General features: G+C 64.8%; 219 protein-coding genes, 2 tRNA genes, 1 other RNA gene, 1 pseudogene and 1 riboswitch (1 of these 224 cut by a window edge). Of the genes and pseudogenes, 129 read left to right on the forward strand and 94 right to left on the reverse strand.

The genetic code is table 11. The features are described 5' to 3' along the window. Positions 1–41: 41 nt before the first annotated feature. The 6 genes from CH286_RS19345 to aceE form a co-directional block, all read right to left on the reverse strand. The gene (locus CH286_RS19345) at positions 42–1,475 is read right to left on the reverse strand and encodes an acyl-CoA carboxylase subunit beta (RefSeq protein WP_032379132.1); all 1,434 of its coding nucleotides are present in this window, start codon (positions 1,473–1,475) and stop codon (positions 42–44) included. 130 nt (positions 1,476–1,605) lie between these two features. Continuing rightward, the gene (locus CH286_RS19350; RefSeq protein ID WP_032403883.1) at positions 1,606–2,856 is read right to left on the reverse strand and encodes a KasA/KasB family beta-ketoacyl-ACP synthase; all 1,251 of its coding nucleotides are present in this window, start codon (positions 2,854–2,856) and stop codon (positions 1,606–1,608) included. An 8-nt stretch (positions 2,857–2,864) separates the two neighbouring features. Further along, a complete protein-coding gene (gene acpM / locus CH286_RS19355) occupies positions 2,865–3,209 on the reverse strand; it encodes a meromycolate extension acyl carrier protein AcpM (protein ID WP_052058428.1) in 345 nt (114 codons plus the stop codon). Positions 3,210–3,294: 85 nt separating this feature from the next. Then, on the reverse strand, positions 3,295–4,203 hold the full coding sequence (locus tag CH286_RS19360; RefSeq protein ID WP_032379130.1) for an ACP S-malonyltransferase: 909 nt from the start codon (positions 4,201–4,203) through the stop codon (positions 3,295–3,297). A gap of 128 nt (positions 4,204–4,331) precedes the next feature. Next, entirely contained in the window at positions 4,332–5,726 is a 1,395-nt protein-coding gene (locus CH286_RS19365) for a PucR family transcriptional regulator (protein ID WP_230592530.1), read from the reverse strand. 87 nt (positions 5,727–5,813) lie between these two features. Further along, positions 5,814–8,633 carry a pyruvate dehydrogenase (acetyl-transferring), homodimeric type gene (gene aceE, locus CH286_RS19370; RefSeq protein ID WP_032404031.1) on the reverse strand — a complete coding sequence of 940 codons (2,820 nt, stop codon included), beginning with the start codon at positions 8,631–8,633 and terminating at the stop codon, positions 5,814–5,816. 258 nt (positions 8,634–8,891) lie between these two features. On the opposite strand from aceE, the gene CH286_RS19375 reads away from it, so the two are divergent. From CH286_RS19375 to CH286_RS19390, 4 genes are all read left to right on the forward strand, one after another. After that, entirely contained in the window at positions 8,892–9,314 is a 423-nt protein-coding gene (locus CH286_RS19375; RefSeq protein ID WP_032379129.1) for a DUF3052 domain-containing protein, read from the forward strand. A gap of 32 nt (positions 9,315–9,346) precedes the next feature. Continuing rightward, positions 9,347–9,808, forward strand: coding sequence for a peroxiredoxin (locus tag CH286_RS19380; protein ID WP_032379128.1), 462 nt, complete (start codon positions 9,347–9,349; stop codon positions 9,806–9,808). A gap of 87 nt (positions 9,809–9,895) precedes the next feature. Then, positions 9,896–9,967: transfer RNA gene (locus CH286_RS19385), tRNA-Val, on the forward strand. Between the two features lie 265 nt (positions 9,968–10,232). Beyond that, a complete protein-coding gene (locus CH286_RS19390; protein WP_094610134.1) occupies positions 10,233–11,216 on the forward strand; it encodes a helix-turn-helix domain-containing protein in 984 nt (327 codons plus the stop codon). Between the two features lie 61 nt (positions 11,217–11,277). On the opposite strand, the gene CH286_RS19395 is transcribed toward CH286_RS19390, so the two are convergent. From CH286_RS19395 to CH286_RS19405, 3 genes are all read right to left on the reverse strand, one after another. Further along, a complete protein-coding gene (locus CH286_RS19395; protein ID WP_032403885.1) occupies positions 11,278–12,048 on the reverse strand; it encodes an SDR family NAD(P)-dependent oxidoreductase in 771 nt (256 codons plus the stop codon). A 27-nt stretch (positions 12,049–12,075) separates the two neighbouring features. After that, positions 12,076–12,507: a nuclear transport factor 2 family protein gene (locus CH286_RS19400; protein ID WP_094610135.1), complete on the reverse strand. Its 432-nt coding sequence runs from the start codon at positions 12,505–12,507 to the stop codon at positions 12,076–12,078. 240 nt (positions 12,508–12,747) lie between these two features. Beyond that, the gene (locus tag CH286_RS19405) at positions 12,748–14,139 is read right to left on the reverse strand and encodes an LLM class flavin-dependent oxidoreductase (RefSeq protein WP_094610136.1); all 1,392 of its coding nucleotides are present in this window, start codon (positions 14,137–14,139) and stop codon (positions 12,748–12,750) included. A 170-nt stretch (positions 14,140–14,309) separates the two neighbouring features. Between CH286_RS19405 and CH286_RS19410 the strand changes: the two genes are divergently transcribed. From CH286_RS19410 to CH286_RS19425, 4 genes are all read left to right on the forward strand, one after another. Further along, complete coding sequence (locus CH286_RS19410) at positions 14,310–15,317, forward strand: methionine ABC transporter ATP-binding protein (protein ID WP_094610137.1); 1,008 nt, start codon at positions 14,310–14,312, stop codon at positions 15,315–15,317. An 83-nt stretch (positions 15,318–15,400) separates the two neighbouring features. Further along, complete coding sequence (locus CH286_RS19415) at positions 15,401–16,018, forward strand: methionine ABC transporter permease (protein ID WP_207309329.1); 618 nt, start codon at positions 15,401–15,403, stop codon at positions 16,016–16,018. A 26-nt stretch (positions 16,019–16,044) separates the two neighbouring features. Then, on the forward strand, positions 16,045–16,932 hold the full coding sequence (locus CH286_RS19420) for a MetQ/NlpA family ABC transporter substrate-binding protein (protein ID WP_037150946.1): 888 nt from the start codon (positions 16,045–16,047) through the stop codon (positions 16,930–16,932). Positions 16,933–17,028: 96 nt separating this feature from the next. Continuing rightward, the gene (locus CH286_RS19425; RefSeq protein WP_037150945.1) at positions 17,029–17,703 is read left to right on the forward strand and encodes a nitroreductase; all 675 of its coding nucleotides are present in this window, start codon (positions 17,029–17,031) and stop codon (positions 17,701–17,703) included. Here the strand turns inward: CH286_RS19425 and CH286_RS19430 are convergent. Further along, on the reverse strand, positions 17,700–18,128 hold the full coding sequence (locus CH286_RS19430; RefSeq protein ID WP_094610138.1) for a hypothetical protein: 429 nt from the start codon (positions 18,126–18,128) through the stop codon (positions 17,700–17,702). The two genes, CH286_RS19425 and CH286_RS19430, sit on opposite strands and share 4 nt — an antisense overlap. A gap of 44 nt (positions 18,129–18,172) precedes the next feature. Then, positions 18,173–19,114, reverse strand: a complete 942-nt coding sequence (locus CH286_RS19435; protein ID WP_094610139.1) for an NAD(P)/FAD-dependent oxidoreductase — start codon at positions 19,112–19,114, stop codon at positions 18,173–18,175. 113 nt (positions 19,115–19,227) lie between these two features. Here CH286_RS19435 and CH286_RS19440 point away from each other — a divergent pair, with 113 nt between their 5' ends. Beyond that, positions 19,228–20,637 (forward strand): amino acid permease, encoded by a 1,410-nt coding sequence (locus tag CH286_RS19440; RefSeq protein ID WP_032379118.1) that lies wholly within the window; start codon positions 19,228–19,230, stop codon positions 20,635–20,637. Here CH286_RS19440 and CH286_RS19445 read toward each other — a convergent pair. Next, complete coding sequence (locus CH286_RS19445) at positions 20,634–21,800, reverse strand: iron-containing alcohol dehydrogenase (RefSeq protein ID WP_094610140.1); 1,167 nt, start codon at positions 21,798–21,800, stop codon at positions 20,634–20,636. The two genes, CH286_RS19440 and CH286_RS19445, sit on opposite strands and share 4 nt — an antisense overlap. A gap of 50 nt (positions 21,801–21,850) precedes the next feature. Continuing rightward, positions 21,851–23,344: a CoA-acylating methylmalonate-semialdehyde dehydrogenase gene (locus CH286_RS19450; protein ID WP_094610141.1), complete on the reverse strand. Its 1,494-nt coding sequence runs from the start codon at positions 23,342–23,344 to the stop codon at positions 21,851–21,853. A gap of 112 nt (positions 23,345–23,456) precedes the next feature. Here CH286_RS19450 and CH286_RS19455 point away from each other — a divergent pair, with 112 nt between their 5' ends. The 3 genes from CH286_RS19455 (at position 23,457) to CH286_RS19460 (ending at position 25,685) form a co-directional block, all read left to right on the forward strand. Then, positions 23,457–24,353 (forward strand): LysR family transcriptional regulator, encoded by an 897-nt coding sequence (locus tag CH286_RS19455; RefSeq protein WP_094610142.1) that lies wholly within the window; start codon positions 23,457–23,459, stop codon positions 24,351–24,353. 191 nt (positions 24,354–24,544) lie between these two features. Continuing rightward, positions 24,545–24,670, forward strand: coding sequence for a hypothetical protein (locus tag CH286_RS28275; RefSeq protein ID WP_254925408.1), 126 nt, complete (start codon positions 24,545–24,547; stop codon positions 24,668–24,670). 46 nt (positions 24,671–24,716) lie between these two features. Next, entirely contained in the window at positions 24,717–25,685 is a 969-nt protein-coding gene (locus CH286_RS19460) for a cobalamin biosynthesis protein (RefSeq protein ID WP_094610143.1), read from the forward strand. On the opposite strand, the gene CH286_RS19465 is transcribed toward CH286_RS19460, so the two are convergent. From CH286_RS19465 to CH286_RS19475, 3 genes are read right to left on the reverse strand one after another with little or no spacing between them, the layout of a single operon-like run. Then, the gene (locus tag CH286_RS19465) at positions 25,626–26,543 is read right to left on the reverse strand and encodes an SURF1 family cytochrome oxidase biogenesis protein (RefSeq protein WP_032403897.1); all 918 of its coding nucleotides are present in this window, start codon (positions 26,541–26,543) and stop codon (positions 25,626–25,628) included. The two genes, CH286_RS19460 and CH286_RS19465, sit on opposite strands and share 60 nt — an antisense overlap. Before the next feature lie 18 nt (positions 26,544–26,561). Beyond that, entirely contained in the window at positions 26,562–27,035 is a 474-nt protein-coding gene (locus tag CH286_RS19470) for a low molecular weight protein-tyrosine-phosphatase (RefSeq protein ID WP_170944794.1), read from the reverse strand. Further along, complete coding sequence (locus CH286_RS19475; protein WP_032403898.1) at positions 27,032–27,724, reverse strand: HAD-IA family hydrolase; 693 nt, start codon at positions 27,722–27,724, stop codon at positions 27,032–27,034. Before CH286_RS19475 ends, CH286_RS19470 begins: the two co-directional genes overlap by 4 nt. Positions 27,725–27,780: 56 nt before the next feature. On the opposite strand from CH286_RS19475, the gene cobC reads away from it, so the two are divergent. From cobC to CH286_RS19495, 4 genes are all read left to right on the forward strand, one after another. Continuing rightward, positions 27,781–28,842 carry an Rv2231c family pyridoxal phosphate-dependent protein CobC gene (cobC, locus tag CH286_RS19480; RefSeq protein WP_094610144.1) on the forward strand — a complete coding sequence of 354 codons (1,062 nt, stop codon included), beginning with the start codon at positions 27,781–27,783 and terminating at the stop codon, positions 28,840–28,842. A gap of 14 nt (positions 28,843–28,856) precedes the next feature. Continuing rightward, a complete protein-coding gene (locus CH286_RS19485; protein WP_094610145.1) occupies positions 28,857–29,978 on the forward strand; it encodes a Nif3-like dinuclear metal center hexameric protein in 1,122 nt (373 codons plus the stop codon). A 125-nt stretch (positions 29,979–30,103) separates the two neighbouring features. Beyond that, on the forward strand, positions 30,104–30,841 hold the full coding sequence (locus tag CH286_RS19490; RefSeq protein WP_032403901.1) for a zinc ribbon domain-containing protein: 738 nt from the start codon (positions 30,104–30,106) through the stop codon (positions 30,839–30,841). Positions 30,842–30,846: 5 nt separating this feature from the next. Then, on the forward strand, positions 30,847–31,956 hold the full coding sequence (locus CH286_RS19495; protein ID WP_094610146.1) for a bifunctional RNase H/acid phosphatase: 1,110 nt from the start codon (positions 30,847–30,849) through the stop codon (positions 31,954–31,956). On the opposite strand, the gene CH286_RS19500 is transcribed toward CH286_RS19495, so the two are convergent. Continuing rightward, positions 31,890–32,816, reverse strand: a complete 927-nt coding sequence (locus CH286_RS19500; protein WP_094610147.1) for a helix-turn-helix domain-containing protein — start codon at positions 32,814–32,816, stop codon at positions 31,890–31,892. The two genes, CH286_RS19495 and CH286_RS19500, sit on opposite strands and share 67 nt — an antisense overlap. Positions 32,817–32,935: 119 nt before the next feature. Here CH286_RS19500 and CH286_RS19505 point away from each other — a divergent pair, with 119 nt between their 5' ends. Beyond that, positions 32,936–33,634, forward strand: a complete 699-nt coding sequence (locus tag CH286_RS19505) for an SDR family NAD(P)-dependent oxidoreductase (protein ID WP_255182712.1) — start codon at positions 32,936–32,938, stop codon at positions 33,632–33,634. Between the two features lie 97 nt (positions 33,635–33,731). Further along, positions 33,732–34,205 carry a GNAT family N-acetyltransferase gene (locus CH286_RS19510; RefSeq protein WP_217902941.1) on the forward strand — a complete coding sequence of 158 codons (474 nt, stop codon included), beginning with the start codon at positions 33,732–33,734 and terminating at the stop codon, positions 34,203–34,205. A 273-nt stretch (positions 34,206–34,478) separates the two neighbouring features. On the opposite strand, the gene CH286_RS19520 is transcribed toward CH286_RS19510, so the two are convergent. After that, positions 34,479–35,729: an SLC13 family permease gene (locus tag CH286_RS19520; RefSeq protein ID WP_037150920.1), complete on the reverse strand. Its 1,251-nt coding sequence runs from the start codon at positions 35,727–35,729 to the stop codon at positions 34,479–34,481. After that, the gene (locus tag CH286_RS19525) at positions 35,726–36,250 is read right to left on the reverse strand and encodes a DUF1697 domain-containing protein (protein ID WP_037150918.1); all 525 of its coding nucleotides are present in this window, start codon (positions 36,248–36,250) and stop codon (positions 35,726–35,728) included. The genes CH286_RS19520 and CH286_RS19525 overlap by 4 nt, the downstream gene beginning before the upstream one ends. Positions 36,251–36,338: 88 nt before the next feature. Between CH286_RS19525 and CH286_RS19530 the strand changes: the two genes are divergently transcribed. The 5 genes from CH286_RS19530 (at position 36,339) to CH286_RS19550 (ending at position 40,439) form a co-directional block, all read left to right on the forward strand. Beyond that, positions 36,339–36,899, forward strand: coding sequence for a TetR/AcrR family transcriptional regulator (locus CH286_RS19530; protein ID WP_037151251.1), 561 nt, complete (start codon positions 36,339–36,341; stop codon positions 36,897–36,899). Further along, complete coding sequence (locus tag CH286_RS19535) at positions 36,896–38,299, forward strand: MFS transporter (protein ID WP_094610149.1); 1,404 nt, start codon at positions 36,896–36,898, stop codon at positions 38,297–38,299. Before CH286_RS19530 ends, CH286_RS19535 begins: the two co-directional genes overlap by 4 nt. Positions 38,300–38,324: 25 nt before the next feature. Then, positions 38,325–38,766: RNase P RNA component class A (rnpB, locus tag CH286_RS19540), an RNA gene on the forward strand. A gap of 57 nt (positions 38,767–38,823) precedes the next feature. Continuing rightward, the gene (locus CH286_RS19545; RefSeq protein ID WP_032379104.1) at positions 38,824–39,006 is read left to right on the forward strand and encodes a hypothetical protein; all 183 of its coding nucleotides are present in this window, start codon (positions 38,824–38,826) and stop codon (positions 39,004–39,006) included. Between the two features lie 2 nt (positions 39,007–39,008). Next, the gene (locus CH286_RS19550) at positions 39,009–40,439 is read left to right on the forward strand and encodes an RNB domain-containing ribonuclease (RefSeq protein ID WP_094610150.1); all 1,431 of its coding nucleotides are present in this window, start codon (positions 39,009–39,011) and stop codon (positions 40,437–40,439) included. On the opposite strand, the gene pip is transcribed toward CH286_RS19550, so the two are convergent. The 4 genes from pip to CH286_RS19570 form a co-directional block, all read right to left on the reverse strand. Beyond that, the gene (gene pip, locus CH286_RS19555) at positions 40,429–41,385 is read right to left on the reverse strand and encodes a prolyl aminopeptidase (RefSeq protein ID WP_094610151.1); all 957 of its coding nucleotides are present in this window, start codon (positions 41,383–41,385) and stop codon (positions 40,429–40,431) included. The two genes, CH286_RS19550 and pip, sit on opposite strands and share 11 nt — an antisense overlap. A 1-nt stretch (position 41,386) precedes the next feature. Continuing rightward, a complete protein-coding gene (locus CH286_RS19560; RefSeq protein WP_032379101.1) occupies positions 41,387–41,836 on the reverse strand; it encodes a hypothetical protein in 450 nt (149 codons plus the stop codon). A 31-nt stretch (positions 41,837–41,867) separates the two neighbouring features. Continuing rightward, entirely contained in the window at positions 41,868–42,719 is an 852-nt protein-coding gene (gene panB, locus CH286_RS19565; protein WP_094610152.1) for a 3-methyl-2-oxobutanoate hydroxymethyltransferase, read from the reverse strand. A 118-nt stretch (positions 42,720–42,837) separates the two neighbouring features. Next, entirely contained in the window at positions 42,838–44,568 is a 1,731-nt protein-coding gene (locus tag CH286_RS19570) for an NAD+ synthase (protein ID WP_094610233.1), read from the reverse strand. An 83-nt stretch (positions 44,569–44,651) separates the two neighbouring features. Between CH286_RS19570 and CH286_RS19575 the strand changes: the two genes are divergently transcribed. The 3 genes from CH286_RS19575 to CH286_RS19585 all read left to right on the forward strand — a co-directional run bounded on the left by CH286_RS19575 (position 44,652) and on the right by CH286_RS19585 (position 50,837). Next, positions 44,652–46,220 (forward strand): alpha/beta hydrolase, encoded by a 1,569-nt coding sequence (locus tag CH286_RS19575; RefSeq protein WP_094610234.1) that lies wholly within the window; start codon positions 44,652–44,654, stop codon positions 46,218–46,220. 102 nt (positions 46,221–46,322) lie between these two features. Next, positions 46,323–47,663, forward strand: coding sequence for a type I glutamate--ammonia ligase (glnA, locus tag CH286_RS19580; RefSeq protein WP_027497412.1), 1,341 nt, complete (start codon positions 46,323–46,325; stop codon positions 47,661–47,663). A 126-nt stretch (positions 47,664–47,789) separates the two neighbouring features. Then, positions 47,790–50,837 (forward strand): bifunctional [glutamine synthetase] adenylyltransferase/[glutamine synthetase]-adenylyl-L-tyrosine phosphorylase, encoded by a 3,048-nt coding sequence (locus CH286_RS19585; protein ID WP_037150910.1) that lies wholly within the window; start codon positions 47,790–47,792, stop codon positions 50,835–50,837. A 13-nt stretch (positions 50,838–50,850) separates the two neighbouring features. Here the strand turns inward: CH286_RS19585 and CH286_RS19590 are convergent, their stop codons facing one another. The 6 genes from CH286_RS19590 to glnA (CH286_RS19615) all read right to left on the reverse strand — a co-directional run bounded on the left by CH286_RS19590 (position 50,851) and on the right by glnA (CH286_RS19615) (position 57,125). Then, a complete protein-coding gene (locus CH286_RS19590) occupies positions 50,851–51,834 on the reverse strand; it encodes a glycine betaine ABC transporter substrate-binding protein (protein ID WP_037150909.1) in 984 nt (327 codons plus the stop codon). A 35-nt stretch (positions 51,835–51,869) separates the two neighbouring features. Further along, positions 51,870–52,853, reverse strand: a complete 984-nt coding sequence (locus tag CH286_RS19595) for a glycine betaine ABC transporter substrate-binding protein (RefSeq protein WP_032403912.1) — start codon at positions 52,851–52,853, stop codon at positions 51,870–51,872. Continuing rightward, positions 52,853–53,608 carry an ABC transporter permease gene (locus CH286_RS19600; protein ID WP_032379555.1) on the reverse strand — a complete coding sequence of 252 codons (756 nt, stop codon included), beginning with the start codon at positions 53,606–53,608 and terminating at the stop codon, positions 52,853–52,855. The genes CH286_RS19595 and CH286_RS19600 overlap by 1 nt, the downstream gene beginning before the upstream one ends. Before the next feature lie 50 nt (positions 53,609–53,658). Beyond that, entirely contained in the window at positions 53,659–54,858 is a 1,200-nt protein-coding gene (locus CH286_RS19605; RefSeq protein ID WP_032379093.1) for an ABC transporter ATP-binding protein, read from the reverse strand. Beyond that, positions 54,851–55,501 (reverse strand): ABC transporter permease, encoded by a 651-nt coding sequence (locus CH286_RS19610; RefSeq protein ID WP_032379092.1) that lies wholly within the window; start codon positions 55,499–55,501, stop codon positions 54,851–54,853. The genes CH286_RS19605 and CH286_RS19610 overlap by 8 nt, the downstream gene beginning before the upstream one ends. A gap of 187 nt (positions 55,502–55,688) precedes the next feature. Further along, the gene (gene glnA, locus CH286_RS19615; RefSeq protein WP_032368128.1) at positions 55,689–57,125 is read right to left on the reverse strand and encodes a type I glutamate--ammonia ligase; all 1,437 of its coding nucleotides are present in this window, start codon (positions 57,123–57,125) and stop codon (positions 55,689–55,691) included. A gap of 167 nt (positions 57,126–57,292) precedes the next feature. Here glnA (CH286_RS19615) and CH286_RS19620 point away from each other — a divergent pair, with 167 nt between their 5' ends. Then, positions 57,293–57,757 (forward strand): RDD family protein, encoded by a 465-nt coding sequence (locus CH286_RS19620; protein ID WP_032403913.1) that lies wholly within the window; start codon positions 57,293–57,295, stop codon positions 57,755–57,757. A gap of 42 nt (positions 57,758–57,799) precedes the next feature. On the opposite strand, the gene CH286_RS19625 is transcribed toward CH286_RS19620, so the two are convergent. The 5 genes from CH286_RS19625 to sucB all read right to left on the reverse strand — a co-directional run bounded on the left by CH286_RS19625 (position 57,800) and on the right by sucB (position 63,258). After that, complete coding sequence (locus CH286_RS19625) at positions 57,800–58,555, reverse strand: DUF4191 domain-containing protein (protein WP_032403914.1); 756 nt, start codon at positions 58,553–58,555, stop codon at positions 57,800–57,802. Between the two features lie 61 nt (positions 58,556–58,616). Then, positions 58,617–59,630 (reverse strand): lipoyl synthase, encoded by a 1,014-nt coding sequence (lipA, locus tag CH286_RS19630; protein WP_170944795.1) that lies wholly within the window; start codon positions 59,628–59,630, stop codon positions 58,617–58,619. Between the two features lie 10 nt (positions 59,631–59,640). Continuing rightward, a complete protein-coding gene (gene lipB / locus CH286_RS19635; protein WP_094610153.1) occupies positions 59,641–60,420 on the reverse strand; it encodes a lipoyl(octanoyl) transferase LipB in 780 nt (259 codons plus the stop codon). 21 nt (positions 60,421–60,441) lie between these two features. Continuing rightward, positions 60,442–61,332 carry a TIGR01777 family oxidoreductase gene (locus tag CH286_RS19640; RefSeq protein WP_094610154.1) on the reverse strand — a complete coding sequence of 297 codons (891 nt, stop codon included), beginning with the start codon at positions 61,330–61,332 and terminating at the stop codon, positions 60,442–60,444. A 150-nt stretch (positions 61,333–61,482) separates the two neighbouring features. Continuing rightward, positions 61,483–63,258, reverse strand: a complete 1,776-nt coding sequence (gene sucB, locus CH286_RS19645; protein ID WP_037177409.1) for a 2-oxoglutarate dehydrogenase, E2 component, dihydrolipoamide succinyltransferase — start codon at positions 63,256–63,258, stop codon at positions 61,483–61,485. A 379-nt stretch (positions 63,259–63,637) separates the two neighbouring features. Between sucB and CH286_RS19650 the strand changes: the two genes are divergently transcribed. Next, positions 63,638–63,979: a hypothetical protein gene (locus CH286_RS19650; protein WP_032379085.1), complete on the forward strand. Its 342-nt coding sequence runs from the start codon at positions 63,638–63,640 to the stop codon at positions 63,977–63,979. A 49-nt stretch (positions 63,980–64,028) separates the two neighbouring features. Here the strand turns inward: CH286_RS19650 and CH286_RS19655 are convergent, their stop codons facing one another. Continuing rightward, a complete protein-coding gene (locus tag CH286_RS19655; RefSeq protein WP_037150903.1) occupies positions 64,029–65,552 on the reverse strand; it encodes a leucyl aminopeptidase in 1,524 nt (507 codons plus the stop codon). Between the two features lie 129 nt (positions 65,553–65,681). Between CH286_RS19655 and gcvT the strand changes: the two genes are divergently transcribed. After that, positions 65,682–66,782 carry a glycine cleavage system aminomethyltransferase GcvT gene (gene gcvT, locus CH286_RS19660; protein WP_094610155.1) on the forward strand — a complete coding sequence of 367 codons (1,101 nt, stop codon included), beginning with the start codon at positions 65,682–65,684 and terminating at the stop codon, positions 66,780–66,782. Positions 66,783–66,822: 40 nt separating this feature from the next. After that, a complete protein-coding gene (locus CH286_RS19665) occupies positions 66,823–67,926 on the forward strand; it encodes a branched-chain amino acid aminotransferase (RefSeq protein ID WP_032403920.1) in 1,104 nt (367 codons plus the stop codon). On the opposite strand, the gene CH286_RS19670 is transcribed toward CH286_RS19665, so the two are convergent. The 4 genes from CH286_RS19670 to CH286_RS19685 are packed head-to-tail and all read right to left on the reverse strand — an operon-like array spanning position 67,923 to position 71,018. Beyond that, positions 67,923–68,684: an adenosylcobinamide-GDP ribazoletransferase gene (locus CH286_RS19670; RefSeq protein ID WP_094610156.1), complete on the reverse strand. Its 762-nt coding sequence runs from the start codon at positions 68,682–68,684 to the stop codon at positions 67,923–67,925. The genes CH286_RS19665 and CH286_RS19670 overlap by 4 nt on opposite strands. A 2-nt stretch (positions 68,685–68,686) precedes the next feature. Continuing rightward, positions 68,687–69,787, reverse strand: a complete 1,101-nt coding sequence (gene cobT, locus CH286_RS19675) for a nicotinate-nucleotide--dimethylbenzimidazole phosphoribosyltransferase (RefSeq protein WP_032403922.1) — start codon at positions 69,785–69,787, stop codon at positions 68,687–68,689. Then, positions 69,784–70,353 carry a bifunctional adenosylcobinamide kinase/adenosylcobinamide-phosphate guanylyltransferase gene (gene cobU, locus CH286_RS19680; RefSeq protein WP_094610157.1) on the reverse strand — a complete coding sequence of 190 codons (570 nt, stop codon included), beginning with the start codon at positions 70,351–70,353 and terminating at the stop codon, positions 69,784–69,786. Before cobU ends, cobT begins: the two co-directional genes overlap by 4 nt. A gap of 5 nt (positions 70,354–70,358) precedes the next feature. Next, positions 70,359–71,018 (reverse strand): DUF3043 domain-containing protein, encoded by a 660-nt coding sequence (locus CH286_RS19685; RefSeq protein ID WP_032379080.1) that lies wholly within the window; start codon positions 71,016–71,018, stop codon positions 70,359–70,361. Between the two features lie 101 nt (positions 71,019–71,119). On the opposite strand from CH286_RS19685, the gene CH286_RS19690 reads away from it, so the two are divergent. The 3 genes from CH286_RS19690 to CH286_RS19700 all read left to right on the forward strand — a co-directional run bounded on the left by CH286_RS19690 (position 71,120) and on the right by CH286_RS19700 (position 73,703). Beyond that, the gene (locus CH286_RS19690; RefSeq protein WP_094610158.1) at positions 71,120–72,193 is read left to right on the forward strand and encodes a glycerate kinase family protein; all 1,074 of its coding nucleotides are present in this window, start codon (positions 71,120–71,122) and stop codon (positions 72,191–72,193) included. 66 nt (positions 72,194–72,259) lie between these two features. After that, on the forward strand, positions 72,260–72,625 hold the full coding sequence (locus CH286_RS19695) for a HesB/IscA family protein (protein WP_032403924.1): 366 nt from the start codon (positions 72,260–72,262) through the stop codon (positions 72,623–72,625). 103 nt (positions 72,626–72,728) lie between these two features. Further along, positions 72,729–73,703, forward strand: a complete 975-nt coding sequence (locus tag CH286_RS19700; RefSeq protein WP_094610159.1) for a carbohydrate kinase family protein — start codon at positions 72,729–72,731, stop codon at positions 73,701–73,703. Between the two features lie 90 nt (positions 73,704–73,793). On the opposite strand, the gene asnB is transcribed toward CH286_RS19700, so the two are convergent. After that, positions 73,794–75,722: an asparagine synthase (glutamine-hydrolyzing) gene (gene asnB / locus CH286_RS19705; protein ID WP_094610160.1), complete on the reverse strand. Its 1,929-nt coding sequence runs from the start codon at positions 75,720–75,722 to the stop codon at positions 73,794–73,796. A 224-nt stretch (positions 75,723–75,946) separates the two neighbouring features. Between asnB and ctaC the strand changes: the two genes are divergently transcribed. Together ctaC and CH286_RS19715 are read left to right on the forward strand one after the other, a co-directional pair. Next, the gene (ctaC, locus tag CH286_RS19710; RefSeq protein WP_176458300.1) at positions 75,947–77,026 is read left to right on the forward strand and encodes an aa3-type cytochrome oxidase subunit II; all 1,080 of its coding nucleotides are present in this window, start codon (positions 75,947–75,949) and stop codon (positions 77,024–77,026) included. Between the two features lie 18 nt (positions 77,027–77,044). Continuing rightward, positions 77,045–77,461 carry a cytochrome c oxidase subunit 4 gene (locus tag CH286_RS19715; protein WP_094610162.1) on the forward strand — a complete coding sequence of 139 codons (417 nt, stop codon included), beginning with the start codon at positions 77,045–77,047 and terminating at the stop codon, positions 77,459–77,461. 165 nt (positions 77,462–77,626) lie between these two features. Here the strand turns inward: CH286_RS19715 and CH286_RS19720 are convergent, their stop codons facing one another. From CH286_RS19720 to ctaE, 5 genes are all read right to left on the reverse strand, one after another. Next, entirely contained in the window at positions 77,627–77,902 is a 276-nt protein-coding gene (locus CH286_RS19720; protein WP_094610163.1) for a helix-turn-helix domain-containing protein, read from the reverse strand. Between the two features lie 235 nt (positions 77,903–78,137). Further along, positions 78,138–79,919: a cytochrome bc1 complex cytochrome b subunit gene (gene qcrB, locus CH286_RS19725; RefSeq protein ID WP_094610164.1), complete on the reverse strand. Its 1,782-nt coding sequence runs from the start codon at positions 79,917–79,919 to the stop codon at positions 78,138–78,140. Beyond that, positions 79,916–81,094: a cytochrome bc1 complex Rieske iron-sulfur subunit gene (gene qcrA, locus CH286_RS19730; protein WP_094610235.1), complete on the reverse strand. Its 1,179-nt coding sequence runs from the start codon at positions 81,092–81,094 to the stop codon at positions 79,916–79,918. The genes qcrB and qcrA overlap by 4 nt, the downstream gene beginning before the upstream one ends. Continuing rightward, positions 81,091–81,939, reverse strand: coding sequence for a cytochrome bc1 complex diheme cytochrome c subunit (qcrC, locus tag CH286_RS19735; protein WP_094610165.1), 849 nt, complete (start codon positions 81,937–81,939; stop codon positions 81,091–81,093). The genes qcrA and qcrC overlap by 4 nt, the downstream gene beginning before the upstream one ends. 83 nt (positions 81,940–82,022) lie before the next feature. Beyond that, positions 82,023–82,634, reverse strand: a complete 612-nt coding sequence (gene ctaE / locus CH286_RS19740; protein ID WP_094610166.1) for an aa3-type cytochrome oxidase subunit III — start codon at positions 82,632–82,634, stop codon at positions 82,023–82,025. Positions 82,635–82,785: 151 nt separating this feature from the next. On the opposite strand from ctaE, the gene CH286_RS19745 reads away from it, so the two are divergent. Together CH286_RS19745 and trpD are read left to right on the forward strand one after the other, a co-directional pair. Then, positions 82,786–83,262, forward strand: coding sequence for a hypothetical protein (locus CH286_RS19745; protein WP_037150887.1), 477 nt, complete (start codon positions 82,786–82,788; stop codon positions 83,260–83,262). Positions 83,263–83,312: 50 nt separating this feature from the next. Next, complete coding sequence (trpD, locus tag CH286_RS19750) at positions 83,313–84,374, forward strand: anthranilate phosphoribosyltransferase (protein WP_094610167.1); 1,062 nt, start codon at positions 83,313–83,315, stop codon at positions 84,372–84,374. 11 nt (positions 84,375–84,385) lie between these two features. Here trpD and CH286_RS19755 read toward each other — a convergent pair whose 3' ends face one another. Together CH286_RS19755 and CH286_RS19760 are read right to left on the reverse strand one after the other, a co-directional pair. Next, complete coding sequence (locus CH286_RS19755) at positions 84,386–84,661, reverse strand: Lrp/AsnC family transcriptional regulator (RefSeq protein WP_032379068.1); 276 nt, start codon at positions 84,659–84,661, stop codon at positions 84,386–84,388. A 122-nt stretch (positions 84,662–84,783) separates the two neighbouring features. Then, a complete protein-coding gene (locus CH286_RS19760) occupies positions 84,784–86,499 on the reverse strand; it encodes a DEDD exonuclease domain-containing protein (RefSeq protein ID WP_094610236.1) in 1,716 nt (571 codons plus the stop codon). Positions 86,500–86,670: 171 nt separating this feature from the next. Between CH286_RS19760 and CH286_RS19765 the strand changes: the two genes are divergently transcribed. The 5 genes from CH286_RS19765 (at position 86,671) to CH286_RS19785 (ending at position 91,718) form a co-directional block, all read left to right on the forward strand. Continuing rightward, complete coding sequence (locus CH286_RS19765) at positions 86,671–86,952, forward strand: hypothetical protein (RefSeq protein WP_032403930.1); 282 nt, start codon at positions 86,671–86,673, stop codon at positions 86,950–86,952. Between the two features lie 115 nt (positions 86,953–87,067). Next, positions 87,068–87,230: riboswitch (cyclic di-AMP (ydaO/yuaA leader) on the forward strand. 16 nt (positions 87,231–87,246) lie between these two features. Further along, positions 87,247–87,801 carry a C40 family peptidase gene (locus tag CH286_RS19770; protein ID WP_032403931.1) on the forward strand — a complete coding sequence of 185 codons (555 nt, stop codon included), beginning with the start codon at positions 87,247–87,249 and terminating at the stop codon, positions 87,799–87,801. 309 nt (positions 87,802–88,110) lie between these two features. Beyond that, positions 88,111–89,166, forward strand: a complete 1,056-nt coding sequence (locus CH286_RS19775) for an NlpC/P60 family protein (protein ID WP_441347131.1) — start codon at positions 88,111–88,113, stop codon at positions 89,164–89,166. 30 nt (positions 89,167–89,196) lie between these two features. Next, positions 89,197–90,570 carry a hypothetical protein gene (locus tag CH286_RS19780; protein WP_094610169.1) on the forward strand — a complete coding sequence of 458 codons (1,374 nt, stop codon included), beginning with the start codon at positions 89,197–89,199 and terminating at the stop codon, positions 90,568–90,570. Positions 90,571–90,593: 23 nt separating this feature from the next. Next, positions 90,594–91,718: a glycosyltransferase family 4 protein gene (locus CH286_RS19785; protein WP_032403934.1), complete on the forward strand. Its 1,125-nt coding sequence runs from the start codon at positions 90,594–90,596 to the stop codon at positions 91,716–91,718. Positions 91,719–91,743: 25 nt separating this feature from the next. On the opposite strand, the gene CH286_RS19790 is transcribed toward CH286_RS19785, so the two are convergent. Beyond that, complete coding sequence (locus CH286_RS19790) at positions 91,744–93,552, reverse strand: AMP-dependent synthetase/ligase (RefSeq protein WP_094610170.1); 1,809 nt, start codon at positions 93,550–93,552, stop codon at positions 91,744–91,746. Positions 93,553–93,755: 203 nt separating this feature from the next. On the opposite strand from CH286_RS19790, the gene CH286_RS19795 reads away from it, so the two are divergent. The 6 genes from CH286_RS19795 to CH286_RS19820 all read left to right on the forward strand — a co-directional run bounded on the left by CH286_RS19795 (position 93,756) and on the right by CH286_RS19820 (position 98,466). After that, entirely contained in the window at positions 93,756–94,148 is a 393-nt protein-coding gene (locus CH286_RS19795) for a hypothetical protein (protein WP_032379061.1), read from the forward strand. 134 nt (positions 94,149–94,282) lie between these two features. Beyond that, positions 94,283–94,717, forward strand: coding sequence for an SRPBCC family protein (locus CH286_RS19800; RefSeq protein ID WP_032379060.1), 435 nt, complete (start codon positions 94,283–94,285; stop codon positions 94,715–94,717). Positions 94,718–94,749: 32 nt separating this feature from the next. Further along, positions 94,750–95,991, forward strand: a complete 1,242-nt coding sequence (locus CH286_RS19805) for an ArsA family ATPase (RefSeq protein ID WP_255182721.1) — start codon at positions 94,750–94,752, stop codon at positions 95,989–95,991. Positions 95,992–96,067: 76 nt separating this feature from the next. Then, complete coding sequence (locus CH286_RS19810) at positions 96,068–96,520, forward strand: hypothetical protein (protein WP_094610172.1); 453 nt, start codon at positions 96,068–96,070, stop codon at positions 96,518–96,520. Positions 96,521–96,584: 64 nt separating this feature from the next. Next, positions 96,585–97,559 (forward strand): ROK family protein, encoded by a 975-nt coding sequence (locus tag CH286_RS19815; RefSeq protein WP_032404044.1) that lies wholly within the window; start codon positions 96,585–96,587, stop codon positions 97,557–97,559. Between the two features lie 178 nt (positions 97,560–97,737). Then, positions 97,738–98,466: a lysophospholipid acyltransferase family protein gene (locus tag CH286_RS19820; protein WP_032379058.1), complete on the forward strand. Its 729-nt coding sequence runs from the start codon at positions 97,738–97,740 to the stop codon at positions 98,464–98,466. Between the two features lie 5 nt (positions 98,467–98,471). On the opposite strand, the gene CH286_RS19825 is transcribed toward CH286_RS19820, so the two are convergent. Then, positions 98,472–99,767, reverse strand: coding sequence for a glycosyltransferase 87 family protein (locus tag CH286_RS19825; protein ID WP_441347128.1), 1,296 nt, complete (start codon positions 99,765–99,767; stop codon positions 98,472–98,474). A gap of 80 nt (positions 99,768–99,847) precedes the next feature. On the opposite strand from CH286_RS19825, the gene CH286_RS19830 reads away from it, so the two are divergent. Continuing rightward, positions 99,848–100,339 (forward strand): polyadenylate-specific 3'-exoribonuclease AS, encoded by a 492-nt coding sequence (locus tag CH286_RS19830; RefSeq protein ID WP_032379547.1) that lies wholly within the window; start codon positions 99,848–99,850, stop codon positions 100,337–100,339. A gap of 45 nt (positions 100,340–100,384) precedes the next feature. Next, positions 100,385–101,770: a class II 3-deoxy-7-phosphoheptulonate synthase gene (locus CH286_RS19835; RefSeq protein WP_032379057.1), complete on the forward strand. Its 1,386-nt coding sequence runs from the start codon at positions 100,385–100,387 to the stop codon at positions 101,768–101,770. A gap of 19 nt (positions 101,771–101,789) precedes the next feature. Here CH286_RS19835 and pknB read toward each other — a convergent pair whose 3' ends face one another. Beyond that, on the reverse strand, positions 101,790–103,778 hold the full coding sequence (pknB, locus tag CH286_RS19840) for a Stk1 family PASTA domain-containing Ser/Thr kinase (protein ID WP_094610173.1): 1,989 nt from the start codon (positions 103,776–103,778) through the stop codon (positions 101,790–101,792). Positions 103,779–103,981: 203 nt separating this feature from the next. Here pknB and CH286_RS19845 point away from each other — a divergent pair, with 203 nt between their 5' ends. Further along, positions 103,982–104,353 carry an Rv2175c family DNA-binding protein gene (locus tag CH286_RS19845; RefSeq protein ID WP_032403938.1) on the forward strand — a complete coding sequence of 124 codons (372 nt, stop codon included), beginning with the start codon at positions 103,982–103,984 and terminating at the stop codon, positions 104,351–104,353. Here CH286_RS19845 and CH286_RS19850 read toward each other — a convergent pair. Further along, on the reverse strand, positions 104,350–105,315 hold the full coding sequence (locus tag CH286_RS19850; protein WP_094610174.1) for a phytoene/squalene synthase family protein: 966 nt from the start codon (positions 105,313–105,315) through the stop codon (positions 104,350–104,352). The two genes, CH286_RS19845 and CH286_RS19850, sit on opposite strands and share 4 nt — an antisense overlap. Positions 105,316–105,325: 10 nt before the next feature. Beyond that, positions 105,326–106,882, reverse strand: coding sequence for an alpha-(1->6)-mannopyranosyltransferase A (locus CH286_RS19855; RefSeq protein WP_242640170.1), 1,557 nt, complete (start codon positions 106,880–106,882; stop codon positions 105,326–105,328). Here CH286_RS19855 and CH286_RS28280 point away from each other — a divergent pair. After that, positions 106,872–107,021: a hypothetical protein gene (locus CH286_RS28280; protein WP_254925410.1), complete on the forward strand. Its 150-nt coding sequence runs from the start codon at positions 106,872–106,874 to the stop codon at positions 107,019–107,021. The two genes, CH286_RS19855 and CH286_RS28280, sit on opposite strands and share 11 nt — an antisense overlap. A 108-nt stretch (positions 107,022–107,129) precedes the next feature. Here the strand turns inward: CH286_RS28280 and crtI are convergent, their stop codons facing one another. Continuing rightward, positions 107,130–108,713: a phytoene desaturase family protein gene (gene crtI / locus CH286_RS19860; protein WP_255182713.1), complete on the reverse strand. Its 1,584-nt coding sequence runs from the start codon at positions 108,711–108,713 to the stop codon at positions 107,130–107,132. A gap of 11 nt (positions 108,714–108,724) precedes the next feature. Then, positions 108,725–109,834 (reverse strand): polyprenyl synthetase family protein, encoded by a 1,110-nt coding sequence (locus CH286_RS19865; protein WP_141215879.1) that lies wholly within the window; start codon positions 109,832–109,834, stop codon positions 108,725–108,727. Positions 109,835–110,031: 197 nt separating this feature from the next. Between CH286_RS19865 and metF the strand changes: the two genes are divergently transcribed. After that, entirely contained in the window at positions 110,032–110,958 is a 927-nt protein-coding gene (gene metF / locus CH286_RS19870; RefSeq protein ID WP_032403941.1) for a methylenetetrahydrofolate reductase [NAD(P)H], read from the forward strand. A gap of 5 nt (positions 110,959–110,963) precedes the next feature. Here metF and CH286_RS19875 read toward each other — a convergent pair whose 3' ends face one another. Genes CH286_RS19875 through CH286_RS19895 form a run of 5 tightly spaced genes read right to left on the reverse strand, consistent with a single transcriptional unit; the run spans position 110,964 to position 115,997 of the window. Next, positions 110,964–112,133 carry a glycosyltransferase gene (locus CH286_RS19875; RefSeq protein WP_094610176.1) on the reverse strand — a complete coding sequence of 390 codons (1,170 nt, stop codon included), beginning with the start codon at positions 112,131–112,133 and terminating at the stop codon, positions 110,964–110,966. Next, complete coding sequence (locus CH286_RS19880) at positions 112,130–112,885, reverse strand: LppM family (lipo)protein (RefSeq protein WP_217902942.1); 756 nt, start codon at positions 112,883–112,885, stop codon at positions 112,130–112,132. The genes CH286_RS19875 and CH286_RS19880 overlap by 4 nt, the downstream gene beginning before the upstream one ends. Before the next feature lie 27 nt (positions 112,886–112,912). Beyond that, complete coding sequence (locus tag CH286_RS19885; protein WP_094610177.1) at positions 112,913–113,770, reverse strand: carotenoid biosynthesis protein; 858 nt, start codon at positions 113,768–113,770, stop codon at positions 112,913–112,915. Further along, positions 113,767–115,374: a phytoene desaturase family protein gene (locus tag CH286_RS19890; protein ID WP_094610178.1), complete on the reverse strand. Its 1,608-nt coding sequence runs from the start codon at positions 115,372–115,374 to the stop codon at positions 113,767–113,769. Before CH286_RS19890 ends, CH286_RS19885 begins: the two co-directional genes overlap by 4 nt. Positions 115,375–115,379: 5 nt before the next feature. After that, on the reverse strand, positions 115,380–115,997 hold the full coding sequence (locus CH286_RS19895) for a GNAT family N-acetyltransferase (protein WP_032403944.1): 618 nt from the start codon (positions 115,995–115,997) through the stop codon (positions 115,380–115,382). A gap of 196 nt (positions 115,998–116,193) precedes the next feature. Between CH286_RS19895 and CH286_RS19900 the strand changes: the two genes are divergently transcribed. From CH286_RS19900 to CH286_RS20015, 25 genes are all read left to right on the forward strand, one after another. Next, positions 116,194–116,649, forward strand: a complete 456-nt coding sequence (locus CH286_RS19900) for an SAV_6107 family HEPN domain-containing protein (protein WP_094610179.1) — start codon at positions 116,194–116,196, stop codon at positions 116,647–116,649. Positions 116,650–116,876: 227 nt separating this feature from the next. Next, positions 116,877–117,314 (forward strand): DUF3040 domain-containing protein, encoded by a 438-nt coding sequence (locus CH286_RS19905; RefSeq protein WP_032379047.1) that lies wholly within the window; start codon positions 116,877–116,879, stop codon positions 117,312–117,314. Positions 117,315–117,830: 516 nt separating this feature from the next. Then, the gene (gene mraZ, locus CH286_RS19910; protein ID WP_027497352.1) at positions 117,831–118,262 is read left to right on the forward strand and encodes a division/cell wall cluster transcriptional repressor MraZ; all 432 of its coding nucleotides are present in this window, start codon (positions 117,831–117,833) and stop codon (positions 118,260–118,262) included. A 220-nt stretch (positions 118,263–118,482) separates the two neighbouring features. Next, positions 118,483–119,514, forward strand: a complete 1,032-nt coding sequence (rsmH, locus tag CH286_RS19915) for a 16S rRNA (cytosine(1402)-N(4))-methyltransferase RsmH (protein WP_037150852.1) — start codon at positions 118,483–118,485, stop codon at positions 119,512–119,514. Then, the gene (locus CH286_RS19920; protein ID WP_441347129.1) at positions 119,511–120,317 is read left to right on the forward strand and encodes a hypothetical protein; all 807 of its coding nucleotides are present in this window, start codon (positions 119,511–119,513) and stop codon (positions 120,315–120,317) included. The genes rsmH and CH286_RS19920 overlap by 4 nt, the downstream gene beginning before the upstream one ends. Continuing rightward, positions 120,314–122,170 (forward strand): peptidoglycan D,D-transpeptidase FtsI family protein, encoded by a 1,857-nt coding sequence (locus tag CH286_RS19925; protein WP_094610180.1) that lies wholly within the window; start codon positions 120,314–120,316, stop codon positions 122,168–122,170. Before CH286_RS19920 ends, CH286_RS19925 begins: the two co-directional genes overlap by 4 nt. A 159-nt stretch (positions 122,171–122,329) precedes the next feature. Next, on the forward strand, positions 122,330–123,931 hold the full coding sequence (locus tag CH286_RS19930) for a UDP-N-acetylmuramoyl-L-alanyl-D-glutamate--2,6-diaminopimelate ligase (RefSeq protein WP_094610181.1): 1,602 nt from the start codon (positions 122,330–122,332) through the stop codon (positions 123,929–123,931). Then, positions 123,928–125,433 carry a UDP-N-acetylmuramoyl-tripeptide--D-alanyl-D-alanine ligase gene (locus CH286_RS19935; protein WP_037150848.1) on the forward strand — a complete coding sequence of 502 codons (1,506 nt, stop codon included), beginning with the start codon at positions 123,928–123,930 and terminating at the stop codon, positions 125,431–125,433. Before CH286_RS19930 ends, CH286_RS19935 begins: the two co-directional genes overlap by 4 nt. Then, positions 125,430–126,515, forward strand: coding sequence for a phospho-N-acetylmuramoyl-pentapeptide-transferase (gene mraY, locus CH286_RS19940; protein ID WP_032379042.1), 1,086 nt, complete (start codon positions 125,430–125,432; stop codon positions 126,513–126,515). Before CH286_RS19935 ends, mraY begins: the two co-directional genes overlap by 4 nt. A gap of 3 nt (positions 126,516–126,518) precedes the next feature. Beyond that, positions 126,519–127,979: a UDP-N-acetylmuramoyl-L-alanine--D-glutamate ligase gene (gene murD, locus CH286_RS19945; RefSeq protein ID WP_094610182.1), complete on the forward strand. Its 1,461-nt coding sequence runs from the start codon at positions 126,519–126,521 to the stop codon at positions 127,977–127,979. After that, the gene (gene ftsW / locus CH286_RS19950; protein ID WP_032403951.1) at positions 127,976–129,592 is read left to right on the forward strand and encodes a putative lipid II flippase FtsW; all 1,617 of its coding nucleotides are present in this window, start codon (positions 127,976–127,978) and stop codon (positions 129,590–129,592) included. The genes murD and ftsW overlap by 4 nt, the downstream gene beginning before the upstream one ends. Next, positions 129,589–130,731: an undecaprenyldiphospho-muramoylpentapeptide beta-N-acetylglucosaminyltransferase gene (gene murG, locus CH286_RS19955; RefSeq protein WP_176458298.1), complete on the forward strand. Its 1,143-nt coding sequence runs from the start codon at positions 129,589–129,591 to the stop codon at positions 130,729–130,731. The genes ftsW and murG overlap by 4 nt, the downstream gene beginning before the upstream one ends. A gap of 66 nt (positions 130,732–130,797) precedes the next feature. Beyond that, complete coding sequence (gene murC / locus CH286_RS19960; protein WP_094610183.1) at positions 130,798–132,303, forward strand: UDP-N-acetylmuramate--L-alanine ligase; 1,506 nt, start codon at positions 130,798–130,800, stop codon at positions 132,301–132,303. 71 nt (positions 132,304–132,374) lie between these two features. Further along, positions 132,375–133,094, forward strand: a complete 720-nt coding sequence (locus tag CH286_RS19965; protein ID WP_242640167.1) for a cell division protein FtsQ/DivIB — start codon at positions 132,375–132,377, stop codon at positions 133,092–133,094. Between the two features lie 172 nt (positions 133,095–133,266). Continuing rightward, positions 133,267–134,520, forward strand: a complete 1,254-nt coding sequence (gene ftsZ, locus CH286_RS19970; RefSeq protein ID WP_032403952.1) for a cell division protein FtsZ — start codon at positions 133,267–133,269, stop codon at positions 134,518–134,520. Then, a complete protein-coding gene (gene pgeF, locus CH286_RS19975) occupies positions 134,517–135,284 on the forward strand; it encodes a peptidoglycan editing factor PgeF (protein WP_094610185.1) in 768 nt (255 codons plus the stop codon). Before ftsZ ends, pgeF begins: the two co-directional genes overlap by 4 nt. A gap of 19 nt (positions 135,285–135,303) precedes the next feature. Then, complete coding sequence (locus CH286_RS19980) at positions 135,304–136,062, forward strand: YggS family pyridoxal phosphate-dependent enzyme (protein WP_052070685.1); 759 nt, start codon at positions 135,304–135,306, stop codon at positions 136,060–136,062. 82 nt (positions 136,063–136,144) lie between these two features. Continuing rightward, positions 136,145–136,792: a cell division protein SepF gene (locus CH286_RS19985; RefSeq protein WP_094610186.1), complete on the forward strand. Its 648-nt coding sequence runs from the start codon at positions 136,145–136,147 to the stop codon at positions 136,790–136,792. An 82-nt stretch (positions 136,793–136,874) separates the two neighbouring features. Further along, a complete protein-coding gene (locus CH286_RS19990) occupies positions 136,875–137,162 on the forward strand; it encodes a YggT family protein (RefSeq protein WP_032379036.1) in 288 nt (95 codons plus the stop codon). A gap of 159 nt (positions 137,163–137,321) precedes the next feature. Beyond that, a complete protein-coding gene (gene wag31, locus CH286_RS19995) occupies positions 137,322–138,173 on the forward strand; it encodes a DivIVA-like cell division protein Wag31 (protein ID WP_032379035.1) in 852 nt (283 codons plus the stop codon). Positions 138,174–138,254: 81 nt separating this feature from the next. Beyond that, positions 138,255–138,431 carry a hypothetical protein gene (locus CH286_RS27885; RefSeq protein ID WP_032379034.1) on the forward strand — a complete coding sequence of 59 codons (177 nt, stop codon included), beginning with the start codon at positions 138,255–138,257 and terminating at the stop codon, positions 138,429–138,431. A gap of 285 nt (positions 138,432–138,716) precedes the next feature. After that, a complete protein-coding gene (gene ileS, locus CH286_RS20000) occupies positions 138,717–141,854 on the forward strand; it encodes an isoleucine--tRNA ligase (RefSeq protein ID WP_094610242.1) in 3,138 nt (1,045 codons plus the stop codon). After that, entirely contained in the window at positions 141,851–142,510 is a 660-nt protein-coding gene (locus CH286_RS20005) for a peptide deformylase (RefSeq protein WP_255182714.1), read from the forward strand. The genes ileS and CH286_RS20005 overlap by 4 nt, the downstream gene beginning before the upstream one ends. Before the next feature lie 59 nt (positions 142,511–142,569). Further along, the gene (locus tag CH286_RS20010; protein ID WP_441347132.1) at positions 142,570–143,880 is read left to right on the forward strand and encodes a DNA polymerase IV; all 1,311 of its coding nucleotides are present in this window, start codon (positions 142,570–142,572) and stop codon (positions 143,878–143,880) included. 199 nt (positions 143,881–144,079) lie between these two features. Next, positions 144,080–144,568, forward strand: coding sequence for a hypothetical protein (locus CH286_RS20015; protein WP_441347133.1), 489 nt, complete (start codon positions 144,080–144,082; stop codon positions 144,566–144,568). A gap of 96 nt (positions 144,569–144,664) precedes the next feature. Here CH286_RS20015 and CH286_RS20020 read toward each other — a convergent pair whose 3' ends face one another. Then, positions 144,665–145,408, reverse strand: coding sequence for a hypothetical protein (locus tag CH286_RS20020; RefSeq protein WP_094610188.1), 744 nt, complete (start codon positions 145,406–145,408; stop codon positions 144,665–144,667). Next, the gene (locus tag CH286_RS20025; RefSeq protein ID WP_255182717.1) at positions 145,405–146,376 is read right to left on the reverse strand and encodes a hypothetical protein; all 972 of its coding nucleotides are present in this window, start codon (positions 146,374–146,376) and stop codon (positions 145,405–145,407) included. Before CH286_RS20025 ends, CH286_RS20020 begins: the two co-directional genes overlap by 4 nt. 70 nt (positions 146,377–146,446) lie before the next feature. On the opposite strand from CH286_RS20025, the gene lspA reads away from it, so the two are divergent. The 4 genes from lspA (at position 146,447) to dnaE (ending at position 152,363) form a co-directional block, all read left to right on the forward strand. After that, entirely contained in the window at positions 146,447–147,097 is a 651-nt protein-coding gene (gene lspA / locus CH286_RS20030; RefSeq protein ID WP_441347130.1) for a signal peptidase II, read from the forward strand. Then, the gene (locus tag CH286_RS20035) at positions 147,094–148,020 is read left to right on the forward strand and encodes an RluA family pseudouridine synthase (protein ID WP_032379030.1); all 927 of its coding nucleotides are present in this window, start codon (positions 147,094–147,096) and stop codon (positions 148,018–148,020) included. The genes lspA and CH286_RS20035 overlap by 4 nt, the downstream gene beginning before the upstream one ends. Continuing rightward, positions 148,020–148,679 (forward strand): hypothetical protein, encoded by a 660-nt coding sequence (locus CH286_RS20040; protein ID WP_094610190.1) that lies wholly within the window; start codon positions 148,020–148,022, stop codon positions 148,677–148,679. Before CH286_RS20035 ends, CH286_RS20040 begins: the two co-directional genes overlap by 1 nt. A 147-nt stretch (positions 148,680–148,826) precedes the next feature. Beyond that, complete coding sequence (gene dnaE, locus CH286_RS20045) at positions 148,827–152,363, forward strand: DNA polymerase III subunit alpha (protein ID WP_032379028.1); 3,537 nt, start codon at positions 148,827–148,829, stop codon at positions 152,361–152,363. Here the strand turns inward: dnaE and CH286_RS20050 are convergent. Then, positions 152,334–152,603, reverse strand: coding sequence for a hypothetical protein (locus CH286_RS20050; protein ID WP_032403959.1), 270 nt, complete (start codon positions 152,601–152,603; stop codon positions 152,334–152,336). The genes dnaE and CH286_RS20050 overlap by 30 nt on opposite strands. A gap of 165 nt (positions 152,604–152,768) precedes the next feature. On the opposite strand from CH286_RS20050, the gene CH286_RS20055 reads away from it, so the two are divergent. Then, positions 152,769–153,203: a nitroreductase family deazaflavin-dependent oxidoreductase gene (locus CH286_RS20055; protein WP_037150812.1), complete on the forward strand. Its 435-nt coding sequence runs from the start codon at positions 152,769–152,771 to the stop codon at positions 153,201–153,203. Positions 153,204–153,272: 69 nt separating this feature from the next. Then, positions 153,273–154,628 carry a threonine ammonia-lyase IlvA gene (ilvA, locus tag CH286_RS20060; protein WP_037151214.1) on the forward strand — a complete coding sequence of 452 codons (1,356 nt, stop codon included), beginning with the start codon at positions 153,273–153,275 and terminating at the stop codon, positions 154,626–154,628. A 1-nt stretch (position 154,629) separates the two neighbouring features. On the opposite strand, the gene CH286_RS20065 is transcribed toward ilvA, so the two are convergent. Continuing rightward, positions 154,630–155,154: a TetR/AcrR family transcriptional regulator gene (locus tag CH286_RS20065; RefSeq protein ID WP_032404059.1), complete on the reverse strand. Its 525-nt coding sequence runs from the start codon at positions 155,152–155,154 to the stop codon at positions 154,630–154,632. A 137-nt stretch (positions 155,155–155,291) separates the two neighbouring features. Between CH286_RS20065 and CH286_RS20070 the strand changes: the two genes are divergently transcribed. Further along, positions 155,292–156,839, forward strand: coding sequence for an MFS transporter (locus CH286_RS20070; protein WP_094610191.1), 1,548 nt, complete (start codon positions 155,292–155,294; stop codon positions 156,837–156,839). Here CH286_RS20070 and treZ read toward each other — a convergent pair. Genes treZ through CH286_RS20090 form a run of 4 tightly spaced genes read right to left on the reverse strand, consistent with a single transcriptional unit; the run spans position 156,812 to position 165,461 of the window. Further along, on the reverse strand, positions 156,812–158,557 hold the full coding sequence (gene treZ, locus CH286_RS20075; protein WP_094610192.1) for a malto-oligosyltrehalose trehalohydrolase: 1,746 nt from the start codon (positions 158,555–158,557) through the stop codon (positions 156,812–156,814). The two genes, CH286_RS20070 and treZ, sit on opposite strands and share 28 nt — an antisense overlap. A 41-nt stretch (positions 158,558–158,598) precedes the next feature. Continuing rightward, positions 158,599–160,974, reverse strand: a complete 2,376-nt coding sequence (gene treY, locus CH286_RS20080) for a malto-oligosyltrehalose synthase (protein WP_094610193.1) — start codon at positions 160,972–160,974, stop codon at positions 158,599–158,601. Between the two features lie 3 nt (positions 160,975–160,977). Further along, a complete protein-coding gene (glgX, locus tag CH286_RS20085) occupies positions 160,978–163,269 on the reverse strand; it encodes a glycogen debranching protein GlgX (protein WP_094610194.1) in 2,292 nt (763 codons plus the stop codon). A gap of 56 nt (positions 163,270–163,325) precedes the next feature. Further along, positions 163,326–165,461: an acyltransferase family protein gene (locus CH286_RS20090; protein WP_094610195.1), complete on the reverse strand. Its 2,136-nt coding sequence runs from the start codon at positions 165,459–165,461 to the stop codon at positions 163,326–163,328. Between the two features lie 257 nt (positions 165,462–165,718). Here CH286_RS20090 and CH286_RS20095 point away from each other — a divergent pair, with 257 nt between their 5' ends. Beyond that, positions 165,719–166,927 (forward strand): MFS transporter, encoded by a 1,209-nt coding sequence (locus tag CH286_RS20095; protein ID WP_094610196.1) that lies wholly within the window; start codon positions 165,719–165,721, stop codon positions 166,925–166,927. A 529-nt stretch (positions 166,928–167,456) separates the two neighbouring features. Here CH286_RS20095 and CH286_RS20100 read toward each other — a convergent pair. Further along, positions 167,457–168,260, reverse strand: a complete 804-nt coding sequence (locus CH286_RS20100; RefSeq protein WP_094610246.1) for a helix-turn-helix domain-containing protein — start codon at positions 168,258–168,260, stop codon at positions 167,457–167,459. Between the two features lie 69 nt (positions 168,261–168,329). Between CH286_RS20100 and CH286_RS20105 the strand changes: the two genes are divergently transcribed. Next, positions 168,330–169,277, forward strand: a complete 948-nt coding sequence (locus tag CH286_RS20105; RefSeq protein ID WP_032403966.1) for a sensor domain-containing diguanylate cyclase — start codon at positions 168,330–168,332, stop codon at positions 169,275–169,277. Positions 169,278–169,280: 3 nt separating this feature from the next. Here the strand turns inward: CH286_RS20105 and CH286_RS20110 are convergent, their stop codons facing one another. Then, complete coding sequence (locus tag CH286_RS20110; RefSeq protein WP_094610198.1) at positions 169,281–169,877, reverse strand: CHAP domain-containing protein; 597 nt, start codon at positions 169,875–169,877, stop codon at positions 169,281–169,283. Positions 169,878–169,924: 47 nt separating this feature from the next. Here CH286_RS20110 and CH286_RS20115 point away from each other — a divergent pair, with 47 nt between their 5' ends. Beyond that, positions 169,925–170,704, forward strand: coding sequence for an SIR2 family NAD-dependent protein deacylase (locus tag CH286_RS20115; protein ID WP_303396150.1), 780 nt, complete (start codon positions 169,925–169,927; stop codon positions 170,702–170,704). Positions 170,705–170,752: 48 nt separating this feature from the next. Here the strand turns inward: CH286_RS20115 and CH286_RS20120 are convergent, their stop codons facing one another. The 4 genes from CH286_RS20120 to CH286_RS20135 form a co-directional block, all read right to left on the reverse strand. Next, positions 170,753–171,814 (reverse strand): hypothetical protein, encoded by a 1,062-nt coding sequence (locus tag CH286_RS20120; RefSeq protein ID WP_094610200.1) that lies wholly within the window; start codon positions 171,812–171,814, stop codon positions 170,753–170,755. Then, positions 171,811–172,671 carry an ABC transporter ATP-binding protein gene (locus tag CH286_RS20125; protein WP_032403969.1) on the reverse strand — a complete coding sequence of 287 codons (861 nt, stop codon included), beginning with the start codon at positions 172,669–172,671 and terminating at the stop codon, positions 171,811–171,813. The genes CH286_RS20120 and CH286_RS20125 overlap by 4 nt, the downstream gene beginning before the upstream one ends. Continuing rightward, complete coding sequence (locus tag CH286_RS20130) at positions 172,668–173,069, reverse strand: GntR family transcriptional regulator (protein ID WP_032403970.1); 402 nt, start codon at positions 173,067–173,069, stop codon at positions 172,668–172,670. The genes CH286_RS20125 and CH286_RS20130 overlap by 4 nt, the downstream gene beginning before the upstream one ends. Positions 173,070–173,162: 93 nt before the next feature. Next, positions 173,163–173,732, reverse strand: coding sequence for a TetR/AcrR family transcriptional regulator (locus CH286_RS20135; RefSeq protein ID WP_094610201.1), 570 nt, complete (start codon positions 173,730–173,732; stop codon positions 173,163–173,165). 76 nt (positions 173,733–173,808) lie between these two features. On the opposite strand from CH286_RS20135, the gene CH286_RS20140 reads away from it, so the two are divergent. From CH286_RS20140 to CH286_RS20150, 3 genes are all read left to right on the forward strand, one after another. Continuing rightward, entirely contained in the window at positions 173,809–174,381 is a 573-nt protein-coding gene (locus tag CH286_RS20140) for a dihydrofolate reductase family protein (protein ID WP_094610202.1), read from the forward strand. A gap of 74 nt (positions 174,382–174,455) precedes the next feature. Continuing rightward, on the forward strand, positions 174,456–176,759 hold the full coding sequence (secA2, locus tag CH286_RS20145) for an accessory Sec system translocase SecA2 (RefSeq protein WP_094610203.1): 2,304 nt from the start codon (positions 174,456–174,458) through the stop codon (positions 176,757–176,759). Next, on the forward strand, positions 176,752–177,159 hold the full coding sequence (locus CH286_RS20150; protein WP_052077718.1) for an META domain-containing protein: 408 nt from the start codon (positions 176,752–176,754) through the stop codon (positions 177,157–177,159). Before secA2 ends, CH286_RS20150 begins: the two co-directional genes overlap by 8 nt. 12 nt (positions 177,160–177,171) lie before the next feature. Here CH286_RS20150 and CH286_RS20155 read toward each other — a convergent pair whose 3' ends face one another. Continuing rightward, a complete protein-coding gene (locus CH286_RS20155) occupies positions 177,172–177,759 on the reverse strand; it encodes a TetR/AcrR family transcriptional regulator C-terminal domain-containing protein (protein WP_032404063.1) in 588 nt (195 codons plus the stop codon). A 123-nt stretch (positions 177,760–177,882) separates the two neighbouring features. Here CH286_RS20155 and bioB point away from each other — a divergent pair, with 123 nt between their 5' ends. Genes bioB through CH286_RS20170 form a run of 3 tightly spaced genes read left to right on the forward strand, consistent with a single transcriptional unit; the run spans position 177,883 to position 179,716 of the window. Beyond that, complete coding sequence (gene bioB, locus CH286_RS20160) at positions 177,883–178,875, forward strand: biotin synthase BioB (protein WP_032404064.1); 993 nt, start codon at positions 177,883–177,885, stop codon at positions 178,873–178,875. A 22-nt stretch (positions 178,876–178,897) separates the two neighbouring features. Continuing rightward, the gene (gene bsaP / locus CH286_RS20165; protein WP_032403974.1) at positions 178,898–179,122 is read left to right on the forward strand and encodes a biotin synthase auxiliary protein BsaP; all 225 of its coding nucleotides are present in this window, start codon (positions 178,898–178,900) and stop codon (positions 179,120–179,122) included. Between the two features lie 6 nt (positions 179,123–179,128). Beyond that, positions 179,129–179,716 (forward strand): DUF2567 domain-containing protein, encoded by a 588-nt coding sequence (locus CH286_RS20170; RefSeq protein ID WP_255182718.1) that lies wholly within the window; start codon positions 179,129–179,131, stop codon positions 179,714–179,716. 13 nt (positions 179,717–179,729) lie between these two features. Here CH286_RS20170 and CH286_RS20175 read toward each other — a convergent pair whose 3' ends face one another. Further along, positions 179,730–180,428 (reverse strand): NUDIX hydrolase, encoded by a 699-nt coding sequence (locus CH286_RS20175; protein ID WP_032404066.1) that lies wholly within the window; start codon positions 180,426–180,428, stop codon positions 179,730–179,732. A 79-nt stretch (positions 180,429–180,507) separates the two neighbouring features. Between CH286_RS20175 and nadA the strand changes: the two genes are divergently transcribed. From nadA to CH286_RS20200, 5 genes are all read left to right on the forward strand, one after another. Next, positions 180,508–181,566: a quinolinate synthase NadA gene (gene nadA, locus CH286_RS20180; RefSeq protein ID WP_052065879.1), complete on the forward strand. Its 1,059-nt coding sequence runs from the start codon at positions 180,508–180,510 to the stop codon at positions 181,564–181,566. Continuing rightward, complete coding sequence (locus tag CH286_RS20185) at positions 181,563–183,131, forward strand: L-aspartate oxidase (protein ID WP_094610204.1); 1,569 nt, start codon at positions 181,563–181,565, stop codon at positions 183,129–183,131. The genes nadA and CH286_RS20185 overlap by 4 nt, the downstream gene beginning before the upstream one ends. A gap of 1 nt (position 183,132) precedes the next feature. Beyond that, positions 183,133–184,008: a carboxylating nicotinate-nucleotide diphosphorylase gene (nadC, locus tag CH286_RS20190; RefSeq protein ID WP_094610205.1), complete on the forward strand. Its 876-nt coding sequence runs from the start codon at positions 183,133–183,135 to the stop codon at positions 184,006–184,008. Positions 184,009–184,040: 32 nt separating this feature from the next. Beyond that, on the forward strand, positions 184,041–184,415 hold the full coding sequence (locus CH286_RS20195) for an RNA-binding S4 domain-containing protein (protein ID WP_037150788.1): 375 nt from the start codon (positions 184,041–184,043) through the stop codon (positions 184,413–184,415). A gap of 66 nt (positions 184,416–184,481) precedes the next feature. Beyond that, positions 184,482–184,664, forward strand: coding sequence for a hypothetical protein (locus tag CH286_RS20200; RefSeq protein WP_094610206.1), 183 nt, complete (start codon positions 184,482–184,484; stop codon positions 184,662–184,664). Between the two features lie 53 nt (positions 184,665–184,717). Here CH286_RS20200 and CH286_RS20205 read toward each other — a convergent pair whose 3' ends face one another. Then, positions 184,718–186,556 carry an HNH endonuclease signature motif containing protein gene (locus tag CH286_RS20205; protein WP_094610207.1) on the reverse strand — a complete coding sequence of 613 codons (1,839 nt, stop codon included), beginning with the start codon at positions 186,554–186,556 and terminating at the stop codon, positions 184,718–184,720. Between the two features lie 79 nt (positions 186,557–186,635). Beyond that, positions 186,636–187,619: a LysR family transcriptional regulator gene (locus tag CH286_RS20210; RefSeq protein ID WP_037150786.1), complete on the reverse strand. Its 984-nt coding sequence runs from the start codon at positions 187,617–187,619 to the stop codon at positions 186,636–186,638. A gap of 78 nt (positions 187,620–187,697) precedes the next feature. Here CH286_RS20210 and CH286_RS20215 point away from each other — a divergent pair, with 78 nt between their 5' ends. Beyond that, positions 187,698–188,114 (forward strand): DUF5997 family protein, encoded by a 417-nt coding sequence (locus tag CH286_RS20215; protein ID WP_032403980.1) that lies wholly within the window; start codon positions 187,698–187,700, stop codon positions 188,112–188,114. Here the strand turns inward: CH286_RS20215 and CH286_RS20220 are convergent. The 3 genes from CH286_RS20220 to rhtB are packed head-to-tail and all read right to left on the reverse strand — an operon-like array spanning position 188,111 to position 189,278. Next, complete coding sequence (locus CH286_RS20220) at positions 188,111–188,494, reverse strand: YchJ family protein (RefSeq protein WP_094610208.1); 384 nt, start codon at positions 188,492–188,494, stop codon at positions 188,111–188,113. The two genes, CH286_RS20215 and CH286_RS20220, sit on opposite strands and share 4 nt — an antisense overlap. Next, a complete protein-coding gene (locus tag CH286_RS27890; protein WP_155289322.1) occupies positions 188,491–188,640 on the reverse strand; it encodes a hypothetical protein in 150 nt (49 codons plus the stop codon). Before CH286_RS27890 ends, CH286_RS20220 begins: the two co-directional genes overlap by 4 nt. Positions 188,641–188,651: 11 nt before the next feature. Beyond that, positions 188,652–189,278, reverse strand: coding sequence for a homoserine/homoserine lactone efflux protein (rhtB, locus tag CH286_RS20225; RefSeq protein WP_094610209.1), 627 nt, complete (start codon positions 189,276–189,278; stop codon positions 188,652–188,654). An 81-nt stretch (positions 189,279–189,359) separates the two neighbouring features. Between rhtB and CH286_RS20230 the strand changes: the two genes are divergently transcribed. The 12 genes from CH286_RS20230 (at position 189,360) to hisI (ending at position 198,335) form a co-directional block, all read left to right on the forward strand. Beyond that, a complete protein-coding gene (locus CH286_RS20230) occupies positions 189,360–189,827 on the forward strand; it encodes an SRPBCC family protein (protein WP_032403983.1) in 468 nt (155 codons plus the stop codon). A 21-nt stretch (positions 189,828–189,848) separates the two neighbouring features. Further along, positions 189,849–190,367, forward strand: coding sequence for a DinB family protein (locus tag CH286_RS20235; protein ID WP_032403984.1), 519 nt, complete (start codon positions 189,849–189,851; stop codon positions 190,365–190,367). 89 nt (positions 190,368–190,456) lie between these two features. Next, positions 190,457–191,809, forward strand: coding sequence for a histidinol dehydrogenase (gene hisD, locus CH286_RS20240; RefSeq protein WP_094610210.1), 1,353 nt, complete (start codon positions 190,457–190,459; stop codon positions 191,807–191,809). Continuing rightward, on the forward strand, positions 191,806–192,936 hold the full coding sequence (locus tag CH286_RS20245; RefSeq protein WP_032403986.1) for a histidinol-phosphate transaminase: 1,131 nt from the start codon (positions 191,806–191,808) through the stop codon (positions 192,934–192,936). The genes hisD and CH286_RS20245 overlap by 4 nt, the downstream gene beginning before the upstream one ends. After that, positions 192,933–193,556 (forward strand): imidazoleglycerol-phosphate dehydratase HisB, encoded by a 624-nt coding sequence (hisB, locus tag CH286_RS20250; RefSeq protein WP_032379000.1) that lies wholly within the window; start codon positions 192,933–192,935, stop codon positions 193,554–193,556. Before CH286_RS20245 ends, hisB begins: the two co-directional genes overlap by 4 nt. A gap of 61 nt (positions 193,557–193,617) precedes the next feature. Then, complete coding sequence (locus CH286_RS20255; protein WP_094610249.1) at positions 193,618–194,736, forward strand: MFS transporter; 1,119 nt, start codon at positions 193,618–193,620, stop codon at positions 194,734–194,736. Continuing rightward, positions 194,733–195,362 (forward strand): imidazole glycerol phosphate synthase subunit HisH, encoded by a 630-nt coding sequence (hisH, locus tag CH286_RS20260; protein ID WP_032403988.1) that lies wholly within the window; start codon positions 194,733–194,735, stop codon positions 195,360–195,362. The genes CH286_RS20255 and hisH overlap by 4 nt, the downstream gene beginning before the upstream one ends. Beyond that, the gene (locus tag CH286_RS20265; RefSeq protein WP_094610211.1) at positions 195,359–195,565 is read left to right on the forward strand and encodes a hypothetical protein; all 207 of its coding nucleotides are present in this window, start codon (positions 195,359–195,361) and stop codon (positions 195,563–195,565) included. Before hisH ends, CH286_RS20265 begins: the two co-directional genes overlap by 4 nt. A 56-nt stretch (positions 195,566–195,621) precedes the next feature. Beyond that, entirely contained in the window at positions 195,622–196,356 is a 735-nt protein-coding gene (gene priA / locus CH286_RS20270) for a bifunctional 1-(5-phosphoribosyl)-5-((5-phosphoribosylamino)methylideneamino)imidazole-4-carboxamide isomerase/phosphoribosylanthranilate isomerase PriA (protein WP_037150780.1), read from the forward strand. A gap of 6 nt (positions 196,357–196,362) precedes the next feature. Continuing rightward, a complete protein-coding gene (locus CH286_RS20275) occupies positions 196,363–197,193 on the forward strand; it encodes an inositol monophosphatase family protein (protein ID WP_032403991.1) in 831 nt (276 codons plus the stop codon). Further along, on the forward strand, positions 197,190–197,963 hold the full coding sequence (hisF, locus tag CH286_RS20280; RefSeq protein WP_032378996.1) for an imidazole glycerol phosphate synthase subunit HisF: 774 nt from the start codon (positions 197,190–197,192) through the stop codon (positions 197,961–197,963). Before CH286_RS20275 ends, hisF begins: the two co-directional genes overlap by 4 nt. A gap of 15 nt (positions 197,964–197,978) precedes the next feature. Then, positions 197,979–198,335, forward strand: coding sequence for a phosphoribosyl-AMP cyclohydrolase (gene hisI / locus CH286_RS20285; RefSeq protein ID WP_032378995.1), 357 nt, complete (start codon positions 197,979–197,981; stop codon positions 198,333–198,335). Here the strand turns inward: hisI and CH286_RS20290 are convergent. Together CH286_RS20290 and CH286_RS20295 are read right to left on the reverse strand one after the other, a co-directional pair. After that, positions 198,326–198,847, reverse strand: a complete 522-nt coding sequence (locus tag CH286_RS20290) for a MarR family winged helix-turn-helix transcriptional regulator (protein ID WP_176458299.1) — start codon at positions 198,845–198,847, stop codon at positions 198,326–198,328. The two genes, hisI and CH286_RS20290, sit on opposite strands and share 10 nt — an antisense overlap. Before the next feature lie 151 nt (positions 198,848–198,998). Beyond that, complete coding sequence (locus CH286_RS20295) at positions 198,999–199,460, reverse strand: peroxiredoxin (protein WP_032378994.1); 462 nt, start codon at positions 199,458–199,460, stop codon at positions 198,999–199,001. A gap of 88 nt (positions 199,461–199,548) precedes the next feature. On the opposite strand from CH286_RS20295, the gene CH286_RS20300 reads away from it, so the two are divergent. The 12 genes and pseudogenes from CH286_RS20300 (at position 199,549) to CH286_RS20355 (ending at position 216,195) form a co-directional block, all read left to right on the forward strand. Next, positions 199,549–201,117, forward strand: a complete 1,569-nt coding sequence (locus CH286_RS20300; protein ID WP_094610212.1) for an anthranilate synthase component I — start codon at positions 199,549–199,551, stop codon at positions 201,115–201,117. Next, positions 201,114–201,776 (forward strand): TIGR02234 family membrane protein, encoded by a 663-nt coding sequence (locus CH286_RS20305; RefSeq protein ID WP_032378992.1) that lies wholly within the window; start codon positions 201,114–201,116, stop codon positions 201,774–201,776. Before CH286_RS20300 ends, CH286_RS20305 begins: the two co-directional genes overlap by 4 nt. Before the next feature lie 82 nt (positions 201,777–201,858). Beyond that, complete coding sequence (gene trpC, locus CH286_RS20310) at positions 201,859–202,668, forward strand: indole-3-glycerol phosphate synthase TrpC (RefSeq protein ID WP_032378991.1); 810 nt, start codon at positions 201,859–201,861, stop codon at positions 202,666–202,668. Positions 202,669–202,803: 135 nt separating this feature from the next. Then, positions 202,804–204,075: a tryptophan synthase subunit beta gene (gene trpB, locus CH286_RS20315; RefSeq protein WP_052058451.1), complete on the forward strand. Its 1,272-nt coding sequence runs from the start codon at positions 202,804–202,806 to the stop codon at positions 204,073–204,075. Beyond that, positions 204,072–204,875 carry a tryptophan synthase subunit alpha gene (gene trpA, locus CH286_RS20320; RefSeq protein ID WP_094610213.1) on the forward strand — a complete coding sequence of 268 codons (804 nt, stop codon included), beginning with the start codon at positions 204,072–204,074 and terminating at the stop codon, positions 204,873–204,875. The genes trpB and trpA overlap by 4 nt, the downstream gene beginning before the upstream one ends. Then, the gene (gene lgt / locus CH286_RS20325; protein WP_032403997.1) at positions 204,872–205,870 is read left to right on the forward strand and encodes a prolipoprotein diacylglyceryl transferase; all 999 of its coding nucleotides are present in this window, start codon (positions 204,872–204,874) and stop codon (positions 205,868–205,870) included. Before trpA ends, lgt begins: the two co-directional genes overlap by 4 nt. Continuing rightward, a complete protein-coding gene (locus tag CH286_RS20330) occupies positions 205,863–206,753 on the forward strand; it encodes a TM2 domain-containing protein (protein ID WP_255182719.1) in 891 nt (296 codons plus the stop codon). Before lgt ends, CH286_RS20330 begins: the two co-directional genes overlap by 8 nt. Before the next feature lie 41 nt (positions 206,754–206,794). Then, positions 206,795–207,376 (forward strand): annotated as a pseudogene (locus CH286_RS28465) (TM2 domain-containing protein); the annotation flags it as partial. A gap of 269 nt (positions 207,377–207,645) precedes the next feature. Further along, complete coding sequence (gene gltB, locus CH286_RS20340) at positions 207,646–212,229, forward strand: glutamate synthase large subunit (RefSeq protein ID WP_032404071.1); 4,584 nt, start codon at positions 207,646–207,648, stop codon at positions 212,227–212,229. Next, the gene (locus CH286_RS20345; protein ID WP_032403999.1) at positions 212,222–213,727 is read left to right on the forward strand and encodes a glutamate synthase subunit beta; all 1,506 of its coding nucleotides are present in this window, start codon (positions 212,222–212,224) and stop codon (positions 213,725–213,727) included. The genes gltB and CH286_RS20345 overlap by 8 nt, the downstream gene beginning before the upstream one ends. A gap of 122 nt (positions 213,728–213,849) precedes the next feature. Continuing rightward, on the forward strand, positions 213,850–215,268 hold the full coding sequence (gene pyk / locus CH286_RS20350; RefSeq protein ID WP_080730620.1) for a pyruvate kinase: 1,419 nt from the start codon (positions 213,850–213,852) through the stop codon (positions 215,266–215,268). Next, entirely contained in the window at positions 215,269–216,195 is a 927-nt protein-coding gene (locus CH286_RS20355; protein ID WP_052070679.1) for an acyl-CoA thioesterase, read from the forward strand. Here the strand turns inward: CH286_RS20355 and CH286_RS20360 are convergent. Further along, positions 216,161–216,685 (reverse strand): DNA-deoxyinosine glycosylase, encoded by a 525-nt coding sequence (locus CH286_RS20360; RefSeq protein ID WP_037150767.1) that lies wholly within the window; start codon positions 216,683–216,685, stop codon positions 216,161–216,163. The two genes, CH286_RS20355 and CH286_RS20360, sit on opposite strands and share 35 nt — an antisense overlap. 56 nt (positions 216,686–216,741) lie before the next feature. Here CH286_RS20360 and CH286_RS20365 point away from each other — a divergent pair, with 56 nt between their 5' ends. Further along, positions 216,742–216,945, forward strand: coding sequence for a hypothetical protein (locus CH286_RS20365; protein ID WP_032378984.1), 204 nt, complete (start codon positions 216,742–216,744; stop codon positions 216,943–216,945). Here the strand turns inward: CH286_RS20365 and CH286_RS20370 are convergent. Next, positions 216,921–217,412 (reverse strand): anthrone oxygenase family protein, encoded by a 492-nt coding sequence (locus tag CH286_RS20370; RefSeq protein WP_094610215.1) that lies wholly within the window; start codon positions 217,410–217,412, stop codon positions 216,921–216,923. The genes CH286_RS20365 and CH286_RS20370 overlap by 25 nt on opposite strands. Continuing rightward, a complete protein-coding gene (locus CH286_RS20375; protein WP_094610216.1) occupies positions 217,409–218,290 on the reverse strand; it encodes an NAD(P)H-binding protein in 882 nt (293 codons plus the stop codon). Before CH286_RS20375 ends, CH286_RS20370 begins: the two co-directional genes overlap by 4 nt. A 120-nt stretch (positions 218,291–218,410) precedes the next feature. Here CH286_RS20375 and CH286_RS20380 point away from each other — a divergent pair, with 120 nt between their 5' ends. Further along, positions 218,411–219,385, forward strand: a complete 975-nt coding sequence (locus tag CH286_RS20380) for an AraC family transcriptional regulator (protein WP_032404004.1) — start codon at positions 218,411–218,413, stop codon at positions 219,383–219,385. 15 nt (positions 219,386–219,400) lie between these two features. Here CH286_RS20380 and CH286_RS20385 read toward each other — a convergent pair whose 3' ends face one another. The 3 genes from CH286_RS20385 to CH286_RS20390 form a co-directional block, all read right to left on the reverse strand. Next, complete coding sequence (locus CH286_RS20385; RefSeq protein WP_032404005.1) at positions 219,401–220,132, reverse strand: AAA family ATPase; 732 nt, start codon at positions 220,130–220,132, stop codon at positions 219,401–219,403. Positions 220,133–220,135: 3 nt separating this feature from the next. Beyond that, positions 220,136–220,312: a hypothetical protein gene (locus CH286_RS27895; protein ID WP_165430221.1), complete on the reverse strand. Its 177-nt coding sequence runs from the start codon at positions 220,310–220,312 to the stop codon at positions 220,136–220,138. A 66-nt stretch (positions 220,313–220,378) separates the two neighbouring features. Continuing rightward, positions 220,379–220,455: transfer RNA gene (locus CH286_RS20390), tRNA-Leu, on the reverse strand. A 120-nt stretch (positions 220,456–220,575) separates the two neighbouring features. Between CH286_RS20390 and CH286_RS20395 the strand changes: the two genes are divergently transcribed. Together CH286_RS20395 and CH286_RS20400 are read left to right on the forward strand one after the other, a co-directional pair. Next, complete coding sequence (locus CH286_RS20395) at positions 220,576–221,208, forward strand: ANTAR domain-containing response regulator (RefSeq protein ID WP_032378977.1); 633 nt, start codon at positions 220,576–220,578, stop codon at positions 221,206–221,208. Positions 221,209–221,381: 173 nt separating this feature from the next. After that, the gene (locus tag CH286_RS20400) at positions 221,382–222,716 is read left to right on the forward strand and encodes an ABC transporter substrate-binding protein (protein WP_032378976.1); all 1,335 of its coding nucleotides are present in this window, start codon (positions 221,382–221,384) and stop codon (positions 222,714–222,716) included. A gap of 142 nt (positions 222,717–222,858) precedes the next feature. Here the strand turns inward: CH286_RS20400 and CH286_RS20405 are convergent, their stop codons facing one another. Genes CH286_RS20405 through CH286_RS20420 form a run of 4 tightly spaced genes read right to left on the reverse strand, consistent with a single transcriptional unit; the run spans position 222,859 to position 227,086 of the window. Next, the gene (locus tag CH286_RS20405; RefSeq protein WP_032378975.1) at positions 222,859–223,662 is read right to left on the reverse strand and encodes an ABC transporter ATP-binding protein; all 804 of its coding nucleotides are present in this window, start codon (positions 223,660–223,662) and stop codon (positions 222,859–222,861) included. Further along, positions 223,662–224,756, reverse strand: a complete 1,095-nt coding sequence (locus CH286_RS20410; RefSeq protein ID WP_230592539.1) for an ABC transporter ATP-binding protein — start codon at positions 224,754–224,756, stop codon at positions 223,662–223,664. The genes CH286_RS20405 and CH286_RS20410 overlap by 1 nt, the downstream gene beginning before the upstream one ends. Then, on the reverse strand, positions 224,749–225,738 hold the full coding sequence (locus CH286_RS20415) for a branched-chain amino acid ABC transporter permease (protein ID WP_032404006.1): 990 nt from the start codon (positions 225,736–225,738) through the stop codon (positions 224,749–224,751). Before CH286_RS20415 ends, CH286_RS20410 begins: the two co-directional genes overlap by 8 nt. A gap of 7 nt (positions 225,739–225,745) precedes the next feature. Next, on the reverse strand, positions 225,746–227,086 hold the full coding sequence (locus CH286_RS20420) for a branched-chain amino acid ABC transporter permease (RefSeq protein WP_052065943.1): 1,341 nt from the start codon (positions 227,084–227,086) through the stop codon (positions 225,746–225,748). A gap of 260 nt (positions 227,087–227,346) precedes the next feature. On the opposite strand from CH286_RS20420, the gene polA reads away from it, so the two are divergent. After that, positions 227,347–230,088 (forward strand): DNA polymerase I, encoded by a 2,742-nt coding sequence (gene polA, locus CH286_RS20425; protein ID WP_032404007.1) that lies wholly within the window; start codon positions 227,347–227,349, stop codon positions 230,086–230,088. 92 nt (positions 230,089–230,180) lie between these two features. On the opposite strand, the gene trxA is transcribed toward polA, so the two are convergent. Then, positions 230,181–230,552: a thioredoxin gene (gene trxA / locus CH286_RS20430; RefSeq protein WP_032394311.1), complete on the reverse strand. Its 372-nt coding sequence runs from the start codon at positions 230,550–230,552 to the stop codon at positions 230,181–230,183. Between the two features lie 87 nt (positions 230,553–230,639). Next, positions 230,640–230,686: the end of a helix-turn-helix domain-containing protein gene (locus tag CH286_RS20435; RefSeq protein ID WP_032378971.1), read on the reverse strand. Its footprint extends 952 nt past the window's final position; only the last 47 of its 999 coding nucleotides appear in the window; the start codon falls outside the window, past its right edge — the gene reads right to left on this strand; its stop codon occupies positions 230,640–230,642.

Genomic DNA, 230,686 nt, shown 5'->3' on the forward strand with positions numbered 1-230,686 from the left:
CGGGGTGGCACTACACGAGGCGGCGGGGCACCCCGAGACGATCAGAGCGGAATGTTCTTGTGGTTGCCCCGTGCCGCGGGAGCAGCCGCGAGTGCTTTGGTGACCGTGCTGCGAGTCTTGCTCGGCTCGATGACCTCGTCGACGACGCCGATGGCAACGGCGCGCTCGACGCCACCGGCGATGCTCTCGTGTTCGACGGTGAGGCGATCGTGCAGTGCCTCACGCTCTTCGTCGGGCGCGGCGGCGAGTGCCTTCTTGTGCAGGATGCCGACGGCTGCCTTGGCGCCCATCACGGCGACCTCGGAGCCGGGCCAGGCGTACACAGCAGTGGCACCGAGTGCGCGGGCGTTCATGGCGATGTACGCACCGCCGTAGATCTTGCGGGTGACCAGGGTGACGCGAGGAACGGTCGCTTCGGCGAAGGCGTGCAACAGTTTTGCTCCGCGACGTACGACGCCTTCCCATTCCATGCTGACACCGGGCAGGTATCCGGGAACGTCGACGACCACGATGAGCGGAATGCCGAATGCATCGCACAACCGCACGAAACGTGCTGCCTTCTCGGCGCTTTCGGAGTTGAGGCAGCCGCCGAGGCGAATGGGATTGTTGGCGATGACGCCGACCGTGCGGCCACTGATGCGTCCGAGACCGATGACGATGCTGCGGGCCCAGCCGCCCTGGAACTCCTCGAACGTCGATTCGCCTTCGACGTTGTCGAGCAGTTCGTGGACGATCGGGTGCACATCGTATGCGCGACGGTTGGATTCGGGCATCAACGCCCGGAGATCGGTGTCGCCGTGCTCGGCGGCGGCGATGTCGAATTCGCCCTGCTCGCAGAACATCGACACCAGACGGCGGGCGCGGGTGAACGCGTCCATCTCGCTGTCGGCGACGATGTGGCAGACACCGGACTTCTTGTGATGAGTGTCGGGGCCACCGAGCGAGGCCATGTCGACCTGCTCGCCGGTGACGCTGCGGACGACGTCGGGACCGGTGACGAACACGCGTCCCTCCGGAGCCATGATGACGACGTCGGTCAACGCAGGACCGTAGGCGGCACCGCCGGCCGCGAAGCCGAGGACGACGGAAATCTGGGGGACGAGGCCGGACGCTCGAACCATGGCCTCGAAAACGAGTCCTACGGCATGGAGAGCTTCGACGCCCTCGGCGAGGCGAGCGCCACCGGAGTGCCACACGCCGACGAGCGGAGCGCGCTGTTCGATGGCGGTATCGATGGCGGCGACGATGTGCTTGCAGCCGTCGACGCCCATGGCACCACCCATGACGGTGGCGTCGGAGCAATACGCGATGGTGTGGACTCCGTCGATCTCACCGGAGGCCGCGAGAATGCCGGACTTGTCCCGATCGTGCAGGGGGACAGTGGTTCCGGTGTCGAACAGGTTCTCGAGGCGGGCGAGTGGATCGCGGGGATCGGTAGAAGTACCGGATCGAGTGACGGGAGCCAGAATTGTCATCGCTTGTCCTTCTTCAGGGCCCCCGTGGGGGCGAGGCCCGAACCGGGGCCGTTCACGAGGAACGGTCCCCGGTTCGGATCATGCACTGCGAGAGCGGGATTCGCTGAGTCGAAACGATCGACTCAGTCCATCACGCCTTTCCGAAGGCGAGCGCTACGTTGTGCCCACCGAATCCGAACGAGTTGTTGATCGCGTAATCGATCTGTCCGACGCGGGGCTCGCCCTTGACGACGTCGAGATCGATCTCGGGATCCTGATTCTCCAAATTCAGTGTGGGAGGGATTATTCCCTCGCGCACTGCCAGCACCGTCAGAACCGACTCGAGGGCACCGACGGCACCGATCGAGTGGCCGAGAGCGGATTTCGGTGCGTACACCGCTGCGTGATTTCCGACGGCCTTGTTGATTGCCAGCGCTTCGGCAGTGTCTCCGATGGGAGTTGCCGTTGCGTGGGCGTTCACGTGGGTGATGTCGGACTTCTGCAGGCCTGCGGTCTCGATGGCGCGCTGCATCGCACGCGCGGCACCCTTGCCCTCCGGGTCGGGAGCCACGAGGTGGAACCCGTCGGAGGTGATTCCGGCACCGAGCAGGCGGGCGTGAATCGTTGCGCCGCGAGCCTTGGCATGCTCCTCGGTCTCGATGACCATGAGCGCACCCGCTTCACCGAAGACGAAGCCGTCACGATCCTTGTCGAACGGACGTGAGGCACCCTTCGGATTGTCGTTGTTGGTGCTCATCGCCCGCATCATGGAGAAGCTGGCGATCGGAACCGCGTCGATGTATCCCTCGACGCCGCCGGTGACGACCATGTCCGCGTCGCCCATCACGATCATTCGCCATGCGTGAGCGATGGCTTCCGATCCCGAGGAGCAGGCCGAGACAGGAGTGATGACGCCGGCCTGCGCTTTGAGTTCGAGTCCGACGACCGCTGCGGGGCCGTTCGGCATGACCATCTGAACGGCGAGCGGAGACACCTTGCGGTAGCCGCCGGCCTTCATCTTGTCGTTGGCGTCGATCAGCGAATCGCCGCCACCGAGGCCGGTACCGATCGACACACCGAGGCGGAGAGGATCGACGTCGGGGGTCCCGGCGTTCTTCCATACCTCACGACCGAGCACGGTGGCCAGCTGCTCCACGTAGCTGAGGCGACGAATCTCGACCCGTGAGAGCAGGCTCTGCGGGTTCACCGCGAGGTGTCCGCCGATCCGCACGGGCAGGTCGTACTCGGCGACGAAATCGTCTTCCAGAGTTGCAATTCCGCTGTCGCCGTTCAGCAGACCCTTCCACGTGGCATCGACGTCACCCGCAAGTGACGTGGTCGCAGCGAGGCTGGTGACGACGACACTGGGGAAGCGTCCGTTGGCGGTGGATGGGTTGGTCATGGGCCGTGTCACTCGCTCGCGGAGTCGTCGAGCTTGGCCTTGATAGCTTCTGCGGCTTCGGGGTTCTCCGCTTCGAGCTTCTGGATGTAGTTGACGGCGTCACCGACGGTGCGCAGACCTGCGAGGTCCTCGTCGGGGATCTTCACGCCGTACTTGTCCTCGGTCTGCACTGCGATCTCGACCATGGAGAGCGAGTCGATGTCGAGGTCGTCCACGAAGGACTTCTCGATGGTCACCTCGGACGGTTCGATGCCCGTGACCTCTTCGATGATCTCTGCAAGTCCGGCGATGAGGTCTTCCTGGCTGGCCACTGTTGTGGGTCCCTTCTCTTCTGTGTCGAACGCCGAAGTCATGTGCTTCGAGACGCGGTTGTGCATTTCTGCCACTCGGGGAGTGGAAGTAGATCCGCAGTGCTGAGACTGCGGTGTGGTTGCCGAGCTATCCGAGCTCGGCCAGTGCGGAAATGTCCGCCGGTGTCTTCAGGCCGAGGTTGGCGACGCCGCGCAGTTCACGCTTGGCGATGCCGACCAGTGCGCCTGCCGGGGGCAGTTCCACAAGTCCGGTGACCTGCGCGGTGCGCAGGTAGGCGTTGCACAGATCCCATCGCACGGGGCGAGTGACCTGTGCAGCAAGTTTGTTCAGTGCGTCGGCACCCGAGGTGACCGGCTGACCGTCCGAGTTGGACAGCAGGGTCCGCGACGGCTCCGATGGCGTGATGGCAGCAGCGGCGGCGGCAACGGTGTCGCCCGCCGACGCCATGTACTTGGTGTGGAACGCGCCTGCGACCGGCAGTGCGCGAACCCGGGCCTTTTCGGGCGCGCTCTCGGCCAGCTCGGCAAGCTTGGTCAGCAGGCCGGCTGCGACGATCTGCCCGGCGGCGTTGACATTGGCCGGGGCGAGGTCGAGTTCTTCGAGTCGGGCGAGGACGGCGGCCTCGTCGCCGCCCAGGACGGCAGACATGCCGGTCGGCTCGAGCGCACAGGCCTTGGCCATAGCAGCGCCACGAACCGCGGCGAGGGAGACTGCGTCGTCGGAGGAGATGACGCCGGCGATGGCCGCGGCAGCAAGCTCGCCCACGGAGTGTCCGGCAATGACGGCATCTTCGGGGAACAGGCCGCGGGCTGCGATTTCCTCGAAAGCGAGCAAAGCGGACGCCACGACCAGCGGCTGTGTCACCGCGGTATCGGTGATCTCCTCGGCTGTGGCCGTGGTGCCGAGGCGAACGAGGTCCAGGCCGGAAGCCTTGGACCACAGGGCGAGGCGGTCTGCCGCACCCGGCAATTCGAGCCAAGGCAGCAGCATGCCGGGAGTCTGGGAGCCCTGACCGGGCGCAAGCAACGCAATCACAGGGTTAAGAGAACACTGTCGGGGCCCGTCCGAGTGATGTCGCGCTCGATGAACTCTCGACAAGCAATTTGTGGGAACCCTACAAATCGCCTCGTGGGGATCCGCTATCGCCGGAGGGTGGTTGCTCGTTACGTGACTACTTCTCCGAATGTGACCTGTGTGACAAATGGGGCAGGATGGGGCGGTTCGTGATGGGTTCGAGCCAACCTTCCTACTGTTGCTGCAACTCGGAGCACGTACGCATCGCGCGGGTTGGTGGGATCGCGCCCGGTTACCTCGGCAATGCGCTTGAGGCGATAACGGACGGTATTTGGATGAACAAACAGCTGCCGTGCGCAGGTTTCGACGGCGCCGCCGCAGTCCAGGTAGGCATCGAGCGTGTCGGCCAATCCGGAACCCGCCGCAGCCAACGGAACGACCACATGATCGTTCAGCGCCGATATCGCTGCACCGTCGTTCAGCAGCGCACGCTCGGGTAGCAGCTCGCCCGCATGCACCGGGCGCGGTGCGCCCCGCCAACCCGCCACGGCCTGCATCCCGGCGAACGCCTCGAGGGCGCTCGAGTGCGCCGCTCCCAGAGTGCGGGTGGTGGGACCGATGACGACGGGCCCGTCGGAGAAGTTCTGCAGCATGTCGTCGATGAATGCGTGGTGGGCAGACGAATCGGTGATCTGGCCGCTGACCACCATGACCAACCGCGTCCCCTGAACAACGGCCAGTGCTGCGCGCCCGTGCTTCTGCGCCACCGCGTGCACGGTTCCGACGACGGACACACCCCGATCGTCGGGGGGAGTGCCGACCAGCACAGTGGCGGGCGCGGTGGCGTCCCAGTTCAACGTGGCGGCGCGGGACAGCATGTCCGAGCCGGTATCTCCGCGCACGACGGCGTCGACCACGAGGGCTTCGAGGCGGGTGTCCCAGGCTCCACGAGACTCGGCGGCACTGGCGTAGACCGATGCGGCCGCGAAGCCGAGCTCGCGTCCGTACCGCAACACGGCCTCGGTCAGGGCGACCAACTGCTGATCGTTACGTGCGAGAGCCGGAAGCCACTGCTCGAAGAACTCCATCGCCACGCGGACCATGTCGACCGTCTGGCGCAGGGTGAGGCGTCGGGCGAGGTCTTGGGGGATGACCTGAAAGGCATCGAGAGAGAAGCGAATGTCGCTGTGGGGATTCTTCAGCCACTCGAGAAAGTTGTCGACGGCTGTCTGAATCAACAACTGCACGCTCGCACGTTGGGCCGCGTCCAGATCGCCGAAGAACGGCAGCTGGCCCTGCATCGTCGTCACGGCCTCGGTCGAGAGTCGGCCGGAGAACTGTTTGACCCGTCGCAGCAGAGCGTCGGGCAGAGGATCGCGCTTCTGGCGGGAGGGTGCAAGTGAGGCGACCGGAAGGTGCACCTCGTTGTCCGACGTCAGGGAATCGCGAGTCAACGAATCGCGCAACGCTTCGCGATAGGCGTCGCGTCGGGACACATCGCGTGCGGACGCGCTGCCCGGTGGGTCGGGTTTCGCATCGGACATAGGGAGAACCTACGCCCGACCCCCGCCCCTATCGCGACGGACATGCTTCGCGACGTGGGACGGGGGTCGGCCGAACAGGCGTGGAACCTACGCCGAACCGGTATCGGCGAACGACGTCGGAGCTGCAGTGACATCGTCGATCTTGTACTTCTCCGCGGCCTCGACGGCCTTGGACTTGTCGATCTCACCGGATGCTGCAAGAGCGGACAGCGTGGCGACGACGATCGACTCGGCGTCGACGTTGAACACCCGACGCGCGGCCGGACGGGTATCGGAGAACCCGAAGCCGTCGGTGCCGAGGGTGACGTAATCGCCCGGAACCCACTGGCGAATCTGGTCCGGCACTGCACGCATCCAATCGGAGGACGCGACGACCGGGCCGTTGGCGTCGGCGAGCGCCGAGGTGACGAACGGAACGCGCTTGTCTGCACCGGGATTGCGCAGCGACTCCCGCTCGGCGTCGACGCCGTCGCGGCGCAGTTCGCCCCAGGACGTCACCGACCAGACGGCCGAGCGCACGCCCCACTCCTCGAACAGCAACTCTCGGGCCTTGCGGGCCGAGACCATGCCGACGCCCGACGCCAACAACTGCGCCTCGGGTCCGTCGCCTTCCTGAGGAGCAGCGAACCGGTAGATGCCCTTGAGCAAGCCCTCGACGTCGAGGTTCTCCGGCTCGGCCGGCTGCACGTACGGCTCGTTGTAGAGGGTGATGTAGTAGAAGATGTTCTCGCCGCCGAAGCCTTCCACGCCTTCGGTGCCGCCGTACATCCGTCGCAGACCGTCCTTGACGATGTGTGCGATCTCGTACGAGAACGCCGGGTCGTAGGCCACGGCCGCCGGGTTGGTCGACGCCAGCAGCAGCGAATGACCGTCGGCGTGCTGCAGACCCTCACCGGTCAGGGTGGTGCGACCCGCGGTGGCACCGAGGACGAACCCACGAGCCATCTGGTCCGCGGCAGCCCACAGGCCGTCGCCGGTGCGCTGGAAACCGAACATCGAGTAGAAGATGTACAGCGGGATCATGACCTCGCCGTGCGTGGCGTACGAGGTACCGACCGCGGTGAACGACGATGTGGAACCGGCTTCGTTGATGCCCTCGTGCAGGATCTGGCCGACCGAGCTCTCCTTGTAGGCGAGCATCAGCTCCGAGTCCACCGAGGTGTACAGCTGGCCGTTGCGGTTGTAGATCTTCAGCGACGGGAACCACGAGTCCATGCCGAACGTGCGGGCCTCGTCCGGGATGATCGGCACGATTCGGTGGCCGATCTCCTTGTCTCGCAACAGCTCTTTCATCACGCGCACGAGCGCCATGGTGGTGGCGACTTCCTGCTTGCCGGAGCCCTTGCGGAGCGTCTTGTACGTGTCGTCGCTCGGCTGCGGGAGCGGCTTGACGTCGACGCGCCGCTCAGGGACAAATCCGCCGAGCTTGGCACGCCGATCGAGCATGTACTGGATCTCGGGAGCATCCGCACCGGGGTGGTAGTACGGCGGCATGTACGGATCCTTCTCGAGCTCCTCGTCGGAGATCGGGATGTGCTGCAGATCGCGGAACGTCTTGAGATCGTCGAGCGTGAGCTTCTTCATCTGGTGCGTGGCGTTACGGCCCTCGAAGTGCTTGCCGAGGGTGTAGCCCTTGATGGTGTGCGCCAGGATGACCGTCGGCTGGCCCTTGTGCGACATCGCGGCTGCGTAGGCAGCGTGCACCTTGCGGTAGTCGTGACCGCCGCGCTTGAGGTTCCAGATCTCGTCGTCGGACAGATCCTTCACGAGCTCCTTGGTGCGTGGATCGCGGCCGAAGAAGTGATCACGGACGTAGCTGCCGTCGTTGGCCTTGTAGGTCTGGAAGTCACCGTCTGGGGTGGTGTTCATCAGGTTGACGAGCGCGCCGTCGCGGTCTGCGTGCAGCAACGCGTCCCACTCGCGACCCCAAACGACTTTGATGACGTTCCAGCCGGCACCGCGGAAGAACGACTCCAGTTCCTGGATGATCTTGCCGTTACCGCGCACCGGGCCGTCGAGACGCTGCAGGTTGCAGTTGACGACGAACGTGAGGTTGTCCAGACCCTCGGTCGCAGCGACGTGCGCAAGTCCACGTGATTCCGGCTCGTCCATCTCGCCGTCGCCGAGGTACGCCCACACGTGCTGATCGGAGGTGTCCTTGATGCCGCGGTCGTTCAGGTAATGGTTGAAGCGAGCCTGGTAGATGGCGTTCATCGGGCCGAGGCCCATCGACACCGTCGGGAACTCCCAGAAATCCTGCATCAGACGCGGGTGCGGGTACGACGGCAGTCCGCCGCCCTCGGTCTCGTGGCTTGCCTCCTGACGGAAGCCGTCCATGCGCTCGGCCGGGATGCGGCCCTCGAGGAACGCGCGGGCATAGATGCCGGGGGAGGCGTGACCCTGGATGAAGATGTGGTCGCCGCCGCCCGGGTGATCCTTGCCGCGGAAGAAGTGGTTGAAGCCGACCTCGTAGAGCGCCGCGGAGGACGCGTACGTGGAGATGTGTCCTCCGACGCCGACGCCGGGACGCTGCGCGCGGTGCACCATGATGGCCGCGTTCCAGCGGATCCAGGCACGGTAGCGGCGTTCCATCGACTCGTCGCCGGGAAACCACGGCTCGTTCTCGGTGGGGATCGTGTTGACGTAATCCGTAGACGTCAAGGACGGCAGCGCAACCCGGCGCTCGCCGGCGCGCTCGAGCAACCTGAGCATCAGGTAGCGAGCGCGGTTGGGGCCGGACCTCTCCAGCAAGCCGTCGAACGATTCGATCCACTCGTTGGTCTCGTCGTTGTCGATATCGGGCAGGTACGACGCGACACCCTCACGGATGACGCGGACCCGGCCGTCCGAACCCTTCTTGCCTGCAGACGATGTGTTCTGCCGTTCGCCGCTGTTCACTTCGGACAACGTGTGCACTCCTCAATGTGGCGGACGCTCGGTGTGGCGCCCGGTCCCGGTAGACCCGCCCCTGTGACGGCGGTCTACTTTCCTCGTTCTCGTGATTCCTCCCCAATCCTGCTACATCTTGTTGGTTCTGGTAGTACAGAGGTCCAATACCCACCAGTAGAAATTTATGTACTCAATTTCGGCGCGGTCAGCTTGCGCGAACGGCTTCAACACTGTTCGCTTTGTCTACTGCACCCACAATTCAAGGAGGTCACCACCGTGGTCGCCGCGGCGGACGCTCAGAACTACGCTCAGAAACTTGGCATAACTCGCGACATGGTCGTACAGGAGCTGGGCTGGGACGAGGACACCGACGATGATCTGCGCGCCGACGTAGAAGATGCGATCGGTGGGGAGACCCTCGACGAGGATTCCGACGAGGTGATCGATGTTGTGCTGCTGTGGTGGCGCGACGGAGACGGTGACCTGGTCGATGCGCTCATGGATGCAATCGGTCCGCTCTCGGACGATGGCATCGTGTGGGTCCTCAGCCCCAAGACCGGCATGTCCGGTCATGTCGAACCCAGCGAGATTGCCGAATCCGCCCCGACCGCAGGATTGACGCAGACCTCTGCGGCAAATCTCGGCGACTGGATCGGAAGTCGATTGGTTCAGCCCAAGACTCCTGCCACCAAGCGGTAGGGGAGATGCTCGACACAGGAAGACGGTTCTAGATGCCGATCGAGGTTGGCGCGGTTGCGCCCGACTTCACCCTCAAGGACCAGAACAACCAACTGGTCACGTTGTCGTCGTACAGGAACGTGAAAAACGTTCTGCTCGTGTTCTATCCACTGGCTTTCACCGGTACGTGCCAGGGCGAGCTGTGCAAAGTGCGCGACGAGCTACCGACGTTCGAGAACGACGACACCGCGATCCTGGCGATCTCGGTCGGTCCGCCTCCGACCCACAAGATCTGGGCCGCAGAACAGGGCTACACATTTCCGCTGCTGTCCGACTTCTGGCCACACGGTGAAGTCGCTCAGGCGTACGGCGTGTTCAACGACAGCGCCGGATTCGCCAATCGCGGAACGTTCGTGGTCGACAAGTCCGGAATCATCAGATTCGCCGAAATGAACGGTCCCGGGGAAGCCCGAGACAGCTCATCGTGGTCCGAGGCGCTCGCACAGGTGAGCTGACCTGGGGAATTGTAGTTAGAGATCAGACACGATAAATTTCTCCAAGCGTTCCGGTGGCCCGGGGTTGTCCCCAGGCCACCGGTACTCGGGCGTATAGCTCAGCGGTAGAGCTCTGGTTTTACACACCAGCGGTCGGGGGTTCGAACCCCTCTGCGCCCACCCTCGATCGAATGGCCACAGGTGTCGTCGTCCCTGATTCGGTCCACCGGTCATCATCGGTCACAGTCGACCTCGTCCGTATCTACCCGTGTACGGCACGAGCTTTTCACGGCTGCCCCTCCATGCTCACGGTGTTTCACATCCGGTCCGTCGGCTGCGTGAGGTGACGGTTACTCGTCGACGCCTCACGTGCAACGGCACGGAAACGGCAGCGCCGCATGATCGGTGGGACGAGCGCGAACTTCGATACGGGTGAGGCTTGACCATGGAGCATTGGACGACCGAAGACCTGCCGGTGACCGATCAATTCGGCTACTGGCGCGACGCAATCTGCGACGCGTTCACACCGTTGTTTCCCCGCCGCCCGGCCGCAGACCCGACAGCCTCGTCGACACCCGGCGGGATGATCGGGTGGGTTCGCGCCGCGCCGGTCGGATCCATTCGGCTTGCGGAAATCGCGTCGGAGCCTCAACTCCATATTCACGGGCGATCAGAGGTAGCGAGAACCACGGAGGACGTGACGTTCGTGAATCTGGTCTTGGAGGGCACCTGTGTCGGGAGTCAGGCAGGCCGGACGTGTGTCGTGAACGCAGGCGATTTCGCGTTGTTCGATGCAACTCGACCGTTCGGACTCGATTACCGGAGCAGGTGGAGAGTGCTGTCGATGAAGGTCCCCAACGGCATGTTGAAACCGTTGATCACGGACTCGAACGGGAGAACCGCAGTATCTTTCTCTCCGGCCAATGCGTCTGCGCACGTAGCCGGTGCCGCGATGACTGCGGTGTGGCAGCGAGCCGATCGAATGGGGCGCGCAGATGTCCTCGCCACCAATTCGGCACTGCTCACTCTCATCGCATCAGCGGCCGGATCGAGCAGAGAAGAAGAGGCCGTCGACGGCCGGAGCATCCGAGCCGAGACGAGAGCCGCCATCAACACCTATGTGGCAGAACAGATTCGATTTGGATCGGTGCCTGCCGAGCACACCGCGCGGCGCTTTTCCATCTCCGTACGCAAGCTCCACCAGCTGTACGAGGAGACCGACCTCTCGTATGCCCGAACTGTCATGAAGTCGCGAGTCGAGGCGTGCGCTGCAGATCTCGATTCGGCGACCCGGCCGACGTCGATGTCCACCCTGGCAGCTCGGTGGGGTTTCGCGGACCTGTCGCATCTCAATCGTGTCTTCAGAACGCACAAAGGTTGTCTGCCTTCGGAATACCTCGGTCGACGAGCCGCATCTCTGTCGTCGTGACATCGAGGGACGTGCTCACCGCCCCGCGCACTGTCTGCTTCAGGGCGGTGAGCGCCGACGACTACATTCCGGTCATGCCACCGTCCGCGGTGAAGATGCTTCCGGTGACGTAGGACGCCTTGTCCGAGGCCAGGAAGAGCACAACATTCGCGATCTCCTCGGGCTCGGCGTACCGCTTGATCGCGGTGCTGTCGGCGAACTGAGACTTCGCTGCCTCGGGGTTGTCGGCTGACAGGCCGTTTTCGATTCCGCGCATCATGCGAGTGTTCACCGGACCGGGACACACTGCGTTCACTCGAACACCGCTGTCTGCTGCTTCTAATGCAGCCACGCGCGTCAGGCCGATCACAGCGTGCTTCGAGGCGGTGTACACACCGAGGGCAGGAAAGCCGATCAATCCGGCCATCGACGACGTGTTGACGATGGCACCCGACCTCTGTGTGACCATCGTCGACAGGACGTGTTTGATGCCGAAGAACGATCCCTTGACGTTCACGTCGAGGATCGTGTCCACGGTTTCGGCGTCGGTGTCGACCAGGGCTCCGGTCTTACCTTCCACGCCCGCATTGTTGAAGAAGACGTCGATCCTGCCGAACCGCGTTGTGGCACCGGCGACGTATCCTTCGACTTCACTCTCGCTCCTGACATCGGCTGCGACGAGTAGCAGTCGGTTCTCGGGGAGGCCCAGATCGGCGGCGATCTTCTCGAGCGCCGATAGTGACAGATCCACCAACACCAGCGTCGCACCTTGTTCGGCGAACGCCTTCGTCGCAGCGTGGCCGATGCCGCCGGCTGCACCGGTGATCAGAACTACCTTGTCTTCGAAATCCATGATCGTCCTTCTTCGTTTCGCTAGTGGTCAGACGGATTCGGTGACGGCGGTGAAGTCAGCGATCTTGGTGTGCGCGGTGACGTCCCTGCGCGAGTACTTCCACCCGCTGTCCGTCTTTTCGAGCGCGTCGTTGTATTCGCAGATCGTCCCTTCGGTGCGTCCGTCTTTCGCCGAGAAGAAGAGGAGATAGCACTTCTGAGTGGCTTCGTTGCCGCTCACCGTGATGATCTCGTTGGTCGTGAGGTGGTGCATTCGCCCGAATGCCTCGGTGACGATGGGCATGAAGCGAATCAGTTCCTCTGTGCCAGTAGGGGTCTGGCCCGGAAGGAGGGCGTTGAACACGCCCGTGGAGGTGAAACAGTCAGCCCAGGCAGGACCGTCGGTTTCGTCCACCGCGAAGTTGTAACGAGCGTTGAGTTCTTGGATGGCGTGTACGTCTTCCACCGGTGAGTCGGTCATGGCACTCCTGTCGAAATGGCTGAGCCGCCGATGTGCAGCGGCACTGAGACTCGGAGGGCGACAGTGACCTCGCGAGGTACCCCACGGAGAGTTGTTCTCGGTCGAGTGGGGCGACAGAATTCATCCAAGCCCGAGACGGTTCAACTGCATCGAACGAGCGTGCACATGTTCTGGTACGGATGCGCACACCTCCCGACGCATCCGAGTCGGAAGGTATTCAGGGCCGCGTCCGATCGGGGGTCACGCCTGCGCGCGGTGGCTCTTGACCTCCCGAACGATCTGCTGTGCCCGGTGTTCCTCGGGCAGTCGGTCTCCCTTGCCGAAGAGTTTGTGGCGCAATGTGCCCGACGTGTATTCGGTGCGATAGACACCGCGACGCTGCAATTCCGGGACGACGAATCGAACCACATCCTCGAATGTCCCCGGAGTGATCGCGTAGGCGAGATTGAATCCGTCGACATCGGTCTCGTCCACCCACTCCTGCAATTGGTCGGCGACATCGCCGGGGGAGCCGACGATGCGCGGACCGGCACCGCCGATGCCGCCCCACTCGGCGATATCGCGCACCGTCCATTCCTTGCCGTCGGCCCCGATCGACTGGAACGACGCGACGAACGACTGAATCGCGTTGCTCTCGACGTTGCCGAGCGGCTCGTCCAGTGCATACCGCGACAGGTCGACGCCCATCCAGCCCGACATGAACACCAACGCACCCTCGGCACTCGCATACGACCGATACTCGTCGTGCTTGGCATGGGCGAGTTCGGATGTCTCATCGGTGACGATGGTGAGTAGCTGATAGATCCGTGCCGAGTACGGATCGCGGCCGGCGTCTCGCAGGGCTCGACGAATGTTCGAAACCGTCTGCGCCAGAATCTCCTTGGTGGGTGCGCCGACAAAGATCGCTTCGGCATTCTGCGCCGCGAACCGTACACCACGCGGCGACGCGCCGGCCTGGAAGATCACCGGCGTCCGCTGCAGTGACGGCTCGGACAGATGGATACCCGGCACCGTGAAGTGTTTGCCGCGGTGGCTGATTCGATGCACCTTGGCCGGATCGGTGAACACACCGGTCTCACGATCGCGGATCACCGCGTCGTCGTCCCACGATGCCTCCCACAACTTGTAGAGCACCTCGAGGTACTCGTCGGCGTGGTCGTAGCGATCGTCGTGTTTCAGCTGATCGTCGTGTCCCATGTTCTGCGCCGCTGACGGCAGGTAACCGGTGACGACGTTCCACCCGATGCGGCCGTTGGTCAGATGGTCGAGCGTGGAGAGCCGACGTGCGAACGGATACGGGTGCTCGAAACCGGTACCTGCAGTGATGCCGAAGCCCAGATGCTCGGTGACGGCGGCCTGGGCACTGACGAGCAGGAGTGGGTCCGACACCGGAATCTGCGCGCCGTGCCGAATGGCCGCGTCGTGGTTCCCGCCGTAGACGTCGTACGTGCCGAGGACATCGGCGATGAACAAACCGTCGAACAATCCTCGTTCCAACAGCTTCGCCAGATCGGTCCAGTAGCCGAGTTCCTTGTAGCGCCACGACTGATCGAGCGGATGACGCCACAGACCGGGGGACTGATGCGCGACGCAGTTCATGTCAAAGGCATTGAAACGAATCTCGCGTGACACGGGGGAACTCCTTCGGCAGGACGACCTGTCTTCGATATCGACAGCGGTGCGACGCTACCGACGGCCAAGGCCGGTGGGAACAGTTCGGATCGTGATGAGTCGATAGCTGGTCAGCAGCGCCCCGATACCTCAGTGTTGCGCCGTCACATCAGCGAAAAGAGCGTCGGAGCATGATCGAAATAGCGCAATTGACCAAGACGTACGGGACGGGGGAGAACACGACCGTCGTCCTCGACCGGCTGGATTTCACGGTGCAGTCCGGCGAGATCCTGGCCGTCGTCGGCCCCAGTGGTGCCGGCAAAAGCACGCTGGCCCAATGCATCAACCTCTTGACACGTCCCACCTCGGGCTCGGTGATCGTCAACGGAGACGACCTGGCGCAGTTGAATGCCAAGCAGCTTCGAGTCGCGCGCCGCCGCATCGGCACCGTTTTTCAGTCGTCGAGCCTGCTCTCGCGTCGTACCGTGGCGGAGAACGTCGCATTGCCCCTCGACTTCCTGGGGGCCACGAAGGCCGAGACGACCAGGCGTGTGGGAGAGCTTCTCGACCGAGTAGGGCTGTCCGACAAAGCCGCTCGCTATCCGTTTCAACTCTCGGGCGGGCAGCGCCAGCGAGTGGGAATCGCGCGAGCACTGGCGCTTCGGCCGTCGGTGCTGCTGTCGGACGAAGCCACCTCCGGCTTGGATCCGCAGACCACCGAATCGGTGGTCCAGTTGCTGCGCGAACTTCGTCGCGACCTCGACCTCGCCATCGTGTTCATCACTCACGAAATGGATACCGTTCTGCGAGCCGCGGATTCGGTGGCCAGGCTCGATCACGGCCGCATCGTCGAATCCGGGAAGCTGGTCGATCTGCTGACCGACCACACGTCGGCGCTCGGCAACGAGCTGCGCCCCAGGCGAGACGACGCACAGGCGGCAGCCGGCGACGTGCAATGGAACGTCACCTACGACTCGCCCGATGTTCCGCAGGACTGGATCGGGCGGCTGGGCCAGGATCTCGGTGCGCCCGTCGCGCTGTTGGGAGCCTCCGTGCAGGTAGTGGCCGGAGTGGCTGTCGGCAGCGCATCGATCGGCATAGGTGGCCACTTGAGTCCACGCGTCCCCGGTGCGCTCACGGCTCTCGGATTGTCCGGATCTACGAATACCGAGCAGCCGATCCTGGAGGTCGCGTCGTGATCGCGGTACTCGCGGCAGGCAACAAGGTTCCGGTAGACGAACTGCCGGCTCTGCTGTTGCCCGCGTTGGGCGACACCCTCACGATGGTCGGGATCGTGATGTTCATCGTGGTTCTCGTCGGTGTGCCCCTCGGTGCGGTGTTGTTCAACCTCGGCCCCGGCGGGTTGTTCGAGAACCCGGTGCTCCATGCTCCGATCAGCTGGATCGTCAGTATCGGTCGGTCGTTGCCGTTTCTGATCTTGATGGCTGCACTGGTTCCGGTCACGCGATGGATCACCGGAACAAACATCGGTATCGCAGCCGCTGTGGTGCCGATGTCGTTGGCGGGTATTGCATTCTTCACCCGCATCGTCGAGAACTCACTGCGCTCGGTTCCGACGTCGGTGGTCGACGTCGCTCGGGCGTCGGGTGGCTCCACTTTGCAGGTCACCACCACGCAGTTGTCCGAGGCGGTGCCGTCGATCATCGGTGGACTGACCATCAACGTCATTGCCATGATCGAGTACTCGGCCATTGCCGGAACCATCGGTGCAGGCGGAATCGGTTATGTTGCAGTCACATACGGCTACCAACGGTTCGATCACACCGTCATGATCGCCACGATCGTCATTCTGATTCTCACCGTCGCCGCCGTCCAGCTCGTCGGCGATGCACTTGTTCGCTACACCACACCTCATCAGCGCGCCTTGCGCACTGCCTGAACCGCATTCGAAAGGTCCAACCCATCATGACAACGTCCACCGAAGCGCACGGCTTCGAGCTGAAGAACCGTCGGAAAGCGCCCTGGATCATCGGTGCCGTCGTGGTGCTGATCGCCCTCGCCGTGGTTGTCCGCATCGCGTTCTTCGGCGACACGGCATCGGCCAACGACACCGAGGGTGCAACGCTCGTCGTTGCCACGGCCGAGGGGAACGCGTCCGAGCAGGCCCTCGTGAATTTCGTTGCAGAGCAGGTCGCTCCCAAGTACGGCATCTCGGTCGAGTTCCGCGGACTCGCAGACAGCAACACCATCAACCGCGCCGTCAGCGAGGGGGAAGTCGCGGCAACCGTCTACCAGCACAAGCTGTGGCTCGGCCAGGTACTCGAATCCAACCCCGACTTTCAGGAAGAAGCCGCAACCCCGGTGTTTCGTTGGGGCTTCGGATTGTGGTCCGACAAGTACTCGGACCCAGCTCAACTACCGGACGGCGCAACGGTCTCGCTCTACTCCGATCCGGCCAACGAGGCGCAGGGTCTGTGGGTACTCGAACGGGCCGGTCTGATCACCCTCGACCCCGCCGTCGACAAGTCGACGGCCACGCAGAAGGACATCGTCGGGAACCCGAAGAACCTGAAGTTCACGCTGCTGGACTTCGCTGCGCAGTCACGGGCATTGCCGGATCTCGATGCAGCAGTGGGCTATACCGAGTACTACCTCGCGGCCGGCATCCCCGTCGAGAAGCAGATCTTTGCACCGCCGGCACCGGACGAGTTTGCCGGACAGCTCACGATCGGTAGCCGTTGGGCAGATACCGACAACATCAAGAACCTCGTCGCTGCGTTCAAGGACCCTGCGGTGCAGGAATTTCTGGCGACCGACCCTCGGGTGAAGGACATCCTGCTTCCTCTGCAGTGAGCAGTGCCCGCCCGACGGTCCAGCGCATGACCGTCGGGCGTGGCCGTGGTGTTACCTTCGATCCGCACCCGACAGCACTGACACGAGGCGGACGACGTGACCCGGTACGAAGCGCTGACAGAACTACTCGACGAGAGATATTCGTGCCGGCAGTTCCTGCCGAAGCAGGTATCTCGGGAAGTGCTCGAGCAGTTGTTGGCGGCCGCTCAGCGCACTCCATCGTGGTCGAACACTCAGTCGTGGCAGGTCATCGTCACCGAGGGCGATGCCACCCGGAAGTTTTCCGAGGCACTGGTCGAGCACGTCGCATCCGGCGTCCCGCAACCGGACTTTCCGTTCCCGGCCAGCTACAACGCCCTGCACCGCGCGCGGCGACGCGAATGCGGCGGTGCACTGTACGAGAGCATCGGTGTGGTCAAGTCCGACACCGAGGCGACGACGCGTCAGTTCATTCGCAACTACGAGCTGTTCGACGCCCCGCACGCGGCCATCATCACCACCGATGCCGATCTGGGTGTCTACGGGGCTGTCGATTGCGGGTTGTATCTGCAGACCTTTCTGCTCGCGGCGCAGAGCCTGGGTCTCGGGGCGATCGCGCAGGCAGCATTGGCGGCCTACTCACCGTTTCTGCACGAGTGGTTCGACATCCCGGACACCAGGCGAGTGGTGGCCGGCATTTCCTTCGGCTACCCGGACGAGACCCACTCGATCAACGGATTTCGTACCAACCGAGCGCCTTTGGACGAGACGGTGAGATTCGTCAGCAGCTAGGGCGCAAGGTGTGGCCCGAACTTGACTTCGATCTCGGCGAAGTAGGCGTCGGCCAACGCAACGAACCGCTCCTCGTCGAGCGCGATTCGATCGCCGACGGCGTATCCCAGAATGCTCTTGGCAGGATCCAAGTTTATGGTCGGATCGCTGGTCATGACGTCCTCGGCTGCTGTCATCGAGGCGGCGAGCACGCGGACCTCGTTGAGCGGATTGCCGTTCTTCTTCTCCTGCCCACGCATCCGGTGCAAGAAATACACCTCGAGCGTCAGCACGAGATTGTTGAAGAATGCGACGTCGAACGCCTCGTCCGCGTCGGTGGTCGTCGTTCGATTCGATGCGACCGCACGATAGGCGGCAAGCTGAGAATCCAGGCGCGCACGGCAGGCGTCGATGTATTCGCGTGGGTACGACTTGACGGACAGCACGGGGGAGATGTTAATCGGCGTCTCAGGTGGACGCAGGGCAAAAGTCATCCCTGAAGGCGACGAACCAGCTCGGTACCGACATCCGTGCCCGAACGCCATGCGCTTTCCACCCGGGGCGCTCCGGATGCACACCATTGATCGCCGGCGAACCCGACGAGTCGTCCGTCGCGCTGCTCGAGCGCAAAAGTGGAATCGTGCTGCGACGCAGGCTTTGCGAACGTCCATCGATGAGCATGCGTCCAGCTGGGTGCCGTAGAGACGACCGACAGTTCGCGCAGCGCGTCGAGAACCGGGGCGATCACCGCGTCGGGATCGGCGAGATGCTGCTGTGCACGCTCCGAGGTCGTGTGCACCACCAGCACGGGTGCAGCGTCACCCCGCCGGGCACCGTCGTCGACGACGAACGCGATATCGGGATGATCGTTGACGAAGGCCGCGTCGCGGAACGGCGCATTCAACCCCTCGAATCCGCACGCGACCGCGATGACCGGTTCGTACTCGACGGCGTCGGGTACCGCGGTCAGTCGCGTCGCCTGAGGATCGGGCATCGCCACCACGACGTGGCCGTCAGGTAGGTCGGTCAACTCGGAGGATCCCTCGATGTCGAAGTCTCCCAGCAAGTCTCGTACCAGAGAACGAAGCCCGTTCGGGGTGGCCCAACGAACCGGGCCGGTGGTGGTGCACGGTGCCGTCTCGGGCTTGAGAATGCCGAACGTATTGGCCCACTGGCGCGCCAGCCCCCTCGACTCCCAGTCGGCTACCACCGTCGAGAATTCCTGATCCCGAACGGTGAAGTAGCCGGCACCCAGATCGACGCGTCGTCCGTGCAACTCGGGGGAGGACATCCGTCCGCCGGGAGCGCGTCCTCTGTCGACGATGCGAAACGGCACGGCTGCGTCGTGGAGAACCCGGGCACATGCCGCGCCGGCAATTCCGGCACCGACGATGGTGATCGAGTTCGTGGAGCGCTCAGCGTCGACATTCATGTCGTCAGTATGCCCGGAGGCGGCTTTTCATAAGCTGACCGTATGTACCACTAACTGTCTGGACAATTCGGTCACCCGCTGCGGTATGCCGGACCTTGTGTTGGACTATCTGGATGGCAATTACCGATAAGCCAGATACCGGAGAGCACGGACTCGGCACCAGTCTCAAACCGCGGCACGTAACGATGATCTCGATAGCCGGAGTGATCGGCGCCGGATTGTTCGTCGGCTCCGCAAACGCCATCGCAACCGCAGGACCTGCGGTGCTGTTGGCCTACTTCTTCGCCGGACTCCTGGTGATCCTGGTGATGCGCATGCTCGGGGAAATGGCCACCGCCAACCCCGACACAGGATCGTTCTCCACGTATGCCACACGCGCACTGGGGCATTGGGCCGGCTTCTCCGTCGGCTGGCTGTATTGGTGGTTCTGGGTACTGGTGATCCCCGTCGAGGCGACCGCCGCAGCCGCCATCCTGACCAACTGGTTGGGCGGCGCGCAATGGATGTGGGCACTGATCATCGTTGTTGCCCTCACCGCGACCAATCTGATCAGCGTCGGCAACTACGGTGAATTCGAGTTCTGGTTCGCGCTGGTGAAGGTGGTGGCCATCATCGCCTTCATCGGCCTCGGCATCGCAGCCATCCTGGGATGGCTGCCGAACTCCGAAGTCAGTGGCGTGGACCAACTCTGGGCTTCGGGCGGCTTCATGCCGCTCGGCTTCGGCGCGGTGATAGCCGCAATGCTCACCACGATGTTCTCGTTCATGGGATCGGAGATCGTCACCATTGCCGCGGCAGAATCCAAGGACCCGGCGAAGGGAATCACCCGCGCGACGAACTCGGTGATCTGGCGTATCTCGATCTTCTACTTCGGGTCGATCTTCATCATCGTCGCGTTGGTGCCGTGGAACGAACTGGATCCAGCAACGGGCTCGTACCAGTACGTACTGTCCAAGATGGGAATTCCCCATGCAGAGACCATCATGGACATCGTCATCCTGACCGCCGTCGCGTCCTGCCTGAATTCGGCGCTCTACACCGCGTCGCGCATGTTGTATTCGCTCGGTGATCGAGGGGATGCACCTCGGGCGGTCAAGAAGATCACGTCCAACGGAGTGCCGTGGATCGCAGTGATTGCATCGATGGTGCTCGGGTTCCTCGCCGTTGTCGGTAACTACATCCTGCCCGAGAAGCTCTTCACCTATCTGCTGGCAACCACCGGTGCCGTCGCGCTGTTCGTCTACCTCGCCATCGCCAGCAGTCAACTGGTGCTGCGACGTCAACTCGACCGCGACGGCGAACGCCCCGCCGTTCGAATGTGGCTGTACCCGTGGCTCACCTACTTGGCCATCGGGTTCATCGTCTTCGTCCTGGTCATGATGGTGGTGCGGCCGGAGCAGCGTTCTTCGATTCTGCTGTCGGCCGTGCTTGCAGCAGTGACGGTGATCGGTGGAGTCCTCGTCCAACGCCGAAACACGCGGCGCGACACTGTGGCCGCCCGCGTGCCCGGTGACTCGGCCTAGATCCCGGCGTACACCTGGCGGTACAGATCGACGATCTGCTCCGCCGTCGGGACGACCGGATTGTTACCTGGGCTGCCGGAGGCGAGAGCCTGCTCGGCCATCAGTGACAACAGGTCGTCCCACTTCGACTTGTCGATCCCGAACGTTTCCGGTGTGGGAACCTCGACCTCACGGCAGAGGGTGACGATCGCGTCCTGCAACTTGCCCCCGGCAACCTGATCCGAATCGCTTTCCGACGCCGCACCGAGCGCACGAGCACAGTCGGCGTAGCGAGCCGGTGCCCCCACGATCGAGAACGCCGTGACGGCGGGCAACAACATTGCATTCGACAGCCCGTGTGCCACATGAAAATGGGCACCGATCGGCCGGCTCATACCGTGCACCAGACAGACGCTTGCGTTGGAGAACGCCATGCCCGCTTGGGTCGAGGCGTGCATCATCGATTCCCGCGCTTGTCTGTCGTCACCGTCTCGATACGCCCGCAGCAACGACGTGCCGATCGTGCGAATCGCGTTGAGCGCCAAACCGTCGGAGATGGGGTTGGCTTTCTTGCTGACGTATGCCTCGATGGCATGCGTCAGTGCGTCGACGCCGGTATCGGCGGTCAGGCGTGCCGGCATCGACATCGTCAGCTCGAAGTCGATGATCGATGCGATCGGCAGAAAGGACAGGCCTGGGCACAACATCTTCTCGTCCGAGGCGACATCGGTGATGATGGTGAACTGGGTTGCCTCCGAACCACTTCCGGCTGTGGTGGGAATGGCGATGATCGGCAGGGCCGGGCCGGTCGAGAGTACGGGTGCTTTGAAGTCCCGCATCGTCCCGCCCTGCACCGCGAGAATGGCCAGCGCCTTGGCTGTGTCCATGGGACTGCCACCACCGAACCCGATGATCGAGTCGGCCGAATGCTGCTGCACCGCCTCGAGGCCGGCGACCAAAGAATCGGTGGTCGGATCCGGGACGGTGCCCGAGAACAGTGCGGGCGTCTTCCCGGCCTCGGTCATGATCTGCATCAAGCGATCCGCCGATCCGTTGCCCGCCATGAACGCATCGGTGACGAGCAGGGGCCGCGATACGGCGAGATCGCTCAGGACCGTGCCCAGCTCTTCGACTGCACCGCCGCCCAGCTTGAGAAACCGAGGAAACGAAATATTGGCAACCATGGTGTGCTCCTTCCGCTCAGCTGTTTTCAGGGCTCAGCTATTTTCAGGGCTCAGCTATTTTCAGGGAAACCGAGATTGATGCCGCCGTGGCTGGGGTCGAGCCAGCGGCTGGTGACGGCCTTTCCTCGGGTGAAGAAGTGCACTCCTTCGGTGCCGTGTGCGTGGCTGTCGCCGAAGAGGGAGTTCTTCCAACCACCGAAGCTGTAGTACGCCATGGGAACCGGGATCGGCACGTTGATGCCGACCATGCCGACCTCCACCTCGTTCTGGAAGCGTCGTGCTGCGCCGCCGTCGTTGGTGAAGATGGCGGTGCCGTTGCCGTAGGGATTGTCGTTGATCAGCTCGAGCGCGTCGTCGTAGGTGTCGACGCGGACGACCGAGAGAACCGGTCCGAAGATCTCGTCGGTGTAGACGCTCATCTCGGGGGTGACGTGGTCGATCAGGGTGGGGCCGAGCCAGAATCCGTTCTCTCCACCATCGGCCTTCACGCCGCGGCCGTCGACGACGAGGGTGGCTCCGGCGGCTTCGCCTGCATCGACGTAGGAGGCGACCTTGTCTCGGTGGGCCTTGGTGACGAGCGGTCCCATGTCTGCCCCGCGGGTGCCGTCGCCGGTGACCAGCGGTGTGGTGCGTTCGGCGATCTTGGCCACGAGTTCGTCGGCGATGTTGCCGACGGCGACGAGTGCGGAGATGGCCATGCAGCGTTCGCCTGCGGAGCCGAAGCCGGCGTTGACCATGGCGTCGGCGGCGAGGTCGAGATCGGCATCGGGGAGGACGACGGCGTGGTTTTTGGCACCGCCGAGGGCCTGGACGCGCTTTCCGTTGGAGGTGCCGGTGGAGTACACGTACTGGGCGATGGGGGTCGAACCGACGAAAGAGATCGACTTGATCTTCTTGTTCTCGAGCAGCTCGTCGACGGCCACCTTGTCGCCCTGCAGCACGTTGAACACGCCGTCGGGCAGTCCCGCCTCGGCCCACAGCTTCGCCAACCAGATGCTGGCACTCGGATCCTTCTCGGAGGGCTTGAGGACCACGGTGTTACCGGCCGCGATGGCGATGGGGAAGAACCACATGGGGACCATGGCGGGGAAGTTGAAGGGCGAGATGATGCCGACGGGTCCGAGCGGCTGACGGATCGAGTAGACGTCGACCCCGGTCGACGCGTTCTCGGTGTATCCGCCCTTGAGTAGATGTGCCATGCCGCAAGCGAATTCGACGACTTCCTGGCCACGTGAGATCTCACCGAGGGCATCGGAGAGAACCTTTCCGTGCTCGGCCGTGATGATCTCGGCGAGCTCGTTCTTCTTGGCGTTCAGCAGCTCTCGGAACGAGAACAGGATGGAGGTTCGCTTGGCCAGAGAGGTGTCGCGCCACGCCGGGAATGCGGCGGCGGCAGCGTCGATGACCGCCCGAGCGTCGCCGGTGTCGGCCAGGGCAAGTGTGCCGGTGACCTCGCCGGTCGCGGGGTTGGTGACGGGGGAAGTCCGGTCGGACTTGCCGGAGTAGGTCTTGCCATCGATCCAGTGCGCAATGACGTCGGTCAACGTTCGATCCTTTCCATCGGTGTGTCTCGAGTCTCACTGGTATCGATGCACATGTCAAAGGCCAAAGTCGCAGATTGCCGTGCAGAAATGCACAGAGGGATAAGCTGGACGAGTGTTCAACCCAGACCACCTCCGCTACTTTCTCGAAGTGTCGAGGACGGGACGCCTGACCGACGCGTCTCGCACTCTCGGCGTGGACCACACCACCGTCGGCCGTCGTATCACGGCACTCGAAAAGTCGGCCGGACAGCGGCTTTTCGACCGAACCCCGTCGGGTTGGCGATTGACCGAGGCGGGGCGGCGGCTCGTCGGATACGCCGAAACCGTGGAGTCGACGCTCATCGCGGCGTTCGAGGATCAGACGTCCGACACCGGATCGCTGCGTGGCACCGTCCGTATCGCGGCTCCGGACGGCTTCGGAGCCTTCGTCCTGACACCGAAACTCGGCGTACTGCGAGACAAGCACCCTGATCTCGATATCGAATTGGTCACCGCCACTGAGCACAACTCCTTGGCGACAAGGGAATTCGACATCGCAATCACGCTGGAACGGCCGTCGCCGAGATTTGTCGTCACGCGCAGGTTGGCGACGTACTCGCTCGAGCTCTATGCCGCCGAGGAGTATCTTGCGGCGACGTCGCCGATCCACACCGTCGACGACCTCCGGGGCCACACGCTGATTTCGTACGTCGATGCGCTGCTCGATGTTGCGCCCCTGCGAATCCTGGACTCGATCCTGCCCGAGGGTCGCGCGCAGATTCAGACCAACAACATCACCGGGCAGTGGATCGCGGCGAGATCCGGTGTGGGAATTGCGCCGTTGCCCAGCTACATCGGCGAGCCGGACGTGGCGCTCAAGTCGGTGCTGCCCGGCGTCGTCTCGGTCGAGCGGACGTATTGGACGGTGGTGCCGCGAGAGCTGACCGGTTTGGCGCGGGTGAAGGCCGTCGACGAATTTCTGCGCTCGGTCGTGACCGACGAGCAGCATCTCTTTCCTGTGCCGCAGTAACTACGGGAGAACTGCACAGCGCGAGATAGCCGGTGGCCGTTCGATTTTGGACGTTTCGATGAGACGGGCGTCTCGTGACGACCGACACACGTGACGGCCACCTCAAACGAGTAGGAATTGGCCTACTGGCGGGTAACAATTGGGTACAGCCAAGTCCGCACTGCGGATCCACTCGAGATTCTGGGGGAATCATGACAATGTTCGTAATGGCAGCCGTCGGCTTCGTAGGAATGGCAATCGCCCTGCTCAACGACGGAAGCGACATCGACTTCCGCAACCGTCAACTCGCGAGCGCATACCGCCAGCGCTGGGCCTGACACACCGGTTCTCTGCACCGGATGGGCAGTTGGCAAGATTCGTGGGATGTGGACACACCCCCGAGCGATCGGCTTACTGATCGGCTACGGTCTCGATCGCGTGTTCGCAGACCCGAAGCGCTGGCATCCGGTCGCAGGGTTCGGCACGACGGCACTGCACGTGGAGCGAGTTCTCTACCGTGACAGCAGAACCGTCGGAGTCATACATGCGTCGACGCTGATCGGTTCGGCGGCCGCTATCGGTATCGCCTCGAGCCGCGCCGCCGCCCGCCTGGGTGCACCTGTCGAGACGGTTCTGGTCGCGGCTGCCACCTGGGCAGCGCTGGGTGGAACGTCGCTGTCCAGGGTGGGTGGGCAGATGGCCGATTGTCTCGACAGCGATGACCTGGCGGGTGCGCGCGCACTGTTGCCGTCGCTGTGCGGGCGCGATCCGGAATCACTCGACTCCGACGGGTTGGCGCGCGCCGCTCTCGAATCCATCGCAGAGAACACATCCGATGCCACCGTGGGTGTCCTGGTGTGGGGCGCGTGTGCCGGCGTGCCCGGTGTTCTGGCCTACCGCGCGAGCAACACGCTCGACGCCATGGTCGGCTATCGGTCCGAGAAGTATCTGCGCTTCGGTTGGGCCGCAGCGCGAATCGACGACGTCCTGAATTTGGTGCCCGCCCGGGCCACCGGACTGGCGACGGTACTGGCAGCACCTCTGGTACACGGCTCGCCCGTCGAGGCAGCAAAGATGTGGCGTCGCGACGCGTCGAAGCATCCCAGCCCCAATGCCGGTGTTGCCGAGGCCTCGGCTGCAGGTGCGCTGGGACTGCAACTCGGAGGCAGAACGCAGTATCGACACGGCGTCGAAAACCGCCCGACCCTGGGGGACGGGGCCTCGCCCACAGCGCGCGACCTTCGCCGTGCGGTCACGCTGTCGACCCGGGTGCAAGAACTATCGGTGATCGCGTCAGCGATTCTTGCCGTAGCGATCGGCCAGGCGAGGATCCGACGGCACCGTCGGACGTGACGCAGCGCGCGCTCTGGCGCGCTTCTCGCGTCGGGTGGGAAGACTGAATTCTTCTTCTTCGTCGGGTACGGGCTCGTTGTCGGGAGCGGGATCCGGTTCGCCGGACATCGCGTCGGCCATGTCGGCACGAGACATGCGACGCTCCCTGATCTCGGCGCGAACGAAGTACGCCAGACCCAGCGGTGCCATGATGCCGAACGCCAGCCACTGCAGACCGTAGGAGAGGTAGGGCCCTGCATCGGTCTGAGGCAATTCGATCAGGCCCAGTCCGCCCGGTTGATCGTCGTCGAGCTGGAGGTACCCGTCGATCGCATCGACGCCGACCGCTGTGCCGATCTGCTCCGGATTGATGTTGTAGACCTGCAGGTGACCGTCTTCCTCGATCGGTTCCCGCGACGTGCCCTCGGCTTGGCGCACACGGGCATTGAGCGTTACCTGTCCCGTAGGTGCGGGCGCGAAGTCGGGTGGTCGTGTGCCCTCCACCGGCAGCACGTACCCGCGGTTGACCAGCACGGTGGGCCCACCGTCGATCTCGAACGGGGTGATGACCTCGTACGCGGGCTGTTCACGAATGCTGCGCAGCCGCACCAGTGCCTCGGAATCGACATCGTAGGAACCCGTCGCGATGACGCGGCGCCATTCGTCGTCGGCCGGGAAGCCGTTGGCGGTGAGGATGTCCGAGATGGGTACCGGATCAGCATCGACCGACCGGGTGATCAGGTCGTTGCGTGCAGAGGTCGAGGTGTTCTTGCCGAGCTGCCACGGAGCGAGCACGCTGAAGCACAGAAATGCGAACGCCAGCGCGACGGCGGCCAGCACCAACCACTTCGGACGCAGCAAGAACCCTAACTTCTCCACCCCACCACGGTAGCCGGGTCAGCCGGGGAGCTGAGACCGTGCCCAGTTCAACAGCCCGGGAACCGCACTTTCGATCTGCTCGCGCACCTCGGTGAACGCGGAGTCGGACGAGTAGTACGGGTCGGCGACCGACGAGTCGTCGGCGTCGGGATCGAACGATCGCAGCAGGGCCACTCGATCGGCCGGCGCGCCGAGCTGCAGCAGCGCCTTCGCGTGGCCGGTGTCGAGCGCGACGATCAGGTCTGCCTCCAGATGGTCCGGTCCGACCTGCGCGGCCTCGTGCTCACCGTCGTAGCCATGGGCAACGAGCTCGGCGACGGTGCGGGGATCGGCACCGTCGCCCACATGCCAGCCGCCGGTGCCCGCACTCGACACCCGCACTTCATCGGCGAGACCGGCATCGCGCAGATGCGCGGCGAAGACCTTTTCTGCCATCGGCGATCGGCAGATGTTGCCGGTGCACACGAATGTCACATGCAGTGGCTCGTTCACTGCCCTGCCACCGTGTTCTGCTCGAGCACCGCAGCCAACTCGTCCATGTTCGATGCGGTGAACGCAGCGTCGTCGCTTTCGCCGTCGATGCCGTAGCCCCACTCCACGTACACCGTGGGAATGCCGAATCGTGCTGCACCGTGCACGTCGTGGTCACGATCACCGATCATGATCACCCCGTCGGTGCCACCGTCCGCGTGTTCCACCGGATCGATGCCGAGATTGGACAACGAGTGCGCGATGACATCGGACTTCGCTCGTCGGGTGCCGTCGTTGCTGGCACCTCCGATGAACTCGAAGTATCGAGACAAACCGAAGTGGTCGAGAATGCGAACGGCGAAGCGCTCCGACTTCGACGTCGCCACACCGAGGCGCACTCCTCGGTCCTGCAATCGAGTCAGCACCGTCTCGATGCCGTCGAACGCGGTGTTCTCGGCCCAGCCCCGCTCGTCGTACCGCTCGAAGTACGCCGCCAACGCGCGCTGTGCGGCGTCCTCGTCCAGACCCAGCCCGCGCAAGGTGTCGATCAACGGCGGCCCGACAACCAGTGACAGCTGCTCTTCGGTCGGCTCGGGGGCGTCCACGGAGGCCAACGCATGGCGAAAACCGGCATGAATTCCCGGTGCGGAATCGGTCAACGTCCCATCGAGATCGAACAGGACAACGGACGCGGGGGTAACGGCAGACATGTTCGAAGCCTATCGGTGCGGCCTGCTCGGGAAAGCCTGCGGCTACGCTCGTCGCGATGTCCGATACAACTGCCGAACCCGACGCGCTCCTCCGTCACAGGCCGGATGAGCTCCTTCGTCACCATGGTGACGTGGAAGTCGAGTCCGGATTCGTCGACTTCGCCGTCAACGTGCGCGCCGACGGCCCGCCGGCATGGCTTCGGGACCGGCTGGCCGCGGCACTGAGTTCGCTGGGTTCGTACCCGAGCGCTGCGGCCGAGTACGCCGCACAAGAGCAAGTGGCCGCACACCACGGCCGTTCCCCGGACGAGGTGCTGCTGCTCAGCGGCGGGGCCGAGGGCTTCTCGATGCTGCCGCGCTTGGAGCCCTCCCTCGTGGCAACGATTCATCCGTCCTTCACCGAGCCCGATTGGGTGCTGGAACAGGCGGGTGTACCGGTGCATCGGGTTGTTTTGCCGCCGCCCTTCGAGCTCGATCCGATGCTCGTGCCCGATGCAGCCGACATGGTGATCATCGGCAACCCCACCAATCCGACGTCGGTTCTGCATCCATGCGAAGCGGTCCTGAGCCTGCGTCGGCCCGGCCGAACGGTGGTGGTCGACGAGGCCTTCGCCGACGCAGTGCTCGGTGCCGGAGAATCGGTTTCGTCGCAGCGCTCGGACGACGTGGTGGTACTGCGCAGCCTGACGAAGACGTGGGCGTTGGCGGGGTTGCGGTGCGGATATGCGCTGGGGCACCCTGACGTTCTCACGAGGATGCAGCACGGACGCGCGCACTGGCCGCTGGGGAGTCTGCAAATCGAAGCGATCCGCGCCTGCACAGAACCGTTTGCCGTCGATCAGGCATGTGCCGAATCCGAACGAATCGACCGCGAACGATCTGCGATGATCGGCCGACTGGGCGCTCTCGGTTTGGACGTCACCGGCCCGGCCCGAGCGCCGTTTCTGCTGGTGCGCTTCGAGGGTGCCGATCTGGTTCGAGAACGCCTGCGCACGATGGGTATTGCGGTTCGGCGCGGCGACACGTTCCCAGGGCTGGATCGCCACTATCTCCGCGTGGCGGTACGGGACTCGCAGCAGGTCGACATACTGGTGAATGCGTTGAGCACCGTTCTGTGAGGAGAGCAACGAATATGGCAGTGACACTGGCGGACGTCATCGAGGTTCTCGACAATGCCTACCCACCACGGCTGGCCGAGAACTGGGACTCGGTGGGTCTGGTGTGTGGAGACCCGAAAGCTGTTGTGCAGCAGGTTCTGTACACCGTCGACGTCACCGAGGCGGTGGTCGACGAGGCCATCGCATGGGGTGCCGATCTGATCGTGGCGCACCACCCGCTCCTGCTCAAAGGCGTCGACACAGTGGCGGCCGACACTGCCAAGGGCTCGGTGATTCATCGGTTGATCAAAGCCGACTGTGCAGTGTTCACCGCGCATACCAACGCGGACTCCGCCGATCCGGGTGTATCCGACGCACTCGCAGCCGCGCTCGGCGTGATCGACACCAGACCACTGGACCCCATTCCCGCACCTGCACACGACAAATGGGTGGTCTTCGTACCGACCTCCGACTCGGCCGCGGTACGGCAGGCCCTGTTCGACGCCGGAGCCGGACAGATCGGCGACTACAGCGAAGCGAGCTGGCAGGCGACCGGTCTCGGCCAGTTCCGTCCCGGCCCGAATGCGCACCCGACACTGGGCGTTCTCGGTGAAGTGCACACGGAGACGGAGGATCGCATCGAGGTTGTAGCACCCAAAGTGCTACGCGCGCAGGTGCTTTCGGCTCTACGTCACGCCCACCCCTACGAGGAGCCCGCGTTCGACGTCTTCGAGTCCGCGGCTCTGCCATCGTGTACAGGACTGGGGCGCATCGGAAAACTGCCGAGTCCGATGACACTCGCCGAGTTCACCGACGTCGTTCGGGACGCGTTGCCGGCAACCAGCTGGGGCGTGCGAGCCGCCGGTGACCCCGACGCCACGGTCTCGGTGGTCGCGATGTGCGGGGGAGCAGGCGATTCGTTCCTGTCTGCAGTCGCGCGAACCGACGCCGACGTGTACGTCACCTCGGATCTGCGGCACCACCCTGTCGACGAACATCTGCGCGCGGGTGGGCCCGCGGTGATCGACACCGCGCACTGGGCGTCGGAGTTCCCGTGGTGTGACCAGGCGCGCACCATCGTCGACGCCGCGTTCGGTGACACGGACGGGTGGAGAAGCAGTGTCACCGATGTGCGCACCGACCCCTGGACGCTGTGATCGGTGACCATCGTGACTTGTGAACCCCTGGCGACAGGCGGTCGGAGTCGATCCGGCGTTCTCGGTTTCGAGCAGCCGGTAGGGTGATCTCTTACCAACTTCCATAGTCGCAGGAGTCATCAAGCGTGAACGTCGATCCCAAAGTCCAGGCCTCGCTGCTCGAATTGGCCGGTGTGGATACCGAACTCTCGCAGATCGCCCACCGCCGCAAAAGCCTCCCCGAGCAGCAGGAGGTGGACAAGCTCGAGACCGAGCGCATCACCCGCAAGGACGCGGCCGTGACGGTACAGATCTCGATGGACGACCTCGATCGGGACATTCGCAAACTCGAGGGCGAGGTCGACGCGGTTCGTCAACGCGAGGCTCGCGACAAGAAGATGCTCGAGAGTGGCACCATCGCACCGAAGCAGATGACGGAGTTGCAGCACGAGCTCGGCAGCCTCGAACGTCGCCAGGGCATCCTCGAGGAGGAATTGCTCGAGGTCATGGAGCAGCGTGAGGCCAGTGAGCGGGACTACGAGCACGCCGGTGCGCAGCTGACGCAGATCGAGGACGAACTCGTCGACGCCGGCCGTCGCCGCGACGACGCCGTTGCAGACCTCGACACCGCCGAGAAGCGCAGCGCCGAGCGCCGCGAGTCCTTGGCTTCGGGGTTGCCCGCGGATCTGCTTGCTGTTTACGAGAAGCAGCGAGCTCTCACCGGGCGTGGTGCGGCGTTGCTGCAGGCTCGCCGCTGCGGTGCTTGCCGGATCGAGCTCGACCGCAACGAGATCGCGAGCATTGCCAACAAGCCGGCAGACGCTCTGATTCGTTGCTCGGAATGCAACGCAATCCTGGTGCGCACCAAGGAATCCGGAATTTGAGCCAGATGTCGCGGGTTGTCGCCGAGGCCGACGGAGGATCGCGGGGAAACCCCGGGCCTGCTGGATACGGCGCAGTGGTGTTCAGCGCCGATCGCTCGCAGGTGCTCGCCGAGCGCCGGGCGTCGCTGGGCGTGGCCACCAACAACGTCGCCGAGTACAACGGCCTGATCGCCGCACTCAGTGCCGCACGTGACGTCGGGGCCCGCGAGGTTGCCGTCCGTATGGACTCCAAACTCGTCGTCGAGCAGATGTCCGGGCGCTGGAAAGTGAAGCACCCGGACATGATTCCGCTTCAGCGGAAAGCAGCCGAACTGGCTCGCGGCTTCGATTCCGTCACCTACGAGTGGATTCCGCGCGCGCAGAACTCGCACGCCGATGCGCTGGCCAACGAGGCGATGGACGCCGCGGCCGAGGGTGTGGAGCTGTCGGAACTACCCGATGCCGAGCCGGCCGCGAAGAAGGCCGAGTCGCCCGGGTGGACCGGTGCGATGGGCGAGCCCACGCGCCTGCTGCTGTTGCGGCACGGGCAGACCCCCATGTCGGTCGATCGACGATACTCCGGCCGCGGCAATCCTGACTTGACGGAACTGGGACAACGCCAAGCAGATTCTGCCGCAACGGTTCTCGGTTCACGGACAGACATCGACGCCATCGTGGCCTCGCCGCTCGCGCGCGCCCAACAGACGGCCTCAGCGACAGCCGACCGCTTGGGATTGCCCGTCACCACTGTCGACGGTCTCATCGAGACCGACTTCGGCGACTGGGAAGGACTGACGTTCACCGAGGCCATGGAACGTCACCCCGAGGTTCACAAGGCGTGGCGCGGCGACACTTCTGTGGCACCACCGAACGGGGAGAGTTTCGACGCCGTACGTGTACGCATCGAAGCGACCCGCGACCAGTTGCTCGCCGAGTACGCCGGAAAGACGCTTCTGGTGGTCACCCATGTCACCCCGATCAAGATGCTGCTGCAACTTGCTCTCGACGTCGGCCCGTCGCTGCTGTATCGACTGCACCTCGATCTCGCGTCGCTGAGTATTGCCGAGTTCTACCCCGACGGCGGGGCGTCGGTGCGATTGGTGAACGACACCTCGCACCTGGCTTCGCCGGCCTGAACCGAGGCTCGGTTCCGTGCACGGGATCCGGGCGACAACAGTGACAACAGTCTGGACTCATCTCGTGAGCCGGGTGCTGCGGTGTAGACGATCACCCGCACGTCGGAGCCTGCCGGCTGGAACACGTCCCCATCGAGGACCATCGACCCCACCAGGGGATGGTCGATGTTCTTGCGTGCTCCCCGGTAGGCGGTAGGCCGAGCGTGGTGCCAACGATCGGAGAATTCGTCGCTGCGTGCTCGAAGGTCATGGACGAGGTTGTCGAGCTCGGCGTCGTCGGGATGCGAGATTTGTGCCACGCGGAGGTCGCCGACCAGAGCGTCTCGATACTGTTCCCGTTGCCCGGGGTCGACCCACATGGTCGACGTGTCCTCGGTCATCTCGAACCAGACCTGGTTGCGTGAATGTCCGGACAGGTCCATCGGATTGCCCATCAGAGCGGACCATGCCGCGTTCCATCTCAGCAGCCACCAATCGGCCGCGTACACGGCCGTAGGCCAGTCGTCGGCTCGGGCCAGCAGCCGGTCGACGCTGTCCGGTACCGATCGATCGACGGCCGACGACGGTGCCGCGAGTCCGGCAGCTCGATACAACACTCCGGCATCGGCGAGGTCGAGGCTCAATGCCCGAACGAGAGCAGCGACCACCGCCGCCGACGGATTCGACGCGCGACCCTGCTCCAGCTGGACCAGGTAGTCCACCGAGATTCCGGCGAGTGTGGCGAGTTCCTCGCGGCGTAAGCCCGACGATCTCCGAGGCCTGACGGCCGAGTCGGAGGGGACGGGTGCGCTGCGGTCACGCCAACCGCGGAGCACCGACGAGAAACCCGCCGGCCGGCGTCCCTGCTGCTCTACGGTCATCTCACCACTGTGCCACCTCGGCCACGGGCGTCTTCTCGATGAGGACGTGGGTGGTACTGGCAGACCTACCGACAAGCGGCATCTTCTCGAGCGGGCCGCCGCGCCTTTGCGTCGACGTCATGAGCACAATCACGACGATCACCGGCGGCAACAAGGGAATCGGTCACGAGACGGCGCGGCGCTTACAGCGTGCCGGCCACACCGTGGTCATCGGTGCCCGCAACCGTGAGCTGGGTCGTGCTGCTGCCGCCGACCTCGGCGTCACGTTCGTTCAACTCGACGTGACCGATCAGGGCAGCGTCGACGCTGCTGCGCGCCAGGTGCGTGCGGACCATGGACGCCTCGACGTCCTGATCAACAACGCAGGAATTACCGGCGCGTTCGTTCCGCTCGAACAAGGATCGGCGGATGACGCCCGAGACGTCTTCGACACCAACGTCTTCGGCGTCATTCGAGTGACCAACGCATTCGTGCCACTGCTGAAGGTCTCGAACCATCCACGAATCGTCAACATCTCCTCGGGTGTCGGATCCATTCAGGACACCATCGAGCACGACTACTTCGACTGGCAGGTGGTGCCGCCGATCTACGCGTCGTCCGAGACCGCCCTCAACATGCTCACGGTGAAGTACGCGCGCGCCCTCCCGATGATGCGAGTCAATGCCGCCGACCCCGGCTACACCCGCACCGATCTGAACGCAGGCAAGGGTGCACACGACGTCACGCAGGGCACCGACGAAATAGTCCGACTCGCCACGATTGCCGACGACGGACCTACCGGCACCGTGGGAAACAAGCAGGGTCTGCTTCGCTGGTGAATCGTGTACCGAGAACACACAGTGCCGCGGCTCGCCATCACGGTCGTCACCGCGGTAGTGCTTCCGGCGTTGCGGACATCCGCTCTATGGTCGAGGTGTGGGAGATATCGAAATCCGGTTGGCGAGGTCCGACGAAAACGAGACGATCTCGGCACTCGCACTTCGGTCGAAGGCCTACTGGGGATACTCCGAGGACTTCCTGCAGGCATGTCGTGTGGAGTTGACGTACGACTCGGCGGTGTGCGGATCGGGTCGGATGTGGGTGGCCGTCGTCGGCTCGTCCGAGCCTGAAAGCTCCGTCGTCGGTTTCAGCTTGCTCGGGGGTGAAGCCCCCGCCGGTGAACTGACGGCACTCTTCGTGGACGCGAGTTCCATCGGAACCGGCTGTGGTCGAAAATTGCTCGAGCACACGATCAGTGAGGCTCGTGCGCAGGGATTCGAGCGTCTGACGCTCGACGCGGATCCCGGAGCCGAATCGTTCTATCTCCACTTCGGTGCCGTCCGCATCGGTACTGCTTTGAGTGGGTCGATCCCCGGGCGAGAACTGCCACGGCTCGAGATTGTCTTGTGACGAGGAGCGTGCGGGCACCGTTGGCAACAGTCGAGAATCCTCGGCCGGTCGACAACTGAAGATGTAGGCACGGTGCCCCGGCTCGTTGGGGGCCGGTTCGGTCACATCAGCACACCACCGGGCACCTCGATGCGCTCACCCGTTGCCCAGCGGAACTCGTGGGATACCGAGGCCGAAATTGCGTCGTCGATGTCATCGGGTTGCCGACCCGCCCGAGCGCGGTGTGCTCGGACGACCTGTGCTCCCGGGGATGGCCGGATGGCACGACGAGGCTTAGATCTGCAACGCGAGCCACAGGCCCGCCACTGCGCCGACGATGGTCAGTGGAGTGGTGATGACGCCGAGAACGGTGAAGGTGCGCAGGTCTGCCGGCTCGTCGTTGGCCGATGCGACGCGTCGCCACAGCATGATCGCCAGCGACCCGACGTAGGTGAGGTTGGGGCCGAGGTTCACCCCGATCACCATGGCCAACAACAACGCTGGGGGAGCGTCGGCACCGAACGCGGCCAGTAGCAGCAGGGTCGCGGGCAGGTTGTTGACGATGTTCGACGCCACCGCCGCAATGGCAGCCGCGGCCAGCAGGGACACGAAGGTGGTGTCGGACGGCAGAATTCGCGCCAGCCAGTCGCCGATCGGGCCCGTCGTCACGCCGAGGACGACGATGCCGAGCAGAAAGACGAAGCCACAGAACGGCAGATCGGCACCGCGCAGAATGGCGCGAGGTGTGGTGTGCCGAGCTCGAAGTGCCGGGATCGCGAGCGCAATGGACCCCACCGCAGCCACCCAGAACGGTTCGATGTCGAACAGTCCCGCCACGGCGAAGCCGACGAGTGTCGCACCGAGGATGAGGAGCGTACTGCGAGGTGCGGGCACGTCGTCGGTGCTCTGCGCGGTCGGGGTGTCCGTCGGTGTCGCGGTGCCGGTCAGATCCTTGCGGAAGAAGATCAGGAACACCGCCAGTTCGATGGCGACCGCGAAGATCCACGGCAGTGCCATCAGGGCCGTGAAATGCAGGAAGGTCAGTCCGGTCGCAGCGAAGGCCAGCAGGTTGGTCAGATTGGACACCGGCAGCAGAGTCGACGCCGAATTGGACAGGTGCGCAGTGGCATAACTGTGCGGACGCGGCGACATCCCCAGGATGCGAGCGGCACCGATGATGGCCGGTGTCAGTAGAACCACGGTCGCGTCGAGGCTCAGTACGGCTGTGGTTGCCGCAGCAGCTGCGAACACGAGGGTGAGCAGTCTGCGGGGGCTGCCCTTGGATCCGCGTCGTAGCTTCGCGGCGATCCAGGTGAACACGCCGAGGGCATCCGACAGATGCGCCAGGATCAGGATGAACGCCAGAAAAACGACGGTGGGAGCGAGTTCGAGTACCTGCTCCCGAGCGGCGTCGAGGCTGACGAGCCCGACGAGAAGAACAACTGCTGCCGCTGGAAGTGCGGCGACGATTTCGGGGAGACCGCGCGGGCGAACGATGGCGAAGACGAGAACGGCGGCGACCAGTGCCGCAGCGAGAACGGTCACGCGAGAATTTTCACGAGAGTGCGAACGTTCCGTGTGGTGGTCGTGGCCTTGTACTTCGCCTTCGCCGTGGCTTTCCCGAACGTGCTGTCGGTGGTGTTGCCCTTGCGCACCTCCCAGTAGAGCACGCTGTTCCCCTCGGCAATCCTCTCGAGCTCGGGGTCGAGTTCTCCTGCAAGAGCGGACAATTCGGTCAAATGGCTATCGTCGCTACCGAACACCACATAAGGATGCCAGCCTTCCCGTTCGGCGTCGAACGGGTATGACTCCACTATCGCCCCCAGCGCTGGGACGTCGAGTACGACAACCCAGGCTTGGTAGCCGAACACCTCGGCGAGCGTGCTCTCGACTTGTGCCTTCAAAGCGGCAGCGCTCAGCGGCGACTGCAGCAGTACATTGCCGGTCGCCAGAATCGTGCGGACATTCGTGAAGCCGGCCGAGGCCAAAGCAGCACGGAGATCGACCATCTTGATGTTGATACCGCCGACGTTGATGCCGCGCAGCAACACGACCCATTCACTCATGGACAGAACTGTAGTGATGCGCTCGAGAAAACCATTGAAGTCAGTAGTTAGTAACCAGTAACTTGAAGGCATGGCGCAGCGAGGACGGATGACAGGCCCGGACCGACGGCAGCAAATACTGCGGATAGCGGCAGACGAATTCGCTTCGTCCGGACTGCACGGCGGTTCGACCGACAGGATCGCCCGCGAAGCAGGGATCACGCAGGCCTACATCTTTCGAATATTCGGAACCAAGAAGGCACTGTTCTCAGAACTGGTCGTCGCGTCCTTCGATCGGTTGGCGGACGGAATGCGCGAAGCTGCGGGAACGGACACCGGGCAACAGGCGTTGGCCGCGATGGGGGAGCGCTATTACTCCATGCTCGAGGATCGAACCTCACTCCTGCTTCAGCTGCAGGGGATCGCCGCGTGTGGCGACTCCGAGGTGAGGGACGCCGTTCGAGAGGCATTCGGCCGGATGTGGAACACCGTCGTAGAGGTCACCGGTCTCGACGCAGTGACCGTCAAGGCATTTCTGGCGTTCGGCATGCTGCTCAACAGTGGCGCAGCCATGCAGATTCATGAAGTCGACCAACCCTGGGCGAACGGAGTGGGCACTCGCATCCACGCCGGATTGTTCGACCACATCACCAGCGATACGAACCGATGACCGCGGACGCCGACGGCCGCGGAGAGCGCCTGTTGGTACCCGCGCTGGTGTTCGTCGGAGTGGTCGTCGCTGCTGTCGGTAGCCTCGGTGCCCCGCTGATCACCAGTGTCGCAACCACATTCGATGTCTCGCTGTCGAGTGCGCAGTGGACGTTGACGCTGGCCTTGTTGACAGGCGCCGTGACCACGCCGCTGCTCGGTCGGCTGGGTTCCGGTCCGTATCGACGTGCGGCCATCCTCGTCACGCTCGCCGTCGTGTCGGTCGGCGGAGTTCTGACTGCACTGCCGCTGTCCTTCGCTTGGTTGCTCCTCGGCCGCGCGGCCCAGGGAGTGGGGCTGGCACTGACCTCGATGCTGATGGGTGTTGCACGAGATCATTTGTCCAGCAGTCGGTCTGGTTCCACCATCGCGCTGCTGTCGGTTGCATCGACCGCGGGTGTCGGTGTGGGCTACCCGATGTCCGGGTTTCTGACCGACCACGGTGGGATTCGCGCCGCCTACGGATTCGGTGCTGCACTGACGGTCATGGCGCTGGTGGTTGCTCTGAAGGTGATTCCACCCTCGCCGCAGAAGCGCTCGACTGGAATCGACGTTCCAGGTGCACTGCTGCTCGCGGTCGCCCTCTCCCTGGTGCTGATTCTTGTCAGTGAGACTGCGCTGTGGACGAGCCACCCATGGGCGGTGGGGACACTGGCCACAGTCGCGGTCGTCAGTGCGGGCATGTGGGTCCGCGTCGAACTCGAGAGCTCGGCACCGCTCGTCGATCTCCGGTTACTCCGCCATCGAGCTGTGGTCGGTGCGAATGGAGCGATGTTTCTGGGCGGCATCGGCATGTATCTCCTGCTCACCATCGTGACGCGGTTTGCGCAGACGCCTGCCGGCGCCGGATACGGCTTCGGGCTCGACGCCTTCGCCGCCGGACTGGTCCTGGTTCCGTTCTCGGTGTTCGGGTTTCTCGCGGGCAAGCTGTTTCCCCGCGCATTACGTCGGGTGGGGTCTGCCCACGCTCTGACGTTCAGCGCGCTCGTCGTTGTGGGAGCCCTCGCCCTGTTCGCTGGAACCCGCACCAGCGTCCTGGAACTGTGTGCGGCGATGGCTGTTCTGGGCTTCGGCGTCGGTAGCTTCTCGGCTGCGCTGCCGGCCGTCGTTCTCTCCGTCGTACCTTCGGAGGAGACCTCGAGTGCCATGAGTACCACCCAGGTGGTGCGCAGTGTCGGATTCGCGTTCGGTAGTGCGATCGGTGGGCTCGTGTTGGCCACCGGGACCAGTGCAGGGTCCATCTTTCCCTCGGAGGGGGCCTACACGTCGGCAGCCTGGGTGGGCGCAGCCGTCACCGCTGCCGCGGCCGTCGCGAGTGCCACTGTTCTTCGTGGCCGGGCAGTCGCCGGACATCCGACGTGAGCCGGGTAGAGTACGCAACCGCGAACGAGTTGGCCGGACGGCTGCGGCTCGGAGGACCGGCGGATCAGTTCCGTCGCGCTTCGGGCCGAGGAAAGTCCGGACTCCACAGAGCAGGGCGGTTGTTAACGGCAACCCGAGGTGACTCGCGGGACAGTGCCACAGAAAACAGACCGCCTGCGGATCGGTTCTTCGGAATCGAACTGCAGGTCAGGGTGAAACGGTGCGGTAAGAGCGCACCAGCACCCCAGGTGACTGGGGTGGCTAGGTAAACCCCGCCCGGAGCAAGGTCGAAGGCTGCACCGCGCAAGGGGTGCAGCTGCGCAGGTGCTCGAGGGCTGCTCGCCCGAGCCTGCGGGTGGACTGCTCGAGGTACCCGGCAACGGTGTGCCCAGATGGATGGTCGTCGAAGTCGAACCTGCGAAAGCAGGAACGGCAGACAGGATCCGGCTTACAGGCCGACTCGTTCGCACTCACTTTTCTCGCAGTTCTCCTGCCGCGTCGCTCCATGGGGCACACTGGAAGTCATGACCGACGACGACACCTCCTGGTACTACGACATCAGCACCAAGCAGGTTGTGCAGGGCAAGGAGACCAACGCCCTCGACCGCATGGGCCCGTATCCGGACAAGGCCACTGCAGAGCAAGCGCTGAAGATCGCAGCCGCGCGCAACAAGGCCGCCGACTCCGACGACGACTGGAACAACTGACGGTGCTGCTCACCCGGCTGAGGGCTCCGAACTTCGATTTCGAGGCCATCAGATCCGAGTTCGGTCTGTCCGACGTCTTCGACGCAGCGGTGTTGCGCGAAGCGCAGAACGCCCGAGATCTGCACGCCGACAGCAGGATCGACCGAACCGACATTCCCTTCGTCACCATCGACCCGCCCGGCTCGAAAGACCTCGATCAAGCCGTCCACATCGAGAAGACGTCCAACGGGTTGATGGTGCACTACGCGATCGCCGACGTGGGTGCGCTGGTGCTGCCAGGGGGAGCGCTCGACCTGGAAACCCGCCGACGCGGCCAGACGTTCTATCTCCCCGACGGATCTGTTCCGCTGCACCCACGCGAGTTGTCGGAGGGCTCGGGAAGTCTGTTGGAGGGACAGACGCGCTGCGCCGCGCTATGGACCATCGAGCTCGACGACGTCGGCGAAGCAGCTGCCTGGACGGTTACCCGCGCGCTGGTGCGATCTGTCGCCCGGCTGGACTACGCCGGAGTGCAAGCCGACGTCGACGCGGGAACTCCGCATCCCTCGATCGCCGCCTTGGCAGAATTCGGATCGCAACGGGCGAACGCGGCCAGACGCCGCGGAGCAATCGACATCACGCTGCCCGAGCAGGAAGTGGCGCCCGACGGGCCGGGCTGGCGGATCGTCCTGCAACCCCGTACGGCAGTGGACGGTTGGAACGCCGAGGTGTCGCTGCTGACGGGAATGTGCGCCGCCAGGATCATGCTCGACGCCGGCATCGGCATCGTTCGTACCCTTCCACCCGCCCCGGGCGAGGCCGTCGAAACCTTGAAGAGTACCGCTACTGCCCTCGGAATCGATTGGCCTGCTGGAGCATCTGCGGGCGCGGTACTGGCCGGCCTGCCTGCCGACGAGCCGTCGACACTGGCGATGATGAGTCAGGCGACCGGTTTGCTGCGCGGAGCGGACTACCTCGCGTTCGATCGCACGACCAGCACTGCCGCCGGTGACGCAACGGTGGAGCACTCGGGAATCGGTGCGCCGTACGCCCACGTGACAGCACCGCTGCGACGGCTGTCCGATCGCTTCGCCACCGAGGTATGCCTGGCCGTCGTAGCCGGATCGGCGGTGCCGGAATGGGCGACGCAGGCCCTACCCGAGCTACCGGCGATCATGCGTGGATCCGATTCTGCAGCGTCGAAGGTCGACCGTGCATGCGTAGACCTCACCGAGGCACACGTACTGAAGGATCGAGTGGGCGAGACATTCGATGCGGTCGTACTTCGCGGTGCCGAGGGCAAGCGAGATGCCGAGGTACTCGTGTCGGATCCCATTGTCATCGGCAAGTGCGACGGCGAACCTCCTGCGGGGGAGTCGGTGACGGTCCGGTTGACCCAGGCCGACACCGACTCGCGCAGGATCGCTTTCGGCTACGCGCCCGTCACGGCCTGAAGCGGTCGGTCGCCTCGACGAGGTGGTGCACGATGCCCGGCTCGGCCGCTGAGTGCCCTGCGTCGTCGACGATCACCAGATCTGCACTGGGCCATGCTTTGTGCAGGGCCCACGCACTCGTTGCGGGGCACACGACGTCGTAGCGGCCCTGCACGATGACGCCCGGAATGTCGCCGAGCAGGTGCGCGTCGCGCAGCAATTGATCTTCGTCGAGAAAGGCATGGTTGCGGAAGTAGTGGTTCTCGATGCCGGCGAATGCGCGCGCAAATCGTGGGTCCGAATTGTCCTGCACTGCATCCGGTTTCGGCAGCAAGTAGCTGGTGGCTGCCTCCCAGGAGGACCACGCCACCGCGGCCCTCGTCGCTACCTCTGTGTCCTCGGACATCAGCTGTCGGTGATACGCCTCGACGAGATTGCCGTCGCGCTCGCTCTCCGGAATGGGCGCGAGGAACTGCTCCCACAGATCGGGGAAGATGTTGCCGGCACCGCCGCCGTAGTACCAGTCGATCTCCGACGGCCGTACGAGAAAGATTCCTCGGAGGATCAGTCCGCGCACGCGATCGCGGTGCGACTGGGCGTACGCCAGTGACAGAGTCGAGCCCCACGAACCGCCGAACACCAACCAACCGTCGATGCCCAGATGCTCCCGGAGCTTTTCCATGTCCGAGATCAACCGATCGGTGGTGTTGACCGATAGATCGGCACCGTCGGCGATGTGCGGGGTCGACTGCCCGCAGCCCCGCTGATCGAACAATACGATCCGATAGGCCTTCGGATCGAAGTAGCGCCGCTGCAACGGATTGGTGGCACCGCCCGGACCGCCGTGCACGAATACCACCGGCGCACCGTCGGGATTGCCCGAGGTTTCCCAGTAGATCCGTTGGCCGTCGCCGACATCGAGGTGGCCGGTCTCGGTGGGGTCGATCTCGGGGTAGAGAGAACGCATCCTAGAAGCCCACCAGACCCGACGCCAGGTCCGGAATGTCGAGCGAGCGGATGGCCTCGTCTCGAACGTCCGAACACGTTTCCTTCGTGACGTCGTCGACGATCGCTCGGTTCTGCACCACCTGCAGGTTGATGACGCCACTCTGCGCCGCCCACGTCTGCACCAGAATGTTCAACCCGCCGCGGCCGAGCGTGGGCCCCTGCACGCGCCAATTGGACAGCTGCGCTTCCAGATCGGTGCACAACTGCTGCTTCTGGGCATCGGTGATCACCGCTTCCGCGGGAGTCGTGGTGACCGTGGTGGTCGGCGCGACCGTCGTCGTCGAGGACGACGAACCGGTGTTGGTGGTATCGGTGCTGCAGGCGCCCACGAGAGTGAGCAGCGCAGCCGCACCGGCCAGTGCGACTGCGCTTCTACCTGCGATGGACGTAGTACCCCGTCTGGTTGTCATGGCCTCGAGTGTGCCATCCGAACCGGAAAGATCAGTAGCTGTGTTCGGGTCCGGGGAACACGCCCGAGCGCACCTCGGACAGGTACGTGGTTGCCGCAGTGCGCAGTGAGTCGCCGACGTCGGCGAACTTCTTGACGAACTTCGCGGTCTTGCCGTTGGTGTATCCGGCCATGTCCTGCCACACCAGGACCTGTGCGTCGCATTCGTTGCCCGCGCCGATGCCGACCGTGGGAATCGTCAGCTTTCGGGTGACCTGACCGGCGATGTCTGCGGGAACCATCTCCATGACGACGGCGAACGCACCGGCCTCCTGAACCGCGATGGCATCGGCCACCAGCTGCTCGGACGCGTCGCCGCGGCCCTGCACCCGGAAGCCGCCGAGGGTGTTGACACTCTGCGGGGTGAAGCCCACGTGGGCCATCACCGGAATGCCTGCAGCGGTGATGGCGGCGATCTGCCCGGCGACGCGCTCGCCGCCTTCGAGCTTGACCGCGCCTGCGAGGCCTTCCTTCATGAACCGGACTGCCGTCTCGAGGGCCTGCTGCGGTGAGGCCTCGTAGGTGCCGAAGGGCAGGTCGGCGACAACGAGAGCGTGCGGCGCCCCGCGGACCACTCCGCGGACCAGCGGAAGCAGTTCGTCGACCGTGATCGGGACGGTGGTGTCGTAGCCGTAGACGACGTTCGCTGCGGAATCGCCGACGAGGAGCACCGGAACACCGGCTTCCTCGAAAATGCGCGCACTGGAGTAGTCGTACGCGGTGAGCATTCCCCAGCGCTCACCCTCTGCCTTCATCTGCAGCAGGTGATGGGTACGGGTCTTGCGGGTCAAACCGGTGGCGGGTACGTCCGGAGAAGAGCCGCCGTACACAGCAGTTTCGGACATCTTTGTCCCTTTCTGGTCCTCGAGGCCCGCTCGGCGGGTCCCCGGGATGGGGTGTAATGACATCGAGAAGTCTGCCACCGCGCACGACCTGCCGGAGCGCTCCGGGCAGTGCAATTCGTCACACTCGATCGGCTTCTGTGTAGTCCCGCCATCCGTTGGTGATCGGCATCCGGCGATCGCGCCCGAAGGCGCGCGAGGTGACCTTGCTGCCGATCGGATACTGACGCCGCTTGTACTCCGACGCATCGACCTTGCGGAGAATGTCCGCGACCACCACCGCGTCGAAACCGGCCGTGACGATGTCGTCGAACCCCTGATCGTTGTCGACGTACCTGAACAGGATCGCGTCGAGTTCGTCGTAGTCGGGCAACGAGTCGGTGTCGAGCTGCCCCGGTCTGAGCTCGGCGGACGGCGGCTTGTCGATGCTCGATTCGGGGATCGGAGGAATGTCTCCGCGGTCGGCAGCGGACTTGTTCCGCCACCGCGCCAACTCCCACACGAGCGACTTCGGTACGTCCTTGATCGGCGCGAAGCCGCCGACCGCATCGCCGTAGATGGTCGAATAGCCAACGGCCAGTTCGGATTTGTTACCGGTGGCCAGAACCAGATGGCCGAATGTGTTCGACAGTGCCATCAGCGTCATGCCGCGGCACCGCGCCTGAATGTTCTCCTCGGCCAGTCCGGTCAGGTGCAGCTGGTCGACGAAGGAGGCGACCATGTCGGCAATGGGCTCGACGCTGAAGTGGATACCGGTGCGCGACGCAAGGTCTTCTGCATCGGTGCGGGAGTGACCCGAGGAGTACGTCGACGGCATCGCGACGGCGTGCACTGCATCGCTACCGAGGGCGTCGACGGCGATGGCCGCAACCACCGCCGAGTCGATCCCACCCGACAGTCCCAGAGTCACCGAACGAAAGCCGTTCTTGTGCACATAGTCTCGCAAGCCGGTCACCAGAGCGCCCCACACCTGTTCCTCCGCGCAGGCAACGTCGGAGAGGAACGGCTCGGCTCGCTGCCAGCCGGTGATCGCGACGTCGGGAAGCGGTACCCGATCGATGCTCCAACCGGGTACAGCTTCGGCGTTCGGACGTGGATCGGTGGGCGCGTCCACGTCGACGATCAGCAGATGCTCGACGAATTGGGGGGAGCGTCCCCACGTGGAACCGTCGGGACCGATGACGAAGCTCGCCCCGTCGAACACCAGCTCGTCCTGTCCGCCGACCACGTTCACGTAGGCGATCGGGACGCCGATCTCGTTGGCCCGGCGCGCGGCGATGGAGTGCCGTACCTCGTTCTTACCCTGCTCGAAAGGGCTGGCGTTGAGGCAGAGCAACATGTCGACACCCGCTGCCCCGTAGGCCGCTACCGACCCGCCTGACTGCCAGATATCCTCGCAGACAACAACTCCGAGCCTGAGCTCGTTCACCTCGACGATGCTCAAGCGCGATCCGGGAGCGAAATAGCGGGCCTCGTCGAACACTCGGTAGGTGGGGAGGGAGTGCTTGTCGTAGCGAGTTGTCACCCGTCCGTCGACGATCACCGCGGCGCTGTTCCGCGAGCCCTCGGCATCGCGATCGAGGTAGCCCACCACCACGATGCGGTCGCCGCATCCGGCGGCATCGAGCGCAGTGGCCAATTCGGTGAGTGCTCGGGCGGATGCGGCGGCGAACGACGGCCGCAGAGCCAGATCCTCGACCGGGTATCCCGTCAGAGCCATCTCGGGAAACAGCACCACGTTGGCACCGTCGTGAGCGGCGCGGACCGTCCACTCGACGATTGCGGCGGAGTTCGCCGCGAGATCGCCGACGACGGAGTTCGTCTGGGCAAGGGCGAGTCGGAGGGCCTGCACCACGTAGACGCTAGTGCTCGGCGGCCGTCCCTGCCGGGCAGCGAGAATGGAGTGTGGTCGGAAAGACCTGGCACGATCGTGCCATGAGAACGCGCACCAGGAACACGGCCGTGGCGCTGTCCGCAGTTGCCGTGTTGCTCGCAGGCTGCTCCGGCTCCGAGCCCACCGCCGCGCCGGAGTCCTCCGCCGGGCCCGAGGCATCATCGCCGGCGTCGGTTGCCGGTCCGGTTCCCGCAGGTCTCGAGGCGTTCTACAACCAGACTCTCCAGTGGGAGTCCTGCGATCGGTACAACACCGACGGTAGCGAGCTGGGCGACTCCGTCGAGTGCGCGATGGTCACCGTGCCGCTCGACTACGCCGATCCCGCGGGCACGACCATCGAGGTCGCCATATCCCGGACCCGGGCGGCAGGCGAGAAGATCGGATCGATCCTGATGAACCCCGGCGGTCCCGGCTCGTCGGGTTTGTATCTGGCCACGCAGGCAGACGGCACCGCCGTTGCGGACCGCTTCGATCGCGTCGGGTTCGATCCTCGCGGAATCGGGGCCTCCGAACCCGAAGTGCGCTGTCTGACGTCCGAGGAGGTCGACGAGGAACGCCGCGAGCCGGACGTCGACGTCAGCCCCGAGGGCATCGCGGCCACCGAGGCCGAGCATCGGGACTATGCCGCCCAGTGCGTCGACCGCACCGGAGCCGATGTGCTCGAGCACGTCGGCACCAGGGAAGTGGTGCGCGACATGGACGTCATCCGGGCAGTTCTGGGGGACGAGAAGCTGACCTACGTCGGCTACTCCTACGGCACTCGCATCGGCACCGCGTACGCCGAGGAATTCCCGTCGAACGTTCGGGCGATGGTGCTCGACGGTGCGCTCGACCCCGATCAGTCACCCGTCGACGAGGCAGTCGCCCAGGGCGCGGCGTTCCAGACCGCGTTCGATCAGTTCGCCGCCGACTGCGCACAGACCGACACCTGCCCGCTCGGAACCGATCCGGCTCGAGCTGTCGCACAGTTTCGATCCTTGGTCGACCCACTGATCGACCAGCCCGCCGAGACGACCGATCCACGTGGCCTCAGTTACGACGATGCGATCACCGGGGCTCAGCAGGCTCTGTACTCGCAGCAGCTGTGGCGGCTGCTGCGGGCGGGATTGAACGAACTACGCGACGGTCGAGGCGATACCTTGCTCCGTCTCGCCGACACCTACTCCGGGCGGCTGGAGGACGGTAGCTACACCAACATCGACGACGCGTTCAATGCCGTCCGATGTGTGGACGGACCGCCGACCACGGACCGAGCAGCGGCCGACGAGGCCGACGCCAGGTTCCGCGCCGCCGCGCCGTATCTGGACGACGGTCGAGCCACGGGCAACGCGCCGCTCGACCTGTGCGCGTTCTGGCCGGTGCCGAATACGAGCGACCCGCACATCGTCGATGTCGAGGGCCTGCCGACGCTGGTGGTGGTGTCGACGACCAACGATCCGGCCACTCCGTATCAGGCCGGAGTGGAACTGGCTGCGCAGCTGCGAGGCAATCTCGTGACCTACGACGGCACCCAGCACACGGTGGCGTTCTCGGGCGTGGGCTGCATCGACGATCCGCTGGTGAATTACCTCGTCGATCTGGTCCCGCCGGGTGACGGATTGCGCTGCTGACCTGTTACCTCACCTGCCGCGATGTGGGCAGAGAGTTTCACGAAGTGAGACTGAATTCACGATGTAACACAGATTTAACTCCGTTTGCTTACTCTCGCGTTCATGGATCGTCAAAAGGAATTCGTGCTCCGGACTCTCGAAGAGCGCGACATTCGTTTCGTCCGCCTCTGGTTCACCGACGTCCTCGGGTATCTGAAATCGGTGGCCATCGCCCCAGCCGAGCTCGAAGGGGCGTTCGACGAGGGGATCGGCTTCGACGGTAGTGCCATCGAAGGGTTCGCTCGAGTCTCCGAGGCCGACACCGTCGCCAAGCCCGATCCCTCGACGTTCCAGATCCTGCCGTGGTCCACCAGCAAGGGCCACCAGCACTCGGCGCGGATGTTCTGCGACATCGCCATGCCCGACGGTTCGCCGTCCTGGGCCGACTCTCGCCACGTGCTGCGTCGCCAGTTGAGCAAAGCCGCAGACCTCGGATTCAGCTGCTACGTGCACCCCGAGATCGAGTTCTTTCTGCTCAAGGATGCCCCGCAGGACGGCTCACCGCCGACCCCTGCCGACAACGGCGGTTACTTCGACCAGGCCGTGCACGATTCGGCCCCGAACTTCCGCAGGCACGCCATCGATGCGCTCGAGTCGATGGGCATCTCGGTCGAATTCAGCCACCACGAGGCCGCGCCAGGACAGCAGGAGATCGATCTGCGGTACGCCGACGCGCTGTCGATGGCCGACAACATCATGACCTTCCGCTACGTGGTCAAGGAAGTCGCCATCGAGGAGGGTGTGCGTGCGACGTTCATGCCCAAGCCGTTCAGCGACCAGGCCGGCTCGGCGATGCACACACACATGAGCCTGTTCGAGGGCGACGCCAACGCCTTCCACAACCCGGACGACCCGATGCAGCTCTCGGAAACCGGCAAGTCTTTCATCGCAGGCATCCTCGAGCACGCCAACGAGATCAGTGCCGTGACCAACCAGTGGGTCAACTCCTACAAGCGTCTGGTGCGCGGCGGCGAGGCACCGACCGCCGCATCGTGGGGACCGGCCAACCGCTCGGCCTTGATCCGCGTGCCGATGTACACCCCGAACAAGGCTTCGTCTCGGCGCGTCGAGATTCGCAGCCCCGACTCGGCCTGCAACCCGTACCTCGCCTTCGCGGTGCTGCTCGCGGCCGGTCTTCGCGGAATCGAGAAGGGGTACACCCTGCCGCCCGAGGCCGAAGAAGACGTGTGGGCACTGACCTCGGCCGAGCGTCGCGCTATGGGGTACAAGGAACTGCCGGGCAATCTCGACCAAGCGCTGAACGCGATGGAAGGGTCCGAGCTCGTCGCCGAAGCACTGGGCGAGCACGTGTTCGACTTCTTCCTGCGCAACAAGCGTCGTGAGTGGGAGGAATACCGCAGCCACGTCACGCCGTACGAGCTGAGGGCGTACCTGGGTCTTTAACAACCCAGCGTTGTCATGGGCTACGTTCTACTCGATCGTGAATGTAGTTCCGATGCCGGCGCGGGCACCCTCGCGTCGCATTACCGACGACGGGGTAAAACTGTGGCACGCCGAGGTGGACTGTAGATGGTGCGTCCTCCGACTTCCAGATCCGTCGTTCCTGGACCGGGCCGTCTCGGTTTGGTCGAAGAAACTGCGCCGTCCGATCTGCGCACTCTCGGTTGGACCGATGAGGACAGCCTCGAGCTGCTCTGGTCGCTGTCCCGCGCGCCCAATGCCGACCTTGCGCTCCGCACCCTGGTGCGCTTGTACGAGTCGCTCGGTGCCGGTTGGTCGGAGTTCGACACGGCGCTGCGCACGGACAAGGGATTTCGCGGGCGCATCCTCGGGCTCGTCGGCGCATCGAGTGCGCTCGCCGATCACCTCGTTGCAGACGACAGCACCTGGCGTTTGCTGCTGACCAAGGAAGGTCAGGGCACTGGGGTCTCGGCGAAGATCGAACTCCCCAGCAAGGCGACACTGGTTGCGGAGCTCCTCGAGGTGGTCGGGGCCGAGCCCGAGACCGGACCCCATGCCGCACCCGATCTGTACCGGGCGTCGATCACCGGACCGCCCGCCGTGATCGCTCTGCGCAAGAAGTACCGCGACCAGATCATGGTGTTGGCCGCGTACGACCTCGCCGCGACTGTCGAGAACGAGCCTGTCCTGCCGTACACGGTGGTCGGATCGCAGCTCTCCGACATGGCCGACGCGGCCCTCACCGCGGCACTGGCCGTCGCCGTCGCAACCGTGTGCCCCGATGCCCCGTGTCCGACGCGCTTGGCCGTCGTCGCGATGGGCAAATGTGGTGCGCGCGAACTCAATTACGTCTCCGACGTCGATGTCGTGTTCGTCGCCGAGCCGGCAGACTCGCAGGCGAGCCGCATCGCGGGTGAGATGATGCGCATCGGATCCTCGGCCTTCTTCGAGGTGGATGCCGCGCTGCGACCCGAGGGCAAGCGCGGCGAACTTGTCCGCACCTTGGATTCGCATGTGGCGTATTACAAGCGGTGGGCCAAGACCTGGGAGTTCCAGGCTCTGCTCAAGGCCAGGCCGATGACCGGTGACATCGCACTGGGCAACGATTACGTCGACGCGGTCAACCCGATGGTGTGGCTGGCGAGTCAGCGCGAGGACTTCGTTCCGGAAGTGCGCGCAATGCGTCGTCGCGTCGAAGAGATGGTGCCGCCGGAGCTCCGCGAACGCGAGATCAAACTCGGACGCGGCAGTCTGCGAGACGTCGAATTCGCCGTCCAGCTACTGCAATTGGTGCACGGTCGAACCGACGAGTCGCTGCGCGTGCTCGGTACGACCGACGCCCTGACCGCGCTCACCGAGGGCGGGTACGTCGGCCGCGACGATGCCGCGAATCTGACGGCGTCCTACGAGTTCCTCCGACTGATCGAGCACCGCCTGCAGATGCAGCGAATGCGGCGCACACACACCCTGCCTCCGCAGGACGACGAGGAAGCGCTGCGGTGGTTGGCCCGTTCGGCGCACATGCGGCCCGACGGCAATCGCGACGCTCTCGGTGTGCTGAACGCCGAGATCAAGAGGAATGCCCAGCGCATCAGGCGGCTGCACGCCAAGCTCTTCTACCGGCCGCTGCTGGACTCGGTGGTCAAGTTCGACTCCGAGACAGTGCGTCTGACACCCGACGCGGCGACGCGTCAGCTCGCGGCCCTCGGCTACGCGACCCCGCAGAACGCACTGGGGCACTTGCGGGCGCTCGTCGGCTCGGGCACTCGGCGCGGCCAGATTCAGGCCGTGCTGCTGCCGACGCTGCTGGAGTGGCTTGCCGACACCCCCGATCCGGACGCCGGTCTCCTCAACTACCGCCGACTGTCGGAATCGGCAGGGGAGCAGACGTGGTTCCTGCGCGTGTTGCGCGACGAGGGCGCAGTTGCTCAGCGGCTGATGATCGTGCTCGGATCCTCGGCCTACGTACCGGATCTGTTGATCAAGGCCCCCGAGGTCATTCGTTTGTTCGCCGACGGCCCCACCGGTCCGCGCCTACTCGATGTCGAGCCCGAAGAGACCTATCGCGCCATCCTGTCTTCCTCGGCCCGCTACGAGGATCCGGTACGGGCGATCAACGCGGCTCGGGCGCTACGACGCCACGAACTGGCCCGAGTGGCCTCGGCAGACATCCTCGGCATGCTCGACGTGCCTGCGGTGTGCCGGGCGCTGTCTTCGGTCTGGGCCGCCGTCATCAATGCCGCTCTGGCAGCTGCCATCCGGGCCAGCGAGATCGAGCGCGGCGAACCGGCACCGGCAACTCTGGCCGTCATCGGCATGGGAAGACTCGGCGGCGGCGAACTCGGGTACGGCAGCGACGCCGACGTGCTGTTCGTGTGCGAGCCGGTCGATGGAGTCGACGAGACCGTTGCGGTCAAGTGGGCCAACACCATTGCCGACCGCATCCGCAAACTGCTCGGCGCGCCCAGCACCGACCCGCCCCTCGAGGTCGACACCGGACTGCGACCGGAAGGCCGCAGCGGACCGGTGGTGCGCACCCTGTCGTCCTACGCCGCGTACTACTCGCAGTGGGCCCAGGCCTGGGAAGTCCAGGCTCTGCTGCGGGCGCACCAGGTGGCCGGCGACCAGGATCTCGGCATTCGGTTCCTGCTGATGGCAGACAAGGTGCGGTACCCCGAGGGTGGGGTGTCCGCCGACGCGGTCCGCGAGATCAGACGCATCAAGGCGCGCATCGACTCCGAACGTCTGCCCAAGGGGGCCGACCCCTCCACCCACACCAAGCTCGGGCGCGGGGGATTGGCCGACATCGAGTGGACAGTCCAGCTGATTCAGCTCCGGTATGCGCACAAGGTTCTTTCGCTGCACAACACCTCGACCCTGCAGTCGCTGGACGCGATCGGCGCGGCCGAGCTCATGAGCGAAACCGACGTGGAGTTGCTGCGCGAGGCGTGGATCCTCGCGACGAAGGCCCGCAACGCACTGGTTCTGGTGCGCGGCAAGCCGACCGACCAGCTACCGGCACCGGGCGCAGTACTCTCCGCCGTGGCGCAGGTCGCGGGCTGGGAAGACGGCGACGCCGGTGCGTTCCTCGACAACTACCTGCGTGTCACGCGTCGGGCAAAGGCAGTGGTGGAGCGGACCTTCGGCGGCAGCTGATCACTGTCTCCCTCTAATCACTTCCGGCGGTGACGAATCCCTGCTTCACCATCCAGTCGCGCGCGACATCCGCCGGCTCGCGTCCGTCGATGTCCACCTGCCGGTTGAGCTCGGTGATCTCGTCGTTGGTCAAGGCCGCGGAGATCGGAGCGGTGACCTCGGCGATCTCCGGGTATTGCTCGGCAACGGGCGTGCGAATGACGACCGTGGCGTTGTAGCGGGGAAAGAAGCTCTTGTCATCTTCGATCACGACCAGGTTCAGACCTTTGATACGGCCGTCGGTGGTGAACACCTCACCGAATGTGCATTGCGAACCGCCGGCCGTTGCTTGATAGATGATGCCGCCCTGCAACACCTGCCGCGGAACGACGTTGGGGTCGAAGCCGTAGGCAGCGGCCATACCCGGAAACCCGTCCTGTCGTGAATTGAACTCGGTCTCCACGCAGGTCTGTGCCGCTGCCGGATCGGTCGTGGCGAGCGCGGCGTAGTCCGAGAGCGTCTTGATGCCGGTCGCGTCTGCCGTCGCCTGATTCATCGCGAGTGCGTACGTGTTGTCCATCGGTGCAGGGTTGACCCAGGTGAGTCCGTTGGCTGCGTCCTGGTCGCGCAAGGCTTCGAACTGCCCGGTGGCGTCCGGGATGGCGGTTTCGTTTCCCAGGAAGTTGATCCAGGCCGTACCCGTGTATTCGTAGGTGACGTCCACCTGGCCGGAGACCATGGCTTGGCGGGTGCTGTTGGACCCCGAAATGTTGGTGAGGTCTCGGACGTCCGCTCCGGCCGCCACCAGCCCGAATTCGAGTATGTAACCCAGGATCACCTGCTCGGTGAATTCCTTCGAGCCGACGATCAATTGTGCGCCTTCGAGACCCGGTACAGGTTGGATGCTGCCGGGTCCCACGGACAGCGGCACCGCACTGCCCGACTGCAGACCGCAACTCGTCACTGCCGTCATCATGACGGCGCACAGGGCAATCAACCCTCGTGTCGTCTGCCGCATCAGCTTCGGTCCTCACGGCTCGGTGGAAGAGACGGCTAATCCGCGCCTGCGGTGACGAAACCCTCTTTGACCATCCAGTCACGTGCGACGTCGGCCGGTTCGCGGCCGTCGACGTCGACCTGTTTGTTCAGTTCGGTGATCTCGTCGTTGGTCAGCTTTGCCGAAATCGGCGCCGTCACCTCGGCAATTTCCGGATACTGCTCGGCGACCGACGAGCGGATCACGACGGTAGCGTTGTACCGGGGGAAGAAGCTCTTGTCGTCCTCGAGTACGGCGAGATTCAGACCCTTGATTCGGCCGTCGGTTGTGAACACCTCACCGAACTTGCATTGCGAACCCTCGGCCGTCGCCTGATAGATGATCCCGGTCTGCAGAATCTGACGGGGAACGGCATTGGGGTCGAAACCGTACGTTGCCGCCAGGCCGGGAAATCCGTCCTGCCGAGAATTGAACTCGGTCTCCACGCACAACGCCGACGCGGCCGGGTCGCGGGCCACGAGAGCTGCGTAGTCCGACAGTGTCTTCACTCCGGTCTGGTCCGCAGTCGCCTGGTTCATCGCCAGGGCGTACGTATTGTCCATCGGTGCGGGATTGACCCACGTCAGCCCATTGGCGACATCGGCGTCGCGGACCGCATCGAACTGCTCGGTGGCGTCCGTGATGGGACTTTCGTTGCCCTGGTAGTTGATCCAGCCGGTCCCGGTGTATTCGTAGGTGAGATCGACCTGCCCGGAGACCATGGCTTGACGCGTGCTGTTGGACCCCGAAATGTTCGTCAGGTCGCGAACGTCTGCGCCTGCAGCCGACAACGCGAATTCGAGGATGTAGCCCAATACGATCTGCTCGGTGAAGTCTTTGGAGCCGACGGTCAGTTCCGCGCCCTCGAGACCTGGCATCGCTTCGATGCTGCCGGGCTCCACCGACAGCGGCACGGCGCTGCCCGATTGCAAACCGCAACCTGCCAATGCGATCGTGCTGATCGCGCACAGAGCTATGAGTTGTTGTGTCGAGCGCCGCATCAGCGGAGTCCTTTCGGGCCGAGATAGGCCTCGGCGAGTGCCCCGAGCCAGTCCACGAACAAGGCGAGGGCTACGGCGAGAACGCCTCCGACGACGAGGATGAGTGGCTGGTAGAGCTTGTATCCGGTATCGATCAGAACTCCGAGACCGCCCGCTCCCACGAGGAAGCTCAAGGTGGCGGTACCGACGGCGAGCACCAGCGACGTTCGTAGACCGGCCAACATGTACGGCACGGCGAGTGGAAACTCGATACGCCAGAGGATGCCGCTACTCGACATGCCTTGTCCACGTGCAGCATCGATGTAGCTCGGGTCGACCTGCTGGAAGCCGAGCATCGTGTTTCGGAGAACGGGAAGCAGCGAGTAGAACGCGATGGGCAGTACGCCGATCCAGAAACCGGTCTTGCCGGTCGCGAGGAACAGCAACACCAACAGGCCTACCGCCGGAGCAGCCTGGCCGATGTTGGCGATACCGATGAAGATCGGTGCCAACTTTCGGTAGCCGTTGCGGGTCAACAGGATTCCTAGAGGAACCGCTATGGCAAGCACGAGCGCCGTGACGACGATCGTGATCAAGACGTGCTCTTTCAACGCCTGGAACAGCGTGGCCGCGTTCAACGTCTCCGCTTGTGTAGCAGTCAGATCGCGGGTGAACGTATAGGCAAGAAGCGCGACAACCACTATCGCGATGAGGGCCGGTTGCACCAGTAGCCGAACACGTTCCGCTCGCTTGGCAGCCTGCTTCGCCGCCTGCACGCCGCTGTCGTCCCCTGCTGCATCGACGACCGAGGAATCCGCAGCGGTCGTCACGACGGACTTCCTGCAGTCACGTCTTCCGCTGAGGTGTCCTTGTCGTGGTCGTGAGCATGCTGCGAACGGATGGTCTTGATGGTGTCGATCAGTTGCTCGATGGTGATCGTGCCGGCGTATTCGCCGCGCTGACCGGTAACTGTGGCGGTCGCGTTGCCCTCGGCGAGAAGCGCTTCGAGTGCGTCCTGCAGCGTCGACTGAGTCGAGACCATTTCGCCCATCGGAACACCGACATCGCGCAGGCTGCCTACCCCCGCGAGATGACGGCGATCGGTCCAACGAATGGGCCGCTTACGCGCATCGAGAATGATTCCCCATGCCTCCGGGTCGTTTCCGAGAGCCGCGTTCATCGACTCGACCGGCTGGTCTTCGCCCATGACAGGAACATCGGACAACTCGATGTCGCGCACTCTCATCAGTGTCAGTTGCTTGAGAGCTGCACCGGCACCGACGAATCCGGCGACCGTCTCGTCGGCTGGGTTGGCCAGCACCGCTTCGGGGGTATCGAACTGCAGGATTCGGGACTGATTGCCCAGCACGGCGATGCGATCACCGAGTTTGACGGCTTCGTCGAAGTCGTGCGTGACGAAGACAATCGTCTTGCCCAGTTCGGCCTGCAGACGCATCAATTCGTCCTGAAGCAAACCGCGAGTGATGGGGTCGACGGCACCGAAAGGCTCGTCCATCAACAGAACCGGCGGATCGGCGGCCAGGGCACGCGCAACACCGACACGTTGCTGCTGACCTCCGGACAGCTGGCGTGGGTAGCGTTCGCGGTACAACGCTGGATCGAGACCGACGAGATCGAGCATTTCGTCCGTGCGGTCCGAGATCCGCTTCTTCTTCCAGCCGATCAGCCCTGGAACCATGCCGACGTTCTCGGCAATGGTCATGTGCGGGAACAGCCCTGCTTGCTGGATGGAGTATCCGATGGTGCGGCGGAGCTCGTTCGGGTTGATCGACAATGCGTCCTTGCCGCCGATGGTGATGCGGCCCGACGTCGGTTCGATCAATCGGTTGATCATTCGCATGGTCGTCGTCTTGCCGCAGCCCGACGGTCCGACCAATACGACCACTTCGCCGGCCGGGATCGTCATCGACACGTTGTCGACGGCCGCGTCCTTCTGGCCCGAGTAACTCTTGGTCACGTTCTCCAGCACGATTTCTGCACCGGATACGGTCGTTTTCTCACTCACGGATACCCCTCGAGGTGGTCAGTTTGCCGATCACGACGTAGATCCCATCGAGGATCAACGCCAGCAGGACGATGAGGATGGTGCCGGTCAGTGCCTGTGGAACGGCGGTGGGGCTGCCGACCCGTGCGAGCCCGGAGAACAGAAGATTGCCCAGGCCAGGGCCTTTGGCGTAAGCAGCGATGGCCAGGATGCCCATGGCCAGCTGTGTACTGACTCGCATCCCGGTCAGAATGGAGGGCCACGCAAGTGGAATCTCGATGCGCCGCAACACGAGAATGCGGCTCATGCCGATTCCGCGGGCGGCATCGGTTACTGCCGGATTGACCGCATCCAGGCCGACCACCGTGTTTCGGATGATCGGGAGCAGTGAGTACAGGACCAGAGCGGTGACTGTCGGTCGAACACCCAGCCCCAGGATGGGGATCAGCAGACCCAACAGTGCAAACGACGGAATCGTGAGGACGGTGCTCGCCAGGGCCGTGGCGATAGCGGAGCCGGCCGGACTGCGATAGACGAGCACACCGATGGCGACGCCGATGACGGTAGCGATGACGACGCATTGGATGACGGCCGACACGTGCAGATAGGAGTCGATTGCCAACTGCCTTCGCCGTCCGACGATGAATTCCCACAGTGCATCCATGCAGTTGTCGTCCTCTGTTCGCCGGTAGCGGATAAATATCTTTACCCCGCGTACCACTTATCAAACGCCGACCGGTCTGAATTCTTTGCGGATTGCCGCAAAAGTTGCCGATCGGAAACCATGAAGAACGCACAAACGCCCGGCCGAAAAGATTCGGCCGGGCGTTTTCGGTGTGAAATTTATCGACTCACACGTCGTAGTACAGCGAGAACTCGTACGGGTGCGGCCGCAGGTTCACCGGAGCGATTTCCTGCTCACGCTTGAGCGAGATCCAGGTCTCGATCAGGTCGGTCGTGAACACGCCACCCTCGGTGAGGTAGTCGTGATCGGCCTCGAGGCGGTCGATGACCGCGTTGAGCGAGGTGGGTGCCTGAGGAATGTTCTTGGCTTCCTCGGGCGGCAACTCGTAGAGGTCCTTGTCGACCGGAGCCATCGGCTCGATCTTGTTCTTGATTCCGTCCAGGCCCGCCATCATCTGAGCAGCGAAGTTCAGGTACGGGTTGCCCGAGGAGTCCGGCGCGCGGAACTCGAGGCGCTTGGCCTTCGGGTTGTTGCCGGTGATCGGGATGCGCACTGCCGCGGAGCGGTTGCGCTGGCTGTAAACCAGGTTGATGGGGGCTTCGTAGCCCGGCACCAAGCGGTGGTACGAGTTGATCGTCGGGTTGGTGAAGGCCAACAGCGACGGCGCGTGGTGCAGGATGCCGCCGATGTAGTGGCGTGCGAGATCCGACAGTCCGGCGTATCCGGCCTCGTCGTGGAAGAGGGGCTTTCCGTCCTTCCACAGCGACTGGTGCACGTGCATGCCCGAGCCGTTGTCGCCGAAGAGCGGCTTCGGCATGAAGGTTGCCGATTTGCCGTTCTGCCACGCGGTGTTCTTGACGATGTACTTGAACAGCTGCAGATCGTCGGCCGCGCGGAGCAGCGTGTTGAACTTGTAGTTGATCTCCTGCTGCCCGCCGGTGCCGACCTCGTGGTGGGCACGCTCGAGCTCGAAGCCCGCGTTCTGCAGGTTGGTGGAGATCTGGTCGCGCAGGTCCACGTAGTGGTCGTACGGAGCGACGGGGAAGTAGCCACCCTTGAATCGAACCTTGTAGCCGAGGTTCGGGCTGCCGTCTGCCTCGGTCTCGGCTCCGGTGTTCCACCAACCCGAGGACGAGTCGACCTCGTAGAACGCGCCGTTGGCCTGCGAATCGAAGCGGACGGAATCGAAGATGTAGAACTCGGCCTCGGCACCGAAGTAAGCGGTGTCGGCGATGCCGGTGCTGGCCAAGTACTCCTCGGCCTTGCGAGCGACGTTGCGCGGATCGCGGCTGTATGCCTCACGCGTGAACGGATCGTGGACGAAGAAGTCGATGTTCAGCGTCTTGGCGTTGCGGAACGGGTCGACCTGAGCGGTGGCGTAGTCCGGAAGCAAGATCATGTCGGACTCGTGGATGGACTGGAAGCCGCGGACGGACGAGCCGTCGAACGCGAGACCGTCTTCCAGGGTATCCGCCGTGAACGCCTTCGCGGCGATCGAGAAGTGCTGCTGTGCACCCGGCAGATCCGTGAATCGGATGTCGACGTATTCGATTCCTTCATCTGCGATGAACTTGATGACCTCTTGGGCCGTGGAAAACGCCACGCTTTTGCTCCTTTGTTGAGTCCGTCGAACTGACGGTATGGACTTGGTGTTGCCCGCCCGTCAAGGTCGTGTTTCGCCCGTGTTACGCGTCCTGGTTCACGAGTGGCACGAACAACAGTACGTCCGCATGTTTTCCCGTGTGTCCGGTCGCGCCTATCCTGGAAATCATGGCACGAATGACAGGGTCCTGGTTGTCCGGACCGGCGGCCGCGAACCCACGACAACCACAGAACTTTCGCGGCGAAGAACTGGGCCTGCCTCAGCAGGGGGTCGGCGCACTGGCAGGTGCAGGCCGCAGAATTCTGGCCCTGATTCTGGACTGGACCATGGCGACCGGCGTCGCGTCGCTGATACTCGGCGGTTACACCACGAGTGGGTTGATCTCGACGATCGTGCTTGCGGTGTGGTTCGCAGTTGGACTGGTGACCGTCTCGCTGTTCTCGTTCACCCCGGGTCAGTTCGTGGTCGGTATCCAGGTCGGTCGCATCGACGCCCATGCCCGAGTCGGCTTCGTCCGGGCGCTGGTTCGTCAGCTGATTCTGCTGTTCGTCGTGCCGGCCGTCATCACCGACATGGACGGACGCGGAATGCACGACCGCGCAACGGGAACAGCCCTGCTGCGGACCCGCTGAGGGCGCGCACCAGGGCTGCTGCTGTGGAGTGTCGATCGGGATCTAGCGGCGCTTCATGGTCCGCTGGACGCCCTTCATCTTGGCCCCGCCGGGAACGGGTCCCTTCGGCATTGCCGGGCCGCCCTTCGTGCCGAGCGCGGAGAGCCGTGACTCGATGGTGTCCATGCGCTTGCCGTCGATGTTCTTGGGCAACTTCGACAGATACTTCTGCAGACCCGACAGAGGAATCTGGTTCTCTTCGTTTCCGACGATGACGTCGTAGATGGGGGTGTCACCCACCAGGCGGGCGGTCTTCTTCTTCTCTTGTGCCAGCAGTGCTTTCACGCGCTGCGGTGCACCCTCGGCAACGAGGATGACTCCGGGCTTTCCGATCACCCGGTGCACGGCGTCGAGGTGAGTGGTGCCGGCGATCGCGTTGGTCACCCGCCACGAACCCTGCAGGTTGTCTAGGGCCCAAGCTGCAGCACCGGCCTGGCCGTCGGCCTTTTTGTACACCGACTTCTGCACCCGGCGACCGAAGATGATGAAGGCGACCAACACGCCGAGCAGCAATCCGATGGGGAGCAAGAACCACTGGAAGCCGAAGGCGAGGCCGATGAGGAAGCCGACGAGCCCGAGCCCGACCACCGCCCCGATCATCAGCGGAAGGAGAGCCTTGTCGTCCTTGCGCTGCATCTGGAACGCCTGCCACAGCTGACTGCGGCGTTCCTTCGATGCCTTCTTGCGGGCCGCTTTCGCGGCTGCTTTTGCTTCCTTGCTGGGCTTCCCTGCTTTGCCAGCCTTACTGCCGTTCGCCATACCTCACAGGATACGTCCTGTGCCGACGCTCACGTGCACCCCTCCGGATTGGGAACGAGGATCAGCGAGCGGCCAGACGTGCCATCAACGAACTGGCCTCCTGTGAGGCTTCGCCGCCGTCGGTCAGATGGCTCATGCTCTCGGGAAGTTCGCGACCGTGGTGCGCCATGGCCTGCGCGTACAGGCGCCCGGCACGGTAGGACGAGCGGACCAACGGGCCAGCCAGCACACCGGCGAATCCGACCTCGGTGGCGTAGTCGGAGTGCTCGACGAACTCCTCCGGCTTCACCCACCGCTCGACGGGGTGGTGCCGCGGTGAAGGCCGCAGGTACTGGGTGATGGTCAGGATGTCGCAGCCCGCCTCGTGCAGGTCGCGAATCGCTTCCTGTACCTCCTCGGGCGTCTCGCCCATACCGAGGATGAGGTTGGACTTGGTGACCAAGCCGTCATCGCGCGCCGCAGTGATGACGTCCATCGACCGCTGGTATCGGAACGCAGGACGAATGCGCTTGAAGATGCGCGGCACGGTCTCGACGTTGTGGGCCAGCACCTCCGGTCGCGAGGAGAAGACCTCGGCCAGCTGATCGGGCTTGGCGTTGAAATCGGGGATGAGCAGCTCGACACCGGTGTTCGGGTTCAGCTTCTTGATGAAGCGCACCGTCTCGGCGTACAGCCATGCTCCGCCGTCCTCGAGATCGTCACGGGCGACGCCGGTGATCGTGGAGTAGCGCAGACCCATGGCCTGCACGGACTCCGCCACACGGCGCGGCTCGTCTCGATCGAGGTCGTCCGGCTTGCCGGTGTCGATCTGGCAGAAATCGCAACGGCGGGTGCATTGCTCACCGCCGATGAGGAAGGTCGCTTCGCGATCTTCCCAGCACTCGTAGATATTCGGGCAGCCGGCTTCCTCGCACACCGTGTGCAGACCCTCACGCTTCACAAGACCTTTGAGCTCGGTGTATTCCGGGCCCATCTTGGCTTTGGTCTTGATCCAGTTGGGTTTGCGTTCGATGGGGGTCTCCGCGTTTCGGATCTCGAGGCGGAGCAGCTTGCGTCCTTCTGGGGCCACAGTCACAGATTCGATGCTACGCGCCGAACCGAACGGTGGTGAACTGCGGGTTGATCGACGCGCCGACTGTCGCCGGATGCTCGATGTCGTGGTCCTGCACCGGCATCGAACCGTCGAGGGCAGCCAGTATTGCGGTGGTGACGGCCGCGAGGACGTCGTCGGTCGTCACGTCACGTCCCAGTTCGAGCGACAGTGACGTGACGCCCGCATCGGCGATACCGCACGGCACGATCGCATCGAACCCGGTCATGGCTGCATTGCAGTTGAGCGAGAAGCCGTGCAGTGTCACCCCGCGCTGGACTCGGACCCCGATCGCGGCGATCTTGCGCTCGGGAAGCCAGATGCCGTCGCGCATTTCGGCTGCAAGCCACACCCCTGAGCGGCCGTCGACGCGTCCGCACACGATGCCGTATCCGGATACGACGGAGATCAGCGCTTCTTCGATACGGCGCACGTACTTGACGACGTCGATGGGCTGCGCGAGCTTCACGATGGGATATCCGACCAATTGGCCAGGACCGTGCCAGGTGATCTTGCCGCCGCGGTCCACCTCGACGACGGGAGTGCCGTCCCGGGGCATGTCTTCCTCGGCGGTGCGTCGCCCCGCGGTGTAGACGGACGGATGCTCGAGCAGCAGCAGGGTGTCGGAGCCGACGCCGTCGGCCCGGGCACCCGCCAGGTCGCGCTGCAAAGCCCATGCCTCGGTGTACTCGACGGTGCCCAACTCGCGGACCACGACAGGCTCGGTGCTCGCGCGTGCCGATGCTCGGACCGACGAAGAGTTCGCGTCACTCATGATTCGGAACGGTACGCCGTGTCAGCTACCCACAGCTACTCGCAGTGCCTCTCCCACGGTGTTGTGCTCGAACGAGTACCCCGCGTCCTCCAGAGCCTTCGGAATGGCGCGCGGACCGGTGAGAATGGCTTCCTCGGCGAATTCGCCGATCACGGCCTTGAGGGCGAGGCCGGGGACGACCCACGGGGCTGGGCGGTGCACCGCACGGGACATCGCACTGTTGAACTGCGCGTTCGTCACCGGGGTCGGACCCACCATGTTGACCGGTCCACGCAAGGAATTGCTCTCGATGCCGTGGACGATGGCACCGATCTCGTCCTCCAGAGAAATCCACGGGAAGTACTGACGTCCACTGCCGAGCCGCCCGCCGAGGGCGAACAAATACAGCGGACGAAGCTTGCCCAGCATTCCGCCGCGCTGCGACAGCACGACGCCGCTGCGCAGCATGATCGTGCGTACACCCGCATCGGACGCCGCAGACGTGGCGTTCTCCCAATCGCGACACACCTCGGCCAGGAAACCCTCACCGACTTCAGCGGTCTCGTCGACCACTCGGTCGCCCGTGTCGCCGTAGAAGTTGACGCCGCTGGCGTTGATCAATGTCGGTACTCCCGCATCGGCGGCAGCGCCTGCGAGCACCTCGGTGGGAGCGATTCGACTGTCGCGCACCAACTGCTTGTAGGCACCGGACCATCTCTTGTCGCCGATTCCGACACCACACAGGTTGACGATCGCGTCGGCACCGTCGAGGGTGGCCGCGTCGATGCTCCCGCGCGACGGGTCCCACTGCGACTCGTCCGGGCCTGCCGGTGAACGCCGTACGAGGCGGGTGACGTCGTGGCTCCGACCCCGCAAAGCTGCGACCAGGGCTGTGCCGATCAATCCCGATGAACCTGCAATGACTACGCGCATATGAACGAAAGCCTCCTTGACGCAGTCCGGGGCATCATTCGCGAACGAATGATGCCCCGGATGCTCGGTTCGTGCCCCACTTGTCGAGACTCCGATGCGAATGTGTCGCGCTCCTACGAGAATACGTGAGGCGCGAAACTCGCCGGTTGTCTACAGGCCGAGATCGGCCTCGAACGACGCTACTTCGAGACGCTGCTTGATCGTCGTCAGGAAGCGCCCTGCGTCGGCTCCGTCCACCAACCGGTGGTCGTAGGTGAGCGGCAGGTAGCACATCGAGCGAACACCGATCGACTCGTTGCCCGAGTCGTCCTTGACGACCACGGGACGCTTTACGATCGCACCCGTACCCAGCATGGCCGCCTGCGGCGGAACCAGGATCGGGGTGTCGAACAGCGCACCCTGGCTGCCGATGTTGGTGATCGTGAACGTGCCACCGGACAGCTCGTCCGGCTTCAGCCCACCCGAACGTGCGCGGGTCGCGATGTCGTTGATCGCCCGAGCCAGCCCGGCCAGCGACAGGTCACCGGCGTTGTGGATGACGGGGGAGAGCAGACCCTGCTCGGTGTCCACGGCAATGCCGAGGTGGACGTCGGCGTGGTAGGTGATCTCCTTGGCGTCCTCGTTGATGCTCGCATTGACGTTGGGGTGCGCCTTGAGGGCCTCCACGACGGCCTTCGCGAAGAACGGCAGGTACGTCAGGTTGACGCCCTCGTTCTCGGCGAACTTCGCCTTCGCCTTCGTTCGCAGACCGGCGATCTTGGTGACATCCACCTCGAAGGTCTGCGTGAGCTGCGCAGAGGTCTGCAGCGACTCGCGCGTCTTCTTCGCGGTGATCTGACGGATCCGGTTGATCTTCTGCGTGGTGCCACGCAGATGTGCGAGCTCCGGGCGAACACCGGCAGTAGCCGGCGCAGCAGGCTTGGCGGCAGCTGCGGGCGCAGCCTCGGCGGCCGGAGCTGCCGGAGCCTTCTTGGCCTCGGCAGCCGCGAGCACGTCCTGCTTGCGGATACGTCCACCGACACCGGTGCCCTTGACCGTGGAGAGATCGACGTCGTTGTCCGACGCCAGCTTCCGGACGAGCGGTGTGACGTACGGGCTGGAATCACCCGACGGTGCCGACTCCTTGGCCGGAGCGGCCTTGGGAGCCTCCTGCTTCGGCTCGGGCTTGGGCTCGGCCTTCGGGGCTTCCTGCTTGGGAGCCTCCTTCTTCGGCTCTTCCTTCTTCGGCTCTTCGGCCTTCGGGGCCTCGGGCTCCGGGGTGGCCTCGGGCTCGGGAGCCTTCTCGGCGGGCGATCCGGATCCGATGACGGCGAGCTGGCCACCGACGGCAACCGTGTCGTCTTCCTCGGCGGAGATTTCGAGCAGTGTTCCGGCGACCGGAGACGGGATCTCGGTATCGACCTTGTCGGTGGAGACCTCGAGCAGCGGCTCGTCGACTGCAACCTCGTCGCCGACGGCCTTGAGCCATCGGGTCACGGTGCCCTCGGTGACGGACTCACCCAACTCGGGCATCGTCACAGGCGTACCGGATCCTGACGAGTCGGACGATGCACTCGCTGCGGGTGCCTCCTCCTCTGCCTGGGGCTCGGGCTCGGCTGCGGGAGTGGGCTCCTCGGCAGCTTCCTCGGGTGCCGATTCCTCGGCGGGGGCAGCGTCCTCGGCCGGTGCGTCGGACGAGGGGGCCTCGCCTGCGTCACCGATCTGGGCGAGCTCGCCACCGATCTCGACGGTGTCGTCTTCCTGAGCGACGATCTTGGTGAGAACACCGGCAGCAGGCGACGGGATCTCGGTATCGACCTTGTCCGTGGAGACTTCGAGCAATGGCTCGTCGACTTCGACGGTGTCGCCTTCTTGTTTGAGCCACCTCGTGACAGTTCCCTCGGTGACACTCTCACCGAGAGCTGGCATCTGGACGGAGAAGGCCATGTCTGTTGACTCCTCGACAGTTGTATGCGGGTGATGTAGTTCTTACGACTTGTGGTCGCAGACCATTGTGCTGGCGGAACAGGGTTCATGGACGAGAGTTGGGTGATTCGATTCGACGGAGGCACCGGTGCGATCGACACTCACCGAGCATGTTCGGCTCGATCCAGCGCCCACGTCGACACTCCCTCTCGGCAACTCACTTACTCACTTCACGAGCCTTGGTTCACTATCAAGAGAGCTGAACCCTCTACAGTCATCCTTCCATTGTTGTCGCCTCGCCGTTCCCCTAGGGCGCACAACACGCCTGGCAAACTGGCGGGTAACAACATTTCCGGCATCCGTGCCGGCGATCCATAGGCCGTACGAAAAGGATGTTCTCGTGGGATTGTTCGATCGACTCAAACGAAGCGGCGGGGCCGCCAAACGTGGCCCCGAAGGGTCGGTCGCCCAGTACCTGGCCGATTGGACCGCCGCGCGAATCGGTGTCGAGGCCTACGTCGAGCCCAAGACGACGGTGACCCCGCTGACCGTCGTACTGGTCGCGAACGACGGCGAATGGACCCGGCGGCCGCTGGATGAAAAATATGCACGAAAGATCGGACCCGACCTGAAGATCCCGGTGTACGACGTCCGCAAGACCGGGTATCCCCAGCGAATGCGCGACCACGACGCGCGCCAGAAGATCATCAAGAAGCGCGAACAGCAGCAGCGCGACGTGTGATCGAAGTCCGTGCGCGAGGACGTTGCTCCTCGCGCACGGACGGTCCGAATCAGCCGTTCTCGACTATGTCTTCGAGAACCGCGAACATGGTCCGCACGGGAACTCCGGTGCCGCCCTTGCCGGTGTAGCCGAAGGGGCCTCCGGTGTTGTAGGCCGGGCCCGCGACATCGATGTGTGCCCATTCGACGCCGTCGGCCACGAATTCCTTCAGGAACAGAGCTGCTGCCAGCATTCCTCCGGCCCGGCCGTTGGTGACGTTCGCCAGATCGGCCACCTTGGAGTCGAGTTCGCGTCGAATCTCCTTCGGAAGCGGCATGGCCCAGCCGTTCTCGCCGATGGCCTGGGAGATTTCGGCAACCCGGTCGCGGAAGTTGTCGGTACCCATCACGCCCGGCGTTCTGTTGCCGAGCGCTACGACCTGAGCCCCGGTGAGCGTTGCGGTGTCGATGAGGTAATCCGGATCGTCCTCGCAGGCACGCACTATCGCGTCGGCCAGCACCAGTCGACCTTCGGCGTCGGTGTTGATCACTTCGACGGTGATGCCGCCGTACTGCGTCAACACATCGCCGGGACGCTGCGCGGTGCCCGACGGCATGTTCTCGGCCATCGGCACCGTCGCGATGACATCGAGTGGCAGGCCGACCTTCGCGGCGAGGATCACCGTCGCGATGACCGCAGCCGCGCCGCCCATGTCCGAGGTCATGTTCTCCATTCCCGCAGCGGGTTTGATGGAGATGCCGCCGGTGTCGAACGTGATTCCCTTGCCCACCAGGGCAACCTTCTTGGTGCCACGCTTGCCGCCGGCGTGGGTCAGGCGAACCAATCGCGGCAACCGCGAGGATCCCTTACCGACTCCGTGAATGCCGCCGTAACCACCCTTTTCCAAGGCTTTGTCGTCGAGGATCTCGACTTTCAGTCCTGCTGCGGTGCCGAGCGATTTGGCTCGGTCCGCGAATTCCTCCGGATAGAGGTGGCTCGGTGGGGTGTTCACGAAATCACGCGCCACCGCCACGGATTCGGCAATGGCGACCGAGCGCGCCAGCTCGTTCTTGGCATCCTTCGAGCGAGAGTCGGCAACGAGCAATTCGACGCGGGCGAGGGGAAGACCGTCGGCCTTCGGTGCCGACAGTGCGGACTTGAATTCGGTGAACTGATACGCGCCGAGGAAGAATCCCTCTGCGGCCGCTCCGAGATCGAGTGCGGACAACGTCGTCGCGACCGTATCGACACCCTTGAGCGAGCGTGCCGCGGTACCGGCCGACTGACGAATGCGTTCGCTGTCGATGTCAGCAGCGTTGCCGAGGCCCACTGCCAGGACACTGGAGACGGGCAGTCCGGACGGAGCCGGTATCCGAACGAGCTCGTCGGCTTTGCCGGTGGCACCGACGGATTCGAAGGCGTCGAGGAGTTCGGAAGCAACGGCGTCATCCGAAATGTCATCGGTGATGGCGAGCTCGAGGCCGTCGTCACTGGTACTCAGCGCGACGACGAGAACGTCGACTTTCTTGCCGAGCTTGCCCGCGAGGACCAGGTCGGGTCCGAGAGTGCGGGATAGCGTCGAAGGTGAAGGCACGTGGCTGCTCCTGTAGGGGTTGACGTGTAGGTACCTCGATCCTAATGACGATCGATGGCGCAGCGGACCGAGGGACGAACTCGGTCCGCAGGGCCCGCACGAGCCGTGATGTGAGCTAGCGTGACCGCCATGACCGACACCGACCTGATCGAGGGACCGCTGCACGCCGTACACACCGAATTGGGTGCGACATTCGCGCCTTTCGGCGGTTGGACCATGCCGGTGTCGTACGCCGGTGTGGTCGTCGAGCACACCGCGGTGCGGGAAACCGTAGGTCTGTTCGACGTCGGCCACCTGGGCAAAGCGTCGGTCACCGGACCCGGCGCTGCCGCCTTCGTGAACTCTGTTCTGACCAACGATCTCGGCCGCATCGAGCCGGGTAAAGCGCAGTACACCCTGTGCTGCACGGAATCCGGCGGGGTGGTCGACGACCTCATCGCGTATTACGTCTCCGACGACGACGTCTTCCTGGTGCCGAACGCGGCCAACACGGCCGAGGTCGTCGCCGCGATGGCAGCGCAGGCACCCGACGGCGTGTCGGTGGTGAATCAGCACCGCGAGTTCGGAGTGCTGGCCGTGCAGGGGCCGAAAGCGGCCGAGGTGCTGCAGGAACTGGGCCTGCCGACCGAAATGGACTACATGGCGTTCGAGGACGCAACCTGGAATTCGGTGGCAGTGCGGGTGTGCCGAACCGGTTACACCGGCGAGCACGGCTACGAACTCGTTCCACCGGCGGGCGATGTGGAACCGCTCTTCCGCGCACTGCTGGCCGCCGTGCGGTCTCGTGGGGGACAGGTGTGCGGGCTCGGAGCGCGCGACACTCTGCGCACCGAGATGGGATACCCGCTGCACGGACACGAACTGTCACTGGACATTTCGCCCCTGCAAGCCCGGTGCGGTTGGGCGATCGGCTGGAAGAAGGACGCGTTCTGGGGCAAGGAGGCACTGACCGCGGAGAAGGCCGATGGGCCGGCGCGAACACTGCGCGGACTGAAAGCTCTCGACCGCGGCGTACTCCGCCCCGGTCTCACCGTGCGGGCGTCGGGTCAGGACATCGGGACGACGACCTCTGGAACTTTCTCACCGTCGCTCAAGGTGGGTATCGCCCTGGCCCTGCTCGACGCCGAGGCAGCTCCGGCGGTCGGTTCGGAGGTCGAGGTCGATGTTCGCGGGCGTGCGCTGCGCTGCGAAGTGGTCGCGCCACCGTTCGTCGCTGCCAAGACCAGGTGACCGCGCGAGAGCGGGTGACCTCCACGATAGGATCTCGGTCATGACAGGTGTTTCCGAATTCGCGTACGTGCAGCATCCCTCGCCCGCTACACCGGCGGAGCGCGACGCCGTGCTTGCCGCACCAGGATTCGGAAAGCACTTCACGGATCACATGGTGTACATCGACTACACCCGAGACCGTGGCTGGCACGACGCGACGATCGCTCCGTACGGCCCGATCGAGCTCGACCCGGCGGCGATGGTGCTGCATTACGGACAGGCCATCTTCGAGGGCCTCAAGATCTACCGTCAGCCGAACGGTGACCTCTCGACATTCCGGGTGGAGTCCAACGCCGAGCGGTTCCGGTCCTCGGCTCGCCGGCTCGCGATGCCGGAACTCTCGGATGAGCTCTTCGTCGGATCGATCGAGAAGCTGCTCGAACTCGACCACGAGTGGGTGCCCGCGGCCGGCGGTGAGGACGCGTTGTACGTCCGTCCGTACATGTTCTCCACCGAAGCCGGCCTGGGCGTGCGCCCCGCCGACTCGTACCGGTACATGCTGATCGCCTCGCCTGCGGGCGCGTACTTCCCCAGGGGAGTCAAGCCGGTGAGCGTCTGGCTGTCCACCGAGTACGTCCGAGCGGCACCGGGCGGTACTGGAGCTGCGAAGTTCGCAGGCAACTATGCCGCGTCACTCCTCGCCCAGGCGCAGGCCAGCGACGAAGGATGCGATCAGGTGGTCTGGCTCGACGCCACCGAGCGCCGCTACGTCGAGGAGATGGGCGGGATGAACCTGTTCTTCGTCTTCGGCTCGGGCTCCGATGCGCGACTGGTGACGCCATCGCTGTCCGGATCGCTCCTCCCCGGCATCACGCGTGACTCGCTGCTGGCGCTGGCGACGGACGCCGGCATCCCCGTCGAAGAACGCCGAATCTCCACCGAGGAGTGGCGCAAGGGTGCCGACTCGGGCGAGATCACCGAGGTGTTCGCCTGTGGCACCGCAGCCGTCATCACCCCGGTGGGCAGCGTCAAGTCCACCGAGGGAGCATTCGAGATCGCAGGCGGCGAGCCCGGCGAGATCACGCTCGCACTGCGAGACACGCTCACCGGCATCCAGCGCGGCACGTTCGCCGATACCCACGGTTGGATGACCACACTCCGCTAGCTCCCGACGAGAATGCCGATGGCGGCCAGGGCGGTGGTGGTCTCGATTCCGGCCCCGAGCACGTCGCCGGAGAGACCGCCGAAGCGTCGGACGCAATGCCGAGTCAGAACCACGGCAAGGGCGAGCACAACGACGACCACCAGAGGGCCGTGCCACGGGCGGTCGGGCCTGATGTATACGGACATGGCCGTTGCCACGCCTGTCCACAACGCCACGAGTGCGGTCGACTGAGTGCCTGCCACCAGCGCGCCGAAGCCGGTCGGTGCCGCCGCGTCGATCCCTCGGCGGCACGCGAGCACCACCGACACACGTCCGATGACCGAGACGAACACGATGGCCCACCACATGTGCAACTGAGCGAGCTGGCCCACGCTTGCGGCCTGTATCCCCAACACCAGAGCAAGCGCTGCCACTCCGAACGGGCCTGCGCTGCCGGACTTCATGACTTCTCTCGCGCGCTCGGGCGGGCCGTAGCAACCGAGTCCGTCTGCGGTGTCGGCCAGGCCGTCCAGGTGCATCCCCCTGGTCAGCAATGCAGCAGCCGCGACGCCGATCAGTCCGCTGAGCAGCGGCGACAGTCCGACGGTGATCGATGCCCACACCAGCGCCGCGCAGGTGCCTCCGAGAGCGAGACCGACGATCGGAGCACGAGCTATCGCCCGTCCGGCCGCGTGTCGATCGACGTTCTCGGGGCCGCGTACGGGCAGTACGGTCAGCCAGGAGAACGCGAGCAACAGTCCATCGGCTCGCGCGCGCACCGTCAGTGGTCTTCGGTAGTGCTGTGGTCTCCGCTGTCACCGGTGCTGACACCGGAGTCGGCGAAAGTCGCCATCGAGTTCAACGTGCCGACGCCCGCACGAACCAGAGGCAGTGCCGCGAGGGCACCGGACCCTTCACCCAGTCTCATGGCCAGCTCGACGATCGGTTCGAGACGCAAATGACGCAACGCAAGTGTGTGAGCGGGCTCGGCCGAGCGGTGCCCGGCAACCCACCAGTCCCGTGCCCCGGCCGCGCCGTCCTCTGCCACCAACGCGGCCGCGGTCACCACGAGGCCGTCGAGAATCACCGGGGTGCGACGATGCGCGGCCTGTGCGAGAAATCCGGCCAGCGCCGCGAAGTCGGCACCGCCCGCTACCCGGAGCAGATCGGTCGGGTTCTTGGCGACCGGTCGCGCTCGACGCATGGCATCCCGGATTGCGGCGGTCTTCCTGATCCACCCGGCGTCGTCGATTCCGGTGCCTCGGCCCACGGCCGCAACAGGTTCGGTGTCGGTGAGGATCGCGGTCAATACTGTTGCGGGAGTGGTGTTTCCGATACCCAGATCGCCCGCGATGAGCAGATCCGCCCCACCGTCGACCTCCTCGTCTGCGATGGCTGCTCCCGCGGCGAGCGCTGCTCGAACCTCGGCTTCGCTCAGTGCATCCTCGCGGTCGATCGATCCGCTGGAACGTCGTATCTTGAACGCCGACACCGACGAATCGGTCTCGGCGTCCACCGCGATATCGACCACCCGCACCGTGGCGCCGGCGATGTCAGCGAGCACATTGACTGCCGCCCCGCCGCCGCGAATGTTCTCGACCATCTGAGCTGTCACCTCCGGCGGGTACGCAGAGACTCCATGCGCTGCGATCCCGTGATCGCCGGCGAAGACGACGACGCGCACCCGATCGAGCGAGCGTGGAGGGCAGCTGTCCTGGCACGCCGCGATCCATTCACCGAGCTTCTCCAGGCGGCCGAGGCTGCCGGCGGGCTTGGTGAGTTCACGTTGGCGATCCTCGGCGGCCGAGCGAGCCGAATCGGACGGAGCGGTCACCGGACGAAACGGCGACGACGCCGAATCTTCTGCCGAAAGAGTTGTCACACTTCGCCTTTCGCGGTGATGAAGTCTGCCGGTGGTTCCTTGAGGGTCATCGCGAGTCCCGCGACGACCAGCAGAACCCTGTCACACACTCCGGCGAGTCGAGAGTTCAGCAGTCCGAGCTCGTCTCGGAAGAGGCGTCCGGAATGCGATTCGGGAACCACGGACAGACCTACCTCGGGACTGACCAGCACAAGGGTGGACGTGCAGTCCGCAACCGCCCCGACAAGATCGTCGACGGCCGGCGTGATCGTGCCGCGCGGTCGCTCCCACGCCCGAGCGTCGTCGAGCATCCCCGTCAGCCATGTTCCGAGGTCGTCGACCAGGGTGGTGCCGTCCCAGGGCTCCGAAATCGATGAGGCCAGCGCGGTCACCGTCTCGACGGTGGACCAATGCTGCGGTCTGGACGCCCGATGGAGGTCGATGCGACGCTGCCAATCCTCGTCGGTGTGGTCGCGCCTACCGGTAGCGAGGTAGCGAACCGGCTCCGTGACGGCACACGACTCGGCGTGCGCGGACTTACCGGAGCGGGCACCACCGAGTACGAGGGTTCGAGTCGGTTCACCCACCGACGTCAGACAGCCGCGCCGGCGCTGACTCGCGGCTTGGGTGCGCGCATCTTACGAATCTGGGACGCGCGGACGAAGGCGTACCACCCGATCTTGAAGCCGCCGTCCGTGGTCTCGGGGAATCGGACTCGGATCTTGTTGTTGATCATCTTGCCGAGGTAGATGCCCTCGCCGACCATGAACAGCATCATCACGAACATGCCGAGAGTGACGTACTGCTGCACCGCAGGCTGCAGGAACAGTGCGAAGATCAGGATCAGTGCGAGCGGCATGAACAGTCCGACGAGATTGCGCCGCGCATCGACGATGTCGCGAACGTACGCGCGAACCGGACCCTTGTCGCGGGGGAGTAGGTACTTGTCGTCACCGGCCAGCATGCGCGCACGGCGCTCGGCTGCAGCGGCGCGGCGCTCGTTGGACGCGGCCTTGCGGTCTTCCTTGCTGCCCTTGTTCGCCTTGCGGCGCTCGCGAGCCTCTTTGCTCGTCAGGGGAGCCGGAGCGACCGGACCACGCCGACGGGACTCGGCGTCACGGCGCTTGGGTGTCGGCCGGCCCTTGCCGAGGGACACCGGAGATGCGGCCTCGTTCCCGGACGCAGTCGACTCGGATTCGTTCGAGTTCTGTTCGTCCGAATTGTCGGAGTTTCCACGGCGTAGCAGCTTCACGCATCCAGAGTATGGGATGACGTATCGATCTCGAACACCGGCCAGGTCAGCTAGCAGATCAGCAGATGCCGTTCGCATGGTGCGGCCCTAGACTTTCCACGATGCGAGTGATGATTGCGCCCGATTCCTTCGGAGACACCCTGACCGCCGCGGACGCGGCCCATGCAATCGCGAAGGGATGGGCGTCGGTTCGACAGCAGGACCAACTCGAGCTCGCCCCCCAATCCGACGGCGGGCCCGGATTCGTCGAGGTGCTGGCCTCGCGCATCGGCACTGTGCAGGTCGCCGACGTCGACGGACCGCTCGGCACCCCGGTTCGGGCACGCTGGCTGCTCGACGGCCAAGCGGCATACATCGAATCAGCGCAGGCGTGCGGGCTGCATCTGCTCGACGGTCCGCCGAGCCCCCTGTCCGCACTGAAAGCCAGCAGTTACGGCGTCGGGCAACTGATCGATGCAGCGATCGGCAGCGGGGCTCGAACGATCTTCGTCGGGCTCGGCGGCAGCAGTTGCACCGACGGCGGCCGTGCGCTGATTCGCGCGCTGGGCGGACTGGGATCGGCGGTCGCTCGATTGTCGGGGATCGACCTTGTCGCCGCATCGGATGTGGAAAATCCGCTGTTGGGCGAGTGGGGTGCGGCTCGGGTGTTCGGCCCGCAGAAGGGTGCCGACACCGAGACGGTCGAAAGACTCGAGGAGCTGAACACCGACTGGGCCGCAGTTCTGTCCGCAGCGGGTCACGACGTGGCGAAGCGGCCGGGTGCAGGAGCCGCGGGCGGCCTCGGTGCCGCCTTGTTCGCACTCGGCGGCACACAACAGCCGGGGGCCGTCGTGGTGGCCGAGCGAACCGGACAGCAGGAACTGCTCGAGACCGTCGATCTGGTGTTGACGGGTGAGGGAAAGTTCGATTCACAATCGCTGCGCGGCAAGCTGGTGACCAGAATCGCGGCCGCCGGTGGCGCGACCGGGGTGGAGACGATCGTGCTCGCGGGGCAGGTCACGTTGGCCGAGGACGACCTGGCCTCGGCCGGTATCGAGGCCGCACATTCGATCAGCGAGTTCGCGGGATCGGTGGAGTTGGCGATGTCCGATGCAGCCAACCAGCTCGAACTGCTGGCTGCACGTATCGCCGGCGAGGTTGCAGACTCTGCCGCGAATCCGAGGCGGCGAGCGTGAGGAATAGAGGCACCGAGAGTACGGTTGAGTAGTTCACGGGTTTTGTACGACTGATAGGGAGAGCCCATGACCGTTTCAAGCGAGACCACAACAACCGAAACCACGGCGCACAAGGTCACCATGACCGACACCGCGTCGGCCAAGGCCAAGGCGTTGCTGGATCAAGAAGGCCGCGACGACCTCGCGCTGCGCATCGCGGTGCAGCCGGGTGGTTGTGCAGGATTGCGTTACCAGCTCTTCTTCGACGATCGAAGCCTCGACGGAGACCTCGCGGTCGACTTCAACGGCGTCACCCTCGCAGTGGACCGGATGAGCGCCCCCTACGTCGAGGGTGCATCCATCGACTTCGTGGACACGATCGAGAAGCAGGGCTTCACGATCGACAACCCGAACGCCACGGGTTCGTGCGCGTGCGGCGACTCGTTCAACTGAGCTGACCCGTTTTCGACTGTGACCGATACACGCATGCGTGTATCGGTCACAGTCGTGTCTGCCTGTCAGCAAACCAGCACCTCCATTCGAAAGGCTCTCCTTCGTGACTCTCGCGGTATCCGGCTCGATAGCGACCGACCATCTGATGCGATTCTCCGGACGGTTCGCCGAGCAGATCGTCGCCGACCAGATCTCGAACATCTCGTTGAGCTTTCTGGTCGACGACCTGGTTATCCGCAAAGGAGGAGTAGGCGGCAACATCGCCTACGCGCTCGGAGTCCTCGGCGGCTCGCCGCTGCTCGTGGGAGCTGTCGGACCGGACTTCGCCGAATACCGCAGCTGGCTCGAAGAACACGGCGTCGACTGCAGTGGCGTGAGCATCTCCGCCACCGCCCACACGGCGCGTTTCGTCTGCACCACGGACCAGGACATGGCGCAGATCGCATCGTTCTACCCCGGGGCCATGAGTGAGGCTCGCGATATTTCCATCGAAGCGCTGGCGACCCAGCACGACCTGGATCTGGTTCTGATCGGTGCCAACGACCCCGATGCGATGACAGCGCACACCGCCCAGTGCCGCGCTGCGGGCATCCCGTTCGCGGCCGACCCGTCTCAGCAGCTCGCTCGCCTCGATGCTGCACAGGCAATGGAGATGATCGACGGCGCCGCGTATCTGTTCACCAACGAGTACGAATGGGCTCTGCTCAAGCAGAAGACCGGTATGTCCGACGAAGACATCGCCGCGAAGGTGGATCTGCGTGTCACCACATTGGGCAAGCGCGGCGTGGACATCGTCACCAAGGACGGTGCGCATACCCACATCGGTGTCGTACCGGAAACCAGCAAGGTCGATCCGACCGGCGTCGGCGACGGCTTCCGCGCCGGTTTCCTCACCGCGCATCTGGCCGGAGCAAGCATCGAACGTGCAGCGCAACTCGGCTCGCTCGTCGCAGTTCTGGTTCTCGAAACCACCGGAACGCAGGAGTGGAGCCTGAACCGCGACGACGCGATCAAGCGTCTGAGCGCGGCCTACGGCACCGAGGCAGGCGAGGAGATCGGCGGGCTGCTGCCGGCCTGAGATCGGCCTCACTCAGCGGGATCAATGCGGCTTTGTTGCAATCTGAGCGACTGGAATCCACATTGATCCCGGGTGAGACGGGTGTACCGGTCAGATGTTGACCGGGTATTCCGGTTCGGCGATCTGCGGCACGATGCGCTTCTCGACGAAGATGCCGTGCCACACCATGAAGATCAGCAGCGTCCACAGACGTCGGCTGTGATCGGACTTTCCGGCGCGATGGTCGTTGAGCATCGCGACTATGGCGGGCTTGTTCAGCAAATGATCGGTCTCAGACTCCGCGATCTGCTGGTGCGCCCAGTCGAACAGTTCGGTGCCTCGCAGCCAATGCCGCAGCGGCACAGGGAATCCCAGTTTGGCGCGATGCAGTACGTGACCGGGAACGATCCCCTCGAGCGCCTGGCGCAAGGCGTATTTGGTGGTGTCCTTGGTGATCTTCTGCTCGAGCGGCAGCTTCTCGGCGACCCTGTAGACCTCCGAGTCCAGGAACGGGACTCGGAGTTCGAGCGAATTCGCCATGGTGATCTTGTCGGCTTTGACCAGGATGTCGCCGCGCAACCACGTGAACAGGTCCAGGTGCTGCATGCGAGCCACCGGATCCCAGCCCTGCGACTGCGCGTAGATCGGCGCAGTGACGTCCTGGTGGGTCCATTCCGGTCGGAATTCGCGCAGTACGGACCGCAGTTGTGCGTCGTTGAAGCTGCGAGCGTTTCCGTAGTACCGCTCTTCGAGAGTCATCGATCCACGGTTCAGCAGGCTTTTTCCGCGGGTACCTTCCGGGATCCGCTCGCTCAACGACCCGGCAGCGCGTCTGAGGAATGCCGGAAGCGACTCGAACGGCTTCAGTGACAGCGGCTCGCGATAGATGGTGTACCCGCCGAACAACTCGTCCGCGCCCTCGCCGGACAGCACGACCTTCACGTGCTTGCGCGCCTCCTTGGCGACGAAGTACAGCGGTACGAGGGCCGGATCCGCCACCGGGTCGTCCAGGTACCAGACGATCTCGGGGATGGATGCCGCGAACTCCTCCGGCCCGACGACCTTGACGATGTGGCGAGCACCGATGGCAGCCGCCGACTCCGCGGCGACGTCGACCTCGGAGTACCCATCACGTTCGAAACCGGTGGTGAAGGTGATCAGATCAGGATTGTGGCGGATTGCCAGCGCCGCGATGGCCGTCGAATCGATACCGCCCGACAAGAAGGACCCGACTGTCACATCGGCGCGCATGTGCTTGGCGACCGAATCTTCGAGCGCCTCGGCGATCTCCTGGTAACGAGCCTTCTCGCTGCCGGGCGCGAACGGTTGGACCGGAAACTTCGGCGTGAAGTATCGGGTGACCTTCGGCGCGGTACCGGGGGAGAGGGTGGCGTAGCAGCCGGATTCGAGCCGACGGATCCCCGCGTGGAGGGTCTCGGGCTCGGGGACGTACTGCAGCACGGTGTAGTGCTCGATGGCGCGCTGATCGAGATCGTCGTCGACCCCGACCAGGTCCATCAACTCGAGCACGCTCTTCTTCTCACTGCCGAATGCGGTGCCTCCCGGGCCGGTGGCCAGGAACAACGGCTTGATGCCGAAGGGATCGCGTGCAATGAACATCTGGCGGGTCTCGGTGTCCCAGACTGCGAACGCGAACATGCCCCGCAGTCGCTGCACTGCGGCAGGACCCCAGTAGTGGAATGCGGCGACGATCGATTCGCTGTCGCCCTCTGTGGCGAACTCTGCTCCATGATCACGCGCCAACTCCGCGCGCAACTCGAGGTAGTTGTAGATCTCGCCGTTGAAGACGAGCGCGTACCGGTTCGGCGACTCGGGCGGACCCCATCGCATCGGCTGATGCGAGTGTTCGATGTCGATGAACGACAACCGGTTGAAGCCGTAGACGACGTCGTCGTCGTGCCACGTGCCGCCGGGCTCGTCCGGGCCTCGGTGTCGCATGCAGTGGGTTGCCGAGCTCACCAGCTCGACTCCGGCGGCGGTCGTTCCGTGAGACGTGAGTACTCCGAGCAGTCCACACACAGCGTCTGCTACCTCTTCTCGCAGTTGGGGACAATGCAGCGGTCCGAGTCTCCGCGAGCGGCGTCAGCGGGACGGCAGATCAGGAACCGAGTATGCCGCAGACACGCACGAGCGTAGGTGACGACCCAAGGATGGCTATCCGTCGGCTTTGGTCTACGCTGCGTAGTACTCGGGCATCTCCATGTGGAAGCCCTTATTCTTCAGTGGTGGGCAATCAGGAAGGCGTGAACGTGGCGCATAGTCGGATCCTTCGGCGAGCGGGGCTGACAGCATTTCTCGGTGTAGCCGCGTTGATGCTGTCGGGCTGTTCCATCAGCAGCGACAACGTACTCAATTTTGGTTTCGCCTCTGGCGTCACTCCTCAGGGGCGACGCATCGGCGACCTGTGGACCTGGTCGGTTATTGCCGCCTTGGTCATGGGCATCGTCGTGTGGGTCCTGATCTTCTGGGTGGTGCTCTTCCACCGTAAGAAGAAGAGCTCACCGGAGTTCCCCCGCCAGACGGCGTACAACGTTCCGCTCGAGCTGTTCTACACGGCCGTGCCGTTCGTCATCATCGCCGTCCTGTTCTACTTCACCGTGGTGGTGCAGAACTACGTCGACGAGAAGCAGGCCGACCCCGACGTGCAGGTCGACGTCACTGCGTACCAGTGGAACTGGAAGTTCGGCTACCGGACTATCGACCTCAAGGACGGTGCCGCCAAGTACGAGGGCACCGACGAAGAGGAGCAGGCGGCAGCAGAAGCCGCCGCTACCCCCGGCGAAGGCGCCGAGGGAAGCGAGGACGGCGAGTTCGTTCCCGGACCGATCAACGGTGCATCCACGCAGGACCTGTCCTACCTGCACTACAACAAGATCGAAACGGTCGGCTCGAGCGACGAGATTCCGGTTCTGGTTCTGCCGACCGGCAAGCGCATCGAATTCGTGCTCGCGTCCTCGGACGTCATCCACGGTTTCTGGGTACCGGAGTTCCTGTTCAAGCGTGACGTTCTCCCCAACCCCGAGGAGAACCACTCCGACAACGTCTTCCAGATCAGCGAAATCGAACGCGAAGGCTCTTTCGTCGGCCGGTGCACCGAAATGTGCGGCACTTTCCACTCGATGATGAACTTCGAGGTTCGTGCTGTGTCCCCGGATCGGTTCGAGCAGTACGTCGAGCTCCGTAAGCCGGTGTCCGAGGGCGGCGAAGCGCTCACCAATGCGCAGGCCCTGGAAGCCATCGGTGAAAGCCCTGTCGCAACGAGCACCTCCCCGTTCGAGACCGATCGCACCGTCCGTACCGCCACTGTCGCCGAAGGCAACTGACCAAGGAAGCATGCTGATATGAAAATCGAAGCCAAGATCTTCGAGATCCTCACTGTCTTCTTCCTCCTGGTCGGCATCGTGTACGCGTTGTTCACGGGCCTGAGCCGCACCGGAGTGGAATGGGCCGGCGTCACCGCGATCTTCCTGTCGGTAGGTCTGACGTTGATCGTCGGTACGTACTTCCGGTTCGTCGCCCGCCGCCTCGACACCCGCCCCGAAGACTTCGACGATGCCGAGGTCAGCGACGGCGCAGGCGATCTGGGCTTCTTCAGCCCCGGCAGCTTCTGGCCGATCGTGCTCGCCGGCGCTGCGTCCATCACAGCTCTGGGGTTCGCTTTCTTCCAGCCGTGGCTGATCGCGTTGGGAGTCGTGTGCGTCATCGCGGCGGCCGCCGGATTGGTGTTCGAGTACCACGTCGGAGCCGAGCGCCACTGATTGCCTTCGTCAGAAAAGGGCCCCGATCGTTCGCGAGAACGATCGGGGCCCTTTTCTGTACCCGTGGTGAGTTCCAGAGCCTCGGCGACGGCACGTGTAGCAATGACGGCCCAAGAACGGTGCGCGACGAGAGGTGGGGGCGACCAGGAGTGGGCGTCCGCGACGTCAGGAGGCGTCGGCCTCGGAGTGTCTCGCTATCGAGTCCGAGGTCGAGTCCGCCAAGGCGTCCAACGAGATGCCCAGCGCCTCGCACAGGGCCGCGACGGTGAAGAACGCAGGAGTCGGTATACGTCCGGTCTCGATCTTTCTGAGCGTCTCGACCGAGATGCCGGCAGCGTCGGCGACATCGGTCATGGTGCGGCTGCCTCGGTAACGACGCAGTGTTGCGCCGAGCCTGGCACCGCGAGCGAGTTCGCCGGGGGTGAGGGGGATTCGGACCATGTGCCGATAGTAATACCGGTGAGGCCGATCTGTTGCGACCCAGTGGCGCACTCGCACGGAGACGGTCCGCCGACTGTTTGTGCTCGCCGTGTGGGGCCGCCGGAGGCCGGGGGAGGGGAGAGGTACGAAGGTCCCTGTCCGTCGGTGTGGACGCTTCGTCTTGTCCAAGTGCAGTGGACGCAAAGAAGGGCGGCACCGTTGCCGGTGCCGCCCTTCTGTTGTGCTGTGTCAGATATCAGCGATCGCTGTCGCTGTCCTGACGACCCGACGTGATCGCCGCGTCTTCGTGCCCGTTTCCATTCGAGTGGCCGTTGCCGTTCGAGTGCCCGTTGCCATTTGCATGACCGTTGCCGTTCGAGTGGCCGTTGCCGTTTGCATGACCGTTGCCGTTCGAGCCGCTGCCGAGAATTCCCGCCTGGTAGTTGCGGAGCATCGCGAGCTGCTCGTGTTCGCCCTTGTGCAGTGCATCTTCGAGAGCCTTGCTCTGAGCCACCGGGTCCGGGGTGAACAACGATCCGGAGCCGGGCTTACCGGCCGAGCCGAGCTTGTTCATCTTCTTGGGTACCGGTGCGCCCTGGTAGTCGAGCGGAATCGGGTGTCCGTGATCGTCGACCGGTCCGAGCGGCTGGTGGATTTCCACGTACTGGCCGTGCGGGAGACGCTTGATGATTCCGGTTTCGATGCCGTGCTCGAGTACCGCCCGGTCGCTGCGCTGCAGACCGATGCAGAACCGGTAGGCAACGAAGTAGGCGATCGGAGGCAGGATCAGCACGCCGATTCGACCGATCCAGGTCATGGCGTTGAGCGAGATGTCGAACTTGTACGCGATCAGGTCGTTGACGCAGGAGAGCGTCAGGACGACGTAGAACGCGATGGACATCGCGCCGATGGCCGTACGGACCGGTACGTCGCGGGGACGCTGCAGCAGGTTGTGGTGTGCAGTGTCGCCGGTGAGGCGCTTCTCGATCCACGGGTAGGCGATCATGACCGTGAACACGAGGCCCATGATCACTGCCACCCAGAACACGGCCGGGATGGTGTAGCGACCGGCGATGTAGATGTCCCAGGCGGGCCAGAGTCGAGCCAGGCCGTCGGTCCACATCATGTAGAAGTCGGGCTGTGAACCTGCCGAGACCTGCGACGGGTTGTACGGGCCGAGGTTCCAGATCGGGTTGACCTGAAGCAGACCACCCATTGCTGCCAGAACACCGAACGTCACGGCGAAGAATGCACCGGACTTGACCGCGAACACCGGGAGAATACGAACGCCGACGACGTTCTTCTCGGTACGTCCCGGTCCGGGGAACTGCGTGTGCTTCTGGTACCAGACCAGCGCGAGGTGAGCTGCGATCAACGCCAGGATGATTGCCGGCAGCAGCAGGACGTGAGCCACGTACAGGCGCGGAATGATGATGGTGCCAGGGAAGTCGCCGTCGAAGATCAGCCAGTGCATCCATGTACCGACGATCGGGATGCTCATCGTGATGCCGGAGAAGGCGGCGCGAAGACCGGTGCCCGAGAGCAGGTCGTCGGGGAGGGAGTATCCGAAGAAGCCCTCGAACATCGCCAGGATCAGCAGCAAGCAACCGATGACCCAGTTGGCCTCGCGGGGGCGACGGAACGCACCCGTGAAGAAGATGCGAGCCATGTGCACGATGATCGACGCAGCGAACATCAGTGCCGCCCAGTGGTGGATCTGTCGCATGAACAGACCACCGCGGACCTCGAACGAGATATCGAGGGCAGTGGCGTATGCGCGCGACATCGTCACGCCGTTGAGTGGGGTGTACGCGCCCTGGTAGACGACCTCGCTCAGTGACGGGTCGAAGAACAGGGTGAGGAAAACGCCGGAGATCAGCAGGATCACGAAGCTGTAGAGCGCGATCTCACCGAGCAGGAACGACCAGTGGGTAGGGAACACCTTGTTGATCTGACGGCGCAATCCCGGTGCCAAGTGGTAACGACTGTCTACGTCGTCGGCCTGCTTGGCTGCGAGGGTTTGCAATGAAGGACTCATGAATCACGCTCCGGTCGACGTTCCCAGAAGGCGGGGCCCAGTGCTTCCTTGAAATCGGCTTGTGCCACTAGGTATCCCTCCTCGTTGACTGTGATGGGAAGCTGGGGCAGCGCGCGCGCGGCCGGTCCGAAGATCGGCTTGGCGTACTCGAGCGCGTTGAACTGCGACTGATGGCAGGGGCAGAGAATGCGGTTTGTCTGCTGCTCGAACAACGATGTCGGGCAACCCAAGTGCGTGCAGATCTTGGAGTAGGCGTAGTAGTCGCCGTAGTTGTAGCTCTCCTGGCCCTTGCGCTTGACGACCGTGCTGGCGGCGTCGGGGCGCAGGCGGATGAGCATGACGGCGTTGCGAATTCCGCGCAGGGACACGAGAAGTTCGTGCTCGCTCTCGCGGTCGGATTCGCGGAACGGGAAGACAGTCTCCATGGCACCAGCGTCCAAGTCCTCGGGCCGAACGAGAACGACATCTTCCGGTCGCCCGGTGTCTCGTCGGAGGTAGATGGTCTCTCCATCGTAGCGAGGTGTCCAGCCGGATACCCACAACGGAGAATCTTCGCCCTTGGCCCAGGGGTTCTTGATCAGGCCACCGAGAGGAAGCAACGCCATGACGCCGAGTGCGCCGCCACCGAAGAACAGTGATCGCTTGATCACCTTGCGACGACCGATGGTCGACGTGTCGAGTGAGTCGCCGAGCTCGGCGACCAAGGTCTTGCGGTCCGTCTCCGACGAACTTCCGTCGTGGCGGTCCTGGATGGAGACCTCTTCGGGAATGAACTTTTTGGTGAACTGCACAGCACCGACGCCGACGGCGAGGATCGCCAGACCCATCGTGCCGCCGATCAAAGGCGTGTACAGCGAGTAGAGGTTGTAGTTCTCGTCGCCGATTCCGGCGTACTGCCACGGCCAGAACAGGTAGACACCGATGAAGGCGACGGCCGAAAGACCGGCGATGGCGAACCAGATCGCCACGCTGCGCTCGGCGCGCTTCTCGGCCCGGGTGCCCTCGACGGCCCAGCGGTTTCTGCGGAAGGCGACGTCGACGCCATCGAGGTTGGTACCGAGCTCGACCAGCTGGTCGCGGCTCAGCGAAGCCAATTCCTCGTCGGTGTACTTCTTGTCGGCATCCACACCACCGGTGTTTGCTGCGTCCTTGCGGCCGGAATCGCCGTCGCTCATGATCTCGCTCCGATCCACAGTGTTGCGCCGACGACTGCGGCGATACCGACAACCCACAGCGCGATCGCCTCGGTGCCGGGACCGAAGCCCGCGAGACCCCAACCGCCTGCGGCCTTGGTTTCCTGAGCCGACTTGACGTACGCGATGATGTCCGACTTCTCCTCGATCGTCAGCTGACGATCGGAGAACTTCGGCATGTTCTGCGGACCTGTCACCATCGCGGTGTAGATCTCCTGCTCGTTCGCAGGCCCCAGATCCGGCGCGAACTTGCCGGAGGACAGGGCACCGCCCTGCCCGGTGAAGTTGTGGCAGGACGCGCAGTTCAACCGGAACAGCTCACTGCCACGTGCGATGTCGTCGCCGCGCAGGGACTCCTGTGCAACCTCGCCGTTGTCGTCGAGGATGACCGTGGGTCCGCCGCCGTTGGCCTGAATGTAGGCACCGAGGGCGTCGATCTGCTTGTCGTTGAACTTCGGTGGCTTCCGGAGTGCCTGCGCCTCGTTACGCACAGCAGGCATACGGCCACTGGACACCTGGAAGTAGACAGCCGCTTCGCCGACGCCGATGAGGCTCGGTCCGCGATCCTGAACGCCCTGCAGGTTGGCACCGTGGCACGTCACGCACGACGTGTCGTACAACTGCTTGCCTTCGCGAATGAGCGCAGCCGAGTCGGTGTCGGCGGTAGCGACCTGCGGAGTCGGTGTGAGGGCCGAAGCGAGGAAACCCGCGCTCAGAAGGCCCATCATCAGAACGAGAGCACCTGTGATGCGTCGGCGCGTCTTACGCTGCCGTCGCGTCTTGGCGGCGGCCTTGTCGACGGATGCTGCTGGGGGAGATGTACTCATCTTCTATCCCTTGTCGTGTCGGGACGGACCGAACGTCGGGGGCTGAATCCGTTCGTTCGTTATCTTTGGCGTGCTGACTGTCACTAGCGGATGAAGTAGATAGTCGCGAAGAGGGCAATCCAGACGATGTCGACGAAGTGCCAGTAATACGAGACGACGATGGCGGCGGTGGCCTGCGCGGGAGTGAACTTACTGACCAGGGTTCTGGTGATCAGGAAGACGAACGCGATGAGTCCGCCGATCACGTGCAGTCCGTGAAAGCCGGTCGTGATGTAGAAGACCGATCCGTACACGCTGCTCGACAACGTCGTGCCCTCGTGCACCAGGTGGTAGTACTCGTACGCCTGGCCGGACACGAAGAACGCGCCCATGGCCAGCGTGACGATGTACCACCGTCGAAGGCCGAAGACGTCTCCGCGCTCAGCGGCGAACACGCCCAGCTGGCACGTGAACGACGACGCGATCAGCACGGCCGTCACCGGTACGGCCAGAGTGAGGTTCAACTCGGTCGGTTCCGGCGGCCAATTTCCGTTCGCCTGGGCTCGCGCGACGAAGTACATCGCAAACAGCCCGGCGAAGAACATGAGTTCACTCGACAGCCACACGATCGTGCCGACGCTGACCATATTGGGACGGTTCAGCGAGTGCACGCGTTGGGTGATTGCCGATCCTTGAGTCCCTACAGCGCTCGTCACAGAAAGAAGTATGACCCGTCGTAGTACGGAAGGCATATCCGGGTCCGCTCTGGGCGCGTCGCAACACAACGAATCCAGGAGCGTCCTTGTTCCCACGCTGGTCAGGAGGACTGTACGGGCCGGTAGGGTCCAGTCGTGCAAGGCTGGCCTCATGGCAAAGAGCACCGAAGGTGGGTGGTTTCGGCGGCTGTTCTCGCGGTCGACCGCAGAACGTCTGGACCCCACGCGCGAGGATCTGGTGATAGTGGCGAGTTGCTTCGACGACGCACAGGCGTGTTCGGCTGTGCTCGACGACGCAGCCCGAACTCCGCCGGTGTGGACGGCGGCGTCGGATGTGTTGCTTCGGCATCATCTGCTGCTGCCGGCACACGAAGTAGAGGACGCGGCCGCGGTCGCGGCCCAGGACGACTACGAAGTGGGGCCCGCGGCCGAATTGTCGGACATCGATGGATACCGCCCACACGTGGACGACGGCGTTCCTCTGGTTCTGCAGCGCGTGCAGGTGCTCGACGCGCTTCATTGTTCACAGGAGCGATCTCGAATGGCGGGCCTCGCCCAACGCCGGGGTGGCGCTGTGCTCGGGTGGGATGCGCTGCAGCCGGCGCAGGCCGACCCGGCGTCTGGCTAAGCTTCCACCGCACCAAGGCCGCGGCCACGGATCGACGAACGGAACCAGCCATGAACGCACCGACCGCAGACGAGCAGCCACGAACCTGGCGTCGAATTCTCGGCGCGTTGACGACTCGTACCGACCTTTCCAGCGCAGACACCGGCTGGGCGATGGACGAGATCATGGCCGACAACGCGACGGCGGCACAGATCGCAGCGTTCGGAGTGGCCCTCAGGATGAAGGGGCCGACTCCGGCGGAGGTGAGCGGTCTCGCCGAATCCATGCTTTCGCACGCGGTGTTGGTGGACACCGATACCAACGCCGTCGATGTCGTCGGAACCGGCGGTGACGGAGCCGACACCGTCAACATCTCCACCATGGCCGCCATCGTCGTTGCGGCCAGTGGCATCCGGGTGGTCAAGCACGGCAACCGCGCGGCGTCGTCCAAGAGCGGCACGACCGACGTGCTCGAAGCGCTGGGCGTCCGGGTGACTCTGGGAGCCGACGCAGTCGCGGCGAGCGTCGAGCAGGTCGGTATCGGGTTCTGCTTCGCGCCGATGCACCACCCCGCACTGCGCTTCGCCGCGGCACCGCGCAAGGAGATAGGCATCCCGACGGTCTTCAACGTGCTGGGGCCTCTCACCAATCCGGGCCGTCCGCGCGCAGGTCTGATCGGCTGCGCCTTCGAAAGTTTGGCTCCCGTCATGGCCGACGTGTTCGCCGGCCGTGGCAGCTCGGTGCTCGTCGTGCGCGGCGACGACGGACTGGACGAGATCACCCTGTCCACCACGACAACGGTGCACGTGGTGTCCGGCGGCTCGGTGACCATCGAGACGATCGATCCACTCGACTACGGAATCGACCGGGCACCCATCGAGGCCCTCGGAGGCGGCGATGCGGAGTTCAATGCCGCAGTGGCGCATCGTGTGTTCGCCGGCGAACACGGGCCGGTCCGTGATGCCGTGCTGCTCAACGCCGCCGCGGCCATTGCCGCGCATCAGGGCGTCTCCGGGAACCTACACGAGCGCATCGAAGCCGGATTGGCAACTGCTGCAACGGTTGTCGACAACGGTTCCGCGTCGCGGCTACTCGCCGACTGGGCTCGCTGCACCACTGCATTGGCCGACTGACGAACTGTGCCCTACTCGCCGATCGAGAACCCTGCATCGACGTCGGCGCTCGAATAAGACTGGAACGCAATGTGAGTCGTGGTGCTCCGAACGCCACGCACACGATTGATGTGTCTGGTGACGACGTCGGCGATCGAGGCATGGTCGCGCACTTTGACGATGGCGATCAGATCGACATCCCCAGCGCACGAATAGACCTCCGTCACACCATCGACATCGGCAACGGCCTGCGCCGCCTCCGGAATCAAATCGGCCTCGGCGTCGATCAAGACGATGGCATTGATCATCTGTGCTCCTCATGCATCTCGAGCCCGATGTACGACGAGCTCCCACACAACCCTAGTTCCACCGGTCGTTCCGCGGGCTCCACTCCTGCACTACCGGTCGTTCCGCGGGCTCCACTCCTGCACTACCGGTCGTTCCGCGGGCTCCACTCCTGCCGCGCGGCTTCTCTCGCCGTTCGGCACCAGTCCTCCCACGAACCCGCAGCGCGAGCCGGGCTGCAGTAACCACTGCTGGTGCGCACGATGCGAACCCCATCGGTGCGTAGCCAGGATGCGATGAGGCCGACCTCTTCCGGCGGCGCACCTCGCAGCGGCGTCGGATCGGGCATCACCGTCTCGGCGGACGCGGTGATGGCATCGACGACGGGCATCGGGTGCACTCCGCGGGGAGCGACCGCAGCACCGGCCAGACGGCCGAATCGCACCACGATCAACTCCCATCCTCCGTCTGCGGTCCGTCGCGCCGCCACGAGTTCCGCGATGGCGGCCACGGCCGCCGACCGATGCATCCGGCGTAGCGCCTCCACGGTGATCGCGATCCGGTCGCGCAGGCGCGCGGCAGTTTCGTAGAGCTCCCTGTCCGCGAGTTCGGCGACTCGCCGGCGCATGGAATAGAGGATCGCGTCGTCCTGGCCACACACGAGCGCAAGAAACTGAGCAGGTGCGCCGGAGTACTCGTCGGCCGTCATCGGCCCGGAGAGCGCCGCTGGGCAGCCGCCGACGTCGGTTGCCGGGCAGTCGTCACCGTGTCGAACCGAACGAGCCAGCCGGCGGGTGCACGTGCGCAGACGGCAGAACTCCGCCACGAGCGCCGAAGCCTCCGCGGCGTCACCGCGAACCGAGAACGGTCCGAGACTGTTGGGCGTCGGCGTACGGACTATCGACAGTCGTGGGAACGCCTCGTCGGTGAGGGTGATCCACCAGCCCTTCTTGGGAAACTTCGAGCGACGGTTGTACGGCGGGATGTGCGCCGAGAGCAGGCGTAGCTCTCTGACACCGGCTTCGAGTGCGTGCGCGCACTCGACGTGGTCGACACGCGTGGCGAGGGAGACCATCTCCTTCATCCGGCCCCTGGTCTCGGACCCGGTGAAGTAGTTGCGTACTCGGCGCTTGAGGTTGTTGGAGGTGCCGACGTACAAGACCTCATCGGACGGGCCGCGGAAGAGATAGACGCCGGGCGTGCCGGGCAGGTGAGCGGCCAGCCCGCGTTTGGCGCGCTGGCCGGCCGACACCGCCGGAAGGTAGTCGACCAACTCGGCATAACTGTGAACGCCCTGATTGCCCACTCGTTCGATGAGGCCGTGCAGAACGTCGACCGTTGCACGGGCGTCGTCGAGTGCCCGGTGAGTCGGCCGGGTGCCGGATCGGAACAGTGTGGACAGCGCGGAGAGTTTGACCGAGGGTGCCTCGTCGCGCGTGAGTACCCGTCGAGCCAGCTTGACGGTGCACAGCACCTGGAACCGGGGCCACGCTATGTCGAGACGACTGGCGGCGGCCTTGAGGAAACCGGTGTCGAAGCCCGCGTTGTGGGCCACCAGCACCGAGCCGCGGGCGAACTCGAGGAAACCGGGTAGCACTCGTTCTATCCGAGGCGCCCCGATCAGCATCGCCGACGTGATTCCGGTGAGTTCGACGATGTACGGGGGAATGGACCTGCCCGGATCGACGAGGGTCGCGAATTCGCCGAGAATCTCGCCTCCTCGAACCTTGACCGCTCCGATCTCGGTGATGGCCTCCGTGTCTGCGCTGCCGCCGGTGGTCTCGAGGTCGACGACGACGAACGTGGTCTCGTGCAGTGGGGTGTCCAGTTCGTCGAACGTCAGCTGGATGGGCAGGCTCACCGGGACGACGGTAGGTCCGACCTCCGACAAGAACGCGCATGGCGGCGTCGTCGGTGACCGTGTCGTCGCGCCCGGACCGTGAAGTGTCACGAAACCTGTCGGTGGCGCGCGCTACCTTTCGCTCGATCGGCTGATTCGGCCGCCTGAAACAGCAAAGAGACAAGGATCACAATGATCATCGACTGCAGTGACTGCCTGGTCCGTGACATCGCCTGCGCCGACTGCGTCGTGACGGTGCTTCTGGGGCCGCCGGGAATGCCATCGAGGTCGGACGGACGGTGGGTCGGACCACCCTCGCCGATAACGCTCGAGCAGGAGGAACTGGGTGCGATGGGTGTGCTCGCGGATGTCGGTCTCGTCCCTACGCTCAAGCTCGTGACGAACGCGGACGAGACCGCCGAAGTTCCGTCGTTACCGACTCGTGACGCACCGGGGGATCAGCGCGCTGGTTAGCGAAATTCGGGTCGAATTCGGTTGCGTCGGCGCGTTGGGGTCGACATAGGGGTATGCCATTTCGTAACCTTCCTGAGACCTTGCGGAGTCTCGCCAGTCCAAACCGGAGTGGCGTCGCAAGTCACCGCCTAATCGATCACTCGCGAGAGTGTTCGTACCGGGAACCCGATATCTACTGGGGTGAATCCCGCTGAGCCACCCACGGTGGCCGGTGGGTAGGGCTGCTCTTCCCAGCCCGAACCCGTCAGCTAACTCGGTCGGCGGACGATAGGAAGAAACGGAGCACCATCTTTCGTGGCGTCACAACTTTCCAACCGATCATTGCGGCGAGTTCTCGTAGCCGGAGCGCTCACGGCAGGCGTGGTCATTCTTCCCGCTGCACCCGCGATGGCGGCCCCCCTCACCATCCCCGGCGTCGGAACCTTCGAGATTCCCGACATCCCGGGCCTCCCTCCCCTCAACATTCCGGGTATCCCCGCACCGGGCGCGCCGCTGGCTCCCCAGGTCACGCCCGCAGCGAAGGCCGTTCAGGCTGCTGAGTCCAAGATCGGCGCTCCGTACGTGTACGGCGCCTCGGGTCCGGATTCGTTCGACTGCTCGGGTCTGATCCAGTGGGCGTACAAGCAGGCCGGCGTCAGCCTGCCCCGCACGAGCTACGACCAGGCAGCCGCGGGCACTCCGGTTTCGCGTGACAGCCTGATGCCCGGCGATGTCGTCTCGTTCTACGGCGGCTCGCACTCGGGTATGTACATCGGCGACGGCAACGTCGTGCACGCATCCACGTCCGGCGTGCCGGTCAAGGTTGCTCCCGTGGACTCGATGCCGTTCGACGGTGCTCGTCGTTACTGATTCGAGCGCAGACGTTCGCTGTGATCGACCGACAGGGTCGAGCCGTACCCCGGCTCGACCCTGTCGTCGTCTCCGGACACGGCATGCGACACGCCGGTCCGGTGGACAGCGGACGCCCCAGTTCGTAATCTGATCGAGACCCGGTCGATGTTTACTTTGTGACCTGTCACCGACGAACCCCATCAATTTCAGACGGTGTTCACCTCCGCGCCCGCAAGAGCATGGGTATGGTTCGTTTCCGGGCTGCTAATCCAACCGTCGCCTCGTGTAGGCGACAGATGTAAGGACGGAGAGTCGCTTTCCGTGGCGATATCGAGATCGAACCGAGTGTGGCGGCTGGCCCGTAACTCGGTGGTTGCTGTCGCGTTGGCCGCAAGCATCGCCGTAGTGCCGACGCAGACTGCGATCGCTCAACCGGGATTCGACTCGGCGTCCGAGGCCCAGACCAAGCTTGCGGAGCTCTCCCGAGATTCCGAGCAGACGAACGAATCTCTGCACAACGCTCAGATCGACCTCGATGCCAAGACTGCGCAGCAGCTCGATGCCCAGGCCGCCGTCGATCGGAGCCGCGCCGCTCTCGACGCAGCGCAGGCGCAGCTGACTCAGCTCAAGCCGGCCATGGACAAGGTAGCCAACGTCAACTACCAGGGCGCGCGTACGAACCGCCTCTTCGCTGTCATGGTCAGCGACTCGCCTCAGCAACTGCTCGACCAGATGTCGGCTCTCGATGTGATCTCGGCCGAGACCGCAGGCCAGGTTGCCCAATTCCAGCAGGCGAGTTCGGATGCCGCTGCGGCCGAACAAGCGGCAACGACGGCCGCGGACCAAGCTCGTGTCGCGGCCGAGCAGGCCAAAGCGGTCAGTGACGATCTCCAGGCCAAGCAGAGCGAACTGCAGGGCCAGATAGCCGAGGTGATGGCCGCCTACAGCGCGCTGTCGTCGTCCGAGCAGCTCTCGCTCGCTGGATCGGCATTGCCCGACGGTTTCGATCCCACGACAATTCTGCAGAATCTGACGCCAGGGTCGGGTACCAGCGCGTTGCAAGCCGGTCTGACGCAGATCGGCAAGCCGTACGTCTGGGGTGGAACAGGCCCGGACGGCTTCGACTGTTCGGGACTGGTGGTGTGGGCGTACAAGCAGGTGGGAAAGACGCTCCCTCGGTCGAGTCAGGCTCAGGCCGAAGGCGGTACACCGGTGGATCAGAAGGATCTGCAGCCGGGAGATGTGGTGCTGTTCTATCCGGACGCCTCGCACGTCGGTATCTATGCAGGTAACGGCAACGTGTTGCACGCGTCGACATTCGGGGTCCCCGTCAAGGTGCAGTCGATGGCATCGTTCCCGTACTACGGGGCGCGTCGATACTGAGGTGTGCCTCGACGATCGACGCCTGCGCGTATGAGCGGGCCGAACCAGCCCGCGGGGATCCGCCTCCTGGTCCGATCGGCGCGGCTTCGGTGGACGGCACTTGTTCTCGTTGCTGCAGTAGCGCTCTCGGTGGTCGTCTTTCACAACGTCTACAGCACTGACGGTGAATCCCGAGCTACGTCGACCGACACGTCCGTCGGCCAGGCCCCGCCGACCTACGATCAGCAGCGCCGCGCCGATGTGACCGTCCTTCTCGACCGATGGGCCGGCGCAGTTCGCGCTGGAGACGTCGACGGTCTGCGGGAATTGATGGATCCGCGGGCCGATCCTGATTTCGTCGAGGCGCAGGTACGTCGGGCCGCGTCGGTTCCGGGCGTACCGTTCTCCGAATTCGGCTACGTCCTGGGCGACGAGCCGGAGACACCGGTCCCTCCTTCGATCGCAGAGCCGCTAGACGCCACCGACATCTGGGCACCGCCGGTGTATCTGCGCTACGCCGTGGCAGGGCCGGACGCGTCGCCGACGAGTCGGCCGGTCTCGCTCGTCGTAGCCGAGCGGGACGGTCGATGGCGGCTCGTCGACGATGCGGACCTGCCCGAGTATCGACGCCACACCTGGCGTGGGCCGTGGGACTTCGGATCGTTGACGACACGATCGGTTCCCACGACTTCGGGGACATCGGTGGTCATGGGGCATCCGGACCGGGAGCAATTCGTCGATGCCCTGGCAGCCGAGCTCCCGTCGGCAATCGATGCCGTCACCGACTTCTGGGGAGACGACTGGGCGCGAGACGGTCTGGTATTCGTTGCATCCTCCGCGGAGGAGTTCGCCGAGCTGACCGGATCCGATCCGTCGACGGACGTGGCTGCGGTGACCGTGTCCGACGCGGTGGCGGGGGACGGTTCGCGTCCGACCGGCCAGCGGGTGGTGTTCGGTCCCGATGCCGCGGCCCGCTTGACGCCGTTCACCGTTCGCTCGGTTCTGCGGCACGAGTTGACCCATGTGGCGGCCAGGGCGCGGACGGCGGACGGTACGGCGTTGTGGGTGGCGGAGGGGTTCGCCGACTACTCCGGGTACCGCAATTCCGGTGCCGATTCTTCGCAGCTCGCTCCTACCCTCGCCGCGATCGTGGCGTCGGGTGGACCGCCGACGGTGCTGCCGAAGGACGAGGATTTCGGTGCCGGAGGGGCACGGTCGAGTGTGGCCTACGAGTCGGCATGGTCGGTGTTCGCCTTCGTGGCCGATCGGTTCGGCGAGCCGACACTGCGCAGGCTGTACGAGGCGTTGGCGTCTGGACCTGCCTCGGACGGCTCCACCGATGCCGCCTTCGCGTCGGTACTGGGATTGGACCGCACCCAGTTCGTCGCCTCGTGGGGCAACTGGGTGGCTGATCGGGCGCGCTGACCTCGAGCGCTACGGTTGACGCCATGCGTCGTACTCTTCTCGTGACGAACGACTTTCCGCCTCGCCCGGGTGGAATCCAGTCATACCTGCACAGTTTCGCCTCGCAACTACCCGCGGACGAGCTCGTGGTCTATGCACCGCGGTGGCGCGGTGACTCGCACGAGAAGTTCGATGCCAAGCAGCCGTTCGAGGTGATCCGGCATCCGACGACACTGATGCTGCCGACTCCGCTCGTGGCGCGCCGGGCAGCTCGAATCCTGAAGTCGCATCGGTGCGACTCGGTGTGGTTCGGGGCGTCGGCCCCGTTGGCCGTGATGTCGTCGCACCTGCGCAAGGCTGGGGCAGAGCGCATCGTGGCCAGCACGCACGGTCACGAGGTCGGCTGGTCGATGGTGCCGGGCGGACGGGCGACCCTACGCACGATCGGCGAGAACACCGATGTGGTGACCTACGTCAGCAAGTACACCCGGGGTCGGTTCAGCTCGGCGTTCGGTCGGACCGCAGCCCTCGAGCACCTGCCGCCCGGTGTCGATACGGATCGTTTCGTCCCCGATGACGCCGCGCGAGCGGAACTTCGCGCGCGCTACGGCCTCGGCGACCGACCCACCGTTCTGTGTCTCTCGCGGCTCGTACCCCGTAAGGGACAGGACTTCCTGATCCGAGCGCTCCCGGGAATTCGGCGAGCCGTCGACGGTGCCGTTCTGGTGATCGTCGGAGGAGGGCCGTACGAGAAGACTCTGCGCGAGCTCGTTCGATCCACCGGCATGGAGCAGCACGTGGTGTTCACCGGCACGGTGCCGTCCGCGGAGCTTGCCGCCCACCACACCATCGCCGACGTGTTCGCCATGCCGAGCCGCACCCGTGGCGCGGGTCTCGACGTGGAGGGCCTCGGAATCGTCTACCTCGAAGCGTCTTCCTGCGGTGTGCCCGTCGTAGCCGGCACGTCCGGGGGTGCGCCGGAAGCTGTGCAGCACAACAAGACCGGGCTCGTGGTCGACGGAACTTCGGTCTCGTGCATCACCGATGCGATCGTGCGAATCCTGTCCGATCGCGCGCTGGCGACGCAGATGGGCAACGCCGGCCGTGCGTGGGTCGACGCCGAGTGGCGTTGGGACGTGCTGACGGAGAAGTTGCGATCGTTGATCTAGCGTCCGTAGTTCGAGGCCGTTGGCCTCACCGGGCGTAGATGGATTCGATCTCGTCGGCGTACGCCTTTGTGATGACGTTGCGCTTGAGCTTCATCGTCGGGGTCAGCTCGCCGCTTTCCTCCGAGAAATCATGGGGGAGCAGTCGATACTTCTTGATGGACTCCGCGTGCGAGACGGACTTGTTGGCGTCGGCGACGGCAGCATCGATCTCGGCGACGAGATCGGGGTCCTTCTGCAGATCCGCCGCCGTGGCGTCTGCGGCCTTGCCGTGCGCGGACTTCCACCGATCGAACGCCTCCGGGTCGAGAGTGATGAGCGCCCCGATGAACGGTTTCTGATCGCCTACGACAACAGCCTGGCTGATCAGAGCGCCCGCACGAAGTCGGTCCTCCAAACCGGCGGGCGAGACGTTCTTGCCGCCGGCCGTGACGATCAATTCCTTCTTGCGTCCCGAAATCGTGATGTACCCGTCGTCGTCGACGCTGCCGAGATCTCCGGTGCGGAACCAACCGTCGTCCAGTGACTCGGCGGTTGCCTCCTCGTTGCGCCAGTAACCGTCGAACACCACCGGCCCGCGCAGTTGAATCTCTCCGTCTTCTGCGATGCGAACGGTGTTGCCGGGCAACGGACGTCCGACACTGCCCACGCGTTGGAAGCCGATGGTGTTGACGGCGAAGGCAGCGGTGGTTTCGGTCAGCCCGTAGCCCTCGTAGATCGTCACGCCGATGCCCCGGTAGAAGTGGCCGAGCCGGCTACCGAGTGGAGCGCCACCGGAGATGGCCAGTTCGCATTTGCCTCCGAGCGCCGCACGCAGCTTGCCGTAGACCAACTTTTCGAACACGGTGTGCTTGGCGCGCAACACGATTCCTGGCCCGCCGGTGTCCTGCGCCTCGCTCCATTCCACCGCACATTCGGTGGCCAGATCGAAAATCTTGCCCTTGCCGTCGGCGTGCGCCTTCTGCTTCGCAGTGTTGAAGACCTTCTCGAACACTCGCGGCACCGAGAGGATGAAGTCCGGCTGGAACGTTCCGAACGTCGCGACGAGATTCGGGATGTCGTTGGTGTGACCGAGCGTGACCCCGGCGTCGAACGACGCGATACTCACTGCCCGTGCGAGTACATGGGCCAGCGGGAGGAACATCAGGGTGCTTCGACCCTGCGTCATCAGTGACTTCAGCGACGTCTCGCGAATACCGAGAGACTCCGCGAGCAGATTGGCGTGGGTCAGTTGGACGCCCTTGGGGCGACCGGTGGTACCCGAGGTGTAGATCAACGTTGCCGGATCGGACGAGCTCGAGGCCGAAACCCGTCGGTGCACCAGGTCCTCGGTGACATCTGCGCCCCCGTCGATCAGTGCCTGCACCGCGGCGGTGTCGGTGTCGGCCGACTCGATCACGAACGTCCGACGCACGGACTGTGCGGCTGCCACAACATCTTTCGTTTCCTGCACGTGCGCGTCGTTCTCGAGCACGAGCAGTACCGGCTCGGCATCTTCGAGAATCCACTCGACCTGCCCGGCGGAGGATGTCTCGTAGATCGGCACGGTCACCCCGCCCGCGGCCCAGATCGCATAGTCGACGACAGACCACTCGAACCGCGTCGACGACATCAATGCAACGCGATCACCCTGTTCGATGCCTGCTGCAATCAGACCTCGCGCCACCCCGACGACCAGTCGCTCGAACTCGGCCGCGGTGACGTCGGTCCAGCTGCCGTCCACGAGCCGTCGGAACACAACGGCATCGGGCGTGTTGCGAGCACGGAGGAAGACGGTGTCGACAGCCGAGTCGGTGTCCTCGATGGCGTACTTTGCGGCGGCGGTGTACTCGCGCACGGGATTACCTCCGGATAGAACTGGGAGAACGAAAGTCGATAGCTCGGCTTCACAGATACTCTAGACCCGGCTCGAGGACGCTTGAATGCGCCTCGAGTGGAGCCTGCAGGAACGAGCAGTGAAACCTCGAGTGGAGCCTGCAGGAACGAGCCGTAAAAGAGGTGACGTGCGCGGCCTGCGACCCGATATGTGAAGCTCTGTCGATGAGCAGTATTCAAGTTGCGGACCAGACATTCGTGGCCGCCCCCGGGGAACGGGTGGCGCAGGCGTTCGCCTCACCCGAGCGGTGGCGTCGGTGGTGGCCGGATCTGAACCTGACCATCACCGAGGACCGGGGTGAGAAGGGGATCCGCTGGGCGGTGCGCGGCGGTGTGGTCGGAACGATGGAACTGTGGCTCGAGCCCGCGCTGGACGGAGTCGTCGTGCACTACTTCCTGCATGCGGAGCCCTCCGGTTCCGGCGAGATCGCGTCGCAGCAGCATGCTCGTCGGGTGGCGGGCCGCGCCATGACCTTCGAGCTCAAACGCGAGCTGGAGGCCGGTCGGTCTGCGGGTGAGGCACCGAGCCACGTAGCGTCGAGTTCAGCTCGCGATTGAACCGCGCGGTACGGTCGGCCGGTTCGCGATTGTGCGTCCGCGGATCGATCGTGTGAGATAGATCTGCCCCCTGTTCCACGGCTCAACAGCGAACGAATCGATCGAAGTACCCGAGAGGAAGCGGACGAGAAGTCATGGCGGAGAAAACCCAGAGATCGATCGTCGTCGAAGCCCCGCCGAACCAGGTCATGGACGTCATCGCCGATTTCGACGCGTACCCCACGTGGGTCTCGGCCGCGAAGTCCGTCGAGGTACTCGACGTCGATGCGGACGGACGCGGTAAGCGCGTGAAGTTCGTGCTGGACGCCGGGATGGTGAAGGACACCTACGAACTCGAGTACGACTGGGCCGCCGACGGCAGCTCCGTGTCGTGGAACCTCGTGTCGGGTGAAATGCAGAAGTCACAGAAGGGCTCGTACACGCTGCGCGAAACCGGTAGCGGCACCGACGTGACGTACGAGCTCACCGTGGACCTGAACATCCCGATGATCGGCCTGTTCAAGCGCAAGGCAGAGAAGGTCATCACCGACACTGCACTCAAGGAATTGAAGAAGCGGGTCGAAGGCTGAGCGAAGCTCGCACCGAACCCCGCACCACGGTGATGCTGTTCCTCGGCAAAGGTGGTGCGGGGAAAACCACGCTGGCGGCGGCGTCGGGCCTGCGACTGGCGAAGGCCGGACAGCGGGTGTTGATTGCCTCCGTGGATCAGGCACAGTCGCTCGTCGACGCGTTTTCGGGCCTGCCCGACGGCGCTGTCGATGACGAGTCCGTGGAGCTGTCCCGAGTCCGACCCGTCACGGCGGGCCTGGACATCGTCGAGATCGACACGCTGAGACTGCTCGAGGCGCGGTATCGAGGACTCGGTTCCGTGGTGGCCATGGCGTCGGCGGGCCACGAGCACGGGGTGAGCTTCGGGGCGATAGAGCCGGAGGAACTACTGGGCTTTCCGGGAATCGAAGAGTTGCTGGGGATGCACGAGATCTGTCGTCTGGTGGACGAAGGTCGCTGGGACACAGTGATAGTGGACATGCCTGCATCGGCTGATGCGTTGAAGACTCTGCAGTTGCCCGACACCGTGGCCGCGTATGTGGAGCGGATCTGGCCGCGCCACGATCGGATGGTGGCCGGCACCGGTTCCGACGTGCGGCTCACGCTCGTGGTGGCGATGATCGAGCGAGTGCTCGCCCAAGTCGACTCGGTTCGATCGCTGATCACCGACCCTGCGCGCACCGGCGCAACCGTGGTCGTCACTGCCGAACAGCTCTCGGTCGTCGATGCCGAGCGAACACTGTCGGCCGCGGCACTGCTCGGAATCAGAATCGATCGGGTTCTCGTCAACAAGATTCTGCCGGGGCTCAACTCCTCGTCGATCGGTCTGGTCGGTGCCCATCCGGCTGTGTTCTGGTTCGAGAGCTGGCGGGCCACGCAGCTCGCCGCCGTCGCCGAGCTGCGCCGACGCATCGGCACCGTACCGATAGTGGAGGTGGAGCGAGTTCCTGGTGAACCGGTAGGGTTGGGGCCCTTGCAGGACGTGGCCGATCGCCTGGAACCGAGCTTGCTCGAACGGCGCGCGCCGGAGCGGGGTGAGCAGCCCTCCGTGGTACTCGAGTCCGGGAGCGGACTCGAATCCGTATATGCGATGAGAATGCTGCTGCCGGTAGTGGATTCGACGACCTTGGGTGTGGGGCGAGTGGAGGACGACTTGATAGTCACTGCCGACGGGAGGCGACGACGCATCAGGTTGGCGTCGGTGCTTCGTCGGTGCATCGCAGACTCCGCCGAGCTCGACGGGCCCTGCCTGGTGGTGCGCTTCCGCCCGAATCCCGACGTGTGGCCACTGTGACAGAACGTGTAGCCACCACGGTGACAGAACGTGCGGCCACGGTAACGACTCCGCTCACTACGTTCGGGGTGCAGCGATGACCTCCGGGCATTCCGAGCTGGGGGCCGATCTGTTGGCCCTGGCCGACACCGTGCTCACTCGGCTCGACCCCATCCTGCGCCGGGTTGCAGAGACTCAGCAGGAACGTGATCAACAGGGCTGCAGTTGGTGTCCGGTATGTGCACTTGCTGCACTGGTGCGCGGCGAGCGGCACGATCTGGTCGAACTCGTGGCCTCCGAGGGCACGGTGATCATCGCGTTGCTGCGTCAACTGCTCGCCGACCACACGAACACCGGAACCGGTCACACCGCCGCGGCTCCCGCGGAAGCCTCTCCGCCAGAGCCCGGGCCGGACCCAGCGTCGACCGAACCGGTCGACCTCTCGAACGTGTCGGTCGACACGAATATCCCGGGCGAACGTCGGGCGGCGTTCGTTCCGATTACCGTTCGAGTGAAGAATTCACGATCGGACACGCAGGATCGTCCGTGACGGGTGAGCGCGCGGATCGATCGGTGACAGCCGTGTGGGGGACGGCGGAGAAAGGCATCAACGAATGAAACGACACCAGCAGCGACTGACGGTCGGCATCGACGTGGGCGGGACGAGCCTGCGGGCCTCCGTCGTCGACGCCGAGGGGCAAGTGCTGGATTCGACGGCTGCTCCTACTCCGCACACCGCGCGGGCACTCGAGCGCGGACTCGACCGTGCCGTGCAGGAGCTGGCCGGGCGACACGACATCGCCGCCGTCGGGCTCGCGGTTGCAGGATTCATCGATTCCGAGCGCACGACAGTTCGGTTCGCTCCGCATCTGCCGTGGGTGAACACCCCCGTCGCAACCGAGATGAGCAAGCGCATCGGACTGCCGGTGCTGCTCGAACACGACGCCAACTCGGCGGCGTGGGCCGAATATCGATTCGGAGCCGCATCCGGTGGTCGAAACGTGGTGATGGTGGCCATAGGTACCGGAATCGGCGCTGCGCTGCTGATCGACGGCAGGATCTACCGCGGCAGCCACGGCGTGGCACCCGAGCTCGGCCACATTCAGGTGGTTCCGGACGGCCGGGCGTGCCCCTGCGGCAAGCGTGGCTGCTGGGAGCGGTACTGCAGTGGCACTGCGCTGGTGGATACCGCAGTCGAGTTTCTCGCCGCCGACCCGTCGTCGTCGACGACTCTGGCCCGTGAGGTGTTCCTCGATCCAGGCTCGTTGACAGGTCGTCGGATCGCCACTGCCGCGCAGGACGGTGATTCGATCGCCCGACGGACAATGGAGGATTTCGCGCAGTGGCTCGGGGTCGGCCTGTCGATGGTCAGTGACGTGTACGACCCCGATCTGATCGTGTTGGCCGGGGGAGTGGCCACGTCGTCGAGCCAGTTTCTCGCCCGTGCGACCGACAAGTACGCGGAGCTGGTGACCGGCACCGGCCATCGACCGTTGGCTCGTATTCGAAGTACGCAACTGGGCGAAGCGGCGGGCATGATCGGGGCAGCGGAGCTGGCCCGGGCCCAGTTCGTCACCGGCGTGCGCTGACCGTATCGACCCATATCGTGTGAGCTCGGTCCCGGAGTCGCAGATGATGTGGCTGGTGTCATAAACCGTGGGTACAGTTCACTACGCGGCACGGTTCCAGGACGCACGGCCGCGGTCGATTCTCGCTCGCGGGAGCAGGCACCAAATGATTTCCGGACCATCATCAGGGAGCGCGTCAATGTGGTACTGGCTGTTCAAATTCGTCATCGTCGGGCCCCTGCTCATCGCCTTGGGTCGGCCCACGATCGAGGGTGCGGAGAACATTCCGACGCACGGTCCGGTCATTCTGGCGAGTAACCACAAAGCCGTTCTCGATTCTTTCTACCTCCCGCTGAAAACGCCTCGCCGCATCACCTTTCTCGCCAAGAGCGAATACTTCACCGGTCCCGGACTCAAAGGTGCCTTCCAGAAGTGGTTCTTCACTGCGGTGGGGCAGGTGCCGATCGATCGCACCGGAGCCGACGCGGCACAAGACGCTCTCAACGCCGGTGTTCGCGTGATCGAAGCGGGCAAGGTTCTCGGCATCTACCCCGAGGGCACGCGCTCTCCCGACGGCCGGTTGTACAAGGGCAAGACCGGCATGGCGCGTCTGGCTCTGCAGACCGGAGTTCAGGTCGTACCGGTCGCGATGGTCGGTACCGAGAAGATGAACCCCATCGGTTCGCGCGTCTGGCGGCCCGCCAAGGTCACCATCCGCGTCGGGAAGCCCATCGACTTCTCACGGTTCGAGGGAATGGCAGGCAATCGGTTCGTCGAGCGCGCCGTCACCGACGAGGTGATGTACGACCTTATGCTGCTGTCCGGTCAGGAGTACGTGGACGTGTACGCCGCATCTCTGAAGAAGGCTGCACCGGTGGAAGATTCGGCTCCCGCGGCGCGCCGTATCCCCGACTCCAAGGCCAGCTGAACCCGCTATCGCTGAACCGCAGCGGCTTCGTTCGATGTGTTCGAGCGGTCGGAGAAGCCGATCGCGGCCAGGGCAACGATCGACGCCAGAGCCCACCACACGTAGGCGGAGGCCGCGAATTGGTCCAGCAACGGCCAGCCGAGCCCGCTCCATCGTCCCTCGCCGAGCTTCCAATGTGGCGGATACACCATCAGCGCCAGTCCGACCGCAACCAGAGTCAGGAGCAATGCACTGCGGCGGCGATAGCCGAGGACGGCCAGCACGATGGTGAACGGAACCGCCCACACCCAGTGATGCGACCAGGATACCGGTGAGACCAGCAGGCCGAACATGGCGTTGATCGTCAGGGCCAGCGCAATCTGCCCGGCCGCGAACGCCTTTCGCATTGCGACTGCCGCTATGCCGAGTACCACCACCGACAATGCGATCCACAGGATCGACCGGGGCAGCTCGTCCAATCCCAGGCGCGCGAGTACGCCCGTGATCGACTGGTTCGGCGGGTAGGCCGGGCCACCGATCCGGTCGGAATCGACGATGGTCTCGGTCCAGTACTTCACCGAGTCCGACCACGTCAGCGCGAAGCCGATTGCGGTGAACACGGCAAAACTCAGAACCGAGATCACAGCGGCGCGAAAGTCTTTGCGCAACAGAAAGAACAACACGAACACGGCGGGAGTGAGCTTGACGGCGGCCACGAGACCGATCAGAACCCCTCGCGGCCACGGAGTCTTCTTCGGCAGGCAGTCGAGTGCCACGAACGCCATCAGCACGATGTTGACCTGTCCGTAGTTCAGCGTCGAGGTGACCGGCTCCAGTACGAGCACCGACAACGCGAACACTGCTCCGGCAGTCCACCACACGAGCGTGCGAGGACGAAGTCCGAGCGAGGTGAGGGTGACTACGACGGTGACCAGCAGCAGCAGCATGGACAGCACCGTGACCGCGATCGACGCGGCGTACAGCGACACCGACGACAACGGGCTGAAGATCGCCGCGGCGATCGGGGGATAAGTGAACGGCAGGGTCGTACCGGTCGCGATCGGCGGCAACTGCCCGTAGAGGTCCCCGCCCTCGGCGAACACCTGACCACCGAGTCGATACACGTCCAGATCGAGTCGGTAGTGCTCGCCGAGAGCCCGCAGACCCGGAAAGCCGTTCAGGTGGAACAAGACGCCGACCGCGGCGGCGATCAGGACCACGATCCTGCTCGACGCGGTAGCCCACCACGGCCACCGACGTGGCGTCGGCCCGGCCGGCTCCGATGCCTCGGCGATCGGACGGTTGGTGTCGGGCGATGTCACAACGTGGGCCTTTCGGGGCTGTTCGGATTCGGACTACCGGTACGTGGGGAGGTGTCGGGGCACGCGCTAGGGTGAGCCGCGTGCGCTACTTCTACGACACAGAGTTCATCGAGGATGGTCGCACAATCGAGTTGGTCTCGATCGGTGTGGTTTCGGAGGACGGTCGCGAATTCTATGCGGTGTCCTCCGAGTTCGATCCCGAGCGCGCAGGCCGCTGGGTTCGGCGCAACGTGCTGCCCAAGCTGCCACCGTACTCGTCACCGCTGTGGATGAGTCGGTCTCGAATCCGGGACGAACTACTCGAGTTCCTGGTGCCGCACTACGGTGCCGAGGTCGAATTGTGGGCGTGGGTGGCTGCGTACGATCACGTAGCGCTGTGTCAGCTGTGGGGTTCGATGACCGAGCTGCCCCGTTCTCTGCCGCGGTTCACCCGGGAGTTGCGCCAGCACTGGGAGGATCGAGGCAGCCCCGAGCTGCCGTCGGTTCCCGACGATGCGCACGATGCACTGGCCGATGCACGGCACAATCTGGCGAAGTTCCAGGCGATCGAGGAGTACTCGCACCGCGGGTGAACACCCGTTGTCCTGCGATGACAGTGGTGCGAATATCCTGTACCCGTGAACTGGACTGTCGACGTACCCATCGATCGCTTGCCCGACCTGCCGCCGTTGTCGCCGACGATGCGCACTCGATTGGACGATGCGTTGGCCAAGCCGGCTGCGCAGCAGCCGCAATGGGACCCCGAGCACGCAGCGGACATGCGCAAGGTGCTCGAGAGTGTTCCGCCCATCACCGTCGCCGGTGAAGTGGAGGCGTTGTCGGACAAGCTTGCTGCCGTTGCGCGCGGTGAGGCCTTCCTGCTGCAGGGCGGCGACTGCGCCGAGACGTTCGTGGACAACACCGAACCTCACATCAAGGGCAACATCCGCACGCTGTTGCAGATGGCAGTGGTGCTCACCTACGGAGCGAGCATGCCGGTGGTGAAGGTGGCGCGGATCGCCGGACAGTACGCCAAGCCGCGCTCGTCGAACATCGATGCGCTCGGTCTCCAGTCCTACCGCGGCGACATGATCAACTCGCTGGTGGCCGACGAGAGCGTCCGCGGCCACGACCCGTCGCGACTGGTGCGCGCCTACGCCAACGCCAGTGCCGCGATGAACCTGGTTCGCGCACTCACCGGCGCGGGCATGGCGGATCTGCACAAGGTGCACGATTGGAACCGAGAGTTCGTCGCGCAATCGCCTGCCGGTGCGCGCTACGAGGCGCTCGCGGGTGAGATCGATCGCGGGCTGCGGTTCATGGATGCCTGCGGCGTCTCCGACCCCAACCTGCACACAGCGCAGATCTTCGCGAGCCACGAAGCGCTCGTTCTCGACTACGAGCGGGCAATGCTGCGCCTGGACAACACCGACGATCACCCCAAGCTGTACGACCTGTCGGCTCACTTCCTGTGGATCGGCGACCGCACCCGCCAGCTCGACGGGGCGCACATTGCCCTGGCCGAGCTGATCTCGAACCCGATCGGTCTCAAGATCGGACCTACGACGACCCCCGAGATGGCCGTCGAGTACGTCGAGCGCCTCGACCCGACCAACAAGCCGGGCCGTCTGACGCTGATCTCGCGCATGGGCAACGGCAAGGTCCGCGACATCCTGCCTGCCATCATCGAAAAGGTGCAGGCCACCGGACACCAGGTCATCTGGCAGTGCGACCCGATGCACGGCAACACCCACGAGGCGTCGACCGGATACAAGACGCGGCACTTCGATCGCATCGTCGACGAGGTGCAGGGCTTCTTCGAGGTACACAACGGTCTCGGTACGCATCCGGGCGGAATCCACGTCGAGCTGACCGGCGACGACGTCACCGAGTGCCTCGGCGGCGCGCAGGACATCTCCGATCTGGACCTCGCCGGCCGCTACGAAACGGCCTGCGACCCGCGGCTGAACACGCAGCAGAGCATCGAACTGGCCTTCCTCGTAGCCGAGATGCTCCGCGACTGATTCGGTCGCTACATCCGGCTCAGGGCAGCGAGACGACCATCACCTCGGAGCCCGGTTCCACGTGGGAACCGGCTCCGGGGCTCTGGGTGATCACCAGCGAGCCGTCCGTGTCGACCACCTGACGGACGTCGATGGTCAGGCCGAGGGCTGCGAGCGTGGTACGCGCCGAACCGACCGAACGCCCGAGCAGCGAAGGCACGGTGACGGCGTTGGACACCTCGAGCACGGCGGTGGTTCCCGATCTGACCGTCTGCCCGGCTTCCGGAGTCGTTCCGATTGCCTTGCCGCCGTCGGTCTCGTCGTCGAACGTCTCCCGAACCTCGCCGACGGTGATTCCCACCGATTCGAGCGTTGTGCGGGCCTGGTCGACGCTCTGGCCGCGTACGTCGGGCACCTCGACCGGCGGTGCGCCTTTGCTGCGCAGTACCGTCACCGAGCTTCCGGTGGTCAGAACAGTGCCCGGTGGTGGGTCCAGTGCTGCGACCCCGCCGATGGGAGCGGTGGTGCTGAAGGCCTCGCCGCCGTCGACGGGAGTGAAGGTCCGGTCGCGGAGTTGCTGTTCCATATCGGCGACGGACGCGCTCGCGTCGATCGAGGGGACACTCGGGCTACCCAATGAAACCAGCAGAAATACTGTGTCGCCCTTGGCGATTCGTGATCCACCGGTGGGGTCGGTGCCGATGAGAAGGTCGGTGTCCACCGAGTCGGAGTAGGTTCCGCGCACCGCCGCCTCCAGTCCGGCGGCCTCGACGGCGCTGGTGGCACCGGTGGTGTCGAGCCCGTCGACCATCGGGACGGCGGTGTAACGACCTGACCCCATCCACCAGCCGCCGAAGCCGACGAGCACGGCGAGCAGGGCGACGACGAGCAGCCAGATGACGATCGCACGGCGCGAGCGCTGTCGATCCGCCTCGAAGTCCGGGAAACGGTACTGCCCTCGGCCGGTCGCAGGTGGCTCGGCGGGCGGCGCATCGTCGTCTTCCGGGGCGTACTCGACACCGCGGGAGGTCGGTGACGTGACCACACGGGTGTGGTGCACCCCGTGTTGCGGGGGCGGGGGCGGGGGCGGGGAATCCTGGACCACCTGGGTGCGAGCGGACGGCGCACGATCACCGGCCACCGTCGTCGGTGCTCCTGCGGCCGCGGAGCTCAGATGCTCGGCCGACCGCTTCGGCGCGGGTACTCGGTAGTCGGGCAGCGCCAGCGCCGACGCGGCCCCGCGCAGCGCGCGCGCCATGTCGTCGGCGTTGCGATACCGGTGTTCCGGGGCGCGGACGGTCGCGTGCTGAACCACCTCGTCGAATTGCGGCGGAACGCCCGCGATGAAGGTGGAGGGAAGCGGTACGTCGTTGTCGATGCGCTGATAGGCGATGGACAGCGAGGTGTCGCCGGTGAACGGGGTGCGTCCGGTCAGCAGCTCGAAGAGCACGATCCCGACGCCGTAGACGTCGCTGCTCGCGGACGCCGAGCCGGTGGTGACCTGTTCGGGAGACAGGTACGCGGCGGTGCCCAGAATCACACTGCTGGACGTGACCGTCGAGGCTGCGATGGCACGCACGAGTCCGAAATCGGCGATCTTCACGTCGCCGTCGTCGCTGATCAGAATGTTCTCGGGTTTGATGTCGCGGTGCACCAATCCTGCTCGGTGGGCGACCGCGAGCGCCTCGAGAACCGGCCGAACGACGGCGACTGCCGCGTGTGGTGGCATGGGGCCACGCTCACGCAGGAGCTCGCGTAGGGTTCCGCCCTCGACGAGTTCCATGACCAGGAAGGCGTGCTCGCCGTCCCGCCCGTGGTCGTACACGGCGACGAGGCCTGGATGGCTGAGCCTGGCCACGGCCCGTGCCTCGAACTCGAATCGCTGGACGAACTGCGGATCCTCGGCGAACTTCGGATCCATGATCTTCACCGCGACCGGGCGATCGAGCCTGGTGTCGAGGCCGCGATAGACCGTCGACATACCGCCCCGTGCGATCGGCCCGTCGATACGGTATCGACGATCGAGCATCGAACCCGGTATCACCGAACCTCCTCTCGTCGTCCACTGCTCTGGCTGCTGTGCTGTCCGCTTCGGTGCCGGACCTCTTCTGTGCGGAACTACGACGCCGATCGTATCGGTGCGTCGACCGGCCATCGGCGATCGTGTCGTGCTGTCCCTGCCGGGTCTGCCGTTTTTGAAGTCTGGACGCCGGACCCGTTAACGTTACCTGCGTGAGTGCCATTCCCTATGCCGACGACGTGCTCGATCCGTCGGTGTCTTTGCTGCAGTTCGCCGACGTCGCGAAGATCCTCGACGTCCCCAAGACCCGCGTCGAGCAGCTCGTTCGAGACCGCCAGCTGCTGGCTCTGAAGCGTTCGCGTGTGCCCGGCGTTCCCGAGCAGTTCCTCGACGCGAGGACGGGCTCCATCGTCAAGGGTCTGCCCGGCTTGTTGGCCGTGCTGCACGACGGCGGCTACGAGGACGAAGAAATCCTGCGATGGCTGTTCACCGAAGACGAGAGCTTGCCCGGTGCGCCCGTGGCCGCATTGCACGGTGATCTGATGCGGGAAGTGATCAGGCGCGCACAGGCCATGGCCTTCTAGCGAACGGTCGCACGCTTGAAGCCGGTGACCGCGAACTGTGGAAGTGCGATTCGAGCTCGAGTCCACTGCGGCACCGTCGCCCGCTGGGAGAGCACGCGGTAGCCCTGCGACTCGACCTCGTCCAGAATCCGGCCGTAGAGAATCGACGCCGTACGCATCGACGGACGCACTCGCGGGTCGAGCATGTCGATACCGGCATCGGACGTGCGATAGATCGAGCGGGTGACGGCGATCAGGTGCGCGAGAGCTCGGGTGACCCGGGCATCGACACTGCCCGTCGTGCGACACCACCGGAGCAGTTCCTCGTCGACTCCGAAGGCAGCCAGCTCGTCGGTGGGGAGATAGATTCGATCGCGATCGAGGTCCTCGCCCATGTCCCGAATGAAGTTCGTCAGCTGGAACGCCTCGCCCAGGGCTGCGGCAGGAGGCTCGGCCTCGGACCGTTCGACGACGGTTCCCAGGATCGGCAACATCTGCAGTCCGATGACCGCAGCGGAGCCGTACATGTACTCGCGCAGTTGCTCCATCGTCCGGTAGCGCGAGACGAACACATCGCTGCCAGGAATGTCCATGCGCATCGAGTGCATGAACGCGAAGAAGTAGTCGTGCGGAATGTCGTACCGCAACACGGTGTCGCACAGTGCGCTCAGTACCTGGTCGGTCACGCTGTGCGGCAACGGCTTCCCGGTCAAGGCGTCGCGTACTCGGGATTCGATCGCGTCGAGCTCGACGATGCGGCGAGCGTTGAGCTCGTCCGATCCGACGGCGATGTCGGTGCCTTCGAGGTCGACGATGTCGTCGACCATGCGGGCGAATCCGTACAGCGCGTGCACTGCTGCGCGCTTGTCCGTCGGCAGCAGGCGGGTGGCGAGGAAATAGGTCTTACCGTGCTGGGCGTTGAGCTCGCGACAGATTCGGTACGCCTCGTGCAGCGCCGGATCGATGCCGTCCAGTTCCTTCATCGCGGGAGTCTCATGACGTGGACTCGTCTCCGGATGGTTCGGGTGCGGTGTTCTTGGGCGCGTTCGGCACGGCACGGTGTTCCCTGGATCGGTCCGATCGTAAACGCAGCGGGTCGACGCGCGTCAACGCGAGGGCGGCAACCACGGCAGCGATGACGGCCAGTGCCACGTGCACGATGTTGTACAGGCCGATGGCGCCGTCGGGTTGGAAGACGAGCATGAGCCATGTCGACAGCCCGGTCAGGACCATGAGCGTCGTTCGAGACAGTGCGAAGCCGGCGGCGATCGCCAGCGGCCACGAGTAGTACCAGGGCAGGGCAGCGGGGGAGAGAACGACCGTGGCGACGAGGGCGATCAGAATGCCCTTGACGGCGTTTCGCTCGGACTTGCGGCCCCACCACCAGGCTGCAGCGAGGATGACCACCAGGGCGATCGAGCACAGCAGCCGCATGACGTAGAGAACCGGGTCCAGTCGAAGATCGAGGAACCAGGAGGTACCGACGGTCACCAGGTGCGCGAGAATCGTGGGCAGAGAAAGCCAGTTGATGATCTTCGCCGATCCCGAGAGCGCTGTCAGCCACCCGATTCCCACTCCGGCGACCAGCGAAGAGACCGCGAACACCGCAACGAAGACCGAGGCTCCGATACCCGCGGTCTTCGTGAACACCAGCACCGGCGAGGGCGGCGTTCGACCTTCGGCGCGGGCCTTGTCCCGTACGTGCAACATCCAGATCCAGACCAGGAAGGGCAGTGCCAGGCCGGCGGTCGCCTTGATCGCCACCGCGATCGCCACCAGCGCGATGCCTGCCACGTGGCGATGTTCGAGGGCCAACACGATGCCGGCCGTCATCAGGCCGACCATGAGCAACTCGTTGTGCACCCCGCCGATCAGGTGGATCAGGACCAAGGGGTTGAGCACTGCGAGCCACACAGCCGTGGTCGCTCGGCCGCCGAGGTGCTTTGCCAGCCGCGGAACCGCCCACATCATCAGCGCCAGACCGGGCAGCATGGTCAGGCGCAGGAGCATGGTCCCCGCGATGACGTTGTCGCCCGTCAACGTGGTGATACCGCGCCCGAGTAGCAGGAACAGGGGGCCGTAGGGGGCCGTCGTCGTGGTCCAGACATTGCTGACGTTGTCGAGCAGAACCCCCGGATTGGCAACGGGGCCAACGCCGTACGGATCGAAACCGTCACGGAGCAGGGCACCCTGAGCCAGGTAGGAGTAGGCGTCGCGGCTGAACATCGGTACCGACAGCAACAGCGGTGCCGTCCATGCCGGAACGATCCACCTGAGCTCGCCGACCGTGGTGCGACCGTGCAGGGTCGCTCGCCCGAGCCGGACCCAGGCGGTGATCATCAGCAGTACGCCGACCCAGACGATGATGGTCGACAGTACGAATCCGTGGCCGAATCGCAGCCACGACAGGTGCATCTCCTCGAGCAGTGGATCGCGTCGGCGCACGCTACCTGCGCCGAACCCGCCGAACGTGATGCAGACGGCCCCGACAACACCGAGGATTGCCGCTTTGCCCTCCGGGCTGCGGAGAAAGTTTCCCGTGGCGGTCATTCTCGACGGTCGTGGTGAGGTCGACGACGCGGAGGCGTCGTCCGACGATCGATCCTCGGAGGTGGAGTGCGACGAAATCGAAGACATTGCCGCCTACTCCTCCTCTGCAACGAATTTGTTGTTCGCGATCCACATCTGAAGCCGATGCGTTTTCGCCCGACGCCGAACGATCATGGTCGCAGCAATGAACGCGACCGGCAAACGATCGCGTTCAGCTTAGTTGGTCCGTGCAGTGAATCGAACGAAGCTACCGCCCCGAGCGTCCTGTCACCCGTTCGGCGGCGAGCTTTCCCGACACCAGAACCGTCGGAACGCCCACACCCGGCGTCGTACCGGAGCCGGCGAGAACCACGTTGTCGAGTCCGGCGACCATGTTCTTGCGTCGGAACGGTCCGGTCTGCCGGAACACGTGAGCGGACGAGAACGGCGATCCTTCGATCATGCCCTTCTGCGCCCAGGTCTCGGGTGTGTCGATGTGGTCGAGAACGAATCCGTCCAGAAGTCCCGTGTACCCGCGACCCTCCATCGTCGTCAGTATTTCGCGGAGATAGGGGTGCGCCAATTCCGCCCACGCCAGCGGGGCGCTGTCCAGATTGGGACACGGTGCCAATATCGACACCGGCTCACTGCGAACACCGCCGCGCACCACTTCGAGGTTCGGATCGCTCACCGAAGGCCGGGTAATGAGCAACGAGGGATCGGCCATCAACGATCCCTTGCCCGCTTTGGCGGTGATCCTCCGGAACGTCTCGGCCCATTCGTCGCCGAAGTCGATGGTGTGATGCGCGCGAGCGGGCCACTTCGCGGTCTGTTCGACGGGAACGGTTCCGTGCGCGACGACCGCCGACGGTGAGACGACGCCGTAGCCGTTGTGCCTGCCCTTCTTCGACACCGACGCCCGGTCCAGGAGTCGATCGACCACGGGCAGGTCTGCGGTGAGAACGAGTGCGTCGCAGGCGATTCGATGGCCGGTTGCGGTCAGCACGGAGTCGGCACGCCCGCGGTCGACGGTGATGTCGACGATCTCGGTGCCGAGGTCGAGTGTTCCGCCCGCGGTGACGAACGCGTCGGCCATGGCCCTGGCGATGGCCGCCATGCCGCCCTCGGGGAAGAAGACGCCGAGCGAGGTGTCCATGTGTGCGATGGCCCCGTAGACCGCAAGAGCCTTCTGCGGTGCCATGCCTGCGTAGAGCGCTTGAAACGTGAAGACCCGGCGGAGTCGGGTGTCCTTCAGGAACCTGTCGACACGCGGTCCGAGTCTGCCGAAGCCGCCCAGCTTGATCAGCGTGGCGGTGTCGCGAACGGCGGCCTTCGAACCCACGAGATCGAGCGGGGAATCGAAGTTCGAGTCGATGTACCGGTCGAACTCGGCATCGAAGATGTCGGCCAGCCACCGACGCAGGTTGCGGTATCCCTGCGCCTCGGCGGGCCCGCAGGTCCGTTCGACCTCGGCCGCCATCGCCTCCGGGTCCGAGTAGACATCGATCGACGTACCGTCGGCGTACCGCGTGTGATAAGACGGCGACAGCGCCCTGAGCCGGATCTGCGGAGTCGTCGACTCGAAATCGGCACCTACCGCGGCCAGAGCCTCGAGCACCAGGTTCGGCATGGTCAACACGCTTGCGCCGTTGTCGATGTCGTACAGATGCGAGCCGTCGGTGTCGGACACCGGATACACCCCGACTCGGCCGCCCACGGTCTCGTCTCGTTCGACGATGGTGACCTTCTTGCCTGCTCCGAGCAGATGCAGACCGGCAGCCAATCCAGCCAATCCGGCTCCCACCACGACGACCCGGTCGGTGGGTCCGGCGACCGTGCGAATCGAAGACATGACGCTCACTTTCAGTACTGCCGCTTGATTGCGGCGGTTGCCATGGCGCGCAGGTGCGCGGCAGCGGCCGGCTCGATCGAACTGTTGTCGAGGGTCGCAACCGCCCGAGCGCCGAGCTCGTCGATCTGCCGTTCGACGGCGTCGACTGCTCCGAGTTCGACCAGAATCGAACGAATATCGGCCACTGCCTCGGCGTCCAGTTCGGTGCCGAGGCTGGCCCGGATCATGGCTGCAAGATCGGGCCGGTTCTCGTCGGCGTGCTTCAGTGCCGACGCGATGAGCACGGTGCGCTTGCCCTCGGTGATGTCGTCGCCCGACGGCTTGCCGGTCACCTCGGGATCGCCGAACACTCCGAGCAGGTCGTCGCGCAACTGGAACGCGATCCCGATATCGGCCCCGAAGCTGCGATAGGCAGCGATCAGGTCTTCGTCGGCATCCGCAAGAACTGCGCCGAGGTGCAGCGGTCGTTCCACCGTGTACGCGGCGGTCTTGAAACGATTGACCCGCATTGCAGCCGCCACCCCCTCGTCGGTGCCTGCTTCGGCCTCGATGTCGAGGAGTTGGCCACCCAGGACCTCGGTGCGCATGGCCGACCACACCGGCTGGACCCGGCGTGCCGCGTCGTTGTCGATGCCCGATTCGCGGAGTAGATCGTCGGCCCAGCACAGGGCGAGATCACCGACGAGAATGGCCGCCGACTCGCCGAAGTGGTTCGAGGAGCCGGACCAGCCCGCGTCCCGATGTCGCTGGGCAAAGCCGACGTGCACGGTCGGAAAGCCTCGCCGGGTGCTGGACGAATCGATGATGTCGTCGTGGATCAGGGCACAGGCCTGAATCAGTTCGAGCGCCGAGCAGGCCCGAAGCACTGCGTCGGATCGCGGACCGGTGGGTTCGCCACCCGCACCGAGCCATGCCGTCCAGGCGAACGCGGGGCGCATGCGCTTGCCGCCGCGCAGCACGAACGCTTCGAGATCTGCCACGGCTGCGGGGTAGCCACCGCCGACGGTGTCGACGACCTCGCGGCGCGTGGCGAAGAACTCGGCGAGCTTCGCGTCCACGGCAGCACGCAGCGCCTCCGGTCCTATTGCAGCGGTGGGGGTGTCGACGACGGGCGAGGACAAGTCTCCGGACAGGACGATCCTCCAAGGTGTGCGGTGGGTGCGTCGGAATATGGTTCCCAGACTAGTAGCCGCCCACACCCGTGCGCCGACGTGCAGCGAACACCGACGCCCGGGAGGCCCGACGGGCTGTCCGACGCGCAACCTATGATCTTCGGGTGAGCGAAGAATCAGTCCGGGGGCGGGCGAGCCGAGGGTTCGTGACGAACACGCCGTCCATCGTCGACCGACTGCGCACTGAACCGGACGCCAGAATCCCGTTTTCCGTCGAGTTCTCGCCGCCGCGCGATGCTGCAGCCGAGGCCAGGTTGTGGCGTGCAGTCCGTGAGTTCGAGCAGCTTGCCCCCGCCTTCGTATCGATGACGTACGGTGCCGGAGGCTCGACGCGTGACCGAACGGTGCGCGTCACGGGGCAGATTGCGGAGGAGACCACGCTGCTCCCTGTGGCGCATCTCACTGCCGTTTCGCACAGTGTCGACGAGTTGCGGTCGATGGTCGGGTCATACGCCGACCGCGGCATCACCAACATCCTCGTGCTGCGCGGAGATCCGCCGGGAGATCCGCTCGGTGACTGGGAGAAGCATCCGGACGGCGTCGAGTACGCGGAGGAACTCGTTCGGTTGGTGCGCGATCTCGGCGACTTCCACGTCGGAGTGGCGTCGTTCCCCGAAGGACACCACCGCGCCGACGACCTCGAACAGGACACCAGGTGCCTGGTCGGCAAGCTCCGTGCCGGGGCCGAGTACTCGATCACCCAGATGTTCTTCGATGTGGACGACTATCTGCGTCTGCGCGATCGGGTGTCTGCGTACGACGCCGAGCAGGGTGCAAAGCCGATCATCCCCGAGATCATGCCCATCACCTCACTCCGGTCGGTTCGCCGGATGCTCGAGCTCTCGGGCACCACGCTGCCGTCCTCCCTGGACGAGAAGTTCACTCGCGCAGCCGGATCCGGGCCCGAAGAGGATCGCGCCGCCGTCCGAGAGGTGGGCATCGAACTCGCCACGAACATCGGCGAGCGGCTGATCTCCGAAGGTGCACCCGGTTTGCACTTCATCACGTTGAACTTTGCCCGCGCCACCCGTGAGGTGTTGTGCAACCTGGGTCTCGCGCCCGCGCGGGTGTAGCCGCGTCAGTGCTGCGGTGAGGGCGAGGGGCGAGACTTCCACATCAACGATCCGCGTTGCCTGCGAACGTGCGATTCCGCGACGAGCCCGGTGAAGGCGAGAATCGACACCGGATGCAGCGCAGCGTCCACCACGTCGTAGACGCCGAACCGCGGTCCCGATTCGCGTCGACGCGCGGCCATTCGAGACACGGTGCCCGCGAGGTATCCGGCCCAGCCGATGCGACGCACCGATCCCGAAGCCGTGAGTGCCGCTATCGGCGGCACCAGGTAGATCGCGGCCGACGCCACTGTGGCGGTGGCCGAACCGACCGGGCCGCCGAACTCGTTCCACAGCCACCGGCTGTACCCGGACCGCAGGTCGACAACCGACTGGTACATCCGGCAGCTGACGAACCCCGCTCCCGACACCACCACCGTCGACATGCCTTGCCGGCGCAGGGTGCGTGCCAGATCGAGATCCTCCGTTGCGCTGGCCGCGACGCAGCCGTGGCCCCCGATGGCGCGATAAGCGGCGGCGTCGAATGCCATGAACTGACCACACGCCACTGCCATCGAGGGCAGCAGCATCGAGTTGGCCAGCGGCACGGGAAGAGTGGACATCCAGGACCAGGCGAGCAGCGGTTGAACGAGTCGCTCGGCGACACTGCCGACCAGCTGTTCGGGCCACGGGCACAGCAGCGCCGCAGCCTGCTGTCGTAGCGTCCCCGCAGCGGCCGCCACGGCATCGGGCGCGAGCCGCACGTCGGCGTCGACGAACATGATCAGCGACGCCTGTGCGTCGCCTTCGTCGGCCAGTCTCGCCAGCTCGGCGCAGGCGGCGGCCTTGCCGGTCCAGCCGACCGGGGGAGCGGCATCGGAGGTCACGACGCGAATTCTCGGGTCACCGGCGGCGGCCGTGCGGGCAGCCGACGCCGTTCCATCGCTCGAGTCGTCGTCGAGGACGATGACGTGCAGATCGGTGCACGATCGCTGACGGGTGAGATCGCCGATCAACGAGGGCAGTGTCGTCACCTCGTTACGGGCGGGAATGCAGACGACGATCCGTTCGGTGATGTCCCGATCCGGAGTTCGCAAGCCGGGCGTGAAGCGCGCATTGAGCAGCGACACTGCGGCCGACGCCGTTGCCAGGACGGAGGCGGTCGCCGTCGTTCGTGCGAGGAGTCGGTCGGTCACACCGACGTTCTGTCGGTCGGACTGTCCGCCTCGGGTCCTCGAGGCTGCCGATTGCGCAGCGGTGGGTTGCGCGAGACCCAGGCCATGGCTCCGATGATGGCCGCGACGCCGACGGTCACACCACCGACGATGCCCGCCCAGCCGGCGAAGCTTCTGGTGTTGGGATCGGGGTAGTTGACCTCGGCGCGCACCGACGTCACTTCGCCTGCCGGCAACTTCCAGGAGATGGAGTTGTCGCTCTCGCGGGTGCCGTTCGTGGTTCCGATGCGGGCAGGGAATGCAATGGTGAATTGCACGTCCGAACCCTGAGCCGGAACCGAGGACAGGTCCGCGTTGCCCGCCAGGGTGACGGTGTCACCCGAGCGCTGCAGCTCCAGCTGGAACGATCCGGCAGCGTTCTGGAAGATGGACCCGAGAGTCTGCACATCGCCGAACGAGAGATCGTCGAAAATGGCCTGTGAGCCGACGTATCCGTCCTGGTTGTACGGCTCGACGCGCACCTTGTCCTCGATCGAGGACGGAACCACCAGCTCCGGGCCGGTATCGGAGTCCGATGTCGGCACGCTGGCCGCCACGATCTGGCCCGCCACCCGGTCGTTCGCCGACACCCCCATCGTGACCTGTACCCGCAGGCACCCGGCCAGCAGCGGCGCGACCAGCAGCGCCAGTGCGACCACCGAGAGAACTCTGCGGCGGTGGGTTCGGTGAGATGTTCGCGATGTCGACTGCACAGCGACATCGTGCCAGGGCATCGAGCCGATGTCAGTCGGCAGGGGTTGTCAGCGAGGCGTGTCGGTACCGAGACCGGAGACTGCTGCGCGTGATCGTGGGCGACGCTCGCGGCCACCGATCCACACCAGCGGTACGCCGACCGCGCCCATCACCAGGAACCCGTACACCGCCGAGAATCGAAGTTCCGGACCGTCGAGGAATACGGCATGCGCGAGCGCCGACCCCAGCCACGTCCACAGGAACAGCCCGATCGGTACCGCATCGTCGAACGGTTCCAGCCGGGTGTCGGACGGGCGAAAGCCTCCGATGGCACGGTCGAGCGACTCCACTACCGCCGCCATCAGCGTGGCCACCACGAGCCAGCCGAGGTAGTTGGTCAGCGGGATGGACGGTACCCCTGGCAGGCCGACGGCACCGGCCGTCCACGTCCATTGGCCGTCGGTGACCATCTGCGGATCGAGATAGAGGTCCCAGCCGACCATGCCCACCGCTACCGCCGCGATCCGGAGGCCGGCGGCGCGGACCTGTGTCGTGCCGAGACGGCGAACGACGTAGGTCACCGCGCACCAGATCGGGTAGAAACCGGCCGTCCAGGCCAGCGGGACCACCACGGGCACCTCGAACAGACTGGGACCCAAGCGATTCTGTGCGTAGAAGTATTCGCCGAAAGGGATGCCGGTGGCGGTGCCCACCAGTTCGGATGCGAAACCGGTGCCTGCCGTCACGAGGACCAGAACGGTGGCCCACACCGCTCCTCGGTGCAGCACGGCGTGCAGGATCGACGCGAGTGCCAGCAAGGCGACCACAGCAACCGTCACCGCGTCTCGGGTCGTGCCCGACACCAGTGGGTAGACGATCTGGCAGCCGACAGCAGCGGCCGCCACGACGATCGGTGCGATCCTCATACTCGCCTCCTCCGGAAGAACTCGCGACGGCGTCCGGCGCGGGCGTCGGCAATCGCGATTCGTGCTGCCGACCGACCACTGGCTGCGGTGACCCCGCCACCGGGGTGGGTGGATGCGCCGGTGAGATACAGCCCGTCCGCCCCCGGGACTCGATGACCCGCCAGTTGTGGGTGCGGCCGCCACATCATCATCTGGTCGAGTGACATGTCCAGGTGCATGATGTTGCCTCCGATCAGCCCGAGCTCACGTTCGATGTCGAGCGGAGACTGGACGTGTCGATCCAGCACTGCACCGGCGAACCCGGGTGCGTACCGATCCATTTCGGCCACGATCCGGTCCGCCTCGAACTCGGCCAACGAGCGTTCGCCCGGAACGTTCGAACGCCATTTTCTGCCGTCGGCGAGAGTGTGCGGATGCCACTGCGACCACAGCGAGATCTGATGCTGTCCTGGCGGCGCGATGGTGGGGTCGATGGCACTGAACGACATTCCCAGCACGGCCGGAGTCGGCGGCAGATCACCGGCGAGTGCATGGCCGTGCGCCAGGCGCAGCTGGCTGCGATCGCGCACCAGCAGCGCAAGGCCGTGGGTGCCGTCCTCGATTCGGTCGGCACTGGGATACACCGGAAGGGCGTCGGTGGCCAACCGGACCGCAGTACCGAGTCCCGGACCCACCCGAATCGTGCTGCGCCACCGAGCGATCTGCGTCGCGTCGTGCCCACCGTCGGCGAGCAGGTCGAGCGTGGTCAGGATATGACAACCGGCAACGACGACACGGCTGTCGATCTCTCGACCCGACGCGGTTCTGGTGGTCCAGCCGTGCGGCCGGCGTACGAGCGAGGTCACGGCGTCGCCGAGAGTGAGTTCGGCCCCGTCCCGGTGCAGGCGGGTGATCATCGCCTCGGTCAGCGCACCACTGCCACCGACGGCGCGGCCGGGCGGAAGGGTGTGCATGAGAGCGGCGAAACCGACCATCGGTGCGGTACCCGGCTCGGACATGGGCGGACCCGACTGAGCACCGAACCATGCCAGTGCGGCCTTGAGGCGTTCGCTCGAGAACATCTCGTCCAGCAACGAATCACCGGTGGCGAGAAATTCGCGGGAGAGCATGCTGCCCCCGTCCGGAGCCCCGAGACCCCAGAAGGAGCGGAGCAGCTTCGCCCCGGTCGGCGGCCCGCCGAACGCGCGCATGGTTCGTTCACTACGGGGACCCCAGACCGAGACGAACGTGCGGTAGGCGTTGGCGTCCGCGGCCCCGCACGCGGCGGCGATGGAGTCGCAGGTGCGATCGAGGTCTCGATGGAAGACGAGGGCGCGCTCGTCGGTGTCGACGGCTCCCGGTGCGAACGCCCAGGGATCGCAGTCGATGTAGCGCAGGCCGAACTCTGCGAGGTCGAGCTCCTCGACGATGCCGGTGTGGCGAATCATGATGTGTGCCGACGAACCGCGATCCACTCGATGTCCGGGAAAGCGCTCCACGGTGGATACTGCGCCACCGGCAACGGTGTCGCGTTCGAGAACCTCGACAGACCACCCGGCATCGGTCAGGTAGCAGGCGGAGGTCAGGGCATTGTGGCCGGAGCCCACCACCACAGCGTCGATCACATCTTTCAGGCTACTGGCCCGTCCAGCGGCAACCGGCGACCCAGGACGGCGAAGGGCCGTCGATCGCCCGCGAACCTGAAGTCCCGCAGCACGTCCGCAAAGCCCAGCCGCCGATAGAGCCGCCAGGCTCGATTGTCCTCTCGCGCCACCTCGGGTGTGGACAACATCACGTTGTCCGCGCTCACACCGTCGAGCAACCGACGGCACAGTTGCCCGCCGAGGCCATATCCCTGAGCGCTCGGGAGGACGTGGAGCTCGGTCAGCTCGAAGTAGTTCCCCAACGCGTTCTCGACGCTGTGCGGAGGGTGCCCCGAGCGGCGCAACCCGTCACGAACCTGTTGATGCCACCACTGATGGGGTGCACCGTGGTAGCCGTAGGCAACTGCGACCAGTGAATCGGGCTGGTTCGGGTCGGAGTTCGGGAGCAGCGCTCCGACCGCTCGCCAGCCCGGACGATGCAGATGTTCGCTCCACATCGGTGCCCGGCTCTGCTCGGTTCCGCGTGGGTAACCCATGGCTTCGACGTAGATCGACAGTGCTTCGAGCAGCCGCAGGCGGAATTCCGGGGGCGTCAGATCGACCAGGTACGGCGTTGTCCGCGCATCGGTGACGACTGTCCTCAACCTTTCTTCGGAAACTTGTCGGTGGGCACAGCTATATTGAAAAGCGTCGAACGGGTGTTCGATGATCGGGGCCGAGTGCGCCGGTGGCTTCGACTCGAATCAGGGGTCGAATACTCCGGAGTTCGACTGTAAGGCTTCGTCACGGTTCCGGGCGCGTCAGGTACGCACCGGAGATTCGAACTGGAGGTGTTCGAGTATGACGATCACGAAGGCATTCGATGTCGGCGTGCGGTCGCCGGTGCCGCGTCAGGCCCGGGTTCTGCTCGGTCGGGCCGATGCTCTGTTGTCCGAGTCCATCGGGGAGAGCGATGCGGGTGATCGGTTTCTCGGAAGCTACGCCGCGGCGCTCAAAGGGGCGGCGGCAGTACTGGCGTCGTTGCCGAACTCGATCGGTGCGCGCCCGCGCTCGCGCAACGCGTGGGTGCTGATGGCGAAGGCAGCACCCGAACTCGCAGTCTGGTCGGAGTACTTCGCATCGTTCTCGGCCACCCGCGCCGCGGTCGAAGCGGGCGCGTCGAGCACGATTGCCGATCTCGATGCCGACGATTTCTATCGGCACGTGAGTCGTTTCTTGAACTCGGTCGACGATCGACTCGGCGGTCAGTCACGGTTCGCCTCCGTCGATCCGATGGCCACACCGTTGTCGGCGTAGCTCACCGAGCTGGTCGACGGGTGTGAACTGCCACGTCACGCGGTGTTCGGCCGTAGTTTCCGGGACGCCCGTCTCGAAAACTTCGGCGTTTCTCAGGAACACATCGTGCGAGTAGGTGGTAAGCAGCGGATTCAGCTCGTATCATCGTCACTAGGTAGCCGCCAAGGTCAGCTTCCCGTCGTTTCGCAACAGAAACGACCTTCAATATCAGTGCAGGGGGAGGTACCGTGCCACTCTCCGAGCACGAGCAGCGCATGCTCGATCAGATCGAGAGCGCTCTCTACGCCGAGGATCCCAAGTTCGCGTCTCATGTGAGAGGCGGTCGCGTTCGCGCGGCGTCGAGCAGGAGGCGCTTTCAGGCTGCCGCGCTGTTCGTCGTGGGACTCGTGTTGCTCGTCGCCGGTGTTGCTTTGTCGACGAACAGCTTGGCTTTTCTCGTCGTCAGTCTCATCGGCTTTTTGTTCATGTTCGGTGCCGGGGCACTGTTCCTGTTCGGTGGCTCCAAGAAGGGAGCCGCAGCGACGCCGGACGAAGGTGGCACAACCAACAGTGCTGCCGAAGCCTCCGGTCGTGGTTCCGGACAGAAGTCGAAGGGTGGCCGCAAAGGCGGCAGCTTCACCTCTCGCATGGAAGATCGGTTCCGTAAGAGGTTCGAGCAGGACTGAGTCGTCCGGGTTCCGAACAACCCGCCCGATATCGGTTCGCTCCCACAACTTCACGCGTCACGCACAGCAGCACCTCACCTTCGGGTGGGGTGCTGTTGTCGTTTCCGCCGCTATCGGACCACGTTCCGCGGCCGCCTCTGCCGACCGGCGTCGGAGGCCCGGTGGGGATGGTCGTAGCCGGCGCATGTCTAGCCGCCTCCCCACTTCGCCCCACGATCAGCAAAAGTCCCCACTTTTCCCCACCTGAGCCCCACTTGGTGCATCGAAGCGATGCTTCACGGCCGCCGGTGGCGTGAAATGCCTGGTCGTACCGCTGGATCGGAGGGGTCTGGGTGCCCGCCGTCGGTTCGTGGCTACTTTCCATGGTCGGGTGCTGACCGGCAATTTCAGCAGTCATGCTGTCGCTGAGCTGCGGATATGTGAATTTGCCCAAAGTTTTCACGCTGCGAATGGTTCGAAGTGGGGGAGAGTGGGGTAAAGTGGTCCGCAGCGGAGAGTCGAGGCTGGAGGTGGCGAGTGTTTCTCGGTACCTACACGCCGAAGCTCGACGACAAGGGTCGACTGACGTTGCCGGCCAAATTTCGGGACGCGCTTGCAGGAGGTGTCATGGTGAGCAAGGGGCAGGATTTCAGCCTCGCGGTCTACACCGCGGCAGACTTCGCGGAGCGTTCTCGGAAGCTGACGGCAGCGTCTCGTGCCAACCCGAAAGCCCGCGCCTACGTTCGTCAGTTCTTTTCGGGAACCGACGAGCAGCGGCCGGACGGACAGGGACGCATCACCATCAGCCCAGAGCACCGTCGTTACGCGGGACTCGAACGTAACTGCGTCGTGATCGGTTCGATGGACTTCATCGAAATCTGGAACGACGAAGCATGGGCCCGTTACTCCGCTGAAAACGAGCAGGACTTCTCCGACGCATTCGACGAATCCCTCGGAGGAATCTTGTAGCCCGCCCCGGGTCGCCTGCGAGTGCAGCGAGGCCTCTGCCCGATCAGAACCCTGACGTTCTTCCCCAACGCCAGGTTTCGCAGATCAGGACCCTGACGTTCTTCCCCAACGCCAGGTTCCCTATCGGACAGGGACCTCGAAGCATTCGCACCGGCGTCCGTGGGCAACCCGCACGGCCCGGACCCGGGCGAGACGTACGTACGCACGACCGGGAGGAACCATGACGGAGGGCGACGGGCAGGACGAGAGCGCATCGTCCACCGACCGACCCGATCGTCGATCCGCAGGTCCGTTGCACGTACCGGTTCGACTCGGCCGCGCCGACGAATTGCTCGGCCCCGCACTCGATTCCGCGGACGGCACCCGCGTCATGATCGACGCGACCCTGGGACTCGGCGGTCATGCCGAACACTTCCTCCGAACCTATCCACATCTGCACCTCATCGGACTCGATCGCGATCCCGATGCACTCCGACTCGCCGGATCTCGGTTGGCTCCGTTCGCCGATCGAATCACGTTGGTACACACAACGTACGACGGTATCGCCGAGGCACTCGACGAAGCCGGTCTGCCGGCACTCGATTCCGTGCACGCCATTCTGTTCGATCTCGGAGTGTCGTCGATGCAGCTGGACGAGTCCGATCGCGGGTTCGCCTATTCCGTCGATGCGCCACTGGACATGCGGATGAATCCGACGGTGGGCATCACTGCTGCCGACGTGCTCAACACCTACTCGCACGGTGACATCGCGCGGGTGCTCAGTACCTACGGCGAGGAGCGGTTCGCCGGCAAGATCGCCTCCGCTGTTCTGCGACGACGTGAGCACACGCCGTTCACCACGAGTGGTCCGTTGGTCGAGTTGCTCTACGCCGCAATCCCGGCCGCAACGCGGCGAACCGGTGGGCACCCGGCCAAGCGCACCTTTCAGGCCCTGCGTATCGAGGTCAACGGCGAGCTGGACTCGTTGAAGTCTGCGGTGCCTGCCGGGCTCGAGGCCTTGGCTGTGGGTGGCCGGGTGGTCTTCATGTCGTATCAGTCGCTCGAAGACCGAGTAGTCAAGCAGGAGTTGGCCCCTCGGATCAAGTCCCGTAGCCCCGAGGGGCTGCCGGTCGAGCTTCCCGGAATGGGTCCGGAGTTTCGGCTCCTGACCAGAGGTGCCGAGCGTGCCTCGGATGCAGAAATCGACGTCAACCCACGCTCGGCTCCGGTGAGATTGCGCGCCGCCGAACGGATTGCAAGGAGAGCGGAATGACGGTTCCAGGCACAACCGTTGGAACACAACGCAATCGGGTTCCCGCGACGCGCCCTGAACGTACGGGTAAGGGCGGTGGACGATCGGGCGCCGCGCTTCGTGCGTACGAGCGCAGGCAGCAGCGCGCCTCGATTCACACGTCGGACTCCGCTCGTGGTTCCGGCTCTCGTCGGTCGATCGACGGAGGTGCCATCGCTGCGCGAATTCCGTTCGTTGCCTTGATCATCGGCTTGCTCGCCCTCGGGCTCGGCTTGACGTTGTTGCTCACCACGCGGTCTGCCGGCGACTCCTACGACCTCAGCGCCGCCAAGGCCGTCAACACCGAGCTTGCTCAGCAGCGAGCAGCATTGCAGCGCGATGTCGAGTTGGCGGAGTCGGCTCCCGAATTGGCACGCAAAGCCGCCGGGCTCGGAATGGTTCCGGCCAAGAATCCTGCGCGCCTGATCGTCGCCCCCGACGGCGGCGTACAGGTCGTCGGTACCCCGGCTCCGGCCGACGGTGCGCCGGTTGCTCCGCTCGATCCGGTCGCTCCCGCCGCTGCAGGCGAGGGCACCGTCCCCACGTCGGGATCACAGTCGCAGCAACAGACGCCGCGCAGCGCGTCGCAGCCCAACCGGACCTCGGGAACGGTCGATACTCGTGCCGCCACGCCGAGCGCAAGCAATGGCGCTGGAAACGTTGCTCTTCCTGAACAATTCATTCCCATGAGCATCCCCTCGCTCGAGACACCGTCGACCGAAGCCCCGTCCGCCGCTACCCCTGCGGCTCCGGCCACACAAGAAGCCACGGGTGACGGGCAGTGACCAGGCCTACGCCTGCTCCGGGTCGACGGCCACCGAGCCGAAAGCGTCTCGACTCGTCCACTTTTCGGTTCCGTCACGGCACCGGCAGAGTTCTGATGTACGTGGCGCTGGCCGTCGCGGCAGCGCAGTTGCTGTGGATTCAGGGCTTCGACGGTCCCAGACTGTCGGCCGAGTCGGCGTCGCAGCGCACCACCACCCTTGTCGATCCCGCGATGCGCGGGTCGATCCTCGATCGCAACGGAAATCCGATCGCCTTCACGATGGAGGCGAAAGCGCTGACGTTTCAGCCGGTTCGGGTTCGTAGGGAACTCGACGAGGCCAGGGCGAAGGATCCCACTGCGCCGGAGACCGAGCAGTACCTCGAGGACATTGCCGCGCGCATTCACAACGATCTCGGTGACGTGATCAGCGAGAAGGATCTGCTCGCGAAACTGAAGAGCAACGACGAATTCACCTACCTGGCACGGGGTGTGGATGCCACCGTGGCGTCGAAGATCAGTGCGGATTTCAAGCAGGTAGGGCTGGAGCGTCAGGACATTCGGGAGTATCCCGGCGGATCTCTGGCCGCCAACATCGTCGGTGCCACCGGTTGGGACGGACACGGTCTGCTCGGCCTGGAGGATTCGCTCGACGCGACTTTGGCCGGAACCGACGGTTCGCAGACCTACGACCGTGGGTCCGACGGTGCTGTCATTCCCGGCAGCTGGCGTGACAAGCAGCCTGCAGTCAACGGTTCCAGCGTCGAACTGACCATCGACGCAGACCTTCAGTACTACGTGCAGCAGCAGGTGCAGTTGGCGAAGGACCTGTCCGGAGCCAAGAATGCGTCTGCCTACGTGCAGGATTCACGCACCGGTGAAGTGCTGGCGATGTCGAACGACAACACCTTCAATGCCGGGATCGGTGTCGGTAACAACGAGCGCACCAAGGAGATGGGCAATCTCCCCGTCACCACCCCGTTCGAGCCGGGTTCGGTGAACAAGATCATCACGGCGGCTGCGGCCATCGAATACGGACTCACCACCCCGGACGAGGTGTTGCAGGTTCCGGGCAGCATCTTCATGTCCGGTGTGTCGGTCAAGGATGCGTGGGACCACGGTGTCGCGCCGTACACCACGACCGGCGTGTTCGGTAAGTCCTCCAACGTCGGCACGCTGATGCTGGCGCAACGCGTCGGCGAGGACCGATACGCCGACATGCTCAGCAGGTTCGGCCTGGGCCAGCGCAGTGATGTCGGTCTGCCCAACGAGAGCTCCGGAAGCGTGCCAAGTCGGGATCAATGGTCGGGCGGTACGTTCGCCAACCTTCCCATCGGTCAGGGCCTGTCGATGACGCTGCTGCAGATGACCGGGATGTACCAGGCGATCGCCAACGACGGCGTGCGCATCCCCCCACGCATCGTCGAGGCGACGGTGGACGCGAACGGCCAGCGGACCGAGACCCAGCGGCCGGACGGGGTGTACGTCGTCAGCCCCGATACCGCGAAGACGGTTCGCAACATGTTCCGTTCCGTCACCCAGGACGACACGGGTAACCAGCGCGGGACTGGTGTGGCCGCAGGCGTCGAGGGCTACCAGATCAGTGGCAAGACCGGTACGGCGCAGCAGGTCGATCCGGAATGCAAGTGCTACTCCAACTCGAACTACTGGATCACGTTCGCGGGTATCGCACCCGCCGACGATCCTCGCTACGTGATCGGCATCATGCTCGACGCCCCGACACGCAGCGCCGACGGCTCGGGCGGTCAGTCGGCAGCCCCTCTGTTCCACAACATCGCCAGCTGGATGCTGCAACGGGACAGTGTGCCCATGTCGGCAGACCCCGGACCCAAGCTGGTTCTGCAGGCAGACTGAGTTCCGAACCCGCCGGTTCTTCGAGTCGGGGCGGCAACATCGCGATCCCGGTCGCCGGTAATCTGACACATCGGTTCGGGCGCGTTCGTTCGGCCGCCGCCGCGGCGTGATCGAGCCGGGGCAGGCGCGCGCCCTGCAGTAGAGAGGAAGGGAGCAGGAGTGACTGTCTCAGCGGATTCACAACCGGCTCCGGGTTCACGTCCGGCGCATCCACCGCACACCGAGGTCTCCGAGGTGGCGACCGCGGCCGGAGCCACGATCGGTGCCGGAGACCCCGCAGGCGTGCGTGTGACCGGCATCGATCTGCGAGCACAGTCCGTCCTGTCCGGCGATCTCTTCGCCGCGCTGCCCGGTTCGTCTCGCCACGGAGCCGAATTCGCAGCGGACGCGGTCGGTCGCGGTGCCGTGGCGGTTCTCACCGACCCCGCCGGACTCGACATCGTGGTGCGCGCCCTCGCCGGCGTCGACCGACAGGTTCCGGTGCTCGTGCACGATTCTCCGCGTCAGGTGTTGGGTGCGGTATCCGCGCTGATCTACGGCAATCCCTCGTCGAAGATGACCGTCGTCGGGATCACCGGTACATCGGGAAAGACGACGACGTCGTATCTGGTCGAAGCAGGCCTGACGGCTGCCGGTCGTCGGTGCGGGTTGATCGGCACCATCGAGACACGCGTCGCAGGTCGGTACGTACCGAGCGCCCTCACCACGCCCGAGGCACCGCAGTTGCACGCGCTCTTCGCGGTGATGGTGGAGGAGGGCGTCGACACGGTGGTGATGGAAGTGTCCTCGCACGCGTTGTCTCTCGGCCGCGTCGACGGAACCCGCTTCGCGGTCGGAGCGTTCACCAATCTTTCTCAGGACCATCTCGATTTCCATGATTCGCTAGAGGATTACTTTCTGGCCAAGAGTCGGCTGTTCGCGGCCGACTCTGCTGTCCGCGCCGACACCGCGGTCGTCTGTGTCGACGATGCGTGGGGTGTGCGGATGGCCGACATCGCTCGCGCTGCCGGTTCGACGGTGGTGACCGCATCGACCGGTGACGATTCGCAATGGATGGTGTCGGACTGGGCCAAGCACCACGACGGCACGCAGTCGTTCGTCGTCGCGGATCCGAACGGTCTGTCGCTGCCGGTCTCGGTCCGACTGCCGGGCCGCTACAACGTGGCCAATGCCGTGCTTGCGCTGGCGACCTGCGCGGCGGCCGGTGTGGACGCGCCGACAGCGGCGGCTGGGCTCGCGACGGTCGATGTGCCGGGACGTGTACAGCGCATCGATCGAGGTCAGAACTTCCTGGCCGTGGTGGACTACGCGCACAAGCCCGCGGCCGTCGAGGCCGTGCTGGCGACGTTGCGTGAATCCTCCCGTGGCCGGATTGCGGTGGTGCTCGGGGCGGGTGGAGACCGCGACACCGCCAAGCGCCCGCTGATGGGTGCAGCCGGGGCGCGGGGGGCCGATCTCCTCGTGGTGACCGACGACAACCCGCGCAGCGAGGACCCGGCCGCCATTCGGCGGGCCGTGGAAGACGGAGCGCTGTCGGTGCCGGACGATGTTCGTGGTGAAGTGAGAAATGTGGCAGGCCGCGCGGCGGCGATCGAACAGGCCGTGGTGTGGGCGCGCGAAGGGGACGTTGTGTTGATCGCAGGAAAAGGACACGAGACAGGCCAGGAGATCGCAGGGGTGAAACACCCGTTCGACGACAGAGTGGTACTCGCCTCGGCTATCGACGCGCGGTTGGTCGGCACGAGCGCGGGCGCACGGTGATTCCGCTGACGACGGGCCGTATCGCCGAGATCGTCGGAGGCACACTGCACGACGTGTCGGATCCGACGGTCGTGGTGCCAGGGCCGGTGGAGTTCGATTCCCGCAAGGTGACCCCCGGCAGTATCTTCCTCGCCCTCCCCGGAGCCAAGGTGGACGGGCACGACCACGCCGCCGACGCGGTTGCCGCAGGTGCGGCACTGGTGCTGGCCGCGCGTCCGGTGGGCGTACCGGCCGTGGTCGTCCGTCCGGTCCCGCACGACAGTCGTGCGATGGCGCTCGAGAACGACCCTGACGGTTCCGGTTCGGCCGTGTTGACCGCACTCGGAGCTCTGGCCCGGGCCTCGGTGCTCGAGTTGACCGCCGAGCACGGCCTGACCGTCGTCGGCGTGACGGGATCGTCGGGAAAGACCTCCACCAAGGATCTGATCTCCGCGGTTCTCGAACCGCTCGGCTCGGTGGTGGCCCCTCCCGGATCGTTCAACAACGAACTCGGCCACCCGTGGACGGCTCTGCGGGCCGACGCCGATACCGACTTCCTGTGTCTCGAGTTGTCGGCCAGGGGAATCGGCCACATCGCCGAACTCGCCGAGCTCGCGCCTCCGCGGATCGGGGTGGTGCTCAACGTGGGGACAGCGCACCTGGGCGAGTTCGGGTCGCGTGCCGCCATCGCGTTGGCGAAGGGCGAACTCGTCGAAGCGCTGCCCAGTGCCGCCGACGGGGGAGTGGCGATTCTCAACATCGACGATCGTCTGGTTGCCGAGATGGCAACGCGCACAACGGCATCCGTCGTGACGGTAGGGCGCAGTGCCGATGCGGACGTCAGGGCGGTCGACGTGCAGGTCGATACCGACGCTCGCGCGTCGTTCACGCTCGAATGCGCGTCGGGCACGGTAGCGATCACCCTCGCGGTGCACGGTGAGCATCAGGTCGGCAACGCGCTCGCGGCAGCGGCCGTCGCGCTCGAATGCGGAGCAACGTTGGCGCAGGTGGCCGACGCATTGTCGACCGCTGCTCCGACGTCCATCAGGAGGATGGACGTGCGTACTCGTGCCGACGGGGTCACGGTCGTCAACGATTCCTACAACGCCAATCCCGATTCGATGCGCGCCGCACTCAAGGCCCTGGTGTCGATGTCGCGCCGTGACGACGGGCCCAAGCGTCGCAGCTGGGCGGTTCTCGGAGAGATGGGCGAACTGGGTGCCGACTCGGTGGTCGAGCACGACGCGATCGGCAGGCTGGCCGTACGACTCGATGTCGATCGGTTGATCATCGTCGACTCGGGGCGTCCCACTCGGGCGCTGCATCAAGGTGCGGTCATGGAAGGTTCGTGGGGCGAGGAGTCGATGCTCGTACCCGACCGCGAGTCGGCGATCGCGGTGCTCCTCGACGAGGTGCGTCCCGGCGACATCGTTCTGGTGAAGGCGTCACAGTCCGGGGCCATGTGGACAGTTGCCGACGCCGTCCTGGCCGAGTCGAACGCCGTCACGGAGGGCGAGCAGTGAGGCAGATCCTGTTCGCCGGTGGTATCGCGCTCGCCGTCGCAATTCTGCTGACCCCGATACTGATCAAGACCTTCTCGAAACAGGGCTTCGGTCAAGAGATTCGAGTGGAAGGTCCGGCGAGTCACCAGTCCAAGCGTGGTACGCCCACGATGGGCGGCGTGGCGATTCTGGTCGGAATCTGGGCCGGTTACTGGGGGTCCCACCTGATCGGGATCGGGTACGACGCCGACGGTCCGTCGGCCTCTGCTCTGCTGGTCCTCGGACTGACGACGGTGCTCGGGCTCGTCGGTTTCCTCGACGACTTCATCAAGATCCGCAAGCAACGCAACCTGGGCCTGAACGCCACCGGGAAGTACGTCGGTCAGATAACGGCGGCCGTGCTGTTCGCGATTCTGGTACTGCAGTTCCGCAGCGACAGTGGTCTCACTCCCGGCAGTACTCAACTTTCCTACGTCCGAGACATCGCCACCTGGTCGATGTCGGCTGTCGTGTTCGTGTTCTTCGTCTGCCTACTGGTGATCGCGTGGTCCAATTCGGTCAACCTCACCGACGGCCTCGACGGCCTTGCCGCCGGGTCGATGACGCTGGTGCTCGGTGCCTACACCGTCATCACGTTCTGGCAGTATCGGCAAGCCTGCGCAGGCCCCGCCGGGCCTGCCCCCGGATGCTACGACGTTCGAGACCCACTCGACCTGGCTCTGGTCTGCGCCTCCGCAGCGGGCGCATGCATCGGTTTCCTGTGGTGGAACGCGGCCCCGGCCAAGATCTTCATGGGTGACACCGGATCTCTCGCCCTCGGCGGCCTGATCGCAGGTCTGTCGGTGGTCACCAAGACCGAACTGATCATGGTCGTCATCGGTGCGCTGTTCGTCGCCGAGGCTGCATCGGTCGTCATTCAGGTCGCGGTGTTCCGCTCCAGTCGCCGACGCGTGTTCCGCATGGCCCCGTTCCATCATCACTTCGAGTTGGCGGGATGGGCCGAGACGACGGTGATCATCCGGTTCTGGTTGCTGGCCGCCATCGCGTCGGCCGTCGGACTCGCCCTGTTTTACAGCGAGTACCTCGCTGCCGTCGGCGGATAGGGCATGAACGAATCTTCGACCGACCTGACGTGGTTGCGCGGTAAGTCGGTGCTGGTGACCGGTGCCCGCGTGTCAGGCCTCGCCGTGGTGCGCCCATTGGTTGATCTCGGGGCCGTCGTCACCGTCACCGACTCCGATCGCGGTGCGCTCGACGGGGCGTCGAGCATCGGTGCCGCGGTGGTGCTGCAGGACGACCTGCTCGGCAATCCTGCAGCGCTGGCAGCGTTTTCGCTCGTCGTCACCAGTCCCGGCTTCCGTCCCGATTCTCCGGTGTTGGCCGCTGCCGCAGAACTGGGCATTCCGGTGTGGGGCGATGTCGAGTTGTCCTGGCACGTGGACCGCGCCGAGCTGTACGGCCCCAGAACTCGCTGGCTGGTGGTCACCGGAACCAACGGGAAGACGACCACCACCTCGATGCTGGCGTCGATTCTGGAGGCGGCCGCCATCGAGTCGGTGGCCTGCGGAAACATCGGACTCCCCATCGCCGACGCGTTGCGTCGCACCCCACATCCGAGTGTTCTCGCCGTCGAACTGTCGTCGTTCCAGTTGTTCTGGGCTCCGTCGGTGCATCCGGCGGCCGGGGTGGTGCTCAACATCGCCGAGGATCACCTCGATTGGCACGGCGGCATGGACGGATATGTCCACGCCAAGGCTCGAGCGCTGTCCGGTGATGTCGCTGTCGTCGGGCTCGACGATGCGCGAGCGGCGAGTCTGGCCGCGGGCTCGCCTGCGGTCGACGTCGTCGGTTTCCGGTTGGGCGAACCCGCCTCGGGCGAGCTGGGAGTGCGGTCCGGCGTACTCGTGGACAACGCCTTCGGTGAGAACGTCGAACTCCTCGCAGCCGAGGACGTCGAGCCGAGTGGACCCTCCGGCATTCTCGACGCGCTGGCGGCCGCCGCGCTGGCTCGCTCGATAGGGGTGCAGGCAGACGCGGTTCGTACCGGTCTGCAGAGCTATCGGGTGGGACCGCATCGCGCGGCGGTGGTGCGCGAGCTCGGCGGAGTGACGTTCATCGACGATTCGAAGGCGACGAATCCTCATGCCGCGCGTTCGTCGATCCTGGCGCACGAGCGCGTCGTGTGGATCGCGGGCGGGTTGCTCAAGGGTGCCGTGATCGACGATCTGGTCGTGGAGATCGCCGATCGACTCGTTGCTGCGGTGGTGCTCGGCCGCGATGGGATGCAGATCGCACAGGCTTTGGCGCGACACGCGCCCGATGTTCCGGTCGTCAGGCTCCCTTCGGGAGACGATGCTGGTGTGACTCATGGTGCTGAAGATGCTGATGCGGTGATGCGGGCGGTTGTCGCCCATGCGGCCGGACGCGCTGCGCCGGGGGACACCGTCCTGCTGGCTCCCGCGGCTGCATCACTGGACATGTTCGTCGACTACGGCCACCGCGGCCGCAGCTTCGCCGAGTCGGTCCAGCGCCTCGATGCCACCGATATCGGATCGCTGCGCTCGTGACCACCGCTGCTCGGCCGCCGCGCTCTCCTCGCCGCACCTCGCCGCCCCGCACTCGAATCGGCCTGTGGTTCGGCCGTCCGTTGGCGTCGTTCCACCTCATCGTCACGATCGCCGTACTGCTGACGGTGCTGGGCCTGGTGATGGTTCTGTCGGCGTCGTCCGCCGAGTCCTTCGCGGCCGACGAGTCCGGATACGCGCTGTTCACTCAGCAGTTGATCGGCGTGGCACTGGGAGTCGTCGCGTTCTACGTCGCTCTCCGACTCCCGGTTCGGTACCTCAGGAAGCTGTCTTTTCCGCTGTTCCTGGTCTCGATCACGATGTTGATGCTCGTGCTGATTCCGGGAATCGGTGCCGAGCGTCAGGGTGCGCGGCGATGGTTCGACTTCGGCGTCGTCTCGTTCCAGCCGTCCGAGCTGGCCAAGGTGGCGCTGGTGCTGTGGGGTGCGCACCTGTTGGCTTCGCGTCGCAGCGAACACGGCAACATCAAGTCGTTGCTGGTGCCGCTGCTGCCTGCTGGTCTGCTGATGTGTCTGCTGGTGGTGTTGCAGCCGAACCTGAGTACGGCCATCGCCCTCGGCATCATCCTGGTGGCGCTGCTGTGGTTCGCCGGCCTCAACGCCCGTTTGTTCGGTGCGGTGCTGATGACGGGTCTGGCGCTGGCGACTGTGCTCGCGTTCACCGCCGGCTACCGCTCCAACCGCGTGAAGGCCTGGCTCAACCCGGGAGAAGACACCTCGGGATTGTCCTATCAGTCGACCCAGGCGAAATACTCGCTGGCCGACGGCGGTTTGTTCGGCCGCGGGTTGGGGCAGAGTCGTGCGAAGTGGAGCTATCTTCCCAACGCGCACAACGACTTCATCTTCGCCATCATCGGTGAAGAACTCGGCACGATCGGCTGCCTTGCGGTCATCGGCCTGTTCGGCCTGTTCGTCTACACGGGCCTGCGCATCGCCATGCGTTCGGTCGATCCCTTCCTGCGCCTGTTGACGGCCGGTGCCACCTGCTGGGTGTTCGGTCAGGCCATGATCAACATCAGCTATGTCGTTGGTCTGCTACCGGTGACCGGTCTGCAGCTGCCACTCGTGTCGTACGGCGGTACGTCGACGGCGATCACCCTGTTGATGTTCGGCATCATCGCCAGCGCTGCCCGCCACGAGCCGGAAGCGATCGCGGCCTTGCACGCCGGGCAGGAGGGCCGGATCGCTCGTGCCCTCAAGCTTCCGTTGCCCGCGGTGTTCTCGCCCCAACGGGCCGCGATGGCTCGCTCGAAGTCCACTCGCCCCACCCTGGCCGCTCAGGACCGCAAGCGTCTCGAGGCCCGCAGGGGCAAAGACGGACGAGGAGCGCGGGCACCCGAGCCAGGTCGTACCCGGGTATCGAGTTCTCGGGCCGACACGATGTCGCACGCAGCGACCGACCGACGCGGCGATTCGCTCCGTGGCCGGGCTCGCCGCACCGAACCGCAGCGTCGTGAGCCGTCGGCCGGGTACCCCGCAGGATCCCGGACGTCCCCCCGGCCCCGTCCCGAACCTCAGACTTCGTACCGTCCGCGTCCGGAACCACAACCCGGTCGCCCACCCGTTCGTTCGGGTGAGCGAGGATATCGACGGTGAAGCAGACCTCTCGACCGATCTCAGTCGTGGTCGCCGGAGGCGGAACCGCCGGGCACATCGAGCCGGCGCTCGCCGTGGCCGACGCCCTCCGCGTCCTCGACCCCACCGTCACCGTCACCGCTCTCGGCAGCAGCCGCGGCCTGGAGACGACGCTCGTTCCGGCCCGTGGGTACGCCCTCGAACTGATCCCGCCGGTGCCCCTGCCGCGTAAGCCCACCGTCGACCTGTTGAAGCTGCCGGTCCGCGTCGTGCGGTCGGTACGTCGAACCAGGGAGATATTCGCGGCCGTCGAGGCCGACGTGCTCGTCGGATTCGGTGGTTACGTCGCGTTGCCCGCCTATCTCGCCGCGCGTGGACGGCTGCTCGGTCGCGGTGGCCGACTTCCCGTCGTCATTCACGAAGCCAATGCCAGGGCAGGCATCGCCAACAAGGTCGGGGCTCGGTCCGCTCGACGGGTGCTCGCGGCCGTTGCAGGATCGGGTATCGCGGCGCGCGGCGCAGCCGACGCGGAAGTGATCGGAATTCCCGTGCGCCCCACCATCACCGAACTCGACCGCGTGGCGGTGCGCGCACAGGCCCGGGAACACTTCGGTCTGCCCGAGCACGGCCCGGTGCTGCTGGTGTTCGGTGGTTCGCAGGGAGCCCGATCACTCAACGACGCAGTCTCCGGTGCCTCGACTGCGCTCGCCGAGGCGGGCATTTCGGTTCTGCACGCGCACGGACCGAAGAACTCGCTGGACGTCGAGCAGCGCAACCCGAACGCTCCGTACGTCGCGTTGCCATACATCGACCGGATGGATCTGGCGTACGCGGCCGCGGACCTGGCCATCTGTCGTTCCGGTGCCATGACGGTCGCCGAGGTGTCCGCGACCGGTCTGCCCGCGGTGTACGTACCCCTGCCACACGGAAACGGCGAGCAGGAGCTCAACGCCCGTCCGGTCGTCGACGCCGGAGGTGGCATCCTGGTGTCCGATGCGACACTGACCGAGCAGTACGTGACCGACACGGTGGTCGCGCTGCTGAACGACCCGGAAAAGATTGCTGCTATGTCTCGGGCCGCGGCCGGTGCCGGGCACAAAGGAGCAGCAACGGCCGTAGCGCAGATCGTGCTCGATACTGCGTACGCGGCGAGACGCTGATCCGGGCGGTGTCGCGCATGCGAAGAGAACGAGGGAGACGTCCGCGTGACAATTGACGGTGCGGCGATGTCGGAATTGCCGGCAGAGCTCGAGCGAGTGCACATGGTGGGTATCGGTGGTGCCGGAATGTCCGGTATTGCGCGCATCCTGCTGGCTCGCGGCGGGCAGGTATCGGGATCGGACGCCAAGGAATCACGTGGTGTGCTCGCGCTCCGTGCACGTGGTGCGCAGGTTCGCATCGGTCACGACGCCAGTGCGCTCGACATGATCGACGGCGGCCCCACCGTCGTGGTGACCACCCATGCCGCTATTCCCAAGACCAATCCGGAGCTGGTCGAGGCCCGCGAACGTGGAATTCCAGTGGTTCTGCGGCCGGCCGTGCTGTCCTCTCTCATGCAGGGCTACCGCACATTGTTGGTCTCGGGCACCCACGGGAAGACGTCGACCACCTCGATGCTGGTGGTTGCGCTCCAGCATTGCGGGTTCGACCCGTCGTTCGCCGTCGGGGGAGAGCTCAACGAGGCGGGGACCAACGCGCACCACGGAAGCGGCGACGTTTTTGTGGCCGAGGCGGACGAGAGCGACGGTTCGCTGCTGCAGTACACGGCCGACGTGATCATCGTGACCAACATCGAGGCCGATCACCTGGACCACTTCGGCACCACCGAGGCCTACGTGCAGGTGTTCGACGACTTCGCCGCTGTGCTGCGCCCCGGCGGCGTGCTCGTGGCATGCATGGACGATCCGGGTTCGGCAGCGCTCGCTCGCCGGGTGGTCGAGAAGAACCTGCCCGGCGTGACCGTGCTCGGCTACGGTTCGTCCGACGTCGACGCCGGACCGGTCGAGATGGCCGTTCGTCTGTTGGCGTGGGAGCCCGAGGACATCGGCGGCGTCGCGCAGCTGCAGATCGCCGGTGAGGATGCGGCGCGTACGGTTCGGCTCGGTGTTCCTGGACGGCACACCGCGCTCAATGCGCTTGCGGCGTTCGTCGCGGCGCGTCAAGTGGGTGCCGGTACCGAGGAACTGTTGGCCGGGCTCACCGGCTTCGGCGGGGTTCACCGACGTTTCCAGTTCACCGGTCGAGAGCACGGCGTCCGAGTGTTCGACGATTACGCACACCATCCCACCGAGGTGCGTGCGGTGTTGACGGCAGCGCAGGCTCTCGTCGCCGGCCAGGACCGCGCAGGTCTCGAGCGGGGGCGGGTCGTGGTGGTGTTCCAACCGCACCTGTATTCACGGACCGCGACGTTCGCCGAGGAGTTCGGTGCTGCGTTGTCGTTGGCGGACGAGATCGTGGTGCTCGATGTCTACGGTGCGCGCGAGGAGCCGTTGCCCGGTGTGACGGGAGCACTGGTTGCCGCCTCGGTGACCAAACCGGTGAACTATCAACCGGATCTGTCGTTGGTGGCCAAGCAGGTCGCTCATCTGAGCAGGCCGGGCGACGTGGTCATCACCATGGGTGCCGGTGACGTGACGATGCTCGGTGGTCCGATTCTGGACGCACTTCGCTCGAAAACCGATTTCGGTGCTGCGACCGGCCGTGGCGTACCGAAGGATCGGCCGGCGCAGTGAACCGCCGCTCCGATCGAGTTCGTTCTTCGAGGTCGGGAACAGCTGCAGCAGAGGATGATTCGCCATCGCCCATGAGCGACAAGCAAGCGCGCGCCCTGGCCAGGGAACACGAGCGCGCTCGGGTGAAGCGGTCGCGTCGCAAGGCCGTCCTGATTGCGCTTGCCGTCGTCGTCGTGGTGGTGGGATCTGCTGCGCTGGTGTACTTCACGCCGCTGCTCTCGGTTCGGAGCGTCACGGTCGCGGGGGAGTCCTCGGTGTCCGAGCAGGAGATCCTCGATCTGCTCGACGTTCCCGCCGGTCTTCCGCTGGTTCGGGTGGACACGGCTGCGGCGGCGCAGCGGGTGGCGACGATTCCGGCGTTGGCGACGGTGCGCGTGCAGCGTAAGTACCCGTCGACCGTGCAGGTGACTGTCGAGGAGCGAACGCCGGTGGCGTTCTTCGATTCTCCGGACGGCACCCATCTGCTCGATTCCACCGGCGTGGATTTTGCGATCGCACCTCCGCCGCCCGGGGTTGTGCGGCTGGTGACCGAGAATCCGGTGTTCGGTGATGCGGTGACGAAAGATGCTCTGGCGGTGCTCGATACGCTGCCGCCGCTGTTGCGAGATCAAGTGGGAGAGCTGCGCGCGAGCACCTTGTCCGACATCTCGGTTCTGTTGCTCGACGGACGAACCGTGGTGTGGGGTAGCAAGGACAACTCCGAACGCAAGGCCGCGGTGGCGATCGCGTTGCTGTCGCAGCCCGGTCAGATTTTCGATGTGTCGAGTCCGGATCTACCCACCACGAAGTAGTTTCGGCGCTAGTGACGCATATTTCCGGCGCGGCGTCGGCGCGCCTAATGGCGATAGCCGTCGGGGATGAATAGCGTTCCGAGCAGTTCAGTACTTGACATAACTCTAAGCCTGTGGTTTAGGTTGAGGGTTTTCCACATTTCACGCAACAACCCACGGAAGGCGAGAGCCCATGACGCCCCCGCACAACTACCTCGCCGTAATCAAGGTCGTCGGCATCGGCGGCGGCGGCGTGAACGCGGTCAACCGCATGATCGAACAGGGACTCAAGGGAGTCGAGTTCATCGCGGTCAACACCGACGCTCAGGCCTTGCTGATGAGTGACGCAGACGTCAAGCTCGACGTGGGCCGCGAACTGACCCGCGGACTCGGCGCAGGTGCCGATCCCGAGGTGGGTCGCCGCGCAGCAGACGATCACAAGGACGAGATCGAAGAGGTGCTCAAGGGTGCCGACATGGTCTTCGTCACCGCAGGAGAGGGCGGCGGCACCGGTACCGGCGGCGCTCCCGTCGTCGCCAACATCGCTCGCAAGCTCGGCGCACTGACCGTCGGCGTCGTCACTCGGCCGTTCTCCTTCGAGGGCAAGCGTCGTGGCGGACAGGCCGATACCGGCATCCAGCAGCTTCGCGAGTCCTGCGACACGCTCATCGTTATCCCCAACGACCGCTTGCTCCAGCTCGGCGATGCAGCGGTGAGCCTCATGGATGCATTCCGCAGCGCCGACGAGGTTCTGCTCAACGGTGTCCAGGGCATCACCGACCTCATCACCACCCCGGGCCTGATCAACGTCGACTTCGCCGACGTCAAGGGCGTCATGTCCGGCGCAGGCAGTGCGCTGATGGGCATCGGCTCCTCGCGCGGCGAAGGTCGCGCGATCAAGGCCGCCGAATCGGCGATCAACTCGCCGCTGCTCGAGGCGTCGATGGAAGGCGCACGCGGAGTGCTCCTGTCCATCGCCGGCGGCTCGGACCTCGGTCTGTTCGAGATCAACGAGGCTGCGTCGCTGGTGCAGGAAGCAGCCCACATCGACGCCAACATCATCTTCGGAACGGTCATCGACGATTCGCTCGGCGACGAGGTTCGGGTGACCGTCATCGCCGCCGGCTTCGACGGTGGCACCCCGACGCGCCGCCCGGTCGAAGCGGCCACGTCCACGCGCGGTCCGATCGGATCGGCCCGCTCCGGTGAGGTGTCCTCGCGCACGAACGAGAGCTCCGAAGGTGCTGTGTTCCGTGACCCGGTCGGTGCACCGAGTGGCAGCAGCCTGCCGCCGCTCAACTCGTCGAGCTCGTCCAACCGTGAGTCGTCCAGCCGGGAATCCGGCGGCGGGCAGGGCCGCGAGGGTGTCGGCTCCGGCCGTCGAGTGCCGATCGCCGAGGACGAGGGCGAAGACGAAGTCGACGTACCGTCCTTCATGCGGCGGTGAGCGGTACCGCATCCGCTGGTCCGTTCCGCGTTCGACGCGTCTCGACAACGAGAGCGGGCGGTGTCTCGGCACCCCCGTTCGACACCTTCAATCTCGGTGATCACGTCGGCGACGACCCGTCGGCCGTCGAGGCCAACCGCCGTCGTCTCGGCGAGAGATTGGGAATGGGCGTCGAGCGGCTCGTCTTCATGGAACAGGTCCACGGACGCACCGTCACGGTGGTCGACGGTCCCGTGGCCGAGCCGGTGCCGATGACCGATGCAGTGGTGACGACGCAGCGTGACCTCGGGCTGGTGGTGTTGACCGCCGATTGTGTACCGATCCTGCTCTCCGACGAGGAAGCCGGAGTGATCGCCGCTGTGCACGCAGGTCGGGTCGGTGCCCGTATCGGCATCGTGCCTCGGGTCGTGGCGGCCATGGTCGAGCTCGGTGCGGTGCCCGCGAGGATCGGTGCATTTCTCGGCCCGGCCGCGAGTGGACGCCAGTACGAGGTGCCCGCAGCGATGCGCGCGGACGTCGACAAGCATCTCCCCGGCAGTGCGACGACGACGGTTCGCAACACGCCGGGACTCGACATCCCCGCCGGTGTCCGGGCCCAACTGCTCGCGGCGGGAGTGTCCGCAGTGGCGCAGGATCCGCGCTGCACCATCGAGGACAGAACTCTGTTCAGCCACCGCCGGGAAGGGTTGACCGGCCGGATCGCCAGCGTGGTGTGGATGGACAGTGCATCGACGGACGATCGGGCCGCAGCGGTCGATCGCTGAGTCGGCAGAAGGGGATGTCATGAGCGAACCCATCGATGATGGCGGGCCGGTCGCGGACCGTGCGGTCGAGATCGAGACGGCGTTGACGTCGGTGCGGGAGCGGTTGCGCCGCGCCTGTGTCGATGCAGGCCGGACGCCCGCTGACGTGGCTCTGCTGCCGGTGACCAAGTTCTTTCCGGCGTCGGACGTGCGCACCCTGTACCGGCTCGGTTGCCGCGACTTCGGCGAATCCCGAGAGCAGGACGCATCGCCGAAGGTTGCCGAGACGGCCGAGGATTTTCTCCCCGATCCGCCGCGGTGGCACATGATCGGGCATCTGCAGCGAAACAAGGCGAAGTCCGTCGCGGCCTGGGCCCATTCCATCCATTCGGTGGACAGTGCGAGGCTCGTGGCGGCATTGTCGAAAGCGACCACATCCGCTCTGGACGAGGGCGTGCGTCGGTCGGAACTCGACGTGCTTCTTCAGGTCAGTCTCGACGGCGATGTGCACCGCGGAGGCGTCGAACGTGACGAACTCCACGAGCTTGCCGAGGCTGTGTCGAACGCAGCAGGGTTGCGTCTGGCGGGGTTGATGGCGGTGCCGCCTCTCGACGCCGAACCGGAGGCCGCGTTCGCCGACCTCGAGAATCTCCACCATCGTCTGTTGCTCGATCATCCCGAGGCACTCGAGCTGTCTGCCGGTATGACCGGAGACCTGGAAGCTGCTGTGCGCCACGGATCGACGTGCGTGCGTGTCGGTACCGCAATACTCGGGGCCCGGCCGATAACCTCGCAATAACAGTCCACGGATCACATCAGTCACAACAGACACTTGCGAACCTGGGGATCGACGGTAGACACACTCCACGGAAGGCAGAACGATGAGCACCCTGCACAAGTTCAAGGCGTACTTCGGCATGGTTCCGCTCGCCGACTACGAGGACGACTACCTCGACGATCCGGACGCGCGACGCAGCTCCCGTGGTGGGCGTGACAGCTACGACGACATCGACGAGCGTGAGTTCGTGAAGCCGTCGTTCGGTGGATCTCGGCACGCTCAACTCGACGACGACTACGACGACTACGAGGCTCCCCGGCCGGCCGCCACCCTGGCCCCGATCGGCGGCCGAGGACGTACATCGGCGCCGTCGACCCGAGGTACGGCCACTCGCGGAGCCCTGGCCATGGACACCCGTATGGATGCGCGGGCGGAAACTCGACGCAGCCCGATCGTCGACGACGGAGGTCCGCTGTCGAAGATCACCACGCTGCGTCCGCGCGACTACAGCGAGGCCCGCACCATCGGCGAGCGCTTCCGCGACGGCACTCCGGTGATCATGGACCTGGTGGAGATGAGCAACGCGGACGCCAAGCGACTGGTCGATTTTGCTGCCGGTCTGGCCTTTGCGCTCCGTGGTTCCTTCGACAAGGTAGCGACGAAGGTCTTTCTGCTCTCGCCCGCCGATGTCGATGTATCGCCGCAGGAGCGCAGGCGTATTGCTGAGACCGGTTTCTACAGCCAGCAGTGAGAGTTTCTCTGTTCGGAGCGGTAGTTCGAGGCTGTGACCAGCGCACTTTGCTCAGCCTGGCGAAGTCAGGCAGAGTATAGCCGTGATCGTGTTCACGGTGATCAACATCGTATTGTTTCTTTTCTGGCTCCTTCTCATCGGTCGAATCATCGTCGAGTTCATCAGGACTTTTGCGAGAGATTGGCAACCGACGGGAGTGGTCGTCATCTTGCTCGAGGCGATCTTCACGGTTACCGACCCGCCGGTGAAGTTTCTCCGCAGGATCATTCCGCCGCTCAACCTCGGTGGAGTTCGGCTGGATCTGTCCATCATGGTCCTGCTGTTCGTCGTCTTCATCGCGTGGAATGTGACCAGCGGTCTCGCGGCCTGAGGCCGAAGATGGAATGTTAGAACGTAGGACGCGCGCAAGCTGCGTGTCCTGTGTGACAGAATGGACGCCAGTTACAGTTTGATTGTTCTGCACTCGCGCGGAATGGCATATAACTGAATGCTTGCTCTACCGCCCCAAGACGCGTGAAGGGATCCTTCCATGCCGCTGACTCCAGCTGATGTGCACAACGTAGCGTTCAGCAAGCCGCCTATCGGTAAGCGTGGTTACAACGAAGACGAGGTCGACGCTTTCCTCGACCTCGTCGAGCAAGAGCTGTCGCGACTGATCGAAGAGAACGCCGACCTCCGCCAGCGAGTCGGTGAGCTCGATCAGGAGCTCGCGGATGCCAAGAGCTCGGTTCGGCAGAACCCGCAGCCCGCTCAGGTCGCGGCACCGAAGGTCGAGCCGCCGCGCCCGGTGGATCCCCCCAAGCCCGCGCCTGTGGTCCAGCAGCCTGCACCGGTCGCACCCGTTGCCGCAGCCCCGCAGCAGAGCGGCGACTCCAACATGCAGGCCGCCAAGATCCTCGGCCTCGCTCAGGAGATGGCCGATCGTCTCACCGGTGATGCCAAGTCGGAGTCCGAGCAGCTGCTCGGCAATGCTCGCACCAACGCCGAGCGTCTGGTGTCCGATGCCCGCACGCGCTCCGAGTCGATGATGTCCGAGGCTCGGCAGAAGTCCGAGTCGCTGCTCTCCGACGCACAGACTCGCTCCGAGACCCAGCTTCGTCAGGCCAAGGAGAAGGCCGACGCACTGCAGGCCGACGCCGAGCGCAAGCACACCGAGATCATGGCGACGATCAACCAGCAGCGCTCCGTTCTCGAAGGCCGCATCGAGCAGCTCAAGACGTTCGAGCGCGAATACCGGGTGCGCCTCAAGTCGTACCTCGAATCTCAGCTCGAAGAGCTCGAGAATCGTTCGTCGGCTCTGCCCGTCGACAACGGCCAGGACAACTTCAATCAGGACAACCAGTCGTCCGGGTACAGCCAGTCGTACGCCAAGGGCAACTGACGCTCGACTGCGTCCGCCGACGCTGCCGATGACGGCAGCGTCGGACCCGGTTGTCATGGCGAATGGTGAGCGAGGAATCCCGTGTTGGTCCTGACTCTCGGCGCAGCGGCGATCGGTTTCGGATTCTTGGTTCTCGCCCTGATGACGGGGTCCGTCGTGTGGGCCTGGGCGTGCATAGTGGTGTGCATCCTCGGAGCGATTCTGCTCCTGGTCGGCGCGCTCACCGGCCGTCGACCACCGCCAGAACTCGACAGGTAGCATCACCTTCAGGACAGGTAGATTCAGGCGTCGATCCGGCCATCACCGGGGAGCCTTCGGAAGAACGACGTCGATGCGAAGCGCCGAGGTGTTTCGGATTGACGTTCAGTAGAACCGAACGGGTGAGCCCGTCACAGCTCACGTGGAGTGGCTCGCTCCGACGGCAGGAACGTCGAGTGCGAGCAAGCGGGGTGGTACCGCGGTATCGGCGTCCAGATCGTCGAATGTCGTCCCCGTGCCAACGGATGTCGCGTCTCGTACGCGTCCGGCACGGAGGAGACAGATATGACTGATTCGAGCTCACGTCCCACGAGCGCGTCGTACCCGCTGGTGGATCTGGCCGAAGGTCGATCGGGAAGTGTTCCGTTCCCCGATCTCGAGCGCATCGTGCTGCACGAGTGGGCCGAGGACGGTACGTTCCGGGCCAGCATCGACAACCGCGCAGATGCCGAGGAATTCGTCTTCTACGACGGTCCTCCGTTCGCAAACGGCCTGCCCCACTACGGACATCTGCTCACCGGCTACGTCAAGGATCTCGTCCCGCGCTTCCAGACCATGCGCGGCAAGAAGGTCGAGCGTCGGTTCGGTTGGGACTGCCACGGTCTGCCCGCAGAGCTGGAAGCGGAGAAGCAGCTCGGCATCAAGGACAAGTCCGAGATCGACGAGATGGGCCTGGCGAAGTTCAACGCCTACTGCAAGCAGTCGGTACTGCAGTACACCGACGAGTGGCGGGACTACGTCACCCGGCAGGCGCGGTGGGTCGATTTCGACAACGACTACAAGACCCTCGACGTCGACTTCATGGAGTCGGTCATGTGGGCGTTCAAGACGCTGCACGACAAAGGCTTGATCTACCAGGGCTACCGAGTTCTGCCGTACAGCTGGTACGAGCAGACGCCCTTGTCCAATCAGGAGACCCGCCTGGACGACGCATACAAGATGCGTCAGGATCCCGCGGTCACCGTCACGATGCCGTTGACGGCTCCCGGCTCACCGCTGGACGGCGCGAACGCACTGATCTGGACCACCACTCCGTGGACCCTTCCGTCCAACTTGGCGATCGCGGTGCACCCCGATGTGCACTACGTGCAGGTGCGAGGCACGGACGGCGAGCGTTACGTGCTTGCCGCTGCGCGTCTTCCGCACTACGCGAAGGAACTGGGGGAGGAGCCGGAGGTGCTCTCGGAGCACACCGGCACCGAGTTGGTCGGACTCACCTACGCACCGCCGTACGACTTCTTCCTCGGCCACGAGAACGCACACCGCGTGCTGCAGGCCGACTACGTCACCACCGATTCGGGCACCGGAATCGTGCACCTCGCACCAGCTTTCGGTGAAGAGGACATGGACGTCGCCACCGCGAACGGTATCGAGGTGGTGCAACCGCTCGACGCGGGCGGAAAGTTCACCTCGCTGGTGCCGCCGTACGAGGGTCTGATGGTGTTCGATGCCAACCCGGTGATCATCAAGGACCTCAAGGCCTCGAGCCGCCTGCTGCGGCACGAGACCATCGAGCACTCGTACCCGCACAGCTGGCGCAGCGGTCAGCCGCTGATCTACATGGCGGTTCCGTCGTGGTTCGTCGCGGTCACCAAGTTCCGTGATCGGATGGTCGAGCTCAACCAGGAGATCACCTGGGTGCCCGAGCACATCAAGGACGGCCAGTTCGGCAAGTGGCTCGAAGGTGCACGAGACTGGAACATCAGCCGAAACCGATACTGGGGCAGCCCCATTCCGGCCTGGACGTCCGACGACCCCGCCTACCCTCGTCTCGACGTGTACGGCAGCCTGGACGAGCTCGAGCGTGACTTCGGTGTGCGTCCGACGGATCTGCATCGTCCGTACATCGACGACCTGACGCGACCCAACCCGGACGACCCGACCGGTAAGTCCACGATGCGTCGCGTTCCCGAGGTGCTGGACTGCTGGTTCGAGTCGGGCTCGATGCCCTATGCGCAGGTGCATTTCCCGTTCGAGAACGAGGAATGGTTCTCCACGCACAACCCGGGCGATTTCATCGTCGAGTACAACGGGCAGACCCGTGGCTGGTTCTACACGCTGCACGTGCTGGCGACCGCGCTCTTCGATCGGCCTGCATTCAAAACTGTTGCCGCACATGGCATCGTGCTCGGCGACGACGGTCTGAAGATGAGCAAGTCCAAGGGTAACTACCCGGACGTCAAGGAGGTCTTCGACCGCGACGGCTCCGACGCCATGCGGTGGTTCCTGATGTCGTCACCCATCCTGCGCGGCGGCAACCTGATCGTCACCGAGCAGGGCATCCGCGAGGGAGTGCGGCAGGCACTGCTGCCGATCTGGAATGCATGGAGCTTCCTTCAGCTCTACGCCTCGACGCCCGGCCAGTGGCGTACCGACTCGCCGCACGTGCTCGATCGCTACGTTCTCGCCAAGCTGTCGGCCACCCGCGACGCGATCACCGATGCGCTCGAGGGCAACGACATCGCCGGTGCCTGCGACGAGCTGCGCACGTTCTGCGATGCATTGACCAATTGGTATGTGCGACGGTCTCGTTCGCGGTTCTGGAGCGAGGACGCCGACGCGATCGACACCCTGCACACCGTGCTCGAGGTGCTCACGCGCATCGCCGCTCCACTGTTGCCGCTGATCAGCGAAGTGGTGTGGCGCGGCTTGACCGGTGGCCGCTCGGTGCACCTGACGGATTGGCCCGAGGCCGAAGAACTGCCGTCGGATCCGGAACTCGTCGAGAGCATGGACGAGGTTCGTACCGTGTGCTCCACCGTGCTGGGTCTGCGTAAGGCGCAGAACCTGCGAGTGCGGTTGCCGCTGCCCGAGGTGACGGTTGCCGCCGCCGATGCGGAGCGCCTGCGTCCGTTCGTCGACATCATCGCCGACGAGGTCAACGTCAAGAAGGTCGACCTCACCGACGACGTTGCCGTACACGGAAAGTTCGAGCTCGTCGTCAACGCGCGTGCTGCGGGCCCGCGTATCGGCAAGGACGTCCAGAAGGTGATCAAGGCCGTCAAGGCAGGCGATTGGGAAGAGGATGCCGACGGTGTCGTGAGCGCAGCGGGAACAGCGCTGCTGCCCGAGGAGTACACCCGCAAACTCGTTGCTGCCGAGCCGGAGTCGACGGCGCCTCTGCCCGGTAACGCCGGCCTGGTGGTGCTCGATTCCGCCGTGACCGAGGAGCTCGAGGCGGAGGGCTGGGCCAAGGATCGCATCCGCGAACTGCAGGACGCGCGTCGTAATCACGGACTCGACGTCTCGGACCGCATCGACATCGTCATCGAGGTGCCCGAGCACCGACAGGCGTGGCTGGACACTCACCGGGATCTGATCGCGCGCGAGGTGCTCGCACTCTCCCTCGTCGACGGACGCGTCGGAGACGACGGCAGCGATCTCGGTGAAGGAGTTCGCGCAGCGGTCACGAAGTCGTCGTGAGTGAAGGGCATGTGAGCGAGGAAGCGGTGGACGGTGCCGTCCGCGAGCTCCTCGCCGGAGCTCGCGGCGGCGTTGTGCCGATCGTCTCCGCCGGCAACCCGGTTCTACGATCGCGGGCAACGGCGTACGACGGGCAACTCGACGCCGTCACGTTCGCGGAGTTGATCGAGGTGATGCGGGCGACGATGTACGCCGCACCGGGCGTCGGGCTCGCTGCGCCGCAGATCGGCATCCCGCTGCAGATTGCGGTGATCGAGGATCTGTTCGACGTCGACCCGGCTGTCGCTCGTGCACGAGAACGCACCCCGCTGCCGTTCCGAGTACTGGTCAATCCCCGGTACGCCCCGGTGGGGTCGAGGACAGCAGGTTTTTACGAGGGGTGCCTCAGCGTTCCCGGTTACCAAGCCGTCGTGACCCGAGCAGCCGAGGTACGGCTCGAGTGCACCGACGAATTCGGTCACGAGATCGACGAGGTGGTTCGCGGCTGGCCGGCCCGAATCGTGGCTCACGAGACCGACCACCTCGGCGGATCGCTGTACATCGACACCGCGGACACCCGATCGTTGACCACGACCGAGAACTACGGTGAGCTGTGGTCGGATCCGACACCCGAACGCGCTGCTCAGGCGCTCGGCTTCACCGTCGATCCTCGCTGACCGTGCCGAACATCGCCGACGACACCCTGCGGAGTCGCCGATGGGTGCTGCACCTGGACATGGATGCGTTCTTCGCCTCCGCCGAGCAGTTGACTCGGCCCACGCTCCGGGGCCGGCCGGTTCTCGTCGGCGGAGCAGGCGGGCGAGGTGTGGTGGCGGGCTGCAGCTATCAGGCGCGCGCGTTCGGAGCGCGATCGGCGATGCCGATGCATCAGGCACGTCGACTGGTCGGTGCGAGTGCTGTGGTCCTGCCGCCGCGGTTCCCGCTGTACTCGGAGTTGAGTCGGCGGGGGTTCGAGGCACTGCGGGGGCGGATGCCCGTCCTCGAACAACTCTCGATCGACGAGGCGTTCGGTGAACCGATCGAACTGGCCGGCGCAACGGTGAGCGAGGTCGAGCAGTTCTGCGCGGATCTGCGTGCCCTGGTGTTGGCCGAGACCGGTTTGGTCGCCTCGATCGGCGCCGGATCGGGAAAGCAGATCGCGAAGATCGCGTCGGGCCTGGCGAAGCCCGACGGAATCACCGTCGTTGCTCCAGGAGTACAGGCCGAGCTGATGGCTGCCTTGCCGGTGCGGAAGCTGTGGGGGATCGGCCCGGTGGCCGGAGAACGGTTGCGGCGCTTGGGAATCGATACGATCGGCAAGTTCGTGGCCACCCCCGAGTCCGAGGTGGCGTCGATTCTCGGAGCCACGATGGGGCCGAGCCTGCATCAGCTGGCGCGCGGCATCGACAATCGAGTGGTGGCCGAGCGCGCCGAGGCGAAACAGGTCAGCGCCGAGACCACGTTCGCGCAGGATGTCATCTCTCTCGCTCAGCTGCGGCCTGCCATCGAGGCCATCGTCGAGTCCACGCACCGCAGACTGCTGAAGGACGGTCGGGGTGCCAGGACGGTAGTTCTCAAATTGCGCAAGTCCGACATGAGCATCATCACCAGATCGGCGACGTTGCCCTACGCGACCGTGGACAAGCAGACCATCGTGGCGACCGCACAGCGACTGGCGGTCGATCCCGTCGATGTCGGACCGATCCGACTGGTCGGGGTCGGCCTGGCCGGGCTGTCGGCGGTTCGGCAGGGGTCGCTGTTCCCCGAACTCGAACACGAAGCGGTCGTGGATGCATCAGACGCGACGGAGGAGTCGGCCGCACCGGTGGAGGCCGGGGCGGACGTCGTCGTTCGGGACGGCCCGCGGTGGCAGCCCGGCATGGACGTTCGGCATCCCGAATTCGGTCATGGCTGGGTGCAAGGTGCCGGGCATGCGGTGGTGACCGTGCGATTCGAGACCCGCACCACTGGGCCCGGGACCGCGCGTACGTTCGCCGAATCGGACGAGAACCTGGTCGTCGCGGATGTCCTCGACAGCCTGAAGTGAGTTGTGGCAGAGCTGAGGAAACTCTGTGAGGTTTCACAGGTAGGGGTTACGGGTTGTGTCTCGACCGATCCGAGCTGACATAGTGGACTCCGGTCCGAGACGACCACTACCCGCAACGACCGACGAGTCACAGAACGATCGAGACGTGACTCAGAGTGAAAAGGACAAGCACTTGAAGCTTCGCAACACCCGACGGGCAATGGTTGCCGGTATCGCCATCGCCGGTGCACTGACCATGACCGCCTGCAGCTCCGGTGGCGGCGAGGAGCCGACCGCGACGACGACGACGGCTGTCACCACCTCGGCCTCCACCGCTCCCGAGGGCGGCGCGTACCCGCCGGCACCCACGGTCGAGGAGCTCAACACTCAGCTCATGCGCGGACTCGACCCCAACGTCCCGGTCGAGGAGAAGGCGGCTCTGATCCAGGGCGCGTCCGAGGACCCCGATCTGATCAACCAGGTTGCTGCGGCTGCTGTCGCCAACAACGCTCAGATCGAGATCACCAGCATCGACGACCTCGGTACCGGTGTTCTCAACGCAGGCATCACCATCACCCTCAACGGGCAGGCCAACCCCGGCACGTTCCAGTTCGTCCCCGAGGACGGCGTGTGGAAGCTCTCGAAGGAGAACGCCTGCGGCATCGTTTCGCTCGCGCAGCTGACCAGCCCGGCGTGCCCCGCACCCTGAGTCCTGCCGATCGTCTCTGACCGCACCTGAACTGCCGGTGACATCTCCCCTCGGGGTCATGTCACCGGCAGTTCTCGTTCTGCGGTTCGTTCCGACTCAGGCGCTCGGCGTGGCCGTTCGGATACGGTCGGCGGCGGCCTCGGCCACAGCCGTGACGGTTGCGGGCTCGAGTCCGCTCTGATCCGAGACGACGATCTGCACGACGGTCGAGTCGACCACGGCCACCACGACGTCGGAGATCAACGTGAATCCTTCGCTGCTGGTGGTCAGACGAATCGAGGCGGACGCATCGCCGATCTGCGTCTGCTCGCGGCCAGCCAACGCGTACTCGACACTCACCCCGTCCGCATCCGTACCGGTGAACTCGGCGCACCCGGTCCACGCCTGCTGCACCGATGCGAACGCCTCTGCTGTTCCGGTCCCCGAGTAGCTCGCCGCGTCCTCGTCGATCGACGAGAAGTTCGGCCCCGAGAAGCGAGCCACCGCGGACGACGCCGCGCCGCCGCGTTGCTCCGAGACCGGTGCGAGCACGGCCGCGCACGCAGCCGGGTCGGTGCTGGACTTGTCGGGTGAGTCGTAGTCCGGGGCTGGGTCCAATCCCAGATCCCGGACCGGATCCGGGATCGAGGAGAAGCCGTCCGGCAAGTCGCCCAGCCCCAGCATCGATGCAGTCAGGACGCCGCTGTCGGTGATGGGCACGCCGAGCAGGGGATCGGGAGCGGCGACGGCAGTGGGCACCGGCGCAGTGGCCTGCGACGGTTCGTCCGAGCTACATCCGGCGGCTGCGGCGAGTCCGACCAACGACAGCCCGGCCAGTAGACGAGTGGTGGTTCGTGTCATCGGTCACCCCAGGTGATCGAATCTCCGACCGTCTGCCGCAACACGGTCGTGCTGTCGGGGTCGGTATACATCTGATCGCCACCAGCGGTGATGGATCCACCGACGGGAAGCGGCTGTGTCAGATCGATGTCGAGTGTTCCCGCGCCGGTGTAGGTGTACGACGCGATGTTCAGCGTGCCGGAGTTGTCGGGGAGGTTCCAGACCGGTGATTCGGGGGTCTGTGTGATCGCGATGTCCACGGTCGCCCGGTCGCCGTCGAGGGCTCGCAGCGCGACCGTCGTGCGCTGGTTCAGTGTGATTCCGCTCAGCACCTGCTGATCGATGGTCCACACGGCACCGACACCGACTTCCGCGTCGGGAAAGGCGACGGAGCGGTACACCGCGGCGTTGAACGAGCGTTCGATCGCCGCCCTGGCGGTATCGAGCGCGGCATCGGCCGGAGTGATGTGCAACGCCGTGATCGCTCCGGATTCGGTGCCCGCCAGCCGCGCCGTGGAGCCCTCCGACGCGGACAGTGCATCGGTCAGGCCCTCGTCGGGTGAGGTGGCGGCCCCGATGGTCAGGTCGATCGACCGCGTCGCCCCGGTAGAGGCGTCGTCTTCCGGTACGGCATCGGCCGTCGATGCTCTCAGGGGCACCGTCAATTCGGGACTGGAGAAGTCCTGCGGTGCACCGGCGTCGATTTGTTGTTGGACGGTGGACGTGGTCGTGAGGTCGACGTTCTGCGAGTCCGTATCGGCCGTGTCGAACGCCAGCACGCGGCGTGGCTCGGTCCCGGGGTCGACGACGGTGGTGGTCGTCGGCGTCACCGCGATCGTCACCTCGTTCGTGGACGCTGTCTGCTCGGCTGCGGGTTCGGTGTCGGTGCTCGAACATCCCGCCACCAGAGCCACCGCGCAGCATGCAGCGAGGAAACCGGCACGGACGGTGCTGGAGTGGACAGTGCTGGCGCGATCGGTCGACTTCACGGCCACCAGGCTACTGACAGCCCCACCGGTAGCCGTATCGCGCGGCACGGATGAGTGTCCACCGCCGCCGATGCGCCATGATGGACAGGTGAGTGAAGACCGCGCCGACGACCCGACACCCGAGACCAGCGGTGTCTCGGCACCGAACGAGACCGCGGACCCGAAGGGGACCGATTCCGACAGCGCCGTCGCCAGGCCCGTGAAGCCACTGAAAACTCGACTGCTGATCGCCATCGCGGCGGTGATTCTGCTGTTCGATCTGGTGACCAAGATCGTGGTCGTGCACTTCGTGAAGCCCGGAAATCCGATCGAGATCTTCGGCGACGTGGTGACGCTGCGGTTGGTACGCAACCCCGGTGCGGCGTTCTCCATGGCCACCGGCATGACGTGGTTGCTGACGGTGGTTGCCGTCGCCGTCGTGATCGGAGTGATCAAGATCGGCCGGACGCTGCGATCACCGTGGTGGGCGCTGGGATTGGGTCTGGTGCTCGGCGGCGCACTGGGCAACTTGATCGACCGCTTCTTTCGCGCTCCCGGACCGTTCCAGGGCCACGTCGTCGACTTCGTGTCGGTCGGCTGGTGGCCGGTGTTCAATGTCGCCGACTCGTCCATCGTCTGTGGAGCGATTCTGCTCGTTGTGCTGAGCCTGTTCGGCTTCGAGCCGAACGGCGAACGCGTGACCAAGTCCGAGTCCGATGCCGCGAAGAAGGCCGACTCGTGAGGGAATCGCGTTCCATGCCGGTGCCCGACGGCTTGGACGGAATGCGGGTCGATGCCGGGCTCGCCCGATTGCTGGGTCTCTCGCGTACCGTCGCCGCAGCACTGGCCGAAGAGGGTTCGGTTCTGGTCGATCACGGTGCCGTGGGCAAGTCCGATCGTTTGGCTGCAGGCTCGTGGCTCGAAGTGACGCTGCCCGAGCCCGCCCGTGAGTTGACGATCGAAGCGGAACCGGTCGAGGGCATGGAGATTCTCTACGCCGACGACGACGTCGTGGCCGTGGACAAGCCCGTCGGTGTCGCTGCCCATGCCAGCGTGGGCTGGACCGGCCCGACCGTGATCGGCGGTCTGGCTGCTGCCGGCTTCCGAATCTCCACATCCGGTGCACACGAGCGTCAGGGAATCGTGCACCGCCTCGATGTCGGAACGTCCGGGGTGATGGTGGTCGCGACGTCCGAGCGGGCGTACACCGTGCTCAAGCGCGCGTTCAAAGCGCGAACCATCGACAAGCGTTATCACGCTCTGGTGCAAGGACATCCGGATCCGAGCAGTGGAACCATCGATGCCCCGATCGGACGACACGGCAGCAACGACTGGAAGTTCGCGGTGCGCGCGGACGGCAAGCCGAGCGTGACCCACTACGACACGGTCGAGGCGTTCCAGGCCGCGAGTTTGCTGGACGTGCACCTGGAAACCGGTCGCACACACCAGATTCGAGTGCACTTCTCGGCCCTGCGCCACCCGTGCTGCGGGGATCTGACCTACGGGGCCGATCCGCGCCTGGCCGAACGGTTGGGCCTCGAACGCCAGTGGCTGCATGCCCGTTCGCTCGGCTTCGCGCATCCGTCCGACGGCCGTTGGGTGGAGATAGAGAGCAAGTATCCGGCCGACCTCGAACATGCGCTCGAGGTGCTTCGGAAGGCGTGATGCGCGGATTCTCGGGTGTGGTCGGTCTCGTCGCCGCTGCCACTCTGGTGGTCGGGGGCCTGGCCGTCGTCGGGAACCTGAACCCGCAACGGCAACTGGGTGTCGGTACCGACCGGCTCGGCCCGGACAGCGGTGAGCAGGTGACCGACTACGTGGCCCGTGCCGAGGCGAGCCTGCGCACCGATGGTGCCGAACCCCGCTGGGGCTCTGTGTCGTTCGATCGCGAACTCACCGCCGAACAGGCCTATGCCGCGGCGAACGGCGTGCGCATCTCGCAGGTGCTCTTCCGAGTACCGCTCGATCGTGTGCAAACCCCGATACTCACGGTCGGTGTTCCGGGCAGTGAACGGTCGGTACTGAACTCGACCGCACGCGCTGCCGGCCAGATCCAGGAATCGTTCGGCGCAGGGGACCGGCAGGCGCAGATCGACGCCGTGTCGCAGCGCCGGTTGCTGGGCGGATGCGCGTGCGTGGTGACATTGGTCGTGCGGGGCACCGCGGCCGAGCTGAGCGAGGTGGCCGGCCGCGACGACGTGCGGGCGGTGGAGGCGCTTCCACCCGACGCGGTGTCCGGGAAGTTCGCTGTCGAGCCGTTGCTTCCGGAGTACGTCGACGTCGTGGGACCGCTCCCGGACGACGGGCCGATTCCGGCCGAATGAGGGCAACTCCAGTCTCGTTCGTCACACGCGTCACGTCCTCCCAGGACACACCGACAGCTACGAAAATTCTGTCGGTTCCACCGCTTAGAGTGAGTGCATTCGCGGCTCGTATTTTCGAAAACGCACGACCTTCAGGAGAGAACCTTCGTGGCCGATTCGTTCGTTCATCTGCACAACCACACCGAATATTCGATGCTCGACGGTGCCGCCAAGATCGGGGCCATGTTCGCCGAGGCGGCGCGGTTGGAGATGACGGCGGTCGGCATGACCGACCACGGCAACATGTACGGAGCCAGCGAGTTCTACAACGAGGCCAAGAAGGCCGGTATCAAACCGATCATCGGCATCGAGGCCTACATCGCCCCGGAGTCTCGGTTCAACAAGAAGCGCGTGCTCTGGGGCGATCGGAGCCAGAAGTCCGACGACGTGTCCGGTAGCGGTGCTTACACGCACATGACGATGGTCGCCGAGAACGCCACCGGCGTCCGGAACCTGTTCAAGTTGTCGTCACTCGCGTCGATCGAGGGTCAGCTCGGCAAATGGGCGCGCATGGACGAGGAGATCATCGCCTCGCATGCGGAAGGCATCATCGCCACCACCGGGTGCCCATCCGGGGAGGTGCAGACGCGGCTTCGTCTCGGTCAGGAACGCGAGGCACTCGAAGCTGCAGCAAAGTGGCAGGAGATCTGGGGACCGGACAACTTCTTCCTCGAACTGATGGATCACGGCCTGTCCATCGAGCGACGCGTCCGCGAGGGCCTGCTCGACATCGGTAAGAAGCTCTCCATCCCGCCGCTCGCTACCAACGACTGCCACTACGTCACCAAGGACGCTGCCGAGAACCACGAGGCGCTGCTGTGCATTCAGACCGGCAAAACGCTGAGTGACCCCACCCGCTTCAAGTTCGACGGCGACGGTTACTACCTCAAGTCGGCCGCCGAGATGCGCGCACTGTGGGACGACCAGGTGCCCGGTGCCTGCGACAGCACGCTACTCATCGCCGAGCGAGTCCAGCCGTACGACGAGGTGTGGGCGCACCGAGACCGGATGCCCATCTTCCCGGTTCCCGAGGGCCACACTCAGGGCACCTGGCTGCGCCACGAGGTCATGACCGGGCTCGAGCGTCGGTTCCCCGACGGCCCGGCCGAGGACTACCTCGCGCGGGCCGAGTACGAGATCAAGGTCATCCTGGAAATGGGCTTCCCGGCCTACTTCCTGGTGGTCGGCGACCTGATCAACCATGCCAAGGCCGTCGGCATCCGCGTCGGGCCCGGACGAGGCTCCGCGGCCGGATCGCTGGTGGCTTACGCCATGGGCATCACCAACATCGATCCACTGCCACACGGTCTGCTGTTCGAGCGATTCCTCAACCCCGAGCGCGTGTCGATGCCCGATATCGATATCGACTTCGACGATCGCCGCCGCGGTGAAATGGTCCGCTACGCCACCGAGAAGTGGGGCAGCGATCGCGTTGCTCAGGTCATCACCTTCGGCACCATCAAGACCAAGGCGGCCATCAAGGACTCTGCGAGGGTGCAGTTCGGTCAGCCGGGCTTCGGCATCGCCGATCAGATCACCAAGGCGTTGCCGCCGCCCATCATGGCCAAGGACATCTCGGTAGCGGGCATCACCGATCCGTCGCACGAGCGCTACAAGGAGGCCGTCGAAGTCCGTGCGCTCATCGATTCCAACCCCGACGTCGCGACGATCTACAAGACGGCCAAGGGCCTCGAAGGCCTGATCCGTAACGCAGGCGTGCACGCCTGCGCGGTCATCATGTCCTCGGAGCCGCTCACCGATGCCATTCCGGTGTGGAAGCGCGCGCAGGACGGCGCGATCATCACCGGCTGGGATTACCCGTCGTGCGAGGCCATCGGCCTGCTCAAGATGGACTTCCTCGGTCTGCGCAACCTCACCGTCATCGGTGACGCGATCGACAACATCAAGGCCAACCGCGGGATCGAGATCGACCTCGACGCACTGCCGCTCGACGATCCGGCCACGTTCGATCTGCTCTCTCGCGGAGACACACTCGGCGTGTTCCAGCTCGACGGAAGCGCCATGCGAGACCTGCTGCGCCGCATGCAGCCCACCGGCTTCGAGGACATCGTCGCCGTCCTCGCTCTGTACCGCCCCGGTCCGATGGGCATGAACTCCCACAACGATTACGCCGACCGCAAGAACGGTAGGCAAGAGGTCAAGCCGATTCACCCCGAGCTCGAAGAGCCACTCAAGGTGATTCTCGGTGAAACGTACGGCCTGGTGGTCTACCAGGAGCAGATCATGCAGCTCGCGCAGAAGGTCGCCGGGTACACCCTCGGCCAAGCCGACCTGCTGCGCCGCGCCATGGGAAAGAAGAAGCTCTCCGAGCTCGAGAAGGCGTACGCCGGGTTCCGACAGGGCATGTTGGACAACGGTTTCTCCGAGGCGGCCATCAAGGCGCTGTGGGACACCGTGCTGCCGTTCGCCGGCTACGCGTTCAACAAGTCGCACTCGGCGGGCTACGGGCTGGTGTCGTACTGGACCGCGTATCTCAAGGCGAACTACCCGGCCGAGTACATGGCCGGCCTGCTCACCAGCGTCGGCGACGACAAGGACAAGGCCGCGATCTATCTCGCCGACTGCCGCAAGCTGGGCATCACCGTGCTGCCTCCCGACGTCAACGAATCCGAGCTGAACTTCGCGTCGGTCGGCAAAGACATTCGGTTCGGTCTCGGTGCGGTGCGCAACGTGGGCACCAACGTGGTCGCCTCGATCATCAGGGCGCGATCGGAGAAGTCGAAGTACACCGATTTCTCGGACTACCTGGGCAAGATCGACGCAATTGCCTGCAGCAAGAAGGTCACCGAATCCCTCATCAAGGCAGGCGCTTTCGACTCGCTCGACCATCCACGCAAGGGCCTGATGCTCATTCACGCCGACGCGATCGACGCGGTGATGGGCACCAAGAAGGCCGAGGCAATAGGTCAGTTCGATCTGTTCGGCGGCGAGGACGCCGACGAGTCCATCTCCGCGGTGTTCAACGTGCGGGTGCCGGACGAGGAGTGGGAATCCAAGCACCGGCTCGCCCTCGAACGCGAGATGCTCGGCCTGTACGTCTCCGGCCACCCGCTCCTGGGCGTCGAGCACATGCTGGCCGCGAAGTCCGACTGCAATATCCCGACCATTCTCGAAGGTGACATCAAGGACGGCACACAGGTCACCGTCGGCGGAATTCTGGCCTCGGTCAACCGGCGGATCAACAAGAACGGTCTGACGTGGGCGTCGGCGCAGCTCGAGGACCTGGCCGGTGGTATCGAAGTGCTGTTCTTCCCACAGGCGTACTCGGTGTTCGGTGCCGATGTCACCGAGGACTCGGTGGTACTCGTCAAGGGTCGGGTGTCGGTGCGCGACGACCGGGTCTCCTTGATCGCGAACGACCTTGCGGTACCAGATCTTTCGGCGATCGGTATCGACAAGCCTCTCGCGGTCAGTCTGCCGACGCGGCTGTGCACGGCGGACAAGGTCGGTGCCCTCAAACGAGTCCTGTCCAGCCACCCGGGAACCTCGGATGTGCACCTTCGGTTGGTCAGCGGCGACAAGATCACCACGATGAAGCTGGACGACAGTCTGCGCGTCACGCCGACATCGGCGTTGATGGGAGACCTGAAGGCGCTACTGGGACCCGGCTGCTTGACGGGGTGACGCAGGCCGGGTCGGGTGTAGCTCGGTGAGGAGCAGCGTCCACCAGGCCGCGACCGCGATTGTGGCACCGGCGAGTACTGCGGCGTGCAGGGAGCCGGCGATGACGAGCGTCACGACGAACACGAATGATCCCAGCGCGAGGGCTTCCAGTTTGTAGACCGGCCACGCGATGCCTGCGACGTCGACGCTGCGCAGGGCAGCGGTGGGTCGGGGGCTCACCCGGGTGCTCGTGAAGGTCATCGCGTTCTCCTCTGCTGCGCCCGGGGTGGTGATGATTCGGCTGTCCGGCGCGCGAAGTTCAGACTATACCCATCGAAAGATTCGGTCCACCGAACTTGGCATCTGGACCAGGCAATGTGGCTGATCTCGTGGCGTCACGCGCACGAGAGGTGTTCACTGGAAGTCATGCCATTGACAGGAGAATACGAACCGAGTTCATCCGACTGGGCCCGTGAGCAGGCCGAGCGATACGAGAACTCCGGCGGAACCGAGGGCACGACGATGAACGGGATGCCGGTCGTGCTGCTGACAACCAAGGGGAACAAGAGCGGCAAGCTGCGCAAGTCGCCGTTGATGAGAGTCGAGCACGACGGCGAGTACGCCATCGTGGCCTCGCTGGGCGGAGCGCCCAAGCACCCCGTCTGGTACCACAACGTCAAAGCCGAGCCGCTCGTCGAGTTGCGGGACGGAACCGAGAAGCACGACTACGTCGCTCGCGAGGTGACCGGCGACGAGAAAGCCGTGTGGTGGGAACGCTCGGTCGCGGCCTACCCCGATTACGCGGACTACCAGAAGAAGACCGATCGCGAGATCCCGGTGTTCGTCCTCTCGCGCGTCTGAACAGGATCCGTCGGTCCGTGGAACGGTCCCGAGTGGGTGACCGTTCCACTCTGGTGGCAGCATGTGCTGGTGTCTTCATCCCCTGACCTCGCCTCCCAGCTCCCATCGTCGGTAGCCGTCACCGCTGCCGATATCGATGCCGCTGCGGTGCGAATTTCGTCGGTGGTGGCCGCAACACCCCTGCAGTTGTGCGAGCGGTTGTCGGCGGAGACCGGCGCGAGGGTCTACCTCAAGCGCGAAGACCTGCAGATCGTGCGGTCGTACAAAATTCGTGGCGCGTACAACCTGATGGACCAGCTGACCGATGCCGAGCGTTCTGTCGGCGTGGTCACCGCGAGCGCAGGCAACCATGCTCAGGGAGTGGCGTTCGCGTGTCGCTCGATGCAGGTGCACGGTCGCATCTACGTTCCCGCGAACACCCCCAAGCAGAAGCGCGACCGAATCCGAGTGCACGGCGGTGACTTCGTGGAGCTCATCGTCATCGGCGATACGTTCGATGCCGCGGCGGCAGCCGCGGCCGCCGATGTAGCCCGCACCGGTGCCACCATGGTGCCGCCGTTCGACGATCCGCGAACCGTGGCCGGGCAGGGCACCATTGCCGCCGAGATGATCGATCAGCTCGGCGGGGCACCCGATGTCGTCGTGATGCCCGTCGGCGGAGGCGGATGCATCGCAGGCATCTCCAGCTACCTTCGTGAGCGCGCACCGCAGACGTCACTGGTGGGTGTCGAACCGTCCGGCGCGGCATCCATGACCGCCGCGCTGATCGCCGGAGGTCCGGTGACGCTCTCCGAGATCGATCCGTTCGTCGACGGGGCCGCCGTCCGCCGCATCGGCGACGTGCCGTACGCAGCGTTGCAGTCGCTCGGTGCCACGGTGGTGTCCCATGCTTCGTTGCCGCTGATCACCGCGCCCGTGTTCGACAGTTCCGGCCCCGGTGCATTCCTGATCACCCAGATCGACGAGGGCGCGGTCTGTACCGCAATGCTCGAGCTGTACCAGAACGAAGGCGTCATCGCCGAGCCTGCAGGCGCGTTGGCCGTTGCGGCGCTCGAGCATCTCGACATCGCGCCGGGAAGCACAGTCGTGTGCTTGGTGTCCGGCGGCAACAACGACGTCTCTCGCTACGGCGAAATTCTCGAGCGATCGCTCGTTCACCTGGGCCTGAAGCACTACTTCCTCGTGGACTTTCCGCAGGAGCCCGGCGCACTGCGTCGCTTTCTCGACGAAGTCCTCGGGCCCGAGGACGACATCACCCTGTTCGAGTACGTCAAGCGCAACAACCGGGAGACGGGTGCCGCGCTAGTCGGCATTCAACTCGGCGCTGCGGACGGCCTCTCTTCTCTCCTCGAACGTATGCGGTCATCGCACCTGCAGGTGGAGCAGCTGGAGCCGGGTTCGCCGGTGTACCGGTACTTGACCTGAGTCAGCGACCGAGCAGGCGGTCGACGACGCGTTTGTGCAGTTCGGGGTCCACGGCCGGCAGGTCGAGCACGGCACCGAGGTAGATTCCGTCGCCGACGAGCCGGATGATCTCGGCCTGCACGGGATCATCGATTTCGGTACGCAGACCCTCGTCCCACAATCGCATCATGTCGACGACGGCCTCCTGAACCTCGTCGGAATTGCCGTCCACGCTCCGCAACGCGGCCAATGTCGATCGATAGAGAGCGATCTCCTTTTCCGAGATCGAATCCGGCGGTTGCAGATACCACTCGGCCACGGACGTCCCGCCTGCTGCGGCGTCGGCGCGCTGCTCGTCCGCCTGGGCGCCGAGTCGTCGCACCATGGCCGCCACCAGAGCGTCCTTGGTCTTGAAGTGGTACAGCAGTCCGCCCTTCGATACGCCTGCGGCGGCAGCGACGCTGTCGAGGGTCACCTTGGTCATACCGTGCTCGATCAGCATCGATTCCAGTGCGTCGAGTATTCGGTCCCGCGTGTCCGATGACATGAAATTCACTTTACCGGCTGGACGGTTCGCGGTACTCTCAATCACTGTACCGGCTGGACGGTTGGTGCTCTCGAGCGTTTCGGACCCGGCGATCGCCGGCGCACCGGGCGCAGAACGTAGGAGATGTAGTGAGTGACATGCGCACCGGTTCGGTGCACGAGGTAGCCGGGGGATCCGAGCACCGGGCGACCCCGCGGGACTGGCTCGGTCTGGTGGTACTGGCGTTCGCCGTGTTGCTCATCGCTGTCGATGGCACTGTCCTCGACCTGGCATTGCCTTTCATCAGTTCGGACTTGGCACCGACCAGCAACCAGTTGCTGTGGATCATCGATGTCTACTCGTTCGTGCTGGCCGGCCTGCTCATCACCATGGGTACGCTCGGCGACCGAATCGGCCGTCGCCGATTGCTACTGATCGGTGCCGCGGGCTTCGGCATCGCCTCACTCGTAGCGGCCGTGTCGACCAGCGCGGAGATGCTGATCGCGGCCCGCGTGTTGCAGGGTATTTCCGGTGCGACACTGATGCCCGCGACCCTGGGCTTGATTCGCACCATCTTCCTGAACCCGCGTCAACGCGTCGCCGCGATCGGCGTCTGGGGTGCGATGGCCGGTGGCGGTGCCGCTGCCGGTCCGCTCGTGGGCGGTTGGCTGCTCGAGCACTTCTGGTGGGGATCGGTGTTTCTCATCAACATCCCCGTCATGCTCGTGCTGATCGCGCTCGGCCCGCTGGTGATTCCCGAGTCGAAGGACCCGAACCCGGGCCGGTTCGACCTGACGAGTTCGGCGCTGTCGATGCTCGCCATAGTGCCGCTGGTATTCGCGGTGAAGGAGACCGCGGCACACGGCTTCGACGTGGTCTACCTTCTGTCCGCGGTGGTCGGTGTGATCGCCGGATACGTGTTCGTCCGCCGTCAGCGCACTCTCGCGGCACCGATGATCGACCTGAGACTGTTTGCCAACCGGGCCTTCTCGACGGGCGTCGCAACGAACTTCCTGTCGGTGTTCGCCCTCGCCGGGGTCCTGTTCTTCGGTTCGCAGTATCTGCAGCTCGTGCTCGGCAACAGCCCGCTCGAGGCGGGTCTGCTGCTGCTGCCCGGTACCGCCGCCAGCATCGTCACCTCACTGCTGGTTGCGGTCCTGGTTCGATACTTCAGTGCGGGAACAGTTCTCGGGGTCGCAATGTTCGTCGCCGCCGCGGGTGCCGGGCTCCTGGTCGGCCTCGCAACCGACAGCGGCCCGGCCCTGTTCATTGCCGGGTTCGTCCTCGTGGGGGCCGGTGTCGGTGTCGCGCTGACGCTGACCTCCGAGCTCGTGGTCAGTGCCGTCGAGCCCGAACGGGCGGGAGCTGCCTCGGCAGTGTCGGAAACCGCATACGAACTGGGTATCGCACTGGGCGTCGCACTACTGGGCACCGTTGTCATGGCGATCTTCCGTCGCGGCATCGACGTCACGCAGCTGACCCCCGAGCTGGGGGCCAGGGCCGGTGAGACTCTCGGCGGTGCCGACGCGGTGGCCCGTGAGCTGCCGGACTCGGTGGCGACGGTCCTACTGGACTCCGCGCATGCTGCCTTCGTCTCGGGCATGCATGTCGCGGCCGTCGCCACCGCGGTGGTGCTGGCGATCACCGCCGTGTTCGTCCTGGTCAATCTACGCAGGCGTCAGGATTCCAGTACGACGACGGAGTGACCGGGAATCGTTGTGGCAGAGCCAGTTTCGTCCGATGTCGTCGGCTCCCACTCGAGCAGTGGTGAGCCGCCGACCGGCACGGTCACAGCAGATTCGGACAGATTGCACACCACACTGAGTCGGCTGCGGCGAACGACGATCCATTTCGCGTCCTCGTCGTAGTCCACCTTCACGTGGTCCAGCCACGGGTCGGTCAGTTCGGTCCGGTCGCGGCGCAGCCTCAACAGATCGCGGTAGACGGCCAGCAGTCGTGCATGGTCGCCGTCGCCCAGTTCCGACCAGTTCAGCTTCGACCGTGTGAAGGTCTCGGGATCCTGTGGGTCCGGGATATCGCTCTTGTCCCAGCCATGTTCGGCGAATTCCGCCTTGCGTCCCTCGGCGGTCGCCTTACCGAGCTCGGGCTCTGGATGCGAGGTGAAGAACTGGAACGGCGTCGACGCTCCCCACTCCTCTCCCATGAACAACATCGGTGTGTAGGGCGAGGTCAACACCAGAGCAGCCTTGATTGCGAGCTGGCCGGGGGAGAGGTAGAAACCCGGTCGATCGCCGATTGCGCGGTTACCGACCTGATCGTGAGTGGTCGTGTAGGTCACCAGTGAACTGGCCGGAATTCGGCGCGTGTCCAGCGGGCGGCCGTGGATCCGACCGCGGAAGCTCGAATACGTTCCGGCATGAAAGAACCCCTGCCGCAGCGTGTTCGCCAAACCCTGGAGGGAACCGAAATCGCCGTAGTAGCCCTGCCGCTCACCGGAGACAGCCGCGTGGATCGCGTGGTGAATGTCGTCGTCCCATTGCGCGTCGAGTCCGTAGCCGCCACCCGACCGTGCCGTGATCAGCGAAGGATCGTTGAGGTCGCTCTCGGCGATCAGGGTCAGTGGACGACCGAGATGCGCTGACAGGGTGCGGGTTTCGATCGAGAGCTGCTCGAGCAGATGCACCGCAGTGTGGTCGACTATCGCGTGTACTGCATCCAGCCGCAACGCGTCGATGTGAAACTCGGAGAACCAACGCAGAGCGTTGTCCAGGGCGTATCGCCGAACCTCGCCCGAGTCTGCATCGGCATAGTTGATTGCCTGGCCCCAGCTGTTGGCCCCTTCGGTCATGTAGGGGCCGAAGCGTTCGAGATAATTACCGGACGGGCCGAGGTGGTTGTAGACCACATCGAGGACAACGCCGATGCCGCGGCCGTGGCAGGCGTCGACCAAGCGCTGCAACCCTTCCGGGCCGCCGTACTCCTCGTGCACGGTGTACCAGAGCACTCCGTCGTATCCCCAGTTGTGCACGCCGTTGAATCCGTTGACCGGCATGATCTCGATGAACGACACGCCCAGTTCGACCAAGTGATCGAGCTTGCCGATGGCCGCCTCGAACGTGCCCTCGTCGGTGAACGTGCCGATGTGCAATTCGTAGATCGAGGAGCCGGGTAGTTGACGCCCGGTCCACGCCGCATCGGTCCACAGCGTGGGATCGACGTCGAACACCTGGGACAGCTCGTGCACGCCGTCGGGCTGCCGCGGTGATCGCGGATCGGGCAGTGCCTTGTCTGCGTCGTCGAGCAGGTAGCCGTATCGAGAGTTCGGTGTGGCGTCGACGTCGGCATGCCACCACCCGTCCGAGGAGCGCTGCATCGGATGCACCGAGTCGTCGAGTTGCAATCGGACCGTCTCGGGGGACGGTGCCCAGACCTGGAATCGTCGTGTCGTCGCCGAAGAGGTCACTGCTGTCGATGTCGCTGCTGTCGATGTCGCTGCTGTCGATGTCACTGTGTCACCGCTTCTTCGTTGTCGCGCACCAGGAGTGCGACCGGGAGTGAGGCGAACATCTCGGCTACCGAGACGGTGCCCGTGTGTTCGGAGCCGGTGATGCGATCGCGCCAGCTGCCATCAGGCAGCGTCACGGATGTGTCGCCCCAGCCGGTCTCGGATACTCCGAGCGAGAGTCTGGTCGCCAGTGCGATCACGTCGGCGTTTCCGGGAACCGGTCCGCGTGCGAATCCGACGAGGTGCTCGGCCGCGGATCCGTCCGCGACGATCGGCGCGTAGGTGCCACCGACGAAGCTCTCCGGCCGTTCGCGGCGCACGTGCAGCGCGGAGCGAACCACAGCCAGCTTGGCAGCACCCGTATCGATCGAGAGCGCATCGGTGTTCGACGCGGCGAGCATCGATCGACGGACGGAGTAGTCGACGGGTCTGCGGTTGTCGGGGTCGACGAGCGAGTCCTCCCACAACTCGGTGCCCTGGTACACATCGGGGATGCCGGGCCCGGCCAGATTCAACAGTTTCTGACCCAGCGCATCGGAATGGCCATGGGGAGCGAGCTTGTCGACCAGCATCGTCATCGATCGAGCGACGGCACCGTCGAAGATGGCGTCGAGCCAGCTGCGTACCGCGGACTCGAACTCCTCGTCCGGAGCAGTCCACGTCGTGCGGAGGGCGGCCTCGCGGATTGCCTTCTCCGCGTAGGCGTGAACGCGCTCACGCAGCGTGGACGTGATCACTCCGTCGACCGGCCAGATGCCGAAAAGGTTCTGCCACAAAAACATTCCGGTTGTACCGTCGGGACTCGGGGTCAGTTCTTCCCAGTCCGTGATGCAGCGAGCCCACAGTTCGGGAGTCTGTGACAGCACGCCGATTCGCGCCCGTACGTCCTCGCCGCGTTTGGTGTCGTGAGTCGACAGGGTGGTCATCGCAGCCGGCCAGCGTCGCGCTCGATCGGCATTGGTCAGATGGTAATACGCTGTGCTGCAACCGAATCGGCTCGGGTCGCCGCCCACTTCCTGTAGGGAGATCAACCGGTTGGCGCGGTAGAACAGGCAGTCCTCTACGCCCTTTGCCGTGACTGCACCGCAGACCTGGTCGAAGCGGACCGGCGATTCTGCACCGGTGACGAGGGCGGTCGCCAGTGCGCCCAGACCGCCGGCCAGGTCCGGCTGCTCCTCGCCGACAGCAGCGATCACGCCCGGCAGCACGCCGGCGAGCGGCGCGTAGTCGGTCCGGTAGACCGGGACGGCCGCGACGACGGCAACGATCGCGTCGATGACGGACTCGAGGTCGACGGTGGTGCCGGACTCGCGAACCACGGCCCGAGCGAGGCGTCGCACCTCGGGGGACAGGTCGCCGCGCGCAACGGCGGTCTTGAGATCCAACTCGGTCTCGTGCAATGTCTCGGCGTCGTAGGCGATGCCGGAGCGCACCTGAGACAGAGCAGTGAGTGCATGCACGCCCTCCGGGTCGACGAACACTCCGCCGACCGCGGCCAACGCGTCGTACCCGGTCGTTCCGTCGACGGGAAGCGACTCGTCCAGCGGTTCACCGTCGGCCAGAATCTTTTCGATGACGAGCCACCGGTCGGGCCCGAGAAGTCCGCGCAGTTCGGTGAGGTAGCCGGCGGGGTCGGCCAGACCGTCGGGATGGTCGACCCGCAGTCCGTCGATCAGGCCGTCTTCGATCCAACCGGCCACCTGACGATGGGAGTCGGTGAAGACGTCGAGGTCTTCCTGCCGAATTCCCGCCAGGCCGTTCACGGAGAAGAACCGTCGGTATCCGATCAGCCCGTCGGACCAGCTCACCAATCGGTAGGCCTGACGGTCGTGTACGGCCTGCGCATCATCGCCGTCGGTGCCGTCTGCGATGGGGAAGCGGTGCTCGTAGAACGCGAGGAGAGGCTGCTCCTCCGAGCGGTCGACGGTGAGCTCACCGACGTCGCTCGCGCTGCCGAGCACGGGGATCGCGATCTTGCCGTCGACGCCGTTGTCGGCTCCGAAGTCGATGTCGAAGTACGTCGCGTACTCGGAGTCGCGACCGCGTTGCAGCACGTCCCACCACCACGCGTTCTGCCGTGGGTCCTCCACTCCGACGTGGTTGGGGACGATGTCGACGATTATCCCCATGCCCAGCTCTGCGGCACGAGAATGCAACTGCGTCAACGCTTCTCGACCGCCCAGGGCGGCCGACACCGTCGAGGTGTCGGTGACGTCGTATCCGTGTGTCGATCCGTCGGTCGCAGTCAGGATCGGCGACAGATACAGGTGTGTGACCCCGAGGTCGTGGAGGTAATCGACCACGTCGGAGGCATCGGCCAGGGTGAAGGCATCGCCCCGCAGTTGTAACCGGTAAGTACTGGTGGGCAGCGGCATGTGTCAGGCAGTCTTTCGTAGAACGAGTAGGGAACGAGCGGTGACTTCCACCGGTGTACCCGCTTCTATCGATTTCTCACCCGCTCCCGTTCGGGCTGCTGTGTCCAAGGCGACCGTCCACTCCTTGGCGTAGTTCCCGTCCGGGGTCACGAACTCGAGCGTCTCGTGATGTGCGTTGAAGCACAACAGGAACGAGTCGTCCACCACGCGCTCACCGCGCTGATTCGGTTCCGGAATTCCTTCGCCGTTGAGGAACACGGTCAGCGACTTGCCGAAGCCGCTGTCCCAGTCCTCGGGCGTCATCTCTTCGCCCGCAGGGGTCAGCCACGCGATGTCTCGTGCCTGCTCGCCGGTTCGGATGGGACGGCCCTCGAAGAACCGGCGCCGGCGGAACACCGGGTGCTCGGCGCGCAATGCGATGGCGTTGCGAGTGAACTCGATCAGTTCGGCGTTGGTCTCGGCCAACGACCAGTCCATCCATGCCAGTTCGGAGTCCTGGCAGTAGACGTTGTTGTTGCCCTGCTGTGTTCGTGCCATTTCGTCGCCGTGAGCGATCATCGGCGTACCTTGGCTGAGCAGCAGCGTCGCCATGATGTTGCGGATCTGGCGTGCTCGGAGGTCCAGAATTTCCGGATCGTCGGTCGGTCCCTCGACGCCACAATTCCAGGATCGGTTGTGACTCTCGCCGTCGTTGTTGCCCTCGCCGTTGGCCTCGTTGTGCTTGTCGTTGTAGGAGACGAGATCGTTGAGGGTGAATCCGTCGTGGGCAATGACGAAGTTGATGCTGGCTCCAGGGCGACGACCGTTCGACTCGTACAGATCCGAGGATCCGGTCAACCTCGACGCGAACTCGCCCAGCGTCGCGGGCTCCCCGCGCCAGTAGTCACGCACGGTGTCGCGGTACTTGCCGTTCCACTCCGTCCACAGGCCGGGGAAGTTGCCGACCTGGTAGCCGCCCTCGCCGATGTCCCAGGGCTCGGCGATCAGCTTCACCTGGCTGACGACCGGATCCTGCTGAACGAGATCGAAGAATGCACTGAGGCGATCGACGTCGTGCAGTTCGCGAGCCAACGTGGATGCGAGGTCGAATCGGAACCCGTCCACGTGCATCTCGGTCACCCAGTAGCGCAACGAGTCCATGATCAGCTGCAGCGTGTGCGGGTGCCGGGCGTTGAGACTGTTGCCGGTACCGGTGTAGTCCATGTAGTGCTCGAGATCGCCGTCGACGAGCCGGTAGTACGCAGCGTTGTCGATGCCGCGGAAGCTGATGGTCGGGCCCATGTGATTGCCCTCGGCGGTGTGGTTGTAGACCACGTCGAGGATCACCTCGATGCCGGCGGCGTGGAACGAGCGAACCATGGCCTTGAACTCGGTGACCGCCGCACCGGGGGACTGCAGTGAGGAATATTCCGCGTGCGGGGCAAGGAATCCGAATGTGTTGTAGCCCCAGTAGTTTCGCAGTCCCTTGTCCAGCAGAACCTGATCCTGCATGAACTGGTGCACCGGCATCAGTTCGATGGCCGTGACTCCGAGGTGGTTGAGGTGATCGATGATCGCCGGATGCGCCAGCCCGGCGTAGGTGCCGCGCTCGGCCTCGGGAATGTCGGGGTGGTTGATCGTCATGCCCTTGACGTGGGCCTCGTAGATCACGGTCTCGTGGTACGGGCGTTTCGGGGCGCGATCCGCCTGCCAATCGAAGAACGGGTTGATCACGACGGTGGTCATCGTGTGACCGAGCGAATCATGCTGGGGGAAGTCGTTGTTCGGCGCGTCGTCGTGCGCGATGGGAGCTACCTCGATGATCTCGTCGTCGGGATCGGCAAGATCGGTGGCGTCCTCGAACGGGGCCTCGGCGTCGAGTGAATCCGCGGATTCCTCGTCGATCTGTACCTCGGCCTCGGGTTCGGGAGCGGGCGCGTCCATGTTGTACGAGAACAGCGATCGGTCGCCGTCGAACGATCCCTCGAACGCCTTGCCGTACGGATCCACGAGCAGCTTGCTCGGGTCGCAGCGATGCCCGGCTGCCGGATCCCAGGGGCCGTGAACGCGGTAGCCGTAGCGCTGACCCGGTACCACTGTGGGCAGATATGCGTGCCAGACGTAGCCGTCGGACTCTTCGAAACGGATGCGGGTCTCGGTTCCGTCGTCGGCGATCAAACACAGATCCACGGCCTCCGCGACCTCGGAAAACAGTGCGAAATTGGTTCCTGCTCCGTCGTAGGTCGCGCCGAGCGGATAGGCGGATCCCGGCCATACTGCGATGGCAGGCGTGTCGTCGGAGGCTTCGTGCAGCATGGATCAACCCTACTGTGGCGGGTGGGCCCAGGCTTACCGAGCGCGAGGCCTTCGGCTCACGGTCCGGCCCACCACCCGGTGGCCGATCCGACCTGCCGTCCCAGCTCGGTGGTCAGAGTTCGCACGTAGGTCGCAGTGAGATGATGCTCGTCACGGTAGACGAGTACGTTGCCTTGCTCGACGCGGCACAAGGTCGCGTCGCAGACTGCATCGGACAGGTCGAGAGCGGAGAACCCGGGGAGTCGGAACGAGGCCGCAAGCGCCGGATTGACGGGGTCGAGCGCTTCGTCCCGTGGAATGCCGCACGAGGTGGCATTGCCGCCGTCGGCCAGGCAATCGATCGCCCGGTACGCGAGCCACGGGGTGTCCCGAACACCCAGAATTCCGACACCGTCCGCAGCGAGTTGCTGCCACACCGCGGCGTACCAGGTGGGGGTGTAATCGCCGGGGAAGTCCTCCCGCGGGCGGGTGGCGGTGGTGAACACGTAGGCAGGTTCCATCGCTGCGACGTCGGCGAGCACGGTCTGCGTCCAGTCGAGGCAATCCGGGTATTCGTTGGGGCCGAGCATCGGCATCGTGTCGATGCTCAACGGGCAGCCCATCTTCAGGAATGTGACGACCTTGAACCCGTGCTGGAGTCCGAGCGCGTCGAGGGCCGTCACCCAGTGCTCGGCGTGTGAGCTGCCCGCCAGCACGATGGTTCGGTTCGCGTCGAGGTCGCCGTAGCTACACGAGACCGCATCGCGTGTTTCGAAGTCGGCGATGCAGCCTTCGAGGGTGGTGGCAGGGAGGTCCTCGGGAGCCGAATACAGCGGGGGACGGACGGAGGCCGGCTCGGCGCGAATCCCGTCGGTCAGTTCGAGCGCCCCCGGGTGAGTCAGTTCGTCGACCGATTCATCGGCCTGCACCGCGGTGATCGACCGGTCGATGTAGACGTTCCATCCGACCGAACCGGCCGTGACTGCGAGCGCGGCGATCCCCGCGCAGGCAGTGACCGCGATCCGTCCCGGCGTGAACGTGCTCGACTGCGTGGGGCGCTCGACCAGACGCACGGTCAGCCATGCGAGTGCGACCGACGCCCCGACGATGCCGAGACCCCCGAGCGAGTCTGCATGGGATCTGCCGGTGGCCGACAAGTAGAAGATCAGCAGCGGCCAGTGCCACAGATACAGCGGAAATGCGATCGATCCGACCCAGGCGAAGAACCGGTTGGAGAGCGTTGCCGCGACGGCGGTCTCGGACCCGGCGACGATCAACGCGAGGGTCGCGAGCACCGGAATCGAAGCCAGGGGACCGGGAAACGCAGTCACTCCGTCGACGACGAAACCGCACGCGACGATGACGGTCATGCCGAGAACGGCCAGGACTCCACGTGCCGTCGACGACCAGCGGGCACGTAAGGGCGAGGCGGCGGCCACCGAGGTGCTTGTTCGCGAGACAAGCACTGCCGCCAGTGCCGCACCGAGCATGATCTCCCAGAGTCGCGCACCGGTGTCGTAGTAGTTCCACGCCTGATGCCGTCGAACACCGTCCGCCGCGTACACGAAGGACACCACAGCGATCACGGCGAAGATCACGGCAAAGGTGCGTGGTCGAAGACTTCGTGGCCCCTCGGGTCGGGCGATGCGTCGGAGCCATGCGAGACCGAACACGACGGCAATGGCCAGCAGATAGAACTGGAACTGCACGGCGACCGACCACAGATGCTGAACGGGGCTCACCGAGGGATCGGCCGCCAAGTAGTCGTTCGCTGTTGTCGCCAGCTGCCAGTTCACGTAATAGAAGACACCGGATACGAGTTGATCACCCAGGTCTGCCCAGCGGGTGCGCGGCAGCAAGAACACCGATGCGACGGCGACTGCGAGCAGCGTGATCAGCAGCGGTGGACCCAGTCTGCGGAGCACGCGCGTGATGCGGGTGATCGGATTCAGGCTTGCCCCGGCCTCGGCCGATCGCAGTAGGGATGCGGTGAAGAAGAAGCCGGACAGCGTCAGGAAGACGTCGACGCCACCCGACACGCGACCCATCCAGATGTGGAACACGACGACGAGTGCGATCGCGACGCCGCGCAAGCCATTGAGATCTCGCCGTTGCGGTGGTCGACCATGCGGGCCGGGTGCCGGAGCGGAAGCGCCCTGGACCGGTGTCGAGAAATCGATGGCCGAGTCGCTGTCGGTCGGGTGTACATGCATGAAGGAGAAGTGGCTCCGGCTGTCGATCGACTACTCGGTCGGATGTGCGATACAGGGCAAACAATACGTGTACGCGAGGTGAAGCACTTCTCGGAGTCTGCTTCGGGGCAATAGTCCCAGTTCGGGAGCGTAGAGGTTGATCCGGTGCATTATCTTCTTGCGCGGATAGAGCGCGTGTGCAACTATTTGCCAAGCGCGTGCAACTACACGCGATAGCCAGATATTTACCTACGCCACTTCGTCTCAGGAGATTCGACATGCCTCTCGGCCTGCTCGCCCTCGCAATCGGAGGATTCGGCATCGGTTTGACCGAATTCGTCATCATGGGTCTACTACCGGAGGTCGCGGCCGACTTCTCGGTCACCGAAGCCACTGCCGGCTGGCTCATCACCGGATATGCGTTGTCCGTCGTCGTCGGAGCGCTGGTGGTCACCGCTGCGGTGACGCGACTTCCCCGCAAGACCGTTTTGCTTGCACTGATGTGCCTGTTCATCGCAGGCAACCTGATTTCTGCACTCTCGGGCAGCTACGACACGATGCTGCTCGGTCGTGTGGTCGCCGCACTGTGCCACGGAGCCTTCTTCGGAATCGGTGCCGTGGTCGCGGCAGGTCTGGTCGAGCCCGCAAAGAAGGCGGGAGCGATTGCCATGATGTTCGCCGGCCTCACCGCCGCCAACGTTCTCGGCGTTCCGTTCGGAACGTTCCTCGGTCAGAGTTACGGATGGCGGTCGGCGTTCTGGGCCATCACGGTGATCGGCATCGTTGCGCTGATCGGCATCGCGGCCCTCGTTCCTCGGGAAACCGGGATCGGTGAGGAGAGCGATCTGCGCCGCGAATTGCGTGCGTTCCGGTCTCCCCAGGTCTGGCTCTCCATCGCCACGACGGTGCTCGGATTCGGCGGTATGTTCGGCGCGTTCACGTATATCGCGTTCACCCTCACCGACGTGAGCGGGTTTGCGTCGAGTTCGGTGCCCTGGTTGCTGGTGCTGTTCGGTGGTGGCCTCTTCATCGGAAACTACCTGGGCGGCAAGGCCGCCGACCGCGATCTCACTGCGACGTTGCTGACCCTCCTGGGTGCATTGACCGTGGTACTCGTCTTCTTCGCGCTCACCGCGGAGAGTCGCCCCGCCACGATCGCCTCCCTGGTGCTCATGGGGGCGTTCGGCTTCGCAACGGTGCCGGGGCTGCAGATGCGGGTGATGTCGTTCGCGCCCGACGCCCCGACGATGGCGTCCGGTGCGAACATCGCCGCGTTCAATCTCGGAAACGCGCTGGGCGCGTGGCTCGGCGGCGTGACGATCTCGGCCGGCCTCGGCTACACCTCGCCCATCTGGGCCGGATCCGGTATCACCGTGCTTGCGTTGCTGGTCCTGTTGTTCGCAACTCGTCTGCTGCGCCGCTCCACTTCGGGTGCCGCAGTGGACGGAGTGAGCGCAGCAACCAGTGCTGCGGGGTCGTCCACCTGAACACCGAACGAGTGAGCGAAGCCGGATATCCGCCATCGCTGCACGAGTGCGGGAACCACAACCTCTGCGGCACTGGACAGCTCGATGTCGACCGTGGTGCCGTCCTGGTTCGGTAGGACGAGCCGGCCTCCGTCCAGAGCGGGCGACACGACGCCGAAGCGACGGTGGATGCGAACCGACGCGATATTCGCTCGGTCGACCCTCGCTACGACCGTGCCCGACATGCGCAGAACGAGGACTTCGGGTGAGAGAACATGCGGGTGCGCCCGAGCCAGGGCGACCGATGACGCGAGTAGCACCAGGGACGCCACCGACGCGGCTGCGACCAGCGCACTGAGCCACAGCCACGGAATCAGAAAGTGCAGAACGACCATCTCGATCACGGTGGCAGCACCGAACATCAGGGGTAATCCGAGTGTTCCGCGGGTAGCGGTGAACACGGTCGAGTCCGCGGCGATCGGCGCGTGCTGCCCGCGCGTCCAGAGCGTCAACGAGTGCCATCTACCGGCCTGGACAGGGAAGTCGACCGTCATCGGGTGCCTCCGGAGCGTGGGTGTTCGGTCGTCTGCAGGTGCGCGGCGGCGCGGACGATCACAGTGCGCTGGGCCGGATCGGGCAGGATGTCGTCGATAGTCAGGGAGCTGATCTCACCGGTGTTCACTGCGGCGTCGGGTGCGGTGGAGGCGAGCGAGTCGAGATCGAGCATCGACGCCAGTTCCGCTGCGAGCGAATCGATATCGCTCTCGGCCTCAAGAGGGTCTCGGCCTTCGAGGGTTGCGAATCTGCGTAGTAGTCCGAGGTACTTCTGACGGAGGCCGTGATCGTTGAGTGTTGCGGTCACGGTAGAGAAGAACGATTCGGGAACGGTGCCCGATATCGCCATCACCTCGAGTAGATCGCGTTCACGGATCAATGCTTCTCGGTCCGCTTCCGCGGAAGCGTCGATCAGCGCGCTCAGGGCGTCGGCAACCTCGCGCGGAAGTGCGGTCAGCTGGCGATGCTCGACTGCGTCGTTCAGCAGTGCCGACAGGCGGATGTGCTTGCGCGCGAGCGCGGACTGCTCCCGTTCCATACCGACGAGAAGCGCCCTGAGATCAGCGACCACATCGGTCTCGCCCGCCGGAGACTCACCGAGGGCGGCGGCTATCTCGCCGAGTGGCATCCCGCAGTCGGCCAGCCACCGGATTCTCATCAGACGAACCACGTCGTCGATCGTGTACTCGCGATATCCGTTGGACAGACGGCGCGGCTCGTCGAGCAGGCCGAGGCGGTGGTAATGACGCACCGTTCGCGGTGTCGTTCCGACGGCCTCCGCCAGAGATCCGATTCGCATGTGGTTCAGTGTGAACCTTTACGCTACGTCAACGTCAAGTCCGTCTGCCTCGCCTTCCCAGGGCCGGGCGTGGCAGCGCGGCGTATCGTCGGGTCGTCGTGTGAGTCGTCGTGGCTCGCACCGTTCGAGGAAGAGACCTGGCTGAAGATGGTCGACGCCGATCGTTGGTACAGGGAAATGTTCGAGGCCAGCACGGTCGGATTGGCGCTTGCCGACGAAGACGGACTGCTCGTTCTCGCCAACGAGGCCTACGCAGCCATCGTCGGGTGTCCTCGTGAACGCCTGCCCGGCAGATCTTCTCGTGAGTTCACCCATCCCGACGACTTGGGCCAGCACGCCGCCATGGAGCAGATCATGGACGACGCGAAGTCTCGAGGGGAATCGGTTCACGTCGAGAAGCGCTACCTGCATGCCGATGGCACAGTGCGGTGGGGTTGGATCTCGGCCAGTGAGGTTCCGGGACCGGAGGGTCGAAGGTGGACGATGGCCGTTGTGCACGACATCACCGATCGAAGGCGCGTCGAGGACGACCTGCGCGTAGCTGCACAGACCGACGCCCTGACCGGACTGCTCAATCGGCGCGGATGGCGAGATCGGTTGCATCAGTTGACCACACCGCCGGGGGACGAGGGCGCGGTTGCGCTGGCCATGATCGATTTCGACCGCTTCAAGTTGTACAACGACAAGTACGGCCACGGCCGCGGTGATCAACTGTTGGTTCGGTTCTCCGCTGCTGCGGCAGATCTGCTCGGTGGCCGAGCCTCGATCGCGAGATGGGGTGGGGAGGAGTTCGCTCTCGCGATGCCGGGAGTGGGATCGACGACGATGGCCGCCGTGCTGACCGAGCTCGCCGCCGTCGTTCCCGACCAGCAGACATTCTCCGCGGGGCACACGACGTTGCGACGAGGCGAGTCCGTGGACGACTGCTTCGATCGTGCAGACATGTTGCTCTTTCAGGCCAAACGAGATGGTGGCGCGCGATCGTACAGCGACGGAAGCCGCCGATCCGGCGAGTGAGCGTCAGCTCGCCAGTCGGCCGAATCCGACCACGCCGGAGTCGGATCCGTAGTGCAGGGTGTGAACTCGGATCTTGCCGGCCTCGTTACCTCCGACGGTGATGGCCTCGTCTCCGTCGACCGCCACGATCACGTTGGTGTGCTGGCCGATCCAGCTGCTGTTGTCGTAGAGCACCACGTCACCCACCGACGGCGTGTAGCCACCGACGGCCTCGAATCGACCCTGCTCCTGGTAGTACTCCTGCAGGGTGTAGACGCCGGGTATGCGCCACGAACCGGAATTGGGGTTCGACAGCGGCATATCCGCTTCCTTCATGATCCAGCTGACGAAGTCGGCACACCAGGCTTCGTCGACACCCTCGGCATAGAAGGTTCCCGGGCGCTGCTGCTCGTGCTCGGTGCGCAACAGTTCCACCACTCGGGCCTGATCGGCCGTCAGTTCACCGGTGTTCACCTCGGGAAATGCCTCGGTGTCCCACGGGAGGTATCGGCTCGGGGCCAGCCACAGAACACCAACGACCGCAACCACGACGACAGCCGTGCACGCCGCCACCCACAGAGGCCACCGTCGTCGAGTACGCGCGCTGGTGTCGATGCTCATGCCACCACGGTAGCGCGACCGGGCACACAGCTTGGCACAATGAGGACGTGACCTTCCCTCGTGACCTGCCGGCCCATGCTGTTTTAGAGCCTGTGGCGGACGCTGCCCGCGAAGCGTCGCGCATCACCGTTCTCACGGGTGCGGGGATGTCGGCCGAGTCGGGGATCGCAACTTTCCGTGACGCCCAGAGCGGGTTGTGGAAGGACTTCGATCCCAAGGATCTCGCCAGCCCCGAGGGCTGGATGGCCGACAGCGATCTGGTGTGGGGTTGGTATCGATGGCGAGCGGAACTGGTCAGACGCTCCGAGCCCAACGCCGGTCACGTGGCACTCGCACAATGGCAGCAGCGGGCGCACGTCGACATCGCCACCCAGAATGTCGACGACCTCCACGAGAGAGCCGGAGCCACGGTGTTGTCACATGTGCACGGATCTCTGTTCGAGCCGTATTGCAGCGACTGTGGGACACGGGCAGTGCTCGACGCCGGTGCCGCCGACGCACCGGCCGAGGCGGACCAGCGGGTTCCGCCGCCGGAATGTCCGTTGTGCGGCGGGCTGATTCGGCCGGGCGCGGTGTGGTTCGGCGAATCGCTACCCGAGGCCGCGTGGGACGCGGCCGAGGACGCCGTCCGACGTGCCGACCTCGTTCTTGTGGTCGGCACGTCGGGAGTCGTGTACCCGTTCGCGGGACTGCCGGCGATCGCTCGTAGCGCCGGAGCCACGGTCGTCGAGATCAACCCGGTCGAGACCGAGGTCTCGGACATGGCCGATCACCGGTGGCGCACCACTGCGGCGGTGGGGCTGCCGGCCCTCGTTGCGCGACTGTGAACACCGAAACATGCTGTCGCCTCAGCCGTTTGCACCGACCGCGCTACCTCAGGGCCGCAGTCTCTTGACCAGTAGCAGGGACAGTCCTCCGAGAAGACCGGCGATCAGCAGCGTCAGAGCTGTCTCGATCGCCTGGAACCGCCAGAACAGTCGATCCTCGTGGTACTTCGTCTCGAAGGCGTCGGCACCCTGAGCTCGGGTGCAGTCGATCTGTGTGCGAGCGTCCTCCGCGGCACGGAGATCGGCGTATTCCTCGTACTGCGTGACCGTCTCGAATTCGCTCATGTCCCGGTAGTTGTCGGGCCACGTGCACTTCTGCAGGTCGATCGCTACGGGTGTTCCCTGGCCGTCGACGTAATCCGCCGACACGTTCCATCGCGGATATATCGAGATCGATTCCAGTGGCCGGTAGTAGTCCGGTGTGCCGCCGTACATGTCGTTCATCTTCTGCTCGAGTGTCTGGGTCTCGACCGCGGGAGTCGCGTAGTGTTCGCGAATCTGCGTCGGCAGCAGCGCCAGGAAGGCAGTGGACAGCACGACAGTGGTGATCATCGCGGCGACGGTGTTCCGCATGGCCAGTGCGCATGCTGCGCCGAGCATCAGTCCGGCAGCCGTGTACCCGCCCGAAACGAATCCCGTTGCGCCGAAGGTGGGGAAGTCCAGGCGTGATTCGCCGGTGCTCATGAAAGTGAACGACCCAGGCGAGGTGCGATATTTCGCCCAGTAGAGGGCGCATCCGAGCAACGCCATGGCGAGGATCGTCGGAACGAACACGACCAGTACGCGCACGCCGTACCACCGTCGTCTGCTCACCGATTGGGTAAGACCGAGTACGTGAGTTCGACGTTCGAGATCGCGGGAGAAGACGGTGACCCCGACGAAAGCGCCGAGCACGACGGGGAGGGCGATCGTCAGAAGAATCGCGATGGTCTGCGCGGTTTCCGCTGTGCAGTAGTCCTCACCGATCCCGAGGCAGCGCTGGAGTACGGGTACGGGTGCCACACCCCCATCGATCAGCGTGATGGCAACTGTGATCGCCGCCAACAGAAGTGGGGTCAGGACCCCGAACAGAATTGTGGAGCGGAATTGTCTCCATGTCACCCAGATCATGCCGCTACCTCCGCACCGAGGTGTGCGAGTACAACGTCGTCCACGGTTGCGTCTTCGACGGTCCAGCCCGGTCGCGCTGTCTCCGGTCGAGTGCCGTGGACAACGAATACTGCTGAGCTGGAACCGGATACGTCGGAGATGATGGTTCCGTTGTCAACGGTGGGTTCGGCATCGGTGCTACCGACGAGCAGGTAGTGCTCGGCGGTGACGGTATCCAGGTCACCGTCGAGTCGAATGCGGCCGTCACGCAACAGGAGTAGTCGGTCGGCGACGTCGACCAGTTCCGACAACACGTGCGACGACAGCACGATGCTCGTGCCGTTCTCGGCCGCGTCGCGCATCAATGTCCGGGCCACAGCACGGCGGGCAACCGGATCCAGGTCTGCGAGAGGCTCGTCGAGCAGCAGTACCTCCGGGCGCCGACCCAGGGCCAAGGCCAGCGCGACCCGGGTGCGGTGGCCGGGAGAGAGTGACTTGACGCGTGCCGAGACGGCTATCCCCGCTGCGTCCACGAGTTCTGCCGCATACGCATCGTCCCAGTGCACGTTGGTGTTTCGGCCGAAGCGGAGAGTATCGGCGACGGTGAAGTGTGGATAGAGAGGTTTGTGCTGAGCGAGGTAGGAGAGGCCGGGCGCGATGCCGCGCTGGCCCACGGCTTCGCCCAGTACTCGAATGTTCCCGGAGTCCGGCGTGAGCAGTCCGACCGCCAACGACATCAGAGTCGACTTGCCTGCGCCGTTGGAGCCGACCAACGCTGTGACGCTTCCTCTTTCGATGGCAAACGAGCAGCGGTCGAGGACGGTCTTACGGCGGAACGACTTGACCACCTCGTCCATGGTGAGAACTGCGTCGGTCATGATCCGTCTCTTTCCGGTCGGTCGAAGTGGGTGTCGAGGGCAGCGGTGACGATGGCCTCGAGGTCCGGTCTGTCCAGTCCTGCTGCCAGGCAATGGCGAATCCAGCGGCCCAGTTCGTTCTCGAGGGCCGATCGTTCGGCCATGCCGGGTTTCGCCAGGGAGGCGACGACGAAGGTTCCCGATCCGGTCCGTGGTTCGACCAGGCCTTCTCGTTCGAGTTCGCGGTAGGCCTTGAGCACGGTGTTCGGGTTGATGGCGAGCGCCGTGACCACGTCTTTCGCTGTCGGGAGCTTGTCGCCGACAGTGAGTGATCCGAGGCGCAGGGCCTGTTTGGTCTGCAGTATCAGTTGGACATATGTGGGGATGCCGGACTGACGATCGATACGGTAAGCGATCACCAGGACCCTTTCACTAGTTGATTAGTGGAAGACGGTAATGCGGACTCCTCGGTTTGTCCAGGTTGTGCGGTCAGTGGATGGTCAGGGCATCGATCAGGAATGCAGAAGGCCCGCAACCAGGGCGTCGACAACTTCGTCCGTCGAGGTGTCCGGATCGATCGGGTAGGTCAGGCGGTCGAGCAGAAGCCCGTCGATCGCGTAGTGGAAGAGTGCGACTTCCTTGCGCCCCCCGGGTAGTCCTGCGGCGAGGTTGAATTCGACGTCGGCGGAGAAATTCGAGTGCTGCCAGCTGCCGAGCATCTCCTTGATCTCCGGTCGTCTCGATGCCTCGAGCCGCAGCTCGAACAGCGCGAGTGTCACGTCGCTGTTCGCGAGGAGTCGGGCGACGATGTCGCGGATGTACGCGCCGAACAGCTCGGGGCTGGGGGGTTGCGCGGCGAGTGGTTCGTGGACCTCGGCGTCGGGGGCGAGTCTCTCGCCGATCCGCTCGATCAGTCCGGCAATGATGTCGGCGCGGGTCTTGAAATAGTTCGATGCCGTTCCCTTGGGCACAGCTGCTTCCTCGTCGATCGCGCGGTGGGTCAGTCCGCGCGCTCCTTCCGCGGCGAGCAGGCGAAGTCCGGCGTCGGCCAGTTCGGAGCGTCGGAGTGGGTTGCGAGCCATGGAAACAGACTAGCGGAACCACTACGGATGTCGTAGTCTTAAGCAACCACTACACCCGTCGTGATCGGAGAAGCTCATGCGTGAACTGGTCTATTACGTCGCCGTCAGTCTCGACGGCTACATCGCTGCCCCCGACGACTCCTTCGCCGACTTCCCGATGCACGGCGACCACATCGACATGATCCTGCGTGAGTACACCGACACCATTCCGACGCTTGGCCTTCGGGCGACGGGCCTGACCCCCGACCTGAGTCGTTTCGACACCGTGCTCATGGGGTGGAACACGTACAAGGCCGGTGGAATCCATCCCCCGGAGGGTCCGTACGGCCACCTGAAGCAGTACGTTTTCTCGCGCGATCACTCGGGCGTGGAAGCGGCCGTGACGCTCACCGGTGAAAATCCCGTAGCGGTCGTGCGAAAGCTGAAGAGCGAGAATGGAAGTGGGATCTGGCTGGCCGGGGGAGGGATGTTGGCGTCGGCTGTGGCGGGCGAAATCGACAGGCTGATCCTCAAGGTGAACCCGATCCTCCTCGGCTCGGGTAAGCGTCTCTTCGCCGAGCGTGCGTACTCACCGATCCGAAGTCGCCTCGTGGCCAGTACCCCCTTCGAGTCCGGGGTGGTGGTGAACGAGTACACGGTCGATCGATGATGTGGAACCGAGGACGACGTCACACTCGGTACTGTGGAAAGGAACGTTCTTTCTTTCTCAGGTAGGGATTGCACATGGCTTTGGGCTCCGACCGGTTCTGGCGTGTACTCGGACGCTCCGCGCAGAAGGCGCACAGCACGTCCCGTCAGCACGTCGACCGAGCCCAGGAGCACGCCGAGTGGGCGGCCGCTATGGACGACAGCGACTTGGCGACAGAGGCGATCGCACTTCGCGTCGACAACGCAGCGCGGCTCGATGTTCCGCGGTACCTCGCGTTGGTGCGAGAGGCGAGTGCGCGAACACTGTCCATGCGGCCCTTCGATGTACAGCTCCACGGTGCCGTGCGACTTCTCGCCGGCGATGTGGTGGAGATGGCGACCGGTGAGGGCAAGACGTTGGCCGGCGCCATCGCTGCCGTCGGGTACGTCTTGTCCGGGCGCGCGGTGCACGTCATCTCGGTCAACGACTTCCTTGCGCAACGCGATGCACAGTGGATGAAGCCGTTGTTCGAGGTTCTGGGTATCACGGTCGGTTCCATCGGTGAGGCGTCGAGCGCGCAGGAGCGTCGCACCGCCTATGCCTGCGACATCACGTACGCCTCGGTCAACGAGGTCGGCTTCGACGTCCTGCGTGATCATCTGGTGAACGATCGACAGGATCTGGTCTCGCCCGTCCCGGACGTCGCACTGATCGACGAGGCCGACTCCGTGCTGGTGGACGAGGCGCTCGTCCCACTGGTGTTGGCCGGTTCGGTATCGGGTGACGTCTCGACCTCGACCGTGATGGACGCAGTCCGATTGTTGGACAAGGGTGTTCACTACGACACCGATGCCGAAGGGCGGAACGTTTTCCTTACCGACGAGGGTGCCCTGCGGATCGAGAAGGAGCTCGGCGGAATCGATCTGTACTCGGAACAGCATGTCGGATCGACCCTGGTGGCGGTCAACGTGGCGCTGCACGCCCAGGTGCTGGTGCAGCGCGACGTCGATTACATCGTTCGTGACGGACGGGTTCAGCTGATCAACGCCTCGCGTGGACGCGTCGCCGAACTTCAGCGCTGGCCGGACGGGCTGCAAGCGGCAGTCGAGATCAAGGAGGGGCTTGCTCCCACCGAGACCGGCGAGATTCTCGACACGATCACCGTGCAGGCATTGGTCAATCGGTACGCCACGGTGTGCGGCATGACCGGAACGGCCATGGCGGCGGGGGAGCAGCTTCGGACGTTCTACAGCCTCGGCGTCTCGGTCATCGAGCCCAACGTGCCGACGGTGCGCGTCGACGAAAACGACCGTGTGTACGACACGATCGAACACAAGAACGCTGCAATTGCCCTGCAGGTGAAGGAGATTCACGAGACCGGGCAGCCGATTCTCATCGGAACCCATGATGTCGCCGAGTCCGAGGCGTTGGCGTCGACTCTCACGGCCTCGGGCGTGGACGTGGTGGTGCTCAATGCGAAGAACGATGCTGAGGAGGCAGCGGTCATCGCCGCGGCGGGAGTGCACGGCGCGGTGACCGTGTCGACTCAGATCGCCGGTCGCGGAACCGATATCAAGCTCGGCGGTCCCGACGGTGCCGATCGCGAACGTATTGCCGAGCTCGGCGGATTGTTCGTTCTCGGCACCGGTCGCCACACAACCGAGCGCCTCGACAACCAGCTCCGGGGACGCGCAGGTCGGCAGGGAGATCCGGGTCGTTCACTGTTCTTCGGCAGCTGGGAGGACGACGTCGTCAAGAACAACATCGGCGACAAGGACGCACCGAAGGGTATCGACGACAGCGGAATGTTCACCTCGCCGGCAGCGGCCGACCGTGTCGATCACGCACAACGCATCGCCGAGGGCCAGATGCTCGAAATACATTCTCGTACTTGGCGCTACAACCAGTTGACGGCTCAACATCGCGAGATTCTGGATCGCAGCCGCGCGACGTTGCTCAACTCGGACGAGGCGTTGACCTTGCTCGAGGCGCACTCGCCGAAGCGCTCGAAAGAGCTTCGCGACACCGTCTCGGAGGAGACGCTGATCGAGGTCGCTCGCCAGATAGTTCTGTACCACCTCGATCGATCGTGGTCCGATTACCTCGCGCACCTCGCAGACGTGCGTGAGAGCATTCACCTTCGGGCATTGGGGCGCGAGAATCCGCTGGACGAGTATCACCGCATTGCGGTCGAAGCATTCAAGACGGTGTCGTCGAAGGCGATGGATCTCTCGCACGCCACCTTCGAGTCGGCCGACATCACCTCCGACGGAATCGATCTCGACGATGCCGGTTTGCGTCGACCGACGTCGACCTGGACGTACATGGTGCACGACAACCCGTTCGCGTCCCGCGGAAATGCCGGTGCGGCCGGCCTGGGGCCGATCTTCGGTGGCTGACGCGCGGCGCGCGTTGGTCGCTCTCGCGTTGGGCGTGGGCGCGGTGGCGTCCGGGTGTGCCGACTCGTACGGCGAATTTCCGGCCGACAAGATCTACACGTCCATCGACGCTTCCGACTCCTATGTGCCGGTGGACGGAACCACGATCAGGCTCGAATTCGCCGACGACCGAATCTCGGCGGAGGCCGGGTGCAACAGATTGTTCGGCACGGTCGACACCTCGCAGGGCAGGATCACCACCGATTCTCTCGGTTCCACCCGTATGGGCTGCCCACAGGCATTGATGGATCAGGACGCGTGGCTCTCGGAATTCTTGGCGTCCACGCCGCGGTGGTCTCGGAACGACGGCACCATGACCCTGGACAACGGAAGTGAACGGATCGTCTTCGCGGAGTCATGATCGGCCGGATCTCTAGCGCCGGATCCGATCGGTTGTCGAGTGGCGGACTCCGTCGACGAAGAGCCGCAATCCGAAATCGAATCTGCTGGTCGGGTCCGGACTCTCGAAGATCGGGGACGCCTCGGGGGTGAGGGCTCCCGCGGAGTCCATCTGTAGACGCGATTGTTCGTCCACTGTCTGGCCGAGAACGTAGTACAGCAGGGTGTCGGCGGTCAGTTCCGCGTCGCGTCGCGGTAGTCCCGCGCGAATGCAGACGGCGGCAATGCGTTCGCGAATGCGATTGGTGGTCATCCTCGACGCGTAGGTCGCGGCGACGAGTTCGGCCCCGTCTCGACGGGAGAGAAGCGCGTCGCGCAGCCGATGCGCGATCTGCTCGATCTGCGTGTCCCACGCGCCCTCGGTGGGTGGGGCGTCGGCGCTGGACAGCAGATGGTCTGCGATCGCGCCGAGCAGGGTCTGTTTGTTGGGGAAGTGCCAGTACAGCGCACCGGGCTGCACGTGCAGGGACGTCGCAAGCCGTCGCATGGTCAGGTCGGCAAGGCCGTACTCGTCGAGAATGGCGATCGCGCCGTCCAGGACGTCTTGCCTGTTGAGTTGCACTGCTTCCCCCAAGTCGATCGACGCCTCGTCGCTTTGACAGTAGCCGAGGGCGGTGCCTAACGTGAACACCGTTCAACTTGAACGGTGTTCAATGTGTCGCCGTTCGACTACGAGGGGACCGGAATGGACATTTTGCGCACGGCCCGTACACAGGTGCTCGACGACGGCATCGCACTCGAACGATCTCAGGTTCTCGAGGTCCTCCAGCTCGGCGACGACCGTCTCGAGGAGGCGATGCTGCTGGCGCACGAGGTACGGATGAAGTGGTGCGGCCCCGAGGTGGAGGTCGAGGGAATTGTCAGCCTCAAGACCGGCGGATGCCCCGAGGACTGCCACTTCTGTTCGCAATCGGGGCTTTTCGCATCTCCGGTGCGCGCTGCCTGGCTCGACATCCCGTCTCTGGTCGAGGCGGCCAAGCAGACCGCGAAGACCGGGGCCACAGAATTCTGCATCGTCGCGGCGGTCCGCGGACCCGACGCCAGGCTGCTCGCCCAAGTCGCTGCGGGAATCGAAGCCATTCGAGGCGAGGTGGACATCGACATCGCGTGTTCGCTGGGCATGCTCGAGCAGGATCAGGTCGATCAGCTCGCAGGGATGGGCGTGCACCGCTACAACCACAACCTGGAGACCTCTCGCTCGTACTTTCCGAATGTTGTGACCACTCATACCTGGGAGGAACGGTGGAACACGCTTCGGATGGTGCGGGAGGCAGGCATGGAGGTGTGCTGCGGCGGCATCCTCGGGATGGGGGAGACGCTCGAGCAGCGAGCCGAGTTCGCGGCCGATCTCACCGCACTCGAGCCCGACGAAGTGCCGTTGAACTTCCTCAATCCGAGACCGGGAACCCCGTTCGGAGACCTCGATGTGCTGCCGGCATCCGATGCTCTGCGCGCCGTCGCCGCGTTCCGTCTCGCGCTGCCGCGGACGATTCTGCGATTCGCCGGCGGCCGCGAGATCACTCTCGGTGATCTGGGTGCAAAGCAGGGAATTCTCGGCGGCATCAACGCCGTCATCGTCGGCAACTACCTGACGACGCTCGGTCGTCCGGCAGAGCAGGATCTCGATCTTCTCGGTCAGCTGCAGATGCCGATCAAAGCGCTGAACTCGACTATCTGATGGGCGTATTAGGGTGGGTCGAATGACGAGCGAGACCCACTACGACCCGTACACCGGTCGGCCTGTCGACGCCGGAGCCGAGGTGGGTGCGGATTCGTCGTCGGTCGCCGTCCGGCTCGGGTTGGAGCCGCCGCGGTTCTGCGCAGAATGCGGTCGCCGCATGGTGGTGCAGATAGTTCCCGACGGGTGGTCCTCGGTGTGCTCGCGGCACGGCCTGTTCGACTCGGCGGCGACGGGCAGGCGCTAGGTGTCCGTGTCGGAACCGCTCGAAAGTCCGCCGCGACACAGCACCCGCCGGGTTCTGGCGGTGGTGGTAGCGATATCGGTGGCGCTGTCCGCACTGGGCGGCATGCTGTGGGGCCTATTGGTGCCCGCGCAGCAGTTGCTCGTGGTGGCGCAGGACCGCGGGGCGGCTCTGACCGGTGAAAGTCTGCACCGATTCGACGCCATCGCGATCTTCTCCCTCGTCTCGTTCGCGCTCGGTCTCGTCCTCCCGGTCGGTTGGTGGCTGTGGAAGTCGGAGCGGGGTCCACGCCTTTTCGTGGCAATCTTCGTGGGTGCGCTCGCCGGCTCGATCGCTGCGATTGTGGTCGGCAATGCTATTGCCGCCCTGCGGTTCCCGAAGGCCACCGACCCTGCAGTGGGCTCGATCGTCACGGTGGCACCGAGCATCGAGACCCCACTGGTGCTGATCGTCCAGGCGCTGACGGCGTCGTTGGTCGTCCTGCTGTTGGCGGCGATGAACCCCAACGACAATCTGCAACATACCGATCCCGAACCCGAGGACGTGGACGTCGAGCCGTTCCCGCCGCCGTCGTTCGATTCGAATCGGGCCGACTGACAGTCGGCCAGGTTCACGCCTGCGGAGGACGCAATGCAGCGAACTCGTCGGTGACCCGAATGCTGTTGTCGGCAAAGCGAAACAAAGCCGGCGGCCTGCCGCCGGCTTTGCCGGACGGTGCCCGACGGCCGGTGGGTTCGATGACGCCCCGACGGCTCAATACTCGCTGCAGGTTGGTGGCATCCACCTGGTACCCCAGTGCCGCACCGTAGATTTCGCGCAGCGACGAGATCGCGAAGTCGACCGGAGCCAGTGCGAAGCCGATATTGGTGTACGACAGCTTCGCTACCAAGCGGTGTCGGGCGTGAGCGACGACGGTTCCGTGATCGAACGACATGTCGGGCAGCGCTGAAACCGGGTGCCACGCGGTGTCCGAGGGGAGTGTCGGCTCGGCCGATATCGGCACCAGGCCGAGGAACGTCGACGCGATCCGGCGATCTCCCGGGACACGGTCGGGTTCGCTGAAGATGGACAGCTGCTCGAGGTGCGCAACCGAGCGCACATCGACCTTCTCGGCGAGCTGACGGCGCGCGGACGCGGCGAGATTCTCGTCGTCACGCAGGGTGCCACCGGGAAGCGACCAGGTGCCGGCCTCGGGGTCGAGAGCGCGCTGCCACAGCAGCACCGCCAGTTCGGGGGTGTCCGGGTCGGAAAAGGCTCGAACTTGGAACACCGCGATGAGTACTTCGTGGACGGTGCTACGATGAATCATGTTTTCGATCATAGGTCGAAAACTTCCTCGGAGGAAATTCGGTCACCGACGACCGGATGATCGGTGAAGGAGAACCGTCATGACCAGCAGCGCTACCCGGGTGAACATCCTGGACTCGGCATTCGCCGGAGTTCGCGACATCGTCGACGGAGCAGGTGGCTACGGGGGAGTGGAGGCAACTCCGGAATGGGCGGCCGAAGTGCGACGGCTCGCCGATCTGCGCGGCGCGACGCTGCTCGCGCACAACTACCAGCTGCCCGCGATTCAGGACGTCGCGGACCATGTCGGCGACTCCCTTGCGCTCTCGCGTATGGCCGCCGAGGTCTCCGAGGACACGATTGTGTTCTGCGGAGTCCATTTCATGGCCGAGACCGCCAAGATCCTGAGCCCGCAGAAAACGATCCTGATCCCGGACCAGCGCGCCGGCTGCTCGCTGGCCGACTCCATCACCGCAGACCAGCTCCGCGAATGGAAGGCCGATTTTCCCGACGCCGTCGTCGTCTCGTACGTCAACACCACCGCCGAGATCAAGGCACTGACCGATATCTGCTGCACGTCGTCCAACGCAGTGGAGGTCGTACAGTCCATCGACCCCAGCCGCGACATCCTGTTCCTGCCAGACCAGTTCCTCGGCGCACACGTCAAGCGCGTGACAGGACGCGAGAACCTGCACATCTGGGCAGGAGAATGCCACGTGCACGCCGGCATCAACGGCGACGAGCTGGCCGAGAAGTCTCGCACCCACCCCGATGCAGAGCTGTACGTGCACCCCGAATGCGGCTGCGCCACGTCGGCTCTCTACCTCGCAGGCGAAGGATTCGTTCCGGCCGAGAAGGTCAAGATCCTCTCCACCGGCGGCATGCTCGACGCTGCCCGCACCACCGCGTCGAAGCAGGTTCTGGTCGCCACCGAGATCGGCATGCTGCACCAACTGCGCATGGCCGCACCCGACGTCGACTTCCTCGCCGTCAACGACCGTGCATCGTGTGGCTACATGAAGATGATCACCCCTGCCGCGCTGCTTCGCTGCCTCGTCGAAGGACGAGACGAGGTACATGTCGACCTCGAAACTGCGAACATCGCCAGCAAGTCGGTGCAGCGGATGATCGAAATCGGTACCCCCGGCGGCGGAGAGTGAATCCGTCCGTCGCGTGGGAAACCGGAGCTGATCTGGTCGTCGTCGGCGGCGGTATCGCCGGACTCACTGCGGCTCGTACCGCTGTCGCCCGCGGCCTCAGGGTGCTGACCGTGAGCAAAGGGAGCTCCACCGACACCGCGACGCAGTATGCCCAGGGCGGGATCGCGGTCGTCGGAGCACAATTCGGCGATTCGATCGAATCGCACGTGGCCGATACGTGTGCTGCCGGTGCCGGACTGTGCGACGAGGACGCCGTGCGCTCCATCGTTGCCGGCGGGCGTGCGGCCATCGCCTCGCTCGAAGCTGCGGGAGCAGAATTCGATCGCGCTGCCGACGGCTCCGTCGCACGCACCAGGGAAGGCGGCCACAGTGTTCGCCGCATCATCCATGCCGGCGGCGACGCCACTGGTGCGGAGGTACAGCGCACACTCGACGGTGCAGTGCCGACGGTGCAGTTCGACACGACCGCGCTGCGGGTGCTGACCACCGACGGCGAGGTTGTCGGTCTGCTCGTCCGCGGGCCCGACGGCCTCGGAGTCGTTCATTGCCCGACGGTTCTCCTGGCCACCGGCGGGCTGGGGCAGCTGTACTCGTGCAGCACCAACCCGGCCGGCGCGACGGCAGACGGCATCGCGCTCGCCCTCGATGCAGGCGCGCGCGTGGCCGATCTCGAATTCGTGCAGTTCCATCCCACGGTGCTGTTCGCTGCCGGGACGACGGGACGCCGTCCGTTGATCAGCGAGGCGGTACGCGGCGAGGGTGCCCACCTGGTCGATGTCACAGGCCGCGCGTTCATGGCCGGAGTGCACCCGCTGGGTGATCTTGCGCCACGCGACGTAGTGTCCCGGGCCATTGCCGAACTGCTGCACGACAGCGGCGGCGACCACGTGCTGCTGGACGCCCGCCGCGTGGAGCACTTCCACGAGCGATTCCCGACCGTGACCGCCTCGTGCCTCCAGGCCGGCATCGATCCGGCGACGGACCTGATTCCGGTGGCACCCGCAGCACACTATTCGTGCGGAGGAGTGGTGACGGACACCGCTGGACGCACCTCGGTTCCGGGCTTGCTCGCTGCGGGCGAAGTGGCGCGCACCGGCCTGCACGGTGCCAACAGATTGGCGTCGAACAGTCTGCTCGAAGGTCTTGTCGTGGGTGAACGTGCGGCAATTGTGGCTGCCGAACGGGTCGGCAGGAGGGTCGAGGTGACGGACCTCGCGTTACCCACCTATCGCCGCATCGACCGGGGCGTGCTGCAGCGCACGATGACTGCCGAGGTCGGTGTGGTTCGCGATGCAGTGGGACTCGCTGCGGCACAACGCGTCCTGGCTCAGGGTGTCGTATCGGAACCGCCGGTCGACGCCCGTGCTGTCGAGGATGCTGCGCTGACAGCCGCGGCGGAGGTCATCGTCCTGGCCGCGAACCACCGCCGCGAAAGTAGAGGGTGCCACACCCGACGCGATTTCCCCGAGAGTGCGCCATCGCAACGCCGAAGCCTGCACATCGAACGAGGTCCCGACGGACGGCTGGGGATCGTGAACGACGACGTGATGACGGGAGCAAGCTGACATGTCCGAAATCTCGACCGAGGTGAACCCGGGTGTCGACCGAGCCGAGGTGCTCGCACTGATCCGGACGGCGCTGGACGAGGACTTGCGGTACGGGCCCGACATCACTACCACGGCAACGGTTTCCGAGGACGCGGTGGCGACGGCCTCGGTCGTGTCACGCCAGTTCGGCACGATCGCCGGCCTCGACGTCGGTCGTCTGGTCCTCGACGAGGTGATCGGTCCCGAGGGGTATTCCATCGTGCATCGCGTCGAGGACGGGGCGAATGTGGAACCAGGACAGGCCGTTCTGACGGTTCAGGCCCCGACTCGGGGGTTGCTCACGGCCGAGCGCACGATGCTCAACATCGTGTGCCATCTCTCGGGAATCGCCACCGCGACAGCCGGCTGGGTCGCCGAGGTTGCCGACACCGAGTGCAAGATTCGGGACAGCCGAAAGACGTTGCCGGGCATGCGTTCGTTGCAGAAGTACGCGGTGCGCGCCGGCGGTGGCGTCAATCATCGAATGGGGTTGGGCGATGCTGCGCTCATCAAGGACAATCACGTTGCGGCTGCCGGTTCGGTCGTCGCTGCGTTGAACGCGGTGCGGGCCGCTGCGCCGAACATCGCCTGTGAAGTGGAGGTCGACAGCCTCGAACAACTCGACCAGGTGCTTGCCGAGAACGTCGAACTCGTTCTGCTGGACAACTTTGCGCTGTGGCAGACACAGATGGCGGTTCAGCGTCGTGACAAGTTCGCTCCCGAGACCAAGCTGGAATCCTCGGGTGGGTTGACGGTCGACGTGGCACGGGATTACGCGCGGACGGGGGTCGACTTTCTTGCCGTGGGCGGTCTGACACACTCGGTGACAGTGCTCGATCTAGGTCTGGACATGTAGTCAGGCCCGCGATGTGAGGAATTCGTTCGAAGATGGAAGTACAGAGTGCCCGCCTCGACAGCTGGATCTGGGCGGTGCGGTTGTTCAAGACGCGGTCCGCGGCAGCCGCTGCCTGCCGTGGTGGGCACGTCCGCGTCAACGGAACCCCAGCCAAGCCTGGTCTGCGAATCGGCCCGAACGACGAGGTTCGGCTGCGGGTCGACGGCGTGGAGAAGATCGTCGTGGTCGTGCGGGCGATCACCAAGCGTGTCGGTGCAGCTGTCGTCCCCGAGTGCCTGATCGATCACAGTCCGCCGCCGCCTCCGAAAGAAGTTCTGGCCTCCGTACCGCGTCGTGATCGAGGAGCCGGCAGACCGACCAAGCGCGATCGTCGTGAGATCGACCGACTGCGGGGCCTGGGTCTCTAGTGCGCGCGAGCCTATTCGGTTACCTTAGGTAACGACAAGAGGCTCGTACGCGCAAGGAGGTGTGGCATGGACTCCGTCCTGTGGACCCCACGTTTCGCGGCTGTGTACTTCGTGGCAGCAGCGTTGCTACTCATTCTGTTTCTGGCTATCGACGCGTCCCTCGCCATTGCCGCACCTCTTCTGTTGATTTCGGTAGGACTCGGAATCGCAGTTCTGATTCGCAATCGAAAGCGTCACCCGGTTCGCTGAGGCGCTTCGGGGACTGTCTAGGCAGAGCTGTGCCGTAATGCTGGTGTGGGTCGTCACGCGGGTTGTCGTGGTTCCTCGTCGCCGGTGTCGTCGTGCTGTTCGGGTGGATACAGGACTTCCTCAGGATGGTGTGCGTGGTTGATCAGCCCACGGCGCTTGGGGTCCATTCCCGATGGTGGGTGCCAGAGGGTGCGGCCCGGATAGCGATGTCCTGCTCCGGTTTTTGTGGTTGCCCACTTGCCGGGGCCGGTGCCGACGAGTGCGTGGTGCATGTCGCAGCCGAAGGTGAGGGAGTCGATGTCGGTGTAGCCGCCGTCGACCCAGTCGTCGAGGTGGTGGGCTTGGCACCAGATTGCCGGGCGGGTGCAGGAGGGGAAGCTGCAGCCGCGGTCTCGGGCGATGAGCACGATGCGTTGGTCTGCGGAGGCGATGCGTTTGGATCGGCCGAGGTAGAGGGCTCTGCCGTCGTCGTCGAAGATGGTCAGGTAGTGGTGGGCGTGGGACGCCATACGGATCGCATCGCGGATGGAGACGCGGGATCCGGTGCCGGTCATCGCGTAACCACAACCGGCGTTGAGGTCTTTGAGGGTCATGGTGACGATGGCGGTGACGGGCAGGCCGCGGTGGGTGCCGAGGGTCCCGGAGGCGAGTGTGTGCCGCAGTGCCATCTTCAGGGCGTCGTGACGACGTTCGTTCTGGGTGCGCGTATCCCGCGCGGCGGCAGCGTCCCGCAATGCGGTGTCCGGTGCGTCATCGTCAAGGTCATCGTCACCGCCGGCGTCGGACTCGGAGTGACCGCCGGGGTCAGCAGCGCCTGCAGTGTCGTCGGAGCCGTCGTACTCGTCGGAGTCGAGCATGTCTTCGGGCTCTGTGCCGCAACCACAGTCGGCACCGACTCCGCAGTCGCCGTCGCAGCATTCGTCGTCACCGCAGTCGCAATCACCGCAGTTGTCGTCACTGCAGTCGCTGGCCTCGTTGCAGTCCGTTCCATCCCACAGACCCGCATCGCTCGACCCTGGGTCACCGGACGTCGGCTCGGGCCGTGATGCAGTGGACTTACTGTCGCCTTCGCCCCCGTGGACGACCGACGTCGGGTCGGCCGGATTGTTCACGCCCGGTTTCGCAGCTTTCGAGAACAGGGCTTCGAGGTATGCCCGTAGTTCGGAATCGACGCAGAAGCTTCCTTCCGACATCCCGTCGGCACCCTGCTCACCGAGGTAGAAGAACGCATCGCGTCGTTTGCGTGGCTTGGGCTTACCGTCCTCGTCCTCGTCCTCGTCGTAGTCGCCGTCGGGGTTGAGGATCGAGTCCAGGTGCGCCACCAATGGTGCGAAGTCGTCAGGGAGTCTGGTCGAGGCGTAGCTCACCAATTGCTGTTCTGCGAGATCTCGGGTCTGCGGGTCCACACTGGGCGGCAAGTGCTTGAAGAACTCGCGGATCATCTGCACATGCTTGGTATCGAGCAGCCCCGCCCGTAGTGCTGCCGCGGTGTGCGGCAACAACGGAGGGAGGACTTCCCCGGACAGTGCGGTGCGATCGCCCAACTCCGCAGCCAGACGCACCCGTGCACCGGCTGCTCGTGGGGTGATCCGCAGCATCCACGCCACCGAACACGGCACCGACCCCGGATACACATCGAGGCCGTGCTGAGCGATCAACTCGTTGAGCCAGGTGTACGAATACGCCGTCACAGACCTGGTGAGTGTTTCCATGCGTTGGATCACCGCACGCCGGTCGGCATTCGTCCACGACACCGACCCTTGCGCGGCCAGTTCGGCGACCGCGGACTCCACGCGGTCCACCAACACCGACAACTCGGGATCGGACACGACAGGGGGAGGCGGCACCGTCTCGATGCCGTCCACCCCTGGTCCGCCGTCCCCCGAAAGCATGGACAGAATCTATCGCGACCCGCCGACAGGTTTTCGAACACACGTTCCCGCGGACCGGAAGCGACGTGGGGAGACCGACTCAGCGCCGTTTGCCGCTCCGTCGCGCGTTCGTCTTCGTCTTGGCAACCGGACGGGCCGGCTTGGAGGGGTGCGCCTTCTTCTTCTTGACCGGCGCGTCGTCTGCCGAACCTCGTGAGCTACGGGTCGACCGTCCTCGAACGATGCCGATGAACTCCTCGATGCGGTCGTCCTCGTGTTCGGCGACCCACGCCAATGCAATCTGGGAGTGCTCGATGTCGGTCACCGGGCGGTAGACGAGATCTTTGCGAGCGTTGAATCGGGCCACCGAATGCGGCACGATCGCCACCCCCAGCCCGGCAGCCACGTACTCGAACGTCTCGGCAGTGGAATTCATCGGGGGCAGGGCAGGGCGATTGCCGACTTCGAGTTCCGTTGCAACAGCAGCCCATTCGGGGACCGTCGCGGGATCGGCCAGCAAATGCTCGTCGGCGAGATCGCTCGCGGTGACAGAATCGAATGCTGCGACGGCATGGTCTTTCGGGACCACCACAACCTGGACTTCCTGATACAGGCCGATCGCATTGAGGCCCTCTCTATCCAACGGCGGTCGAACGAAGCTCACATCGACCGTTCCGTCGTGCAGGGCCGACACCTGAGTTTCCGGCGTCGTAGCCGTTACGGACAGCGTGACGTCCGGGAACCGATCCGCCCAGATTCGCGTCCACTTCGTCAGCGTCACACCTTCGGCGTAGCCGATGGTGAACGTCGTCGGCTCGGCAGCAGCAACCTGAGCGAGCTCCGAGCGCCGATCGTCCTCGGCAATCTCCACCAGAGCCCGCTCGAGCAGAGCGCGGCCGTCCTCGGTGAGTTCGGTGGGGGAGACCCCCGGCACGAACAGGTCGGCGCCGAGCTGCTCTTCGAGTTCCACGATGGTCTTGCTCAGGCGGATTCGCGATATTCCGAGCGACTGAGCAGCGCGGGCGAAATGCAGTTGTTGCGCCACTGCGGCGTACCAGCGCAGTGTCTGCACATCGATGTTCACGGAGTCGAGCCTATGGGACGGCGCGCAACGTGCGGGACGGTGGCGTCGAGACCGCGGAATGCCGGATAAGCTGGTCCGGTGAGCCCGGAGAACAAACAGCAGACCATGAAGCCATTGACCGCGGCGAACAAGCTCGGCATCTACCTTCCCGCAGCGCCCGAGGAGTTTCAGAACTCGATGGTCAGCAGGTCCGACCTCGACGCGTTGCGTAGCGATCCGCCGCAGTGGCTGACCGATTTGCAGACCAACGGACCGTTTCCGCGCGACGTCATCGCGAAGAAGCTGGGCGTGTCCATCGCAGGCCTGGCCCGCGGCGGAGTCACCGAAGCGTTGACCAGTGACGCCATCGACGAGCTCGTCGCCAGCCCGCCGCAGTGGCTCGTTCGTGAGCGCCGCACGCAGATCCAGGTTCGCAAGGATGCCGAACGCATCAAGGAGAAGCAGGAAGCGCGTCGTACTGCAGGCAACCGGCCGACCAAGCTGCGCAACCTCTAGCGCGAGACCACTCCGTCGAGGTAGAGCCAGCGGCCGCCCACGCGGACGAATCGACTTACCTCGCTCATCGTGCCCGCACCCTCGGGGTGCTTGTAGTGCGCTCGGAACTCGACTGTTCCTTCGTCGTCGAACAGGCCGCCCGCGTCGACCCCGATGATGTCGAGTCGGTACCACCGCTGATCGGAATCGAGATCCAACTCGTGCGGAACCGTATCGGGATGCCACGACGCGCGTAGGTAAGCCGCATCGCCGACGGCGAATGCAGTGAATCGAGATCGCATCAGCTTCTCGGCTGTCGGCGCGCTGGCATCGCCGCGCAGATACGGCTCGCAACACGCGTCGAACGTGTCACCACTCGAACACGGACACCGTCGACTCACTCGGCTGCTTCCACTTCGACTGTGTAGGTACCGAGTTCGTGCTCGTCCCGCTTACCGACATCCTGAATCCACGTGTTGGCTTCGAGAAGGGTGTCGAACAATCCCAACGGGATCGGGTCTCCGCCGAGCGCGTTCTTCATGATCACGCGGTACTTCCTCACGGTGTCACCCGACGAACAGTCGCGAGAAACGTTGCGGCAGCGAAGAACATCCCGGCGAACGTGCGATTCATCGTCTTCTGTTGGCGCTGTGAGCGCATCAGCCGCAGCACCCGAGATGCCAGCGAGGTGTATCCGGTCATCACCAGCATGTCGACCGCGACCATCGTGGCCGCGATGAACAGGTACTGAGCGAGCAGGGGCCGCGCCGGATCGAGGAACTGGGGAAGGACGGCGACCATGAACACGACGGCCTTCGGGTTACTGGCGTTGACCAGGAATCCTCGTGCCAGCATCGTCGTTCCGCGATCGGCCACCGCGGGGGCGTCGGCGACGTCGGTGGGAGCTGCGCGCCACTGACGGACACCCAGGTAGACCAGGTACGCAACACCGAACCACTTGATTGCAGTGAACGCCAGCGCCGAGCTGGCGAGGACTGCACCCAGCCCGACGGCGACGATGCCGATCTGCAGGAGCAAGCCGATCTGCAGACCGAAGATGTTCCAGTACCCGCGGCGCAGGCCGTAGCGAAGCCCGGTGGACATCGATGCGATGGCACCGGCACCGGGGGACAGACTGATGACGATGCTCGCACCGAGAAACGCGAGCCACACTGACCAGGACATGTGTTCATTGAACTATGCCCGTCAATTCACTTTCGTCTCGACCGGTGTGTCGAACGAGGCGCTGTGGGGTAGGCCGTGGGAATGGCAGACATCAGAACCATCGACACAGGTCCGCAGCAAGTCACCCGTCAGACCGAGGTGCGGGCGTCGGCGTCCGAATTGTTCGACATCGTTGCTGATCCCACTCGGCACGGCGAGCTCGACGGATCGGGCACGGTCAAGGACACCGTCCGCGGTCCCGATCGCCTCAGCACCGGCGCAAAGTTCTCCGTCGGCATGAAGCAGTACGGCGTGCCGTACAAGATCACGAGCACCGTCACCGAGTTCGTCGACGCCGATCGGCACAAGGTTGTCGAGTGGCAGCACCCGATGGGTCACAGCTGGCGCTGGGAGTTCGAGGAGACGCAGCCGGGCCTGACCACGGTGACCGAGAGCTTCAAGTACGGCACGGCCAAGGTGCCGAAGATGTTGGAGCTGTTCAAGATGCCACAGAAGAACGCGCAGGGCATCAAGAGCACACTGCACAACCTGGCTGCCCGCTACGCCTGACCTGAATCTATTCTGACCGGCATGCCGATCGATCCCGACACCAAGAACTGGACCTGGGTACTCGAGCGAGCGTGCCCGGATTGCGGGTTCGACTCGAGTGCCGTCGTTTACGACGACATCCCGAACCTGATCCGCGCCGACGTCGAGCGTTGGGATGCAGTTCTGCGGCGCGACGACGTCGCACTGCGGCCCGACGACTCGACGTGGTCTGCGCTCGAGTACGCCGCCCATGTTCGTGACGCGCATCGAATCTTTCGTACCCGACTGGAGCTGGTGCTCACCGAGGACGATCCCGAGTTCGCGAATTGGGACCAGGACGCCACCGCGGTGTCCGAGAACTACAACGACCAGAACCCTGCGGCGGTGGCGGCGGAGCTCGGTGATGCTGCCCGGGCCCTCGCCGATGATTTCGCCGCCGTGCCGCCGGAGAAGCGCCACCGGACGGGTCGACGCAGCGACGGGTCGAACTTCTCCGTCGAATCACTGGCCGCGTACTACATCCACGATCCGATTCACCATCTGTGGGACGTGCGGGGCTGAGCCGAATTCGGTGGAACTATCCTGGGAGTTCGGACAACACTGATTCGACCGAACCCCGGCACCGAACCGACTTCACGAAGGGGCCCACTATGCCTGCCCGCATCGAGCTCGCCCGCGTCGATCTACGCGGACGAACTCCATCCACCGCCGAACTACGCGGCGCACTTCCCCGAGGCGGAGTGGATGTCGATTCGGTGCTGCATCAGGTTCGCCCCGTCGTCGACGCGGTCAAGGAGCGCGGTGCCGACGCGGCCCTCGAGTTCAGCGAGAAGTTCGACGGGGTCCGACCGGACCGCATTCGAGTTCCTCAGCAGGAATTGGTTCGCGCACTCGAGGAGCTGGATCCGGCCGTCCGGGCCGCGCTCGACGTTGCCATCGAGCGAACCCGTCTCGTGCACTCGGATCAGCGCCGAACCGACCACACCACTCAGGTGGTACCCGGCGGCACCGTGACCGAGCGCTGGATTCCGGTCGATCGCGTAGGGCTCTACGTGCCCGGTGGCAACGCCGTGTATCCGTCGTCGGTCGTGATGAATGTCGTTCCGGCTCAGATTGCAGGTGTCGGTTCGCTGGTGGTGGCGTCACCGCCGCAGAAGAACTTCGGTGGCCTTCCCCACCCGACAATCCTTGCGGCCGCGCAGCTCCTCGGCGTCGACGAGGTCTGGGCTGTGGGCGGCGGCCAGGGTATTGCGCTGCTCACGTACGGCGGGGTCGATACCGACGGCGGCGAATTGGCACCGGTCGATCTGATCACCGGTCCCGGCAACATCTACGTCACGGCTGCCAAGCGGCTGTGCCGCTCGCTCATCGGAATCGACTCCGAGGCAGGCCCCACCGAGATCGCGATTCTTGCCGACGGCACCGCAGACCCGATCCATGTGGCAGCAGACCTGATCAGCCAGGCCGAGCACGACGTCATGGCCGCCAGTGTGCTGGTGACCGACAGTATGGAGCTCGCCGAGGCCGTGGACGAGGCCGTCAATGCGCAGATCGCGTTCACCCGGCACGCGGAACGCGTCACCACGGCACTGAACGGCAGCCAGTCCGGCATCGTGCTGGTCGACGACGTCACGCAGGGGTTGGCGGTGGTCAACGCGTACGCCGCCGAACACCTCGAGATCCAGACGAAGGACGCGTCCGACGTCGCGGCTCGGGTGCGCAGCGCCGGTGCCGTGTTCGTCGGAGCCTGGTCGCCTGTGAGCCTCGGTGACTACTGCGCCGGGTCCAATCACGTGCTCCCGACCGCCGGGTGTGCTCGGCACTCGTCCGGCCTGAGCGTGCAGACGTTCCTGCGGGGCATCCATGTGGTGGACTACAGCGAAGCTGCGCTCAAAGATGTTGCTGCGCATGTCATTGCCCTGGCCAATGCCGAGGATCTGCCGGCCCACGGCGAAGCGGTGCGGCTGCGGTTCGAAGGGTTGCGCACCGGTGACGCGTCATGAGTGATGCTCTGGGACGGTCGGTTTCGCTGGACGACCTACCTCTGCGCGAGGCGCTGATCGGCAAGTCGCCGTACGGCGCGCCGCAGCTCACCGTTCCGGTTCAGTTGAACACCAACGAGAATCCGCATCCGCCGACGCAGGCCTTGATCGACGACGTGGCCGACTCGGTGCGGATTGCTGCTGCGCAACTGCACCGCTATCCGGATCGCGATGCCGACGAGTTGCGTGCCGACCTCGCGCGCTACCTCACCGACCAGACCGGCTTCGCGGTCGCCACCGCCAACGTGTGGGCGGCCAACGGATCCAACGAAATTCTGCAGCAGCTTCTGCAGGCGTTCGGCGGACCGGACCGCACCGCGCTGGGTTTCGTGCCGTCGTATTCGATGCACCCGATCATTTCCTCGGGAACTCAGACCGAATGGATTCCCGCGAAGCGTCGGGCAGATTTCTCGCTCGACGTCGACTATGCGGTGCAGGCGATAGAGGAGCGTAAGCCCGACGTCGTGTTCGTCACCAGCCCCAACAATCCGACGGGGCACAGCATCGACGAGCAGGATCTGCGGCGGATCCTCGACGCCGCACCGGGAATCGTGGTGGTCGACGAGGCCTACGCCGAATTCTCTTCGGCGACAAGCGCAATCGGACTGATCGAGAGCTACCCCAGCAAGATCGTGGTCAGCCGAACCATGAGCAAAGCGTTCGCGTTCGCCGGTGGTCGGCTGGGATACCTCGTTGCGGCCCCGGCCGTCGTCGACGCAATGTTGTTGGTGCGCTTGCCGTATCACCTGTCGGTGGTCACCCAGGCCGCCGCTCGCGCGGCACTGCGGCATGCCTCGGACACCCTCGGCAGCGTGGCCGAGCTCTCCGCCGAGCGTGATCGGGTTGCACGTGCACTCGCCGGCCAGGGATACGACGTGGTCCCGTCCGACGCGAACTTCCTGCTCTTCGGCCGGTTCTCCGATGCGGCCGCGACCTGGCAGCGGTACTTGGACGAAGGCGTGCTGATCCGCGACGTCGGAATTCCTGAATACTTACGCGTCACCATCGGACTGGCGCACGAGAACGACCGATTCCTCACCGTCAGCGCAGCACTCGCATCGACCGAAAGAGCAGAGGCACAGAAGTGACCACACCCGCTCCCCGTATCGCAAAGATCGAGCGCACCACCAAGGAGTCGGACATCTCGGTCGAGCTGAACCTCGACGGCACCGGCATCGTCGACATCTCCACCGGCGTTCCCTTCTACGATCACATGCTCACCGCGCTGGGCACCCATGCTCGTTTCGACCTGACGGTTCGGGCGAAGGGCGACATCGAGATCGAGGCACATCACACCGTCGAGGACACCGCCATCGTGCTCGGTCAAGCCCTTGGGCAGGCCCTCGGCGACAAGGCCGGCATCACCAGATTCGGCGACTCGTTCATTCCGATGGACGAAACGCTCGTGCATGCGGCCGTCGACGTGTCCGGTCGACCGTACTGCGTGCACACCGGCGAGCCCGACTACATGGTGCATTCCGTGATCGGCGGCTACCCCGGTGTTCCGTATTCGACCGTGATCAACAAGCACGTGTTCGAGACGCTGGCCTCGAACGCTCGGATTGCGTTGCACGTCCGAGTGATCTACGGACGCGACCAGCACCACATCACCGAAGCAGAGTTCAAAGCGGTCGCGCGAGCACTGCGTCAGGCCACCGAGTACGACCCTCGGGTGACCGGAATTCTGTCCACCAAGGGAAGTCTGTGATCGATCGACCGGCACTCGTACTTTGAGCGGTCTGCTGGCGATTCGAGGGCTTCCGGCCGCGATGGCAATGGGGGCAGCGTCGTTCGGTGGCTGGGGCTTGCTGCTTCCGGTCATACCCCTGGCAGTGTCGCAATCCGGGGCATCCGACGCGGTGGCAGCGGCCAGCACCGCGATCTTCATGACCACCACGGTGATCACTCAGCTGTTCGTGCCGCGGATGCTGATGAGCGTCGGCCACCGCGCTGTACTTGCCGCAGGGTGCTTGCTGCTGGGTGTTCCGTCTCTGCTGTTCATCGTGTCGGTCGATGCCGTACCGGCATTGGCCGTGTCGGCCCTGAGGGGAACAGGCTTCGGCATGCTGACGGTGGCCGGTGCTGCCATCGTCGCCGAGCTGGCCCCCACTGCTCTGCTCGGCCGTGCGACGGGCGCGCAGGGGATCGCCGTCGCGTTGGCTCAGATGATCACGCTGCCAATGGGTTTGGTGATCTTTGCGGCGAATCCGACGGCCGTGTTCGTGCTCGGCGCTCTCGTGCCTGCAGCAGGCTTGATCGGCGTGGCACTGTTACCGCCCACCAGACCCGCGCCGCAGCCGCCCAGAATCGAACGGGTTCGCCTCGACGTACGGCAATTCCTCGTGCCGTGTCTCGTCGTGGCCTCGGTGTCCGCGGCGTACGGCGGAATCACCAGCCTGTTGCCGATCGCGGAATCGAACCGAGCCGCCATGATCGGTCTTGCCTTGGCCGTCGTCAGTGCCGCGATGCTCGTCGGCCGGTACACCGCAGGATCGGTTGCAGATCGAATCGGCATCGGACGCTCCGTCGTTCCCGCGCTGGTCTCGGCTGCGATCGGCATCGCGCTGTTCGCGATCGCAGCGCTGGGCAACATGCCCGCTGCACTGTTCTTCGTCGCCGCCGTTCTGTTCGGAATCGGGTACGGAGCGTGCCAGAACGACAGTCTGGTGATGGCCTTCGACGCGGCCGGGCCCGCTCGCTACAGCAGCGCCAGCGCCGTGTGGAACATCAGCTTCGACGCGGGCACCGGTGCGGGTGCGCTCGCGCTGGGCGTTCTCGCCACGAGCGTGGGGTACACCGCAGGATTCACCGCGGCCGCAATCACGGTGGTCGTCGTTGCGGCGGTGGCGCTGATCGCCCGACCACGCCCCGATAGACTTCCCTCATGACTTCTGTGGTGTTGCTCGATTACGGCTCGGGCAATCTGCACTCGGCGAAGAGGGCGTTGGCCCGGGTCGGTGCCGACGTGACGGTGACCTCGGATTTCGACGAAGCCCTCGATGCAGAGGCATTGGTCGTTCCCGGTGTCGGCGCGTTCGCCGCGTGCATGGAGGGTCTGCTGGGGGTGCGCGGTGACCGCATCATCGGGCGTCGCCTGGCCGGCGGACGCCCGGTGTTGGGAATCTGCGTCGGAATGCAGATTCTGTTCGATCGTGGCGTCGAATTCGGTGTCGAGGCCAACGGATGTGGGGAATGGCCGGGAACGGTCGAGCGCCTGCAGGCCGACGTGTTGCCCCACATGGGCTGGAACACCGTCGAGGCACCGGAGAAGAGCGTGCTGTTCGACGGCATCGATCCCGAGACCCGGTTCTATTTCGTCCACTCCTACGCTGCGCAGCAATGGGAGCTCGAACCCAGCGACACCATCGCCGCGCCTCTGCTGACGTGGGCCGATCACGGCGGCCGATTCCTCGCTGCCGTGGAGAACGGCGCGCTCTCGGCCACCCAGTTCCACCCGGAGAAATCCGGAGACGCCGGTGCCGCGCTACTCGAGAACTGGGTTCGATCGGTGTGAGCGACCGCGAGTTCTCGCTGGGCAGGTTGGCCGTCCGGGCACTCGGTGCGGCCGTCGCGGTGCTGGCTCTCGCCACTGCCCTGATCGCCGTCCTGCAACCGAGCGCCGGCATAGCTCTGTCCATTGCCTTGGCCGGTGTGGTCGGAGCGATCGCAGCAATGGGAGTGGTGTCCATGCGTATGACGCGCAGGGACCTCCGGTAGGACCACAGACGACCCGTTTTGGGTTCACGCCCGCTCGGCCCGTAGCATAACCGCACGTGAGCCTGGTCTTATTGCCTGCTGTCGATGTCGCAGGCGGCGAAGCTGTTCGTCTCGTTCAAGGAGAAGCCGGAAGCGAGACCAAGTACGGGTCGCCTCGTGATGCCGCCCTCGCGTGGCAGAACGACGGCGCGGAATGGGTCCATCTCGTTGATCTCGACGCCGCGTTCGGGCGGGGTTCCAACCGGGAGTTGCTCGCGTCGGTCGTCGGCGAACTCGACGTCAAGGTAGAGCTGTCCGGTGGCATTCGTGACGACGAGTCGCTGCGCGCGGCGCTGGCGACCGGTTGTGCGCGAGTCAATCTCGGTACCGCAGCCCTCGAGGATCCGCAGTGGTGCTCCCGTGCGATCGGAGAGTTCGGTGATCGCGTCGCGGTCGGTCTGGACGTGCTGATCGTCGACGGAGCTCCGCGACTACGCGGCCGCGGCTGGGTCAGCGACGGCGGCGATCTGTGGGACGTGCTCGAGCGGCTCGAGCGCGACGGGTGTTCGCGCTACGTGGTCACCGACGTGACCAAGGACGGCACGTTGACGGGGCCCAATCTCGAACTGCTCGCCGACGTGTGTGCCAAGACCGACAAGCCGGTCATCGCGTCGGGCGGCGTGTCCACCATTGCAGATCTGGAAGCGATCGCCGGCCTTGTCGATCGCGGCGTGGAAGGTTCCATTGTCGGAAAGGCGTTGTACGCCGGACGTTTCACTCTCCCCGACGCCCTCGCCGCGGTGTCTCGGTAGCAACGAATGACCCTTCCCGAGGAGCCGACTCGTCTGCTCGAGATCGCCGGTGGATTGCTCGACGGCGTCCACGATCGGTTCGTTGCGGGCGTCGGCGCACCGAGTGCAGTGCAGAAGGGGCCCGACGATTTCGCCACCGCTGTGGATCTGGAACTCGAGCGTCGGCTCGGTGCGGAACTGTTCGATTCGACCGGAATTGCAGTTCACGGTGAAGAATTCGGCGGACCGGATCTGAACTCCGGGCTCGTCTGGGTGCTCGACCCCATCGACGGCACGTTCAACTACTCGTCGGGGCTGCCTTCGGCGGGGACGTTGTTGGCGTTGCTCGACGACGGTGTGCCCGTCCTCGGCCTGACCTGGCTGCCGCTGGTGGACCAGCGTTTCGCTGCGGTGGCGGGCGGCCCGCTACTACTGAACGGTGTTGCGCTCCCGGCGCTGCAGCCGAAAGTGTTGCGCGAGTCCATGATCGGCTTCGGTGCCTTCAACGTCGCCAGTCGTGGCTCACTGCCCGGACGGTTCAGGTTCCGCATCCTCGAAGAACTGTCGATGCAGTCCTCTCGTCTGCGGATGCACGGTGCCACCGGAGTGGACCTGGCCTACACGGCCAGCGGTGTACTGGGCGGCGCTGTGGTCTTCGGCCACCGGGCCTGGGACAACGCTGCCGGTGCGCTGCTGGTGCGCGCCGCAGGCGGAATCGTCACCGACCTCGCGGGCGAACCGTGGACGGTCGACTCGACGTCGGTGCTCGCTGCCGGGCCCGGGGTGCACGATCAGCTACTGAAGGTGATCACCGAACTCGGTGACCCCGCCGACTACCTGGAAGGACCTGCGCGATGAGCGTCGCGGTCAGAGTGATTCCGTGCCTCGACGTCGATGCCGGACGTGTCGTCAAGGGCGTCAACTTCGAAAACCTCCGCGACGCAGGTGATCCCGTCGAACTAGCGGCTGCCTACGACGCACAGGGAGCCGACGAGCTGACCTTTCTCGACGTCACCGCGTCCACCTCGGATCGAGGCACGATGCTGGACGTCGTCAGCCGTACAGCCGAGCAGGTGTTCATTCCGCTCACTGTCGGCGGGGGAGTACGCACGGTCGCAGACGTCGATCGTCTGTTGCGGGCCGGAGCGGACAAGGTCAGTGTCAACACCGCCGCGATCGCCCGACCCGAGTTGCTGCGCGAGCTCAGTGAGCGGTTCGGGTCTCAGTGCATCGTGCTCTCGGTCGACGCTCGTACCGTTCCGCAGGGGCAGCAGGACACCCCATCTGGCTGGGAGGTCACCACACACGGCGGTAAACGCGGAACCGGCATCGACGCCGTCGAATGGGCGGTTCGTGGTGCCGAACTGGGCGTGGGAGAAATTCTGCTCAATTCGATGGATGCCGACGGCACGAAGGCCGGGTTCGATCTACCGATGATTGCGGCTGTCCGGGCCGCGGTGCACGTGCCGGTCATAGCCAGCGGGGGAGCGGGACGGGTGGAGCACTTCGCACCCGCAGTGCAGGCCGGGGCGGACGCCGTTCTCGCCGCCAGCGTCTTCCATTTCGGCGACCTCACCATCGGTCAGGTCAAAGATGCGATGCGCGTCGAGCGCATCGTCGTTCGATAGCAAAGAGGTTTTCCGATGACACTCGACTCGAGTCTCTCCGCGAGACTCAAGCGCAACGAGGCCGGACTGTTCAGTGCGGTCGTGCAGGAACGATCGACCGGGCAGGTGCTGATGGTCGCTTGGATGGACGACGAGGCACTGTCTCGAACCCTCGAAACCCGCAAGGGCACTTACTATTCCAGGTCCCGGCAGCAGTACTGGGTGAAGGGTGAGACGTCGGGGCACACTCAGTACGTGCACGAGGTCAGGCTCGACTGCGACGGTGACACCGTGCTTCTGGTCGTCGATCAGGTCGGTGCCGCATGTCACACCGGCACGCACACCTGCTTCGACGCTGACGTGCTGATGGGGCCCGAGAACTCTCAGGCGTGACCTGTGCCCGCAGCGATTCCCTTGTCCAACTGGGCCAACAGGGTTGCGCTCAGGGTCGAGAGCTGCTCGACCTCGGCGTCCGAGAGCCCCTCGAACACCAGCGCCTGTACCGTGCCGACGTGCCCTGGGGCCGATTCCACGACCTTCGCCATACCCGAGTCGGTCAGCACCGCGTAGGAACCGCGGCTGCCCGGGATGGACTCCCGGCGAACCCACCCGGCCTTCTCGAGCTTGGTCACCACGTGTGAGAGCCGCGAGAGCGACGCATTTGCGAACTCGGCCAGATCCCGAAGTTGGATTCGCCGCTGCGGGTTCTCGCTGACGGTGGCGAGAACGAAGTAGTCGAAGTGGGTCAGCCGAGAATCGCGCTGCAGCTGGGCGTCCAGCGCTGCCGGAAGTCGAGTGATGAGGGCGACGAGCGACCGCCAGGCCTCCTGTTGACTCTCGGTGAGCCACTGGGGATCCACCGCATCACTCGGTGTCGCATCCATCGGTGTCGCCGACGTGTCCATCGCGGGGAACCTCTCGATCTCTGGGTCGTTACTGCAGACCACTCCTATCTCTGGGTCGTTCCTGCAGGCTCCACTCCTGCCCAGATAGTTGTGGTCTGCACATGATGCCTCGAGGGTCCCCCCACCCGAGGCATCACGTCCGACAGATGTTCTACGTGCGATGTGCGCGCAGGTACTCGAGCGCCTTGTCCGCGTGAGCCTCGAACCGTACTTCGCTCGAGAAGGTCTCGAGCACCTTCCGGTCGGTGCCGATGACGAACGTTGCCCGCTTGACCGGAGAGAGCTTGGCGAGCAGACCGCGCTTGACGCCGAACGCGGTGGCGACGGCACCGTCTTCGTCGGACAGCAGGGGGTAGTCGAAAGACTTGGCCGCGGCGAACTCCGCCTGCTTGGCGACGGCATCGGCACTGATACCGACTCGAGTGGCTCCGATCTCGGCGAACTCCGAGGCCAGGTCCCGGAAATGGCACGCTTCGGCCGTGCACCCGGGGGTGAAGGCAGCCGGGTAGAAGAACAGCACTATCGGACCGTTAGTCAGCAGTTCGGTCAGGGTTCGGATCTGTCCGGTCTGGTCCGGTAGGGAAAAGTCGGGAACGAGTTCGCCTGGTTTCATGCTCGGCAGGTTACCGCGAGCGCCGGCCTTGTCGCCGGAGCGGAGCCTGCGGAGTGACCCGTTGTGCCGAACCTGGGAGGATGGGGCAATGCGCGGCGAGACGACCACCGACCCCAGTCCCACCTCCAATACCGAGAACTCGGACTCGACCACCTCCCGCGAGGTGTTCCGGCAGCTCGCAGCCGAGCACCGAGTGGTTCCGGTGACACGAAAGGTGCTCGCCGACTCCGAGACTCCGTTGTCGGCGTACCGCAAGCTCGGTGCGGACCGGCCCGGTACCTTTCTGCTCGAGTCTGCGGAGAACGGCCGTTCGTGGTCGAGGTGGTCGTTCATCGGTGCAGGCGCTCCGGCGTCGCTGACGGTCATCGACGGCGAAGCGGCCTGGCGCGGCAACGTTCCGGCAGGGGTGCCCAGCGGCGGCGATCCGCTCGCGGTCCTGGCCAGGACACTGGAGCTGTTGCACTCCGAGCGGGTGCCCGGTCTGCCCCCGTTGACCGGCGGCATGGTCGGCTACCTGGGATACGACTCGGTGCGGCGTATCGAGAAGCTGCCCGAGCATGCGCAGGACGACCTCGGTGTGCCCGAGCTGGTGATGCTGCTCGCGACCGATCTGGCGGCCGTCGACCACCACGAGGGTGCGATCACTCTGATCGCGAACGCGGTCAACTGGGACGGAACCGATGACAATGTCGACGAGGCCTACGACGACGCCGTGCGCCGTCTGGACCGCATGTGTGCCGACTTGTCCAAGCCGGCTGACTCCACCGTCTCCACCGTCTCCAAGCCTGCACCGCAGTTTCGTCGGCAGCGAACCTCCGAGGGATTCGGTGCCGACGTCGCCCGCTTGGTGGAGGAGATCGAAGCCGGCGAAGCGTTTCAGGTGGTTCTCTCGCAGCGCTTCGAGATGGATACCGATGCGTCGCCGCTCGACGTCTACCGCATGCTGCGGGCCTCCAACCCCAGTCCGTACATGTACCTGATGCACGTTCCGGGAGATAACGACGAGACTGCTTTCTCGATCGTCGGATCGAGCCCCGAGGCCCTGGTGACAGTGGTCGACGGCCTCGCCACCACGCATCCGATCGCGGGCACGCGGTGGCGCGGTACCTCCGAGGAAGAGGACGTGCTGCTCGAGAAGGATCTACTCGCCGACGAGAAGGAGAACGCGGAGCACCTGATGCTCGTGGACCTCGGTCGTAACGACCTCGGGCGCGTGTGTGCCCCCGGCACGGTCCGGGTGAGCGACTACCGCCACATCGAGCGATACAGCCATGTCATGCATCTGGTCTCGACGGTGACGGGTCGTCTGGCCGAGGGCAAGCGTGCCCTCGACGCGGTCAAGGCCTGCTTCCCGGCGGGCACCTTGTCGGGCGCACCGAAGGTGCGCGCCATGGAACTGATCGACGAGCTGGAACCGACGCGACGCGGTATCTACGGCGGCATCGTCGGCTACCTCGATTTCGCCGGTGATGCCGACACCGCCATCTCGATTCGGACCGCGCTGATCAAGGACGGGACCGCCTACGTTCAGGCCGGTGCGGGAGTCGTGGCGGATTCGGTCGCGCAATACGAGGACGACGAGGCACGAAACAAAGCCATGGCCGTACTGGGTGCAGTTGCGGCCGCGGAATCGCTCCGCGAGGTCGGTGGGCGATGACCGAGCGATCCGGTCGTCGCGCGTCGGCCGCTGTGCCGGTCGCTCTGCTGATCGTGGCTGCGGCATGCCTGTGGGGCGCATCGAGAATGACGTGGGTCCGGGTGACGTCCTCCGACGGTCTCGGGGAGAGTCGAACGGACGACCTTCTCGGTGGCACCTGGGCCGCTGCCACCACACCGCTCGCGCTCGTGTTGCTGGCGGCGGTGGCCGCGTCGTTCGCGGTGCGCGGGTGGGCCTCTCGGGTGCTGGCAGTGTTGATCGCGGTGGTGGCCGTGTCGGCCGCTGTTCCGGCCGTTCGACTGCTCACCGCGGGAGCATCCGACTCGGAGTCGGCGGCCCTTGCCGAACTCCCCGCAAGGGCTCAGGTCTCGATGACGGAGGTGTCGATTCTCCCGGCGATCGTCACCCTGATCGGCGCGTTGTGCGCGCTCGTTGCGGCGGTGGTGTCGATTCGGAAAACAGCTGCCTCGCAGGTACTCTCGTCCAAGTACGACGCCCCGGCGGTGCGACGTGACGAGGTGGCTCGACGCGTTCGCAGTTCCTCGTCCGACAACGGCGTGCAGGACGAAGGCGAGGACCTCACCGAACGCATGATGTGGGACGCGCTCGACGCGGGCGAAGATCCTACCGACGAGTCCGGTACCCCGCGTTCGTCGTGATGAAACCGCCCTCTACGCTAGGTCCGACCCCGATGAGATTCCTCACATCGGAAGTCGACGCTCAGAAAGGACTGGGGGCACCATGACTGTTCTCGACTCGATTCTCGACGGTGTGCGGGCCGACGTGGCCGCGCGTGAATCGGTGGTCGATTTCGCCGCCGTCAAAGCAGCAGCGAAAGCAGCCCCGGCACCTCTCGACGCAGCGGCAGCCCTTCGTGAGGACGGTATCGGCGTCATCGCCGAGGTCAAGCGTGCCAGCCCGTCCAAGGGTGCGTTGGCAGACATCGGTGATCCAGCGGTTCTGGCTCGTGCTTACGAGCAGGGCGGTGCCCGCATCATCAGCGTCCTCACCGAAGAGCGTCGCTTCCACGGATCTCTCGCGGACCTCGACGCGGTTCGTGCCGCAGTCTCGATTCCGGTGTTGCGCAAGGATTTCATCGTCGGTCCGTATCAGATCCACGAGGCTCGGGCCCACGGTGCCGATGTCATCCTGCTGATCGTCGCGGCACTCGAGCAGGATGCCCTGGCGTCGTTGCTCGATCGCACGGAGTCGCTGGGCATGACGGCACTGGTCGAGGTGCACACCGAAGCCGAAGCGGATCGTGCTCTCGAGGCCGGTGCCCGCGTCATCGGCATCAACGCACGTAACCTCAAGACACTCGAGATCGACCGCGACAGCTTCGGCCGAATTGCGCCCGGTCTGCCCAGCGAGGTCATTCGTGTCGCAGAGTCCGGTGTACGAGGAACTGCCGACCTGCTGGCCTACGCCGGTGCCGGTGCCGACGCAGTGCTCGTCGGCGAGGGCTTGGTCACCGCAGGCGATCCCCGGACCGCCGTCTCGGACCTGGTGACGGCGGGAACACATCCGTCGTGCCCCAAGCCCGCACGCTGACTCTGCAGGACCGACTCGGGCACCCGACCCGAGCGCGGCGGCAGTCCGCCGTTGGGGCACACTGGTGCGGTGAGCACCAGCAATTCTTCAGGCACCACGGACGCCCCACAGGTAGTCCGTTTCAAGGGCGCTGATCTGCCGCAGAGCAGCATCGGCCTCACCGATCGCAGCGCGCACGAGCCCGATGTCGGTGGTCACTTCGGTGTCTACGGCGGCAGGTTCGTCCCCGAGGCGCTGATGGGTGTGATCGAGGAAGTCACCGCCGAGTACGAGAAGGTGCGCAGCGACAACGAATTCCTCGGCGAACTCGATCGACTGCAGCGCGACTACACCGGCCGACCGTCACCGGTCTTCGAGGCGACACGGTTGTCCGAGCACGCCGGCGGCGCTCGTATCCTTCTCAAACGAGAAGACCTCAACCACACCGGTTCTCATAAGATCAACAACGTTCTGGGCCAGGTTCTGCTGGCGAAGCGAATGGGCAAGACCCGAATCATCGCCGAAACCGGTGCGGGCCAGCACGGAGTCGCCACGGCGACGGCATGCGCACTGCTCGGGCTCGAATGTGTCGTGTACATGGGCGAGGTCGACACCGAACGGCAGGCACTCAACGTCGCTCGGATGCGCTTGCTCGGATCGAGCGTCGTGGCCGTGAAGTCGGGATCGCGCACCCTCAAGGACGCCATCAACGAGGCGCTACGCGATTGGGTCACCAACGCGGACAACACGTACTACTGCTTCGGCACCGTCGCCGGGCCGCACCCGTTCCCGGTCATGGTTCGCGACTTCCAGCGCATCATCGGCCTCGAGGCGCGGCAGCAGGTGCTCGCCTCCATGGGGAGGCTGCCCGACGCCATCGCCGCCTGTGTCGGCGGTGGGTCCAACGCGATCGGAATCTTCCATGCGTTCATCGACGACGCCGACGTTCGGCTGATCGGCTTCGAGGCGGCCGGCGACGGCGTCGAGACGGGCCGTCACGCTGCGACGATCAGCGGTGGAACTCCGGGAGCGCTGCACGGGGCGTACTCGTACCTGCTGCAGGACGAGGACGGTCAGACCGTCGAATCTCATTCGATCTCAGCCGGTTTGGACTACCCGGGTGTCGGTCCCGAGCATTCCTACCTGCATGACATCGGTCGCGCAGAGTACCGGGGCATCACCGATACCGAGGCGATGAATGCGTTCAAGCTGCTGTGCCGTACCGAGGGCATCATTCCGGCCATCGAGTCCTCACATGCCATCGCAGGCGCACTGACCCTCGGCAAGGAGTTGGGCGAAGGTGCGATCATTCTGGTCAACCTGTCCGGGCGTGGCGACAAGGACGTCGACACCGCGGCCGAGTGGTTCGGCCTGATCGACGGAGACGGCGACGCGAACGTGGACGAAGAAGTGGGTATCAAGCCATGAGCAACAACGACTCTCGCCTCTCTGCGACCTTCGGTCAGTGCCGCGCCGAAGGGCGCGCAGCACTCGTCGGGTACCTCCCCGCAGGCTTTCCGACCGTTCCGCGCTCGGTCGAGGTGTTCAAGACCATGGTCGACGCCGGATGCGACATCGTCGAGGTCGGCATTCCGTATTCCGATCCGGTGATGGACGGACCCACGATTCAGGCCGCAGCCGACGTCGCGCTGCGAGCCGGTGCTCGGGTCAAGGACGTGTTCGCAGTGACCGAGCAGGTCTCTGCCGCAGGCGGAAAAGCAGTCGTCATGACCTACTGGAATCTGGTCCTCAAATACGGCATCGAGAACTTCGCCCGCGATCTCGCCGGTGCGGGCGGGCTCGGAATCATCACCCCCGATCTCATTCCGGACGAGGCGCAGGAATGGATCGAGGTTTCCGACAGGTACGGTCTCGACCGCATCTTCCTCGTAGCTCCGTCGTCCACCGAGGAACGGCTCGTCAGCACCGTCGAAGCCAGCAGCGGTTTCGTCTACGCCGCCTCGACCATGGGCGTGACCGGTGCCCGCGACGTGGTGTCCTCGATGGCCCCCGAATTGTCGGCTCGCATCCGAAAGCACTCCGACATCCCCATCGGCGTCGGCCTCGGTGTTCGCTCTGGCGCTCAGGCCGCCGAGATCGCCCGCTACGCCGATGCAGTCATCGTCGGATCGGCCTTGGTCAGTGCCGTGGACAACGGACTCGACGCGGTGCGTGACCTGACGACGGAACTCGCCGAGGGTGTCCGTTCCGCTAACGTAGCGTCGTGACCTCGACCGAGATTCTGGCCTACATTCCCAGCCCCGCGCAGGGAGTGTGGCACGTCGGACCGCTCGCTCTGCGGGCCTACGCCCTGTTCATCATCATCGGCATCGTCGTATCGGTGGTGTGGGGCGATCGCCGTTGGGTCGCTCGAGGGGGAACCAAGGGCACCGTCCTCGACGTCGCAGTCTGGGCCGTTCCGTTCGGTTTGCTCGGTGGACGTCTCTACCACGTGGCAACAGACTGGAAGACGTACTTCGGTCCCGGCGGAAATCCGGTCGAAGCTCTGTACGTCTGGAACGGTGGTCTCGGAATCTGGGGAGCGGTGTTCCTCGGCGGAGTCGGTGCTTGGATTGCCTGCCGTCGACGAGGGATCCCCTTGCCTGCATTCGGTGACGCGGTGGGGCCCCCGATTCTGCTGGCCCAGGCGATCGGCCGCATAGGCAACTACTTCAACCAAGAGCTGTACGGTCGTGCAACCACGCAGCCGTGGGGTCTGGAAATCTACGAGCGAGTCGACTCGAACGGGCGACTGGACCCTCTGAACGGCGTGTCGACCGGGTTCGTGGAGAAGGTCGTCCACCCGACGTTCCTCTACGAGTTGCTGTGGAGCCTCGCGATCGTCGCCCTGCTGGTGCTGATCGACCGCAAGTACACGATCGGCCACGGACGACTGTTCGCGTTGTACGTCGCCGGATACTGCGTCGGGCGTTTCTGGGTGGAACTCATGCGTGACGATTTCGCGACGAAGATCGCGGGACTTCGCGTCAACACCTTCACATCCGCCATCGTCTTCGTCCTGGCGGTCGCCTACTTCGTCATCGCCACCAAGGGTCGCGAAGACCCCGCGACACTGAAATCGAACGACGACGTGGACGGCGGTAACGACGCCGCAGACGGCGATGCCTCCGGCGATGCGGACGAGACCGACCGAACCACCGATGCTCGGGACGTGCAGACGTCCGACAAGAAAGCCGAGGAAGAAGGCAGTACACGTGGTTGATTTCGACAAGACCCACGGCCCCGAATCCGGTTCCGGCACAGGCGATTCCAGTGACGGTGACGCCAAGCCGACCACGCCGTTCGGCACTCCGTTCGACTACGGTGCCACCGCCGAGGCGTCGCTCTCGGAGCCGCCGGCAACCTCGGAATCCGCACCGTCGCACGGCCCCACCGGGCCCACGGGGCCGGGCTGGGATACGTATTCGGGTATCGGAAACGGCCCAGGTTGGTCCAGCACACCGAGCTACCCGGCCCCGAGCCCGGACGGCAGTATCGACAATCCGGTCGGAGGATTCCCGCCGGCCCAGAACTACCCGGCCCAGAACTACCCACCCCAGAACTACCCGCAACAGGGGTACGGCCAGCAGCAGGGCTACCCGCAACAGGGGTACGGCCAGCCGCAGAGCTACGCGCAGCAGGGGTACGGCCAGCAACAGGGCTACCCGCAGCAGGGGTACGGCCAGCAACAGGGCTACCCGCAGCAGGGCTACCCACAACAGGGCTACCCGCAACAAGGGTTCGGTCAGTCGCAGGGTTTCGGTGCGCCCATGGGCTATGCGGGCGGACACCCGTACGGCGTCGGCCCAGACGCTCCGTACGGTCGCGATCCGGTCACCGGCGAGCCGTTGTCGGACAAGTCCAAGATCGTCGGCGGCCTGCTGCAGATATTTCTCGGTTGGTTGGGTGTCGGTCGCTTCTACCTCGGCAGTACCGGGATCGGTGTCGCCCAGCTGCTCCTGTTCTTCTTCGGTGTTCTGCTCACCGCAGTGTTCGGCCTCGGGCTGATTCTGCTGTTCGGGCTTTTCGTCTGGCACGTCGTCGACGGCGTGCTCATTTTGGTGGGCAATGTATCGGACGCTCAGGGGCGAAAACTGAGAGACTGAGCCCTCGTTCGCACTGCACTCGAACAAGGGAGCCCGAAGTGAGTGACTCAGGTACATCGTCGTCCGACGGATCACCGGGCGACGCATCCGGTTCCACGGAACCGACGATCTCGTTCGAGAAGGGCAGTCCTGCAGGTTCGGGTCCCGTCTACGGCGCACCCGATCCCAATTACACGACCCCGAACTACGGCACCCCGAACACTCCCGGTGCCGCCGATCAGGGTCAGCAGTTCGGACCTCCTCCCGGTGTCGGTTATCCACCGCCCGCCGATGGTTCGGGTCAGTACTTCGCGCCGCCGCCGCCGTACTCGGGTGGTCAGTACGGTGGGCCGCAGTACGCGGGTGGTCCTGGTTTCATGGACCCGATGGCTCCCTACGGCCGGCACCCGGTCACCGGCGAACCCTTCTCCGACAAGCAGAAGCTGACGGCAGGCCTGCTCAACATCCTCCTGGGCGCATTCGGAGCCGGTCGTTTCTATCTCAACCAGCCGGGTATTGCAGTGGCCCAGATTGCAGTCACGTGGCTCACCTGCGGTATCGGTGGCATCTGGCCGTTGATCGACGGGATCATGATGCTCACCGGCAGCGTGCGCGACGAACACGGTCGACCGCTGCGCGACTGACGACCGTTTCGACGGCCACCGGCATTCGCGATTGCATCGTTGCGAATTCCAACTGCTACGATTTCGCCATCCGGGAGCAATCTCGGATTCTTTCGCGGGCCAGGGCTGTCCCGGTGAATTCCCGACAGGCGTTTCGATTTCGGCTTGTGAGACCGTTCCGGTCGACATGAACCGAACCAGCCGGCGGGGTTGCCGAGACTCACGGCGCAGCGGTCGAAGTCGCTGCTTCGCCCTCACGCACCCCACCGGCCTACGTGGAGGTGATCGTGGTGCTGTTTTCTCGGATGCCTGCGGAGCAGGGTCTGTACGACCCGAGCTTGGAGAAGGATTCCTGCGGCGTGGCGATGATCGCCGACATCGCGGGACGACGGTCCCATGCCATTGTGGCCGACGGCGTTCTGGCACTGGAGAATCTGGAACATCGCGGCGCTGCCGGGGCCGAACCCAACAGCGGTGACGGCGCAGGCATTCTGATCCAGCTCCCGGTCGAACTTCTCGTCTCTCTCGCGCCGTTCGATCTACCTACGGCATCAGCCGACGGTGACAATACATTTGCAGCCGGCGTGTGTTTTCTGCCGCAGGGAATCCGGGAGCGTGCGCTCGCCGTCGAACGTGTCGAATCCGTTGCGACCGAAGAAGGTCTGGAGATCCTGGGTTGGGTCCCGGTCGAGGTAGATCCCGATCGAGCCGACGTGGGAGTCACCGCTCTGGGCTGTATGCCGTACATGAGCTACCTCTTCGTCACGGCCCCCGAGGTCGACGGCGTGCGGCCGGCCGGTCTGGCGCTCGATCGGTTGGTGTACGCGCTGCGTAAGCGTTCGGAACGGGTCACCCCCGAGATCGAGGCCGAGGGCTCCGGGTTGTTCTTTCCATCGCTGTCCTCGCGCACCATCGTCTACAAGGGCATGCTCACCACGATGCAGCTGCCGCTCTACTTCCCGGAGTTGCGGAACCCGTTGTGCACGAGCGCTATTGCCATCGTTCACAGTCGATTCTCCACCAACACGTTTCCGTCGTGGCCGCTGGCGCACCCGCATCGCTACGTGGCCCACAACGGTGAGATCAACACCGTCAAGGGCAACCGAAACCGAATGCGGGCTCGGGAAGCGCTGCTCTCGAGCGACCTGATCCCTGGTGACCTCGAGCGGTTGTTCCCGATCTGCAATCCCGATGCGTCGGACTCGGTGTCCTTGGACGAGGTGCTCGAACTGCTGCACCTCGGTGGACGCAGTGTTCCGCATGTGGTGATGATGATGGTGCCGGAGCCGTGGGAGAACCACCGCACGATGGATCCGCGAGTGCGGGCGTTCTATCAGTTCCATTCGTCGATGATGGAGGCCTGGGACGGCCCGGCTTGTGTGACGTTCACCGACGGCAGCTACGTCGGGGCCGTACTCGATCGCAACGGGCTTCGCCCCGGTCGCTGGTGGCAGACGGCCGACGGTCGCGTGATCCTCGCCAGCGAGGCCGGCGTGCTCGATGTGCCGCAATCCGAGGTCGTCGCCAAGGGCCGACTCGAGCCGGGCAAGATGTTCCTGATCGACACCGTCGCCGGACGATTGGTACCCGACGAGGAGATCAAGCTCCAACTGGCCACCGAACATCCGTATCAGGAGTGGCTGCATGCCGGACTGCTCGAGATCAAGAGCCTGCCCGAGCGCGCGCACATTCAGTACAACCACGACTCCGTGGTGCGCAGGCAGGTCGCGTTCGGTTACACCGAGGAAGACCTGCGCGTCGTACTGACACCGATGGCCGCATCCGGGGGAGAGCCACTGGGGTCCATGGGCACCGACACCCCTGCGGCAGTCATGTCGCAGCGCTCGCGTCAGCTCTACGACTACTTCATCGAGCTGTTCGCCCAGGTCACCAACCCGCCGCTGGATTCGATCCGGGAGGAGATCGTGACCTCGCTCGCGCGGGTGATGGGTCCCGAGCAGAACCTGCTCGAGCCCACCGCGGCGTCGTGCAGGCAGATCGTGTTGCCGTGGCCGGTGCTCGACAACGACGAGTTGAACAAGATCATCCACATCAACGACGACGGCGACCACCCCGGATTGTCGGCGACGGTGTTGCGTGGCCTCTACGAGGTCGAGCGCGGCGGCGAAGGTCTCGCCGAGGCCATCGAGGAACTGCGTGCTCGGGCATCGGAAGCCATCGCTGCCGGGTACACAACGCTGATCATCTCCGATCGCGACTCGGACCACACCCGCGCTCCGATTCCGTCGTTGCTGGCCACCTCGGCCGTACACCACCATCTGGTGCGCACCAAGGAGCGCACCAAGATCGCACTCGTCGTCGAATCCGGCGATGCACGCGAAGTCCATCATCTCGCGCTGCTCATCGGATTCGGTGCCGCCGCGGTCAACCCGTATCTGGCGATGGAATCGATCGAGGATCTCGTCGGCGAGGGTGAGCTGACCGGCGTCGAACCGACGATCGCAGTACGGAACTATCTGTACGGTCTCGGCAAGGGTGTGCTCAAGGTGATGTCCAAGATGGGCATCTCGACCGTCGGGTCCTACACCGGCGCACAGGTTTTCGAGGCGGTCGGTCTCGATCGCGAGGTGGTGCGCGAGTACTTCAAGGGCACGGTCAGCAAGCTCGGCGGCGTCGGCCTGGACGTGCTCGCCGAGGAGGTCAAGCTGCGCCACCGTCGGGCGTACCCCGAGAACCCCACCGACCGTGTTCACCGTCGGTTGGAAATCGGCGGTGAGTACCAGTTCCGGCGGGAAGGGGAACTGCACCTGTTCACGCCCGAAACGGTGTTCCTGTTGCAGCATGCGACCCGCACCGGGCGCTACGACGTGTTCCAGAAGTACACCGACGAGGTGGACCGGCTCGCTCGTGAAGGCGGTGCCCTGCGTGGTTTGTTCGAGTTCAAAGATGGTGTGCGGCAGCCGGTTCCGCTCGACGAAGTGGAGTCGGTCGAATCGATCGTGACGCGGTTCAACACCGGAGCGATGAGCTACGGATCCATTTCTGCCGAAGCGCACGAGACGATGGCCGTGGCGATGAACAACCTCGGCGGCCGGTCCAACTCGGGTGAGGGCGGTGAGGACGTCGACCGCCTCTACGACCCGAAGCGCCGCAGTGCCGTCAAGCAGGTGGCCAGTGGCCGCTTCGGGGTGACCAGCGACTACCTGGTCAACGCCACCGATATTCAGATCAAGATGGCGCAGGGAGCCAAGCCAGGCGAGGGCGGTCAGTTGCCCGGCTACAAGGTGTATCCGTGGGTGGCGAAGACACGACATTCGACGCCGGGCGTCGGCTTGATCTCGCCGCCCCCGCACCACGACATCTATTCGATCGAGGATCTCGCGCAGCTGATCCACGACCTCAAGAACGCCAACGAGAATGCGCGCGTGCACGTCAAGCTCGTCAGTTCTGTCGGCGTCGGCACGGTGGCGACCGGCGTCAGTAAGGCGCACGCCGACGTCGTCCTCATCTCGGGATACGACGGCGGCACCGGGGCGGCACCGTTGACCTCGCTCAAGCATGCCGGCGCTCCGTGGGAGATCGGCCTGGCCGACGCTCAGCAGACGCTGGTGCTCAACGGCTTGCGTGACCGCATCACCGTGCAGTGCGACGGTGGAATGCGCACCGGTCGCGACGTCATCGTCGCGGCACTTCTCGGTGCGGAGGAATTCGGATTCTCGACGGCTCCGCTGATCGTGGCGGGATGCATCATGATGCGTGTCTGCCACCTTGATACGTGCCCGGTCGGGGTCGCGACCCAGAATCCGGAGCTGCGCAAGCGGTTCACCGGGAAGCCGGAGTTTCTCGAGGACTTCTTCAAGTTCATCGCCGAGGACGTGCGAAAGTACCTCGCGCAGCTCGGCTTCCGCAGTATCGACGAGGCAGTGGGCCACGCCGACGTACTGGAGACAGCCGCAGGCGTCGCACACTGGAAGAGCAAGGGCCTGGATCTGGCTCCGATCTTCGCGATGCCCGTCGACCGGCACGGTGCCCCGATGTCGCAGCGTCGACGCCTCCGCGGGCAAGACCACGGTCTCGATCTCGCGCTGGATCGGACGCTGATCCAGTTGGCGGAGGGAGCGCTGGAGGATGCGCATCCGGTGAAGCTGGAGCTGCCGGTACGTAACGTCAACCGCACCGTCGGAACGCTTCTGGGGTCCGAGGTCACCCGACGCTACGGCGCGGGTGGACTCCCGGACGACACCATTCGCGTTGCGTTCACCGGATCGGCAGGGCAGTCGCTCGGTGCCTTCCTTCCACCGGGTATCACGATCGATCTGGTCGGTGACGCGAACGACTATGTCGGCAAGGGACTGTCGGGTGGTCGCATCGTGGTGCGTCCGGCCGACGATGCGCCCTTCGTCGCCGAGGACAACGTGATCGCCGGCAACACCATTCTGTACGGCGCAACCTCGGGCGAGGTGTACCTGAGGGGCAAGGCAGGGGAGCGCTTCGCGGTCCGGAACTCGGGAGCGATCGCGGTGAACGAGGGCGTGGGTGACCACGCGTTCGAGTACATGACCGGTGGCCGGGTCGTCGTGCTGGGCCCGACCGGTCGCAACATGGCCGCGGGAATGTCCGGCGGTATCGCCTTCGTTCTCGGTCTCGATCCGGCCGACGTGAACATGGCGATGGTCGAACTGCAGGTCCCCAACCCGGACGATCTGGTGTGGCTGCGCGAGACCGTCGAGAATCACCAGCGCTGGACCGGGTCCACCGTCGCGACCTCGTTGCTGGCCGACTGGCCACGCCGGTCCGCGCTGTTCACCAAAGTCATGCCCGTCGACTACCAGCGGGTGCTGGAAGCGACTCGAATGGCGCGTGCCGAAGGGCGCGACGTCGATGCTGCGATCATGGAGGCTGCACGTGGCTGATCCACAGGGATTTCTGAAAGTCGTCAAGCGCGAGGCTGTCAAGCGTCCGATCGGTGAGCGCGTCAAGGACTGGAACGAGGTGTATTCGCACCAGCCGACGAGCGAACGGGCCGCGGAGGTCTCCGATCAGGCACGTCGTTGTATGGACTGCGGAATTCCGTTCTGCCACTCCGGAACTGCAGGTTGTCCGCTGGGCAATCTCATTCCCGAGTGGAACGATCTGGTTCGTCGTGACCGGTGGGATGCGGCGAGCGACCGACTGCACGCGACCAACAACTTCCCGGAGTTCACCGGTCGGGTGTGCCCGGCACCGTGCGAATCAGCCTGTGTGCTTTCGATTTCCGAGGCGGCCACCGGCGGTAGCGTCACGATCAAGCGGGTCGAGCAGACCATCGCGGATCTGGCCTGGGAAGAGGGCAGCATCGTTCCGCAGCCGCCGACGATCACCACCGGCAAGCGAGTCGCCGTCGTGGGATCCGGTCCTGCGGGATTGGCTGCGGCACAACAGCTCACACGCGCCGGACACGACGTCACGGTGTACGAGCGGGATGACCGCCTGGGTGGTCTGCTCCGGTACGGCATCCCCGAGTTCAAGCTGGAGAAGTCGGTGCTGGATCAGCGCCTGATGCAGATGCGGGCCGAGGGAACACATTTCGTGACCGACTGCGAGGTGGGCATCGACTTCACGGTCGAGCAGCTCCGCGAATCCTTCGATGCCGTCGTGCTGGCGGTCGGCGCTCTGCGGGCCCGAGACAACACCGAGGTGATCGGTCGCGAACTCGACGGTATCCACCTGGCGATGGAACACCTGGTGCCGTCGAACAAGGAATGTGAGGGCGACGGTCCCACGTCGATCTCGGCCGCGGACAAGCATGTGGTGATCATCGGCGGCGGCGACACCGGGGCCGACTGTCTGGGTACGGCGCACCGCCAAGGTGCCGCGTCGGTCACCCAGCTCGATTACAACCCTGCTCTGCCCGGGGCACGCGACGACAGCCTGTCGCCGTGGCCGTCGTGGCCGTTGGTACTGCGCACCTCGCCTGCGCACGCCGAGGGCGGCGTTGTACGTCATCAGGTGGCCGTGCAGCGCTTCCTCGGTGACGAGCGCGGACACGTGCGTGCCATGGTGCTGGCCGAGGTGGAGGTGCAGCGTGACGCGGACGGTCGACGCGTCGTCACACCGATCGGTGAAGAGGTCGAACTGCCCTGTGATCTGGCGCTGTTCGCCATCGGTTTCGAAGGCGTGGAGCACGGTCCGTTGCTCGACGAGTACGGCCTCGCGCTCACCAAGCGTGGTGCGTTGTCGTGTGGTCCCGACTGGCAGACCACCGCGCCTGGGGTGTTCGTCTGCGGAGATGCGCATCGAGGTGCGTCGTTGGTCGTGTGGGCGATCGCAGAGGGACGATCGGCGGCTCATGGAGTCGACGCTTTCCTCACCGGGCACTCGGAATTGCCGTCTCCGGTGCACCCCACGGCACTGCCTCTCGCGGTGGTGTGACGCTCGTCTCTGAACCGGTGCAGACCGTCCCAGCAGCGGCGTAGCGAGGCTACCGATCGGTAGTATCCGACTGGGAACGTCTGCGATAGAGAACGGGGCGTCCAGCGGCTAGGCTCGCTTTCGTGAGCCGACGTACGAAGATTGTCTGCACCCTTGGACCCGCAACCGCAACCACAGAGCGAATCCGTGAACTCGTAGAGAGTGGAATGGATGTCGCACGACTGAACTTCAGCCATGGTGATCACCCCGATCACCAGGCCAACTACGAGAGGGTCCGCGCAGCGTCGGACGCCACCGGCAAAGCCGTGGGCATTCTGGCCGACCTGCAGGGACCGAAGATTCGTCTCGGCCGCTTCGCCGAGGGCTCGACCACCTGGGCCAGCGGTGAGCTGATCCGTATCACCGTCGAGGAGTGCGAAGGCACCCACGACCGGGTGTCGACCACTTACAAGGAACTGGCTCAGGACGCGAAGGAAGGCGACCGCCTCCTCGTGGACGACGGCAAGGTCGGCCTCGTGGTCACCGGAGTCGAAGGCAACGACGTGCTGTGTCGTGTCACCGAAGGTGGACCGGTCAGCAACAACAAGGGCGTCTCCCTGCCCGGCATGGACGTGTCCGTTCCGGCCATGAGCGAGAAGGACATCGCGGACCTCGAATTCGCACTCGCTCTGGGATGCGACTTCATCGCGCTCTCGTTCGTCCGTTCGCCCGCGGACGTCGAACTCGTCCATGCCGTCATGGATCGTGTCGGCCGCCGAGTTCCCGTCATCGCCAAGCTGGAGAAGCCCGAGGCTGTCGACAACCTCGAAGCCATCGTGCTCGCGTTCGACGCCATCATGGTTGCCCGCGGTGACCTCGGCGTCGAGTTGCCGCTCGAGCAGGTCCCGCTGGTGCAGAAGCGCGCCATTCAGATCGCTCGCGCCAACGCCAAGCCCGTCATCGTCGCGACTCAGATGCTCGAATCGATGATCGAGAATTCCCGTCCGACGCGCGCCGAGGCCTCCGACGTGGCCAACGCGGTGCTCGACGGCACCGATGCGGTGATGCTGTCCGGTGAGACCTCGGTCGGCAAGTACGTCATGGAGACGGTGCGGACCATGGCGCGCATCGTCGAGACGGTCGAGACCGAGGGCGACAGCGTTCCGCCGCTGACACACGTCCCGCGCACCAAGCGCGGCGTGATCTCCTACGCCGCCCGCGACATCGGAGAGCGGCTGGATGCCAAGGCTCTCGTGGCCTTCACACAGTCGGGTGACACCGTTCGACGGTTGGCCCGTCTGCACACCAAGCTTCCTCTTCTCGCGTTCACCTCGATCTCCGAGGTACGCAGCCAGCTGTCGCTGAGCTGGGGAACCGAGACGTTCCTGGTACCCGACGTGGGGTCCACGGACGCGATGGTCAAAGAGGTCGACAAGGCGCTGCTCGAACTCGGTCGGTACAACAAGGGCGATCAGGTCGTGATCGTGGCCGGTGCCCCTCCCGGCACAGTAGGCTCGACCAACTTGATCCATGTGCACCGAATCGGAGAAGAGGACCGGTAAGTGGTCGAAGCGGGGGGAACCGGCGTCAGCGAAAGCGCGCCGAGCAGTACAGCGGTGAAGACCGATCTCGAGACGCTCCTCGATCTCCTCGCACTGGAGGAGGTCGAGGAGGACGTGTTCGTCGGCGTTCACCCCGAGCAGGTGGGGAGCCGTACGTTCGGGGGACAACTTGTCGCACAGGGCCTGATCGCAGCGGGTCGCACCGTGTCCGGCACGTCGCGGGACGTCCACGCGATCAACGCCCACTTCATCCGCGGTGGTGACGTCAAGAAGCCCATCGAATACCGGGTCTCGCGCCAGCGCGACGGCCGCGCCTTCGCCAACCGTCAGGTGACTGCTGTCCAGGACGGCAACGAGCTGTTCGTCATGCTCGCAGCGTTCCAAGATTTCGGAAAAGGCCTGGAACACAGCGTCGAGGTTCCCGAGGTCCCGTACCCCGACGCGCTGCCACCCCTGGGCGATCATTTCGTCGGGTACGAGGATCGACTCCAGATGTTCGTCGATGCTCTCAAGCCGATCGACATGCGCTACGCGAACGATCCGGCCTGGATCATGCACGGTACCGGTGAGAAGCTCAATCACAATCGAGTCTGGATGAAGGCCGACGGCGATCTGCCCGACGCCTCGATATTTCACGCCGCGACCATGGGCTACGCGTCGGACACCACCGTGCTCGATTCGATCATCACCACTCACGGACTGTCGTGGGGACTCGATCGGATCGTCGCCGCCACGGTGAACCACTCCATCTGGTTCCACCGACCGTTCAGGTTCGACGAGTGGGCCCTGTACGCCACCGAATCACCCGTCGCCGCCGGCTCGCGTGGCCTGGCCACCGGTCGTTTCTTCTCGATGGACGGCCAGTTGCTGGCAACGGTCGTGCAGGAAGGCCTCATTCGACATTTTCCGAAGCGGGTCCGCGACTGAACGCGCTCGCCCAGGCCCGAGTCTTGGCTGCAAGGTCCAGTGAGGCGTGCGCCGGACTGGTAGAGGGCAACCGGGTGAATTCGACGCGGGGGAGCGGCAGTCCCGTCGCCACGTGACGTCGGTAGCTCTCGGCCGCCTTGGCTCCGTTGAAGAACACCCTGTCGATATTCGGCTGCTGCGCGAAAAGTGACTCGAAATCGTTTGCAACGATAGATGATTCGACAATTGCCGAATCGAGACTGCCCGCGCGCGTGCACAGTTTCAGTACATCCCAGACGGCAATTCGGTGGTCTCGGAGGCGCTCTGTGCGTGCGTCGTACGGGAGTTCGGGTCCGGCACCGAACAACGTTCCCATGATCGGCCAGAACGCATTTCGTGGATGGGCGTAGTACTGCTGCGCCGCCAGCGATGCGACGCCGGGCATGGAGCCCAGAACCAGGGTGGTTGCGCCCGGGCCGACGATCGGCTCGAAACTGTGCACGACGTTCATGGCGCGATTGAAGCAAATCCCCGCGGGGGTGCGGGAGTGGGGACCACAATGGAGAGATGTTGGATCCACGTGTACTCGACAACAACGAACTCGAAGCCGAACTCGCCGCACTGCGCCGGGGGCGTGACGCAGCGATGGACGAGGGCGCACGCGACGTCTCGACCGCCGACACCGACCACCTCATCGCGCGGTTCGAGGAAGAAATTCGCAAGCGACACCAGGATTCGACGTCCGATCAGCCCAGTACCGATCTGCCCTGACCCAGAATCAGGACCGCGCATGCTGCGGTCGCGGCCGCGGTACGAATGTTGTTCCACAGCACCCACTTCGTCGTGAACTCTTCCCACGTCGCCGCTCCTGCCGCGGTGGTCGAGTCGGCTGCAGCCAACGCGTCGTTGAGGGGCACATTCAGTGTGACCGTGACCGCGAAGCACCCGATCACGTACAGCATTGCCCCGGCGATGATCAGTGCGGAGTGGCCGCGGTCGGTGAACGGAGTCGACACGGCTGCGATCACGCAAGACAGCGCCGTGCCCATGAACAGGATGAGAAACAGCGGATTGAGGATCGCTGCATTGGCACTCTGCATCGAGGAGATCGCGATCGGAACCGGAAGGGTCTTCAGTCCGGGCAGCACGCTGATCGAGAACGCCAGCAGCACTCCCGCCATCAATGCTGATCCGATTGCGCCGACAAGTGTTGATGCGGAGGCTATTCGGTCGATCATGACACGGCTGCCGGTGCCGGAATCGAGTCCGCGAATTCTTCGAATGAGGTCTCGGTGCTGTTGTCGGGTGACCGGCGAACGTCACGGGTCAGTTCTTCGGTGTTGAATGCCCTGGTCATGTCGACGTACAACTGTGCATACGATCGCGAGAATCCAATCGAGACGAGCACGTCTGCCATGGCCTCGTACGGCAGGCGCTCGTAACGCGCCGCTGTGATTGCCAGTCGTTCTCCCAGAATTGCCGTGGCCTCGGCGTAGCTGAGGTCTCGCTCGCCCAGCAAAACCTGGGTGCGTACACCGTCCCACGGCGAATCGGTCAGTGCCCGTACGGCGGCGTCGGCGATGTCCGAGGTGGCGATCATCGGAATCGGAAGGTGCGGGTCCACCGAGTCCACGTGTGTTCCACTGTCGGTCAGCTGTTGCGCCGCCGGAAGCAAGTTCTCGAAGAACGACACCGGACGCAGCAGGTGAAGGCTCCGATCGGTCGATGTCCGGAGGCGTTCTTCCTGTTCGGCGAGGCAGCCGATGACGCCGGGTGCGTCGAGGCGATCGGCACCGAGGCTGCTCAGCGCCACGATCCTCTCCACCTCGGACACGCGGAGGGCATCGACGATCGAGGCGCCCCACATTGCCTGCTCGGCGGCGAAGTCCTCGGCGTAGGGATTGCTCGGCAGCATCGCGAACACGGCCTCGCTCCCCGCGAAGGATGCGGCCGGCACGGGTGTTAGGTCCGCCTGGACGGTGTGCGCGCCACCAGCCGCCAGCGCGTCGAGGCGAGCGGTGTTCCGGCCGATTGCGCGCACGTGCCTGCCCTCCTTCAGAAGTCTCTCGGCGACGCGATATCCGACCTGACCGGTCGCTCCCAGAATCGTGATCATGGTGTTCCTTCCGTTGAGTCCGTTGTCACTGCATCCACTCTGGACGTCCAGAGCTGGATGGACAATGACTTATCGGCTCGAAAAGATGTCCGATCGTCCACGCTGTGAGACGATCGATCAATGCGTGGACTCGACCCGTGGAAGTCGCCCGATCCCCTCGGGGAGGCGCTGCACTTTCTGCGAATGACAGGATCCTTCTACTGCAGATCCGAGCTGTCCGGGTCGTGGGGTTTGGAGTTGCCGTCCATGGAAGACGCGCTCTGGTTCCACACCGTCGTCAGCGGGCGATGTCGGTTGTCGGTGCCGGGCGTCCCCACTCGCGACCTCCTTCCCGGTGACTTCGCTCTGGTTCCGCACGGCCGCGGGCACGTGCTCGCCAGCGATGACGACGCAGCAGTGAGTGCGCCTGTTGTCTACGACCTTCCGCACGACTACGTCAGCGATCGATACGCGGTCATCCGAAGCGGCAGCGGGGAAGCGAGCGCGACGCTCATGTGCGGCGCAGTGCGACTGGATCATCCGGCGGCGCAGCAACTCATCGGTGTGTTGCCTGCGCTCGTCGTCATCGATGCGGATTCGGGCCCGCGGCAGTCTCGGATGCACTCGCTCTTGGCCATGGTCGCCGACGAGGCGACCTCGCTGGAGCCTGGGGGAGAAGCGGTCATCACCAGGCTGTCCGACGTGCTGGTGATCCAGGCTCTGCGGTCGTGGATGGCGGACGACGAGCGGGCACGGTCCGGATGGCTCGGCGCACTCGCGGATTCTCAGGTCGGCGCGGCGCTCGCCCTCATTCATCGAAACCCCGACGCGCAGTGGACGGTTGCCGCACTGGCTGCCGAGGTGAAGATGTCTCGTTCGGCGTTCTCTGCCCGATTCACCGAGTTGGTCGGTGAATCGGTGATGCGCTATCTCTCGATGTGGCGGATGCAGATCGCCCACGACAGTCTTCGGTCGGGTGATGTCTCGGTAGCCGAATTGGCCCGGCGCAGTGGCTATCTCTCGGAGGCGGCGTTCGGTAAGGCGTTCAAACGCGCGACGGGGGTGTCACCGGGGAGCGTGCGTCGTCGTCAGGAGGTCTCGCTGACGGCAGGGTGAGCGACGGGCTGCAGGTCAGCCGAGCAGATGGCGGAGGTAGCTGTTCGGATCGTCGAGGTATCGACGCCAGTGCTGCACCAATTCGAGTTCGTCCCAGGTGCTTCGGCGCAGACCGTGTTCGCCCACTTCCACGATGTCCGCGCCCGGTGTCGAGGCCAGGATCGGAGAGTGCGTGGCACAGACGATCTGTGCCCCCTCGTCGCCCAGTTCGGACATCAGCGCGACGAGCTGCAGGCTTGCGGTGAACGACAGAGCCGACTCGGGCTCGTCCAGGACATAGAAGCCGGGTTCGGCCAACATCGCACCGAACATGGCGAGGAAGCCTTCGCCGTGACTCATCTCGGCTGTGTTCTCTTCCCAGAAACCCGGCATACCACCGAGGTTTTCGGCCATGTCGAATGCGGTTTCGGCGCGGAGGAAGAAGCCGCGTTTCTGCAGTCGTGGGCCACGAAGCATTCGAGAACCCCGCGGTGTGGTTTCCAGCTCGAGCACCTCGCCGAGGGCGCTGGTCACCTCGTCGAGTCGACGCGACTGCTGCGCCGCCCGCCCGCCGCGGGCATCGATTCCGAAACCCTCGGCGATCGCCTCGACAAGGGTCGATTTACCGGAACCGTTGTCGCCGACCAGAATTGTGACCGGCGCCAGGAATTCGAGTCCGTCGCGAGCGAGGTCGGCGACTGCAGGCACGGTGAAGGGCCAATCCGATCCGACGTCGTCGGCATCGACGTAGGCGCGCTCTACGAACATGATTCAGGCGGTGACCAGGCGGTCGACGTAACCGGTCTCGTGAGCGGAGTCCGCGCTGCAGGTGTAGTACACCCACTGAGCGGACTGGTCCGCGGAATCTCCGAAACGGTGGTCGACCTTCTGCGCGCACAATTTGCCCGCGCTGGTGTCATGGCATCGAAGACTGCTGGGTATGTACATGACTCCACTGTAGGCGCGATCATGGGCGGCCTTTACCGATCGACCGCTCGACGCGCTTTGCTGCTGTGGTGCCCTCGGTGAGACTCGAACTCACACTGGACGGGTTTTGAATCCGTTTCCTCTGCCAATTGGGATACGAGGGCTGGCGTCTTTCAAGCAACGATTGACGAGTTTAGAAGATGCGCTTTCGGGGGCGCGCACCGGTACCCTTCAGATGGTCGACGGCCCTGATGGGCGATGACTGTCAAAGGAGACCGATACAGATGAACGCTCCTGGTGCGCACGGTACTGGCAAGCCCCCGCTTCGTGTGGTGGTGGCAGAGGACGAATCCCTGATTCGATTGGACCTCGTGGAGATGCTCCGCGAAGAGGGCTACGACGTGGTCGGGGAGGCCGCGGACGGTCAGCAGGCGGTGGACTTGGCCGTCGAACTACGTCCCGATCTGGTCATCATGGACGTCAAGATGCCGCGTCGAGACGGGATAGATGCGGCGTCGGAGATCGCCGAGAAGCGCATCGCCCCCGTCGTCATTCTCACCGCGTTCAGTCAGCGTGAGCTGGTCGAGAAGGCACGTGACGCCGGAGCGATGGCCTATCTGGTCAAGCCGTTCACCAAAGCAGATCTGATGCCCGCGGTGGAGTTGGCAGCCAGTCGTTTCAGCGAGATCTCTGCACTCGAATCCGAGATAGCCGATCTGCAGGATCGACTGGAAACGCGGAAGTTGATCGAGAAGGCCAAGGGCATTCTGATGGAGTCGCAATCGCTCACAGAACCGCAGGCGTTCAAGTGGATTCAACGAGCAGCGATGGATCGCAGAACGACGATGAAGGCTGTCGCCGAGGTTGTGATCGAGACACTCGGTACTCCTGCGAACAAGCCTGCGGCAGAGGGCTGATCGGCTCGCGAAAGCTACGGCCACGTAAAACTTCGTCTCTCTAGGTCACAGTCAGGTCACGAGCGTCGTTCTAGGCCTTGCGAATCGACTCCGAGCATTAGCGTCTGATCCACACGTGAGCCACATGTAACTCAGGTGCGCTTCAACGACGAGCAATTTCAAGGAGAACCTAGATGGCAATTCGGACCTATGTCCGCACGGCTGCGGTGCTGAGCGTCACCTCGCTCGCACTGTTCGGCTGTTCGTCGAGCGACGACTCCGGCTCGACCGATACCACCAGTGCCAGCGGCGGCACTGCAGCCGCGGAAACGACCGTCTCCACCGACTGCACGCCCGAGCAGGCCACTGCCGGGGCAACCCCCGACACGTCGCCTCTGGTGGTGGGAACCCTTCTCCCCGAGACCGGAACCCTGGCCTTCCTCGGACCGCCCGAGGTTGCCGGTGTTCAATTGGCCGTCAACGACGTCAACGGCGCCGGTGGCGTCCTCGATCAGCCCGTCACCCTCATCCCCGGTGACTCCGGCGATACGACGACGGACACCGCCAACACCACGGTCGACCGCCTGCTCGCCGGCGGCGCGAACGTCATCGTCGGTGCAGCATCGTCCTCGGTCTCCCTCAAGGTCATCGACAAGATCGCCAGCGCAGGCGTCGTGGAGTTCTCGCCCGCCAACACCTCGGACCAGTTCGTCTGCTACCCGGACAAGGGACAGTACTTCCGTACCGCTCCCACCGACGTGCTGCAGGCACAGGCACTCTCGCAGCTGATCGCCGAGGACGGCGCGCAGCGCGTCTCCATCCTCGCGCTCAACGATCCCTACGGCACGGGTCTGGCCAAGAACACCGCGGACAACCTCGAAGAGGCAGGCATCGCGGCAGACCAGATTCAGACGACCATCTACGACCCGAACGCACAGTCGTTCAACGCCGAGGTCGACGGCGTGAAGAACTTCAACCCGGATGCCGTTGCCATCATCGGCTTCGAGGAGTCCGCGAAGATCATCACCCGTATGCACGAGATCGGCATCGGACCGTCCGACGGCACGGCAGTGTTCGGCGTCGACGGCAACATGGGTAATGCGCTCGGTGAGTCTGTGGCAGCAGGTCTGCTGGACACCATGCGCGGAACCACCCCGTTGACCGACGTCGGAACGGCCTTCCAGGACCGCCTCAAGGGAGTCGACCCGGCGCTGGTGGACTTCAACTACGCCGGTGAGTCCTACGACGCAGTGGTCATCTCGGCACTCGCGGCCGAGCAGGCGAAGTCGACGGCAGGCACCGATATCGCTGCCAACATCAACAGCATCACCAAGGACGGCACCAAGTGCACCAGCTACGCCGAGTGCCTTCCGCTCGTCAAGGCCGGAACGGATATCGACTACGACGGAATCACGGGCGCGCTGAACTTCAGTGATGCAGGTGAGCCCGCCACCGGTTCCTACGGCAACCTGGTCTTCGGGCCGGACAACAAGCTGACGACGGACGGATACATCGTCGTCGGCGAGTGATCGGTAACTGACACACAGGCACTGGGCCCGAGTCCTCGATCAGGACTCGGGCCCAGTGTTGTGTGTACCGGTCGATGCGGGTGCACAGACGAAGCCCCGGTTCGACATCGAGTCGAACCGGGGCTTCGTCGTCGACGAAGATCTACGTCTTCTTCTCCTTGCTTCCGGCCAGTGTGCCGAGGTACAGCTCGATCACCTTCGGGTCGTTCATCAACGCAGGACCGGTATCGGTGTACGCGTTGCGGCCCTGATCGAGAACGTAGCCGCGGTCGCAGATCTGAAGGCAGCGACGGGCGTTCTGCTCGACCATGATGATCGAGACCCCCGCCGCGTTGATCTTCTTGCAGCGGATGAACACCTCGTCCTGGAACATCGGCGACAGTCCGGCCGACGGTTCGTCGAGCAGCAGTACCGAGGGCTCCATCATCAGTGCGCGTCCCATGGCGACCATCTGTCGTTCGCCACCGGACAGTGCGCCTGCCTTGACCTTCTTGCGCTCTCCGAGCAGGGGGAACAACTCGCTGACGAACTCGAAGCGCTCGCCGAACTTCTTGGGACGCAGATAGATTCCCATTTCGAGGTTCTCCTCGATGGTCAGCGACGGAAACACGTTCTGGGTCTGCGGAACGTATCCGACGCCCTTCGTGACCAGCACGTGCGCCTCGGCAGAGGTGATGTTGTCACCGCGAAGCTTCACGCTGCCCTCGCGGACGGCAACGAGCCCGAAGAGCGTTTTGAGCAATGTCGACTTACCGGCACCGTTGGGCCCGATGATGCCGACGATCTCGCCGTCGTTGAGGAAGAAGTTACATTCGCTGAGGATGTTGACGCCGGGGATGTAACCGGCCACCAATCCGTCGGCGCGCAACAGTGCGCCTTCGGCCAGGCGAGCGTGCTCCTCGGGTGTGGCGGCGAATTCGGCCGGCGTCAATGTCTGTTCGCTCATCAGTTGTCCTCCTTGGCCCGGTGCGAGCCGCCCTGGGCGACGTCGGGCGTCACTGGGCTGACGAACTCCGGTTCCGAAAGATCGCCTCCCGCTTCGAGTTCTTCCTTCTCGGCCTGTTTCAGCGCCTCCGCCAGTTCGGCGGTTGCCCCGACCGGATTGCCGTCGGCGTCGAACTCGAGAGCCTGATCGTGGTGGCTGCCGAGGTAGGCGTCGACGACAGCACCGTTGTTGGAGAGTTCCTCCGGCGTGGACTCGGCGATGATGCTGCCCTGAGCCATCACCACCACCCAGTCACTGATGTCGCGGATGACGTCCATGTCGTGTTCGACGAACACCACGGTCATACCGTCGTCGCGCAGCGACTTGATGTGCCCCAGAAGTGATTGCGTCAGAGCAGGATTGACCCCGGCCATCGGCTCGTCGAGCATGACCACCGACGGATCGGTCATCAGCGCACGTGCCATCTCCAGCAGTTTGCGCTGACCGCCCGACAGTGAGCCGGCCAGATCGTCGGCCTTGGCGTCGAGCTTGAAGCGCCCCAGCAGTTCGTAGGCGCGTTCGGTGATCTGACGCTCCTGGGCCTTCCACGTCCACGGCATGAACGTATTGATCATGCGCTCGCCGCGCTGACCTGTTGCGCCCAACCGAACGTTGTCCAGCACAGTCAGTTTCGACAATGCTTTGGTCAACTGGAACGTCCGCACCACACCCTTGCGGGCCACCTGGTGCGGGTGCATCCGACCCAGCTCCTGGCCATCCATCGACCAGGTCCCGGTGTCGGGGCGATCGAATCCGGTGAGCAGGTTGAACAGCGTGGTTTTGCCTGCACCGTTCGGACCGATGAGACCGGTGATGCAGCCGCGCTGGATTTCGAGGTGCGCCACGTCGACGGCTTTGAGGCCGCCGAAGGTGCGCGACACGCCGTCGACCACCATGGTGGCGTCGGGTTTCGGTGCGCCGGGTTCGTTGGGCACACCGGCGAACAGTGACGCGCGTTGATCGCTCGACAACGCCTGGGCAGCGCGTGATTCGAGTGTGCTGGCTTTCTTGCTCGGTGCAGCCGTTGCAGCAGCATCCTTGCTTAGGTCAGGCATTGAGTTGAACCTCTCGCTTGTTGCCGAGAATGCCCTGAGGTCTGAACACCATCAACACGGCGATCAGGATTCCCAGGAGCACGAATCGCGTGGCACCGACCTGGGCGCCGGTGAGGTTTAGCACCGGGTCGTCGCCGGAGATCAATTGCCGCAGAATCGCATCGGGAATGGACAGCAGGAACCAGAAGAGCATCGCGCCCAGTACGGGGCCGAACACTGTTGCCGCCCCACCGAGAATCAGTGCGCCGAAGGCGAAGAACGTCTGCGCCGTCGAGTAGAAATCGGGGTTGATGGACTGAGTCTGCAGTGCGTTGAACACACCGCCCATACCGCCGATGACACCGCCGAGAACCAACGCCTGCATCTTGTAGACGAAGACGTTCTTGCCCAGTGAGCGGGCGGCGTCCTCGTCTTCACGGACGGCCTTGAGTACACGTCCCCACGGGCTGTGGGTCAGCAGGTAGATCACTCCGCAGAGGAGCAGCACGAGTGTCCAGCCGACGAGCATGGCCCACAGGTCGTTGCCCAGGAAGCGCACGCCGAGGAAGCTGTACGACTTGCCTCCCTCGAACGGACTCATGCTGGTGAACGGGCCGGCGAAGCCGGTGATGCCGTTGGTCGACTTGGTCACCGAATCCGTTGCGGTCGAACGGAACACCAACCGCAGGATCTCCGAGGCTGCGATGGTGACGATCGCGAGATAGTCGGCTCGCAGGCGCAGAGTCGGAATACCGAGAACAAGAGCGAGCAAGCCTGCCGCGGCGAGACCGACCAGAATACCGAGCCACAGTGGCTGCTCGTAGGTGATCGTGGTGATGCCGACGCCGTAGCCGCCGAGCAACGCGAAGCCGATCTGCCCGAAGTTGAGCAGCCCGGCGTAGCCGAAGTGCAGGTTCAGGCCGATGGCGAGCAGAGCGTAGAAGATGGCCGACGGTCCGACCAGCTGAGCGAGTGAGATCTGAAGTGCGCCGATGATATCCATGTGGTGGTCACCCGATCCTTTGTCGCGAGCCGAGGATGCCCTGTGGTCGGACGACGAGGATGAGAATCAAGACGAGCAACCCTCCGATGTATTTGAGATCGGGATTGATGACCAACGTCGACCACTGGACGAGCAGACCCACGATGACGCAACCGAGGAATGCGCCGTAGGCCGTTCCCAGTCCGCCGAGTGTGATTCCGGCGAACATCAGCAGCAGGAGCTTGAAGCCCATCTCCCACTGGACGCGTCCGCCGAGTTCGGAAAGTCCGAACAGCACGCCGCCGAGTGCCGCCAGGCCGCCACCGAGGCACCAGACGAACGTGACGACACGCTCGACATTGATCCCCGAGGACGCGGCGAGATCACGATTGTCGGCCACCGCTCGCATGGCCTTACCGATCTTGGTGCGCTGCAACATCAGTGCAACGCCGACCAGGACGACGACGCTGATGATGATGCACGCCAGATTGACGTTGGTGATCGACAGCGGGCCCCAGTTGTTCTCGGTCTGGGCCTGGTAGTCGTCGAAGGGCTCGGAGCGATCCGAGAAGAAGATCAGGATGAGGTAGCGCAATGCGATCGCAAGTCCGATCGTCACCACGAGCTGTGCGATCAGGCCGGTTCGACGCTTGCGCAGTGGTCGCCAGATCAAGGCATTGTTGAGCCATCCGATCGCGACTCCGACGATGATTGCCAGCACCGTGGCCGGAATCAGCTGTATTCCGAGGCTCACGTTGAAGAACCACGCCGCGACGGCTCCGAGGGTGACGAGTTCGCCGTGCGCGAAGTTGGTCAGGCCGGTGGTGCCGAAGATCAGGCTCAGCCCTACCGCCGCCAGTGCGATGACCAGGCCGAAACGGAAACCGTCGACTGTGGTGCGAACGAACTTCTCGTAGAACGGAATGCTGGTGGCAGTTCTGGCTTCACCGAAGGAGAAGATGACGGTGTTGGAACGCCCGGCCTGAACGTCACGCTGGACTTCTGCCTGGACGCTCACCCCGTCGGGAAGCGTTTCCTGGACCACCTGGAATGTGTATGTCCCGGGGGACAATTCGAGAGTCCAGCGGCCGCCGGTTTCACTGGTGGTTCGAGCGACTTCGGTGCCGCTCGCGTCGAGCGCTGCGACATCGACGCCGACGAGTCGCTCGCCGGCGTTGTTGAGAGATCCCGCGACGCTGACGGCGTCTGCGGGCGGTGCCTGCTCGGCACTCGTCCCCGGCGCAGCCGGGGGAGTGGGCGTAGGTTCCTGGGCCAACGCCGGCGCACTGAACAGCAGCGCGGCGATCGAACTCAGAACGGCGAGTAGAAGTGTTCGCTGAAGTAGCCGAACGGCAGATCTTGCGCGCAACCTCGGCGGTTGCACCTTTCTGGTCCATCGAACATTTGGAGCCACGCACGTCCTCCGGACGGTTGTCGTTGAGTCACGGGTTGGGGATTTACTGCAATTGTCGGACTCTATCCGTTGAAACGACGCAAAATCGGCGACTGAGATTTCCGGAAAGTATCGGTTGTGTTTCGCGGTGCACGACGCGCGTCGTGAGGGCGAGCGCGGCGCCCAGCGAGCATCCGGCTACGAGTTGTCGGACCCGCTACCTAGACTGGTCAACCGTGAGCCCAGTAACCGAGAAAAGCGCAGCGCCCGCGGCCGAGACCGATGCGAAAGCAGGCGGGGAGCGACCCACTCTGCTCCTCATCGACGGCCACTCCATGGCGTTTCGCGCGTTCTTCGCGCTGCCTGCGGACAACTTCAAGACCACCAGCGGTCAGTCCACCAATGCCGTGTACGGATTCACCTCGATGCTGATCAATCTGCTGCGAGACGAAAAGCCGACGCACATCGCCGCGGCCTTCGACGTCTCGCGGCAGACCTTCCGTGCCGAGCGGTTCCCCGAGTACAAGGCCAACCGGAGCAAGACCCCCGACGAGTTCGCCGGCCAGGTCGACATCACCAAGGATGTTCTCGGGGCCATGGGCATCCCGGTGATGGCAGAGGCCGGATTCGAGGCGGACGACATCATCGCCACCCTGGTGACGCAGGCGGAGGCGCTCGGCTACCGCGTTCTCGTGGTCACGGGCGACCGCGATGCATTGCAGTTGGTGACCGACAACGTAACGGTGTTGTACCCGCGCAAGGGGGTTTCGGACCTGACCCGGTTCACCCCCGAGGAGGTCGCCGGCAAGTACGGGTTGACGCCGTCGCAGTATCCGGATTTTGCTGCCCTGCGCGGAGATCCGAGTGACAACCTGCCCGGCATTCCCGGTGTGGGCGAGAAGACGGCAACCAAGTGGATCATCGAATACGGTTCGCTCACTGCCCTTGTCGACAACGTGGACAAGGTGAAGGGCAAGGTGGGAGACGCACTGCGCGCCAACCTGTCGAGTGTGGTGCTCAATCGTGAGCTCACCGAAATGGTGCGCGATGTGCCGTTGCCGTACACCCCCGATCAGCTCGAACTTGCCCCGTGGGACCGCGAGAAGATCCACGCGCTGTTCGACGATCTGGAGTTCCGCATTCTTCGGGACCGACTGTTCGAGACGCTCGCGTCGGTCGAGCCCGAAGCCGAGGAAGGCTTCGACGTCCGCGGTGGGATCGTCGCCCCGGGTGAGTTGGCCGAGTGGTTGGAAGAACACGCGTCCGACGGCCGCCGCAGCGGCCTGTCCATTCTCGGTCCGCGCAGGCCCTTCGACAGTGACGCGACTTCCTTGGCCATCGCCGCGGCCGACGGGGAAGGCGCGTTCGTGACGACAACAGCCCTCGACGAATCCGACGAGCGCGCGCTCGCAGCCTGGCTCGCCGATCCGGCGCAACCCAAGGCGCTGCACGAGGCCAAGTGGGCGTTGCACGCGGTGCGGGGGCGTGGCTGGACCCTCGGGGGGTTGACCACCGACACCGCCCTGGCCGCGTATCTCGTTCGGCCCGGTCAGCGTTCGTTCAACCTCGACGACCTGTCGTTGCGCTACCTCAAGCGAGAGCTCCGTGTCGAGGATGCGGGTGAAGGCCAGATGTCGTTGCTCGATGCCGAGGACACCGCTGACGCGGCATTCGCCGAGGGTGAGATCCTCAAAGCGCGGGCCGTCATCGACCTGGCCGAGGCCCTGGACGCCGAGCTCGCGGCCATCGAATCGACCACCTTGCTCTCCGAGATGGAACTGCCGTTGCTGACGGTCTTGGCCGATGTCGAAGCGACCGGCATCGCCGTCGACAGCGACCACCTGCGTTCGCTGCAGTCCGGTTTTGCCGCGCAGGTCGACGAGGCCGCGAACTCCGCGTACGGCGTGATCGACAAGCAGATCAACCTCGGGTCACCGAAGCAGTTGCAGGTGGTGCTGTTCGAGGAACTCGACATGCCCAAGACCAAGAAGACCAAGACCGGCTACACCACCGATGCCGATGCGCTGCAGGGGTTGTTCGAGAAGACCGAGCATCCCTTCCTGAAATTCCTGCTCGATCACCGAGACGCGACACGCATGAAGGTGACGGTCGACGGCCTGCTCAAGTCCGTTGCCGACGACGGACGCATTCACACCACGTTCAACCAGACCGTTGCGGCCACCGGGCGGCTGTCGTCCACCGAACCCAACCTGCAGAACATCCCGGTGCGCAACGAGGCAGGACGCCACATCCGGGACGGCTTCGTCGTCGGGGCGGGTTACGACACCCTGCTCACCGCCGACTACAGCCAGATCGAGATGCGCATCATGGCGCACGTGTCCGGCGACGAGGGTCTGATCGAGGCGTTCAACACGGGTGAGGACCTCCACAGCTTCGTCGGTTCCCGCGCGTTCGGGGTGCCGATCGAGGAGGTCACCCCCGAACTGCGTCGTCGGGTCAAGGCGATGTCCTACGGATTGGCCTACGGGCTCAGCGCATTCGGCCTCGCCGCGCAGCTCAAGATCTCCACCGAGGAGGCGAAGCAGCAGATGGAGGCGTACTTCGCGCGGTTCGGTGGTGTCCGCGACTACCTGCGCAATGCCGTCGAGGAAGCGCGCAAGGTGGGGTACACCTCGACCCTGTACGGCAGGCGCCGGTACCTACCGGATCTCAACAGCGACAACCGCCAGCGTCGAGAGGTAGCCGAGCGCGCTGCCCTCAATGCTCCGATCCAGGGCACCGCCGCCGACATCATCAAGGTCGCGATGATCGATGTGCACCGCTCACTCGCCGAGTCGACTCTGAAGTCGCGCATGCTGCTGCAGGTACACGACGAACTGGTGCTCGAGGTCGTCGACTCCGAGCGCGAGGAAGTCGAAGCGCTCGTGCGCAACAAGATGTCGTCGGCGATCGAACTCTCGGTGCCGCTCGAAGTGTCGGTCGGTACCGGTCGAAGCTGGGATGCCGCAGCTCACTGAATCGGGCCGGCTCACTGATCCGACCCGTGGCACAACGAAGGGCCGCTCACCGAACTCGGTGAGCGGCCCTTCGCGTTGTGCGGAGTGCAGAACTACTCCGCTGCGGGAGCCTGCTCGGCGATCTGCTGGCGTACGACGTCCATGTCGAGTGCCTTGATCTGTCCGACGAGGTCTTCGAGCGCCGGTGCAGGCAATGCACCGGGCTGTGCGTAGACGAGAATTCCCTCGCGGAACGCCATGATCGTCGGAATCGACTGGATCTGCGCAGCCGCAGCCAGACCCTGCTCGGCCTCGGTGTCGACCTTGGCGTGCACGACGTCGGGGTGAGCATCCGACGACTTCTCGAATGTCGGGGCGAACTGGCGGCAGGGGCCGCACCAGGATGCCCAGAAATCGACCAACACCACGTCGTTGCTGGTGACGATCTCGTCGAAATTCTGCTGAGTCAAAGTCTGAGTGGCCACGCGGTCCCTTTCGATTGATTGCGCTTCTGGTGTGTCTCAACGCAGGTACTCGCCTGAATCTTCCCGGCCGCGTCGGAGCGCGGCGTGTCAGGCGGGCTGGGGTGCGGCGCGGAACGTCCGGCGGTACGAGTTCG

The organism is Rhodococcus sp. WWJCD1, from assembly GCF_002258735.1.
Taxonomy (GTDB): domain Bacteria; phylum Actinomycetota; class Actinomycetes; order Mycobacteriales; family Mycobacteriaceae; genus Rhodococcoides.

What these genes read in the sequence shown, in the direction of transcription:
- CH286_RS19345 (WP_032379132.1), bottom strand. Translation starts at nt 1,475, where the DNA reads ATGACAATTCTGGCTCCCGTCACTCGATCCGGTACTTCTACCGATCCC.
- CH286_RS19350 (WP_032403883.1), bottom strand. Translation starts at nt 2,856, where the DNA reads ATGACCAACCCATCCACCGCCAACGGACGCTTCCCCAGTGTCGTCGTC.
- acpM (WP_052058428.1), bottom strand. Translation starts at nt 3,209, where the DNA reads ATGACTTCGGCGTTCGACACAGAAGAGAAGGGACCCACAACAGTGGCC.
- CH286_RS19365 (WP_230592530.1), bottom strand. Translation starts at nt 5,726, where the DNA reads ATGTCCGATGCGAAACCCGACCCACCGGGCAGCGCGTCCGCACGCGAT.
- CH286_RS19380 (WP_032379128.1), top strand. Translation starts at nt 9,347, where the DNA reads ATGCCGATCGAGGTTGGCGCGGTTGCGCCCGACTTCACCCTCAAGGAC.
- CH286_RS19390 (WP_094610134.1), top strand. Translation starts at nt 10,233, where the DNA reads ATGGAGCATTGGACGACCGAAGACCTGCCGGTGACCGATCAATTCGGC.
- CH286_RS19395 (WP_032403885.1), bottom strand. Translation starts at nt 12,048, where the DNA reads ATGGATTTCGAAGACAAGGTAGTTCTGATCACCGGTGCAGCCGGCGGC.
- CH286_RS19400 (WP_094610135.1), bottom strand. Translation starts at nt 12,507, where the DNA reads ATGACCGACTCACCGGTGGAAGACGTACACGCCATCCAAGAACTCAAC.
- CH286_RS19410 (WP_094610137.1), top strand. Translation starts at nt 14,310, where the DNA reads ATGATCGAAATAGCGCAATTGACCAAGACGTACGGGACGGGGGAGAAC.
- CH286_RS19415 (WP_207309329.1), top strand. Translation starts at nt 15,401, where the DNA reads ATGGTCGGGATCGTGATGTTCATCGTGGTTCTCGTCGGTGTGCCCCTC.
- CH286_RS19420 (WP_037150946.1), top strand. Translation starts at nt 16,045, where the DNA reads ATGACAACGTCCACCGAAGCGCACGGCTTCGAGCTGAAGAACCGTCGG.
- CH286_RS19435 (WP_094610139.1), bottom strand. Translation starts at nt 19,114, where the DNA reads ATGAATGTCGACGCTGAGCGCTCCACGAACTCGATCACCATCGTCGGT.
- CH286_RS19440 (WP_032379118.1), top strand. Translation starts at nt 19,228, where the DNA reads ATGGCAATTACCGATAAGCCAGATACCGGAGAGCACGGACTCGGCACC.
- CH286_RS19445 (WP_094610140.1), bottom strand. Translation starts at nt 21,800, where the DNA reads ATGGTTGCCAATATTTCGTTTCCTCGGTTTCTCAAGCTGGGCGGCGGT.
- CH286_RS28275 (WP_254925408.1), top strand. Translation starts at nt 24,545, where the DNA reads ATGACAATGTTCGTAATGGCAGCCGTCGGCTTCGTAGGAATGGCAATC.
- CH286_RS19460 (WP_094610143.1), top strand. Translation starts at nt 24,717, where the DNA reads ATGTGGACACACCCCCGAGCGATCGGCTTACTGATCGGCTACGGTCTC.
- CH286_RS19475 (WP_032403898.1), bottom strand. Translation starts at nt 27,724, where the DNA reads ATGTCTGCCGTTACCCCCGCGTCCGTTGTCCTGTTCGATCTCGATGGG.
- cobC (WP_094610144.1), top strand. Translation starts at nt 27,781, where the DNA reads ATGTCCGATACAACTGCCGAACCCGACGCGCTCCTCCGTCACAGGCCG.
- CH286_RS19485 (WP_094610145.1), top strand. Translation starts at nt 28,857, where the DNA reads ATGGCAGTGACACTGGCGGACGTCATCGAGGTTCTCGACAATGCCTAC.
- CH286_RS19495 (WP_094610146.1), top strand. Translation starts at nt 30,847, where the DNA reads ATGTCGCGGGTTGTCGCCGAGGCCGACGGAGGATCGCGGGGAAACCCC.
- CH286_RS19500 (WP_094610147.1), bottom strand. Translation starts at nt 32,816, where the DNA reads ATGACCGTAGAGCAGCAGGGACGCCGGCCGGCGGGTTTCTCGTCGGTG.
- CH286_RS19505 (WP_255182712.1), top strand. Translation starts at nt 32,936, where the DNA reads ATGAGCACAATCACGACGATCACCGGCGGCAACAAGGGAATCGGTCAC.
- CH286_RS19525 (WP_037150918.1), bottom strand. Translation starts at nt 36,250, where the DNA reads ATGAGTGAATGGGTCGTGTTGCTGCGCGGCATCAACGTCGGCGGTATC.
- CH286_RS19530 (WP_037151251.1), top strand. Translation starts at nt 36,339, where the DNA reads ATGACAGGCCCGGACCGACGGCAGCAAATACTGCGGATAGCGGCAGAC.
- CH286_RS19535 (WP_094610149.1), top strand. Translation starts at nt 36,896, where the DNA reads ATGACCGCGGACGCCGACGGCCGCGGAGAGCGCCTGTTGGTACCCGCG.
- CH286_RS19545 (WP_032379104.1), top strand. Translation starts at nt 38,824, where the DNA reads ATGACCGACGACGACACCTCCTGGTACTACGACATCAGCACCAAGCAG.
- pip (WP_094610151.1), bottom strand. Translation starts at nt 41,385, where the DNA reads ATGCGTTCTCTCTACCCCGAGATCGACCCCACCGAGACCGGCCACCTC.
- CH286_RS19560 (WP_032379101.1), bottom strand. Translation starts at nt 41,836, where the DNA reads ATGACAACCAGACGGGGTACTACGTCCATCGCAGGTAGAAGCGCAGTC.
- panB (WP_094610152.1), bottom strand. Translation starts at nt 42,719, where the DNA reads ATGTCCGAAACTGCTGTGTACGGCGGCTCTTCTCCGGACGTACCCGCC.
- CH286_RS19575 (WP_094610234.1), top strand. Translation starts at nt 44,652, where the DNA reads ATGAGAACGCGCACCAGGAACACGGCCGTGGCGCTGTCCGCAGTTGCC.
- glnA (WP_027497412.1), top strand. Translation starts at nt 46,323, where the DNA reads ATGGATCGTCAAAAGGAATTCGTGCTCCGGACTCTCGAAGAGCGCGAC.
- CH286_RS19585 (WP_037150910.1), top strand. Translation starts at nt 47,790, where the DNA reads ATGGTGCGTCCTCCGACTTCCAGATCCGTCGTTCCTGGACCGGGCCGT.
- CH286_RS19590 (WP_037150909.1), bottom strand. Translation starts at nt 51,834, where the DNA reads ATGCGGCAGACGACACGAGGGTTGATTGCCCTGTGCGCCGTCATGATG.
- CH286_RS19595 (WP_032403912.1), bottom strand. Translation starts at nt 52,853, where the DNA reads ATGCGGCGCTCGACACAACAACTCATAGCTCTGTGCGCGATCAGCACG.
- CH286_RS19610 (WP_032379092.1), bottom strand. Translation starts at nt 55,501, where the DNA reads ATGGATGCACTGTGGGAATTCATCGTCGGACGGCGAAGGCAGTTGGCA.
- CH286_RS19620 (WP_032403913.1), top strand. Translation starts at nt 57,293, where the DNA reads ATGGCACGAATGACAGGGTCCTGGTTGTCCGGACCGGCGGCCGCGAAC.
- CH286_RS19625 (WP_032403914.1), bottom strand. Translation starts at nt 58,555, where the DNA reads ATGGCGAACGGCAGTAAGGCTGGCAAAGCAGGGAAGCCCAGCAAGGAA.
- lipB (WP_094610153.1), bottom strand. Translation starts at nt 60,420, where the DNA reads ATGAGTGACGCGAACTCTTCGTCGGTCCGAGCATCGGCACGCGCGAGC.
- CH286_RS19640 (WP_094610154.1), bottom strand. Translation starts at nt 61,332, where the DNA reads ATGCGCGTAGTCATTGCAGGTTCATCGGGATTGATCGGCACAGCCCTG.
- sucB (WP_037177409.1), bottom strand. Translation starts at nt 63,258, where the DNA reads ATGGCCTTCTCCGTCCAGATGCCAGCTCTCGGTGAGAGTGTCACCGAG.
- gcvT (WP_094610155.1), top strand. Translation starts at nt 65,682, where the DNA reads ATGACCGACACCGACCTGATCGAGGGACCGCTGCACGCCGTACACACC.
- CH286_RS19665 (WP_032403920.1), top strand. Translation starts at nt 66,823, where the DNA reads ATGACAGGTGTTTCCGAATTCGCGTACGTGCAGCATCCCTCGCCCGCT.
- CH286_RS19690 (WP_094610158.1), top strand. Translation starts at nt 71,120, where the DNA reads ATGCGAGTGATGATTGCGCCCGATTCCTTCGGAGACACCCTGACCGCC.
- CH286_RS19695 (WP_032403924.1), top strand. Translation starts at nt 72,260, where the DNA reads ATGACCGTTTCAAGCGAGACCACAACAACCGAAACCACGGCGCACAAG.
- CH286_RS19715 (WP_094610162.1), top strand. Translation starts at nt 77,045, where the DNA reads ATGAAAATCGAAGCCAAGATCTTCGAGATCCTCACTGTCTTCTTCCTC.
- CH286_RS19720 (WP_094610163.1), bottom strand. Translation starts at nt 77,902, where the DNA reads ATGGTCCGAATCCCCCTCACCCCCGGCGAACTCGCTCGCGGTGCCAGG.
- qcrB (WP_094610164.1), bottom strand. Translation starts at nt 79,919, where the DNA reads ATGAGTCCTTCATTGCAAACCCTCGCAGCCAAGCAGGCCGACGACGTA.
- qcrA (WP_094610235.1), bottom strand. Translation starts at nt 81,094, where the DNA reads ATGAGCGACGGCGATTCCGGCCGCAAGGACGCAGCAAACACCGGTGGT.
- qcrC (WP_094610165.1), bottom strand. Translation starts at nt 81,939, where the DNA reads ATGAGTACATCTCCCCCAGCAGCATCCGTCGACAAGGCCGCCGCCAAG.
- CH286_RS19745 (WP_037150887.1), top strand. Translation starts at nt 82,786, where the DNA reads ATGGCAAAGAGCACCGAAGGTGGGTGGTTTCGGCGGCTGTTCTCGCGG.
- trpD (WP_094610167.1), top strand. Translation starts at nt 83,313, where the DNA reads ATGAACGCACCGACCGCAGACGAGCAGCCACGAACCTGGCGTCGAATT.
- CH286_RS19755 (WP_032379068.1), bottom strand. Translation starts at nt 84,661, where the DNA reads ATGATCAATGCCATCGTCTTGATCGACGCCGAGGCCGATTTGATTCCG.
- CH286_RS19765 (WP_032403930.1), top strand. Translation starts at nt 86,671, where the DNA reads ATGATCATCGACTGCAGTGACTGCCTGGTCCGTGACATCGCCTGCGCC.
- CH286_RS19780 (WP_094610169.1), top strand. Translation starts at nt 89,197, where the DNA reads ATGAGCGGGCCGAACCAGCCCGCGGGGATCCGCCTCCTGGTCCGATCG.
- CH286_RS19785 (WP_032403934.1), top strand. Translation starts at nt 90,594, where the DNA reads ATGCGTCGTACTCTTCTCGTGACGAACGACTTTCCGCCTCGCCCGGGT.
- CH286_RS19795 (WP_032379061.1), top strand. Translation starts at nt 93,756, where the DNA reads ATGAGCAGTATTCAAGTTGCGGACCAGACATTCGTGGCCGCCCCCGGG.
- CH286_RS19800 (WP_032379060.1), top strand. Translation starts at nt 94,283, where the DNA reads ATGGCGGAGAAAACCCAGAGATCGATCGTCGTCGAAGCCCCGCCGAAC.
- CH286_RS19805 (WP_255182721.1), top strand. Translation starts at nt 94,750, where the DNA reads ATGCTGTTCCTCGGCAAAGGTGGTGCGGGGAAAACCACGCTGGCGGCG.
- CH286_RS19810 (WP_094610172.1), top strand. Translation starts at nt 96,068, where the DNA reads ATGACCTCCGGGCATTCCGAGCTGGGGGCCGATCTGTTGGCCCTGGCC.
- CH286_RS19815 (WP_032404044.1), top strand. Translation starts at nt 96,585, where the DNA reads ATGAAACGACACCAGCAGCGACTGACGGTCGGCATCGACGTGGGCGGG.
- CH286_RS19820 (WP_032379058.1), top strand. Translation starts at nt 97,738, where the DNA reads ATGTGGTACTGGCTGTTCAAATTCGTCATCGTCGGGCCCCTGCTCATC.
- pknB (WP_094610173.1), bottom strand. Translation starts at nt 103,778, where the DNA reads ATGCTCGATCGTCGATACCGTATCGACGGGCCGATCGCACGGGGCGGT.
- CH286_RS19850 (WP_094610174.1), bottom strand. Translation starts at nt 105,315, where the DNA reads ATGAAGGAACTGGACGGCATCGATCCGGCGCTGCACGAGGCGTACCGA.
- CH286_RS19855 (WP_242640170.1), bottom strand. Translation starts at nt 106,882, where the DNA reads ATGACCGCCACGGGAAACTTTCTCCGCAGCCCGGAGGGCAAAGCGGCA.
- crtI (WP_255182713.1), bottom strand. Translation starts at nt 108,713, where the DNA reads ATGTCTTCGATTCGCACGGTCGCCGGACCCACCGACCGGGTCGTCGTG.
- CH286_RS19880 (WP_217902942.1), bottom strand. Translation starts at nt 112,885, where the DNA reads ATGCCCTGGCACGATGTCGCTGTGCAGTCGACATCGCGAACATCTCAC.
- CH286_RS19885 (WP_094610177.1), bottom strand. Translation starts at nt 113,770, where the DNA reads ATGAGGATCGCACCGATCGTCGTGGCGGCCGCTGCTGTCGGCTGCCAG.
- CH286_RS19900 (WP_094610179.1), top strand. Translation starts at nt 116,194, where the DNA reads ATGACGATCACGAAGGCATTCGATGTCGGCGTGCGGTCGCCGGTGCCG.
- rsmH (WP_037150852.1), top strand. Translation starts at nt 118,483, where the DNA reads ATGACGGAGGGCGACGGGCAGGACGAGAGCGCATCGTCCACCGACCGA.
- CH286_RS19920 (WP_441347129.1), top strand. Translation starts at nt 119,511, where the DNA reads ATGACGGTTCCAGGCACAACCGTTGGAACACAACGCAATCGGGTTCCC.
- murD (WP_094610182.1), top strand. Translation starts at nt 126,519, where the DNA reads ATGAACGAATCTTCGACCGACCTGACGTGGTTGCGCGGTAAGTCGGTG.
- murC (WP_094610183.1), top strand. Translation starts at nt 130,798, where the DNA reads ATGTCGGAATTGCCGGCAGAGCTCGAGCGAGTGCACATGGTGGGTATC.
- CH286_RS19965 (WP_242640167.1), top strand. Translation starts at nt 132,375, where the DNA reads ATGAGCGACAAGCAAGCGCGCGCCCTGGCCAGGGAACACGAGCGCGCT.
- ftsZ (WP_032403952.1), top strand. Translation starts at nt 133,267, where the DNA reads ATGACGCCCCCGCACAACTACCTCGCCGTAATCAAGGTCGTCGGCATC.
- CH286_RS19980 (WP_052070685.1), top strand. Translation starts at nt 135,304, where the DNA reads ATGAGCGAACCCATCGATGATGGCGGGCCGGTCGCGGACCGTGCGGTC.
- CH286_RS19985 (WP_094610186.1), top strand. Translation starts at nt 136,145, where the DNA reads ATGAGCACCCTGCACAAGTTCAAGGCGTACTTCGGCATGGTTCCGCTC.
- wag31 (WP_032379035.1), top strand. Translation starts at nt 137,322, where the DNA reads ATGCCGCTGACTCCAGCTGATGTGCACAACGTAGCGTTCAGCAAGCCG.
- ileS (WP_094610242.1), top strand. Translation starts at nt 138,717, where the DNA reads ATGACTGATTCGAGCTCACGTCCCACGAGCGCGTCGTACCCGCTGGTG.
- CH286_RS20010 (WP_441347132.1), top strand. Translation starts at nt 142,570, where the DNA reads ATGGATGCGTTCTTCGCCTCCGCCGAGCAGTTGACTCGGCCCACGCTC.
- CH286_RS20015 (WP_441347133.1), top strand. Translation starts at nt 144,080, where the DNA reads ATGGTTGCCGGTATCGCCATCGCCGGTGCACTGACCATGACCGCCTGC.
- CH286_RS20020 (WP_094610188.1), bottom strand. Translation starts at nt 145,408, where the DNA reads ATGACACGAACCACCACTCGTCTACTGGCCGGGCTGTCGTTGGTCGGA.
- lspA (WP_441347130.1), top strand. Translation starts at nt 146,447, where the DNA reads ATGCGCCATGATGGACAGGTGAGTGAAGACCGCGCCGACGACCCGACA.
- CH286_RS20040 (WP_094610190.1), top strand. Translation starts at nt 148,020, where the DNA reads ATGCGCGGATTCTCGGGTGTGGTCGGTCTCGTCGCCGCTGCCACTCTG.
- CH286_RS20050 (WP_032403959.1), bottom strand. Translation starts at nt 152,603, where the DNA reads ATGACCTTCACGAGCACCCGGGTGAGCCCCCGACCCACCGCTGCCCTG.
- CH286_RS20055 (WP_037150812.1), top strand. Translation starts at nt 152,769, where the DNA reads ATGCCATTGACAGGAGAATACGAACCGAGTTCATCCGACTGGGCCCGT.
- CH286_RS20065 (WP_032404059.1), bottom strand. Translation starts at nt 155,154, where the DNA reads ATGTCATCGGACACGCGGGACCGAATACTCGACGCACTGGAATCGATG.
- CH286_RS20070 (WP_094610191.1), top strand. Translation starts at nt 155,292, where the DNA reads ATGCGCACCGGTTCGGTGCACGAGGTAGCCGGGGGATCCGAGCACCGG.
- treY (WP_094610193.1), bottom strand. Translation starts at nt 160,974, where the DNA reads ATGCCGCTGCCCACCAGTACTTACCGGTTACAACTGCGGGGCGATGCC.
- glgX (WP_094610194.1), bottom strand. Translation starts at nt 163,269, where the DNA reads ATGCTGCACGAAGCCTCCGACGACACGCCTGCCATCGCAGTATGGCCG.
- CH286_RS20090 (WP_094610195.1), bottom strand. Translation starts at nt 165,461, where the DNA reads ATGCATGTACACCCGACCGACAGCGACTCGGCCATCGATTTCTCGACA.
- CH286_RS20095 (WP_094610196.1), top strand. Translation starts at nt 165,719, where the DNA reads ATGCCTCTCGGCCTGCTCGCCCTCGCAATCGGAGGATTCGGCATCGGT.
- CH286_RS20100 (WP_094610246.1), bottom strand. Translation starts at nt 168,260, where the DNA reads ATGCGAATCGGATCTCTGGCGGAGGCCGTCGGAACGACACCGCGAACG.
- CH286_RS20110 (WP_094610198.1), bottom strand. Translation starts at nt 169,877, where the DNA reads ATGAGCATCGACACCAGCGCGCGTACTCGACGACGGTGGCCTCTGTGG.
- CH286_RS20120 (WP_094610200.1), bottom strand. Translation starts at nt 171,814, where the DNA reads ATGATCTGGGTGACATGGAGACAATTCCGCTCCACAATTCTGTTCGGG.
- CH286_RS20125 (WP_032403969.1), bottom strand. Translation starts at nt 172,671, where the DNA reads ATGACCGACGCAGTTCTCACCATGGACGAGGTGGTCAAGTCGTTCCGC.
- CH286_RS20135 (WP_094610201.1), bottom strand. Translation starts at nt 173,732, where the DNA reads ATGGCTCGCAACCCACTCCGACGCTCCGAACTGGCCGACGCCGGACTT.
- CH286_RS20140 (WP_094610202.1), top strand. Translation starts at nt 173,809, where the DNA reads ATGCGTGAACTGGTCTATTACGTCGCCGTCAGTCTCGACGGCTACATC.
- secA2 (WP_094610203.1), top strand. Translation starts at nt 174,456, where the DNA reads ATGGCTTTGGGCTCCGACCGGTTCTGGCGTGTACTCGGACGCTCCGCG.
- bioB (WP_032404064.1), top strand. Translation starts at nt 177,883, where the DNA reads ATGGACATTTTGCGCACGGCCCGTACACAGGTGCTCGACGACGGCATC.
- bsaP (WP_032403974.1), top strand. Translation starts at nt 178,898, where the DNA reads ATGACGAGCGAGACCCACTACGACCCGTACACCGGTCGGCCTGTCGAC.
- CH286_RS20175 (WP_032404066.1), bottom strand. Translation starts at nt 180,428, where the DNA reads ATGATTCATCGTAGCACCGTCCACGAAGTACTCATCGCGGTGTTCCAA.
- nadA (WP_052065879.1), top strand. Translation starts at nt 180,508, where the DNA reads ATGACCAGCAGCGCTACCCGGGTGAACATCCTGGACTCGGCATTCGCC.
- nadC (WP_094610205.1), top strand. Translation starts at nt 183,133, where the DNA reads ATGTCCGAAATCTCGACCGAGGTGAACCCGGGTGTCGACCGAGCCGAG.
- CH286_RS20195 (WP_037150788.1), top strand. Translation starts at nt 184,041, where the DNA reads ATGGAAGTACAGAGTGCCCGCCTCGACAGCTGGATCTGGGCGGTGCGG.
- CH286_RS20200 (WP_094610206.1), top strand. Translation starts at nt 184,482, where the DNA reads ATGGACTCCGTCCTGTGGACCCCACGTTTCGCGGCTGTGTACTTCGTG.
- CH286_RS20205 (WP_094610207.1), bottom strand. Translation starts at nt 186,556, where the DNA reads ATGCTTTCGGGGGACGGCGGACCAGGGGTGGACGGCATCGAGACGGTG.
- rhtB (WP_094610209.1), bottom strand. Translation starts at nt 189,278, where the DNA reads ATGTCCTGGTCAGTGTGGCTCGCGTTTCTCGGTGCGAGCATCGTCATC.
- CH286_RS20230 (WP_032403983.1), top strand. Translation starts at nt 189,360, where the DNA reads ATGGCAGACATCAGAACCATCGACACAGGTCCGCAGCAAGTCACCCGT.
- CH286_RS20235 (WP_032403984.1), top strand. Translation starts at nt 189,849, where the DNA reads ATGCCGATCGATCCCGACACCAAGAACTGGACCTGGGTACTCGAGCGA.
- hisD (WP_094610210.1), top strand. Translation starts at nt 190,457, where the DNA reads ATGCCTGCCCGCATCGAGCTCGCCCGCGTCGATCTACGCGGACGAACT.
- CH286_RS20245 (WP_032403986.1), top strand. Translation starts at nt 191,806, where the DNA reads ATGAGTGATGCTCTGGGACGGTCGGTTTCGCTGGACGACCTACCTCTG.
- CH286_RS20255 (WP_094610249.1), top strand. Translation starts at nt 193,618, where the DNA reads ATGGCAATGGGGGCAGCGTCGTTCGGTGGCTGGGGCTTGCTGCTTCCG.
- hisH (WP_032403988.1), top strand. Translation starts at nt 194,733, where the DNA reads ATGACTTCTGTGGTGTTGCTCGATTACGGCTCGGGCAATCTGCACTCG.
- CH286_RS20275 (WP_032403991.1), top strand. Translation starts at nt 196,363, where the DNA reads ATGACCCTTCCCGAGGAGCCGACTCGTCTGCTCGAGATCGCCGGTGGA.
- hisF (WP_032378996.1), top strand. Translation starts at nt 197,190, where the DNA reads ATGAGCGTCGCGGTCAGAGTGATTCCGTGCCTCGACGTCGATGCCGGA.
- hisI (WP_032378995.1), top strand. Translation starts at nt 197,979, where the DNA reads ATGACACTCGACTCGAGTCTCTCCGCGAGACTCAAGCGCAACGAGGCC.
- CH286_RS20290 (WP_176458299.1), bottom strand. Translation starts at nt 198,847, where the DNA reads ATGGACACGTCGGCGACACCGATGGATGCGACACCGAGTGATGCGGTG.
- CH286_RS20295 (WP_032378994.1), bottom strand. Translation starts at nt 199,460, where the DNA reads ATGAAACCAGGCGAACTCGTTCCCGACTTTTCCCTACCGGACCAGACC.
- CH286_RS20300 (WP_094610212.1), top strand. Translation starts at nt 199,549, where the DNA reads ATGCGCGGCGAGACGACCACCGACCCCAGTCCCACCTCCAATACCGAG.
- CH286_RS20305 (WP_032378992.1), top strand. Translation starts at nt 201,114, where the DNA reads ATGACCGAGCGATCCGGTCGTCGCGCGTCGGCCGCTGTGCCGGTCGCT.
- trpC (WP_032378991.1), top strand. Translation starts at nt 201,859, where the DNA reads ATGACTGTTCTCGACTCGATTCTCGACGGTGTGCGGGCCGACGTGGCC.
- trpA (WP_094610213.1), top strand. Translation starts at nt 204,072, where the DNA reads ATGAGCAACAACGACTCTCGCCTCTCTGCGACCTTCGGTCAGTGCCGC.
- CH286_RS20360 (WP_037150767.1), bottom strand. Translation starts at nt 216,685, where the DNA reads ATGAACGTCGTGCACAGTTTCGAGCCGATCGTCGGCCCGGGCGCAACC.
- CH286_RS20365 (WP_032378984.1), top strand. Translation starts at nt 216,742, where the DNA reads ATGTTGGATCCACGTGTACTCGACAACAACGAACTCGAAGCCGAACTC.
- CH286_RS20370 (WP_094610215.1), bottom strand. Translation starts at nt 217,412, where the DNA reads ATGATCGACCGAATAGCCTCCGCATCAACACTTGTCGGCGCAATCGGA.
- CH286_RS20375 (WP_094610216.1), bottom strand. Translation starts at nt 218,290, where the DNA reads ATGATCACGATTCTGGGAGCGACCGGTCAGGTCGGATATCGCGTCGCC.
- CH286_RS20380 (WP_032404004.1), top strand. Translation starts at nt 218,411, where the DNA reads ATGCGTGGACTCGACCCGTGGAAGTCGCCCGATCCCCTCGGGGAGGCG.
- CH286_RS20385 (WP_032404005.1), bottom strand. Translation starts at nt 220,132, where the DNA reads ATGTTCGTAGAGCGCGCCTACGTCGATGCCGACGACGTCGGATCGGAT.
- CH286_RS27895 (WP_165430221.1), bottom strand. Translation starts at nt 220,312, where the DNA reads ATGTACATACCCAGCAGTCTTCGATGCCATGACACCAGCGCGGGCAAA.
- CH286_RS20395 (WP_032378977.1), top strand. Translation starts at nt 220,576, where the DNA reads ATGAACGCTCCTGGTGCGCACGGTACTGGCAAGCCCCCGCTTCGTGTG.
- CH286_RS20400 (WP_032378976.1), top strand. Translation starts at nt 221,382, where the DNA reads ATGGCAATTCGGACCTATGTCCGCACGGCTGCGGTGCTGAGCGTCACC.
- CH286_RS20405 (WP_032378975.1), bottom strand. Translation starts at nt 223,662, where the DNA reads ATGAGCGAACAGACATTGACGCCGGCCGAATTCGCCGCCACACCCGAG.
- CH286_RS20410 (WP_230592539.1), bottom strand. Translation starts at nt 224,756, where the DNA reads ATGCCTGACCTAAGCAAGGATGCTGCTGCAACGGCTGCACCGAGCAAG.
- CH286_RS20415 (WP_032404006.1), bottom strand. Translation starts at nt 225,738, where the DNA reads ATGGATATCATCGGCGCACTTCAGATCTCACTCGCTCAGCTGGTCGGA.